Genomic DNA, 167109 nt, shown 5'->3' with positions numbered 1-167109 from the left:
GAATCACCACCGCCGCCGCCGCTGTCGTGTCCGCCGCTATGACCGCGGCCATCCCAGCCACCGTGGCTGCCATGGCCGCTGTCCCAACTGCTCCCGCCGTGGTTATGGTTGTTGTGGCCGCTATTTCCGTTGTCCCCGTTATGATGATGGCCGGAATGATGTTTGTGGCTGTCGTCACCAGGGGTTAGGTCGGCTCCCGTTCCCGTGAAGAAGAAACTGTCGGCGGAGTTGTTCCTGTCCCTCCCGCTAATGCCCCGTTTATTGTTGTTATCTTTCAGAATGGCCTTGGCGACGATAAATACGAATACTACAATAACAATAATACCAATACCCAAACCTATCCCTCCTGATTATTCTAATCTGATAACTTTATATTTCCATCATCAACCTTTTGAAAGTGCCTGTCTATCCAAATTGTACCATAATAATATTCTAACACTTTATTTTTCAGTCTAATACATTATTTCCTTCTGACACTGCAGGTCGTGCGCCGGGTGGCGCCGCTCTGACTACAGACCTGAAGAAAAAGAGCATCATGGATGCAGCCGACCAGTAGCAGCTTTAGCAATCCAGCCGTAGGTACGCCGGAGGTGAGAAGGACTTTTTTCTGGAAAAGTGCCGGAACTACGTCGCGCAGTTCTGGCGAAATGATCGGTTCATGAATATCGTGCTCGATGATCGGGTTGTTGAAGAATCTATCTTGCGCCTGCTTCCCGGAAAAAATCATTGTCTACCTCATGGATATGGCATATAATCTATTCCCATATTGGAAGGGAGAGGTGAGTATGAAAAATAGGATAGAAACATTTAGAGGTTCCGAGCACTTTCGGCTGAATCATGTCGCTGATAGTGTAATTGCAGCGATTGCGGTTCCAGGTACCGGTTCTTTGGGAAATGCAGCAATCATTGATCTAGGGGATACTACTCTTGTCGTGGATACTTTCTCGACAATACAGGCTGCAGAGGATTTGAAAGCAGCCGCAGAGTACCTTACGGGAAACCCCGTATCCTATGTAATCAACACCCATTGGCACAGTGACCATACCTCTGGAAATCAAGTGTTTCTACCTGCGGCACAGATTATTTCAACATCAACAACCCGTGAGGTTATGAATACTTTTGCCAGAGACAGGTTAGCCCAATATCGGGAAAACACGGAGCAGATGGTTCAGGCTATCGAAGAATTTGAGGAGCAAATACAACAAGAGACAGATGAGAAGCTAAAAAAGGAAATGGAATGGGAAAATGCTAGTGACCGTGAGTTTATGAAGATGCTCCCCGATCTGGTACATTCGCTGCCGACGATAACTTTTGATCAACAAATGACCATACATGGCAGTAATCGTAGTATTGTGCTCCTTACATTTGGCGGGGGGCACACGCAAAGTGATGGAATCGTGTACATTCCGGAAGACAAAATTCTCATAATAGGGGATCTGGTGCTCTCAAAGCATCACCCGGTTTTGGCGTATGCAAATCCTCAGGAATGGCTGAATATTTTGGAGCAGGTAGAACTGCTGGATGTAGAAGCGATCGTACCGGGACATGGCGAAGTATGCTCTTTGCAAGAGCTTCACGAAGTGAAGGGATATCTAACCTATATAATGGAAATCGTGGCAGAAGCCGTTCAAAACAAGCAAAGCATTGATGAGATTGATATACCGGAAGTGTATCATAACTGGTACTTTACTACATACTTTAAGACGAATTTGAATAAGGTTTATGACATAATCACTAATTAACCCGCCTGGCCGGGAGGCCTTTCTGGCCCGTGTCTTCCGGATCTTCTGCAGCACAGTCTCAAGCTGGTCGCATCGGAATGGACCGTTTTTACTGTTGTTTTGCATTCGGGATATAATCGGCAGCTGAGTGGCTTGAATAAGTTATTTCAGCCAGTAAGGATAGTGGAGAGTAAAGCATTACTCAAATTTGATTGGTTATATGGAAGGAGCCTTATGGCTCCTTTTTGTATCTGATAAACGAACCGCAGTTTCGCTACGAAGCTGGCCAAACCGGCACTTTGGGGAGACACTCGACGGATTGAAACAAATCGTTAACTGCTATGGGGACATGAGAGGGGTAAATCTGAAGTAGCATATAAATCTACGAAGCAGGAAGGTACAGGAAACACGTGGAAGTAATATACAACTTCACCGTATTAGGAGGTCGTGAAATGGCGTTTCCGACACATATTGTATCTGCAGGCGGAATTGTAGAAGGTGGAAATGGAAATATCCTATTAGTAAAAGCCCATGACGATGGTTGGGTGTTTCCTGGTGGGATAACTGAGGTTGGAGAAAACCTCATTGATGGCGTGATTCGTGAAATCAAAGAGGAAAGTGGAATAGACGCCACTGTTAGCCATTTAATTAGTGTTATTTCGAATACAGCAGTCCATAAGTGGTATGACGGTGTGACTGATGTTCCTACGAAGGTCATGTTTGATTTCGTGTGCAAAGCTGTGGGTGGAGAGTTGACTACTTCTGATGAAACTAGCGAGTGCAGGTGGGTTCCAAAGGATAGTGTACTGGATTTAATTGCTTTACCCGCAATCCGCTTGCGTTATGAAGCTTATTTGAACTTTAACGGCTCTGTGAATTATATGGAGTACGTCACTGCGACAACGAAAGAATGTATGGTCAAGCTTCAAAGGCGGATTTAGTTGCACGAGGGCAATACTTCCGAAACGGATTTTTTTGGCAGGGTTATGTCACCGGAACGGCGCAAAAAATAGTTGAATTTGGTTTTGAAGGGTTAGGCTAAGACAAGGTATTTTCTATACTTCAATGGCTAAAAAATCGTTAAAGTGGGACGAGGCTGTGTTTTTATTCAGTGTCCCCATTAGCTCAACCATATAACATAAGATGGGAATGTAAAATTAAAATAATAATGGAGCGATCTTAATGTTGACGCAATCCTTTGAAGACGAAATACTTGAACAAACCTTGTCCATATTTGTTGATGATATCCGAGCCATTCTTGATAGAAAGTTGCGAAGTATTTACCTTTACGGTTCGGCCATCCACAATGATTTATCGCCCGGATACGGGGATTTGGATTTTCTCGTCATCATTGGAGAGGACCTTAGCCCAGACGAAATCGAACTTTTAAACAAACAAAGATCCAATTATAGATCATCCCTGCTTAGAAGATCCGCCGATAAACAAATCCTGAGCCTCTACACCGATATGCTTGAGGGTGCCTTTCTTACGATTAATATGCTGAGCGGGGAAACGGGCAGTGGCTTGTGGTGGGGAACAAAGAGCGAATCCGTCTGGACCGAAAATCAATTAGACCTGTTCACCCTATACACGATCAAGGAGCAGAGTATCTTATTGTATGGTGAGTCCGATCTAGACCATATTCCATCGTTCTCGAGGGAAGAGTTCATTAGCTTTTTTAAGGAGTATGCCATGTGTATGCGGAAGTTTGGCAAGGGAAATAGCCTTCATTCCATCGACTGGCTCCTCTTAACTTCCAAATTTATAGCTTGGTGGGAGGAAGGGGTCGTCCTGTCTAAAAGCCAAGCAGCCGATTGGGGAATTTCACATCTTAGTGGCGGATGGAAAGAGAATTTGAAGAGATGCAAGGAGCTAAGGAAGGATCCATCCATGGCAACACATCTAGAGTATTCCGAATGGCTCAGTAATTTGGAGCCAGCCATTATTGAAGCATCATATGATCTGGATAGAGCTCTCGAACGGGAAACCCCTAGATGAACAAATGGTTGCTGCTGGTGAGAAAATAGTCAGTCTAGTCATCCCATTTTGGAGCGGTAGAGGTGATTTGAACATGAATGAATTAGAATATAAAGATTTTTATGATAAAGTCGGCAAAATTAATGGTTGGGATTTTAGTAAATTGCAGGTAACGTCAGAAGGGATAGAGTGGAATTTTTATGAGGAAGTGATAAGAAGGTCTAAAGGCACGGATGTTCTTCTGGATGTAGGAACAGGGGGCGGAGAAAATGTACTATCCATCGCTTCTTCATTCCATTCTGTATTTGGAATTTTCCTTTGATTCGATTGACGTTGTTTCGTGTTGTCACGCGCCATTCTTCTCCAATGAAGTGGCTAAGGTATTAAAGAATGGTGGAACTTTTTTGACGCAGCAAGTAAGTGAAGGGGATAAGCTGGATTTAAAAAATGCCTTTGGTCGCGGGCAGGCGTTTGGAGTTGCCGATGGAACATTAAAAGAGACATATATAAGGGAACTTAAAGAGGCGGGTTTTCAATCCGTAGAATCCTTCGATTACAATGCCGTAGATTACTATCACAGACCAGAAGATCTGTTGTTCTTGCTTAAACACACACCCATTATTCCCCACTTCGGTTATGAGGACAAGGACTTTCAAATTCTAAATGATTTCATTGAAAACAATCAAACACCTAAGGGAATTATTACAAATTCTAAAAGGTTCTTAATTATAGCTATAAAATAACTTCATAGTAGAGCGCCTCCTTAATGGTCGATTACAGAGGCGTTCTTTTTTGTTATTGTTACCGAAATTAAAAAAGATGTTTGCCGAAAAGAAGAGGAATCCTAGTCCTTTAATGGTGGTGTTGTCGAGGGATATGGTGAGGATCGGGCTGTTGGAATACCAAAGATCATACTCTCTACTTATATTATAACCTCATTTGGAATTTATTTATAGACTACTTTTTGCCCCCCTTTAGCCTTATACTCTTATACGAAAGTCTAAAACAAAAAGGGGTGTGCCATATATGAATGACAAAAAAAACATCTTAGATCCAGGTCCGTTCTTTCATGGTACTAAAGCAGAATTGAAAATCGGAGACTTGCTTGAACCATTGTATTTATCCAATTATCAGGATAAAAAATCTAATCATATATATTTCACTGCAACATTAGACGCTGCTAAATGGGGTGCTGAATTAGCAAAATCTAAATCAAAAGAGAGAATTTATATTGTAGAGCCAGTAGGTGAATTCGAAAATGATCCGAACTTAACGGATAAAAGATTCCCTGGAAACCCAACACGTTCATATAGGTCTAAATCGCCATTGAAAATATTGGCTGAATTAAGTTCATGGGAAAGACATTCCGATGATGAAATAAATCATATGCTTATATCTTTAAAAAAGCTAACTGAAGAAGGAAAGAATATAATATATGATTGAATCTTGCATTATTAAGTCTCCCACTGAACAACAGATAAAAGCTAGTGAGTGGTTACCAGTTTCTATTGTAAAAATTTTTCTTTAGTGGTACTCCTTACTGGGAGTAATTAATTCAACTAATGGGGTTCCTAATTAAGTGTGTTGCTTAAAGTGTTGTATCTGCAGGCGGATTTAGTTGTACGAGGGCAATACTTCCTAAACGGTTTTTTTGGGCAAGGTTATGCCACCGAAGCAGCGCAAAAGGAAGTTGAATTTGGTTTTGAAGGGTTAGGTTGATAATTAAGCATAAGGGTTCCGCATATTAGTCATGTATAATATGTGGAACCCTTTATTTTGATGTGAATTTATAAATTATAATTATTGATAAAACACGCCCTATCACACGATCCGCCATATAGGTTAATCATTCCCCCGCTGAGGATGATATGGAGAGCGGTGAACATGGCTTAAAGACTGTTCTAGCTTAATTTTTATTCAGTGAAGACTTTCAATATGTAGCCAAGGGGCAACAATTTGCAGGGGAGTGAAATGAAGTGGCAATAAAAAGACCGTTTGGTACGGGTTCATTTGCAATAGTTGTTTTAGCTTTAGGGTTCTTATTTAATTTTAAATTTCAAAACGGATTCATGTTTAGCCATTATCTTTTTAAGTTATTCAATTGGGATATATATACGAATGAAACCGAGGGGTATCACATTCCATTTATGGCTGCTATTGTATTTTGGTTACCGGCAGTGATCATTTCGAAAAAATATCATAATCATTTTGGAACTTCTTTGTGTTATAGGGTGGGAGGAGTTATGTTGATTCTTAGTATTATTGTGTTTGCAGTTTACTTGTTTGGGACTCTTGTATAGAAACAAGCGATGATTATGGTTCGTCATTTGATTAAGCTCTAACGGGAAACGATAGTGGAATAAACACAACTAGGCAGCCGCCTTTTTTTTGCCGGCTGCTTTTTGTTGAATAATGGGTACAAATGCGTGCGGGGTATTGGGAGCAAGTTAATTCTCTGGTCAAATGAGCGTGCAAAAGAGCGAGGATTCCATATTATTCCAAATCACACTCCGTATCCGTCCGAAACAAAAAGTTTTCTTAAACCACCCAACCTTTTTCGTTTTCGCTGCAGTATATATTGGAGTGCCACTCGATAACAAGGAGCTTTTAGAACATGAATAAACAACATGCTGATCGTGTCATCAAGGATTACATCAAGCCGCTATATGGTTTTGCTTTGAACAAGACGGGAAAGATTGGCGAAGCCGAGGAGCTGGCGGGAAGAATTACGCTGGAAGTATACCAAGCACTTCTCAAAAAGACAGAGTTATTGGATCTGAACAGCTATGTCTTTAAGATTGCGCATTATGTGTGGGCGAAATTCGTAGGAGAGAAAGTGAAAGCTTCCAACCAAATGCAGATTGATGATAGTGAGGTGATGTCCAGAGACGAGGGCTATGGCGAGATTATCCGTCAAGAAACGGCTGGCGCATTGCGGCGGGAAATAGCATTTTTATCTCACCAGCAAAGGGAAATCGTTGTCAAGTACTACTACGGTGGAATGAAAATTAGCGAAATCGCGGCTGAGATGGGTCTATCTGGCGGCACGATCAAATGGCACTTATTTGAAGCAAAAAAGGAGCTGAAACACAAGATGAACACAATTCGATCGATGGGTAATCTGGGCATTAATCCGATTCGTATGACAAATTTAGGGCATAGCGGATCCCCAGGAAACAAAGGCGACACCGCCGACTTTTTAGCGACGGCGATCAGACAAAACATCGCTTTCTCAACGTATCACAAGCCGCTCACGGTTAATGAAATCGCCGAAGAACTGGGCATTTCACCTGTATTTATCGAGGATGAAATCGAATCACTGGAAGAATACGGTTTCATGGATAAACTACCGGGTGGAAAGTATCGTACCAATATGTACATCGAAGATCCGTCCTCTATAAAAAGCGAGATATTACACTCATTGTACAAAGAATATGCGGAGATTGCCGTCGAGCATTATTTCAAGACATTTTTCTCGATGGGTGAAGTGTTCCAAGAGACGGGTGTCTACATTCCAGGCGGCGATGTCAATCTGCTGCTATGGAGCCTCATTCCGTATGCTGGTAATCAATTGAGCTTCAAAGAACACAATAAGATTAGCCATGAAGAGGTTTCCGTCAGCCGAAAAGATGGCGGCCATTACGTTGCTCATGCAACGATCCACAGAGAGTTTGACGTCAGTTTCGATCCAAAACAATATTATTATTGCGGCGATATGAATCGGGATTCCGATGAACATGCACTAAGGGTATGGCAGGTCGATACGTGGTGGTGCGGCAGACAGGGCGGTTGGCGAGATAATCTGAGTTCGGATTTTGTCAGTCTGATGCATGTGATCAAAGGTGATTTACCACAGAACGATGTGAACATTGACGCCTATCGCCGTCTTTTCGACAAACAATATTTACTGCGAACGGAATCTGACCTTGAAGTTAACATTGTTTATTGCAAGGATAAGCAAACAGGAGAACGTCTGCGTGCGGCGATTCCGCAACCGTCCGAACGAATCAAAGAAGCTGCGGCGAAATTGGATCAAGCTGTTTATCAAGTGAACCTCGATGGACAACCCGATCATGCGCATAAATATGTGCGCTACTGGTCACAGAACTGCATGGCGTCGGGAATAATACGTGCCTTCGTACTCAAACATTTAGTGGACATCGGCATGTTAAAAGTGCCTGATCTGCATCGGAAAAATGGCATTTCCACAATTATGTTCATGAATCAAAGCTAGCTGCTTGACACGAAAGTGATTAGGAGCCATACTATATGTATGACCAACGATAAGAAAATAATAAATGACATTGAAGCTATTCCCTCGCTTGTACAATCCAAGCGTCAGATTGACCGCTATAACCTAGATATAGACGCACAGGCTATACTCGTAGCGTCTAGGCTAATGGCAGCGGGAGCCCAGCTTGGGCATGCCTCGGAGATTCATTTCTCTAGATTCGGCTTATCAACAGGTCGATATCGTTTATTGGCAGATCTTGAAGATTACGAAGGAGAAGAGTTGCCATCGCAATTAGCGGAGCATCTAGGCGTTACACGTGCTACAGTGACAGGTCTGATCGACATTCTTGAACGGGATGGCCTAGTATCTAGGCGATTAAGCTCAGAAGATGGCCGTCAGAGATCGGTCCTTTTGACGGAAGAAGGAGCGAAGAAGCTGCGTGAAATGGCTCCTGAGCATTTCGCTTGGCTGGAAGCCATGGTGGGATTACTCAGTATCGATGAGCGCAGCGTATTTCTCGACTTGCTAGGCCGGGTTACACAAGGCATCTCTGCACTTACGGACGAACGAAGCTTGAAACCAAAGGGAAACATCAGTAATGAGTAAAATGGGCTAGTGATGCTAGCCTATTTTTACTCCTATATAGTTAGGTTCCTAATTATAATTTGCTGGAAGCAATCGATTGAATGATTTTTTAGAAGAAGGGAGCAACGAAATGAGCCAGATGAAATGCCCGAATCAGACAGATGATGTTTACGGTATCAAGACTGTTGGTTCCAGGAAAAAGACTTTTGTACTGTGGCGTGAAGTTGTAATGGCCTATGCTGCTCCTGCCATCATGGCAGGTATTGGGGGATTGGTTACTGCTGATAGGGGGCTTCAAATAGGGGCATTAACCACAATCGGCGGTGCATCGGCCTTGATGGCCTTGATAATTGGCCTTTTATTACGCAGCCGAGTGGGCCATATGCGATGGGTCATCGGTGCACCTCACTTGGTTGTGGTAGGGGGGTTCGCATTGGCCGGGTCCTTATGTGGCCTATGTGCCGCATGGATAACATCTGATTTATTAGAAATTAGGATTCCGGGCAACCACTTGGCCTGGGTCGATCGCGTCTGGACCGATTTCCCGTTGTCCGGATTTATAGCAAGTACGATAGTGACATGGCGGTGGCGTCTTGCCGTCACAACTAATTTTTCATCCAAAAGGAGAATAAAAAAATGATCGTTATTGTGGGAGCAACAGGTACGATAGGCAGTGCGCTTTTGGAACGTTTGGTTGATCTTGGCGTGCCCGTCAGGGCGCTGAGCAGAGAGCCAGCGAAGTTGCGTAATCAGATCGGAGAAAAAGGCCGGTCGACTATCGAGGTCGCATTGGCAGATGCCGCTGACCCCGAATCGCTCCGCCGCGCGTTTACAGGTGCCAGCCAGCTCTTTCTCGCCATGTCCAACAGTCCAAGACAAATCGAATTGGAAACTTCAATCATTCAGATTGCAGCCGAATCTGGAATCAAACACATCGTGAAAATATCCAGCCCTGCCTTTGAGCAGAGCTCTCCAGTAGCAGTCGCTGGCTGGCATCAAGAAATCGAGAAAGTGCTGAGGGAATCAGGTCTCACTCACACCGTGTTACGCCCCTATGCGTTCATGCAAAACTTAATGCGCCTTGCACCAACGGTTACAGCCCAAAATGTTTTCTTCGGCTCCATGGGCGATTCACCGTGTAACTTCATTGACTGTCGCGATATCGCAGATGTTGCCGCAGAAGCTCTAACCAACCCTGAGGTATCGGGCCAAATATATACGCTTACGGGTTCGGAGATTTTCAGTTATCCCCAGATCGCGGGTCAACTATCCGTTCTGCTCAATCGGCCGATAAGTTACATCAACATGGAACCCCAAGAACTACTCCATAATCTTATCGAATACGGGCATATGCCTCCTTGGCTTGCGAACCACGTTGTGGAAATTCAAACCATGTCTACGGTGATTCCAGAAATTCCAAATGACACTGTGAAGCGCTTGCTCGGCAGAGAGCCGCGCACGCTAGACGCTTTTCTGCATGAGTGTGTAGAAAATTTCCGGTAGAGGCAGACCCCGCCTGTTATGAAATTGGTGTCATTAGCAGCATCTAACGGGTTACATTAGCACCATGACAATAGGCAGCCGAGATCATCGGCTGCCTATTCAGCTAACGTGCAGAGTGGCGTATTGTGGGAACGGGGATTTTTGACCTTAAGTCATGATAACAGGTAAGATAGTTTAAGGTACATTCTGGTGAACCGTATCATAAGTAGGGGCAAGTTTTTAAAAAAAAGCTCGCACGAGCCTGTATTTACATCATGCCAACCATTGACTGAGATTGGATCACGTTCAATGTAAAAGGTTGCGTAAACAGGCACTTGCGAGTTTGTTTGTTGTACGAAACAATAAGATACCAGAACTTCTGTATACTTACCGTAAGAAACTGCTCTGCTGCTGTATTTGCCGGAACAAAAAATCATATTGACATTTTGCTGAAACGATAATAACGTACGTTATATAACATTCGTTATTTTATATACTTATTGTATGGGGAGTTGGAAAAAATGCCTCCAAAAGCAGAGGTCACTAAAGAACAGGTTTCCAATGCAGCGTTTGAGTTGACCAGACAAGAGGGATTCGGGATACTGACAGCCAGAAATATCGCTCTAAAACTGAAATGCTCTACTCAACCGGTATACCGATTGTACAGGAGCATGGAAGAGGTCAAAGAGAATGTTTTCAGACGTGCTGTTGATTACGCTTTAGTAGAGATCAAAAGCTACAACAATGAAAAAAATGAGCCTGCTATGAACTTGGCGGTTGGTTGTTTGCTTTTTGCTCAATCCGAGAAGCAGCTTTTTCGTTTATTGTTTTTGTCCGATTACAGCAGTGACTACACCAGGAACAATAATGACATCATTGCGGAGGAGATCTATAATGCGTTCTTACAGCTCGACCCACAGCTATGTACCATGAACACAACTAAGGCTCGGGAACTGTTTAAGAAGCTTTCGGCGTATTGGCTAGGAATTGGGGTCATGATCCATATGAATTCGCACGAACTGACCATTGACGAGGCGATAGTCATGCTGGAGGAAATGTATCATGTACTGAAGCGTAGTGCAATGCTGGGAGTAGTCATTAAGGAGGAACAATCATGATTACATATCTGACGCATTATTACAGACAAGGTGACCCGCCGTTCCGCAGCTTATCCGCATTATGCGATGCAGAAGCGATTGCCGTTATGGAGTCTCTGTATGAGGATAACCCATTAGCTGATAGATTCAAGGAGCCGGCTCAATATATGAATAACAGAAGACAGGTTGAACAATGGGTGAAGAATGAATTTATAGCAAAGGGAGGAGAACCCAAGGAAAACTATCCACTCTATGCAGTACTCGGCTACTCTCATTGGATGGAAGAAAACTTGTCCTTCCTTGAATTAAGCAGCCTGCGTGTTCCGCTTACAATTTTTTCGCACGGAGATATTAGCTTCACGTATCCGGATAGTATGGTTACCTACTGGCTTGGAATGGACAAGGAATCTGCTCATTATCAATCCCAGTATCACGGTAAAATCTTTACCCTCTCTGACTTGGATAGGCTGAGGCATATTTACGGTGCGCCGGAAGATAAGGGGAGAACTGCGCTTTGGGAAGGCATGGGCCCCTATATCGAATATATTGAAGCTCAAATCTGGAACCAACAGCCACTGTCTGATTACTTGAAGACAATCTAACCTGAGTTGGGGAACTACGCCGCAAGCTGCAGCCCATCAGTCCGAAAGCTTTGACAAACCGCTTGCGTTTATTTGAGGAGAAGGGAATCGTCACTCGTACTCTTTATCAGGATGGCCTTAAAACTTGCCGTTACAGACAGCGCGGTGAACCGTATCATAAGGGAACGGGCGAGACTGCTTGGGGTGCATCGAATTCTAACCCGGTCTAGAGTACAGTATACTTAAGCGTATGCTTCCGAAGCTAGTTGTGCACGAAGTAAATCGAAGAAGTATATGCTAACAAAACTCTGAGGAGTGGTGTATATGGCGCGTGTTCTATTTATTAATGGCGGATCAGAGGGGCACATCAATCCAACGATCGGAATTGTGCAAGAGCTTATTCTGCGTGGGGAAGAGGTGGTGTACTTTTGTGTAGAAGCTTTCCGGGAGCGTATGGAGAAGACGGGGGCTTCGGTACGGACATTTGACGATCAAAAGTTTATAAAAGCCTTTATCTCAGGCGGGAGAGACTATGTACTCGAGAGAATTAACGGTCTTTTACTTACGGCAGATATCGTCATACCAAGCGTTCTTGAACAGATCGAAGGAGAGCATTTCGATTACATCATCCATGATTCCATGTTTGGTTGCGGACATTTACTTGCTCAAATTCTTAAGCTTCCTGCAGTCAACTCGTGTACTTCTTTTGCACAGACAAAAGATTCATTCGATAACATGCTGGAACCGTTTTTCACGGATGTCTCAACAGAAATAGCTAAACCTATATACAATAAATTTCAAAGCCTGACGGCAATGATAAGGGAAAAATACGAGGTGGAGATCCATTCTCCTTACGAAGTGTTTTGTAATCCTGCGCCGCTTACAATAGTTTATACAACCAGAGAGTTTCAACCGGGTGAAGAAGCATTCGACCAAACTTATAAATTTGTGGGTCCATCCATCTCTTCGAGATTCACGCAAGAAAACCTCGACTTACCGGCAATCAAGGGGAAGAACCTCATTTACATTTCACTGGGTACGGTATTTAACCAAGCCATCGATTTTTATAAGCTTTGTTTTGAGGCATTTAAGAACACAGATCATTCTATTGTTATGGCCATTGGAAATAAGGTTCAAATTTCAGATTTAGGAGAAGTTCCTAGAAACTTCATTGTAAAAAATTACGTTCCACAAACGGATGTCTTACAATACGCGAAATTATTCATTACTCATGGCGGAATGAACAGTACTGTTGAAAGTCTCCACTATGGGGTTCCTCTGGTTGTAATTCCACAAAGCGCGGATCAGCCGGTCGTTGCCAGGCAAGTCGCCAACATCGGAGCAGGCATTCAATTACAAATGCAAAATTTGACCGTAAATCAACTGCGTGAAGCTGTAGACCATGTGATGGGCCACTCATCTTTCAAGAAAGTTGCCGCAAGGCTTAGGGAATCCTTTGGAAAGGCAGGCGGGTATTATCAAGCCGTTGACGAGATATTAGTCTTTAAAAGTCAAAATCACCTCTAAAGGCCAGGATTCGGTAAAAAGGGCTGACCCAAGCAGCCATTTGATGGCTTTTGGGTCAGCTCCTTCTGTATTTGGCAGTTATTCATGCGAATTAAACTTTGGCCTTTCCAATCTATTATTTTCACGCATGGCTCTCATCTGCCTTGCATGTCTCACATCACGGCGGCGTTCTCTCACTTTGAGTTGGCTAAGCATAATGAGCAACCCCAGAGTGCCTAGCACATACGAAACGATATGACTCACTTCATTCCACATGTTTGCAGCAGTCAGAAGGAATACTGCGCCAATGATGGTTGCTATAATTCGCTCTGTATTCTTATTTTGCGTATCTATCAATTTTTTCTCAAAGGAACTTGATAGCTTTACCCGTAAATTTCCGCTATCCATTTTATCTACTGCCGAAATGAACTTCTTGGTTGTAGGAAGGATTCCTTTGAGAAGATTCTTGCCTTCATCTACAACGTTGGAGAAGACACTTCCCCGCAGATCGCTGCGCACAACCTCTTCAACATAAGGCTTAACGGTCCCAATCAAATCAAGCTCAGGGTCCAGTCCCGTACAGAGCCCATACACTGTGCCTATGGCTTTTCCCAAAAATGTTGTATTTGCAGGTAATTGAAAGGGCTGAGAGTAGAGGAAATCCCTTAATTCTTCAGCATTGTCACCTGACGTCACAAAACTGAGGTCAAACGTATCCCCGTTGATTTGTTCAAATAATGACGTAAGATTCCTTGAAAATACCTCTAAATCTCCATTTCGTCTTAAAAATCTCAAACGGGTAAGGGCGTCGATGGCGCCGTGAGCATCTTTTAAATACACGGCCATTAGAAGGGCTACCATCTGCGCCTTCATATCATCGGCAATTCGTCCAACCATTCCAAAATCGATTAATGCGATGGTGCCGTCAGGCTGTACGAGAACATTGCCCGGGTGCGGATCTGCGTGAAAGAACCCTTCTAATAGAATCTGTTCTACGAAGATTTCGATCAGTGACTTCGCTAATTTTGTCCGGTCCACACCCCAGGCATCAAGCTGGGCGAAATTGTTTATTTTTACGCCTTCCAAAAACTCCATGGTTAAAACCTTAGAAGTGGTATAGGACCAATGAATGGCTGGAACGACGACATCATCCCGATGGATAAACTGCAGCTGAAATTCCTCTGCATTTTGTCCCTCTTTTTGGTAATCGAGCTCTTCCATCACGGTGTCGTGGAACTCATCATACACCGCATCAAGGTCCATGAAGTCTGCCATCTTTGTCCAGCGTTTTAATAATCGAATAGCAACTTGTATGGATTTCCAATCAATGGCGATAATGTCCTCGACCCCGGGACGCATAACTTTTACTGCAACGTCTTCACCTGTCCGTAATGTCGCCCGATGTACCTGTCCTAAGGAAGCCGCTGCGATAGGAGTTGGACTAAACTCAGCAAAAATCTCGCTAATGGATGCTCCGAGTTCACGCTCTACCTTCTGCTGTATCTCGGAAAAATCTACGGAATCTACGGAATCCTGCAGCTTTGACAACTCATCAATCATTTCCTTCGGCAAAATATCCACTTGCGCACTCACATGCTGCCCAAGCTTGATAATTAAACCACCCATATCCATGGCGGTCTTCGTAAAATACGTTGCCTGTTTTCGATATAAGGCTTTTGTTTTCGCTTCAAAGCGCCGTCCCGAAATAAAATGCTTTTGCCTGCCCAGCCACCAGAAATCCCAAGCGAACTTAAAAATCATCCGCATGGTTCTTCTGAACCGGAGATCCTTCATCAATTTAAAGAATTCGCTCATCCTTTTTCGTCGGCCTCAGGTCCTTTTTCATCGACCTCAGGTTCATGAGCCTCATCTTCAGGAATAGTAGTGTTTTTATCGAAGATCGCTTGGGCCATACTTTCAAACTTTTTCGAAGCGCTCATGAAGAAATCCGCAAATTTGTTGAACATTTCTGCTTTGACCAGAATGACGGCTCCCTTGCGCTTATTCCCGAAGACGATGAATTTCTCTCCTGGCTTGAGTTCAAGTTCTTCCCTTGCTTCTCTTGGAATAACAATTTGTCCTCTCTCACCCATTGATGTGGTTCCCAGCACTTTGCCATGCCCGAATCCATGACTATTCTCTTTTTTCTGATGCATCATCAATCTCTCCTTTGATAGACAATCTACATAATAGTATGATATTTCATACTAATCATATTTTCAATGACTGTGTTGAGTTTTGAACGGGGAAAATACAATAAGCGTAATTTTTTGTTACAATGAGACTACTGAACAGTTAGGGGCGGTGATCAACATGGGAAGAAAGCAGGCTTTTACCAAATCGGAGTTGCTGGACCAGACCAAGCAGTTGCTCCTGCAACACGGATATGAGGGGTTTCAGCTTAAATTGTTATCGCAGAACCTGGTTGGGGCAAGAAGTACAATATACCAGTATTATGCCAATAAAGACGAGATCGTTGCTGCATGTATGAAGCGCGTAATGGAAAATGTACTACGAAAAGCGTCAGCGATTGATGAGACGGATGGTATGATCGCTCTTCAGAATCTGCTTACAGTGTATCTGGAAGAGGCTGATTTCCACCAATTGCTTGGAGATGCTCATAAAATAAATATAGCCAATTCTGTTGCGGCAGCGAGTGATCTTGAATTTGTTGAGCAAGCACATATCACTTTAAAGAATCAACTTGAGCTATTGTTTGTCCGTGCGCAGGAAGAGGGACACTTAAAAACAAGCATTCCCCTTCCGGTCATCATAGGCGTCTATTTTAACCTTATCGAAACGCCTAATATGCTGAACATGCCTACACCTGAGTGGAGTAAGCTATTGTACAAAATGTGGCTGGGGGGAGCTGGAAGGGACTGAGGTCCATTTCCATTTATTATATTTGACATGCGTGTCGAAAATGGTTCATACTATATTAATAACAAGTCAGCAAAAATACAAAGAGATACCAGATGTTTAATTTGACACTTGTGTCATTTATTTAAGAGGAGGAGAGGGATACACTATGTTCTTGGCATGGAAGGAATTGAAACACAACAAGACAAGGTTTGTGATGATTGCAGTTATTTTTGTGCTTATTTCTTGGTTGGTATTTGTTTTATCGGGTTTGGGGAATGGGTTATCTACACTGGCGGCTTCGACGTTTAAAACCATGAAGGCCGATTATGTGGTTTTCGAACAAGGGTCGAAAGCGTCAATGAGTAAGTCTTTATTGTCTAATGAGTTGACCGCAAAATTAACAGAAATGCCGAATGTTAGCGCCGTTTCTCCAATGGGCACCATCATGGCATCGGCAATCAAAGGAAATGGTGCAGTCAATGAGGATAAAGTAGATATAGCTATTATTGGTATTGATCCGGGAAGCTTTTTAGAGCCGTCGATTATTGAAGGTGTGGGACTGACAACCGAGAATATGACGAAAGTTATCGTCAATAAGACCATGAAAGAGAAGGGATTTCATCTTGGGGACACCTTCAAGCTGGATGGTTCAACGGAATCATTGACTATTGCCGGTTTTGTCCAGAATCAGACGTACAACCATGTATCTGCTGTTTTCATACCTATTACAGAGTGGCGAAAACTTGCGTTTGCAGCACCAGGCTCAGACAAAGGGGTCACGGAACCAGTTAATGCGATCATGCTTCAAGGTAAGGATATTGACCCTAAGGCCATCAATGAAGAATTGGCGGGGACCGAAACAGTTACCCGTGCAGCAGCGGTGCAGGGAATGCCCGGTTACAAAGAAGAGAATGGCACGATCATGATGATGCTTGCGTTCCTGCTTACGATCTCGGCATTCGTACTTGGTGTGTTCTTCTATGTATTTACAATGCAGAAGACGAACCAGTTCGGAATCATGAAGGCTATCGGAGCTAAGAATGGGTTCTTGGGCAAAGCCGTCGTCTCACAGGTGTTTGTATTGTCGCTCTCTAGCATTATCGTTGGCATAATCCTAACTTATGCGACAGCGGCAATCATGCCAAAAGGCATGCCTTTTATGCTTGAAACCAAGCTGGTATTGACGTATTCCATCATTTTACTAGTGATTTCCTTGCTTAGTTCCTTGGTGTCCGTACGCATGATTTCGAAAATTGATCCGCTTCAAGCGCTTGGGAGGGTTGAATAATGACTAAGGGATTGCAAATTACAGGGGCTTCAAAATATTACAATGAAGGAATGAATCGTATTCCAGCACTAGATAACGTATCCATAAATGTGCAAACTGGAGAGTTCGTTGCGGTAGTGGGACCTTCCGGTTCGGGTAAAAGTACCTTCTTATCCGTTGCGGGTGCATTGCTTAAAGCCACTGAAGGAGAAGTTATATTAAATGGGCAGGATATATCGAAGCTGTCAGGCAACCAACTATCGGACATCCGGTTGCGTGAGATTGGCTTCATCATGCAGGCTTCAAATTTGGTTCCATACCTGAATGTTCTTGAACAATTGCTTGTGGTGAAGCGGATGGCGGGAAAAGTTGCCGCAGCTGATAAAGCTTTTGCCGTAAAATTGCTTGAAGAACTAGGGCTAGGCGCCAAGCTGAAGAGCTACCCGGAGGAGCTGTCTGGGGGCGAGAAACAGCGTACCGCCATTGCCCGGGCGTTAATTAACGATCCCCATGTCATATTGGCCGACGAGCCTACAGCAAGCCTGGATACCAAACGCGCCCATGAGGTTGTCTCCTTGATTGCCCATGAGGTAAGAACACGCCATAAAGCGGCGATTATGGTGACTCATGATGACCGGATGCTCACCTACTGCGATAAGGTATACCGGATGGAAGACGGTAAATTATCGTTAGTGCCAGCAGGAAGGCTTGTATAGGGACGCAGGGTAAAACAAAAAGGGTATAACAAAACAATCCGTAGCAGGTGCGATAGGCTCCTGCTACGGATTGTTTTACTTTTTAGAGCGCTTCGCCTACTTGGTGAACCCGCAGCAGGTTGGTAGTTCCGGTGCGGCCTGCAGGGACGCCTGCGGTGATGACCACCAGGTCGCCATCTTGCACGTAGCCGGCCGACTTGGCCAGTTCAACGGCGGCTGCTACCGCTGCATCAGTGCTGGAAGCGGACTCGCTGCGGAGCAGCGGGGTTACCCCCCAAGTCAAGGACAGGGCATACAGTACGCTCTCCTTGGTGGATACAGCGATGACCGGTGCAGCCGGCTTGTGCTTGGCGATGGTGCGGGCGGTAAAGCCGCTTTCGGTCAAGGCGAGAATAGCCTTGGCGGAGAGCACGAGGGCCGTATGGGCAACGGCTTCGCCGATGGCGCCGGTTACGTCGGTGGAAGCCCCGTCACCCTCACAGCTGCAGCGGCCGTAGAGTCCCAGGGCGGATTCGGCGCGGGCGGCGATGCGGGCCATGGTCTCGACAGACTCCAGCGGGTACTTGCCTGCAGCGGATTCGCCGGACAGCATAACGGAATCAGTGCCGTCGAAGATGGCGTTGGCGACGTCGCCCGCTTCCGCACGGGTCGGACGCGGGTTCATCTGCATGGACTCCAGCATGTGGGTGGCGGTGATGACGGGTTTACCGGCCAGGTTGCACTTCTTGATCATCTCTTTCTGAACCAGCGGCACGTCCTCCACCGGTAGATCTACGCCCAGGTCGCCGCGGGCTACCATCAGGCCGTCGGCTACGCTCAGGATGGCGTCCAGGTTCTCCACACCCTCGTCATTTTCGATCTTGGCGATGACTTGGATATGGCCGGCGTTGTGCTCGCTGAGGATACGTTTGATTTCGAGAATGTCTTCGGCTTTGCGGACGAAGGATTGGGCGATGATGTCGATGTTCTGCTCAATGCCGAACTTGATGTGCCGGACGTCTTTCTCGGTTACCCCGGGAAGGCTGGTTTGGACGCCGGGAACATTGACGCCCTTGCGCTGCTTCAGCTTGCCGCCGTTCTTGATAAGGCAGGTGATCTCGGTGCCTTCGGCATGTACGACCTCCAGACGGACCAGACCGTCATCGATCAGGATGATGCTGCCGGGCTTCACATCTTGGGGCAGCTGCTTGTAGGTGACTTGAATGCGGTCCTTGGTGCCGAGCACTTCCTCGGTGGTCAGAACCACGGCTTCACCCGGTACCAGCTCCGCGTAGTCCAAGGCCATTTTGCCGATGCGGATTTCCGGACCTTTGATGTCGAGCAGGACGGCAACGTATTGGTTCAGCTCTTTGGCTGCTTCCCGGATGCGCCGGATGCGCTCCGCGTGCTCGTCCAGCTCTCCGTGGGCGAAGTTCAGGCGGGCAACATTCATACCGGCTTGGATCAGCTTCCGTAGCATTTCAGGGCTTTCGCTGGAGGGACCGATGGTGCAGACGATTTTAGTTTTGCGCATAACTTTTCTCTCCTTTATATTTAACGTTGAACTCTTGTGAAAACTTTCTCTAACTCATACAATAAAGCATAATGATTTATCAGAAAAATATATATATTTTCGTTATTCATCAATTTTGATGTAGAAGGCAGGTTATCTTATGAATCTTCACGCCCTTAAAATATTCCACACCATCGCCGAAAAAGGCGGAGTCACCCGCGCCGCGGAGGAACTACGGATCAGCCAGCCTGCGGTTACGGCCCAAATACGCAACCTGGAGAAGGAGCTGGGTATCCAACTGTTGGTCTCCAAGGGGCGTGGCATTCTATTGACCGATGCGGGGCAGATGCTGGCCAGCCACGCCAAACGGCTGTTTGCGCTGGAGCGGGAGCTGGATGAAGTGGTCCGGGAATACAAGGCCGGGTTCAGCGGTATCCTGCGGATCGTCGCCACCTATCTGCCAGCCAATCTGCTGCTGCCGGAATGGCTGGCTCTCTTCAAGCAGGAGCATCCTTCCGTAGAGGTGGTCTTGACCACGGCCAACTCCCGGGAAGCAGTGGATGGGCTACTGCAGTATGATGCGGAGGTAGCCGTCTACGGAGGCGGCTGGGAAGAGCAGCCGGGTATCGAATGGGAGGAGCTTCTGGAGGACGAGCTCTGGTTTATTGTACCCAAAAACCATCCATACGCCGGGAAGGAAATTACATTAGCGGAAATGATGAAGGTTCCTTTCATTCTGCGTGAAGAGGGAAGCTCTACCCGGGAGCGTCTTTTCTCCTTGTGCCGGGCTTTGAACGTGAATCCTCCCAAGGTCGGTCTGCAATTTAACGGGGTGAACGAGATGGTTCGGGCTGTCATGGCTGGCTACGGAGCCATCTTTATCTCCTCCCTGGCCGTAAGGGACAATGTCGAGCGCGGAGAAGTGGACCGTGTGAGGGTCAAAGGCGCTTCGCTGTTGAATCCGATTGCTGTCTGTACCCGGAAGCAGGAGACGTTGTCGCCGGCTGCGGAAGCATTCCTCTCACTGGTCCGGGAGCAGTCGAAAGGGCGGGCAGGAAATTAACTGTTCCGGCGGGGCAAGTCACTACCCCTAATTAGGAGCATGATTTTGAATGAACTAACACTTTCTTCAAAAACTTTTCTTCAAAAGCATATTCGATGGTCTCTTTTCCGCAAGTAGAATCAAGCAATGCAGTATCCATCACTCTACAATGACTATAGAGTGGTTGAAACGAGGTGAACAGTCGAATGCACGAGTGGCACAAGCAAATCCAAATCATCGTTAATGAAATTGACGAGTGTATTAAGAATCGTAACAGTGAAGCCATAACGCTACGATTTCTTTCTCGCAAGTTAGGTTATTCCGAATTTCATACTACGAGAAAATTCAAGGAAATATCGGGTATGCAATTTAGGGATTATCTGCGGCATAGAAAATTAGCCTTTGCACTAAAAGAGGTTCGGGATAGTGAGAGAAGTATTTTGGATATTGCTTTTGATTATGGTTTTTCATCACATGAAGCATTTACCAGGGCTTTCAAGGGAACATATGGTGTAACTCCAAGTGAATACCGAAAAAAGCCTAGGCCTGTCGCCCTTCGTACAAAAATAAACTCTTTCGACCGCTACTTTTTCGGATTGGGAGAGATTGGGATGATCAAATCTGCAGATGAGGTTAACATTTATTTTGTAACCATTCCCGCACACCAATTTTTGCACATTAAAAACTATGAGAGTAACGGGTATTGGGATTTTTGGCAAAAGCAAAGTCTTATTCCGGGACAGGACTGCGAAACCATTTGCGGCTTACTCGATAGTATTAAGGGCAAATTGGATGACGATGGCGGGAGTGAATCTAACGGTGGCAGCGGTCAGATTATGGCTTACATTAATGACCCGGCTGGCAGACTCTGTGATTGGGGTATTCCACGTATAGAGTGTTTTGGTGTACGTCTTCCTTTGGATTATACAGGTGAAGTACCGTCACAAATGCTTATGATTGATGTTCCCGAAGCCGAGTATATTGTTTTTGAACATGGGCCATTCAATTATGAGCACGAAAATCGTGTTGTAGAGGAAAAGATGGAAAGCGGAATGGCAACTTTTGATTTTGCAGACACTGGTTACCGCTTTGATACTTCCCCTGGGAGAATCATTTACGTGTATCACGATCCGGAGCGGTTTTTGAAGTATATCAGGCCAGTACGGAAGTTATAATCCATAAAAAGAACCTGCCCCATGGGATAGGTGCTTTACTCTTTATGGGCATTCGCCCAAGCGCCCTTTCCGCGAATGCATATGATGATTATGCATACTCATTGAAAGGAGCGATCACATATGGGATTTTTTCCAACGCCGGGAACCGGGGGAGGGTTTCCGGGCGGACCTGGCGTGCCGGGAGGTGGAGGTCCCGGGACTCCGGGACTTCCAGGAGGTGCACCGGGAGGCGTTCAAGCGCCGACGGCTCCTCCACCGCAATTCGTGCCGCAAATGTCGGCCACCACATTTGCCGTCGATCCCGGCGGGATCAGACGCTGCCTGTTCCGTAACACATACATTTGGCTGAACAACGGCGAGCAATTCTGGTTCTACCCGGAATTCGTCGGGCGAAATTCGATTGCGGGGTTCAGATGGTTCGGTTTCTTCTGGGGATACTTCGGTATCGATTTGAATCGGATTAGCTCGTTCACCTGCTTCTAAGGCAGACAGCGAAAGAGAACAGCCTGCGGACTGTTCTCTTTGTTGTGCGGCGTGCCCTGAGGTACGCATTTATCTAGTTGGTGAAAGTCCAACCAAGGGAGGGGCCAAGCCACGCCTCTCCTTTATTTTCCAAAAGGGGAGGTTTCTGCGTATGTATATGATGTAATTCATCTTAATTCTTCCACAAAATAACAAAGTTTCCTGTTTGGAAAATATATAACAACTAATCTATCAGATTCATAATTGAACTCTTGCCATAAGTAAACTTGATTAAAATTTGGCATTTTATCTTTAGAAACATCTAAGCGCTTCAATATATTCTCAACATATTTTTTTATATCTCTTTCATTATCATGAAGAGTATCCCCGGAATATTTATTAATAGTCTTTCTTCCGCTTGTTGACTCTAATATTGAGGAAAAGTGTTTTTCTTTAGTTTTAAAAATAGTATAGCGTATCCCATCCCCGTGAAATCCACCTTGATTTGTATATTGATCAAGTTCCTTGAATTTGGAAGGCAATTTCAATTGCCAATTCCTCTCATATTGTCTTTTGTGCGAGAAATTGTTCTTTGCTTCGTTCCATAGATATGCCGGCAATAAAATGGCAACGATAACAACAATAACCACCAAAATATTTATGACTCTCATTTCCATCCTCCAAAGGCCTTTTCAAAATTTGTCTATCCTATTCTATTATTTTCTATTATTTGAAAAATATTAACATATGAAAAATAATAAAACAACATTGTTTCGCCGCTATATTTGCCTGTTGAAGATCATGTGATTGCGTGTTATCTAAAGTGGTGTTACAGGTGGACACTGTTCCCCGACAATCCTCTTGATGCCTGCCTCATAGAAAGGGTACATATCATCAAGCTCCATAATATGGGTTTGAATGGGTACACCATACATTAAAGCGAACAATTGACATACAAATTCATTATATTGGGAAGGGTGAATCGTTTTAATCTCCGAAAGATGGTACATAAAAACCTGCTGCAGGCTCAGCGGCTCTACCTTTTGGTCAAAGGCTTCCTTATTAAACAGATAATACTCGTAAGGTGAAGGTTCGATAGCGGGTGGTTTTTCTGTAAGCTTACTATAATATTGAATGAGCGATATCATGATTTTTTTACCCGGAACCGTGTCATCACAAATCGATTGAAAAACTTTATACAGTCCTGCTTCACCTTGATACCTTTTGCGGTGGATATCAAAACTTCTATCATAAAGCCACTTACATATAAAGTAATCTAAAACCTGTTCCTTGTAGCTAAAGTTCTTAAAAAAAGTAACTTTAGTCGTATTTATGTTAGAACACAGTTCTTCAAGGGTTAAATCATTAATACTTTTCGTTTGCAGCAGACGAAGCATCTCTTCCAGGATAGATACCCTCAAAAGAGCTGCTTTTTTTTCCCTAATCCCGAAATTCTCCATCTATTTGCTCCTTCCTGGTTCTGCTTCTAATCCAGGCTACACCGTTTACTAGTAAGATCGCGAGAATCACAATATAAAATATTGAAGTTGACATGCTTTTGATGATTGTAAAAGTACTTGCAACATATACAAGGTTTACTGGAACTGCCGCTTTATACGAAAGCATTATGAATATCATGAGGTTTTCCAGGTAATCAAAGAACATAGCGGCCAAGGGAAGAGATAATGCGGCTTTTGAAAAGGAAGAATATCCAGTTAATGCTGAGGTATGCTTCACCTTACGATGTAGACGCATCAGTAAAATGAAAGTAGATAATCCGGTTAGGCCATTTAGGACAGGAAACAAAATATCGAGGGGTAACTGCACATGAAGATACAGGTTGTAGCCTTTTTCCGATAACTGAGATAGAAACTTAAGCGTATATTCATAAGTATACCCCAAAGGATTCATATCAAAGATCAAGAGACCACCAGCCTCATGGCTTATGCGTGGAATAGAATAACTCTGCATGATGATAAAAATAGATTGAGACATAAATAGAAACAGCAGCCACAGCTTAATCGTTACAGTTTCAAGACTTTTAGCCAGCTTGTGTATCATGAAAGACCTCCCCGAAATTAAATTTACTGCAGTAAATAAATTAACTGAAGTTAATTATAATATATGGGGGTTTCGGCTCTAAGTCAACCGTGTTTTTTGTTATTTGCTTCATCAATGCCCATCGTTGCAGGAATAACTTTGCTTTGTATTTTTGGACTTTCGAAGCTTCTTAATAAGCTTAGTAAATACGGGAGACGTTAACTGAGATATAAGCCAATTGGTGGATACATATCTCGGGGATATAGATATTTCAGTCCCAACTTTATATTCTTCAGACATGCGGAAAACGTAACGAAACTCCAGCGGACTCCCAGCTTTGACTTTACTTTTAGCAATGGATTTTTTTGATCACTAGAAAAATATCAGGTTATCCCCCGGTCATGGCGGAACTGCTTGGGTGTCATCCCGGTATATTTCTTGAACACTTTGGTGAAGTAGCTCTGGTCGTTGAAATGAAGCCGGGATGCGATATCCGAGAGGGTAATGCCCGGCAGCTCCATCAGACGTTTGGCTTCCCCGATCCGTTCCCGCTGAATGTAATCACTGACGGCCAGGCCGGTCTCCTTCTTGAACTGTTGGGACAGGTAGCTGGCATTCAGCCCGGTTACCCCGGCAAGCTTGCTCAAGCTGAGCTCCTCGTATAAATGGTTGAAAATATAATTCTGGCACAGCGCAGAGGTGCGGGACAGCTTGGACCTGTGGTTGTCTTTCACATGATCGGCGAAGTCGCACAACGCGGCTAGCAAGGCCCGGTCCACCGCCGGAATATCCTTCAGTTCTTCAATGTGTTGAATATGAAAGTCGCTCAGCGTGTAGGCAATCTCCCAGAACAGCCCTCCGTCCATGGCCGCGCGTGTTGCCAGGGTAATAGAGGTGATGGCGAGATTCTTTTTGCTGCGCAGCTGGCTTTTCTTGGAGAGCAATCCATACTGATCTTCGTTAAAACCCGCATGCGTCTGCAGCAGCCCTTCCTTGTCTCCATTCCGGATGTGTCTGAACAGCTCACGCTCTTGGCTTGGGTCATGGTGCAGCCAGGTATTTTCCCGGCGGTAGGACAGATCCAGATCAGGTGCCCCGCCCTCTAGCTGAGCAGGTTGGAGCTTCAGTGAATCCAGCAGCAGTTCGTTGATGGTTAGGGCTTGGCCGGTTACCAGTGTATACAGCAGGATGGCCGCATGATACAACCGCATCCGGTCCAGTACGGGAAGCAAGTCGTAATATTGCAACCAGACCTCCAGCTGTCCAGAAGAAATATTATGGTCCCGCAGGAGGCTTGCCGCGGTTTCTTCGTTCATGGACGTATACAGTGAAGGGCCGATCACGAGGGTTCCAGCCAGCTTCAGCTCACCAGATAATGGGAGTACAACGAAATTCTCCAGGTATGCCGTTGTGCAGATTTGCGGCAAAGCAGCAGTCCTTGCATCACTCCCGCTGTTCGCTGCATCCAGCACATGCTCCCGAACTTCTGCCAGCAGCCCCTGGCTGTCTTGAGCGGGAGGCCGGGCTTGGTAAAACTGGGGTAGTGCCTGCTCCGTTTCGCCCTCTGTATTCAGCCAAATGACCGGTATCCGGTAAGCCTCGTACAGCAACCTGCAGATATAAGGAATCCGTTCACCTTCCTCTAGTTGATCAAGCATATTCTCTCACCTCACACCTAATGAAAATACCAATAATACAATGATTTTGCCATAAATCTGCCGGGAAGTATATTAGAATGGAGACAAGAAAGCACTTTCAAGGAGGTATATGATGACTACTGACATAAAGCACCTCATTTCTCAAATGACGCTTGAAGAGAAGGCTGGACTCTGCTCGGGGCTGGATTTCTGGCATACCAAAGGCATTGAGCGGCTGGGTATCCCTTCTGTAATGGTGACCGATGGACCGCATGGACTACGTAAGCAGGCAGAAAGCGCCGACCATCTGGGTCTTCATAACAGTGTGCCTGCTACCTGTTTTCCTTCGGCTGCTGGACTCGCTTCTTCCTGGAACCGTGAGCTGATCCGCCGGGTGGGTGAAGCATTGGGCAGAGAATGCCAGGCTGAGGATGTAGCCGTCCTGCTGGGGCCGGGAGCGAATATCAAGCGTTCACCGCTGAATGGACGGAATTTCGAGTATTTCTCGGAAGACCCCTACTTATCATCGGAGATGGCTGCCAATCATATTCAGGGTGTGCAGAGTCAGGGTGTGGGTACATCGCTGAAGCATTTTGCCGCCAATAACCAGGAGCACCGCCGAATGTCTACCGATGCCGTCATTGATGAGCGGACGCTGCGGGAGATCTATCTGGCGAGCTTCGAAGGGGCCGTGAAGCAAAGCCAGCCCTGGAGCGTCATGTGCTCCTACAACCGGGTGAATGGTGAATACGCTTCGGAGAGCGAAACGCTGCTAACCCGGATTCTGCGGGACGAATGGGGTTTCGAAGGCTTCGTAGTGTCCGACTGGGGAGCAGTGAACGAACGGGTGAAGGCGCTGCAGGCAGGACTTGAGCTGGAAATGCCTTCAAGCGGCGGAATCGGCGACGCCAAAATCGTTGCCGCCGTGAACAGCGGCGAGCTGTCCATGGAGACGCTGGACCTTGCGGTGGAGCGGCTGCTGAGCTTTATTGGTAAACGGACAGAGAACCGAATGGAGAACGCTTCGTTCGATCCGGAGGAGCACCACCGGCTTGCCCGTGAAGTGGCCAGGGAGAGCATGGTGCTGCTGAAGAATGAAGACAGCCTGCTCCCGCTTGCCCAAGAAGGCAAGATTGCCATCATTGGAGAATTTGCCAAGAAGCCGCGTTATCAGGGCGGGGGAAGCTCGCATGTGAATCCGACGAAGCTGGATGATGCTTTTGCAGAACTGCAGGCGGTGGCGGGAGCTTCCGCAAGCTTCCAGTATGCGCAGGGATATGAGCTGGGCAGTGATGAGATTAATGAGGAGCTTTTGCGTGAGGCGCGTGAGGCAGCACTTCAGTCAGAAGTTGCAGTGTTGTTCCTTGGATTGCCGGACAGATACGAGTCGGAGGGCTATGACCGCAGCCATCTGTCGCTGCCCGCGAGCCATATTGCGCTGATTGAAGCGGTGGCTGAGGTGCAGGAGAATTTGATAGTTGTCCTTAGCAACGGATCTCCGGTAGAAATGCCTTGGCTCGGCAAGACAAAGGCGGTTCTGGAAGGCTATTTGGGCGGACAGGCCTTTGGCGGTGCGGTTGCTGATCTGCTCTTCGGCGCTGTAAGTCCAAGCGGTAAGCTGGCGGAGACATTCCCGGTGAAGCTGAGCGATAACCCGTCATTCCTGAATTTCCCCGGTGAAGGGGACAAGGTCGAGTATAAGGAAGGCTTGTTCGTCGGCTACCGCTATTATGATAAAAAAGAGCTGGAGCCGCTGTTCCCATTCGGTTTTGGCCTGAGCTACACCGAATTCGAGTACAGTGATCTGGTGCTGGATAAAACCAGCATTAGCGATACGGAAACGGTGCACGTCAGCGTAACCATAAAGAATACCGGCAGCCGGGCCGGACAGGAGATTGTGCAGCTCTATGTAAGTGACGTTGAGAGCAGCTATATCCGTCCACTGCAGGAGCTGAAGGGCTTCCAGAAGGTGGCGCTGCAGCCCGGGGAAGCGCGCGAGGTTTCTTTTACAATGAATAAACGCGCCTTTGCCTACTACAATGTAGGGCTTAGGGATTGGCATGTGGAGAGCGGAACCTTCCGGATTGGGGTCGGAGCGTCCTCCCGCGATATCCGCCTAAATGCTACACTTGAAGTGGCTTCCACGACGGAAATTGCAGTAAGCTTTCACCGGAATACGACCGTCGGGGATCTCCTGGACAATCCGCTTACAGCAGAGACCGCGAAGAAATTCAGCAGTATTTTCGGGCTCGAAAGTGCGATGGAGGATAATCCGGAGATGTTCCTGGCGATGATGAAATATATGCCGCTACGGGCCATGATCGGCTTCGGGCAGGGGAAATATACCGAAGCGGATCTGGCTCAGGATCTAAGCGAGCTTAATGCTCTAGTAGCAGCGAAATAACAGCCGAAGAAGATTGTTATCCCTTTTAAGCTCTTCGTGTGGATTGAAAAAGGCAGCAGCCCTTTACCAGGGGTTTGCTGCCTTTTGGGTTAGTTGTGGACAGAAACTCCAGATTTGCGGCCGTGTCCAATAAAAGGATTAAAATAGTCCAATCCCCGATCTCCAGATTGTCCATTTCATCCGTGATGAAGACAAGTTATAATGAAAGCGCAATCATGAATCTGGGGCAGGACTGTCCACAGAAAAGATTAGATGAGTTTCTGAATTCAATGCTCAAATGGAGGTATAGACGATGACGAATATACAGCTAAAATGGTTCTCCAGCACAGAAAATGCGCCTTGGACCGAACGCGGGGCAGCCGAGGCTGAAATCCCTGGAACGGAGGGGGCTGCACCGGCTAATCTAACCGTTACCGACGATATCTATCAAACGCTCGAGGGCTTCGGCGGCTGCTTCAATGAACTCGGCTATGCTGTACTGTGCCATCTGCCGGATGACGAGAGAGCCAGAGTGATGCATAACTTGTTCCATCCTGAGGGAGAGCAGCGCTTCAGTATCTGCAGGCTGCCTATCGGAGCCAGCGATTATGCGCTGGATTGGTACAGCTTGAACGAAACGGATGGCGATTACGCCATGCAGCATTTCTCGATTGAACGTGACAGACAGCTGCTGATTCCCTATATCAAGGAAGCCCTCGCGCTGAACCCGGGGCTGAAGTTATTCGCTTCTCCCTGGAGTCCGCCGACCTGGATGAAATTCCCTAAAGCCTACAACTATGGCACACTTCGCTGGGAGCCGGAGATTCTTGCCGCTTATGCCCTCTACTTCGTGAAGTTCGTGGAAGCCTACAGGCAAGAGGGGATTACCATACATCAGGTGCATGTGCAGAATGAGGTAGTTGCCGACCAAAAGTTCCCGTCCTGTGTCTGGACAGGCGAGCAGCTCAAAATTTTTATCCGCGATTATCTCGGACCTGCCTTCGAGGAGCATGGGCTGGATACGGAAATATGGCTTGGCACGATCAATGCCCCGGAGCCGTGGGATGAATGGCTGAAGAAGAAATCCAGTGATTATGATGCCTTTGCAGGTGTGGTACTGGGTGATCCGGAGGCTTATAAATACGTCAAAGGCGTTGGCTATCAATGGGCAGGCAAGCATGCGATTCAGCGTACGGTGCAGAGCTACCCGGAGCTTCGCTATATGCAGACGGAAAATGAATGCGGCGATGGCGAGAACACCTGGTTTTACGCCAAATATATATTTGGCCTGTACCAGCACTATTTTATGAACGGCGTAAACGCCTATATCTATTGGAATATGGCGCTTGCTCCGAAGGGGCGCAGCACCTGGGGCTGGGAGCAGAACTCCATGCTGACCATTGATCCTGCCTCAAGGCAGACCATCCGCAATCCGGAGTACTATGTGATGAAGCATTTCTCCCGCTTTGCCGGGCCGGGTTCGGTAAGGATTGGGCTAAAGGGGCCGTGGAGCGGACATGCCGTCGCATTCCGCACGCCCGAGGGCAAGCTGACGCTGGTTATTGCCAACCCTTATAGGGAGGCGCGGATGCTGCATCTGCAAAGCGGGTCATCGCTAATTTCCTTCAAGCTGGAAGCGGAATCTTTTCATACCCTTGTGATGGGTTGATTAGATCATAGCTATATTCTAAAGAACTAACGTCCGGAACATGCGGGGCGTTAGTTTTTTGCTACAAGGACGGCGAGCCGTCTCCAATTGGTAGAATTCCATTCTTGGGATAAACTACAGCAAGTGAGGCAAGGGGGCTGGAGGACACAATGTTTGCCAAATGGATGATGAAGCTGTCGGAGCCATTCCGGCGGAGTATCCGCAACAAGCTTATTCTGACGATGATTCTGCTGGCTGTGGTGCCCATCGTCGCCATTACAGCTCTGGCTGCAGAGAACAGCCGCCGCTCGATGGAGGCTGAAGTGATCAGCACGAATCTTTCCAATATGAAATGGACCGGAGTCTATCTCGGTGACCAGTTCGCCCAACTGAATAATCTGATCTATACAGTGCTGATCAGTCCGCATTTGAGCGATTATCTGGCAAATGCCGAGGAAGCGAGCCTCTCCAGCCAGTTCACAGCGCAGCGGAATATTACTGATACTTTGACTAATCTGTTCTACTCGGCAGGGAATCACGTGGTCGGTGTAGAGCTGTATTTGAAGGAATACAACAAGCTGTACACGATCAATGCCTCACAGAGTGACATTGAATCCCCTGCTGCCATTCCGGCACCATATAAGCTGCTGTTCGATCAGGACAAGGACTTCATGATCACCACGGACAGCACAGATGGGGCCAAGTTTCAGCTGATCCGCAGCATTAACCGCTTTGAGAACCAGGAGAAGCTGGGCGGGATTTCTCTGCAGATCCGCTGGGGAGTGCTTGATCAGACGCTGAATCTGCTGGGGCGCGGTAACGACCATACGGTTTTTATTGCCGGAGCGGACGGCAAGGTACTCTACCAGCCCTGGGGTAACGCTCCGGCAGCAGCAACCCTGGACCGGATCGCGCGAACGGGTGAGAGCCAGGGGTATTTTCGCGGCGACGATGAGTATGTGTTCTACAACACCATCGACCCGGTGGGTCTGAAGCTGGTCACTGTGATCCCTACCAGCTTCATTAACCAGAGCGCGCTGGCGACCATGAACTTTGGTCTCATCATTGGTGCCGTGTCTGTTGTGGTAGCCATTCTGCTCGCAGTCATACTGGCCTGGCGGCTGGCCACCCCGATTGTCAGCCTGGCCCGCTCGATTCAGGGCTTTGGCATGATGAAGGAACGCGGGATACGGCACACCACCCGTGTGGATGAGATCGGTCTGCTGGAGACGAAGCTGGATCAAATGTCGCACCGTATCCGTGAGCATATCCGCACAGAGTACATGATCAGTCTGGAGAAAAAAAGTGCTGAGCTCAAAGCGCTGCAGGCGCAGATCAACCCGCACTTTCTGCAGAATACCCTACAGATGATTGGCAGCATGCTGTTCAAGAACAGCCCGGCTGAAAGCTACGGAGTGATTAGATCGCTAAGCGATATGTTCCGCTATATCATCCGCGAGCCGGAGGATCTGGCTCCGCTGCGGGCGGAGCTGAATCATTTGAACAACTACATGCAGATTCAGCAGCAGCGGTTCGCCGCCCGGTTGAGCTATAGTCTTGAGGTGGATGAAGGGGCACTGGGGAGCTTCATTCCGAAGCTGAGTCTGCAGCCGATTGTGGAAAATGCCTTTTTCCATGGCCTGGAACGGCAGGAGGGTCCTTGGGAGCTGGAGGTTAAGGTGGTCTGTGCCGGACTGGATACGGTCATTATGATCCGTGACAATGGCGTAGGAATCGGGCCGGAACGGCTTGCTGAACTGCAGGGCAGGCTTACCCGGCGCAGCGGGGATTTATGGACACATGGAGAGCGGATTGGGCTGCGTAATGTCGCTTCGCGGATTCAGATGCATTTTGGCGACAGCTACGGTATCTCCGTTGAGAGCAGGGAAGGCCAGGGGACCACGATAACCGTGACCATACCATATTAAATAACAAACAAATAAATTGAGTTTGTGATTTTTTATATTGGGGCAGAAGTGGCGGAGGAGAAGTTTGGAACTGGAGGAGCGGTAGCGACCGCCTAAAAGCTTTCCGCAGGAAAGCTCGCTTCGGAAGCCTAGGCTAGGTTTGGATTTCTACCGCAGCAAGCGGTTCAAATCAGGAAATCCAAACATAACAGCGGCCGGAAGTCCAAACATTCTCCGCAGTCACGACCGAGCCCGAAATATAGAACTCTCAACTTCAACTTATACCCCCCCGAAAGGAATGAACCGATTGATGTATAAAGTGCTGCTGGTGGATGATGAGAGCTGGAACCGGGACATCGTGCGGACGTTCGGCTCCTGGGAGGAGCTTGACATGGAAATTGCCGGAGAAGCGGAGGACGGACGGGAAGCGCTGCGCCTGATCGGAGAGCTGGCCCCGCATATTGTCATTACCGATATGAGCATGCCCGGTGCCGATGGTGTGATGCTGATGAATGCTGTGCATGAGCGGTTTCCTGAGGTGAAGATGATTGTGGTCAGCGGCTACGATGATTTCAAATATGCGCAGAATGCTATCCGGTACGGGGCGGTGGATTACTTGCTGAAGCCCATTGATCCGAAGGAACTGAACGCTGTGCTGGGCAAGTGCCGGAAGGAGCTGGAGGCAGCTTCACAAGGGCAAAGTGCGTACGCGCTGGACATCGATGTGTCCATGTGGCTGTCCTCTTATAAACAGCTCATGCGTGTCCATTTCAATGAATTGAATGCTGAAGGTGTGAGCTCAGTTCTGGAAGGGATCGGCAAAGAACTGGAGCCTGGCGGAACTCCTATGCCCGGCGCACTCCGCCAGGCTGGCAGTGAAATGCTGCTGCTCCTGAAGGAGCTCATGAGGGGCAACGGTCTTGCAGAAGATGCTCTGAAAGCGGAAATTCCACATGCGGCACTGAATTCGGCAGGGAGCATAACAGCTTATCTGAAGGAGCTCTATGAGGCAAGCCTCGAGCAGCTGATCGGTCAGCGCAAGTTCAAAAACAAGCTGAACCTCGAAGAGGTGAGGCAGTATATCGACGGTCATTTTGCAGAGGCGGTGACGCTGGAGGGGCTGGCAAGAGCTTTTTTTGTCAGCAAGGAGTATTTGAGCAAGGTGTTCAAGCTGGAATATGGCTGTAACGTCACGGATTACATACTCGGGCTGCGGATGGACAAAGCCAGGGAGTGGCTGGCCGATGAGAATATTCCAATCAAGACCGTGGCTGAGCTTGCGGGATATGAGGATGTGGGGTATTTCTACAGGGTGTTTAAGAAGCATTTTGGCGTGGCGCCTGGAGAAATGCGCAGACAGAAAGCCGGTTTAAAAATGTCCAATCCGGAAGGGTAATTCCGTCCAATTAAACGCTTTCATAAACGGGTTACAATGAAAGCGTAAACAAAACACAGACATTGGGAGGTCTTACAGCATGACAAAGACGAGCAAAGGGTTACTCTGCACGATTCTCGCCGCTACACTTCTTGCAGGCTGCGGTAATAACAACAGCGGTAATGCAGGCACTGCATCCGGAGATACAACAAGCACCGGCAGTGTCGCCAAAAGCGTCACCCTGAAGATGTTCATCGCCCAGCCTCGCTTCAAGGAGCAATACGATAACTATATCGCCGAGTTTGTGAAGAAGGAAAAAACGGACAAGAACATCGATGTCTCCGTACAGCTGGAAATGCCTACGGCCGACAACGCTTCCCAGATTCTTAAAACACGGCTTGCTTCAAATGATGCGCCGGATATTTTCGCCATTCATGCTGTCAACGAAATCCCGTCCTATTATAAAGCCGGATATTTGGAGGATCTGAGCAGCCAGCCGTTTGTCGGCAAGCTGCTGGACAGTGTGAAGCCTTCCGTCACCACTACGGACGGCAAGGTTGTGGCATTGCCTTTGGAAACCTTGTCCTGGGGCTACCTGTACAATAAAAAAATCTTCAAAGAGCAGGGACTGACCCCACCAACGACGCTGACAGAGATGAAGACGGTCATCGAGAAGCTGAAAGCCCAAAAAATAACACCATTTGTACTTTCGTACAAAGAGTCATGGATTCCGCAGCTGGTGCTGCCGCTGGCTGTAGGCGGGATGATGAAAACCAAAGATCCTGAATTTGTGAACAAGATGAACAAGGATGAAGGTTCCTTCACTGAGATGAAATCGGCAATCTTTGATGTGTTCGATCTGATCAATGCGAACGGCACTGCCAAGGCTACCGAGGTTGGCGGTGATGACGGCGCAGCCGCCTTTGCTGCAGGCAAGGGAGCGATGTGGCTGATGGGTCCATGGTATGCGGAAACGATTCTCAAATCCAATCCGAATCTGGACTTTGGGGTAGCGCCGCTGCCAATCAACGATGATGCCAGTGCGACTCTGATCAATCTGAGCGCCTCGACATCGCTGGCCGTATCGCCAACGAGCAAGAACAAAGAAGTAGCACTCGATTTCCTGAACTATGTGCTGGACGATCAAGCATCCAACGCCTTCTTCCAATCGCTTAAGTTCAATCCGGTATCCACAGTTCACACCTATGAGAGCTATCCTTGGATCACTGAAGCTACTACCTATGTCAAAGCAGGAAAGTCTGTTCAAGACCCGGCTATTCCGCAATCGGTCAAGGATGAGGTAGGCAAAGGGCTGCAGGCGTACTACGCCGGACAAATGTCGCAGGATGATGTCCTGAAGGCACTTGATAAAGCATGGAAATCCTTCAATAAAGTCAATAAATAAGCTGCGGCGGATATTCAGGGATGGAAGAGCGGGAGAACCTATTTTCCTCCATCCCTGTTTGCTGCTGCCCACATAGAGGGAGAGGGGCGGTTACTGTGCCGATTAAGAAATACAAGAATGTTCTTTCACTGCTAGCTTTCGTCGCACCAGCATTGATAATCTACTCATTATTTCTGCTGATTCCCACGGTTGGCGGAATGTACTACAGCTTCACGGACTGGAATGGGCTTAATCCCAACTATTCTTTTATCGGACTCGGCAATTTTATTGAGGCGCTGCGTGATGATCCTGATTTCGTGAATGCTCTGCTGTTTACGATGAAATATGTGCTGTTCATGATCGTTCTGCAAAATGTATTCGCACTTGTGCTGGCGGTGTTCATTGAGACGAAAACCCGTACTAAAGGCTTTTTTCGCACTATTTTCTTCATGCCCAATATGATCAGTACGATTATCAGTGCCTTCATGTGGACCTTTGTGTTCTCCCAGGTGCTGCCGCAAATTGCCGAAAAAACCGCCATGTCCTTCCTGGACCAGCTGTGGATAGGCGATCCCAAGGTATCCTTTTATTCGATCATAATCGTATCGCTGTGGAATGGTGTCGGCTATATGATGATTATATATCTGGCCGCCCTGCAGGGTGTGCCGCAAAGCCTTAAGGAAGCGGCTGTTATTGATGGCGCTAGCCCGTTCCAGACCTTCCGAAAAGTGACACTCCCCATGATTACACATGCGGTGACCATTTGCTTCTTCCTGACACTGAACGGGGCGTTCAAGGTATACGAAGTGGTCTATGGATTGACCGGCGGGGGGCCGGGACGCAGTACGCAGGTCATCACAATGAATATTTTTGAAGAGGCGTTCTCCAACAACTTCCGCTACGGCTATGCCAGCGCCAAATCAGTCATTCTGTTCGTAATTATCCTGATTTTCACCTTCATCCAGATTGGTGTCATGAAACGAAAAGAGGTGGAAGCATGAGACTCAGAAAAGGAGCTTCCCTGCTCATTACTCTGTTTCTTTCGGTCGGAGCGCTCATTTCCTTTTTTCCGATCTATCTGGCCATTATCAATTCCGTAAAAACACAGGGCGAGATGTTCTCTTCCTTCCTGGCCTTGCCGACCAAGCTGCATTTCGAGAATTACAGCCAGGCCTTTGATAAAATCAACCTCCTGCACAGCACGCTGAACTCGGTCATTGTATCCGTGATCGGTATCGGCGGCATTATCTTCTGTGCGGCCCTGGCCGGCTACAAGCTGTCCCGGACCTCCGGAAGGCTTAGCGCAGCCATCTTCTCCCTGTTCATAGCTTCGATGCTGGTGCCGTTTCATTCGATCATGATTCCGTTAACCCGGATGGCGAAAGCCCTTCATGTCAGCGGCAGCACCTACGGATTGGCCCTGATCTATATTGGCCTCGGGGTTAACATGGCGATTTTCCTGTATCATGGTTTTGTGAAATCCATTCCCCGGGAGCTGGAGGAAGCGGCACGTATTGACGGCTGCGGTGAATTTCAGACCTTTTTCCGGATTATCTTCCCGCTGCTGCTGCCGATTACGGTGACCATCGCGATTCTCGACTTCCTGTGGATCTGGAATGACTTCCTGCTGCCGCTGCTGATGCTTACGGATTCCAACAAATACACATTGATTCTGTCGACGAATACGTTGTTTGGGGAATACAACAAGGAGTGGTCACTCATTCTGGCCGCGCTGGTGCTGACCGCCCTTCCGGTAATTGTCATCTACGGCTTCTTCCAGAAGTTCATTATGCAGGGCATTGCTGAGGGCGCCATTAAGGGTTGAGGATATAAGGTGAACATTAAAAGTTCATAATAGGGTCTGGTCGTACTGCGGGGACTGTTTGGACTTTCGGCCGCTGTTGTCTTCAGATGTATTTTATTATATCGCTTAGCGGATAACATCTGAAGACAAAGGCGGACGCTACGCTCCTACAGTTCCAAACGTCCCCTCCGTACTTCTACCCTATGTATGTCTATAAAGTTCAACTTATATAGGGAGTGAGAAGGACAAGGACAAGGACAAGAAATTTTCCATAAAGGAGGTAAAAGCAACGATGAATCAACTTCGTTACGGCGTTGCCTATTACGATGAATATATGCCTTACGAGAGGCTGGATGAGGATATCGCCATGATGAAGGCGGCGGGCATCAACACGGTCCGCATTGCCGAATCCACATGGAGTACGCATGAGCCGCAGAACGGCGTATTCGACTTTACCTCCGTAGACCGGGTGCTGGATGCGATGCATGCTGCGGGGATTGCTGTCATCGTCGGAACACCGACGTATGCTGTTCCCACCTGGCTGGTCAAGGAGCATCCAGATGTTCTGGCTGTAACACCAAAGGGACCCGGAAAGTACGGCGCGCGGCAGATTATGGACATTACCAATTCCGCCTACCTGTTCCATGCGGAGCGGATCATCCGCAAGCTGATCAGCCGGGTCTGCAAGCATCCGGCGGTGATCGGCTACCAGACGGACAACGAGACGAAGCATTACGATACGGCCGGAGAGAATGTGCAGCTTCTGTTCGTCAAATATATGCGGGAGCGCTTCGGAACGCTGGAGGAGATTAACCACCGCTTCGGACTGGATTACTGGAGCAACCGGATTAACAGCTGGGAGGACTTCCCCTCGGTAGTGGGCACCATTAACGGCAGTCTGGGGGCGGAGTTCGCCCGCTTCCAGCGGGGACTGGTGACGAAGTTTCTTGCCTGGCAGGTGGCGCTGGTGAACGAGTATAAGCAGCCGGGTCAATTCGTCACGCAGAACTTTGATTTTGAGTGGCGGGGTTATTCTTATGGTGTTCAGCCTTCGGTAGACCACTTTGCTGCAGCAGAAGCCTTCGATATTGCCGGAGTAGATATTTACCATCCTTCGCAGCACGAGCTGACCGGAACAGAAATCGCCTTCGGCGGCGATATGACCCGTTCGCTGAAGCGCAGCAATTACCTGGTGCTGGAGACGCAGGCGCAGGCTTTTCCCCATTGGACACCTTATCCGGGTCAACTGCGGCTGCAGGCCTTCAGCCATCTGGCATCAGGTGCGAATATGGTCGCTTACTGGCACTGGCACTCCATTCATAATTCATTCGAGACGTATTGGAAAGGGCTGCTTAGCCATGATTTCAAGCCGAACCCGGTGTATAACGAGGCGATCACGATCGGCAGGGATTTTGCACGTTTGAGCGGGTCACTGTACGGTCTGCATAAGCAGAACAAGGTAGCGGTAATGGTCAGCAACGAAGCTCTGACGGCATTGGAATGGTTCAAGCTGCCGGACGGCAAGAATTACAATGATGTTGTGCGCTGGCTGTATGACGGGCTCTACCGGATGAATATCGAATGTGACTTCATTCAACCGGGTTATCCGGGGCTGTCCGAGTATAGTCTGATCATCGTTCCGGCATTGTACGCTGTCCCGGATGAGGCGCTTGAGCGGCTGAATGAATACGTGCATACCGGCGGACATGTCGTATATTCTTTCAAAAGCGGGTTCGCAGACGAAGTCATCCAGGTGCGTACAACCGTTCAGCCGGGAATCATTAGCGAGGCCTGCGGCATCAGCTACAGCATGTTCGTCACACCGCATGAAGTACGGCTGAAGAGTGAAAATGCGGTGATTCGTAGCGAGGACAATCAAGTGGAAACGTGGATGGAGCTGATCACACCGACGACAGCGGAGGTGCTGCTGCGGTACGATCATCCGCACTACGGCGAATACGCCGCAGTTACCCGGAACCGTTATGGACAAGGCAGCGCAATGTATATCGGCTGCATGACAAGCAGAGAGATGGCGGACAGCCTGTTGAAGGCTGCAGTGCAGGAGGCTGGATTATGGGGAGCTGACCAGGAGCTGGCATTTCCTCTGATCGTCAGAACAGGCATCAATCCGCAGAACCGGACGGTGCGTTATTACTTTAATTATTCTGACTCTCCGCAGTCTCTGGTATATCCGCATGGCCCTGCTGAAGAGCTGCTGTCGGGCCGGAAAGTTGCGCCTAAAGAGGAGCTGGAACTCTCTCCTTGGGGATTTGTGATTCTGCTGACTTAGAATATTTGATTTCTCCTCCGGAATTTGCTAACATACGGTGTAATATAATAATTGTTTTAGTTTTCTAGGGTTCCGCAGCGCATCTCGGCTGGCTGGTCCGAGGGAAGACGCACGGACCTATAATCCGTGTCAACACGGAGGGATAAAAGCCCGGGAGGTATCGTCCAGTTGGATGATGGCCTTCCGGGCTTATTTATTTTTACACAGGAGGAGATTCACTTATGAAGAGTAATAGGGCATGGTTGAGTATTGCAGGTGCAGCCTGTCTGGAGGTAGTGTGGGTCATTGGCCTGAAGCATGCTTCCGCTCCCTGGGAGTGGCTGGTTACGGGAATGGCGCTTTTGGTCAGCTTCTATACTCTTGTCGCGGCCAGCAGCAAGCTGCCTGCAGGAACGGTATATGCTGTATTTGTCGGTCTTGGCACGGCGGGAACGGTCCTTATGGATATGATCTGGTTCGGGGAGCCGTTCAAGCTGATCAAGCTGGTCCTTATATTGGTGCTGTTGGCCGGAGTCATTGGCCTGAAGCTTGTTACAGGGGACTCCCGTACGAAGGAGGTATCATAACATGGATTGGCTGATGCTTATTGCTGCAGGCTGCTGCGAGATGCTTGGGGTGGCTATGCTGGGCAAGCTGCAAAGGGACCGTGACTTCCTGACGTTGTTCCTGTTTGTACTGGGCTTTGGCGGCAGTCTGCTGCTGCTGTCTCAGGCGATGAACACCCTGCCGATGGGCACAGCTTATGCGGTATGGACAGGGATTGGTGCTTCCGGGGGAGCGGTGCTGGGGATGGTGCTATATGGGGAGGGGCGCGGATTTCGGCGGATTATTTGTATTGTAATGATTCTTGGAGCGGCCGCGGGCCTCAAACTCATCGGGTGATCATGGGAGAAAGTAATGAAATGGACACCTGTGCGATGTTTCGATTGGGATAACATGGTAAGTATATATAGTAGGTATATTAACGTAATCCAATCCAACGGTTAAGGGAGACTTTCATGATGAAAACCGATATATCCGGCACAACCACACTTAAAGACGGAACAGTACTGTCAAAGATGGGCCAGGGAACCTGGAATATGGGCGAGGATAAGGCTGTGCGTAACGAGGAAATTGCCGCTTTGAGGCTGGGGGTTGAGCTGGGCTTGAACTTGATTGATACCGCTGAAATGTATGGGGAAGGCCGTTCGGAGGAGCTTGTCGGGGATGCTATCCGGGGGATTCGTGACCAGGTGTTTTTGGTCTCTAAGGTACACCCGCATAATGCCGGCCTGAACCGGATCACCCGCAGCTGTGAAGAGAGTCTGAAACGTCTGGGAACAGATCATCTGGATCTCTATCTTCTGCACTGGAGAGGGAAGGTTCCGTTACAGGAGACGGTAGAGGGAATGGAGCAGCTGGTAGCCTCCGGCAAAATCGCCCGTTGGGGCGTTTCTAACCTGGATACGGAGGATATGAAGGAGCTGCTGCGCATTCCCGGCGGAGACCGCTGCGCTGTCAATCAGGTGCTCTATCATCTGGGCTCAAGAGGCATTGAGCACGAGCTGCAGCCCTGGCAGCGCACGCACAAAATTCCTGTAATGGCCTATTCCCCGCTGGCTCAGGCGGGTAAGCTGCGCAAAGGACTGGCCGAGAATGAGACGGTGCGTGAAATTGCGCAGAATCACGGAACGACACCGCTGCAAATTATGCTGGCCTGGAGCATCCGGGAAAGCGATGTAATCTCCATTCCCAAAGCGTCGACCCGGGAGCATGTGACCGAAAACGCATCGGCCGCGAAGATCAGGCTGAGCGACGAGGAGTGCTGGAAGCTAGACGATGCTTTTCCGCAGCCGGCCTGGAAGGTGCCGCTGGATATGATTTGATGATTTGAGGGCTGTCCCGGGAGCGGGGCGGCCTTTTCTTTTGTCCTGCCGCAGCCGGGTTGTACACCGTTCTCAGCGCATCCATGAATTGTACGGAGATATTCCGATTTATTTTACGGAGAATGGGCATTCTATAATGACGAGCCGGTAGACGGCGTCTTGGCGGATCAGAAGCGGATTGATATGCATAACGGCGGAGGTCTTGCGGTAAAATGCAGGCTTCCGTTTTTACATGGTAGGTCGTTCGCAGCAGAAAAATGCCGGTAAATAGCCCGTTGGCAGGAACTCTTAAATGATGTCAACAATGATCATGACGAAACCGTGTTTTCAATTTGCTGACAAAGAAAGCGCTTTGATTTACGATGTGGTCGTAGGGGATAACCTTTCAGGAGTATCTGGCAAAGGGGATCTCATTCAATAACATAAGGGGGCATTTCAAATGGCCACAACAGCAACAACACAAACTTCGTCCGGTGGTGTAAGGGTGAGGGTTCAACAATTCGGCCGCATGCTCAGCGGTATGGTTATGCCGAATATCGGCGCTTTTATCGCTTGGGGCTTGATTACGGCTTTATTCATTCCAACGGGCTGGTTCCCGAATAAAGATCTGGCTACGCTGGTTGGTCCAATGATCAAGTTCCTGCTGCCGCTGCTGATTGGTTTCACAGGTGGACAGATGATCAATGGCAAACGCGGCGGTGTAATCGGCGCAATTGCGACCATGGGGGTTATCGTAGGGTCAGATATTCCAATGTTCCTTGGAGCGATGATAGTCGGTCCACTGGCAGGCTGGATATTAAGACTCTTCGACCGCGCGGTAGAAGGCAAAATCAAAGCAGGCTTCGAAATGCTCGTCAACAACTTTTCACTCGGGATTATTGGCGGTGCTTTAACACTCGGGGCTTACAAAGGGATCGGGCCGCTGGTTCAGGGACTGACCAATATTTTGTCCAACGGTGTTGAGGTTCTAGTCAATCACAACCTGCTCCCGCTGGTTAACATCATTATTGAGCCGGCAAAAGTATTGTTCCTGAATAATGCGATCAACCACGGCATTCTGAGTCCTATCGCTGCGGAAGAATCGGCACGGATCGGGAAATCCATACTGTTCATGCTTGAATCGAACCCGGGCCCAGGTCTTGGTATCCTGCTTGCTTACTGGCTGGTAGGTAAAGGTTCGGCTAAATCATCCGCTCCGGGTGCCATTATCATCCATTTCCTTGGCGGTATTCATGAAATCTACTTCCCGTATATCCTGATGAATCCCCGTCTGATTCTGGCAGTTATCGGCGGCGGCGTGAGCGGTACCTTCACCTTCCAGCTTCTGGGCGCAGGACTTACCTCTTCACCATCTCCGGGCAGTATCTTCGCTTACATTGCCATGACACCTAAGGGTGGTTACGGTCCAATGTTCGCCGGTGTTGTTGTAGCAACAGTGGTTTCCTTCCTGATCGCTTCTATACTGCTTAAGACCAGCAGCAAAAACAACGAGGAAGTAGTAGATCTGGAAGAAGCAGCAGCGAAAATGCGTGATATGAAAGCTGCCGGTACTGCAGCTAGCCCTGCATCGGCAACTACAGCCAATATAATAACTCCTAATGTAACAGCCAACGTTCGAAACAAAGCGGACGTGAATAAAATCGTCTTTGCTTGTGATGCCGGCATGGGTTCCAGTGCCATGGGTGCTTCCGTATTGCGGAAGAAGCTGCAGAATGCAGGGGTCCACATTACTGTGGTGAACTCTGCGGTCAGCGAAATTCCTGCCGATGCTGACATTGTTGTTACCCAGAAAACACTGACCGACCGTGCGATTGCCAGCAATCCAAAGGCAGAGCATATCTCGATTGACAACTTCCTGAAGAGCCCGAAATATGACGAGCTGGTGGAACGTTTAAAGTAAGAATTCGGCGTGTACAACTATCATACAAGCTAAATTTGCCACTCAGATAAAAAACAGTCAGGCCGGCTGACATTATGAAGGTCCAATCTGTATAAAGCTAAATTAGGAGACAAACGCTGGCCTTCACAAGCCAGCGTTTGTCTCCAGTTAAGGCGAGGGTACACAGGCTATGAAAAAAATAACCGCAAGGCAGCGCCAGATCCTATGGCTCCTCTTGGGTGTAAACGAGGAGATCACCGCCGCTGAAATCGCCGAGTCTATCGGAGTGAGCGTGAGAACCGTTCACCGGGAGATGGAGGATATTGAGCAGTTGCTTGGGGAGTTTGGGCTTGATCTGATCCGGAAATCAGGAAAAGGCATCGCTTTGAGTGGCCCGGAGCCGGCTCTTGCGGAGCTGCGCCTGTTTTTGCGGGAAGAAAAGCCTGCGGAGTATTCCGGGGAAGACCGCAAAATCTTTGAACTCTGCCTGCTGCTGGAGGCTGAAGAACCGGTGAAGCTGTTCACGCTGGCCCATTCGCTTAAGGTTACGGTTGCTACCATCAGCTATGATCTGGACGAACTGGAACCGTGGGTCCGCAAATTCGGTCTGGAGCTGGTCCGAAGGAGAGGATATGGCGTAGAAATTACAGGTCTTGAGGTTGACAAGCGCCGGGCGATCTGCCGGCTGGCTGCAGAGCACCTGGACCTGTCCGATCTGGTGGGCCATACTCCGCAGACTGAGAGCAATCCGGTCTTCCGCCTACTTCTCACTACAGTCGGCAAATCCAATCTGATGAGCGTCGAGAGTATGCTGTGGGACATGGAATGGAAGTGGACCGCAGAGCTTCCCGAAATTGTCTACATGGAGATGCTGCTGGGGCTGGCCGTGAGCACCCGGCGGATCGAGATCGGCCGGGGAATGGTTAGCGGCGAAGAAGCCGGATACTCCCGGTTATCTGATCACCGCAACATTTCCGGGACCGAGCAGTTCGTGAGCCGTCTGGAAACAGTGCTCGGACAGGAATTCCCCCGGGCAGAAATTCTCTATTTTGCCGGATTGTTTGACCGTGTACAGGACTCATTTTCCTCTAGCGGGTTTGCCTACGGCGATATTGAGCTGATGGAGATGGTATACAGGCTGACAGAGAGTGTTGCCAAGCGCACGGGGCTGCCTTTTCAAAGAGACCGTTCGCTGCGTGAAGGGTTGCTGGAGCATATGGATCCTGCATTGAAGCGCATCCGGGAAGGTACGCGTATCCGGAATCCGCTGCTTGGACCTATCCGCAAAGATTATGAATATTTATTTACGGTTGTCCGGGCAGCCGCCCAGGATATGAAGCTGGAGCTAACCATTCCTGACGAAGAGATCGGTTTTCTGGTGATGCATTTTGGCGCATCCGTGGAGAGGCTGAACCAGCTCAGGCGCAGTGTCCGGGCCATTCTGGTCTGCGCCAGCGGACTGAGTTCTTCCCGGCTGCTTGCCACTAGGCTGGCCAAGGAAATGCCGCAGATTGAGGTTCTCGGCAACATCTCCTGGTATGAGGCCGCCCGTCTGCCGGATATGGACTATGACCTGATTATATCAACGATTGATCTGCCGATCGACAAGGAACGCTATATCAAGATCAGCCCCTTGCTTACAGGGGATGAGATAGAGAAGCTGCTGAATTATATTCACAATATAACACTCAACGAGCAGGACACGGCTGCGCCTCAGGAATCCGGCAATACCAGCCGGGAAGAAGCTGCGCTAAGCCGGTTGAAGAGCTACAAAGGGATACTAGATGAAATGGTCAGTCTGCTTGAGCGCTTCCGCTTCCATCCGCTCGACAACAGCGGCCTGTCTTTATCCGGGACACTGTCCGGGATGCTTAATCTGTTGAACGGCAGCGGGGTAATCGATGATGCCGACATCCTGCTGGAACGGCTGCTTGAGCGGGAGCGTATGGCCAGCCAGGTGATCCCGGATACAGGACTTGCGCTGTTTCATACCCGCAGCAGTCATGTGCATATGTCTTCTTTGACGCTGTACCGGCTGCGCCAGCCGGTGCTTTTGGAAGGCGGAACTGAGGTACGTGTCATTCTGCTGATGCTTGCCCCGCGCAAGCTGTCCAAGGAAAGCCTGGAGGTGCTTAGCGAGATCAGCGCCCTTCTGCTGAATTCGGAGCTGGTCAAACTGCTGGAGGAACGGACGGAGCCTGAGATCAGGCGGTATTTGTCGTCTGAGCTGCTTCATTTTTTCGAAAATAAAATGTGAAAGTGAGAGAAACCATATGAGTATACTGTCTGAAAACAAAGTGATTATGAACGGTGCCGCCAAAGATAAATATGAAGCGATCACTATGGCCGGAAAGCTGCTAGTCGATGCCGGACATGTAACGGAGGAATATGTGCCGAAGATGCTGGAACGCGAAGAGGTGGTATCCACCTATATGGGCGGAGGCCTAGCGATTCCACACGGCACTAAGGAAGCCAGACCTTTTATCAAATCTACTGGATTGTCAGTCATCCGCTTCCCGGACGGCGTGGATTTTGGCGGAGATGAGCCTGCGTTTGTGGTCATTGGCATTGCAGCCGCAGGTGATGGCCATATGGAAGTGTTGACGAATGTGGCGATGATCTTCACGGAAGATGACGCGATTGAACGGGTCATGAATGCACCTACGCCGGCTGATGTTATTGCTATTTTTGAAGGGGGACTGGAGTAATGAAAGCTGTCCATTTCGGAGCGGGCAATATCGGCAGAGGCTTTATCGGTTTGCTGCTGTCGCAGGCGGGGTATGAAGTATGCTTCGTGGATGTCAATGAGGCATTTGTATCCCAGCTCCAGGAGCGCAAAGAGTATCCGGTGACCTTGGCCAGTGAGGGCCAGGAAACGGTCATTGTCAAGAATGTGACTGCGTTAAGTAGTGTAACCCATGCGGAGGAAGTGGCAGCGGCTGTTGCGGAGGCCGATCTCGTAACGACGGCAGTCGGGGTCACGATCCTGAAGCATATTGCCGGTGCAGTAGCGGAAGGCATCCGCAGACGGGTGGCTGTCTCCGCAGCTCCGCTGCATGTCATTGCCTGCGAGAACGCTATTGGCGGCAGCGCCCAGCTCAAAGAGCTGGTATACGCCAAGCTGGACGAGGAGTCCCGCGCCAAAGCGGACGCCTCTGTAGCATTTCCGAATGCGGCGGTGGACCGGATTGTGCCGCTGCAGCAGCATGAGGATATTTTGAAGGTAGTGGTAGAGCCTTTTTACGAGTGGGTGATCGACTCCTCGCAGATGATTCCGGGCTATGTCCCTGTTGAAGGCGTTCATTATGTGGATAATCTGGAGCCATACATTGAGCGTAAACTGTTCACGGTGAACACGGGACACTGCTCGGCTGCTTATCTCGGTTATCTGCGCGGGTATGAGACGATCCAGCAGGCTATGGCTGATGAGGCTTTGACTGCTCAGGTGCGAGAAGTGTTAGAGGAGACCGGTGCGGTGCTGATACAAAAGCATGGCTTCGATCAAGCGCAGCATAGCAAGTATATCGATAAAATCCTTGAGCGTTTCCGCAATCCGGCGCTGACGGATGAAGTGTCCCGTGTAGGCCGCTCACCGCTGCGCAAGCTGTCTCCGAATGACCGTCTGGTCTCACCGGCGCTACAGGCTTATGACAGAGGACTGGGCTATACAGCCCTTACCCGTTCGATGGCCGGAGCCTTACTGTTTGATGTGAAGGATGATCCCGAAGCCGTAGAGCTTCAAGCTGCAATTGCAGAGCTTGGCACTGAAGCTGCGGTAACGAAATACACAGGCATCGCTGCTGACCATGCGGTACATCAGTCGGTAATGGCAGAGTATGCCAAATTAAAATAAAAGCAATATAAACAGGGGGTTTGCGCTTCCGTCAGCTCATGTATTGGCTGAGGCGCAGAACCCCTTTGTTGTTTGGCGAGTTAAGGTCTCCATCGATGGATGGGAAATACCTGTGGTTAGGCCGGAAGGATTGACTTACCGTTTAAGCAGATGGACCCAGGCTGCATCCGGAGAAGTCGGCTTAACACTCCCGCCGGTCGGCTCCACGGTCAGTGCAATATTGTCCGCTTCGCCCAGCTGGCTGCCCTTCACATACAGATGGCCCTTCCTGTCTTCAATCTGAACCAGTCCCAGCGTGTTCCGGCTGCCGTTCTTTACAGCCCAGGCCTGAATGGACCGATTGTCGCTGAGTGCGACATCCTCGATCAGCACGAACAGCTCCCCGGAGCTGCCGTTGTACCAGACATTACCGGAGAATTGGTCCTTCCGGCTCCAGTCCAGCGGGTACGCTACGGTCTCCGGCCTGTTCAGCACCTCCATCGCTTGCGGCTCATAGCTGCTCACATAACGGTTGCGCTCTGAGCGCCCGTCCGGCTCGGTTCCGAACAGTCCCAGAAGCATGATGCCCACGGCGCAGCACAGGAGGTGCGTTCGCGGAACTAATTGAAAGGCATTCATGATCTATACAAAACGGGCTGACCGGAAAAGGTATTCCTGGTCAGCCCGTTTTGCAATTTGGAACATCGAATAACATTCTACCGGGTAGCAGTAAAGTATGTTCTCCTGTCCTTATGACATACCTAACAAGTTAGCTGTTTTCTAGTATGGTCTGCAGTGTTGTGCGGTCCAGCCCTTCCACCAGCTTGATCAGCAGCTCTTTGGCAGCAGCGTAATCATCGCTGTGAATGATGGAAGAGGCGGTATGGATGTAGCGCGAACAGATGCCGATGACAGCAGACGGCACACCGATACCGCTGACATGCACCTGACCGGCATCCGTTCCGCCCTGCGAGACGAAATACTGATATTTGATCTTGTGGGTATCTGCCATATCCTGCACATATTCAATCAGTCCCCGGTGCGTGATCATGGTCGGATCATAGATGCGCAGCAAGGCCCCCTGGCCGAGGTGTCCAAACGCCTGGCGGTCGCCGGTCATGTCGGCAGCGGCGCTGGCATCCAGGCCGAAGTAAATATCCGGCTGCAGCAGATTAGCAGCAGTCCGTGCTCCGCGCAGGCCGGCTTCTTCCTGTACCGTAGCTCCGGCGAAGACGGTGTTAGGCAATTTCTTCCCGTGCAGGGCCTGAACCAGCTCGATTGCCAGCCCCACGCCATAGCGGTTATCCCAGGCTTTGGCCATAATCTTCTTAGGATTGGCCAGTGGAGTGAACGGGCAGATCGGCAGAACCTGTTGTCCAGGAGCTACACCAAAGCTCTGTGCTTCTTCGAGGCTGTCCGCACCGATATCAATGTACATTTTACGGATATCGCCTGGCTGCTTACGTTCATCGTCACTCATCAAATGGATCGGAGTGCTGCCGACAACACCCGTCAGTACACCTTTGGGGGTGACGATCTGCAGCCGTTGTGAAGCCACTGCCGAAGCCAGCCAGCCGCCGAGAGGCTGAAAGCGGATCATGCCCTTGTCGGTAATGCCTGTAACCATAAAGCCGACTTCATCAAAATGTCCGGCAACCATGATTTTCGGGCCATTCTCTTCACCGCGGAGCACGCCGAACAGACTGCCAAGGCGGTCCTGCACGAACTCATCGGTATAAGGTGCCAGCGCATCTTTGACATAAGCACGCAATTCGCGCTCAAAGCCCGGTGCGGCGCGAAATTCAGTCAGTGTTTTGAACAGTTCAAGTGTTTCTGGATTCATTGTTCATATCGCTCCTTTACTATCATCTAGTATGAACATTGCGGCTCAAATTGTCCATGACTGAAGGGCAAAATGAACACCGGGTACTAGGGATGCGAATACTATGAAAGCAGCGGCTCCCAGGGGGGCCGGGAAAGGATGCGAAGCGGATGAGGGTGGCAGGAAGCATGCCCAGGGCCCGGGCAATGGGCTTCTCCGGCAGGGTGAGCAACCGGGGAATACGGCGGAGAGGCGGCCTGCGATATATTGCAGAGCGCGAAGCCGTGCTTATTTTGATTCTGTTTGTGCTGCTGATTGTGTTGCTGCTGTATTTTACCTGAGCTGGCGGGACATAACGAAACCGGAAATGGTGAAGAATAAGGAAAAACTTCTAACCAAGAATAATCCGGGAGGGAGAGCCTGAGTCTATAACACAGGCCATCCCTTTCGCATCCTTTTCAGGAGGTGTCCCTTTTTGCCAGCGAAAACTAGAAAATCGGGTGTCAAGCTGCGGCTTGATACCTTGACCCCGGAGGATTATGAACAATTGTCCAAGCCTTATGTTCCCAGCCGTCCGGTGTTCAAAAACTGTGTGCGTGCGTTTCTCTCCGGAGGATTGATTTGTGTGATTGGACAAGGCATTCAGGAGGCTTTTATGGCTATCTTTGATATGACCGCACGGGAAGCCTCAAGCCCAATGGTAGCTGTCCTGATCCTGCTCTCTGTCATTCTGACCAGCTTTGGCGTCTATGACAAACTTGCGCAATGGTGCGGTGCAGGGACAGCAGTTCCTGTCACAGGCTTTGCCAACAGCATGTGCTCTGCAGCGCTTGAACACCGTGCCGAAGGCCTTGTGCTTGGTGTGGGTGCGAACATGTTCAAGCTGGCCGGTTCGGTTATAGTATTCGGGGTGGTCGCCGCATTTGTTGTGGGTGTAGTCTATGCCATCCTGGGCTTTGGAGGTGGGCACTTGTGAAGCAGCTTGGCAGCCAGACCTGGGAGTATACTACCCGACCTGTTATTCTCGGCTCCGCTGCGGTAGTGGGTCCTGAGGAAGGGGAGGGCCCGCTGACTTCCGATTTTGATTATATCTACGATTCGTTGAAGATGGACGAGAAGACGTGGGAGAAGGCAGAACGCGCCCTTTTCGAAAAAGCATCCAAGCTGGCATTAATGAATGCGGCGCTGGATCAGGAAAAATTAGAGTTTTTTGTCGGCGGCGACCTGATGAACCAGATCATCAGCAGCTCCTTTGCCGCAAGGACGCTGGGTGTGCCTTATCTGGGGGTATTCGGAGCCTGCTCCACTTCCATGGAGAGCCTTGCCATTGCTTCGATGATCATAGACTCCGGCGGCGGCAAATACGCACTGGCGGGCACTTCCAGCCATAACTGTACTGTGGAGAAGCAGTTTCGTTATCCAACGGAATATGGCTCGCAAAAGCCTCCAACCGCCCAGTACACTGTAACCGGCTCCGGTTGTGCAGTTATCGGGCGCAATGACGGAACCTCAGAAGGCCCGCATGTCGTGATGGCAACGATGGGACGTATTATGGACCTGGGTCTCAAGGACCCCTTCAATATGGGAGCGGCCATGGCTCCGGCTGCTGCGGATACGATAACCGCACATTTTCGCGATACAGCGCTCTCCCCCGGCCATTATGATCTGATTGTGACAGGGGACCTTGCTACGGTCGGTCTGCCGATTGCGAAGGATCTGCTGGCCAAGGAGGGCATTCCTATGGAGCAGACGACTTTTAACGATTGTGGCCTGATGATCTACGATCTCGACAAGCAGAAATATGTGATTGCCGGGGGAAGCGGCTGCGGCTGCTCTGCAACGGTAACTTATGGTCATATTCTTAACCGGATGAAAAAAGGCGAGTTAAAGCGTGTGCTGGTTGTGGCAACGGGAGCCTTGCTCTCACCGCTCTCTTACCAGCAGGGAGAAAGCATTCCTTGTGTGGCCCATGCCGTTGCCCTTGAGATGGGGGGTGATAGGGCATGATCTATTTGTGGGCCTTTCTGATCGGAGGTGCGATCTGTGTCATCGGCCAGCTGCTGATGGATGTGCTGGCACTGACCCCCGCCCATACCATGAGTACGCTTGTGGTGGCCGGAGCGGCTGCTGATGCCTTCGGATTATACGATCCGCTCGTGAAGTTCGCCGGCGCTGGCGCTGGGGTACCGATTACCAGCTTCGGGAATTCCCTGGTGCACGGGGCTCTGACCGAACTGCAACGGGATGGCTGGATTGGAGTCGTTACAGGCATATTTGATGTAACCAGTGCAGGGATCTCTGCTGCCATAGTATTCTCGTTCCTGGCTGCACTTGTTGTGCGCCCGAAGGGCTAGTGCAGTGCATATATGAAAGTTGTTTTAGGGCCGCCGTTTGGCGGCTTTTTTTTGCGTGAAGAGGAATTAAAAGGGCCGGATTGATTAGATTTACAGTTAAAAAACTGTCGAACAATGACGATATAGAACGTAAGAACAGGTTCAATACATGAAGACGGGGGAAGTGTAACTTGCAGAATCAAAGATTTACAGAAATTATTTGGATGAGAAACAAGATTATTATCTGTGCCTTTTGGGTGGTTACGCTGATCGGCTTGATTCTGGCTTTTCAAGTTCCAGACTTGTGGTTTACAACCGCTGTATCGGTTCCCTTAAGTGTGGTGGCAACTGTACTTCATTTGAAGAAAAAAGGAATTCTTGTTTTACCTTGGGTGTTTACTGTTATTATGGGAGCCCTCTCTGTCTATATGAATCAGGGCACGGATGACATTGCGACAGCGCTGCTGCTGTGCTCGATGCTGCTGTTCTATCCGAACTATCATTATTTTGCGATTACCGCTGGTGTTAATGCTGTGAATATTTTCATTCAGATCACATCGGGCCACTCAGAGGCTGGTGCGAATCCCGATGTCCTGGCCTATGTAGACAGCTTTGGGACGTTTATTCTGATCTGCGGTGCCATGCTCGGTGTATCCATCGTAAACCGCAAACTGTTTATTCAAAGTGAGCAGCACCGGCAGGAGGTAGAGGCTTCAGGCACCCAGGTGAAGTACCTGCTGGACCGCGTCAAATCAGCTGTAGACGGCTTGTATGCTTTTACCGGGAATTTCAAAGAGGAAGTAGAGATGGTCGATGCCATCACCAATGAAGTCGTGATCGGGTTTCAGGAGGTATCCAAAGGTATTGAATATCAGGCAAGCAGTATCGCGGAAATCACGGAGTCCATCTCTGTGTCAGATCAGCATATCCGCGATGTTGCCGGTTACTCCCATGAGATGAAGCAGCTCTCTGCAGACACGGCAGAGGTGAGCGAACAAGGCAGCAGCAATATCTCCTTGCTCACAGGACAATTCGCCGAGCTGGGTGAAGTGATGAACCATACCTCGGAACAGATGCAGGAATTCTCTCAGCGGAGTCTGGACATGCACGAGATGCTGGACAGCATTATGCAAATTTCACGGCAGACCAATCTGCTGGCCCTGAACGCTTCTATAGAGGCGGCACGCGCCGGGGAGCATGGCCGGGGGTTTGCCGTAGTGGCCGGAGAAGTGCGCAAGCTTGCCGAAAGCTCCGGACAGACTGCGGATTCCATCAGCGAGGTCCTCGCCAGTCTCCAGCAGCAGACCGAAGGGCTGATCTCGCAGTTTGAACAGAGCCTTGAGATTCTGCACACGGGCAGTGAATCTGCACAGAATACGGAAAAGGTGTTCCAGTCCATTCAGACGAATGCACACAAGGTGCTGACACAGGCCGGGGATGTTGAGCACAGCTCAGCGGGCATGAAGCATTTTTCGGAAAAGGTTGTTGGCGAAATTACCGAATTCTCCAGTGTCACCGAGCAGTCCAGCGCCGCGACGGAAGAAATTCTGGCCGGTGTGGAGGAGCAGCGCAATATTACGCATCATATGGTGGAGAGCTTCAAACAGCTGGAGAGTCTGATTATAGGATTGAACGATCTGGTCTCCGGTTCAGGCGAAGATTCCAAGCAACATTAGAATAAGAAAACCTTAGAAGCCGGGAGGGGGAACCTTGTTCGGCTTCTTTGACGTATGTTAAAGATAGCAATCTTCAATAATGTACTTTGGGGTCCCTAATCATGTAAAATATAATTAATACTGCTTATTTTGACATAGGAGGTTTACCCTATATGCCCGTGCGTCAAGAATCCATGCAAATTATGAACGCTGTTCGCAATAATCTGGAATCCTGCATCCTTGGTAAATCATTTGAAATAGAGCTGCTGCTCACTGCTCTCCTTGCCGGCGGACATGTCCTGATTGAGGATGTGCCGGGAACGGGCAAAACCCAACTGATACGGGCCCTGTCCAGATCCATGTCCGGTGAATACCGCCGGATTCAGTGCAACCCGGATATTCTTCCAAGTGACATTACCGGTGTCTCCGTCTATCATCCGCGCGATGAAATGTTCCATTTCCGTCCGGGTCCGGTCATGACTAATATTCTGCTTGCGGATGAGATCAACCGTGCCACCACCAAAACGCAGTCCGCACTGCTTGAAGTGATGGAGGAACGGAACGTTACTGTAGATGGAGAGACGTACCCGCTTCCGCATCCTTTCATGCTATGTGCAACGCAGAACCCGATTGATTTTGAAGGTACCTATACGCTGCCGGAAGCCCAGCTGGACCGCTTCATGCTGCGGATTAGCCTCGGTTATCCGGATGCAGATACTGAGAAGAACCTGCTGCTCAGCCATCAGGAGGGCCAGCCGGTGGACAGGCTGACTCCAGTGACGGGAATGGAAGAGATTGCTTCCATTCAGGAAGAGATCCGTTCTGTCTATATCAGTGATCCTGTGCTGAACTATCTGCTGGATGTGGTCCGGCAGACCCGGGAGCATCCTCTGGTGCTGCTTGGGGCCAGCCCCCGGGCGTCCCTGTCATTCATGATGGCCTGCAAGGCATATGCCTTCCTGCAGGAGCGCGATTATGTACTGCCCGATGATGTGAAGATTCTAACGCCCTATGCCCTGGGACACCGTATCCTGCTGCGGCCGGAGTCGCGTCTGGATAACGTGAATGTGGATTCGCTGCTCCAGAAGCTGCTCCAGAGCATTCACGTGCCCGTCACGATGAGGCAGTGATATGAAAAGCTATCTGTCTGGGGCGGCCGCGCTTCTTCAGCCCCGCAAAATGGCCGGCGTTCTCGCCATTTGGGGCATCACGCTGCTTTATGTACTTTTTCAGGGCGGCAAAACTTCCTTTATGCTCTTTATTATGGTCACTGTGCTGCTTCTTTATTTAATGATCGGAGGCCTGGGCGGTGTCCGCCGCGCCAAAGGCACCCGCAGCCTGTATTCGGAGCAGGACAAGCCAGACTTATTATATGCGGGCGGGTTCCTGCGGGTGAAGCTGAGCATCACGATTCCGGGCTTTTTGCCCTTGCCGTATGTAGTGGTGAGAGAGATACTGAAGCGCCACAACGGCGAATCATGGGTGTTTGAGGAAAGTCTCATCCCCAGCCTGAAGGGCCGGGGAGAACTGCACTTCCAGACACCGGCGCTTGAGCGGGGCCATTATTCTTTTGAAGGTACGGATATTCTCTCCGAGGACATCTTCGGTCTTGTGGAGCACAAAGGGACCTTTCAGGCAGAGGGCCAGTTCCGTGTGCTGCCGCGCTCAGTATTTGTGCCACGCTGGCAGCTGTATGAGCGGAGAGCCCGGCTGGCCGGGCCTCAGGCATCACTGGTCCCTTCTCGCCGCGAGACTACACAGATCAACGGTGTCCGCGATTATGTCTACGGTGACCGGCTGACCCGTATTCACTGGAATGCAACGGCGAAGACCGGCGACTGGAAATCGAAAGAATTCGAGCATGAATCTATTCCCAAAACTGTGCTTGTACTGGACGGAAGTGCGGCATCCTATGGCAGTTCGAATCATTTCGAGCTAGCTGTTTCGATTACAGCCTCGCTGCTGGGTTATGGAATTCGTGAACGGATCGGTATCGGCCTGTGCTGTCTGGACAAGCATACCAAGATGTTCGCACCTGCCGAAGGTAGTGCAGAACGGCAGAAAATGATTCAATATTTGATCGATATCAATGCTGAGGGCCGCGGACCGCTGATTACTAGACTGGAAAAGGCGTCCCGTATGTTCCCCAAGGGCTCATATTTTGTGCTAATCAGTCCCCAGTCAGGCCAGCCTGTTCTGGATGTGCTGCGCTGGGCAGAGAGCCGGGGGATGACGCCCTCGCAAATTCATGCACGTAATCCGGCGTCCATGAAGCGTACTCAGGAGTGGATAGACGTACTGGGATCACGCGGGATTACTGGCTACAGCGTCAGTTCGCTGCAGGAGCTCCCCGCTGTGCTCGGAGGTGATAAGGTCATATGATACGCTGGTGGAATGGAATTAAATCCTCCTGGCATCACTCTTTCAGCCTGCTGTGGCTGATGGTGATTGCACTGCAATGGATTTCTTACACAGAAACCTTCTGGCTTGAAGTGACCACCGCGTCGGTGCTTCTGGCACTGGCTGCCGCGGTGGTTATTGAAATACTTATACCCGCCAAAGCGGTCTACCGGCTGCTGCTTGAAGCTGCGGCTGCGGTATACCTTACCTACCGGATGGTACTTCATTACGGGGCCTACGTTCCTGATCCCTGGATGCCAGGGCTCCGTGACCGGCTGCCGGATATCCTTTCGCATATGGCACCCTATATCTGGTTTGCTTTTGGGGCGCTGGTCTTGCTTCTTATATCCTCTTGGTGGGTATCCTCGAAAGCGCGGATTCTGATGTTTACCGGAATGAATATTGCGGCATTTGCTGCGCTGGACTCTTTCACTTCTTCTATATTATGGCAGGAGGTGGCCTGGACAGTTTCTGCCGGGATGGGCTGGCTGGTTACCCAGCATTTAAGAAGCTTTCAGCTGCAATACCCGCGCGGTTGGACTCATTTGCTGAAATATCCTTTTAAAATCGCCATTAATGTAGCCATTATCTTTTCTCTTGTGATTATTACCGGTGTGAATATGCCTGAGGTGCGCCCAACGCTCACTGATCCGTATACGGCATGGCAGGAATGGAGCGGCAATGGCGGTACTCCAGGCTCCGGCAGCTCCGGCCCGTCCGGTAACGGAACGGGTACAGCCTCCACTGGGAGCACAACCTCTGGTTATAGTACAGATGACAACAATCTCGGCGGGGGTTTCAATTTCGATTATTCACCGGTGATGACGGTGGCCTCGGATCTGCGCACGTACATGCGGGGAGAGACACGCAGCGTATATTCCGGTAAAGGCTGGAGTGATGACGACCCTGAAGCCAGAGGAGGGGTGACAGGGGCTGAAGTCGGACAGAAGCTGGACCGGAATACAGCTACCAAGGTGCAGACCAAAGAGCTGAAGCAGACTGTAAAAGTGCTGGGAGGCAAGTCCTACCCTGTGCTCTTCGGAGGCTACTCCATCTCGAAAGTGAATTCGGTGAATGGACAGAATACAAGCAGCGGCCTGTCCTGGAGAAAAGAAGGCAGCGAACTGCTATGGGAATCGGAGGGGAACGGCAAGGCTTTCCCCCGAGAATATGTGCTGACCTCACAGGTGCCGGTTGTTCCGATACAGGAGTTGAACAGACAGACTTACCAACAGCTGTATGGCGGGGTAAAGATTGATCAACAGTACCTGCAGCTGCCGGACAACTTCCCGGAACGGGTTAAAGAGCTGGCGGCGAAGGTCACAGCCCAGGGGAAGACACCTTATGAGAAAACAGCCCTTCTGCAGCAGTACCTGCAGCAGAGCTTTCCGTATACGAACCAGCCAGATCTCTCACGCCGCAAAAGCAAGGATCTGGTGGACAGCTTCCTGTTCGAAATTATGGAAGGGTATTGCGACTATTACTCAACTGCGCTGGTCACCATGGCCCGTTCACTAGAGATTCCGGCCCGCTGGGTCAAGGGCTATGCGCCGGGGGAACAGGCGCAGCTTCCGGACAACCTTGCGATCCAGCAGGGGAGCGATCTCATCAATAACAACTACACGATAACCAATGCAGATGCCCATTCCTGGGCCGAGGTCTATTTTGGGGATTATGGATGGATTCCTGTCGAGGCGACTCCAGGCTTCACGGCACCTCTACTGACACAAAGCCAGGAAGCAGCGCCTGAAGAAACCGCGGCACCAGAAGAAGAAGACACCCAGCCTAAGTCGGAGAAGGTGAACAACGCTTCACAGGAGCAGGGCTTTCATATGGGAACATGGATGGTAGCAGCGGCAGCCGTTGTGCTTTTGTCCTGGGCAGGCTTCCTGCTCTGGCAGCGCCGCTTCAGCCTGCGCTTCTTCATCCAGCGGCTGCGCAACGGCCAGCCGCTGTCTCCCGTTCAGAAAGTTGAGGCGGAAACGGCGCGCTGGGTAAGGTATGCTCGCAGAAAGGGCATGCTTAAGGAAGAACACGAAACGCTCCGCGAATCCGTCGATCGCTGGAGACACGAACGCCCTGCGGCTTCTGGATCTCTCACAGCTCTGCTGGGGATGTTCGAACGTGCGAAGTACAGCCCAGAGGTTATTGAAGACAAAGACTGGCGCAGCGTGTATACTGAAGCTTTGCGGCTGCGCAAAAGCATAAAGTCCGGCAAGTAGCGGCAAAGGTGTCAAATGGCCGTTCCGGATTCATTTGCGAAGCGTAAAGAGTATGATATAGTTTTTCGTATGAAATCGAGGTGAACGTATTGTTTGAAAGGTTAATCCCCAAACTCCGGGTGAATACGGTATTCGACATTGCTCTTGAAGAGCTGTACGCTCTTGGATACCGAGGTATCATTACGGATCTGGATAATACGCTGGTCGGCGCCAAAGCGCCTCTGGCCACTCCGGAGCTATTGTTATGGTTCGCGAAAGTGAAGGAGCTGGGTTTCAAGCTCATCATTGTGTCGAACAATAACATGGACCGGGTGTCACGCTTTGCAACGCCGCTTAATATTGAGTTTGTGCACCAGGCACGCAAGCCCAGCAATACACCATTTCTAAAAGCAATGAAACAGATGGGGCTGAAGCCGGAGCAGACGATTGTTGTCGGCGATCAGATGCTTACTGATGTATACGGCGGCAACCGCCTGGGGCTGTATACGGTGCTCGTGCTCCCTATCTCTGTGAAGGATGAAGGGATCGGCACCAGATTCAACCGCCGGGTTGAGCGTATAGCGACTACACGGCTTCGCAAGCAAGGATTGTGGCACGAGGAGGATAAACCTTAATGAATTCAACAAATGAAACCAAGCGCCCTGAGAAATGCAGCGGCTGCGGCATCAAGCTGCAGACCACGGACAAGGACATCCCGGGTTATATACCGGAGGTGGCTTTTGAACGGGAACCCGTGATTTGCCAGCGCTGTTTCCGTATTAAGAACTACAATGAAGCGTCTTCCGTATCGGTGGATCAGGATGAATTTTTGCATCTGCTGAGCGGTGTTGGTGAGAAGAATGCGCTTGTCATTCATATTGTCGATCTTTTCGACTTTGAAGGCAGCTTGATTTCCGGCCTGCAGCGTTTCGTAGGCAACAACCCTGTCATTCTGGCAGTCAACAAAAGTGATTTGCTCCCCAAGGTAACCAACTGGAACAAGCTTCGCAATTGGATGCAGCAGCGCTGCAAGGAGCATGGCCTGCGGACTGCGGAGATTGTTCTCTGCAGCGCTAAGCGCAATCAGGGTTTCGACCGTCTGCTTGAAGCCGTCACCGAGCTACGGGGCCAGCGCGACGTGTATGTTGTCGGTGCTACTAATGTAGGCAAGTCTACGCTGATTAACCGGCTGATCTCCGATTACAGCGATCTGGAGCAGGAGCTGACTACCTCCCGTTACCCGGGTACAACACTCGATACGGTGAAGATCCCACTGGATGACGGACACTACATCATTGATACTCCGGGGATTGTATACCCTTGGCGGTATAGTGAACTGGTGGAACGCAAAGATCTGGGAGCCGTAATGCCCGAAAATCCGCTTAAACCGGCGGCATATCAGCTGAACGAGGGACAATCGCTGTTCTTCGGAGGTCTGGGCCGCTTTGATTTCGTGAAAGGTGAACGGCAATCCTTCACCTGTTATATCAGCGGAACGCTGAAGATTCACCGTACGAAGCTGGAACGTGCGGATTCCCTCTATCAGGAGCACCGCGGCGAGCTGCTGTCTCCGCCGGGAACCGCTGACATGGATAAGCTGCCGCAATGGCAGCGCCACGAGTTCCGCATCGGCCGGAACAGCCAGACGGATCTCTTCATTTCCGGCTTGGGCTGGATCAAGGTGAACGGTACAGGCGGGGCAGTTGTAGCCATCCATGTTCCGCGGGGAATCAAGGTTCTGACCCGTCCATCGCTGATCTGACCTATAGGAGGGCGAATAAGCTGTGACAAGCGCAAGCAGCGATTACAGGAATAAGGATATATTACTTGGGGTCATGGGTGATCCCATCGTCCAGTCCAAATCCCCGGTTATGCACGGAGCAGCACTGAAGGCGCTCGGCATTTCCGGGGCCTACGTGCCGCTGCATATTACACCCGGCCAGCTGGGTGAAGCCATTCAGGCTATCCGTACCCTAGGTTTCCGTGGGGTGAACGTGACAATTCCGCATAAGGTTGCGGTAATGGAGTATATGGACAGGCTGGATGACAGCGCGCTGATTGTCGGCGCGGTGAATACAGTTGTCAACGACGATGGTGTGCTCACCGGATATAATACGGACGGCATTGGATATGTCCGCTCACTGAAGGCGGAGGCGGCGCCGGAGTTATCTGGCACCCGCGTTCTGGTCATTGGTGCCGGTGGGGCGGCAAGAGGGATTATTGCCGCGCTGCTGGAGGATCATCCGCTCGAAGTGATTATTGCCAACCGGACAGAGGATAAGGCGAAGCAGCTTGCTGCGGCCTTTCAGTCGAAAGGTGCGGTCTCCGGAATTGGAATGGATGAAATCCCGGCCCATATTCCCGGAATGGATATTGTGATCAATACCACCTCTGTCGGTATGTATCCTCACACCGATGCCACGCCGATTGACCCTGCTTTGCTTCGGGAAGGAATGATCGTCAGTGATCTGATCTATAATCCGCTGCATACCAGGCTCCTTACGGAAGGACAGAAGCGGGGCTGCAGGATTCATGGCGGCCTTGACATGTTCGTCTATCAGGGAGCCTATGCGCTTGAGTACTGGACCGGACGAAGTGCACCGGTAGATATCATGCGTCAGACGATTATAGATTGTCTCAGGCACGACTGATATGCAACTTACATCTCTTCGCCTGCTGGTACACTCTTTTCTCCCGTTTTGGCTTATTAGTTCGGTATAGTTAGGGTAATAATATTTGTTAATTAAGGAGCTTGTTCATTTATGTTAACTGGAAAACAAAAACGCTATCTCCGTTCGCTTGCCCATCATCTGGATGCGGTATTTCAAGTTGGCAAGGGCGGTGTCAACGATCATCTGATCCGCCATATCGAAGAGGCTATTGAGAAACGCGAACTGATGAAGATCAGTGTGCTGAATAACAATGCGGATGATCCGAAGGAAATTGGCGCTGCACTTGCGGAGCAGTCGGGTTCCGAGCTGGTGCAGGTTATCGGCAAGACCATCATTCTGTACAAGGAATCACGCGATAACAAAACCATCGAGCTGCCCCGTTAATACGGCCTTCGCAGCTTGCGGGGGAGTGTAGTTTACCCTGATAATAAGAGGAGGTAGACCTCTTGAAAGTTGGAATTATGGGAGGGACCTTTGATCCTCTTCATATCGGCCATATGATGGCAGCGGAGACGGCGAGGGAGTCCTATGCGCTGGAAGAGGTATGGTTCATGCCGTCGCATATCCCGCCGCATAAGCATGAGGCAGGAGCATCCGGCGAGGAACGGCTGGCCATGGTTGAGGACGCAGTCAGGGATCACGACGCGTTTGGCATTCTGGACCTGGAAATCGCCAGAGGAGGCGTCTCTTACACCTTCGAAACCATCATGATTCTGCAGGAAAAATATCCGCAGCATGAGTTTTTTTTCATTGTCGGAGCTGATATGGTCCAGTATTTGCCAAAATGGCACGGGATTGAAGAGCTGGTTCGGCGTCTTACCTTTATCGGAGTCGGCCGGCCGGGCACTCCACTGGATCTTGAGGCGTTGCCCGGCTTTATTGCCGAGAAGGTACTGCTGGCGGATATGCCGCTTGTAGATATCTCCTCCACGATGCTGAGAGCCAGAGCCGCTGAAGGCAAGTCTATTCGTTATATGGTGCCTGATGCTGTATACGATTATGTTCAAAGGAGTGGATTGTATGGCATTCAGCCGCGAAGCGCTGATTGAAGCGGTCTCCGCCCAGATGCCCGACAAACGCTGGAAGCACACACTGGGCGTGATGGAGACGTCGGTGAAGCTGGCAGAGCGCTATGACGGGGATCCGGTCCGTGCGGAAACAGCAGCGATCCTGCATGATGTGGCCAAATACTGGCCGGTGGAACGAATGAAAGAGATTATTGAGCAGAACGGGCTGTCCGCCGAGCTGCTGAGCTATGATAAGCAGCTGTGGCATGCGGAAGTTGGCGCTTTCGTTGCCGAGCATGAGTATGGAATCACCGATCCTGAGGTGCTGGATGCGATCCGTTTCCACACTTCCGGACGTGAGAACATGGGCCTGCTGGAGAAAATCGTCTGTCTGGCTGATTATATCGAGCCGGGAAGGGATTTTCCGGGAGTGGAAGACATCCGCAAGCTGTCCAAGGTAAGCCTGGAGGAAGGGCTGGTCGCAGGGTTCGACTCTACCATCAGTCTGCTGCTTCAGAAACGCCGCATTGTGTTCCCGCTGACTATGCTGGCCCGCAATGACTTAGTTAGAATAATGGAGGATAAAATATGAGTGTAGAATCAAGCAAGCTTTTGCAATTGGCCCTAAAGGCCGCCGATGATAAAAAAGCAATGAACGTGGTCGCGCTTGACTTGCGCAGTGTGTCACCTATCAGTGATTATTTCGTCATCTGCCACGGGAATTCCGATACACAGGTTCAGGCCATTGCCACTGAGGTGCGCAAGGTTGTTCATGAAGCCGGCGGGGTCATCCGCGGCATTGAAGGTATGGATGCAGCCCGCTGGGTGCTGATGGATCTGGGAGATGTGATCGTGCACGTATTCCACCGCGACGAGCGGGAATATTACAACATCGAGCGTCTGTGGTCCGACGCCAAGGTTGTGGAGACGGTATGAGTCTGATTGCCGGAACTACGGTTACCCTGGAAGTCTTGCGTGAGGTATCCCCTTACGGCTACTTTCTGGGCGCTGGTGACCAGGATGTGATGCTGCATTATACGGAGCTTGTTGGCAGTAAGCCGAAGAATGGCGACAAGGTTGAAGTGTTCATTTTCTTTGATACAGAGGACCGTCTGGCGGCCACAATGAAGAAGCCGTTCCTGACCTTGGGTGAAATGGCTCTGCTCGAAGTGGCGGATATTCACCCCCGTCTGGGCTGCTTCCTGGAGATGGGACTCGGACGGCAGCTGCTGCTGCCGATCCGTGAGCTGCCGGAGCTGATTGAGCTGCGCCCGCAGGTGGGGGACAAGGTTTTTGTACTTATGGAGCATGACAAGCAGGGACGTCTTCGCGCCAAGCTCGCCGGAGAGCAGGAGCTTGCGCCGCTGTCGCTGCCTGCACCAGAGTCCTGGATGGGACAGACCGTTAAGGCAAGAGTGTACAAACCGCTTCAGATGGGTACTTTTGTACTTGTTGACGGCGGCGTGCTGGGTTTCGGAATCATCGGTATGGTGCATACCTCAGAGCGTACCCGCTTGCTCCGGCTTGGCGAGGAATTCGAGGCTAGGGTCTCCCATATCCGTGAAGACGGCCGTGTGAATCTGTCTATGAGCCAACGTAAGGAAGTGGGCCGGGATGTCGATTCCGCGGCGCTGCTGGATTTCCTGAACGAACGGCCTGGCGGAGCGATGCCTTATTCAGATGCCACGCCTCCCGACATCATCAAGCAGCGGTTTGGCATCAGCAAATCGGCATTCAAGCGTGCGCTTGGCAAGCTGATGAAGGAAGGGCTGGTTACCCAGAAGGAGAACTGGACCTATCTAGCCCGGAGCGAAGAGGCCGGAGCAGACCAGAGCCCAGCCAAGGATAACCAGGAGCCTGAACATTAATAATCCGGAAACGGAAGAACAGTTATACAGTTTCATTCACAGAAAGTCGGTGTAAGCCAGTGTCTTCCTATGGGAAATTTGCTTATGTATACGATGAGCTGATGGCGGATATGCCCTATCCGGATTGGCTGGCCTTTGCGGAGACGGCCTGGAATAAATACGGCAAGCCGTTGACGGTGGCGGAGCTGGGATGCGGAACCGGAAGCATTACGATCCCGCTTGCCGCTGCAGGCTACCACATGACAGGAATTGATCTGTCTTCGGATATGCTGTCTGTAGCCCAGATGAAGATGGAGCGGCATCCTCAGGGACGCCGTTTCCTGCGTGAGGGCAGTGTCCGCTGGGTACGGCAGAATATGAAGGAGTGGGAGCTGCCGGAGCTTGTCGATTCGGTTATTTCCTTTTGCGATTGTCTGAACTATGTGCTGGAAGAGCAGGATATCCGGTCCGTATTTGAACAGACCTTTGCCGGCCTTAAGCCGGGAGGAAGCTTCCTGTTCGATGTGCATCATCCCGATACACTTATCCGCTACGAAGAGGAGCAGCCGTTTGTGCTGGACGAGCCTACGGTATCTTATATCTGGACTTGTGAAATGGATGTGCCGCGCCGTGAGATTGAGCATCACCTGTCCATTTTCGCCCGTGAAGAGGGAGGAAGCGGCCTATACCGCCGTTTTGAAGAGACTCACATCCAGCGGGCTTATGATCCCGAATGGATGACAGAGGAGCTGCGGAAGGCCGGCTTCAGTGAAGTGAAGGTCTATGCCGATTTTGAATGGGTGGAGGCCGACGACAGTGCCGGACGGCTATTTTATGTAGCTGTAAAATAAACACTAAGTATTATGAGGTCCTTACCTGTATCAGGGAAGGGCCTTTTTGATGTCCCTGCACCAGGATTGGATATTGGTCGAAAAAAAACCGGCACTGTATACCTACAGGGCCGGCATCTTTCAATCTTGTTAGCGGTGCTCGAACAGATCAATGGCTCCCAGCACGATGTGGGCTATGCCAAAACCAAGAATACCTGTAGCGGCAATCTTATATCTGCTGCCAAGAAAAGCTGCGCTTGAAGCGGTGACTACAGTTCCGAGAACGGTGGGAATCATACCTTCACGCATTCGAAACACTCCCTCTTTAGCTGGATTGAAAGACCTAGTTAGTGTGGGTTAAAGGGAGGACATTTATACGGTGGAGAAGGTCACCATCTCTTCCATCAGTTCCAGGCAGCCTCCCCGGAAAGTTCATCAACCTAGTCTGCGAGGGGAGGTGTAAGCCGGGAAGCAGCCTCTTCAACCTCATGTACATTGTAGAGCACACGGGCCATCAGATCCTGGCTATAGTTGCCGAAATGCTTGCCATAAATCGTCAATCCGCGTTTGTTGACCGGTTTGTCGGTGACGGCAATACGGAAGGTCAGCTCGCTTTTGTAATCCAGCTTGATATCATCCAGTGTAATATCTGAGATACGGCAGCCGTCGATAAAGCTTCCTTCATTGTTGATGCGGATAAGCTTCAGCATTCCGTACTGGTTAAGGTGAGGAGGCCACCAGTCTGGATTGAAGGTGCCGCGGGCATCGCCGAAGTCGCCGGGACTCGTCCAATAGCCGATTTCGATACCATTTACATAAAAATATAAATCCGAGGGATAATTGTCGTTGAACCCAGGTGCCTCCGAACCAATCTCCATGGAGAACTGAATTTCGCGGAAGGTCTGGTTCGCTTTCAGATAATTCGGAATCCGGTATTCAAGAAATCCTTCTGCCATCCAGATAATCTCGGATTCAATCCGCTGGGGATCGGCAAAATAGCGCGGTTCGTCAAAGTCTCCAATGATACTGTCTTTCGTGGCAAGCCCGCAGGTAGGGACCGCCTGATAATTGCTGTAATGCCCAACCTGGATTTCGACCTCGTACAAATTGTCGGTCTCCTTGCTTCGCAAATCTACCATTAGTTTGTCTTTATTCAAATAGCACACCTTTTGGATACCATGCTTGCCGACAGAAGTATTGATCTCAATCAGCCCACTATCCTCAAGCTTCTTGATATGCATCGTGATGGCACCATTGCTGAGATTCAGCTTCTTGGCGATTTCATTGAGGTTAAGGGCTTGATTCGTAGCAAGCAGCTCCAGAATCTGAATCCGGATCTCGGAGCTGAGAGCCTTGAAGATATCAATCCCGCTCATTAGATCTTTAATATAAATCATGATTACTGTACCTTCTTCCGCAGACGTCATTATCAAAACTGTTTTATAAAATTATAAACTAATTAACCTGAAAAGGGAAGTATTCTCCAGTTATTTGTCTATAAATTTAAAAATTAAGTTTGTTTCAAACTAATTTGTACCTTATATTCATAAATTACTAAAGATAATTCCGTAAAAATGGGGTGTGAAGGGAATTTGTATCATAAAAAAGCTATGTTTTGCATTTTGTTTTGAATACATATGAATAGGTTTAGACAAATTTGTTTACAAGGTACCTCTTGTATGTTATTTTATAACTGTAAGCGAATACATTCAAATGTTTTTTAATTATTTAATGAAGATGTGAAAGAAGAAGCGGCTGCCAGCCACATCAAAAAGGCACAGCCTGCGAAGAGGGAAGAGTTAATTGTTTGCAAAAACATTTTTGTAGATGATTCACTTAAATTATTTCATTAGGAGGAGAAAGTGTGAAGAAAAAATGGGGGCTTTCAGTATTAATGCTTGTTCTAATGTTATCAACAGTATTGGCGGGGTGCGGAAAAGATAATTCAAAGACAATTACGTTCTGGACGCCACTGACTGGTGACGACGGTGCCTATATGGATCAACTTGTAAAGGATTACAATGCCACCAATCCTGAGATTAAAGTGAAACATGTAATCACCTCCGATATGTACACCAAGCTGTCCACGGTACTTAACTCCGGCAAAGGTGTTCCGGACTTAACCATTATTCATGCGGACCGTGTTCCCGGCTATGTCAAGCAGGGTGTACTTGAGCCTATGACAGCCGTAACCGCTGCACAGCCTGAGATCAAACAGGAAAATTATCTGCCGCAAGCATGGTCGACAGGCACAATTGACGGTACTCAATATACAGTTCCTCTTGATATCCACAGTAACGTGATGTACTACAACAAGGATCTGCTTAAGAAATATGGTGCTGAGTCGTTCCTTGATGATAATGTGGTAACCATTGATGAAATGCTTTCCCTGAAAGGAAAGCTGGCTGAAGGCGACTACGTTGTTAACGATGCACTGCTGGGCTGGGTTATTCTGGCACAGGTTCAGAACCTGGGTGGAGATATTCAGGAGAACGGCAAACCAGCCGTTAACACTCCGGTAATGAAGCAGGCCTTTGAAGATGTGAAAAAAATCAACGATGCGGGACTGATGACCCCTTTTGGTGAAGACGGATACCTGATGTTCCAATCAGGCAACGTATTGTTCTCCACAGACGGTACCTGGAGTTCTACTGCACATGCAAAGGTAGAAGGCTTGAATTTTGGAGTAACGAATGTATATTCGCCAACACCCGATAAGTTCACCAACAGATCGTCCTCCCACTTGTTCACAATGATGAAGAATAAAGACAGATCCGAAGAAAAAGTAGCGGGCATCGGCAAATTCCTGGAATTTATCCGCGAGAATTCAATCGAGTGGGCTAAAGCAGGACAGATCGTAGCCAGTAAGCAAGTCAATGAAAGCCCTGAATTCAAGAACTATATGCAGTCCTTCTTCACTTCCAGTGAAAAAGAAATTAAATCCCTGTACATTTACACCTATGAATACTATCCGTACATTGCAGAAGCTGTAGATACGTATTGCGGGGACATTGTACGCGGTAATGTAGACATCGATGAAACCCTGCAGACCATGCAGAAATTTGTTGAAGACAAAATCGCCGAAGGAACTAGCGGAGCAGCAAAATAACAGAATAGCGGAAATGATAGCATGAAGCAATGGACCGTAATCCGGAACATTGCTTCATGTCAAAGGAGAAATGAATGCCTATGAAAAAGAAACTGAATCTCGCGCCTGCCTTCTTTGTCGGTCCACATGTTATCCTGTTTGTTGTTTTTATTTTGCTGCCGACATTCTACGGGATTTATGCTTCGTTCACCAAATGGAATTTGATGAACGAGCCGGTCTGGGTGGGGCTGGATAACTATAGAACTATTCTTTTTGACAGCAAATCGACCTTCCATACGCAATTTAATAACGGCCTTAAGAACACGTTTATATTCGTCCTGCTGAGTGTTCCGCTGTTAATCATTATTCCATTGCTTGTTGCGGTGGCGCTTGAACACAAAAAAGTCAAAGGGAAAAGCCTGATCCAATCAATTATTTACGTTCCAGGCTTAATCTCCATATCTGCAGGGGCGCTGATCTGGCTGCTGCTCTTCAACAAGCAACTGGGGATGGCCGGCAATGTCTTTGGTTCGAATGTTTCCTGGCCGGCGCACCAGCCTTATGCCTGGATCCTCGTTATTATCATCACGATCTGGGGTGGGGTCGGCGGCAACATGATTATTTACCGTGCCTCTATCAGCGGTGTATCGCAGGATTTGTATGAATCGGCAGAGATGGACGGAGCCGGAACGATACGACGATTTACGAGTATTACGCTACCTTCGATCCGTTTCCCGCTGATTTACACCTTTGTTATGACAACTGCCGGGGCTTTCAACGTATTCGGGCAGCCTTTGATGATGACTGACGGAGGACCACGCCAAAGTACACATGTACTCATGATGTATATCCGCCAACTGGCATTCGGTAATGGGGAGTCCATTGCGGGTATGGCTTCGGCTATGGCTGTATTGCTTGGATTGGTTATCCTGGCCATCTCGGCTCTGCAATATTATGTAATGAACCGGAATGCGGCTTAATTTACGATATGGCAAGGAACCCAAAGTGGAATTTAAAAAGGCAGGTGTACCCGTATGTCCAATCAGATGACGCAGCAATACGATAAACGTCCCCGCGTCAAAGAACAGGCAGTGAAAGGAAAAGCCTCGGGGATCAGCATCTCGAAATATGTATCTTACTTGTTTTTGATCGTGCTTTGTATTATTTGGATTATTCCGGTTATTTTTGGTATCACGACTTCCTTCCGGTCACAGTCTGAGGTAGTCTCTTCCGGATTCAGATTGTTCCCTAAAAAGTGGATTCTTGAAAACTATACCGCAATTCTGGATAATACCTCAACCGCTCCTATACTGCGTTGGCTGATGAACTCGTTATTCATTGCAACGATGCATACTCTTTTTGTGGTTGTAGTTATTTCCATTACCGGTTATGGCTACTCACGGATGAAATTTAAAGGCAGAGATACACTCTTTTTCACTTTGTTAGGCATCTCTTTTTTCCCTGGCGTGGTGAATCTGATCCCTTCCTACAAAATTATTGACGCGTTAGGCTGGGTCAACACCTCGTGGGCGATGATTATCCCGGGACTGGCAGGCATGGGTAATATCTTTCTGGTCAGACAGTTTATGAACGGAATTCCCAAGGACCTTGATGAATCCGCTCACGTCGACGGGGCAGGACATTTCCGGATTTATTTCTCGATTATTATGCCTCTAGTCAAACCTGTATTGATCGTATGTGCCTTGTTCTCCTTCACCGGATCATGGAATGACTTTTTGTGGCCTGTAATCGTGTTTACGGATGTGGATAAAATGCCGGTTACTGCAGGGCTGTTATTGCTTCAGGACATTTATGGAAATTACCGTATGATCGGGCAGTTGATGGGCTCAGCGGTCTTGGCGATTATTCCAACCTTGCTGTTGTTCATGTTCGCACAGAAATACTTTGTCCAATCGATCAATCTGAATTCAGGTATTAAGGGTTAAGTAAATAGAGAACGGGTAAGGAGAGAGAAACAATGACTGTGAAGATGAGAATTCTATCAGATCTGCCCAAAAGTACAATCAATAAAAATATCTACGGGCACTTTGCCGAACATCTCGGCAGATGTATCTATGAAGGGATTTGGGTGGGTGAAGATTCTCCCATTCCCAATACGGATGGTATCCGCAATGATGTCATAGCTGCGCTGCGCAAGCTGGATATTCCCGTGCTTCGCTGGCCGGGCGGCTGCTTCGCCGATGAGTATCACTGGAAGGACGGCATCGGCCTTCCCGAAACGCGCAAGCGGATGATCAACACCCACTGGGGCGGCGTAGTCGAGAACAACCATTTTGGCACGCATGAATTCTTCCGGCTCTGCGAGCTGCTGGAATGTGAACCGTATATTTGCGGCAATGTCGGCAGCGGCACTGTTCAGGAAATGTCTGAATGGGTGGAGTATATGACCTTTGACGGCGAATCTCCAATGGCAGGACTGCGGGCCGGGAATGGGCGGGAACAACCGTGGGCACTGAAATATTTTGGCGTCGGGAATGAGAACTGGGGCTGCGGAGGCAACATGCGTCCGGAATATTATGCCGACCTGTATCGCCAATACCAGACTTATGCGCGAAATTATGGGGACAACAAGCTCTACAAAATCGCCGGAGGCGCTAACGTGGACGACTATAACTGGACGGAAGTGCTGATGCGCGAAGCCGGACGGTTTATGGATGGTCTGAGCCTGCATTCTTATACAATTCCGGGAAGTTGGGAAGAGAAGCGTTATGCACTCGGCTTCGATCAAGGCGAATGGTTCGAAACAATGAAGAAATCCCTCCATATGGACGAGCTGATTACCCGGCATTCAGCGATCATGGACAAATATGATCCGGAGCAGCGGGTAGGATTGATTATAGATGAATGGGGAACCTGGTTCCTCAGTGAACCGGGAACGAATCCCGGGTTCTTGTACCAGCAGAATACACTGCGTGACGGGCTCGTGGCCGGGATTCACCTGAATATTTTCCAGAATCACAGTAAACGGGTGCAAATGGCGAACATTGCACAAATGGTCAACGTATTGCAGGCGCTGATCTTAACCGAAGGCGATAAAATGCTGCTTACGCCTACTTATCACGTCTTTGAGATGTACAAGGTGCATCAGGATAACGAGCTGCTTGAGGTGGCTTTTGAGAATCCGGTGTACAGCATGGGCGGAGAGTCTCTGCCTCAGGTAAGCGTGTCTGCTTCCCGGGATGCCACCGGCAAGATTTACATTTCGCTCTGCAACATCAGCCATGCGGACAGTGCCAGCCTAAGCATTGAGATGATCGGCACTATGGCAGGAAGCGTATCGGGCCAGATTCTGACCCATTCTGACCTGAATGCCCACAATACCTTTGAGGCGCCGGAAACCGTGGGGACGGCTCCTTTTTCGGAGGCTGCACTGAAGGACGGAGTGCTGGACTGCCAGTTGCCTCCGGCATCGGTTGTTGTCCTTACCCTGGAGTAAAAGAACGATATAAAGGAGAAACATTATGAGCAGGAATAGAGAATACAGCAATCCGCTTGTGGAGCAGCGTGCGGATCCTTGGGTCTATAAGCATACGGATGGTTATTATTACTTCACGGCTTCGGTGCCGGAATACGACCGGATTGAAGTACGGCGGGCCAAAACCATTGAAGGCCTCCGGGATGCCGTACCTGCTGTGGCCTGGCGCAAATATGAGACCGGGCCGCTCAGTGCCAACATCTGGGCTCCCGAGATCCATTATATTCAAGGCAAGTGGTACATTTACTTCGCGGCTGCCCGGACTACGGAGACCAAGGAAGGGCTGTTCGATCACCGTATGTACGCACTGGAGAACGAATCCGCGAATCCGCTGGAGGGACACTGGGTGGAGAAGGGCCAGGTGAAGACAGCCTGGGAGTCGTTCGCTCTGGACGCAACAACCTTCCAGCACAAGGGAGTGCTCTACTATGTATGGGCACAGAAGGACCCGGATATTCCGGGGAATTCCAACCTGTACATTTCAGAGATGGAGAATTCGTGGACACTGAAAGGCCCGCAGACCATGATATCCAAACCGGAGCATCAATGGGAAATTATCGGATTCAGTGTCAACGAAGGTGCGGCCGTACTGAAACGGGGCGGCAAAATCTTCATGAGCTTCTCGGCCAGCGCCACGGACCATAATTACTGCATGGGGCTGCTGACAGCTGACGAAGACAGCGATCTGCTGGATGCCGCTTCCTGGAACAAACACCCTGAGCCTGTATTCCAGACCAGTGAAGTGAACGGACAATATGGTCCAGGTCACAATAGCTTCACGGTTAACGAAAATGGGGAAGATGTGCTGATCTACCATGCGCGTAATTACAAGGAGATCACCGGAGACCCGCTCTATGATCCGAACCGCCATACCCGCGCCCAGGTGCTGGAGTGGAATGAAGACGGCACGCCGAATTTCGGAGTGCCGGTGAAGGATGGCGGGAAGTAAGGAAGCAGATGTAGGTATCATAACATTGGTATATGAATAGCTATTCGACAAAGTGAAAAAAGTGTCCTGCCAGCCCTAATTAGGGTTGCGGGGCACTTTTTGCTGTTAAAAGAAAATATACGATTAGACTAAAAAATAAAATGAAGTCCTTAGGGTCTAATAAATTTGGATATGAAAACAGCATTTTCTGAAGTTCCTCAATTCCGTAAAAAATGCGATGATGATGGTAGCGTTGATCTTATGAACGACTTACTAGGACGCTTTGGTGACACCATGTTACACGCGGCCTTATATGATCACGCTGGAGAGTCCTTCAAGTACATGATTTGTTAACATTTACCTAAGGGACTCGAAATTCAGGAGAGATTTACAAAGCTTTCTGTCCCGGCATTAACATGGGCGATTTTCCCGGAGCCGCAATGTGATTTACCAAAACTCTGGGAACGTATATACTCCGAGTGGTTTCCGACTTCTGAATACGAACAGGTTGAAGGCCCGAATTTCGAAATGTATTATGGAATGGCACGGCATGGGAATGGTACGGGCGAAATTTGGATACCAGTGAAGGAAAAGTAACGCTCTGACTCGAGTGAAACGTAGGTATTGCAATAAAGAAGATGATAGTTGAGCATACCCAGATTAAAAAAAGGGCCATCCGGCGATGGATGGCCCTTAAACTTGACGTTACAGACCGTCTCACAAGCATAGCCAAAGCCGTCATTACAAGAGCGGAACACAGGCCACCAGCCTTGTGTCCCGCTCTTATTCACGTTCACTCATTCTTTTGCGCCTTCTCATACTCCACCTCGATCAGCTTGAAAAAGTCGGCCGGCTTGATTTTTAGTCCATTGCAGAGGTCAAAAATTTTTGTGACGGAAGGTTCGTTTCTGCCAACCTCAATCATGGAAATATAGGATCGGTCGACATTGCATTCATGCGCTAGATCTTCTTGGCTTAAGCCTTGTTTGATACGTATCGCTTTCACGGTTTTACCGATAATTTGCTTAATGATATTGGACGGATCGCTCAAGGAAATTTACCCCTTTTAAGTACATTATCAATCTGATATAATGACCACAACAGATAAAGTATTCAACAAAAAGTAAAATATATACAATTTATGAAGTTGTTTATGAAAGCCCTATAGCACACTCTCAATCCTCCCAAGTTACTCAACCTGCAAATATATCTCACAAATAACGTACCCTCAAAAAGCAAAAATATTCTTTTAGCCCAAAGGAGGCTCTACCCGTGCGCCTATCCTTCCTGAAATCAATCAATCCGGATGTTATTGTGGAGATGTTAGAGATGGCTTGCCGCCTGGAGAAGTGGAACAAGGTGATTGAGACGGCAGAGATTTTGCATGAATGCGTGCAGTGCTTGTACCAAGAGCAGCAGTATCGGAAGGCTAAGTCCTTGCCGCTGCTGACATTCGAGCTGGAGCATCCAATGGTCTATTACTACGGGTTCAGTCATCTGATGCGGGGAATGGCTTGCCAGGAGAAGGGACAGTATGCAGAATCACAGGCGTACATTGATAAGTATGCCGAGCTGGGATGGCTGGAGGATCTGGGTGAGGATGGGCTGGAGGTTGTAGAGGAATACCGATTCCTGGCTGAGGCGAACGGGTATGCGCTGGAGCTGCTGTCTGGTCGTGTGGAGGTGCTGGCTACCTATACTGACTTTTTACAGGAGAATCCTGAAGAAGTGCTACCGGGGCTGGATACAATTCTGCGGGCCGCGCTGCGGCATGGACTGAATGTGGATGAGCTGCTGGTGACGTTTGCGGAACAGACGGCTGAATTCGGTACATATGAGGATGAGGGCAATCTGGCACACTATTACCGCTTCAGCCATCATCTGGCGTTGTATCAGAAGCGGGCGGGAAGAACAGAGGAGGCACTGGAGCAGGTATTGCAAGCCTTAAGGCTTGCCCATCGGTCGGGGAATGATAGTTATTTTACAAGAAGTCTGGCGCTCTTCGAATCGCTGCGGGATTGGGCGGCGGCGGAGCAGGTGCTGGAGGTTCAGGAAATGATTAAGGAACGGTGACCCAAGGCGGTTCGCCGCTCCATTCATGAAAATGATGCCTTCACCTACAGTAATTTTACTAATCTCCGCAAGCTACAGTTAACAGCATTGTTTTCCTAATGGGAAGCCCTCTTTAAATACCTTAGTTCATAGTGGTTTGAACTATTTTACGTTTCAAACTGGGCGTTTACCGTTACTAGGATAGGTGTCCCTACATAGAAATAAGTTAATGAGAAAGGCTTATGTCATGAGCAGGGATGGTGTAAAGTAGATGGCACAAAAGTTGAAAAATAAAAGTACACGGTTAACCGGAAGGATCGTAATTCCGGGCAATCCGTCATACAATACTGCCAGAATGGAGTTCAATAGGCGCTTTTCTAAATTTCCAAGGGTCATTGTTTTTTGTCAACGAACTCAGGATGTGATCAACGCAGTCAAATGGGCTCGTGAGCGGGGCATACGGCTGCGAGTGCGTAGTGGACGGCATAGCTATGAAGGCTTCTCAGCTGTAAATGGCGGTATTATTATCGATGTGAGCGAGATGAATAAGGTTAAGGTTGATCGGAAAAATAGAGTGGCCATTGTACAAACGGGAAATCCACTTGCCCGTGTGTACAAAAAACTGTGGAATAAGCGGGTGGCAATTCCGGCGGGGACTGCGCCCGACGTAGGCGTAGCTGGGCTTACCCTGGGAGGCGGCGTTGGACTACTTTCCCGCAAATATGGACTTACGTGCGATAACTTGAAACAAGTGAAGATGGTCGTAGCTTCGGGGCGATATGGGGCAAAGGCGATTGTGGCAAACAGAAGGAAACATTCCGATCTGTTATGGGCATCACGAGGCGGAGGGGGAGGGAACTTTGGTGTTGCTACAGAATATACATTTCGGGTTAGACCGATTTCGTCGGTTTCTATATACAGTATTACGTGGAAATGGAGTGATCTTGAGAAGGTGTTACCGGCTTGGCAACGCTGGGCCCCATCTGTCACGAACCGCTTAACCTCAACAATTGAGGTGGCTGCCAAACAGGTGGGAACCATTGTATCTACCGGGCAATTGCTTGGCGGTGCAGAGGAGCTGCGTCGATTGATTAGACCGCTCCTGCGAGCAGGCACTCCGGTGAAGGTGATGGTGAAGACAGTGCCTTTTATTGAAGCAACCAAATTTTTCGCCGAATCGGACCTGAATTTGGAACCAAAGTTTAAAATAACCGGGGCCTACGGGTTCCAACCTTTGCCGCCTGAAGGAGTACGAATTATACGCGACTTTTTAACTAAAGCACCCAACAGGCATTCTAGCGTGTGGAGCCAGAGCTTAGGTGGTGCAGGAAGCGCGGTGAGCCAGGTATCGCCTACTGAAACGGCCTATCCTCATCGGAAGGCTGAGACAATCTACGAACTGTCAGCCCGGTGGAGAAATAACAGGGAGCAGGAGCGGAATATTCAGTGGGTGAAAAGGTTCCGCAGAGCGTTGCGTCCCTTTGTTAAAGGAGATTATGTGAATTTTCCCGATTTGCAGATTAAGAACTGGCCCAAGGCGTATTATGGCGAGAACTTTGGCAGATTGAAGCAGGTGAAACGAAAGTACGATCCTCATAATGTGTTTCGTTTTGCTCAGAGTATTCCAGTGGGTAAACAGGTCAGAAAATGACAATACGCACACCAGATCGAATTAAAACAAGGAGCTGTCGACGGCAGTTCCTTTAGCAATTTCTAACCATACGATCAACTGGAATAGTCCAATGCAAACGAAGAAAACAACACGTTGTGTGGCATGCACTCGTGTTGCTTTCCGTGTTTTAATATTATATATGTTGTTGCTAGATAGGCTTGCCCGGCTTTTAAAGATGCGAACCGCCACTTGCGTCGATCAACTGACCGGTTACCCAGCGGCTGTCCGGAGAAGCGAGTAAGGCGGCGATATCCGCAACGTCTCCGGGTTCTCCCCAACGGTTGAAAACGGACAGGCCTGCCGCATATTTTTGTCCATCTGGATCGCTCAAAGTTCCTTCATTCATCTCGGTGTTGATGATGCCGGGTAGGATGGAGTTGACCGTAATATTTCTGCTCCCCAATTGCTTGGCCAGCAGCAGTGTAAAGGTATTGATCGCTCCTTTTGTCATGCTGTAAGTGAAGACACCTGGGGAAGCTACCCGCGTCACGAAGGAAGAAATGTTAATGATGCGCCCGCCGTCCTTCAACCGAGGCAAAGCTTGCTGCGTTACAAAAAACGGCGCTTTGACGTTAATCGTCATCACTTCGTCAAAAGTAGCTTCCGTCGTTTCTTCAAAAGTAAGAATTTGCCCGATTCCCGCGTTGTTGACCAAAATATCGAATCCGCTGTCGTCCCCGTGCTCTCGAATTGCTTCGTCCAGCGCCGTGATCAACTCACGAATGCCTTCAGGTGTGCTCAAATTGGCGCCAATCGCACGGGCGTTTCCTCCATTTTGGACGATTTGTTGCACGACCGCTTCTGCTTCATTGCGGCGTTGGCCGTAATGTACGGCGACAAAAGCGCCCTCCTGCGCAAGACGCAACGCGACGCTGCGCCCGATTCCCCGGCTGGCCCCCGTTACTAACGCTATTTTTCCTGTTAATTTGCTCATCAATTCTCAGCTCCTCATTCTCTGTTCCTCTACAGTTATAACATAGGAGTGCTGTTGAAATGTTGCTATCCTATTGCTTTGGATTAGCGGTAAGGTCCATTGCGATGGACCAATGCAAAGCCATAAGTACATTAACCCGAAGGCAGAAGTAGCTTTCACTTCGATAAAGCTTCCGCAATGAAGTCTTAATATTCATCAAATAGATGATATGGAGAACCCTACCATCAGTAACGGCGAAAAAAGGGAGTGTGCGGACACTCCCTTTGAGCTAATATTGTCTGTTATCCAATAATACTTAATTTGCCGTCTTATTGACAAAATCAATCTCATTTCTGATCCCTTTATGGGCGTCATTCCACAGGCCCTTTATCAGGCGAATGCGCAGCAGGCATGTGTTAGGGTCTTCGTCGTTATTGGCTTCGTTATACCACCCGGCGAATATTGTGCGCAGCTTTGTCATCATCTCCGCGTTTTTCTCGTCACATACCCAGCCCAGGTTTTCACCGATCCCATCGGCCGTAAAGTTTTCGACGATGATGCAAACGGCGACTTCGGGGTTTTGGGCGATCTGCTGCATCTTGCCTGAGGTCGCGTAAGTGACGGTGTAGAACGCGCCGTCCTCATAATAGGCGTCCACAATGCGGGCGGCGGGACGGCTTTTGCCATTGGCCCCCGGTTCAAGTGCTATGGTGGACAGAGTGATCAGGCCGTCCTTGTTACCCACTTGTTCTTCGAGCAGCTTCATGGCTTCGTCGTACTTGCTCATTATATTACCTCCTAAAATGTCGTAAGGCATACAATATTAAGCTTATCATTGTAAAATCTTAGTTCATGTGAAGAATAATACGAAAAAATATTAAATCGCTATCATAATCCTCTGCCCGACTTAGGGTGGAATTGCCGCGAATGATATCCCCTTAGGCAGTGGAAGAATTAATTATTCACTGTGGAGCGGAGGGGGATTCTTTATGTCTTCCTTATTTTGAGAGGATTTTGAGAGAAGGATCTTATAACATGCAGGGAGGGTATGTATGAGCCAAGGAAGAGGGGAGTAAAAGTAATGAATCAGAAGAGTACGTTTCATTTCACAGGAAAACAGTGGGTATCGGTCATTTTAATTTTTATGGTCTCTATCTCATTATTTGTTTTTCCTGTGCAAGCGGCAGATCAATGGAGTCAATATGCCAAGATCGGACAAGCAGGCAATAAATTTCTTGGAGCGTTTTCTAATCCGTACAGTGTAACGGTAGACAGCAGCGGGAATGTATACGTGGCCGATTTTGAAAACCATCGCATCCAGAAGCTGACGGCCGCGACAGGCGTGTGGAGCGAGTGGAAGAAGGATGGCGGCGGATCAGGCAGCGGTCTGGGGGAGTTTGCCAACCCTAGCGGCGTGGCGGTAGACAGCGGTGGAAATGTATATGTGGCGGACTATTATAACCACCGTATTCAGAAGCTCACGGCAGCTACAGGGGTATGGAGCGAGTGGAAGAAGAGCGGCGGCGGATCAGGCAGCGGCCTGGGAGAGTTTAGTTATCCCCGCGGCGTGGCAGTAGACGGCGACGGGAATGTGTACGTGGCGGATTCTAAAAATCACCGCATCCAGAAGCTGAATGTTGCCTCAGGTGTGTGGAGCGAGTGGAAGAAAAGCGGAGGCGGGACGGGCAGCGGCTTAGGTGAGTTTAATGAACCCTCTGGCGTGGCAGTAGACGGCGACGGGAATGTGTACGTGGCGGATTCTAAAAATCACCGCATCCAGAAGCTGACGGCAGCTACAGGGGGGTGGAGCGAGTGGAAAAAAAGCGGAGGCGGAACGGGCAGCGGCTTAGGCGAATTCAATCAACCCTCTGGCGTAGCGGTAGACGGCAGCGGCAATGTATTATATGTGGCGGATTCTAAAAATCACCGCATCCAGAAGCTGGATGTCTCCTCGGACGTGTGGAGCGAGTGGAAGAAAAGCGGCGGCGGATCAGGCAGCGGTCTGGAAGAATTTAATAATCCCAAGGGCGTGACGCTGGACAGTAGCGGGAATGTGTATGTGGCCGATTCCGGAAATCACCGCATCCAGAAGCTGACGGTAGCTGCGGGACTATGGAGCGAATATGGGTATCAGGGAGCAGTTGCTGGCACAGGTTTGGGCGAGTTTAGTTATCCAGCCGGTATGGCGGTGGACAACCAGAATAATCTGTATGTAGCCGATTTCGATAACCACCGCATTCAGAAGCTGGATGTCGACTCGGGCGTGTGGAGCGAGTGGAAGAAGAGCGGCGGCGGATCAGGCAGCGACCTGGGAGAGTTTGATTCTCCAACAGATGTTGCTGTAGATAGCAGAGGAAATATGTACGTTGCAGATCCGTATAACCACCGCATCCAGAAGCTGACGGCAGCTACAGGGGTGTGGAGCGAGTGGAAGAAGAGCGGAGGCGGAGCGGGCAGTGGCTTGGGCGAGTTCTGTTATCCCGGTGGCGTAGCGGTAGACAGCAACGGGAATGTGTACGTGGCCGATTCCAGTAACCACCGCATCCAGAAGCTGACGGCAGCTACAGGGGTGTGGAGCGAGTGGAAAAAGAGCGGCGGCGGATCAGGCAGCGGCTTAGGTGAGTTCAATGAACCGTCCGGTGTGGAGGTAGACGGCGACGGGAATGTATATGTGGCGGATATGGGAAATCATCGTATCCAGAAGCTAACGGTAGCTACAGGCGCGTGGAGCGAGTGGAAGAAGAGCGGCGGTGGAGCGGGCAGCGGCTTAGGCGAATTTAATGAACCATACAGCGTGGCGGTAGACGGCAGCGGCAATGTATATGTGGCCGATTCCAATAACGAGCGCATCCAGAAGCTGACGGCAGCTACAGGGTTATGGAGCGAGTGGAAGAAGAGCGGAGGCGGAGCGGGCAGCGGCCTGGGCGAGTTTAACAGTCCACTCGGCGTGGCGGTAGATAGCAACGGGATCGTATACGTATCCGAATTCAGCAACCACCGCGTTCAGAAATTGAAAATCGTGTCTGTCCCTTCGGACGCGCCGACTGCAGTAACGGCTGAGGTAGCGAATGGCGAATCGCAAGCCACCGTGAGGTTTACAGCCCCGGTTAGCAATGGAGGCAGCGACATAACCGGCTATACCGTGACCTCAAGCCCGGGGGGCTTGACGGCTAGCGGTACAGGCAGTCCAATCACGGTTACCGGTTTAACGTACGGAACGACGTATACCTTCACTGTCGTTGCAATAAATGGCGTAGGGAGCTCGGCCGCTTCGGCTCCTTCGAATAGCGTCACGCCGACAGCATCGACAGCGCCTGCTGCGGTACCTGACGCGCCGACTGCAGTAACGGCTGAGGTAGTGAATGGCGAATCGCAAGCCACTGTGAGGTTTACAGCCCCGGTTAGCAATGGAGGCAGCGACATAACCGGCTATACCGTGACCTCAAGCCCGGGGGGCTTGACGGCTAGCGGTACAAGCAGTCCAATCACGGTTACCGGTTTAACGTACGGGACAACGTACACCTTCACTGTCGTTGCAATAAACGGCGCAGGGACCTCGGCGGCTTCGGTGCCTTCGAATAGCGTCACACCGACAGCATCGACAGCGCCTGCTGCGGTACCTGACGCGCCGACTGCAGTAACGGCTGAGGTAGCGAATGGCGAATCGCAAGCCACTGTGAGGTTTACAGCCCCGGTTAGCAATGGAGGCAGCCACATAACCAGCTATACCGTGACCTCAAGCCCGGGGGGCTTGACGGCTAGTGGTACAGGCAGTCCAATCACGGTTACCGGTCTAAAGTACGGGACGACGTATACCTTCACCGTCGTTGCAATAAATGGTGCAGGGAGCTCGACCGCTTCGGCTCCTTCGAATAGCGTGACGCCGATTGCGCCTCCAACCGCGCCGGGCGCACCGACGGGCGTAACCGCCGTTGCGGGCAACCGTGAAGCGATTGTGACCTTCACCGAACCGGCCAGCAATGGAGGCAGTCCGATCACGGGTTACACCGTCGTGGCAAGTCCGGGCGGCATAGCGGCAACGGGTACGGGCAGTCCGATCAGAGTGACCGGCTTAACGAATGGCATAACCTATACGTTTACGGTAATTGCGACCAACAGTGGCGGCAGCAGCACCGCTTCCGCCGTTTCTAACGGCATAATACCCGAAGCTCCTCACGTTGACAGCGGTGGAGACACCTCGCCGCAAGGAAGTGCGCCGGCCCAGCCAACAGCCAAATCTGATGAAACGGCTGCTATCGTTCTTGTTAACGGCCAAACGGAGAGTGCAGGAACAGCAAAGGTAACAAGCGTAAATTCACAAACGGTAACAACCGTCACGATTGACGAGAAAAAGCTGGAAGATAAGCTCGCGAAGGAAGGCCAGCTTGCCGTAGTAACGGTTCCGGTGTACACCAAATCCGATGTCGTGATCGGAGAGCTCAACGGACAGCTAGTCAGGAAAATGGAAATGCGGCAAGCGATATTGGAAATAAAAACGGATCAAGCGACCTTCCGTTTACCAGCTGAGCAGATCGACATCCAAGCGATCTCGGAGCAGGTAGGCAAAGCGGCAGCACTGCAAGATATTAAGGTTCAGATTGAAATTGCTAAGCCCAGATCGCCGATTCCATGGGTTCCAAATGAAGCTGCAGAAGGAACGGTGGGAATTGTCGTTCCACCGCTTAATTTTACGGTAAGAGCTCTTTATAAGGACACCACCATTGAAGTCACTGAGTTCAAAGCTTATGTTGAACGTACAATGGTTATTCCGGAAGGTATCGATCCTGGTAAAATCACGACTGGAGTCGTCATTGAAGCGGATGGAACGCTGCGCCATGTGCCGACAAAAATCGTACTCCTGAACGGCAAGTATTATGCCAAGGTGAACAGCTTGACGAATAGCAGCTATTCTGTGATATGGCATCCGCTTGAGTTCAAGGATGTAGAACGGCACTGGGCTAAAAAAGCCATAAACGATATGGGATCACGCAAGGTCATCAATGGCGCTGCCAAAGGTCTCTTCAATCCTGACCAGGACATTACGCGTGCGGAGTTTGCGGCCATCCTGGTTCGCGGTTTAGGACTAAAACTAAAAGCAGGGGTACCGCCTTTCAGTGATGTTGATCGGAAGGATTGGTTCGCCGATGCGATTGGGACGGCATTCACGTACAACCTGATCAGCGGATTTGATGATGGCAGCTTCCACCCGAATGATAAGATGACACGCGAACAAGCGATGGTCATTCTGGCAAGAGCGATGATCATTACCCGGCTTGAGGTGATGGATCACCAGATGACAAAGCAATTTCCAGACTCTTTCACTGATGCGGAGACGATATCGACTTGGGCAAAGAGCGGGGTTTCCGACTGTTTGAAAGCCGGGCTTGTTTCGGGACGAAACAGTGGTGAGCTGGCTCCTAAAGCCTTCATAACAAGAGCGGAAGTCGCGGTTATTGTTCAAAGACTTCTGCAAAACTCTAATCTAATCGATAATTAAATAGTTGCCCTACTCGAAATATCCCTCGACCGATAGAATCCGGTTTGAGGGATATTTTTCATCCAGCCGTTATAGCGTGCAAGGAGAGCCTTATCATAAGTAACGGCAACATTTTGAGTTTTTCAGCAAAGATTTGACGATAGAAGAACCTTTGCAATAATCTACTAATTGCGTTAATAATCGAATATTATATTGGCAGATTAATAACGTAATGTCCAAAGTAAGGGGGAAGTACTATTGAATCAGTTTTTATGATAAGTTAATAATCCTCATGTATCGTTAAAAATTACAAGTGACGGCGAAAGATATTGTTGTGGGAATGGCTGCTAAGGTCTAAGCTCTTATGCGGCTTTTTCGTCCATTAGTACTTTACCCAATCATGGAAGCACGTGGTTCAACCTTCTATTCGAGGTTACAATCGGAATATATTGAGTAATCGTTGTGGGGATGACAGGAGGCTGGATACGCATGACCGTATTGCATATACAAAGTGAAGCCGGAAAAAGCGATGCTGCATCGTCATCAGTGGAACTGATGGCTGGACAGTGTGCGGTGGTGCAGTGTAATTATGAGCATGGCCGTCAGTTCATCCGTTCCGTTCTGGGCGAGCCGTCTGGGCTTGGGATTCAGGCGCTATACCGCGGTGAGCGTCTGCGGCTGAACCGTTCTGAAATCGTGCAGCGTGTTGGGTGCTGCTTTTGGGATGACGGATTATATGAACGAATGAAGGTTGCCGATTATTTGACCTTTTGGGGACGGCTATACACCACTCGGATGCCGGCCAGTGAACTGTTGACGCTGGTGGGGCTTGAAGGCCATAAAGAAATTATTCCTTCACCAAATCAGAAGTTCATTGCGGTCGTAACATGTTCTAATAAAAGTGAATTCGTTCAAATTATGAATGTTGAAGAGGGAAGAATAAGTCCAGAGCTAGTAGAATCAGCAAGAGTCAAATATGGTACACAAAAAGGACTAGATACATAGATTCGCACAGATCATGAGAATTATAGCTATGCTAATCATATTGTGTGGAAAGACAATGATACCCTAGAGTTTGAGGGTTCCCTTGCCTACCAGGATACTGAGATTATAGAAAATGTTAATGTAGCGTATCAGTTTAGTAAAAAACTAATAGAGGTAAAGGGACTTCATTCCGTATCGGAATGAGGCAATACCCATACGCTGTACCCATTCGAGGGGGACTTTTGCAGATTCACAGCAAAAGTCCCTTCCGTCGGTTCGGCAGGGCAGGTCTAGCCCGAATCCAATCTATAAGCAAAATTGTAAGCGATTAATTCGCATATTTTCGTATCTGATGAAAAAAATAACAATGATTTTCCGTAAAAATTCTTTTATAAAACTAACGTATGATGTAAGATGTATTCTAACCTTCTTTAATGCGGTGAACCGCAAAATCAGATGGAGAGAAAGGGCTGAAGCACATGAGCATTACAGAGAACGTGGCACTGGCGCAAGAGACCTTAAACCCCTTTGAAATTGTGCAAAAACAGATTGATGAAGCGGCTGCCTATTTGCAGCTTCCGCAGCATATTACCGATATTCTGAAAAAACCGAAACGTGTGCTGACCGTCAACTTTCCCGTCAAGATGGACGACGGCAGCGTGGTCGTCTTCGAAGGTTACCGTTCCCAGCACAACGATGCGATCGGTCCGGGAAAAGGGGGCATTCGTTTCCACCCTGACGTTACGCTGGACGAGGTCAAAGCATTGTCGATGTGGATGTCCTTCAAATGCGGCGTTGTGGGTCTGCCTTACGGCGGCGGCAAGGGCGGGGTTATCTGTGACCCGCACAAGCTGAGCAAAGGCGAGCTGGAACGCGTCAGCCGGGGCTATATGGAGGCTATCGCCGATTTCATCGGTCCCGATAAAGATATTCCAGCGCCGGATGTCTACACGACACCGGAGATTATGGGCTGGATGATGGATACATACAGCCGCCTGAAGGGCGTCAACACGCCGGGCGTCATCACAGGCAAACCGCTCATCCTCGGCGGCTCCAAAGGACGGAATGAAGCAACGGCACAAGGCTGCGTGTACACAGTGCTTGCTGCGCTCAAGGAGCTGGACGTATCTCCGGAAGGTGCAATAGTTGCGGTGCAGGGCTTCGGCAACGCCGGACGGATTGCGGCTAAACTGCTGGCCGAACAAGGCTGTAAGGTTGTTGCGGTCAGCGATTCGAGGGGCGGATTGTATCAGGCGGAGGGTCTTGACTTGCCGAGAGTCTTTGCGCTCAAAGACCATGCCAAGCTGGCTGACTACGGCGAGTCTTACGTGATTACTAACGAAGAGTTGCTGGAGCTGGATGTCGATATCCTTGTCCCGGCGGCACTGGAGAATGTGATTACCGGTGCTAATGCAGCCAACATCCGTGCCCGGATCATCGCCGAAGCGGCCAACGGCCCGACCACTCCGGAGGCGGACAAAATTTTGCAGGAAAAGGGCGTGCTAGTCATTCCCGATATTCTGGCAAATGCAGGCGGCGTCACCGTATCGTATTTCGAATGGGTGCAAAATCTGGCCAACTACTACTGGACGGAAGAAGAGGTGCTGGAGCGTCTGTCGCAGCGGATGTACGCTTCCTATGATGCGGTCCGTGCCTTATCCCGTGAGCACGGTACCAATCTGCGCACCGCTGCTTTTATGATCTCCATTAAACGGATTAGCGAAGCGATGAGTGCCCGAGGCTGGATCTGATCCAGCATATTATGAAATGGAGGACACAATAACCATGACCCAACCTATTTCCATCGGCATCGTCGGCTACGGCAATCTCGGACGTGGCGTCGAGGCGGCAATCCGGCAAAATCCTGATCTTCGGCTGGAAGCGATTTTTACGCGCCGCGATCCCCACACGTTAGAGACGGGCACACCGATGGTGTCCATTAACGATATTGAGGCTTATCGGGGAAAAATTGATGTGCTGATCCTATGCGGCGGCTCCGCAACCGATCTGCCGGAACAGGGCCCGGCTCTGGCGAAGCTGTTCCATACGGTTGACAGCTTCGACACCCATGCGCGAATTCCGGAGTATTATGTGGAAGTGGATGCCAGCTCCAAGGCGGCGGGGACTGTCAGCGTCATTTCTACCGGCTGGGACCCGGGACTGTTCTCACTGAACCGTCTGCTGGCAGAAGCCGTGCTGCCGGAAGGCAGCGAGTTCACCTTCTGGGGCAAAGGCGTAAGCCAGGGTCATTCCGACGCCATCCGCCGTGTTCCCGGAGTCAAGAACGGCATCCAGTACACTATTCCGCGTGAAGAAGCGGTGGTGCGCGTACGCAGTGGGGAGAACCCGGTGCTGGCTACCCGCGACAAGCATCTGCGCGAGTGTTATGTAGTGGCTGAGGAAGGTGCAGACCGCGAGGCGATTGCGGAGACGATCCGCAGCATGCCGAATTATTTTGCCGATTATGAGACTGTGGTTCATTTCGTGAGCGAAGAGACGCTGGCTGCCGAACATGGCGCAATGCCGCATGGCGGCCATGTTATCCGAAGCGGGCGGACCGGGGAGGGGAATACGCAGATCGTCGAGTTCAGTCTGAAGCTGGACAGCAATCCCGAATTTACCGCCAGCGTGCTCGTCGCCTATGCCCGCGCGGCCTACCGTCTGGCGCAAAAGGGGGAGTCCGGCGCGCACACCGTCTTCGATATCCCGTTCGGCCTGCTCTCGCCGAAATCGCCGGAGCAGCTCCGTAAGGAACTGCTGTAGCGTTAGTGGAGACCCTAGTGGAAGAAAGAAGTCCGTGCAGGAAAAATCGCAGAATCAGCAGGATGTGCATGAGCTAAAAAGAGGAAGCTTAAGCTAGGTGTAGCTTGAGCTTCTTCTTTTTTTGTTGCCGCAAAGTTTTATTATACAGAAAGTCTCCCTAGAGTTTACGAAGATTCAATGTTGGAGAAATTACCACTGTTTATTCAACTAAACCTCATGGAAGGTATTGTGGATGCATTCGAGGTTATGCAGCACAACAGCGAAGAGCTGGAGTGTGATGAGGAGTTGTCATATCGGTCAGCTTGGAAAAGTCGGACGGCTTCACTTTTAACCCTTTGCAGAGGTCGATAATCAAGACTATTGATTTTAAAATTCAGATACGTGGTTGTAATATTCGGAAAAAACTTTTAGTTTAACCTATATATCTTTAATAATATAGATTGTTGGAAAATCTATTAATAAATATAATAGTAGCAAATATAGTTAGCCAGGAAGGGAAGCTTATTATGATTCCATTAGACGACGTAGACAAATGCTACCCATTAATAAATGAGCGAGCACAACGTTTTTTGAGCGAGCAAGAACTGAAGCAATATCGCTCCCTCCCACAAAACGAGGTTGAACACCAGCTTAAACTGTTGCTGGAAAGTCCGATTGCCCACTTTACCGTTGTAAATGAAGTCTACTTCAGAGCGCGTTGGGCAGAGGTTTTTGAAGCGCTGCAGTTGGGAGATGACCTGACATTATTGGAGGTGGCTTCCGGCGATGCAGATATGGTTCCCCAGGTCATGGCACGAACCCATCCAAACAGTACGTACATAACGGCCAATATGAATAAAAGCCTCACCACCAGTTTGCTGCAGAAAACGCTGGGCCTTCCCCTGCATATGAAAGTCATAGAGGAAGATGCAGCTTATCTCGAAAAACATCTGCCTTCCGGGTCAGTGGATCTTATCGTTTTTCAGCATGCGGTCAATGATATCATCCAGGCGATTTTGTGCGGACAGGCTGGAATCGACACCATCCATACGGATTGGATGGAAACTTTGCCGGCCATGATCAAACTTCTTCAGCAGGAGGTTGCCTCAGGTACACTCGAAGTTCATGCCATGCAGCCTTTTATCACCTTGATCCACACTTTATTGAAATCTCTGCGGACAAATGGCATTATCGCTATGAATCATTATATGTTCCAATTGGACCTTGACTGGGGCTACCCGGTAGATTTGTTTGAGAATATCATCCCCCTGACCAGACGCTGGTTGAACGGGATTCAGGGCTGCGAAGAGATTTTTATTCCCGGTTTTGACCGGCAATGGTGGATCTTTTTGCAAAAAAGATAAGGATGCTCCACAATAGTAAGAACAGCCCCTGGAGATTTTTCCTGGGGCTATAATTTTGCTGTAAAAAAGGACCAAACGGTAAGGGGGCTTGGCTTTAGGTCACGAATATGATATATGTACCAAAAATTGCTTGAACCGGTTTTAAGCATACTGGCAGGATAGCACATTCAACAGAAGGATAAGCAGGATATATAATGGAATTATTATATTGCGATACTTAACAAAAAACGTTCAGTTCTTGCAAAGCGATGTCATGAAAATATTCCTATAATTTTATTAGAGAGGAGGTGCATAGTGGATAATCTTAATGCCTTTGAGAGTGTAGTGGAATACTTGGAGAATATTATACCGACTTCAGATGAGGTTGATTATAGCGTTATTTCTAAAATTGCTGGTTGCCCTGCCCCATTATTTCAGCGTATTTTCACATATATTTCAGGAATTTCAATTAATGAGTACTTAAGGCGGCGGCGATTAACCCTAGCGGGTCATGATTTAAGAAATAGCAGTGAAAAAATCATCGACATAGCTATAAAATATGGTTTCAATTCTCACGCTTCTTTTACAAGAGCTTTCAGGGAGCATCACAATGTTTCTCCCTCTAGTGTTAGGAAGGACAGAGAGAAACTTAGTGATCATCCACGCACCTCCTTTACAAACATTAGAATTGTAGGAGGTAAACGAATTATGGCAGAGCTAAAAAAAATCGAGTATGCACAATTTGGAAGTCGAAAAATTGTGGGCATGATGAAAATGACCTCATTTCAAAAAGCGGGAGAAGAATGCTGGGGTTCAGCAATCAAGGAAGGCGTTTTTGATAAAATACAACAAGAAGTTGGAAAGTGGATTTGCAAAGATATTGATGACTATTTTGGACTTGGGCATATGAGTAAATTTGAAGGGAAAGATAATTTTCAATATATCATTGGTAAATATGTAGAACTTGATGCACCTGTTCCAGAAAATATGTATGCAGCAGATATACCCGCTGGAACGGTTGCTAAGATATGGATTGAAGCCGACTACCTTAACGATATTATTGATAGTGCATACTTAATTTGTTCCGAAGCAATCGAGAAAACAGGATACAAAATTGACTTTGGAAATTTTTATTGGTGTGATGTCTATACATATGACCGATACTGCACACCGCTGGAAAAGGGACAGAAGATTATTCTTGATTATTTGTTGCCTGTTATCAAAGATGAATAGCTGAATACCGTTCAGCTGACGGAGACGACAGTCGAGGAAAATGAAAGAGGGCCATCCCACAATGGATGGCCTTTAAATTTTCCGTTACAGATAGTGCGGTGAACCGTACCACAAGAGGGACAATATGTTAATGCAAGTCTTAAGTATTACCTTCTTGTGGTAATATAAGTAAGTCAGAGTGTATTCTGAATTTCGGGAATTAAAGAGTCAACTTGAATACGGGCCATTAATGGATTGGAGTGGTTTAAGTGAATCAATTTCTTCAGATGGGAGCAAATACAACCTTAAGTGCCGCAAAAGGTAATATTACGATTAGTCACGAAATTTCTACTTTAATAGATATTTCACTAACAGCATTCCTTTTAACGGATTCCGACAAGGTACAAGGAGATAGCGGGGTTATCTTTTATAATCAACCAACAAGTTCCTCAGGTGTAGCTACTCTTTTACCATCCGAGAAAGTGGGCCATACAAAAGTTCATAAAATTAATTTCGACATGGGTAAAGTCCCTCAAGGTATCACAAAAATAGCTATAACTCTGACAGAGGATCACAGCACGGGATTTTCGAATGTAAAGAATTTAACAGCCGAGATATGTACCGAAAATACGATTATTCAGTTATCACCATCCAGTTTCACGCACGAAAATGGAATCGTAGTTTTGGAATTATATCTAAGAGATGGTCAGACGAAGGCAAAATCAATCTGGCGCGGATTTGATTCCGGGCTTGAAGGGTTATGTAAAAACTATGGTGTTGAGGTTGAAGCTGATGAGCCAGACAAGCATTCCGAACCTCAGACAATTCAAAATCATACCTCAAAAGAGCCTGATTCGAAGTTATCAATAAGCCTTGAAAAGGTAAAGGGTAAGATAAATCTCGATAAAGGGCAAAAACCGGTTATTATTGATAAAACACCAGAAATCACGGCTACTGTATCTTGGAAGACTGGGACGGATTATGATATATATGCTTTAGTCTACACAAAGGATGGAAAGCAGATTGATGTAGCTATGTTTGGTGCGGAGGGGACACCTCCTCTCAAAAGTTTTGGTAACGGGACTGTGGAACATATGGGCGATGTCGGGAGAAGCAGCAAAGCAATGAAGACAGAGGTTATAAAATTAAGATTAAAAGATGATATTCTTGCAGTTGTTCCTGTGGTTTATTCAGCTCAGTCCAATGGAACCGGTTCATTCTACAGATATAAGGTGTCCATGAGTATAGATAATCATAATGGAACGTCCGTTACGATATCCGCCAAGAATGCCAATAATAATGATAAGATTTATACCTGTGTACCCGGAATACTTCATAATACGCCAGACGGCGTTATTATAAGCCCATTGGAGCTTTACAGTAGACCGAATTCGGAGTTTAGGCCTATTCTCAGGATGGGACCTTCAAATAGGGTAGAAGTTATAATGGATCAAGGGCCCTTAAATGATTATAAATAGTTTGTCGTAGTCTGAGTAAGGAAATGAAAAAAGCTCAAGCAGACAAGTGGCTTGGGCTTTTTTCATTAGGTTATTGCTTCTAGTACTGCCTAGTTGAATAAAGAATGGATTTTATTCTCTTGTCGTGCTAAACACTAATGAAATTGTCGTACCGGTCCCCAATTGGCTCTCTATTTCAATCTGTCCCCGGTGTTGGATCACAAGCTGCTTGGAAATTGCCATACCGAGTCCAGTACCTTGGATTAATTCATCCGTATTGGTACCGCGATAGTAGCGCTCGAATAGCAGTTCCTTCGTTTTTTTATCTATGCCTACCCCGTTATCTTGTATCTGGATTACAAATTGCGAAACGTTATTCTTAACTATAGAAACGTTGATCCATGTACCTTCAGGATTGTGGAGGGCAGCATTTGCAAGCAGATTCTCCAGAGCGCGTCTGAAGTATCTGGCATCTATCGGATAGGTAATCGGTGCTTCCGAGGCCTTATAATGAATCGGAACATTGGCGAATTGAGGATGCTGTTTCCACTTTTGTATGGCTTGATCGATGAATTCATTCATGTCTGTCGGGATGAATTCAAACGCAAAGGCATCGTTTTTCAACCGGTAGGTTAAAGTTAAATCGTTGATCATTTCATCCATATAAGTGGATTTCTCACGCATAATGGCTGCAAATTCACGAATTTCTGCTTGTGACCATTCATACGTTCTCGATTCCATGAGATGTGCATACCCCATTATGGAAGACAGCGGTGTCTTCAAATCATGCGACACACCTGCAATCCAGTCTTCTCTTGTGATCTCCAGCTGCTTACGAATATGCTCGTTCTTCTGTAATGTCTCTGTTAAGTGAGCTAAGGATTCTATCAATTCGGCATGTACGCGGAATCTTTCTTTTAAATGTCCAGACTGCTTACGGCTAAGAGGCATCCCATTGGAGTTAGGACTGGTCGGTTCACGTAATTCGCCCTTGGCCAAAGAGTGAAGCCAATCAATCATATGCAGAATAGGTGTCCCAAACCGGTGACCGTACCAAAGAGCAAGAAGCAGGAAGAGAATAAGAATCATCACAAGCAAAGCAGCAGATCTCCAGAAGAATACAGTAATATCTTCCTTATACGTATCGCCATTGACCCATGAAGCCACCGTTGTAGACAGAGGAGCATGAATGACCCAGGTGCTGCCTGCCGCAGAATCATAAACCGTAAATGATTGCATGCCATAACGTTCCGGATATTGGTTACGCAGCATCAAATCCTGAAGGCTATAATGATCTGGCGCTTCGCCCCTTTGTCCGTAACCTCCTAGTACCTTCCCATTCCCATCGAGCAGCTCGATCCAGCCATGGATATCATTAAGCTGCTGCTTGAAGCTCTCGTTCACTTCAATCTTGCCCGCTCTCCATGTCACTTGCTGCAGCAAGTTTTTTTTGAGCATGGCAATATCATTCTTCACTCCGTATAAGAGGGTATAGGTTTGTCCATCCAGCTCTTGAATCCATGCATATAGTCCGTAAGGGAAATCCTTCTCCGCTTTCCAATAGCTCATCAGCTCACCAGGAGTGTAACGTTCTGGTACATCAGCTGGAGTATGGTAAGCGGCAATAGTCTCTCCAGCCTTATCTATAACCTGTAGCCAGCCCCCCTGCTCGCGTACCTCGGCAAGAAGTTTCGGATCAAATTGTATTTTACCGTCATGATGGGTAATAGAGTCTGTGAGCACAGGCAAACTGGGCTGAATGGAGTCCAGTTGTTGATCAAGCCGCTCCAGCTTTACAATGCTTAAAGTAAATGTACCTAAAAATAGAACAAATAGTAGGACGCCGATAAACAGCAATTGCCTAATATATTGAAGGATAAACCTTTTCTTGATGTTCATCGCATTAATTCTCAGATTCACGAACAAGTTTGTAACCTAGGCCACGTGCAGTAATCAAATATACTGGCTCACTGGGATTGGGTTCAATGCGCTCGCGGATACGATGGATATGAACCATGACTGTATTGTCATCACTAAGACTTTGCTCGCCCCAAACTTGCTCGTACAGTTGTTTTTTACTGAATACCCGGTTGGGGCTTTGGCAAAAAAACAAGAGGAGCTGAAAGACCTGAGCCGGACAATCGACGGTGACATCATTCACGCGAAGCTCTCCAGCATATTCGTCCACTTGAAATGTTCTGTAAGTGTATATCCGGTTCATAGTGGGAACATCGGCAGTTTTGAGATACCGGCGCAGCTGTGCCCGGACACGCGCAATCACTTCTAGCGGATTGAACGGCTTCGTAATGTAATCATCGCCCCCAACGGCAAAACCGGTCAATTTATCAAAATCGCCTATCCGAGCCGTTAAGAACAGGATAGGGGCATCCGTTGTTTGCCGAATCCATGGACAGATCTCGAAGCCGTTTTGCTTCGGCAGCATAACATCAAGCAGGATGAGGTCATACTTGGTGGTTTGGCAGGCTAGTAAGGCCTGTTCGCCTGTTGTGGCCGTATCGACGAGTGGAAATCCCTCTTTATTTAACACGGTTTTCAATAGTTTTAGAATGGACGATTCATCATCCACAATTAGAATCTTTGATTGATTCATCGCTTCCTTATCTCCCTATTACAAAACTTGGTATCCATTTAAATATATCATTCATTTTGTTTCAGCAGCACAATATAAATCTTAACGGAACCTTAACTTTTCAATCTCCTGATTAATACAATCATAAGGTTTCGTTTCGCAGGTGTTAAACTTCATCGCATACACTTATCCGTGAAACCCATATAAAGGAGAGAAAACGGATGAACAATATCATTAGCAAAAGAAATCTGATGCTGCTTAGCCTCGCTGGCATACTGACTGTGGGCTCACTCGCAGCCTCGGCGTCGGCTGAGTCCGCCAAGCCTGAGGTTGTATCAGCAAACTCTGTCTCGAAAGGAGCAGTAGCTGCTGCTTCTTTCCGGCCGGACGAACTTTTAAAACTGCTGCAGCAAGAGAAATATGAACGTATTTATGGACAACTCGGGGCCGAATTCAAGAAGCAATTCTCGTTAAAGGATTTCAAGAAACAAGTCAACCTCAACCACAAGAACGTCACATCCTATAAACTGGTTAGTCATTTTCTTATAAACAATACCAGTTACTATGCTTGGAAGGACCCCAAAGGAAAAAAAACGATACAAGCTCTGTTTGACAGAAACAACAAGATAGAGGGCCTGATATTTAATACGATGCAGCAGTATCCCGAGACGGATGCGAAGCGCACTCAAACGACTTTTGAACTTCCTTTTCAAGGGAAATGGTTTGTCTATTGGGGGGGCACGAACGAGCTCATTAATTATCATTACGGGGCTGAGCAGCAGCGGTATGCGTATGATCTCATCGTGGTGAACAATGGGTTCAGCTATAAAGGCGACGCCACCAAAAATGAAAGCTACTTTGCTTTCGGAAAACCTATTCTGGCTGCCGCAGCGGGCAAAGTTGTGAAAATCGTCAATGACATCCAAGACAATAAGCCTGTCGGTAAGGAGAATACGGAGCAGATTGCCGGGAACCATGTCATTATCGATCATGGCAATGGAGAGTTCAGCTACTACGCTCATCTGCAAAAGGGATCGGTCAGCGTCAAAACCGGCGACGTAGTCAAGGCCGGAGATACGCTGGGTAAGTGCGGTAACTCGGGTAATTCCAGCGAACCACATCTTCATTTCGAGGTTGCCAACAGCGCGGAACTGTACACTACGAAGTCACTGCGCGTTCACTGGAAGGACGCCGATGATTATGAGCAAGGTGCCTATATATTAGCGCCCTAACCGGACTTCAGTACCGAAGAGTAGAAGATGATTCAATAATTTCAAATGTTAAAGGACGGCAGAGATGCCGTTCTTTTGGTGCGCCCAGCCATGAGGCAGTAGTAAATCATAAGTAACGGCCATTTTTTTAGCGTCTTCACATACCATATCCAGTCGGTTCTTTAATAGGTATATCTATCATGTGAAATGTGAATTTATGTCGAATCATGTTGAAAAAGGTGCCGGTAATTATCTCGTAATCGCTATATGAGCGCTTGGTTTCCTGTATAATTTACGAATATGCAGATAGTTGAAGCTGCTGATTCCTGATCGCAACCAATCCCTCACGAAAGAGAGCAGTGACATGAAATCCATCGCTTGGGTAACCGACAGCACCAGCACAATTGACTCTGAATTCGCCATAAATAACCATGTATATATTGTTCCTCTCCGTCTAATTGTCAATAATGAATGTTATAAAGAAAATATCGAAATCACCGCCGACCAGTTCTATGATAAAATGCGCCAGAATGACAAGGTTGGCAGTTCCCAGCCGCCGATCGGTGAGTTCGTAGAGTTATACGAGCGCCTGAAGGAAGAGTATGACGAAATTATTGCGATCCATTGTTCCTCCGAGCTTAGTGGTACTTTCCATACCTCTATACAGGCAGCGGATATCGCTGGAGTTACCGTAATTGGCATTGATTCCAAGGTAGGCGCTTACCCGATCCGTGAGATGATTCTGCGCGGCGTTCACTGGCAGCAGGCAGGTTGCTCTGCGCTGGAGATCAAGAGCAGAATCGAAAATATCATTGAAGAGATGTCTTTCTATCTGATCCCTGCCAGTCTCAGCCAGCTGCACCGCAGCGGTCGACTCTCTGGCTCTCAGCTTGTACTGGGCCAGCTGATGCGGATTCATCTGCTGCTGAAGTTCGATGAAGGCAAAGTTGTCGTTGTGGACAAAATCCGCACCTTCAAGAAGACGAAGCAAAAGTTGCTGGAGACACTCCACAAGGATATCTGGCGGATCCAGGATATTTGCATTATGCATGCCAACAATATGGAAGAGGCGCTGAGCCTGGAGTCGGCCATCAAGGATATGTCGCCTTCTGTGCGTACAGAAATCATGACTTTTGTTCCGGTAGTAGGTGTTCATATGGGCGAGGGAACGCTCGCGCTTTCATGGATTAATAATACAGCCCTTAACAGTATCACTGTTCAGGATAAAGTACTGGAGCCTATGCTTTGGGATTGAGTCCCGCTCGGCCAAATTGCTTGCATACAAAAAACCAGCAGGTCCCGGAGTGGGTCTGCTGGTTTTTTGCGAACCATGGGAGTCCAAATTAATCTCTTCGCCAGGTCATAAAAAATGCTGTTCTGGAATCAGAGGTAAAAATAGTCTATCATAAATGCTGATGAACATAGGTTTGAAAGCTGATAACAGATAGTACAAGGAGATTAGATGAATAATTCGATCAATATTCTCGTGGCCGAAGACGACAGTGACATCAGCCGGCTGCTGTGTAGCATTATTAGAAAAAGCGGTTACGTGCCACAGCCTGCCTTCTCCGGAACGGAGGCGCTGCTCTATCTGGAGCAACGGCAATGGAGCATGGTACTGCTCGATCTGATGCTGCCGGGAATGACGGGCGAGGAGCTGCTTAAATGGATCCGCGTGCGGGGCGGTATGCCAGTGATCATCATTTCGGCCAAGGGTGAGCAGCAGACCAAGGTATCAGCTCTGCGCGGAGGGGCGGATGACTTCATTACGAAGCCTTTCGATATCGAGGAAGTATCGGCGCGCATCGATTCCCATCTGCGCCGGTATGCGCAGATCGCTCCTCCGGCTGTGCCGAGCGTATTGCAGCATAAGGGATTGGTACTCGACCACGATTCCAAAACGGTTACGGCAGAGGGGGCGGAGGTTGCGCTGACCGTCCGGGAGTACGAGATTGTCGCATTGTTTTTATCGGCACCGAAAAAGGTATTCACGAAAGCCAATCTATATGAAAGCGTATGGGATGAGCCATACCACGGAGACGATAATACGGTCAATGTCCATATGAGCAATTTGCGGAGTAAACTGGCGAAGGCTGCGCCTGGCAGCGAATTTATCGAGACGGTATGGGGCATGGGCTATCGGCTGAAGCCTTAAGACATTCTTAAGAATTGGCTTTAGCCCCTCTTAAGTTTTCGTTTCTATACTTGGTCTATCACATAAGGGAGGCCAAGACGACAATGAACGAGTATGTATTGCAAACGAATCAATTGTCTAAGAAGTTCAAAGGCAGCGCAGCGCTGGATAAAGTGAATTTGTCTATCCGCAAAGGTTCCATATATGGCTTTATTGGGCAGAACGGAGCCGGAAAATCGACGCTGATGCGCATCGTTACCGGACTTGCTTTTCCGTCCGACGGAAGTATCGAGCTGTTCGGAGCCAGCGATGAGCGGGCGTTGACCCAGGCCCGCAAGCGGATGGGGCTGATTATCGAGAGCCCCTCGTTGTTCCCCCACATGACTGCCGCCGAGAATCTGGAGGCGAACCGTCTCCTCCGGGGCATCCCCGGCAAAGACTGCGTCGACAGGATGCTGGAATGGGTCGGTTTGCAGGGAACAGGCAGGAAAAAAGTGAGGAATTTCTCACTTGGCATGAAGCAGCGGCTGGGTCTGGCGATCGCCTTGCTGGGCGACCCCGAATTTCTAATTCTGGACGAGCCGACCAACGGACTCGATCCGATGAGCGTTATCGAGATGCGCGAGCTGCTCAAGCAGCTCAACCACGAACGAGGGATAACGATTCTGATCTCCAGCCACATTCTGAGTGAGCTGCATTTGCTGGCAAGCCATTACGGCATTATTCATCACGGCAAGCTGCTGGAGCAGCTCACTGCACAGGAATTGAACGATAAATGCCAGCAGTACGTGTATATCAAAGCGGATAACCCGGACAAGGCAGCAACCGTTATTCAGAATGAGTTCCGCACAGCCGATTTCGAGGTGATGCCGGATGGGGCCATCAAGCTGTATGGCCACATGGAGCAGCCAGGCAAAGTATCGTCGACGCTTTTCTCCGCAGGCCTGGAAATCGAGCAGTTTATGCCGATGGGCGAAGACCTGGAGAGCTATTTTATGAAGCGGATCGGAGGTGCCGGGCATGTATAACCTGATCAGGTCAGAACTGTTCAAGCTGCGTAAGGACAGATCATTCCGGGTGCTGCTGCTCATAACCGCCGCTCTTTCACTGGTGTATCCACTGCTCTACTATTTTGACAATAAGTCGAGTGGAGATCCGCAATTTACAGGAGCCGAATTTCTGATTAAATTTATGGCAAGCAATGGCTATGTGATCAAATTCGGCGTAGCAGCGTTGGCCGGATTCTTCATCGCGAGTGAATATGCGACGGGTGTCATGAAGACGATCGCATCGTCGGGCAACGATAGAGGACGGCTGTTCACCGCCAAGCTGATCGGATTCTCGGTCGGAGCCATGGCTGTCTCTCTGGTATTCCCGATCGTAAGCACGACCGAAGTTTCACTACTTTCAGGTTTTGGCCATTTGCCGGAGGGGGTTGACGCGTTCTTCATACCACGGGCCCTCGGACTAACACTGCTGTACACTGCAGGCTACGCGGCGATCGGGGCGCTGTTCACTGCCGTGTTCACCGAAAGCGGCAAGACGATCGGCTTCTCGATGATTTTCTTCCTTATGATTGACACGGTTTTGGGGGGCTTGGGTGAGTACATCCCTTTCTTTACTACAGTGTATGATTATTCTATCTTCAAGCTGATGAACGATATCGGCAAGCCCAGCATCGACGGCGGCGATCTGCCGGCGCTCCTGCTTGTGCCATTGCTGACGATTGTCGCAGCCGGGCTGCTCGGTATTCTCGTGTTCCGTAGAAAGGAAATAAAATAAAAGTAAGAGGGGCGGAAGAGAGTTGCTTATCATAACGCTCATATCGGTTACGGTGGCGGCTCTTCTGCTTGCCCATCTGCTGCTGATGAGGCGGGAGCTGGGGCGGATGACATCGCAGCTGCGCCGCTATAATGAGCGGACAACCGGTAAAAAAATAGACGTAACTCTATTCGACCGGCGGCTCGAAGCGCTTGCGGGTCAAATTAACAGCCAGTCCGACCTCGTAGTCGATGCAGAGGCCCGCAGAAGACGAACAGAAAATGAGCTGCGGCAGGCAATTACGAACATTTCCCATGATATTCGTACTCCGCTGACCTCCATCTTTGGATATATTCAACTGCTGGAAGCAGAGCCTATTACGCCCGAGGAGAAGCACGAATACCTCACAATCGTTAAAAATCGCACGAAACGGCTGCAAGCGCTATTGAACGATTTCTTCGAGCTGTCCTTAATTGAATCTTCGGATTATCAGCTTAAGTCCGAGCGGATCGAAATGACTGTCCTCCTGTCAGACATTCTGGTGGGTTTCTACGACCGGTTCAACGAACGGAACATTACGCCGGATATCCGGCTGCCGAAGGAAGCGGTGGCTATATATGCTGACGAATCAGCCGTGCGGAGGGTCGTTGAGAATTTGCTTATTAATACTGTCAAACATGCGGCCGGTCATGTGGAGATCTGCTTCGAGCAACGGGAGAAGACAGCCATGTTCAGGATCGTGAATGAAGCGAAGGAGTTATCCGACATCGATGTGAGGCTGCTATTCGACCGCTTCTATACGGTCGACCGCACCCGGTCCGCCCAAGGATCGGGACTTGGTCTTTCCATAGCGAAAAGTCTAATGGACAAGATGAACGGCTCCCTGACAGCGGAGCTGCATGGGGGCAATTTAACGATGACCTGCCGTTGGAAGCTGTAAGGCGCAATGCCAGCATGAGCCTCTCATTTGCATCATTCGCTTCATCCACTTGTGATGCATTTCATTTCCTGATTTATCCATTATACTTATACTCTTGGATAAAGTACTTCTATTTCCGGAGGTTTTGTGAATATGGAGCGAATCCGTGTAATTGAGATCCCACCTCTAACGGTCGTTAATTCGGGAAACATATCATCTATGGAGGATTTCGAAGCGTTTGACCAATGGTGGTCTTCTGTCGATGTCAAGCATTACATTACGCCCCGCGACTTTATGTGGTATAACGTCAAGAAAGGTTACTTGGAATGGTTTTTTGCGCTGCCAGAAGGATACAAAGATACAGGTGGATACGAGGTTGCCGATTTCCCTGGGGGATTATATGCAGTTGCAACTTCAAAAGATGCAGAGGAAGTGGCCATCCAGGAAACTAAAGCATCCATTCGCGCATGGGTTGAGACAAGTGGGTGCTTCGAAATATCAACAAGCGAGAATGATTCAGCTGAACGTTACGAAATGACCCATGTTACTACACCCAAGGTATTCAAAGAGAAAATGGGCTATCATCTATCGGATATATTCGTACCGATTGTGGCGAAATGACAACACAGGCCACATATTGCTTTCACTAATCAGCAAGTTTTTTGTAGAAAAGCTCGCAGGAGCCTGTGTTTACATCATGACGACTATAGGGGAGAGGGTAGTCACACTCCGGTCGAAACGATGCGTAAACAGGCTTCTGCGGGTTTATTTGTGTTACAGAATGATGTAGTAGGCAAAGAAAATTAATGCCGTCAAACTCTTTAGCGTTGTACTTTGATGAAAATATAATAAACCAGATTTCTTCGGGTTATGTTCCGCCGCTGAGATTCACAACATCTTTAAGTTCTGGCTGTTATTTATTTGGATGTTCAAGACATAATCATCCGGAATATTGGAAAAGGGAAGAGGATAAAACGATGTAAGTTGAGAATTTTCCTACTGTCCGGTTAAAAAGTTCGAAGAGACCATTGTTCTTCGCATATACCGTACCTGACTGCAGCAATCCGGACAGCGGATATGAGATTATTTGGCCGGTTCATAAAGCCGGATTAGACAAGAACAAGGTGTTTGTAAGCGGTTTTGAGACGCTGGGCTGGAACGTCAATGTCATTACGACCAAAGCAAAGGATCCAGAGGCTATCTTTGCTTACTATGACTGGATAACGGGTCCGGAGGGACAGAAGGTTCTGTTCTTCGGTCCGAAAGGCCTGTATTGGAATGAAGAGGATGCGGATGGCGCTCCGATTCCGAACGAGAAATACAAGACGGCATCTGCTAACGAGCGTACCGAAATCATGCGGAAATTCGAAGACTTTAACTGGGCGGGAAATACGACCTTTATCGATACGGCAAAAATGAACCTCGAGGCTTCGCTTTCCGCGAACCAGAAATCGTGGGAGACGGTGGCGCAGTCCACGGTGACCTGGAAAACCGCTCTGGACATTACGGAATTTGTGAATACCGACCCGGTTCCCGATACGGAGATCGGCATCATCGCCCAAAATATTCAGAATATTCATACCCTTGCTTTTGCCCAGATGGTTCAGGCGAAGTCGGATGAAGAGGTGCTGTCGGCCCTGGAGACGGCTAAAAAGAATGCCAAAAAATCCGGGCTGGATAAGCTGCTAGAGTTCAAAACCAAAAGATGGCAGGAGAATGTCCAGAAAATCAACGCGACGAAATAATTCTTGTTTAAAACATAATGAAGACTATTTATGGAGGCGAGAATATGACATTTACACTGAGAGCAAGGTCCATGGCGGTGTTAAGCTTCGCGCTGATTTTCTCGGTACTGGGTTCTTCGGTTCCTGTTATGGCCGAGGAGGAGAGTAATCCCCCTTTTGAGACGGAGGTCATTGTACGAACCGTAAACCAGTTTAAGAACGTGGCGGATGTTCAGAACTTTATCAGGCTGTCCGAACGCTATGGAGTGGATGTCATCAGCATGAATGTGAAGCAGGATGAAGATGACGAGGTGCCATCCGGGCGGGTGTTTTATCAGAGTGATATCGCTCCGATTGCACAGGGCTACGAGAATTTCGATGCCCTTCAGGAGGTCAATACAGCAGCCCACGCCGCAGGAATTAAAGTCCATGCCTGGATTCCGCAGTTCCATGATCAGGAGGCCTTCCTGAAGCATAAGGAATGGCAGATGCAGTCGGTGGTCAACGGGGTTCAGACTCCGTTTACAGGTTCTAACGGTAACGAATATTTCGTCAATCCGATTCACCATGAAGTGCAGCAGTATGAGCGCTCCATCATTCAGGAAGTCATCGAGAATTATGCTGTTGACGGTGTTGTGCTGGACTGGATCCGTTTCGACAATTACAACATGGACGTCAGCGATTACACGGTGGCCAAATATAAGGCGCAATTCGGATATTCACCGCTCAGTATTAATTTCGGTGCGGATTCTACTAAGCGGCAGCAGTGGAATGAATGGAGAACAGATCAAATCGGACAGTATGTAGGCGATATCCGTCAGGATATTTCCCAGTCCTCGAATCCGGATGTGCAGCTTGGCGTGTATATTTTGCCGCCGGAATTTACAGAGGTTGGGCAGAATGTAGCCAAATTCAAGGATTCTATCGACTTTGTCGCCCCTATGGCGTACTTTGATGACTGGGAATTCAACAGCGACTGGGTGTACAGCACGGAATACGGTATCCTGAAGGATACGAGCGACCGGATCAGCGGCAGCCAAGTGGAAATTGTAGCAACGCTGGATAATGACTGGACTGATGATCAATATCAGGAGATTTACCAGGGAATCCGCGAGAATTACCCTGGCGTGAAGCGTCTGTCGTTCTTTTCTTATGGGGCCTGGCCTGAAGCCGAGCTGGCCAAAATCGATGAACGTACAACATGGCCGACACCGGACTGGACACCTCCGGGTGAACATGACTATCCGGCTCAGCTGCCAACAGGGTGGAAGGCAAGGAATATCGGCTCCATGCCGGGGAATGTTGTATACAATTCTTCCAAAAAGCAATTTACAATGAGCAGCACATCCACGGATATTTGGGGGAAAGCGGATCAGATGAACTTTGTCTATCAACCTGTGAAGGGTGATGCGGAGATCATTGTTCAGATGCGTTCAACTGAACGTATGGACGGCTGGGCCAAGGCCGGCGTTATGATTCGGGAGTCGCTGGGGCATGATGCAAAGCACGCAGACATGATGATTACCCCTGAGAATGGGGCAACCTTCCAGTATCGGAAAGAGACGGCGGGCAGCTCGGTTGACCAGACAACAGATGCTTCTGCTTCAAGCTGGCTTAAGCTGAACCGAAAGGGAAATACCTTCACTGGCGCAGTTTCGTCTGACGGGAAGCGCTGGACGAAGGCCGGAACCGTACAGATCTCGATGAACCGCCAGGTGTATATCGGTATAGCGCTCAGCAATCCGGAGGGTGACGCGAAGAATAAGGCTGTGTTTGGCAATGTGAAGATCACCAATTAAGCCCTAATACGCAAACATGAGGCTAACCACAACGGATAGCCTCATGTTTGCCGGTACAGGCATTATCTTTAATTATCACATTAGAAGGGACTTTACTTGTATACCCCCCAACAACTCACTGCCATAAGTTGTTGGGGCATCTTTCGGTCTGTAGAAATCTTCCAGGGTCACTCATAGAACAGCAGCCGCTTGGCATAAGCGTTGCGGAAATCTGAGGGCGTCAGGCCGACGATCTTCTTGAAGGATTTCATGAAATTATGGCAGTCTGTATAGCCGAGCTGGATGGAGACTTCGCTGATGTTCTGATTCGTGTCGGCGAGCAGGAATTTGGCCAACTCCATCTTTTGCTGCAGAATGTACTGCTTCAACGAGATGCCGGAGATAGTGGTAAACAGGTGGGAGAGGTACTTATCGTTATATCCGAAGTAAGCGGCGATTTGCGACACCTTGATATGCTCGCTTCGGCTCCATTTTATGTAGTCCACGATATCGTTGTAGAGCTGCTCCTGTTTGGTTTTTTTGGACGGATTGGAATCCGTATGGAACAACTGGTTGTACAGCTCGCATAAAATGACTGTCGCCATGTAATTGTTCAGCGTTTTATGATTGTAGCCCCGCACTGAATCCTGCAGTTGCTTCATCATTACGATAATTTTCTCCAGGCTCTTCAGGGTCCCATATTGGGGTAGCAGAATGACGTTATCTTGCTCACTATGGCTGGAGGTGGCCACATCGGTGATGGTGATCCCGGACTTGGCCGAAAAATGCAGCCAGTAGAAGCAGCAATCGGATGAACGGGTTCCATATTGTCTGGTAAGCGGGGGAAGTAAGAGGTATTCACCCTTGGAGACTACAAATTGCTGTTTGTCACCCGCCAAATATAACACGCCCTCAGTCATGACAATAAGCTCGTAATCCTGCAGTACTCTGCTCAGGTGAACCCAATCGGAGGACGGTGCGACAAATTTGCCGGTGATCTCCAGATCAACCGGTGTATCCACATGCAGTTCAAAAGCAGTCATCCGTACATCCCCTTTTTCAGACTTTTATACACTTGTTAATACTCTAATTATTAATGAAATCCGGCCTGAAGTAAAGCGCTTACAACCTAAAGGGTTTAGGAAACATCTAACCTTTTTACACATGTTCAAACTTGAAATATACTAATTCGAAAGGAGAAGCTTCAAAAAAGACCATCTGTTCTTACACAGAATCTTTATCAGGCTACTCCAAAGTTATCATTACAAATGATAATATATCGGTTGAACAGAATTGCAGTTAGCAATGAGGAAGACTTCGAAGCCTCCGGTCGTGTTACTTTACAGATACTACTGCACACCAAACGAGCATCGTCTATATAGACGATGCTCGTTTGGTGTGCAGACTATGAAGTTACGGAGTGTATTGCTGTACGATCGAGATCACCTTGCCATCCTGAACCGTAATGTGGTATGGGGACTGGCTGAGATCGATGATGTCCTTTTTGGCGAATTCCGTCATGAACTTGTGAAGCGTAATGGCTTCATTCCATTGTATATCCAAATCCCCCGGTTTCCCTGTATGGTCGTAAATCTGCATCGTTACCGTAGCATTATCAGCGATGGGATAGGAAGTGAGCGAGTCACTGTCATTCACAATATAGTAATCATCCGGTACTCCGCCAAGCTCTGCTGCAGCCTCAGGCTCACGTTCCGCAAAGATACGGTTCGCTTCAGCACCTTCGTACCATTCGATTGGGTCGGCGGTCATGATCGTATGTCCGTCTTTGGACTTCAGCGCATGTATATAAACCGTCAATTCCTGACTTTTATTGCCGCTTTGTGCATCTGCGCGTGTACCTACCGTACTAGCCGTAGTCACGAGGGAGAGGAACAGGAGGACCAGAGCAGGAAACAGAACAACCGATTTTCTTTTGAACATGTAAAAATTCCCCCTTGATATGAATATGACACGGTGTACATCTATATAACTCATTACCCTTCGCTGGTTTTCTCAAACGGGCTTTGTACCTTTATAAACGTAATTCCGGTGAAAATGTTGCAAAAAGTTTTGAACCTGTGAAGCAGAAAAATATAGGACAAGCAGAAATGAATTTATTACTTTAAATAAGCCATTCCTGGGCATATTAAGCTATCCAGATTACGGCATGGGGGGAAGCGCAAATATGGCGGCGATATGGCAAATATACAAAAGGGATTGGATGGGCCTGCTCAAAGCTCCGGTAGCCCTAATGCTGGTTGCCGCACTTGCGGTGCTGCCCTCGGTCTACGATTGGGTAAATGTGGCGGCAGTGTGGGACCCGTACAGCAATACATCCGGCATCCAAGTCGCGGTGGCCAGTCTGGATAAAGGGGCCACTGTGAACGGTACAGGTTTCAACATTGGGGATGAGGTGCTGGAGAGCCTGCATGGCAACAAGTCGCTGGGCTGGACGTTCACTGATGCAGAAGCAGCAGTGCAAGGGGTGCAGCGCGGAGATTATTATGCCAGCATTGTTATACCGGAAGAGTTCTCACAGCGGATGGCAGGGGTCCTCGAAGGTGAACTGGTAAAACCGGAAGTAGACTATACAGTAAATGAAAAAATGAATGCCATTGCTCCAAAAATTACTGCCAAAGGTGCTTCCGCTATTACCGCTCAGATTAGCGGGCGCTTCACCGAAACCCTTAGCCGCACAGTGCTTACTGCCCTAAGTGCCATTGACCGTGAATTTCAGGCTGAGCTGCCTGTCATCCGCAAGGTGGAGCAGGGGCTTTTCAAGCTGGAAGCGAGCCTGCCGGAAATTGAAAAGGCAGGGAAGCTGGTATTGAAGCTGCAGGAGGACTGGCCGCAGATCGCCGGTGCCGCCGGACGGATGGCTAGCGTTACGGACAAGCTGCCGGAAGTAGAAGAGGCCGGCAGGGCAGCAGAGCTGCTGGATGAGCATTGGGGGCAGATCAGCGATGCCGCGGGCAGGCTGCAGGAGCTGCAGGGCAGGCTCCCGGACCTAACGCACGCGGCACAGCTCTTGTCCGGCCTGGACGCTGATTTCATTCGGGCCAGACAGGTGCTGGGCCTTGCCGCAGACCGGCTGGATGAGGCTGCAGCCGTTGTCGCTGCGGCCGCCAAGGGCCTGCCGCAGACCGACAGGATTGCTGCAGGAGGGCCCGCCTTCGGGCAGGAGCTGCAGCAGTTCCTTACGCAGAACAGCGCGGCTTTTGCCGCTGTTCCGCAGGTGCTGCAGCAGAATCTCTATCTGCTGCAGCAGAGTGCAGACAGCGCCGCGCTGCTGGCAGGCCAGCTCGCTGAAGGCCCCCCGCTGCCGGGCGCAGCGGCGGCGGACCAACTGCAGCTGGCCGCAGACCGGCTGACCGCCGGAAGCGGCGCGCTGCAGCACACGGCGGCTCTCTTCGCCGCCGTGAACACCCTCGCGCCCGGCGCTGTGCCGGGCAGCGAGCTCCGCGCCCTGGCCGGGGCGCGGGCTTCTTTTGCCGCCGGCGCTGCGCAGGCGGCACACCTTGCCGCCGCATTGCGGGGCGGCGGCAAGCTGGACCCCGCCGCGCTGGCGCAGCTCGGTGAGAATTCCGCCCGCAGCGCTGAGGCGCTGGGGGGAATTCTCACGCGCTACGGCGCGGAGGGGCAGCATGCGCTGCAGGGCACGCTGCAGCAGCTGACTCTGGCGGCGGGGCACGCCGCCACAGCCTTGCAGGAGGCGCCCGCACGGCTGGCGGCGCTGGACACGGTGCTGGATGAAGCGGGAACCGCCATCCAGTACGGGCAGACCGGCCTGGCCGCACTGCGGGAACCTCTGCATGTGATGGGAGATGAGGTTCGTGCGGCGGCAGCCGGAATGAACGGCCGGCTGGCAGCGTTCAGCGATTTCGTCACGCATGTGCTGCCGCGCATTCAGAACGGGCTGCCCGCTGCCGGAGAAAAAATTCATACGGCGGCTGAATTTGCCCGCAAGGACCTGCCGGGGGTAGAGGACAAGTTCCGCCGTGTGTCCGAACGGATTACCGCCGGACTTCCCCGTGCAGATCAGGGGGTGGACCGGGCTGCAGAACTGGTGCGGAATGATCTGCCTGTCCTGGAGCAGGCCGTCCGCCGCGCTGCTGATACGGTCCGCAAGATCAAGAAGGAGGTCAATCTGGAGGAAATCGCTGAACTGCTGGGCGGAAATATCAAGGGAACCAGCGATTTTCTCGCAAATCCCGTGGTGCTGAAGGAAAGGGCATTATACCCGATTCCCAATTACGGTTCGGCCATGACCCCTTTCTATGTGGTGCTTGCCTTGTGGGTTGGAGGAACCCTGCTCATTTCCCTGTTGCGGACTGGTGTCGATACTGGAGGGGTCGCATACCGCAGGTACCAGCTGTATTTTGGGCGGCTGCTGACTTTTCTGACCGTAGGAATTCTACAGGCTCTGGTAGCCGTACTTGGCAATATATATCTGCTGAAATGCTATGTTGCCGACAAGCTGTGGTTTGTGCTGTTTGCCGTCCTGATCAGTATTGTATTTGTGACGATTGTGTTCACGCTGGTCTACATCTTTGGCAGCCTGGGCAAAGGCATAGCCATTGTATTTATGGTGCTCCAGTTCTCCAGCTCGGGAGGAACCTTCCCGGTCAGCATTACCGGACGCTTCTTTCAAATCCTGAACCCGTATATGCCGTTTACATATGCCATCAGCCTGCTCAGAGAGGCGGTTGGCGGCATACTCCCGGAGGTTGCTGTTCGTGATGCTCTGTATTTGGTTCTTTTCGGCATGCTTGCTCTATTGCTGGCCCTTACCCTGCAGAAGCCCCTCGAGCGGTTCATCCGGCGTGCCGCAGAGCAGGCGGAGGAGTCCAGGCTGATCTCCTGACCTGGGGCCAGGCAGTGGAACGGCTGCGATCAGATCTGTCAACCCATATTTAGCGTGCCAATGCACATTGACCTATCCCGGTATAAAACCTAATATATAGGAATATCTGGATTATAGTTCAAATATATGGGTTCTTAGGAAGGTGTTTGTTTGGAATCAAAAACGACAACAATACAATCAGAACTGGAAGCTTATTTGAAAAAAGAAGGTATCACCATTAATCAATTCGCTGGGGTATCAGGGGTGAACTCCGGTACGCTCAGCAGTATTATCAATGGGAACCGTCCCATTGCCATGAAGCAGCTGGACCGGATAACAGCGGGGATGGGGCTTCCCGAAGGTGAATTTTATGAATTATACATAGATGAATGTGTTGTTCACTCCACCCCGGACTGGCGGCGGCTGGGCCCTTTCCTGCAGCGCTGTGCGGAGCTGGACAAGCTTGAATGCATCCGGCAGGTTGTCCAGACCCTTATGGATAATATCTCCTATGCCCAGGCACTGTTTGAAACAGCGGAGGAATTCTTTGCCCAGGGCAAGCGGCAAGCGGCAGCGATATTATATGAAGGTGTGGCAGAGAGTGAGAAATATCAGCATTCGGAGCGGCTGGCCCTCTGCCAGTACCGATTGTTTACCATAGCCCTGGGGAAAGATCAGGATGCCAATCTGCGGACAGCGATGCATTTTGAATACTTTGTCGAGCGGCTCGACGAGGTGGACCAGCTGAATGCGCTGAAGGATTTGGCCAATATTTATGCGTCCTTGCGCCGCTGGAACAGAGTGGAGGCTCTGGCAGAGGAGATGGGGCACAAGGCATCTATCCAATATCAGAATAAGTATCACAAGGTCAGCCGCCGTACGGTCCAAAAAGAACCTGCGAGGCCCCTTTGTTTCTATATCCTCTACGCCCATCTGCTCCGCGCGGCAGTTTGTGATGAACGCGGGGATTATATCCAGGCTCTTCATTATGTCTCGTTATATTCCGATTTCAGCTGGGTTCAGGAGACGACGGAGGAGGCCCGGCAGATTATGGAGCAGTTTAAAGAATGGGCTGAAGCCAATACATATCTGTATCGTCTGATGACAGGAGAGACCAAGGTGCTTGCGGATTATGTTGAATTCATTAACGGCAGAGAGAACGAAATGGTCCCGGGCCTGACCAAAATCATGCAGGCGGCCAACCGCCTGGACTTCAACGTGGACGAAATCATTGAACGTTTCGAGCCTCATCTGGGCCTCAAAAACCTGAAGACCCGAATGGGGAAACTGAATGCTCAGGTGACCGAAGATAAATATACGGTACTGCTGTACGAATTGGCGGTGTATTGCTTAAATGCCCAGAAAATCAAGAATGGTATCGCTTACTTATTCCAATGTCTGGAAACTTCTGTTAGAATGAATAGTGACAGCCATATTGTTCAGTGCGTAGTATTATTTGAGCAATACAGACATCTCAGTTCCGGCGAGGATCAGGAAAGATACAAAATTCTAATTGGCGAGGTGCAAAAGATTAATGATAAGAAAAGTGGCTCTGCTGCTGGCAGTAGGTAGCATTTTTTTTGCTGTTGACGCTCCGGCATTAGTTATGCAATCCGCTTCAACGCATTCATTCATTGAACCTTTGACACATGGGGTAGGTGCCGAGTAATACCTGTAAGGCCTTTTGTGAAATGAAGTTCTTCCTGCAGCTTTCGACCGAATCATCTTCAGAAGCCCCCAAGCCTCTCTTTCCTAAGAGAGGTTTTATTATTTGTATATCCAGAAAGCGTGTTCTATAGGTCGCTGTACGTGCAGAGGAGCATTTCCTTCCATCTAGTGTTTTTGAGCATTTTTCTGCTATGATGGGAACCAAACGGGCGCTCCCGGGGCAGTATCCACAACCACTATTTAAATCAAAGGATGAGTATGGATGACTAGTTCAGCTACTGGAAAAAACAAGGTTTTTCTGTTTCAAGGCGATTCGATTACCGACGGCAATGCATGCGGCTTACTGGCTGTGGGACGGCGTCCATCCGACACATTCCGGTCATGACCTGATTGCCAAAGAATGGCTGAGCGTTGTTGCAGATAGCGGCATTTTGAACGGCTAATCAGGTGGTTGCGCCTTCATTTTCTAACATAATGAATACACAAGGGGTACCCTTGGGGATGGCCTGGCCCCATTTGCAACAGGAGCGGGGCAGCGGTATGGGCTGAATTTTGTAGTGGGCACAGATAATTAACTACACTGAGCATCTCTCTGATATGGAGGGATGCTCTATTTGATTTCATTCAGCAGAAGGGGAGCTGAAGAAGGAATGGCCGGGCGGGCCAGATTTACCGGCTGCTCTGGAATTCTAGAAGGAAATGATCGAGACCATTGCTGGGGTAGGAAATCAAGGTGAACTTGTTGACATCAACCCGAAATCGGTCGTATGGTACAGGGGATGAAAGCTGGTTGCCGGAAAACTGGCGGAATTTTTGCGGTAGGAAGGAGAGCGGGCATCCATGAGGTTCTTTCGGAAGTGGGGCAGTCTAATCTGGAGCAAGTCGAGTGAACGTTATTATCAGGTGTCCATCAAGCAGCGGGTACTTCTCTCATTTCTCGTATTGATAACGCTATCCATTAGCGCGATGGGAGTTCTAACCTACCGGATAGCCGGAAAGGAAATTCAGAACAATGCGTTTGAGACCAGTAAAGAGACCGTGGATAAGACACTGCAGCTGCTGGACTATCGGCTGAATGATGTAGCGATGTCGGTCCAATCACTGATGCTCAGTGATGCCTACAGGCAGATGATGATTGATGTGCAGGCCCATGATGTGACGAAATATTATGTTCATTTATCGGAAATGCAGTACGTCCTCTCGCAGGCAACCTTCAATGAGCCAATGATTGAGAACGTTCTCATAGCTACACCGATCGGAGATTTTTATTCCACCACCCAGGTCCGTGCACAGGATAATTCATTTTACGGCTCGGAGCTGTACGATAATAGCAAAAAAAGCCCCGGCGGATACTGGGCCAAAGGGCACTACGACCGGCTGTTCACCGGGAGCCAGCGTGTGGTGTCCTTTGTAGTGCGGGGAATTTATGAGCAAACGCCGATCACCAACGTGTTCATTGTGGTCAATCTCAGAGAGAACCGGATTGCTTCACTGCTTGGTCAGGGCACTGCCGGTAAGGACCGAAAGTATTTGCTTCTGAACAAGGAAGGGGAGACGGTAGTGCAGACGGGCTGGACTGCCCAGGGGGGGCCGCCGAAAGAGCCGGAATTTCTGCAGGACAGAACAGCGGACAGCGAGGGCAATTTCTTTTATCCTTTTGACGGTGAGGATTATCTGGTCAACTATAAGCAGTCGGAAGTTGCGCCGGAATGGATTCTGGCCGGGATGCAGTCCAAGGATCAGCTGCTCGGGCAGCTCAAGGGTGTGCAGCGGACGGTTCTGTATGTGATTCTGGTGTTTCTTTTGACGACCTGGTTTTTCTCAAACAAGCTGACGGCGGCACTTCTCCGTCCCTTGTTCAAGCTGAGCCGGCTGATGCGCAGAGTGGAGGAGAACCAGCTCAGCGTTTCTTTTGAGAGCAAATACAACGATGAAATCGCCCAGGTTGGCTTTCAGTTTAACCGGATGATGACGGAGATCAAAACCCTGATCGAAGATGTGCGGCAGAAGGAAAAAGGCAAACGTCATGCGGAGATCCGGGCGCTGACCGCGCAGATGGAGCCCCATTTCCTATACAATACGCTCAATACGATCTACTGTAAGTCCGTGATGGGTGAAAATGAGGATGTCAACGAGATGATCCTCGCATTATCGCAAATGTTCCAGCTGGGGCTTGGCGGCGGCAAGGATCTGATTACGCTCGAGGACGAGCTTTCACATGTGCAGCAGTACTGCGCCATCCAGCAAAAATGCTATGAGAATCTGTTCGAGTACCGTGCTGAAACGGAAGAGGAGGAGCTTTTGTCGGTCCCGATTCCCAAAATACTGCTGCAGCCGATTGTGGAGAACAGCATCCAGCACGGGTTCTCGGACCGGAGGAGCGGCGGCTGGATACATGTGCGGATTTCGCTGGAGCAGGCCATGCTCCATATTGTGGTGGAAGACAATGGCAAAGGCATGGATACCGCCAAAGTGGAGCTGGGGATGACTGAGCGGGAGCTTTCCAAAAAAGGATATGCCCTGGTCAATATCAGGCACCGGCTGCAGCTCTATTACGGCGAAGAGGCGCGGATGGAGCTGTCCGGCCAGGCGGGCGTAGGCTCGCGAACCGATCTATGGATACCGCTCAGTCCGCAGAAGGAAGAGGGAGGAAGTTATGGAATATCCTGAAGTAAGGCCGGTCAAAATTTGCGTGATCGACGATATAAAAAGCGTAGTAGACATGATTGCCCGCAAGCCTCAGTGGCAGGAGTACGGCATCGAGGTAGCCGGTACGGCGCTCGACGGGGAAGAAGGATTGCAGAAGATCCGTGAGCTGAAACCCGATATTGTGCTTACCGACATCCGCATGCCGCGAATGGACGGGTTGGAGATGACCCGGGCGATTCTGGAGTTTGCCCCGCACTGCAAAATCATTATTCTCAGCGCGTACTCGGAATTCTCCTATGCCCAGCAGGCAATTCGTCTTGGAGCCATGGATTTTGTCAAAAAGCCCTTTTCACTGGAGGAGATCGTGAATGTGGTGCTGAAGGCAAAGGAACTGTGTCTGGAGGATCGCAGAGAGCAGGAGAACCTAAAGGCTATGCAAGCCCGGATCAAAGAAAGTCTGCCGATTCTGCGCCAGGAGTATCTGACTCTCCTAATGCAGCATAGGGAGACTGAGCCGGGTGCGAAAGCGCGATGGGAGTATCTTGGCATTCCGCTGGCGCAGGAGAATTTCACAGTGTTTATCGTCGAGATCGATCAGTTTGCCGAAAAGTACTGCCGCCAGCCTGTGCAGGAGATTGAACTGATCCGCTTCAGCCTGCAAAATATATTGGAAGAGACAATCTTGGCCTGGACGCAAGGAATTCTCTTCCGTGAGGCGACGAACCGTTATGTCGGAATCATCAACGGGGACGACCCCCATATGGCGGAGCAGATCACCGAGGCTTGCTGTGCCAATGTCAGCCGCTATTCCCGCTGCACGGTTTCGATTGGAATGGGGCTGGGCGTATCTGCGATCCATGAGCTGGCCGATTCCTATACGCAGGCGCTTGGTGCCCTGGCGTATCATTTCTATACTGGCGGTAACGCTGTATACAACTACGCGAGTATCGTCCATAAGCAGCGGGCTGCGAGCCACTATTCTGTTGCCGCCGAACAGGAATTTCTTTTCGCGCTCCGCTCAGGCAACCGTGAGAAAAGCCAGCTGGTGCTCGTACGTATATTCGATGAGCTGCTTCAGCTCGACCCGCTGCCCGCGCCGCAGTATGTGGAGAACATCGGCTACGAGCTGTCATTCAAAATCTGCCGGGTCATGCTGGAGCTATTCCCTTATGAGAAGGTCCAGCCGCTGGAGCAGGAAGTGAACCGTCTGAAGAACCGCCCGCATCCTTCGTTGCAGGAGATACGCTCCCTTCTGGAGGGACTGTGCGCCGAGGGCTGCCGCTGGATTGAGGAAGAGCGCTCCATCGAATCCACACGGATTATCCGTCAGGCTAAGGCCTACATTTGTGCCAACCTGCACACCAGCCTGACCCTGGAGCAGGTGGCGAAGCAAATCAGCCTCAGCCAGGGCTATTTCTCGAACTTGTTCAAGAAGGTGGCGGGCATCTCCTTTCAGCAGTTCGTCATGCACGAGAAGATGGAGAAGGCGAAGACAATGCTGATTGAAGGGCTGCAGGTGCAGGAAATCGCCATGGAGCTTGGCTATGAGCACCGCCGCTACTTCAGCGAGGTATTCAAGAAACACACCGGCATGACACCGTCGGAGTTCAAGATATCTTATCTCGGCAGGGCAGACTTTTCACAACTTACGAATCCACGGGGATGAACAATCCGCTGATGCTGCGGGTGTTCATCCCCGTTTGGCATTAGTTCAGCAGATATCTGCCCTTAATGTGGGTTTACCCGCATTATGCAGATGAATGGCCTGCCCTATAATCAGGGTGTAAGGCAAACACAGCTTTGAACATATAAGGGGGCTAACAGAAATGAAGAAACAACTGCTTCTGACTTCGCTGAGCGCGGTGCTGGCATTCGGTCTGGCCGCATGCGGCAACTCCAATACTGCTGAGAATTCCAAGGAGCCATCAAACTCTGGATCGGGATCGGCATCAGGCGAAAAGACCAAAATCAGCTACTGGACAGGTGACCGCCATGACGCCGAATTCGTAAAGGAAAAGGTAGCCGATTTCAACGCAACGAATACCGATGGCATTGAGGTGGAATTGGTCGTCAAGGGCGATGATTTCGATACAGCGCTGGATCTGTCCTTCCAAACTGCCGACTCTCCGGATGTGATCCGGGTGAAAGAAAACACCATCGGCACTTTTTATAAAAAAGAATATCTCGCTCCAATCGACGAGTATCTGTCCGATGACATGAAGGCTAAATTTCCGGAGATGGTTAATCTGAACACCTTTGACGGCAAACGCTACAGCCTTCCGAATTACGGTACGACGATGCGTCTGGTCTACAACAAGGACCTGTTCGCCAAAGCAGGAATTACCAAGCCGCCGACAACCTTGCAGGAGCTGGTGGACACTGCCAAAAAGCTGACCGCAGCGGGAAAAGCAGACGGTGCCTACGGCTTTGCGCAGAACTTCAAAAGTCCGGCCAGTGCACTTGGACGCTCAGCGCGGGTTATTGCTGAAATGAGCGGCTTCGGCGGCTTTGGCTATGACTTCAAAACGGCGCGTTATGACTTCAGCGGCTTCAAGCCGATTATCGAGGCTTTCAAGCAGATCAAAGATGACGGCAGCATGCTTCCAGGTGTGGAATCGCTGGATATCGATCCACTGCGGGCACAGTTTGCCGAGGGCAAGATCGGGATGTACCTGAGTTTTTCCTCGGAACCAGGGGTCTACAGCACACAGTTCCCGGCCAAAATCGACTGGGCTGCGGCACCTGCGCCTACGATTGACGGCAACGCAAAGGGCGCTTCGGGCTTCCTCGGCGGACAATGGCTGGCTCTGAGTGCCAAGTCCAAGCATAAGGATGCTGCCTGGAAGTTCATGGAGTATATGTACAGTGATCAAATGCTGACAGCCTATCAGGAGAATGGTTATGGCATCTCGATGGTCCCTTCCATCAGCGCCTCCGCCAAAATCCCTGAAGTCAAAGGTATCGAGGGGTTCCTGCCGAATCAGTATGACGGTGTATGGCCGGTGTATCCGGCAGTGGCACCGGAAGGTATGAAATCGGACGACGCCTTCTTCAAATACATGCTGAACGGCGGGGATCTGGATGCTACGATTGCCGATCTGAACAAACGCTACAACGCTGCGCTGGATGATGCGATGAAGAATGACGGCCTGAAAGCCCAACCGGACCCAGGCTTTAATCCGGCAGCGCTTGCAGGGAAGTTCGCAAAATAAGTTAAGAGAAGCTTATCCGAGCATTTCACAGAGACCATTTAAGGAGGGGGATTTCTTCCCCCATCCTTATCTTTTGACAGCAAGACAGGAAAGGAGCCTGGAGGAACCCATGAACAGAACCAAGAATGCCACCTTTGCCTACAGCTTTCTGCTGCCAAGCGCGCTGCTCACGCTTGTGCTGGGAATTTACCCGATTGCCTGGGCATTCCGCTATATGTTCTACAATTACAAGGGCTATGGAACTGCCCGGTTCATCGGCCTCGATAATTTTAGCCGGATTCTGCGTGATGCAGAGTTTTGGGATTCTGTCGTTAATACCTTTGTCTATGCGGGAGGCAAGCTGCTGCTCTCGATCCCGCTGTCCCTGCTCCTGGCGGCGATTCTGAACCGTAAAATCAGAGGGAGACAGCTACTGCGGGCCGTTTTTTTTATGCCAACAGTAATCAGTACGGCCGTTATGGCTGTGGTCTTTTTTACAATCTTTAATTCGTACAACGGAATTCTGAACCAGTTCCTGATCAAATTTAACATTTCATCCTCCGGCATTGACTGGCTGGGTCCGAAACATGCCATGCTTACGGTCATTCTGGTGGCGGTGTGGGGTGCGGTCGGCAACTATATGCTGCTGTTCCTGGCCGGACTTCAGAATATTCCCGAGGATGTTTACGAGAGCTCTTCCTTGGATGGAGCTAATAAAATACAGCAGTTCCGCTTCATCACCCTGCCGATGCTGGGACCCGTGCTGCAGATGGTCATTATGCTGGCGATCATCAATGCGCTGAAGGGCTATGAGAGCATAATGGTGCTTACCGAAGGCGGCCCTGCGGGCAAAACGGAAGTCATGTTCCTTTACCTGTATAAGCTGTTCTTTCCGGTCGGGGGCAGCTCAGCCTCAACCCAGGTGCAGGAGTTTGGATATGGAAGTGCGGTCGCATTTGTTTCTGCGCTTATTGTGGGGATGATTTCCGTGATTTACTTCTATGCCTCCAGACGAATGAATCGGATTGATTGAGGAGAGATGTGAGATGAGAACAAAAGAGATAACGGGAAAGACGGTTTTATGGATCTTTTTGCTGGTACTCGCCTTTGTAACCTTGATTCCTGTGGTGATTACTATCCTCGGCTCGTTCAAAACAAACGTTGAGCTGACTACAGGCGCAACCTTCCTGCCAAGCAAATGGCATTTTTCCAACTACGCGGATGCCTGGGACAAAGCCCACTTCTCGACGTATACGGTCAACAGTCTAATCGTGTCGCTCTCCACGGTCGCCGGTACACTGTTGGTAGCCTCTATGGCTGCCTATGTAGTAGACCGGATGGATTTTTTCGGCAAAAAAATTTATATCGGCATGCAGTCATTCACAATGTTTGTCGCCGTAGGGGCGGTGGTGCTGCGTCCGCAGTTCGACCTGATGGTCAGGCTGCACCTGCACAGCTCGCTGTGGGGGGTCATTCTGATTTTGATCTCCGCGCATGCTTCGATCTTTTTTATCCTGCTCAGCTTCATGAAAGGCATTCCGCGTGAGCTGGATGAAGCTGCACGGATTGACGGAAGCTCACTCGGCCGCACTTTTTGGACTATTATCCTTCCACTGCTCGGTCCTGGACTGGGGGTAGGCGCACTCTTTACCTTCCGCGGGGCATGGAATGAATATCTGCTGCCGCTCGTGTTCACCATGACGAAGCCGGAGCTGCAGACGCTCACTGTAGGCCTGGCGAATCTGAAGTATGGCATTTCCGCCGCCTCGCAGACTCATTACATGATGGCTGGTGCCTGCCTGTCGATTATGCCGATTCTCGTAGCGTATGTCTTTGCCAATAAATCTTTTATGCAGATGACGGCTGGTTCCCTGAAGGGGTAGGCTGAGCCATTACGATCTCCTCTCCCTATGGAATATACTGCTTATAACAACGTAGATAATACTATTACTTTAGGCTGTTTTTAAGACTACAAGCAATAATCAGGAGGTTTACAACATGACCGTTCAGGTTCCCGCAATTCTTACATCCAGTCCGCTGATTCACCGCTATCCCGGCAATCCGGTGCTGGATGCGTCTATGGTTCCCTATAGGACAGCGCTTGTGTTCAATGCAGGCGTCACCAAGTTCAAAGGCAAATATGTGATGGTGTTCCGCAATGACTATGGCTCGCTTACGGAGCAGACGATTGAGCCGCATCACACGACCGACCTGGGGATTGCTTTCAGTGATGACGGCTTCCACTGGGAGGCCAGTCCCAAGAAATGCTTCAAGCTGCATGACGAAGAGATCATCCGCGCTTACGACCCGCGTCTGACGGTGATCGGGGAGCGCTGCTATATGTGCTTTGCGGTCGATACCAAGCATGGCATCCGGGGCGGGATCGCAGTGACGGATGATTTTGAAGAATTTGAGATCCTCAGCCTGTCTTCGCCCGATCTGCGCAACATGGTGCTGTTCCCGGAGAAAATAGGCGGCAATTACGTCCGCCTGGAGCGTCCGTTTACTGTGTACAGCCGTGGCGGCAAGGACCGCTTTGATACCTGGATTTCGGAATCCCCGGATATGAAATATTGGGGCAATTCCGACCTGCTGTTCGCTGTGGAGCATGTTCCTTTCGCCAATGACAAGGTTGGACCTGCCGCACCTCCGGTAAAGACGGACAGGGGCTGGCTGACAACCTTCCATGCGGTGGATATTGACCCGGCACGCGGCAAACACGGCTGGGAGCCTGCCTGGAAGAAACGGTACACCGCAGGCATCATGCTGCTGGATCTGGAGAATCCGAAGAAAATTATCGGCATGTCCAAGCAGCCGCTGCTTGCCCCGGAGACCCGCTATGAGGTTGACGGCGGCTTCCGCAACAATGTTATTTTTCCGGGAGGGATGATTCTGGAGGATAACGGTGAGGTCAAAATCTACTACGGCTCCGCCGATACGATCGAATGCCTCGCGACTGCACATGTAGATGACCTGATCTCTCTGTGCCTGAAAGGCTGATGAACAACAATGATAAACCGGATGGCGAACGGGGAGATGAACAAATGATGAACTTGCGGGATGACCTGAAGAACCCGCCTAACGCATACCGCTCCGTTCCGCTCTGGTCCTGGAATGACCGGCTGGAGAAGGGGGAGCTGGAGCGGCAGATTGAAGAGATGCACCGGGCGGGGATTGGCGGCTTCTTCATGCATGCCCGGGGCGGGCTGCAGACGCCATACATGGGCGAAGAATGGATGGAGGCCATCCGCATTTCGATTGAGAAAAGCCGCGAGCTCGGGATGAACGCCTGGTTCTATGATGAAAACGGCTGGCCCAGCGGCTTTGGAGACGGGAAGGTGCCCGCCAAAGGACTGGCCTATCAGCAGAAGCAACTGCTGTGTGAACAGGCTCCATTTCAGGATGCGCCGGAACTGGAACGGACAATTGGCTGGTATGCCGCCGCAGCGGACGGACAGAGCTACCAATTGCTGCTTCCGGGCGAAGAAGCCGGTGCCTCCTTGAGAATCAGCTATGAAGTAAATTCCTACTATATAGATACGCTCAGTCCGATGGCAGTAAAAGAATTTATCGATACCACCTACGAGCGTTACTGGGAGCAATTCGGTGAAGCCTTCGGTGCGGAGCTGAGCGGTGTATTCACGGATGAGCCGCAGTTCGGGCGCGGCAGGCTTCCCTGGTCTTTTGAGCTGGGGGAGATGTTCAATTCAAGGCATGGAGGCGATGTGAGGGCGGTTCTGCCAGCGCTCTTCCTGGATACCGAAGGCTGCAGCGAGGCCCGATATGCTTACTGGGAGACCGTAACCTTCATGTTCACGCAGGCATATGCCAAGCAAATCGGAGACTGGTGCGCAGGCAAGGGCTGGTCGGCGACCGGGCATGTCGTCGATGAGCAGGAGCTAATGCATCAAGTGACCTCTGTTGGTGACCCGATGGCCTTCTATGAACACTTGCAGATTCCCGGCTGCGACTGGCTGGGCAGGTTTGTGGGGAGCGATGCGCTGGTGCCGAAGCAGGTTAGCTCGGTGGCCCGCCAGCTCGGCAAGAAGCGGACAATAACCGAGAGCTTTGGCTGCTCCGGCTGGAACGTCAGCTTCGCTGACCTTAAACGAATCGGCGAATGGCAGTTCGTACATGGCATTAATCTGATGTGCCAGCATTTGCAGGGGTACTCTTTGAGGGGATTGCGCAAACGGGATTACCCGCCATCCCTGTTTTATCAGCAGCCGTGGTGGGGCGACTATAAAGGCTTCAATGACTATTTCGCCAGGCTGTCCCTGCTCCTCTCCGAAGGCTCGGCCCAGGCGGAGGTTCTGTTGCTGCATCCGGTGCGTACAGCATGGACGCTACAGCGCGGCGGGGATCATTCCGCTGTGGTGCCTTATCATGAAGCTTTTGCCCAGCTCACGAGATGGCTGTGCCAAAGCCTGATTGAGCATGACTATGGCAGCGAGGGCATTATCGCCGGACATGGCAGGGTCAGCGGCGGCCGCTTCATCGTCGGCGAAGCGGCGTACCGTGTAGTTATTGTACCGCCTAGTGTGACCGTCGACAGGCAGACAGCGCAGCTTCTGCGGAAGTTCGTTGCGCAGGGGGGGAAGCTGATGGCTCTTGACCCTTGTCCGGCGCGGGTTGACGGTAAGGAGGATGTTGAATTCGCACGCTTCATGCAGGCTGCTGTTCTGACGGAATGGAGCCGCGAGGCGTTGTGCCGGGCGGTGTCCGCGGCCAGCAAGCCGTTCATCCGAATCAGCGGTGAAGACGGAGAATCTGTCGCTGCGGATACGATCAATGTACGGACCCTGGAGCTTGCGGGCTCAACGCTGTATTATGTGGTGAATTCCGGCACGGAGTTCTACCCGCTGCTGAATATACAGCTGGCCCGTGAGGGCACAGTTTCGCTTATTGATCTAGAAACCGGAGATATCCGTCCGCTGGAGCTGGAGCAGATGGAGCGGGAACTGCTGGGGTTGGGCGTGCGCCTGCGGCTTCCGCTGCATCCCGGCCAGTCCTATATGCTGAAGCTTGATCCGCTTCCGAATTCACCATCATTAACAGGGGACGGTAAGGCGACCGAACCTGTGGTGCCAGGGGAGAATGTGGATAACCGGGCGACCATGGCGGTGAAGCTGGCAACAGATTGGGAATTGGTGCACTCCGATCTCAACAGTCTGACGCTGGACAACGCACGCCTTCGTGTGGATGGAGGGGAATGGTCACAGCCGCAGCCGGTGATTTTTATCCAGGAGGAGCTGCTGGGTTACGGACGGCCGGTCGCGGTGGAACTGGAATTTGAATTTCACATCGATTTCAACACGGCCAGACATCGTGAGCTGTTTCTTGTACTGGAACGGCCGGAGGAGCTGGAGATCGAACTGAACGGGGTTAAGGTAGAGGCGGTCAGCGGCGGCTGGTGGCGGGATATCTCGTTCAAGACCCTAGATATCAGCGGCCTCGCAGTATCCGGCCGGAATACGTTAGTTCTGAGAATGGAGTTCCTTGGCTCACAGGAAATCTCGGAACGACTGGCCCGGGCTAAGGCATTCGAAGCGGAAGGCAACAAGCTTACGATCGATCAGGAGCTGGAGAGTATCTATCTGCTTGGCGATTTTGGAGTACACTCGGGTTCGGGGTACACGGACGGAGAACGCAGAGCGGTATTCACGGATGGCCCCTTCCGTTTGACGGAGCCGCCACGGCAGGTGCAGACAGGGGATTTAACCCGGCAAGGGTTTCCTTTCTTCTCCGGCAATATGCGCTTGCGTCAGAGCCTGACCGTCGATGCACCGCAAGCAACTGCTGTGAAATGCTTCTTTCAGGCCCCACCTGATGCAATAGTAACAAAGCTGTTCATTAACGGGGCCGAGGTACGCACCTTTTTGTGGGAGCCGTACCACGCAGAGGTTTCGTCCTCTTTGCATAGCGGGTGCAATGTCATCGAAGTGGAGCTGACGAGCAGCTGCCGCAACCTGCTGGGACCACATCATCATATCAAAGGTGAAGTCTACAAGGTCGGGCCGGACAGCTATAAGGATAAGCCGGGCTGGACAGACAAGGACCTGGATAAGGATACGCATGTGTATCAGGCGCGGTACGCGTTTGTAAAGTTTGGACTGGCGGCAACTCCGCTTATTCATGTAGAGCAGGCTTAGCACAGACAACCAAGTGGTTACATGAACAAGGCATATTGAACTTCAGAAGCCAGCGGCAAACCTAAGAGCAGCACATATTCGCCGGGAAATTGACTCTGCAATTTTGGGGTATTGTGTTTTTTCGCATATTGTCCCCGTTCTCTTAATGAACTATAATCTTCATTCTAGGACAAGCCGCAGGTTATACGACTAGAAAAAGATATGGAGAGGATGGCCGGGATGAATGTGGAAGTGTACACTTTAAATGCTTTTGCCAAAGACGGAAGCGGTGGAAACCCCGCCGGGATAGTGCTGGATGCAGGCTCCCTGAATACAGCGGAAATGCAGCGTACGGCGAAGGAGGTTGGCTTTTCGGAGACGGCTTTTGTGGAAAAATCGGCGATTGCCGACTTTAAGGTCCGTTATTTCACTCCGGCCAGCGAGGTGGATTTATGCGGGCATGCGACGGTTGCTGCTTTTTATCTGATGTATTCCTTGAACCTGGCTACGTATGCCACCTATACCCTGGAGACCAAAGCCGGATTATTGGAGGTCAGCATCAGCCATGATGGGGATGTCTATTTGTCGCAGGCGCTGCCACAGTTCTATGAAACCTTGCCAAGAGAAGAAATTGCAGCATCGCTTAGAATCGGCGCAGAGGAATTGGCTGGGGAACTGCCCATTCAGATTGTGTCCACGGGGCTGCGGGATATTCTGATTCCGGTCAGTACCCGTGAGCTGTTAGCCAGGATACAACCTGATTTTGCCGCAATAACAGTGGTCAGCGAGAAATATAACGTCATCGGCTACCACCTGTTCACACTCGATACCCCGGATGATGCCGCAGCCGAATGCCGGAACTTTGCGCCGCTGTATGACATTCCCGAGGAGAGCGCAACAGGGACCGCAAGCGGCGCGTTACTTAGTTATTTGTACAAATACGGGCAGCTGTCCATTCAGCAGGCTCAGCATGTAGTGTTCAGGCAAGGATATTCGATGAGCTGTCCTTCCGAGATTAAGGCTGGAATAAGCCTGAACCATGGCGGAGAGATTACCCGGGTTCAGGTGGGCGGGATCGCAGCAGGCATACAGCGGAGAAGCATTGAGATCTGAGTGCTGGTCTCGAAGAGAGAACAATTATGGGATAAGGTTAAGCTATTCTGTCCAAGAGGCGGCACAGGTGGCAAGCAGCAGTTCATTTCTTGATCTAAAAAATACAGCCCGTTGGCATGCCGTGATATTTTCGGCTCCAAACGGGCTTTTCGTTATCTGTGGGAACACGGCTATAGTCTAAATTTGTAATTGAGAAAAAGGAGTAAATTGTGGCATAATCTGAGAAATGAGATACCTTAAGGGAGTCGAAGCAAAAATAATATATTTGATTGCATTCATTTGGGTGTTCGGTTCAATTAGTGCGTTGAGCATAAAAAGGAAATAGCAGGGAACGTGATATTTTATTTACCTTTTCTGTAAAATGTATATGACACATTACGCAAACGGAATTATGGGATGATCAAGGGTATGAGAGGATCAGATCAGACTATTGGAATGTATAAAACAGTAATAAAATATCGTTTATCAATTAAAATATATTGTTAAACGATAAATTATGTGTTAAATTCAAATTGATCATGCTGCTGTTCTTCAACAAAAGTGACGCACATTAGAGGAGATACCATTATTGAAATCAATCATACAACTACTACATTTTGGCTATCATCAGGCGATGAGCTGTATCTTTCCGGTTGCGATCTTTGGAACCCTGGCTCTTTCCAGCGTAGTCAAGCTGCCCTTCATTTACCGTTATGATGCCGTTCTACTTATACTTCTTGCCGTGCAGTTCCTTATGTACCGCAGTGGACTCGAGACGCTCGATGAGATTAAAGTAATCTGTATATTTCATATTATTGGATTAATGCTGGAAATGTATAAGGTAAGGATGGGATCGTGGTCATACCCTGAACCTGGATTTACGAAGCTATTCGGTGTACCGCTCTATAGCGGATTTATGTATGCCAGTGTAGCAAGCTATATGTGTCAGGTATGGCGCAGACTGAGGATGGATATGACCGGCTGGCCGGGGCTTGCCTTTGCGGGGCTATTGGGGGGAGCCATCTATCTGAATTTTTTCACACATCATTTTCTTCCGGATTTTCGCTGGTGGCTGACGGCGCTTGTGCTTGTTGTCTTCTGGAGAACATGGATCATCTACCGGGTACAGAACATTACTTATCGGATGCCCTTAACCCTGGCCTTTTTCCTTGTAGGTTTTTTTATCTGGTTAGCTGAAAATATAGCCACATTTTTTAGTGCATGGAAATATCCCAACCAGCATGAGGCCTGGCATCTGGTTAGCTTCAGTAAGATCAGTTCATGGTTCCTTCTGGTCATTATCAGCGTCATTATTGTTGCCCAGCTAAAACATGTTAAAGCCGGGCGGAAAACGTAAGATTCATGATAGTGGTTAGCTTGATCTGACGGAGACAATAGTTCAATACAATAGCGGCAGTCTGGGACTTTGTAATTCCGTCCAGGCTACCGCTGTTTTTTTGTGTACCCTCTCAATAGGTAAGCTGATTCAGGATCAGGGCAGCCGCACCTGCCGCGACCGCATTGTCGCTTAGGCTGCCTTTGGTGAAGCGGACCTTGTACTGCTCGCGGTAGTAGGTTTTTTCGAGGGCGGTCCTTGTGGCCTCCTGATAGAAAACATCGGCAGCCGAGAATAAGGGACCGCCCAGAATGACCTCCTCAGGGTGGAGAATATTAATCAGATTGGCCAGCCCAATGCCGCAATAGGCTGCCGCTTGCCCGAAGATTCTGTTCACTGCGGAATCCCCGGCCTGCAAGGCTTCAATTAAATGGCTGAATTCCAGATCCTCCGGGCGGTCTGAAAGCTCTCGGAGGATGGTGGCTCTACCGCGGTTCCACTCCTCACGGGCCTGCATTTCCAGAGTGCGGATGGAAACGTAGGATTCCCATGCCCCGTAATTGCCTCCCGGGACGCTTGAGGCGACACCAGTGCTCTCAATGATCATCTGCCCGACAGCCCCTTCGGTGTCGATGACACCGTACAGAATCCGGCCTTCATTCATAATGGCGGAGCGCAGACCGATGCCGGCATGCAGGTAGAGCAGCTGATGTTGCCGCCGGTCGCCGCCGGCCCAGTATTCGCCAAGCAGCGCGGTGTTGGCACCGTTATCCAGGCACACCGGCACCTCGAGCCGCTGTTCCAACTGCTCTTTGATGCGCACCTGCGACCAGCCTGGTGCGGCGAAGCCGGCGGGTGTCAGAATCGTTCCTTCCTTACGGTCCAAGGGGCCAACAGCCCCAATCCCAAGTCCGATGACCCGGCTGATGTCAATGGAAGCCTGCTCCAGCATACGCAGCACCTGGGCATACACGGAATCCATCAGACGTTCCGGAGTGGCATACTCATCCATAGCCCAAGTATATTCATCCAGCAGGGTTAGATGCAGATCTGCAAGGACCAGCCTCGAATGGGTCCGGGAGATTTCCAGGCCGAACACATAGCCGTAGGCAGGATTGGTCTCATAGAGCGTGGGCCTTCTGCCGCCGGTCGATTCCCCGTAGCCTACCTCCAGGAGCAGGCTTTGGGCAAGCAGTTCATCGAGGATACGGGTTAAGGTACTGACGGTCAAGCCGCTTTCCTCGAGCAGTGTTTGTTTGGATACGGTCCCTTTTTTTCTGACAGACAAATACATATCCTTGGTTCTGGAACTGGGAATAAGTTCATGAATAGGCAGCACAAAGGTCTCTCCTTATTAGCAAGTATCCCGATCAGGTAGAGAGGGGAATCCCGACTAAACCTGTTAACAGAATGCCATAAAAAGGGTGGGTCCGCAACTTTCATAACGAACAAGGAGGAGCTGAAAATCACCCGTCTTACAGCGGCAGATTCCGCCGCCGGAAAAATCTATGGCTGCTGTACGGTCGCCAGACCGGGATACAGACAGATCATGAATAGCATGCAGAAGGCAGAGCCGATGGCGTAATTCATAATGCCCTTCAAATTAACCCGCAGCATATTGGACGAGCTGTTTCACATCTTTTTCTATGGGCTATCAGATACCTGAAGGCGGGTTAGAGCAGGGTTTTGAAGGTATGACGGATCACATCGCCGCGGCTGATAATACCCACAAGCACACGGTTTCGCTCCACCGGGACCTTTTTGATCTGTTTTTTGCCTAGAATGGTGGCGATTCTCTCAATATCTTCATCCCAGGGAACGGTGATCACCTTCTTCTTGGCGATATCCATGACATTCAGGTTCAGCAGTCTGCGGGTCCGCTCCTCAAACTCCTCATTATCCCCGACAAATACATTGATCTGAAAAAAAGAATCGACGATAAGATCCTCATGTTTGCCGATATACCTCATGATGTCCCCATCGCTTAAATAAGCGACAATCTCATTTCTCTCATTTACTACCGGCATACCGCTGATCCGGAACTGAATGCATCGTTCGATAAAGGTGCGAACCGTATCGGTTTCCTTGACTTTGTATACTTGTCTGACCATAAACTCTTGAGCTTTCATAATTTCCCTCCGCAGGTTACGATTCCGCAAAATAACTTGTATAATGAAAGTATATACTTGTATTATACAAGTGAGAATGGTAATGTCAATGATCATACTACGCATTTTCTACAAGAAAGGACACTATTATCATGGATCATTCAATTGATGTGATAGAGCTGGAGATGGCCATTCTGGTCCGGCGCCTCGTTTCAATGACCACCTATAGAAAAATTGGTAATCTGGACCGCTCCGCTTATCTGCTGCTGCATCAAATTGCCTCCCACGGCTCGGCCGGAGTGAAGGCTCTGTCCGACGAATTCCATTTGGATATTTCCACAGTCAGCAGACAGGCTGCTGCCCTGGAACAGAAAGGGTATGTGAAGCGTATCCCCGACCCGGTAGACGGGCGCGCGTATTCGCTTGAAATGACGGATATGGGTGAAGAGGTGCTGAATGAGAACAAACAGGCACGGCAAGAGAGCATAGGGAAAATGCTAAGTGCCTGGAGCGATGGGGAACGTGTGATTTTTGGCGAGCTTTTACGGAAATTTAATGCTGCGATTCATGAAGAAATTCCGGAGTAGGACAAGCGTTCCGGGATGAATTCTACTCTCTGAGATAAGCATAGTACAACTAAATGGTTACTGAATTTTATCGTGCAAAACAAGTGGGTTGTGGAAATGTTGAGCCTTGGGCGGGAGTCATCCCCTCAGGGTTTTTTTGTGAGATAAGGGAATTTGGCTGTTCTGCCGGGATTTGCCCCCTCTGAACCGGGAGAGCTGTACGCCGAACACCGCAATTGTACCTATTCAAAACGGGCGGCGGCCCCCTATGATCTACTCGTGTAGAAAGCGCTATCATTTGAAGGTGCATATACATGCGGGCAGGTCCGTCCGAAAAGGAAAGCGCTTTATTAACTGCGAGGGGAGCTGGGATAATTTGAAGTCTTTGGCTAATAAGATCGGGGTCAGTCTGCTGCTGTTTATGATGGTGGCTGTACAGGCCGGATGGACAGGAACCACAGGAAATGTGGCGGAGGCGGCGGACAAATCGCTGGCGAAGAAGCCATATATGGGCTGGAGCAGCTACAGTATGCAGGTGTATGAACCCTCCGGCAACTGGATATCGGCGGAGAGTATCAAGAAGCAGTCCGACGCCATGCACGAGAAGCTGCAAGCTTACGGTTACGAATATATTAATATTGATGCGGGCTGGAATGGCAGCATGGATGAATACGGCCGGCCTATGCCGAGCACCGAGCGTTATCCGCACGGTTTTCAGGAGGTCATTGATTATGTGCATAACAACGGGCAGAAGATCGGGATCTATTTGATTCCAGGCCTGTCGATTGACGCGTATAACAAGGACCTTGAAATCTATGGAACCAACGGGGAGTGCCGGGTACGTGACATTGCGTTGCAGCCGCTGAAAATCATGGATTACTGGGATTCCTACAGCTACAAAATCGATTTTCAAAATCCCTGTGCCCAGAAGTACATCGACTCCATAGCTGATCTTCTCGGGGAATGGGGCATCGACTTTGTAAAATTCGACAGTGTAACCCCGGGGTCGGGTATCAACAACCTCAGCCGTGATGCACGCGGTGATGTCGAGGCCTGGTCCAAGGCTCTGGACAGACATAATATCTGGTTCGAGCTATCCTGGGCGCTGGACCATAACTATGTGGATTTCTGGAAAAAATATGCCAACGGCTGGCGGATTCAGTGGGATGTGGAGTCCTATGACAGTAATGTCGGCTTGACGCAGTGGGCCAACATTGCCAGACTGTTCCCGGACGCCGCGATCTGGTGGAGAGATGCCGGACCCGGAGGCTGGAATGATTACGATTCCCTGAATGTCGGGAACGGTGCTATGGACGGATTGACGAAGGATGAGCGGCAGACCGCCATGACCTTCTGGGCGGTCTCGGCGGCACAGCTCTATATCGGAAATGATATGACGCGGCTGGACGATTATGGAATGCAGCTGCTAACCAATAACGAGGTTATTGCCGTCAATCAGGCCGGACATCCCGCCCATCCGGTGTCTATGGATACCCAGCAGCAGGTCTGGTATGCCAACAACGGGGATGGAACCTATAATGTTGCTTTGTTCAACCTCGGCAGCCGCAGTGCTGCAGTGGATGTCAAATGGAGCGACATTGGACTTGAGGGACCGGCCTCTGTCCGCGATCTCTGGAGTCATAGTGAGCTGGGTTCCTTTGACACGGGCTTCAGCGGCGGGGTACTGGAGCCGCATGCATCCCGGATGCTGAAGGTAACCGCCAAGAGCGGAACCTCCACCGTCAACGATGACGATACGAACGTCCGTTATACCGGCTCATGGCAGCGCAACGGAGGCAAAGAGCAGACCCCGGGTTCACAGGATATCACTGTGAAAATCACGGATTCGGCTACAGCTCCCGGAGGAGGACAGCCGGGCGGCAATCCTTCTCCTAGCCCGGTTACCCGTTCGGTCTATATCAACGACAGCGACAGCAGCATCACTTACAGCGGCGCCTGGTCGTCGCAGTCCGGCAGAACCGCCGGGGATTACGGGGCAGATGTACATTATACCGAGACAGACGGTGATTTCTTCGAGTACACCTTCAAGGGAACAGGTATTGAGCTGCTAACCGAGAAGGATTCCTCGCAAGGGGACGTACAGGTCTATCTGGATGATGCCGTGAGTCCGCAAACGGTAAGCACCTATACCGCTGGAGCCAAGGAAGCACAGCAGACCGTTTACAGTGCCAACGGCCTTACCGACGGTGAGCATACGCTTAAGGTGGTTAAGGATTCAGGCCAATACATGCTGCTGGATGCGCTGAAGATCAATGTTAATCAGCTCATTGCCCCTGCCACAGGAAGCTTCGACAAGGCGCCTGACAAACAGGCTGATGTAGCTGTCACACTGCCTGCAGGCAGTGACTCCCTTCTGGAGATTAAGAACGGCGGGGCTGTACTTACGGAAGGAAGCGATTATTCCGTCACCGGAGGCGTTGTGAAGATCAAGAAGGAATATCTTTTCAATCTGCCTTCAGGTGCGGCGGAGCTCTCGTTCATCTTTGACGGAGGCGCAAGCGAAGTGCTGACAGTGACCATTACAGGCTCAGCTACGGTTCGCTATTCGCTGATCAACAATGACGATCCGGGGATCACTTACAATGGCACCTGGTCACGCAGTTCCGGGAGAGGAATGGGCGACTACAAGGATGATGTGCAATATGCCGAGAAGGATGGGGATTCCTTCGAATACACCTTCAGAGGCACTGGCATACAGCTCTATACAGAAACGGATACCTCACAGGGCGACATGGATATATATGTGGATGGGAGGTTCCAGCAAACGGTCAGCGCTTATCATAACGGACGCCAGGCCCAGCAGAATCTGTATAGCATTGCTGGTCTGCCTGAAGGCTTCCATACCCTCAAGGCTGTGAAAAAATCAGGCAGCTTCATGCTGCTGGATATGCTTAAGGTGGAAATCCCCGACCTGGTCAATCCGGTAGAAGCAGCCTTCGACCAAGCAGTCCCGGCAGATATCGAAGTTAAACTGCTCCGTCAGCCGGAGCTGTTCGGCGGCATCAGCCAGGGCACTTATAAACTGATGGAAGGTACGGATTATACACTTGCAGGAGACACTGTAACCCTCAAGGCGGCGTACCTCGCCGCGTTGCCCGCGGGTACTCTTCCGCTGACATTTGCCTTTGGCGGAGATTATCAGAACGATATTCATTTTACAGAGACAGACGGTGATTCTTTTGAGTATACATTCAGCGGGACTGGAATCTCCTTGTCCGGACCCAAGGGGCCGGATATGGGCGACATGGAAATCTATGTGGACGGTAAGCTGATTCAGACCGCAAGCGCTTACAGCAGCAACCGGCAGATTCTGCAGAATCTCTTCAGCCTTGCAGAGCTGGCCGATAGCGTTCACGTACTGAAGGTGGTGAAGAAATCAGGTGCGCTGATGTTCGCCGATCAGCTGAAATACAGCGTCAGCACCAAGGCCGGTGAACCGGCAACACCTGGCGAACAACCGACACCGGCACCTACGTCAACACCATCACCTTCCGCTACCGCATCACCGGCACCGGTAACTTCAGGACCCTCTGTTACTACGGGTCCGGTAGTGACCGCGTCTCCATCCGCCACTCCTGTTCCAAGTGCTTCGCCGGAAGTAAGCCAGGGGCCGGTGAAACAGCATGCGGCATATATGAGCGGGTATCCGGACGGTTCCTTCAAACCGGATCACAAGATAACCCGTGCCGAAATGGCGGCACTGCTATTTAAGGCTTCTGCACGGGAGAAGCAAGGAAAGGCTGCAGTCTTCAGTGATGTGCCTTCCGGATATTGGGCAGCCGAAGCAATAACTGGCGCAGCAGAAATGGGACTGATGACAGGCTACCCGGATGGCACTTTTAAGCCGAATCAACAGGTCACGCGGGCGGAATTGGCCAGTCTTGTTGCACTGCTAAGCAAGAATAATCCCATCCCCGGAGGCGGATATACAGATGTTGCCGCCAGTCACTGGGCACGGTCAGCCATTCTTCAGGCCCAGGGAGCAGGCATACTGAATGGCTATGCCGACGGCACCTTCCGTCCCGGAAAGGCACTGACCCGTGCCGAAGCGGTGACCGCGATGAACAGGGCACTCGGCAGAGGCCCGCTCTTCGGTGCCGAAGCCTCCCCGTGGAGCGATGTTCCGCTCACCCACTGGGCATTCAAGGATATCCTCGAGGCTGCCACTGCTCATGAATATAAGGACAGGAACGGTGGCGGAGAACAACTGAGCGATTAAGGAGGAGCAGATAAAAAGCACAGGAGCCGGCAACGGCTCCTTTTCAATCGAGAAGAAATCCGAACGATTCGGCTGCAGCCTGTGCATCATTTCCCAGGCAATGAAAATAGTCGGATTATGTATAGAACCTGTATACGTGGCCGTAGTGCAGCAAATGTTTCTGATGATGCGGATTTAGAAGGCCCTATTCCATTCTTCCTATACAGGACGAGGATGATGACTATAGAGCATTCAGCGGATTCTGTGTCCGCCTGACCAGAAAGATAAGCTTTTTATGGAGAGTAAAGGCGTTCTAGCTGCCGGGAATGCTCCCGGTCGTATTGCAATCTAGACCGTCTTTTCCAATGGCGCTGGAGACAAAAGCTTGACTGTGAAGCAATTTGTTTTAAGCTTATGCTGTGAGCGCTACCAACTGAGAGGGGAATCCAACCATGCTCAAATACTCCAAGGTTTTCCGCAGATTTCTGATCTCCTACATCATTATTCTAATTATTCCGGGCATAGGCGGCTACATGTCTTACCGTACATCGATCTCTGTAACAGAGTCCATTTCCATTGAGAACAGTGTGATCCAGCTGCAAAAAAGCCAGGAAATTCTTGAGCGCCGGATGGCTGAAGTCGAGGGGCTGACCCGACAGCTCGCGGTGAATCCCGAACTGAACGTGCTGTTGAATGAACGGGGAGAGGGGACCAATGTCTACGGAATCTGGAGGACCATGCGCAATGTGCTGACCTTCGGCCAGACGAATGATTTCCTGCAGGATTATTATATTTATCTGGCCAATTACGATCTGGTGCTGACCCCCGGCTCTTCTTACCGTCCGGAGCATTACTATGAGATATATCATTACAACGAACTTCCGCTGGCGGACTGGAAGAAGCAGGTTCTGCAGAAAACCCACCGGAGTGAGATCAAACCGCTGAGCGCCTTTGTCAGCAAAGGGGCACAAACCTCGGTGATCACCTACATGCAGTCACTGCCGCTCGACAGCTTCAATGATTCTTCTCCGGCCGTTGTGGTCGTGATGATCGACGAGAAAATCATCGCCAGCCTGTTGTCTGGCCTGACTGAACGCTACGGGGGCTGGGTTCATATCAGCGATGCCGATGGGAAGACCATTGTGCTGCAAGGAAAAGATGAGGCGTATGTGAACCGGCTTCATGCGGATTCCTCGTTTGATAACAGCAAGGTCAGCCAGTTTTACCGGGATGATCTGGTGATTTCAACCCGTTCGGATTCGAACGGCTGGGTATACCAGGCAGGTATTCCCCGAAGCATCCTGCTGGAGAATGCCAATAGAATCAAATATATGTCCTGGCTGATTACCGGAGGCGCTCTGTTCCTCGGATTACTGGCCGGCCTGGTGCTCGCCTACCGGAACAGTGCACCGATCAACCGGATGCTAAATGTGATGAAAGAGCAGTTCGGCAAGGAGGAGACGGCGGAGCAGAGTGAGTTCGATTTCCTGAGCGGAAATATTGCCAACATGATCACCAAGAATAAGCTGCTCGAAAGCGAGCTTAACCGTCAGCTGCCTCTGGTCAGGGATGCTTTTATTAAGCGGCTGGTTGCCGGAGAATTTGAGTCACGGGAGGAGATTGTATCTGCTGCCGCCCAGGCGGATATCGGGCTGAATCAGGGAACCGGCTATGCCGGACTGATCCAGATTAACGGCTATGCCGGGATGGATAGCGTGGAGATCCTCAATGAGCTGAACGCCGCCCGCCTACTGGTGAAGCAGGCGCTCGCTTCGCTTACCGGACCGCTGCCTATGGCCGATATGGGCTCGGACAAAATGGTCGGCCTGTTCTTCTCCGGCCCTGATGAATCTGCATCGGACCAGGAGGTAGCGATTACACACATCATGGAGAACTTGGCGCAATATGTGCTGAAAGAATATAAGATTTCGGTGCAGTCCGGGTTCGGAGGCTATTTCGCTTCAGTAACAGAGGTCAGCGGGTCGTTTGAGCAAGCGAAGCAGGCGCTGGAATATGCCGTGTATACGAACAAGAAAGGCATGACGTGGAATCATGAGGCCAGAATCGAGAATACGACCTATTATTATCCGCTTGATACGGAGCAGCGGCTGATCAGTACGATCCGTGCCGGGGAGCTGGCTGAGGCCAAACGCATTATGGATTCCACCTTTGCGCAGAATCTTGGCGGCCGGGAGCTGTCCATTGAGATGAAGCATCAGCTGATCGGGGAGATGAAGGGCACCTTTTTGAAGCTGCTGGATCAAAAAATCTTCATGGAATCTCCTTTGTTCGAAAGCGTCAAGCAGCGGATCATCGACATCAGTTCCTCGGAGCCGGCGGATAACATCCAGGCCGAATTCCATGCCGTCATGGAGGGACTCTGCGGGTACATCGCCAATAAAAAGAAGGACGCGCATACCCAGATCATCAAGCAGATCTACCAGTATACCGAGGATATGTATTCGGACACCGAGCTGACCCTGTACCGGGTGGCAGAGCATGTGGAACGGCCGGAAAAATACATCTCCCAGCTGTTCAAGGAGGTGACTGGTGTGAATTATTCCGATCATCTGGTGAAGGTCCGGATGGATCAGGCGGCGCTCCTGCTGAAGGACAGCAGGTATACGGTGGATGAGATTGCGGCAAGAGTGGGCTACAACAGCTCACATTCCTTCCGTAGAGCCTTCAAGCGGTTAACCGGCATTTCCCCCAGCACCTACAGACAATCGAATGCTGAATAGAAAAGTGTTGAAAAAAGTAAAACTAACTGGCCCGAGCACCCTGCGCTCGGCAGACTAAGTGGAAAAAGTAAAACTAACTGGCCCGAGCACCCTGCACTCAGGAGGCTAAGTGGAAAAAGTAAAACTAACTGGCCTGAGCACCCTGCGCTCGGCAGGCTAAGTGGAAAAAGTAAAACTAGTTGGCCCGAGCACCCTGCGCTCGGCAGGCTAAGTGGAAAAAGTAAAACTAACTGGCCCGAGCACCCTGCGCTCGGCAGACTAAGTGGAAAAAGTAAAACTAATCTAGCTCATTTCCCTCGGTGGAGGGGGATATGGAATTTTTAAGTTTCCTTTTTCCACCTAAACCTTCACATTTGCTGTTTTCGGCGGTATTAAGTTCACTTTTTCCACTTGTGCTTATCTCCTGGTCCGGGGAAGTTGGGAAGGACAGGTGAAGCGGGGGCCCCTCGGAGAGGGGGATGCAGATTCTCCTGCAACCCCAAGAATATAGCGGCTGCATTGTCCCTCCCGGGCGGTGCAGCCGTTTCTGCCCAAGGGGTATGCCAAATAATGTATCCGCTTGCAAGACCGCGGAAATCAGGCCGTCCCAGGAAGTGATGCCCCCTGCAAACCGGGCGATCTGTACGCAAAATACGGAAGTGTACCTGTTCAAAGCCGGTTATCATGCCCTATGATCAACTCGTGAGAAAGCGCTATCACACAAACAAATAGTACAAAGCGAATGCTTCCGAACCGATTTTTGCTCGAACTAATGCAAGGGAGCAGCGGCTGGCAAACTAAGCATCTGCTTACGAAGTAAGTTTTTGACGCGAAGTGAAATCAATGAAGTAACGCTGGCCAAACTTTTAAGGGGGGAGATTCATCTGGAAAAAGAAATGGTTATGAGCACCCAAACGGCGCCCCGAAGCAAACGCCAGGGCTGGCTGCATACCGCCGGAAAAAATATCATGAAACACTGGCAGCTGCATCTGCTCGTCATTCCGCCTTTGCTGTTCTTTCTGATCTTTAAGTATTATCCAATGGCGAATGCTGTACTGGCTTTCAAGGACTACAACGTAATTAAGGGGATATGGGGCAGCCCCTGGGTCGGCTTTAAGCACTTCGAGCTGTTTTTTGAGAATCCGCTGTTCTGGACGCTGGTCAAGAATACCATTCTGCTGAGCGGCTATCTGCTGCTGGCCGGGTTTCCGATTCCGATCCTGCTCGCGCTGATGATAAATGAAATCCGTGGCGGCAGGTTCAAACGGTTCGTCCAGCTTGTATCGTTTGCGCCATATTTTATCTCCACTGTAGTTATGGTCTCCATTATTATGCTGTTTCTGGCTCCGCGTCTGGGGTTCGCCAACATCGCCATGAATTTCTTCGGCCTGGACTCGGTGAATTTCCTGGGGGAGCCCGGCATGTTCCGCTCCATCTATGTCTGGTCTGACATCTGGCAGACCGCAGGCTATAGCGCCGTGATCTACCTGGCTGCACTGGCTGGCATCGATCCTACACTATATGAGGCGGCTCGGGTGGATGGCGCTTCACGGTTTCAAAAGATCCGCCACGTCGATCTTCCCGGAATCGTACCTACGATTGTGATTATCCTGATTCTGAATGTGGGTAACGTGATGGCGATTGGCTTTGAAAAGGTCTATCTGCTGCAAAACCCGCTGAATATCGCTAATTCTGAGATTATAGCCACCTATGTCTACCGGATCGGCCTTTTGAATGCCAATTATAGCTTTGCTACCGCGGTCGGCTTGTTCAATTCACTGATCAATCTGGTTCTGCTGGTTACCGTGAACGGACTGGCCAAACGAATCACCAATAACAGCATCTGGTAAGAAAGGAGTTCCTGTATGGCAGCTTCGGCAGCAGTTCCCCAAAAAATTAAAGAATCCGTCGGTGACCGGATATTTCTGACTGTGGTGTACACCGTACTCATCCTTGTAGTTATCGTTGTGCTGTATCCGCTTATCTTCATTATCAGCAGCTCCATCAGCAGTCCGGCAGCTGTCACCTCGGGCCGGGTCTGGCTGTGGCCGGTCGATATTTCCTTCAAGGGCTTCAAGGTCCTGTTCAGTACGCATGAGATTATCAGCGGGTATGCCAATTCCATCTTTTATACGGCAGCCGGTACGCTGATCAGTGTGACCCTGACGATTATGATCGCCTACCCGCTGTCGCGCAGAGCTTTTTTTGGCCGCAATGTGTTGATGATGATCATTACCTTTACAATGATCTTCAGCGGCGGGCTGATTCCCACCTATATGGTGGTCCGGGAGCTGCACCTGATCGATACGCGTTGGGCGCTGCTGATTCCCAATGCGATCTGGGTGTGGCAGGTGATTATTGCCCGGTCCTTTTTCCAGTCCTCCATTCCCGAGGAGTTGCTGGAGGCCAGTGAGATTGACGGCTGCAGCGATATGCGCTTCATCCGCAGCGTAGTGCTGCCGCTCTCCAAGCCGATTATTGCGGTGCTGGTGCTGATGTATGCAGTCGGCCAATGGAATTCCTATTTCGATGCCCTGATCTATCTGAAATCGGCTGACTTGTTCCCGCTGCAGCTGGTGCTGCGCAGTATCATTATCCAGAACAACAGTGCCGGGGCGATGGATGCCATGGCGATGGTAGAGCGGCAGCAGATGGCCGAACTACTGAAATATGCGCTGATAGTCGTCGCCACCTTGCCTGTGCTTGTCATTTATCCTTTTGTACAGCGGTATTTCGTACAGGGCATGCTGGTCGGCTCAGTCAAGGGGTAAGGGGAAGCGATGAACCGGTAAGGGGGTGAGGCCTTTCTTAAAAGATAAGCATTTATATGCTTCGTGCCATAAATGATCCTTATCTTTCTCGCTGAAACGGATATTGTCTGTTTAAGGACGGGCAGCCGTTTCCATTTGGCAACACATAACCAACCTGTCCAACTACAAAGAGGGAGTTGATCAGCTTTGAAGAAAAGTTTGTTAGCCTTGTTAATGCTGGTAACGGTATTTACAGTTGTGATCAGTGGCTGCTCGGGCAAAAATAATACAGAAAGCCCGTCCGGTACAGCATCCGGCACAGCGTCTGGCAACGGAAACGCAGCGGAGGCCTCAAAACCTGTGGAGGTCAGCGTCTTTGCCGTCCAGGAATCAGGCATTGATATCCCGACCAATAAATTCACCACATTCGTTCAAGACAAGTTCGGCATCAAATTCAACTGGCAGATTAATCCCTCCGACGGCGCCAAGGAAAAACGCCAAATCTCACTCGCCAGCGGTGACTATCCCGATGCTTATTTGCTCACTGCCTACATTGATGAATTCTCCCAGGGGGATGTGCTGAAATATGGCCAGCAGGGCGTTCTGGTTCCGCTGAATGACCTGATTGACCAATATGCACCGAATATCAAAGCAGCCATGGAAAAGCACCCTGAAATGAAAACGCTGAATACGGCTCCTGACGGCAATATCTATGGCCTGGGCGCTTACGCCGAGTGCTTCCACTGTTCCTATCCGAACAAAATGTGGATCAACACCGAATGGCTGAAGAAGCTGAACCTGGAAGAGCCGAAAACTACAGAGGAGTTCAAGCAAATGCTGGAAGCCTTCAAGACGAAGGACCCGAACGGCAACGGCAAAGCCGATGAAGTGCCGCTGAGCGGTTCTACTGAAGATTTTGGCGTACGCATTATTCCTTATCTTATGAACAGCTTCGTCTATGATGATGACCGCAACTACTTGAATATGACGGACGGCAAGGTGGAGTCAGCCGCTGTTAAGCCGGAATGGAAGGAAGGCCTGACCTATATCAAATCGCTGTATGATGCCGGTCTGATCGATCCGGGGGCTTTTACCCAGAATGCGGAGGCCTTTAAGAAAATCGGTGAAAATGCGGATGCCGAAATCCTCGGCGCAGGTGCAGGCATGCATCCGGCGATTTTTATCAACATCGATCCAGGTAACACCCGTTCCGCACATTACAATGCCCTGCCACCGCTTACCGGACCGAAAGGGATCTCTTACACGACACATGATGCGGGCGGGGTGTCACCAGGCGCCAAGTTCGTCATCACTAACAAAGCCAGTGAAGAGGCAAAAGTGGCTCTGATCAAGATGGTGGATTATATGTTCACACCGGAAGGCCAGACGAACGCGGCAAGCGGCATGAAGGGAATCGACTGGACCGATCCGGTGGCAGGCGATGTCGCACTAGGCAAGGATGTCAAACCGGTGATCAAGCCGATCCCGATGGCGGAAGGCGAAGCGCCGCGTAATGCGGGCTGGAGCGGAATGGGACATTTCTACATGCCGAAGGAATACCGCGACACCTTCGTTCAGGCGACTGATATCTATTCCTCGAACGGCTACGAACGCAGATTGTACAATGCTTCGCTGCTGTACCAGGGTCATGAACCTAAGGAGTTGTTCCCGCTCTGGTCCATCTGGATTGATCCGACAGAGATTGACGAAGCCAGCATGCTGCAGACGAATCTGAGAAACTACATTGAGCAGAATGAGCTTCAGTTCATTACCGGCAATAAGGATCTGAACAAGGACTGGGATGCCTATGTGAAGGGTCTGAAGGATCTGAAGCTGGACCGTTATCTGGAAATTCTGCAAAAGGCGTATGACGCTTCAGTGAAATAAGCTGCTGCACAAGCAACCGTGCTACGCCCACCCGATGCCGGCCTGCCAAGGCCGGCATCGCTGTTTCTGCTATTGTTTTTTAGGAACGGATGGTTTGAACGGAGGTTTTATTCATATGCCAGATCAGAGGACAGACAGGAGGATGCTAATTGAGCGATTTGAAATTATGGTACTCCAGCCCGGCTGCGGGCTGGGGCCAGGGACTGCCGATCGGAAATGGCAGGATCGGCGCAGTGATTATGGCGGCTCCGCAGCGTGAAGTGTGGAGTATGACCGAGGTGACCTACTGGTCCGGACGAGAAGAGGCTGTACCCGGCCCGTTTGGCGGGAAGGAGGCACTACGGCGCATGCAGGGGCTTTTTATGGCTGGTGATTATGCAGAAGGTGACCGGCTTGCCAAGCAATATCTGCAGCCGGAGAAGCGGAATTACGGGACCCACCTGGGATTGTGCGAGATTGTGTTCTCTTTTGATAGTCCGGACAGGCAAGGGGAAGCTGAGAAGGAAGTGGAGCGGGCAGGGAATGCGGAAGCCCGGTTCAGACGCGGGCTGGATTTGGATCGTGCAGTTGCGCATGCGGAGTCTCAGAGCGGTGGTTGCACGGTGCTGCGTGAGGTTTTTGCCTCCCATGCAGATGATGTTGTAGCTTCCAGGATCTGGAGTGAATCGCCTGGCGGTGTATCCTTCACGTTAAGTGCTGCTGGCAGCACAGGCCCGTTCATTGTCCGCTCTGTGAACGGGGATACCCTGGAATTTCAAACCCAAGCGAGAGAGCAGGTGCACAGCGATGGTACCTGTGGAGTAAGGGCTGAAGGCGGAATCAGGGTGTCAGCTTCCGGGGGAACCTTAAGCTCACGGGATGGCCGGTTGACAGTAGCCGGGGCGGATGAAGCCTGGATTTATTTTACGGTCAGCACTGATTACCAGCATGCAGGAGCGGACCTGCAAGCACTGAGTGCAAGAAGTCTGGAACAGGCGGCTGCTAAGGGCTATGTCAGCCTGCGCGCGGATCATATCCGGGATTACCGCCAGGAATTCAGCAAGGTCGATGTCCGGCTGGGACGCTCGGAGATTTCGGAGCTGCCGACGGACAGACGCATCGCCCTGCTGCAGCAGAATCACAGCGGAGACCCGGAGCTGTTTGCATTGTTCCTGCAGTACGGCCGCTACCTGATGATTGCCGGGTCACGTGCAGACTCGCCGCTGCCGCTGCATCTGCAAGGGATCTGGAATGACGGCGAAGCCTGCCGGATGGGCTGGAGCTGCGATTATCATCTGGATGTCAATACCCAGATGAATTACTATCCTGCCGAGATTGCGAATCTGGGAGAGAGTCATCTGCCGCTAATGCGTTACATTGAGGCTTTGTCCCGTGCGGGTAGAGTGACAGCAAGAGATTTCTACGGTAGTACAGGTTGGGTTGCTCATGTGTTCTCCAATGTCTGGGGATTCACCGCACCCGGCTGGGAAACCTCATGGGGGCTCAATGTCACCGGGGGACTGTGGATCGCCATGCATCTGATCGAGCACTACGAATACAGTCAGGATCGTGAGTTTCTGGAAGGGCAGGCCTATCCTGTGCTCAAAGAAGCGGCAGTCTTCTTCCTAGACTACATGACCATACATCCGGCGTACGGCTGGCTGGTGACAGGACCTTCGAATTCGCCGGAGAACAGCTTCTATCCGGAGGGTCATAGCGGTGAGAACCGGCAGCTCTCTATGGGGCCGACTATGGACCAGGTGCTGGTCCGGGAGCTTTTTGAATTCTGTCTGAAAGCGGCAGCGCTGCTGAATAAGGATGAAGAGCTTCAGGCGCAGCTTGAAGAGGCGATCCACAAACTGCCGCCGCTGCAGATCGGCAGACAGGGGCAGCTGCAGGAATGGCTGGAGGATTACAGGGAGGCACAGCCGGAGCACCGTCATCTCTCCCATTTGTTTGCACTCTATCCCGCCAGCCGGATTACACCCGAGGAGACGCCGGAGCTCAGCGCGGCGGCCCGGGTCACGCTGGAGAACCGCATGATGCAGGATGAGCTGGAGGATGTGGAATTTACCGCCGCGCTGTTTGGGCTGTACTTTGCCCGGCTCCATGACGGGGAGCGAGCCTACAGGCATATCTCGCATCTGATTAGCGGGTTATGTCTGGACAATCTGCTGACCTATTCAAAGGCTGGTATTGCCGGAGCGGAGAGCAATATCTTCGTCATTGACGGCAATTTCGGCGGAACGGCTGCCATTGCAGAGATGCTGCTGCAGAGCCGGGCTGGAGAGATTCATTTGCTGCCCGCGCTTCCAGCAGATTGGAGCACAGGCTCGGTATCAGGACTTTGCGCCAAAGGGAAGGTCGAGGTAGATATGGATTGGAAGGATGGAATACTAACCACGGCTACATTACGCACCTTTTCAGCGGGTACAATAACTGTCCGCTCGGGTGAACACCGGAGTACTCTTCTCACCGAGGCTGGGGGAAGTTATACACTGAATAGCCGCTTGGAACAGCTGGAGGTAGGTTAGAAGCAATGACCCCAGTTATTTTTGTGAAGTGAAGTATTCCCTGCAAAAGCGCCCTCCAATTTCAATCAGAGATTGGAGGGCGCTTCAATGTGGAGGATCTGAATCCATAACCAGATCCAGCTATTCCCTGCTGTGTTTTACTATGCGGAGGGTTTCCCCGGCAACTGTACGCAGCGTTCCTGTCCCTCCTGTGCAGATCTGCCGCCCAACGGAATCTCCGGTACATTCGGCTCCATAGGCCCAAGGGATATAGAAGGACAAATCGGCTCCTGCTTCACTGAACACCTCAATCCACTGCACTTCACCCGCTTCAAAAGCTGCACTGACCAGGAAGCCGCCCACTGCCCGCAGGCTGCGGAATTCTGCTCTCTGATGCTCCGGCCAGTTCGGGAAGAATCGCAGCACCCCGTTATAGCTCTGGAGCAGGCACTCATTGATTACGGCAGGTAGCGAGAAATTCTCGAACCAGATACCCATCCGGGACATGAAGTCAAAGTCCGCTGTATCCGGGTACCGTCCCCCGCTCATCAGCACTCTGTCGGTGCAAGTGCCGTTAGGCAGCAGACAATAGGCAATTTGCCGCTTGAACCGCTCCAGATCGAGGATGCCGAGCCGCGCCCCGGCCAGAGCTTGGAATACCAGTTCATTCCCGCCTTCATTCCGGTGATTGCGGTAGGACTCCACCGCCGTCTGGTATTCTTCCGGGGAAGAGTGCAGACCATGCTCTTCTCCGGGAAAGACTGTTGCGAGCGGAACCGGGACGTTGTAGACGACCTCGGGATTCTCTCCTGCCACCGACACAAAGACCTGGCCTGCATTGGATTCGGCTGTTGGATATTCGGGAAAGTGATTAAGAATTTCCTGAACCTCTGCAAGCAGGCCGTCTTCCGCTTCCTCCAGTCCAAGCACCGCGCAGGCCCGGATATATGCATGGAAAATAAATTTTGTCAGTGTCAGATCGATCAGACAATCACTGTTCCGGGCAAAGCCCGGTGCAATCTCGTACAGCTCCGGCACGACAGTAGGAAAGATATGATAACAGTCGTCATTCCAGCGCGGACCCCGGGCTTCCGGCCGCTGCATGTAATCTGCCATGAACCGGACGGCTTCCCGGATCGGCTGAAATGCGCGGCTGCGAAGGAAGGCTTCATCCATGGAGTAGAGGTAATGCCACCATAGGCTTTGCACGGTCCACGGCGTTTCACAGACCTCCCAGCCCCAGTGCGGAACCGGATAAGGCATCATCGTCATTTCCACCGGGTAGGCGGAATGGGGGAAGTAAGCACCGCGCAGCCCGTAATAGTCCCGTGCCCATTGTTGGCTGACCGGCAGCACATGGTCTACCATATCCGCATAAGGCAGATGCTTGTCCAGATGGTTGCTGGAGAATGCTGCCCAGAATGGCTGCTGTGTATTGTAGTTCATGTGATAGTCCCCATGCCATTCGGACCCGATGGAACCATAGCTCCAGTTGGCGAACAGCCCGGGACAGGTGACCCCTTCACGGACAGAGCAATTTAAAAAGTACAGATTGCGGTACCAGACCCGCTCCAGATATTCGTCCTCAAGGGACACACTGGAGCACTCCCAGTATTCCAGCCACTTTTCGTTTGTCCGTTGCCAGGCATCGTTGTACCCGGACAATTCGGGCGGGTGCATCTGCACTGCCGGCTGCTGGATTACCGTCCTGCGGCCCTCCCATAGCTCCGCGCAGGCGGAGAAGCCGCTGCCGGTATCAGCGATGCTGAGCCGGTCCCCCTCACCGCCAGCCGAAGGAACTGCGCCTGTGATGCGGACCGCCAGCCGGAAAGCCTTATCTTGGTCATGCCCGCTATAGGGAACCTCGGGAGCCTCCACACAGGGCAGGACTTGGGTAAAGGACAGCACTCCCGCCGCGGGATCAACATCGATTACAGCGGAGGGGAACCCGGAAGGCGTGTTGGGGTCGGGAATGAGCCGTGCTTCGTGAAACAGCGATAGAGCTTTGCCGCTAGCAGAATTGCATACAGACATCCACAGCCGGTCCTGAACGGCATCCACAAAAACCTCCAATACAGCCCGCTCCCCCTGGACCAGAAACTCAACCGTGCAGCGTCCGTCCCCGATGTGGAGGGTGTGCCCCAGCACCTCGGCTGTACGCCGGTCATACCGGAGCAGCAGTGAACCGCAGGGCATCGGACGCGGGTAGCTTTTGCTGTAGTTGTCCCCGGCCATCTCGCAATATTCCCGGTACCACGGGTGGTCCATGAGCTGCGGTAATTCAGCGGGAAGCGCTTCGAACCGCTTATAGACCTCTTTAAAGGTCATAATCTCCTCAGCATGTTGCTCCGCTATTCGGATATCCCAGACATTATTGTGTCCAAAATGGAGCATCACCGCATCCGGGCGGGTAGTGAGCACCACCCCAAGCCCGCCGTTTCCCAGTAGCGCTCCTTCAAAAAAATCTGCTGCCGGTCCCTCCAAAGTAAGGTTATGCCGGGCCGCGTGTTCCTGGGCCTGTTCTTTTGCCAGCGGCAAAGACAGGATTGAATCCTCTGAATTTCCTATACTTGTGGTTTCATGCATAGGTTCTCCTCCTTTCATCTCTGCAAATGCGTAGCAGGCCAGCCGTAGCAGTCGGCGCATTAACCCTGGCCTCCAGTCTTCTACAATGTAACCGGTTGATGGCCGGTTGTATTTAGCAAGGTGTCGTATTTTTGCACGATCGGCGGATGAATTCGCGGATGGTTATACAGTAATCAGGCAATAGGGGATCGAAATGCAGACCCAAACTGCCGGGAAAGGCCTGCACAGGGAAAAAGGTACGCAAGGCACCGCAAACGTACCTTTACGGAGCTGGAAGGAATCACTACCATTAATTTAGAAAGCGTTATCATTTATTATTCAGATGATGAAAATCTTTTGAGGGGGATCTAACCATGTCCAAAGCAAAGGGCAAGCTATCCAATCTTTCGAACTCAGCCAACCAGACCCATTCAGCCCATCAGACCCATTCAGCCCATCAGACTCGTTCCATCCGCGGAAGCAAGCGCCGTACCGGGCAGCCCCGGTCAGGATCTGCCTTTGCGATATCTGTCGTTATGATTGCCGTTCTCGTGATTGCAGCGTCCGTGTTTTTTCTGCGTGCGTCAGCGGCTTCCTCAGGCCTCAGAGGACTGCCGAACTACACGGAGATTCGCGGGGATTACGATGCCGAAGGCCTGAAATATGAGAAGCAGCCCCATCTGGGCAGCAGTACTGCCAAGGTGAAGGTGATTGAATTCGCAGATTTCAAATGCCCTTCTTGCAAGAAGTGGAAGGAAACGTACTTCGAACGCTTCCAAAAAGAGTTCGTCGATACCGGCAAGGCAGAGCTGTTCTTCATGAACTTTGCTTTTATCGACCGTGATTCGATCATGGCGGCCAGTGCGGGGGAAGCCATTGCAGCCCAGGACAACGAACAATTCTGGGAGTTCATGAGCAAGCTCTACGACCATCAGGGGGATGAGACCAAGATCTGGGCCACACCGCAGTTTCTGCTTGATTTCGTCAAAAATAATATCGGCGGCATAGACTATGACCGCTTTGCCAAAGATCTGCAGGAGCATACTTACATGCTGCCGGTGAAGGAGGATTTCAAAACGGCTGGAAACTATGGAGTCAATGGAACACCACAGTTTATGGTGAACGGCAAACTGCTGAAGGGTGGCTCGTATGAGGAATTAGCGGCAGCCATTGAAGCGGAGGCAGCATCCGCCGGCGCCCAATAAGCATAGCGGGAGGATGGTGAGATGAAGCTTTCAGCCTTGCACCCGTATGTCTATCTGGCCACCCGGTATCCTTTTGCCAAGGGGCAGTCAAGCTCGAAACGGATTTGCTATATGAGCTCTGTCTATCTGCTCAGTGAGGGTTACGGGGTACTGGAGACCGGGGGGACACAAGTCCAGGTAAGCCCGGGCTCACTGGTCTATCTGCCTCCCGGACAGTCCCATGAATGGCTGGCTGATCCGGCAGAGCCGATGGTACATCTGTGCTGTTATTTCGACTGGGGTCATGTGGACCGGGAGGGCCATTTCGATTGGGCCTGCCCGATCTGTTATGAACCGGAGCAGCTGCCGGAATGGTTGGGTCCGCAACTTCCGTATCCGCTCCCGCTGCAGCTTCAGGCCGGTTCTGTCCGTGTGTGGGCTGAACGGTTTCAGAAGTTCTACACTTCAGGTCAATTTGTAAATGAGCAGACGTTTATCCGCAATTTGAGCATTCAGCGGAACTTCCAGGAGTTTATTGATTTTTTCCTTCAACAGATGCTGAGGGACCCGCCGTTCCCGGACCGCCGGATCAGCGCGCTGCTGGAGCGGCTCGAACAGGATTTGCTGCATGAAGTGCCGAGGCCGCTGGAATGTTATTACCGGGAATTGAAGCTGAGCCGGGGGCATTTCTTCGAGCTGTTCAGAAAGTCAGCCGGCTGTTCGCCCGTCCAGTATATGAACCGCTTCCGGCTGAACCGGGCCAAGGAGGATCTGCTGCATACCTCGCTGAGCATTACAGAAATCGCCGGGAAATATCATTTCAGCTCGGTCCACTACTTCTCCCGTCTGTTCCACCGTGAGACCGGACAGACACCCCGGGAATTCCGCTCGGGGTAAGACCTGCTCCCACAGCTCCCAAAAGTCATACTGAAGGGGCTTCAGTTGATTCTAAATCATCCGGACCCGGGGACTGCTACTGCTGAAGCGGGAGGGAATGTTTGGTTGTGGGGATGGTGCAATCTTTGGGGCTGCAGCCACCGGCATTCCAAGATGAAGGGTCTGGGGCTAAGGAAACATTGGATTCCCCTTCATCCCCACCCACAGCTCCGACTGCTCCAATTGGGCGGCCAGCTGCAGCAGCAGATCCTCGCGGCCCTTGGAAGCCATCACCTGAACTCCAATAGGCAGGCCTGCCGGTGTAAGGTGCAGGGGAACGCTCATGGCGGGCTGACCCGTGAGATTGGACAGCTGTGTAAAAGGGGTATAAGTCAGGCTGGGCTCGAACATCTCGTAGATCATCCGCCGCTGCGCATCCTTCGGCAGCTCGCTTACGTGCAGCAAAGCTTCTATTTCCTCCGGCTGCTGGGTAAGCTCTCCTATCTTAGGTGCGGAATCCGCATTCGCAGGTGTGATGTAGAGGTCAAAGCGGCTCAGCAGGCCCGCCATTTGTGCGGCAGCCACATCCCATTCGTTCAGGCTGTGCACGAATTCGGCGGCGGAGACCTTTTTACCGGCTTCCCCCAGCACCCAGGTCACGATGTCCACCTCATGTGCCGCAATGCTGCGGCCCATCCCGGTTTCCAGAGACAGGAACATGGCCGCCACTTCTCCGGCGTTCATCGTATAGTAATTTTCCATCAGCCGCACGCCGTTTACCGGACTAAGCTTCTCTTCGACCTCATGGCCTTCTTCCTGGAGCCATTTTACGGTTTTTAATACAGCTGCAGCCGCCTCTCCGGTGACTGGGGTTCCGACAGGCGAGGCTGTTGTGAAAGCAATCCGCAGCTTGCGCGGTTCGGGATTTATAAGATCGTCCAGATAGACGCCCGGATACAGCGGCGTCTGAAACGCGGCCTCCGGCTGCACAATCTGCAGCAGATCCAGCATGGCTGCGCTGTCGCGCACGGAACGCGTCAGCGCAAAATCAATGGAGGCGCCCTGCCACTGGCGGCCGACTCCCGGCCCTACCGGCGTACGGCCGCGGGTAGGCTTCAGCCCGAACAGGCCGGTGAAGGAGGCCGGGATGCGGATTGAGCCGCCTCCGTCGCTGGCACCCGCAGCCGGTACGATTCCGGAAGCCACTGCGGCGGCAGCTCCGCCGCTGGAGCCTCCGGGCGAGCGGTCCGTGCTCCAGGGATTCCGTGCAGGCCCGTGCAGGAGCGGCTCGGTGATATTTTTCAGACCGAACTCGGGGGTATTCGTGTGCCCGAGCGGAATAAACCCGCCGTTTCGGATACGGGCGACATAGTTCGAATCGCGTTTGGCAATGTTATTCTTCAGCAGGAGGGCGCCAGAAGTGAGCGGCTCACCACCAATCGCCTGGGAGATATCCTTCAGCAGAAAGGGCACACCGGCAAACGGCCGGGACGGATCATCTGCCGGCATGGCATCGGCCTCCTTCAAGGCCGCCTCCCGGCGGGTGCGGACAACGGCATTCAGCAGGGGATTGACCTCGTCCAATCTGGCGAGAGCCGCCTCAACAAGCTCACGCGGCGACACCTCCCGCGCACGGACCAGCGCGGCAAGTCCCAGCGCATCATAGGTGGAATAAGCAGACAATGTCATGATGATAACCTCTTTTCGGCAGGGACACTTGAACGGCAAGGTCCGCTGATCTGTAGTATTGGAAATGGTATGCTTTATGTATCACTATACCAGTGAGTATCAGAGATGCTCCTTGCATTATACACCAGCCGGTGTTTAATTGAAGAATCAGAGGACAACCCTGTCCCGCCCGTTTGTCATCGAATCGATAAGTAAAGGGGAGTACTGCGGGCCGGCAGCGGCCGAAGGTACTCCCCTTTGTTTTTATACAGATTCAGGTGATAACGACCGTGCTTAAGGCTGTACGCCCGACACGAGTGTGCCGTTTTGATACAGCGTTACATGATTCCAGGGACTGAATGCTGTTTTGGTGGCATCAAAGGAATAATCATCTGCTTCGTTAAAATTACTCCAGTCGCCTTTGAATAGCCGCAGCTGGATATCTCCGGTCTGTCCTCCGGCTGGCAAAGAACCTGCTCCGGGGGTAAAGCCGACTTCTAGATAGGAATCAGCACCTGCGGCATTGGCAGTTCCAAAAGTAATGGTAATGTTGGCTGCACCCATCTGTGCCCAGTCCATTGCACCATTAAGCGTCTGCGATCCGTCTTTGGTGAAATAGTACCGTATCTTCAGCCCGCTCAAGTTGACGGCAGAGGTGCCGTTGTTCTTGATATTAAATTGGGGTTTGATCACGTTGTCCGTGGTATTCGTATTACCGGCGCGGTAATAGAGTTCAAGACCGGCTGGAGCGGCTGTTGGCGAAACTGTTGGAGTTGCAGTGGCAGTAGGTGTCGGTGTGGCAGTAGGTGTAGGTGTTGCAGTAGGTGTTGGCGTTGCGGTTGGTGTCGGTGTTGCAGTCGGTGTCGGTGTAGGTGTAGGTGTTGTCCCATTGTCCGGAACAGGCACGTAACCGGGTGTGGTATAGATTTTGTTGAGTACTGAGGTTGCCTTCGTGCCATAGGGACCGTTCACAATGGAATTTCCCCAATCCGAGAGGCTGCCTGCAGGGCCGCTGGCCATATCGAGATATTCGACGCCGCCGCCGTTTCCATACCAGGACCACGCGAGCCAGCCAACGCCTTTTTCCTGCCCATAGCTCATAATGGTTGCTTCATCGACATCTCCGCTTGTATGCTTCCAGCCGAACTCCCCGACGATGACCGGTACCCCTATGGCCAGGGCGTTGTCAATATTGCCCTTTACCGTGGCGGCTGAACCTCCGGCATACTCGTACATATGAATGGAGAAGATCGTGTTTGCAAGCGGATCAGAATTGAATACGGCGTTCCCGCTAGTGAAAATAGAGGACGGATACTGCCCCCAGCCAGCGGCATCCACGACCAGCGTATTCTTGATGCCTGCGGCCCGAAGGGCTGGAATGGCGGATTGATAGCCGCTGGCCCAGGCCTGGGTGCTCCAGGAGCCGAACCATTCGTTAGCAATATTAACGATGACCCGGTCTTCCTTGCCGATTAGCGCATCCTTGATGCTGATCCAATAGTTGACAGCCGCATTCAGCGTAGAAACGTTATCCGAGCCTGTTGCGTCATGCACCTCAAGCATGGCGGTCAGCTTGTACTGATCACAAAGGGCAAGTATATTCTGCACATCGGACAGACTGTCGAGGGACCACTGGCCCCCATCGGAGAGCACGATCCGCACTACATTAGCGCCGGTGGCTGCAATGGCAGGGATAACGGTTGCCAGGTCATTTTTATACCAGGTGTGCGCATGATTTATACCCCGCATGACAAAAGGGCTGCCTGTTGCGTCAATTAACTTGGTACCGCTTACATGGAAGCCCTTGACTGAGACTCCTGCTGCTGCTGCCTGCTTCTGGGGGATTGAGAGGGAGAGGATAAGGACACACGTTAGGGCCAAAAAACTAAAGCTGCGGAACGAAAAATACTTGCTCGGTTTCATGGTAGTTCCTCCTTTGCGGATTTAGATTTGCTTTCAATTTTCTGCATGCTCCCAGAAGTGTATTCGGTACCCGGACCAGACCACCTCCCAATATCCATATATATCCAACATAACATATAAGGGTTTGTTTGGGAATAGTTATTAAAAATAGATAACAAAAAAATCTGATTTTATGGAGGTAAGCTGGTCTACACTTTAGAGAACTGGCGGGTCCGGCATTGACAACAAATTTTGAATTGACTATACTTTCAGTAATCTTATAGCTGATATGCGATGAACGAGACAGTAGCAGCCTTTGTCCCTGTCACAGAAAGCCGGGTGGGGATGGAACCCTGGCACACACATGGACTGCGAATTACACTCTGGAGTATCTTGGGTAATGCCAAGCGGAAATCAAGCGAACGATACCTCGCTGTGAGTGGTGCGGGCCCTGCCGTCAGGCGGTCTGTGCAATTTGGGTGGTAACACGGTTAATCATAATCGTCCCTGTGTCTGTATAGACAAGGGGGCGATTTTTTTGTTGTTGCCTGGTCCACCGTAAAGAGGTACGAGTTACCTGATTCAACGTACATCAGACGAATACGAAAATCATAATAAAGGGGCTGTATCAGCTTGAACATTATCGATGAACTGGAATGGCGCGATGCCATCAATCAGCAGACAGATGCAGAAGGACTGCGGGAGTTAACGAACACGAAGGCAGTTTCACTCTATTGCGGCGTAGATCCAACGGGCGACAGCATGCATATCGGCCATTTAATTCCCTTCATGGTACTGAAACGCTTCCAGCTTGCCGGACACCGTCCGGTCATTCTGATTGGCGGGGCAACAGGAACCATCGGTGATCCGAGCGGCCGCCAGAGTGAGCGTTCCCTCCAGACCATGGAGCAAATTCAGGCGAATGTGGATGCGCTGACGGCGCAGATGAAGAAGCTGTTTGTGACCGAAAGCGACAATCAGGTCCGTATGGTCAACAACTATGACTGGACCCATAAGATTAACGTCATCGAATTTCTAAGAGATTATGGCAAAAACTTCAGCATCAACACTATGCTCGCCAAAGATGTGGTGTCCAGCCGTCTGGAGAGCGGGATTTCGTTCACGGAATTCTCCTACCAGATTCTGCAGTCGCTTGACTACCTGCATTTGTACCAGCACGAGGATGTGCAGCTGCAGGTCGGCGGTTCCGACCAATGGGGTAATATCACAAGCGGACTGGACCTGATCCGTAAAAAAGAAGGGGCGGACGCCAAGGTGTTCGGCCTGACCATCCCGCTGATGCTCAAATCGGACGGCACCAAATTCGGCAAAAGCGCTGGCGGCGCAATATGGCTTGATCCGAAAAAAACAACGCCGTACGAGTTCTACCAGTTCTGGGCGAATGCCGACGACCGCGATGTGGTGAAATACCTCAAATACTTCACCTTCTTGACCCAAGAGGAAATCGGCGTCCTGGAGGAAAAGGTACAGAACGAGCCGCATAAGCGCGAAGCGCAGAAGGCACTGGCGGAGGAAATGACCCGCTTCGTGCACGGTGAGGAACTGCTGGAGCAGGCGAAGCGTATTACCGCAGCCCTGTTCAGCGGAGATATCCGTTCCCTGACTGCGGAGGAGATCGAGGAAGGCTTCAAGGAAATGCCGACCTTCACATCAGGCAGAGATTCGAAGAATATCGTGGATTGGCTGGTCGATCTGGGTATTGAGCCGTCCAAGCGCCAGGCACGTGAAGACATCACCAAGGGAGCCATTTCACTTAATGGTGAGCGCGTTACCGATATCGGGGCGGAGGTCACTGCAGAAGACGCCATCGGCGGGCGGTTCATCATCATCCGCAAAGGCAAGAAAAACTACAGTCTGGTTAAGCTGGCCTAGGCAGTACAGATGATCTTCAGCAGGAAAAAGCCGCTGTCTCATAAATAGATACGCCTACAACAGAGACAGCGTCTTATGTTCTTAAAAGAGTAAAAAGCAGCAAAATAGCGATCCTCCGGTCATTGGAGGATCGCTGTTTTTCGTTTTTGGTCATTTGCGGCTTGCTTCATTAGATTACCGCCGGAAGCCCCGGCTATAGAATTCTTTAATCTCTGATCAGGTACGCTCATCCGTAAGGTACGTTTTCACTGGTGGCGGCGAATAGCTCAGGAATTGCTGGATCATGCCGTCTGGAGTGGTATCGGTGAGGACCATTGAGCGGTGCTTTTCCAGCATGAACTGCTCCCGGGCCATCTGGTCGAACAGGGTAATCAGCGGATCATAATAATGCTGGACGTTCAATATGCCGCAAGGCTTCTGATGCAGCCCCAATTGCGCCCACGTAAAAATCTCAAAGTATTCCTCCATTGTCCCCGGGCCGCCCGGCAAAGCGATGAATCCTTCAGCCAGCTCCGACATTTTTAATTTGCGTTCATGCATCGAATCCACCACGATCAGTTCCGTGAGCTGCTTGTGCTCAATTTCCCGGCTTTTGAGAAAATGGGGGATGACCCCGATAACGTTCCCTCCGGCTCCCAGAGCGGCGTCCGCCACCTCGCCCATGAGGCCAACCGTTGCCCCGCCGTAGATCAGGGTGATGCCGTGTTCTGCCAGTGCTTTTCCCAGCGCATGGGCGCTTTCCTTGTAGACGGGGGAAGCTCCGTCACGCGATCCGCAAAATACAGCGATACTTTTCATAGGTGAATAACTCTCCTTTGCATAGTAAATTCACTTACCGGAAGCCGTCTCCCGGAGCAGACTTCTTAACGGTAGCACATCAATCCACTTATTGCACTCGGGTAGGATAGAAAGCGGGCATTGATGTTATGGACCCGGGGGAATGTGCGGCTTGTCATTGTATCCGGGGTGGCATTCCGTCTGAATGGGAATAGGCTTAACAAATAGAGATGTACAAAGGGAGATGGCTATGAGTAAGCGTACCAAAAGATCAATGATTGTACTTCTGTCTGTTGTTGTTCTGTTCGTGCTTCTGGTTAGCGTACTATTCACGGCAAGCGGTGTATTCAAGAAGGCGAAGTATTTGGATCCCTGGAAGCGGGATTATGCCGGACAATTCGAAGATCCACGCCTGCAATTGGCAGCATACGGGCTCCTGGCAGCGAATGGGCACAATATGCAGCCCTGGAAAATCCGCCTAGACAAGCAAAATCCACTTAAGCTCTCCTTGTATACAGATCATACGAGGCTTGCGCTGGAAACAGACCCATTGGCCCGGCAGACCCTAGTCTCGCAGGGAACCTTTTTGGAATACCTTAAGGTTGCCGGTGAGCAGCTTGGGTATCAGACGGAGATTAAGCTGTTCCCGGATGGGGAATACGATGAGCAGAACTTAAGCGAGAGCATGGATCAGAAGGCTGTGGCGGACATTATACTCACCAAGACAGCACCTCAGGTGAATCCGTTGTTCGACTATCTGTTTTTGCCGGATACGAACCGGATGGCCTATAAGCCTGATCCGCTGACACCGGAGCAGACAGCTCAGCTGAAGCAGACCAATGATGATAAGGATTTAACCCTAACCCTACTGGAGGATTCTGCCAGCATTCAGAAACTGGGAGCCTATGGAGTAGAGGGGACGAATATCGAAACCGGACTTGCGCGGATGAATGACGAATCAGCACGCATATTCCGTTCCAATGAATATCAGAAGAATAAATACCGCTACGGGTTCTCCTTTGAAGGACAAGGAACCACAGGTGTGAAGAAACATCTCCTTCAGGGGATGATTACCCTCTTTCCGTCGTTTAATAACGAGAAAGCATCAACCAAGCTTGCCGTTCAGGCAGCCCGGGAGGCAGCGGACCACTCACCGGCCTACGCTCTGATTGTGAGCAAGGACAATAGCCGCACTAGTCAGGTTAAGGCGGGCATGCTCTACAGCAGGCTGATTCTGGCCGGACATGAGGAAGGACTGGTGATGCAGCCTCTGAGCCAGGTGCTGGAGGAATACCCTGAAATGAAGGAGCCTTACACGAGGATTCACAAGGAGTATGCTCCGGGTGGCGGAACGATTCAGCTCCTGGTCCGCGTGGGCCAGCCGACACAGGATACCCCGCTGAGTATGAGAAGAGAGGTTACGGATCTTATTGCGGACTGAGTAGGAGTAAGTTTGAGTAAGAGCAAGCTTGAGTAAGAGCAAGTTTGAATGGATGAACTTCCAGCCATGTATTTTAGATGGAATTCCATGGTGTCTTCATGGGTACCGCAAAGACAGATGATGTCTTGCGGTATTTTTTTTGCCCTTTTCCAAAGAACAAAGACTCAGCGGAATGAACTAAAAAAACCACGACACAATCTTTAATTTGGAGTAAGACGCAATAATTGGATTATGCTACGATTTGGGTTGAGAAAGGGGGCGGCTTTTCTATTGTTGTAAGCGCTTTAACAAAATCCGTTTAGAGGAGTGCAAACATGATCAAAATGTTCAAACATTTCTTCCCGGTTTTCCTGGCGGTGATCCTGCTGATTCCATTTGGCGGGCTTGCTCCGGATGTGAAAGCTGAAACTCTGCAACAAGAAGAGACCACTACGGTTTATCATGAAACCTTTGCAGGGGGGGCAGGCGGGGCCGTTCAGTCGGGTGGTGCAAGCCTGACGGCTGTCACCGGTAAAGGTTTTGCCGGCAATGCTGACGGAGCAGCGTTATACGTAAGCAACAGGGCGAACAACTGGGATGCGGCTGATTTTAAATTCAGCAGCCTCGGACTCGAGAACGGAAAAACCTACACGGTGACCGCTGTCGTTTATGTTGACGCGGGTGTAAATCTGCCGGGTGGTGCCAATGCGGCGCTCCAAACCGTAAGCAGCTACGGGAATTATGCAGAAGTGCCTTATGAAGCTGGTGCAGCCGTTACTTTGACTAAGGAATTTACCGTAGATACGAGCAAAGATCAAGCCTTGCGCATGAACTCCAATGCAGCCGGGGCTGCGGTTCCGTTCTACATCGGAGACCTCCGCATTACCGGGAAGGGAGCTTCGGACGGTGGAGAAGAGCCGCCTAGAGACCCGGCACTGCCTTTCAACACCATTACCTTTGAAGACCAGACTCCGGGCGGTTTTGAAGGCAGAGCCGGGACGGAGAAGCTGACCATCACAGGGGAGGAGAACCATACCCAGAATGGTTCTTATGCTTTGAAGGTAGAGAACAGATCTGCTACCTGGAACGGGCCTTCATTGCGTGTGGAGAAATTTGTAGACAAGGGAAGCGAATATACCATATCGGCCTGGGTCAAGCTGTTGGATCCCGCAAGCTCCCAGCTCCAGCTGTCTACGCAGACCGGCAGTGGAAGCAGCGCGAATTATGTGGCTCTTTCACCCAAAACCATCAGCACCAGCGACGGCTGGGTTAAATTCGAGGGAAGCTACCGCTATAACAGTGTAGGCGGCGAATATTTGACCCTCTATATCGAAAGCTCAAATCAGGCAACCGCGTCCTTTTATATCGATGACATCAGCTTTGAGAAAACCGGCACAGGCCCAATTGCCATACAGAAGGACCTGATTCCTGTAAAAAATGCCTATCAAAACAATTTTTTGATCGGCAACGCAATCACAAGTGAGGATCTCGAAGGCGTCCGGCTTGAGCTTCTAAAAATGCACCACAATGTCGCTACCGCTGGCAATGCCATGAAACCGGATGCGCTGCAGCAGGTGAAGGGGAAGTTTACCTTTGAGGCAGCGGATGCAATGGTAGATAAGGTTCTGGCTGAAGGGATGCAGATGCATGGACATGTACTGGTATGGCATCAGCAGTCTCCGGTATGGATGAATACGGCAAAGGATGGAGCTGGGAATACCATTCCCTTGGGACGGGACGAAGCGCTCGTTAACTTGAAGACCCATATCCGAACCGTGATGGAGCACTTTGGTGACAAGGTAATTTCCTGGGATGTCGTCAATGAAGCGATGAACGATAACCCGGCGAATCCCTCCGATTGGGAAGGGTCCCTCCGTCAATCTCCATGGTACGATGCCATTGGACCAGACTATTTGGAGCAGGCTTTCCTGACAGCGAGAGAAGTGCTAGACGAACATCCCGATTGGGATATTAAGCTGTACTACAACGACTACAACGAAGATAACCAGAAGAAAGCACAGGCCATTTACAATATGGTTAAATCCATCAACGAAAAGTATGCGCTTACCCATCCGGGAAAGCTCCTGATCGATGGCATCGGCATGCAGGCGCACTACAATGTGAACACGAACCCGGAGAACGTGAAATTGACCTTGGAAAAGTTTATTTCCCTGGGCGTCGAAGTAAGTATCACCGAGCTGGACATTCAGGCTGGCAGCAACAATCAGCTTACTGATAAGCTGGCGGATGCCCAGGGTTATCTGTACGCACAGCTGATGGATATCTTCAGGGCTCATGCAGCCCATATCAAGCGCGTGACCTTCTGGGGACTGGATGACCATACGAGCTGGAGGGCCGCGTCCAACCCGCTTCTGTTCGACAAGAACCTGCAGGCTAAACCGGCGTACTATGGCGTCATTGATCCTGCAAAGTATATGGTAGAGCATCAGCCTAATCCCACGGATGCCTACCAGTCCACCGCGAATTATGCCACACCTGTTGTGGACGGGACGGTTGATGCGGTCTGGAGCAATGCGGCCCAAATGCAGGTTAACCGGTACCAGATGGCTTGGCAGGGTGCAAGTGGTGTGGCGAGAACCCTGTGGGATGATCAGAATCTGTATGTGCTCATCCAGGTTAGCGATGCCCAGCTTGATAAAAGCAGTGCAAACGTATGGGAACAGGATTCCGTCGAAATGTTCCTGGACGAAAACAACGGGAAAACAACGTTCTACCAGGACGATGACGGACAATTCAGGGTTAATTTTGACAACGAAACGACCTTCAATCCGGCAAGCATCGCTGAAGGCTTCCAATCGGCCACCCAGGTTACCGGAACCAACTACACGGTTGAAATGAAGATTCCCTTTAAAAAAATAACAGCCGGCAATAACAAGAAACTGGGATTTGACATACAGATTAATGATGCCAAAGACGGTGCCCGTCAAAGTGTTGCCGCATGGAATGATACGACCGGAAACGGCTATCAGGACACCTCTGTGTACGGCGTATTGACCCTATCCGGTAAACCCGCCGGTTCAGAAGCGACAGCGACACCAACGGCAACTGCAACACCAACACCAACAGCGACACCAACGGCAACCCCTACACCGACGGCACCCGTTGTTACCGGTAACGGCAGTGTTAGCGGATCTACTCCACAGGCAGGAAGTGTTGTGAGCAAAGACGGCGTGGTTACAATCAAACCCGAAGTGAAGACTGATGGCGGAGGGGCCAAGGCGGCAGTTTCGGGCACCGACCTGAACAAAGCGCTTGAACAAGCCGCTCTGTCAGCAAACGGCAAGAAACAGGTCATCGTCGAAGTACCGAAACAGGCCAACGCCCTATCGTATGAAGTGCAATTGCCGGCCCAACATTTAAAGGGGACGGAAAACTTCTTTCTTTTACTGAAGACAGACCAAGCAATCCTTGAGATTCCAAGCAACATGCTGACCAGCATGACTGAAAACTTGGAATACGTGTTCATCCGAGTAAAAGAAGGCTCCAAAGACCGTCTGGGAGCGGCAGCCCGTGACCGGATGGGCAGCGGTCCAGTGATCGAACTGAGCGTGCTTGCTGGCGGCCAGGTTATGGCATGGAGCAATCCGAATGCGCCTGTTAAGGTATCTATTCCCTACACGCCAACGGCGGAGCAGCTTAGCCATTCAGATTCGCTAGTGGCCCTGAACCTCGCTGACAACGGCAGCATGACCCCGATCCCTAATGGCCGATATGACATAGGAAGTGGAGCGCTTGTATTCCATACCGCCCAATTTGGTACTTATGCGGCAGCGTATACGTCCATAGGCTTTGAAGATATGGGGAACGTGCCTTGGGCACAGCAGGCAGTGTCCGCCATGGCAGCCCGTGATATTATCCAGGGCACCTCCCGGAGCAGCTTCTCGCCAGCTGCTTCGATGCAGCGTGGGGACTTCATCGCACTCCTTATGAGAGCCCTTGAGCTGAACGGCGTAGGCCAGGATCAAGCCGCATTCAGCGATGTCCAGAGGGACGCTTATTACAGCAAAGAACTTGCTGCCGCGAAGCAACTGGGCATCGTCTCCGGCTATGAAGATAACACCTTCCAACCGGATCAGGCGATTTCCCGCCAGGACATGATGGTGATCGCTGCCCGCGCTCTGGCAGCAGCCGGTAAGAAGGCCAGCGGCAGCGGAACACTGAGTGTGTATTCGGACGCAGACCAAATCTCTGATTATGCCAGAGAGAGCCTGGCATCCCTGGTGAAATACGGCATCGTGAACGGGAAGAACGGCAAGCTTGCTCCGGGTGAAGCGCTCACCCGCGCTGAAGCGTCAGTCATTGTGTACCGTATTTGGAAGCTGTAAGTAGAGCCCATACACACGTTATCCTTTAATAGAGAACAGCCAGCCGCGGGTAAAATTTCCGGCGGCTGGCTGTTTTGTGAATTCTAACAGACAATTATTTGCAGGCAAACGGATGTATTTTCAAACGGACAGGCCTATAATCATTCCATCGAGATGTTTCCGTCCACTTGAGTGTTTAAGGAGCCTGCCTATGAAGCCTGTTTCTTTCAATCTATTCGGACAACGCTTAACCATTCTGCCCAAAATCATTATCTCCTTCCTGGTTGTGCTTATCCCCATTCAAACGCTCAGTCTGATGATGAACCATTCGAGTGTAAACAAGGTGCAGAATGAAATTCTGCAATCCAGCGCCTCCAATGTGCATTTTTATCTCAGCTCGCTGGAAACGGAGATCAACCGGATTCTCCGCCTGGAGCGGGAATATATCAGCAGTGACGGTGATTTCCTCAAGGCGGGGGTCATTCCCGATTCGATGGACGATTATGAACGGGGCCTGACCATATTACGAATTGAGAACAAGCTCTCCATTCTCAAAAGCTCGAGTCCGTATATCAAGGATATCCGTATCTATTTCCCCAGTCTCGGCCGTACGATTTGGACAACAAGCTTCAGCAACACCATCCCCGATGATGAGATCAGAGTGATAGCCGGTAAAGACAAGCGGACGCAATCTCCGTTTACTTTTGTGAATAATCGTCTGATTCTTGGAATGCTGTATCCGACTACGGGAAACGACATGATGTTTATGATAGAGGTAGAGCTGTCTATACCGCTATTGCAGCAGTCCATGGCACAAATGTCAGGCAAGAAAAATGCCGGCTCCATTCTCTTGAATGAACCTGAACAATGGGTCATAGGGGATACGAAGGATGAATCCATCACCCAATCGATCCGCCAATGGGTATCCGTACAACAGAAGCGTCAGACGGCAAGCGGAATGGACCGGATTGAAATGGACCATAAAATGTATCTGATTTATTACGAGCAATCGGAGTCTCTTGGCCTCACGCTTGTCCATTATGTGCCGGAAGCGGAAGCATTAGGTGTGTTGAAGCAGTATCAGAGCTGGTATTGGGTCATTACGCTGGTCTCTATTCTGATTGTTTACATATTTTCCTATGGGATCTTTCTGCTTATCCATAAGCCGATGCGGCGGCTGGTCAACTCTCTGGCACAGGTGGGGGAAGGGAATCTGGAGCTCCGCCTACAGCACCGTTACAATGATGAATTTCAGGATGTATTTCAGCAGTTCAATACGATGGTAAGCCGGATCGGCACCCTGATCGGGGAGGTATCGGAGCAGCAGACACGCTCTCAGCATGCAGAACTGAAGCAGCTCCAGTCCCAGATCAATCCTCATTTTTTATATAACAGTCTCTTTATTCTGCTGACGCTAATCCGGCAGGAAGATAAAGACAGTGCGGAGCGGCTGGTGCTTCACATGGGCAATTACTTTCGTTATATCACCCGTACCGGCGAGGACGAGGTATCACTGGAAAATGAAATGATGCATACCCAGGCTTACGCTGGCATCCAGTCCTTAAGATTCCCGGATATTCAGATCCGCTGGGGTGAAATACCGGAGGCTTGCCGGATTGTCCGGGTTCCCCGGCTCATCCTGCAGCCTCTGGTAGAGAATGCGTATCTGCATGGACTGGAGAAGATGGAGGGACCTGGGCTGCTGCTAATTGAAGTGGAGCACCATGAGAATCTGCTGATGATTCGAGTAGAGGATAACAGCGGGCATCTGAATCCGGAAATGATTGAGGAGCTGAACCATCGGCTGCACACGATCGCTTATTCGGGGGAAACAACCGGAATGTTCAATGTACACCGCCGTCTGCAGCTCAGATATGGGCAAGCCTACGGTCTGGAGCTCGCAATAGGTCATTCGGGAGGGCTCTGTGTAACGCTGCGCATCCCGCTCTAGCCCTGCTATAGAAGGAGGATTTCATGAGTAAGTTATTGATTGTGGACAATGAGAAGATTATTGTGGACGGACTGGTTGGATATTTTTTGGATCTGAAGATGGAAGCGCTGGAGGTGTATGGCACGCATTCCGGTAAGGAAGCGCTCCGGCTGCTGGAAGAGACCAAGGTGGATATTGTGCTGTCCGATATCCGTATGCCGGGAATGAGCGGGCTGGAGCTACAGCAGCAGGTATCACAGCGATGGCCGCATTGCCGCATGATTTTTCTCTCCGGCTATGATGATTTTCAGCTGATCCAGCAGGCTATGCGCGGAGGGGCCGGTAATTATATTCTGAAGACCGAAGGGTATGAGGTTATTGGAGCGGCAGTCATAGCTGCACTCCAGCAGCAGCAGGAAGCCGTCCGCTTCCAGAGCTTGATCAAGCGCTCCAGGGAACAGTTTCGCACCACACTGCCGTATATGGGCAAAGAGCTGATGAATCGTCTACTGCAAGGCGACCCGGTCGCACTGACCCAGCGTGTGAAACAGTTCGAGCATCTTCAGATTCATCTGGACAGCCAGTCTCCGGTGCTGCTGTTCCTCACACGTATCGATCATTGGCGGGGAATAACCGCCCCGTCTGACCGGGCGCTGATTATCTATTCCATCCAGAATATCGCCGCAGAATATCTTCATCCGTTCTTGTCGTGCTACTCTTACCCCTATGAAGCTTCACGGATGATCTGGTTCGTTCAACCCAGAGAGGACGAGAGTCTTACGGAGACGGACAAGCTGCGGCGGCGTTCTCTGCTGTTCCTCCAGCACTCGCTGGAGGATATTCAGGCGGCTTGCCATCAACTGCTGAATATTACACTTTCCTTTGCCGTCGGCAACTCCTTCCACGAATGGGACGCACTGCAGGAGCCTTTCGAATCGCTGAAGCTGCTGCTGAACCGAGGGCTTGGCATCAATGAGGAAGCGATTCTGCTCGAGACTGCGGATGCCGTCCATCCCGCTCCCGGAGAGAGCACCCCGAGACATGCACCGGCAATTTCCTTTCAGATACATAAATTGCAGGAGCATCTGGAGAATGGGGAGCGGGGAGAGTTCTACGATCTGCTCGGACATATTCTCGGGCTGCCGGTGCGGGCGGACGGAAATGAAGAGATGATCCGGCTGGAGGTTGCCTTATCACTCGGCGGGATGTACTTGTCAGCCATTAACCGGTGGGGGATCTGGCAGGAGATTGCCAGACAGCTGGATCTGGATCTGCTCTTCCGTATAGGGGCAGAGAGGGATTGGAATGAATACAAAGCTTACTTTATTCAACTGGCCGATGTGTTGTTTGATTGCAGGACCCTTCAAAGTACGAATCAGGAGAATGACATCGTTGAGAAACTGGAGCATTATATCAGCAGTCATTTAGCGGAGGATTTATCCATGACCAGACTGGGCATGGTCTTCAACCATCATCCCTATTATCTCTCCCGATTGTACAAGCAGACCACAAAGACAGGTCTGCTGGATTACATAACAGAGCTGCGGCTGAATAAAGCGAAGCTGCTGCTGCAAGAGAGCGACTTGCGTGTTCAGGAGGTTTCCCAAGCAGTCGGCTTTATTTCTGAAGGGTATTTTTACCGTTTTTTCAAGAAAACAGTAGGAATGACGCCGAGTGAATACCGCGAGAAGCCCAAACTGTAAATAAGACAGTTCATCTGTAAATTGAATAGTAGAGAGGCTGATTTCCCCCATGCTATGGTTATTTTGGCAACACCATTATTATAGAAATGGGTGATGACATTGAGTAGAAACGCATGGACGGGAAAAAGAAAGAGGGCCTCTTTGCTTCCAGCTGTGATAGCCTTAGTGCTGCTAGGGGCAACCACAGTGAGTGCCGGCGACACCTGGCCGTTCACTGGTGAAAGCGCTCACGGAGCCAACCAGCCTAGTGTACATGGTTATACCAGCAGTCAGATTGCCAACTGGACCCCGCAAACGGATCCCGATTCTGCGCTGCTCCGGTCCCGCGTGCCACTGCAGACCCGAATCGCCCCGTTTACGGCAACACAGGCGAATCAGACGCTGAATCCTAGTGTGCAAATGGGAACCATTGCCGGGGATTATGGAAATGCTTTCATTGAGAATGCCCCCTATACTAACAAGTTTGCCCAATACCATTTCAACTTCTGGCAGTACACCGATTATTACTCTTACTGGCATGGAACAGCCACCGCATATACCCCACCTTCCTATTACGACAGCCTGGCGCAGTCCAACTGGCAGGAGAAGTGGTTCGAGTTCGGGATGCTGAACATCCCGAATCCAACCTATACCGATGCCGCGCACAAGAATGGGGTTCTCTCCCTGGCAGGCATCTTCTTCTCCAATAATGACCGCGGTCAGCAGACCTATAAGCAGATGCTCGTTAAGAATGCCAGCGGCCAGTTCACGGTAGCCCTCAAGCTGATTGAAATGGCCCAATACTATGGCTTTGACGGGTTCTTCATCAACCAGGAAGAGCTAAGTCCTGACATCGCCGTCGCTGATATTCCGAATTACATCGCATTTATGAAAGTTCTTCAGGACGCCGGACTTTATGTGCAGTGGGATGATTCGGTCAATACCAGTACAGGTGCCAATACCTTCGCTCGCACCTTCAATGCCAATAATATTTCCTTCCTGTACAACGGCGGGAAGCAGGTATCCAATTCCTTCTTTTTCGATTACGGGATGACCGGCACACAGATTACCAATGCAATCAATTATCTTAACAGCTTCAATACCACCAATGGCACCAGCTATAACATTCTTAAGAATGGCTTTGCAGGGATTGAAGCGGGCGCCAACCGCTGGAGCACCACGAACAGTTCGCAGCTGAGCAGCAAGCTGAGCGGAGGCGTGCCCAGAGTCAGCCTGTCTACACTCGGGGCAGATTTTGTGCATTCCGGCCTGGATGAGGATATGGGATTGTCTTATCCGGTCAGCCACCGGTCAGAGAATAAATATCAGTGGATGACGACCTTGCGTGAGCAGCTGTGGTGGTCCGGTCCTAATGTTAATCCGAAGAACACAACCCCATCTTCCACCAATACAGTTACTGATGTATACGCAGATAACCGTAATTGGCCGGGTGTAGCCTCGGTTATTGCTGAACGCTCGGTAATCGGCGGGAACAACTTCAGCACCAGCTTCAATACGGGACACGGGCTGTCTTACTACGTGAACGGAGCGGTCTCCAATACAGCGGAATGGTCTAACATGAGCTTGCAGGACATTCCGGTGACCTGGGAGTGGTGGCAGGATACAACCGGCAACCGGCTCGCTGTTGATTTTGACTATGGCCCTTCCTATGACCTGACCGGCACAACCCGGTTCAGCTATCAGCAAATCGGGGGCTACAAAGGCGGCAGTTCACTTGTGGTCAAAGGAAATCTGAATGCGGAGAATTTTCTCCGTTTGTATAAGACCGACCTTAGCGTAAATGCCAATTCCAAAGTATCTGTTACCTACAATAAGCCTTCCAATACTGACACCTCCACGATGTATATCGGACTTGTGACGGCAGCCAATCCGACTACTGTTGTCAAAATCGCTGTTCCCGGCAGCGGCAACAAGACCACTGGCTGGACTACCGCTGAGCTCAATTTGAGTGCCTATGCAGGCCAAAAAATCGCTGCGCTCGGACTTGTCTATAACCCTGGCTCCGCCGCTGTTGCCAATTATCAGATGAACGTCGGCCAGCTCCGTGTGTATGACGGATCAGCAGTTTCCCCGGCAGCTCCAACCGGACTTGCCATCGCTTCCGCTTATCCGGGTACCGGAGAAATGGTGCTCAACTGGGATATGAACACCAACTATGCCCAGGTCAAGCAGTATAACGTGTATGTTAATGACATTTTTATGGGCGGAAAATATGACAGTATGTTCTATATTAAGAAATTACCTGCCCAATCGGGCACGATCAAGGTTGTTCCTGTAGGTGCTGATGGTAATGAAGGAACGGCTGCGACCCTCGCCTACAACCTGAATAATGCGGTTTCGAATCTGAGCGCAAGCTCACAGTCCAATGGTGATTTGACCGTATCCTGGACGAATCCGGCCGGGGTGGCAGGCTCGATCAAAGTAACTGTTAAATCGTTGAATCAAATCACGACTCCGGCGGCTGTCTCGGCTCAAACCACAGTTGCCCAAGGAACGACCTCGGCTACCTTCAGCAATATGCCGGTGAACGGGGATGATTATGAGGTAACTGTAGCCATCGGCAGCAATCTGCCGGTATCCAAAAGCGGCAATTTCATTGATGTGGTCTGTGCTCCTTATGCCGAGAGCTGGTCATGGAGCGGGAATACTCTGAATCTGCCTATGCCTACGACCCGGGATTGGCGTTATCTGTACGTGTATGAGAACGGAACGCCAAGATCCTTCGACACCACTTACAGCAGCGGCAGCAAACCCCGTATTATCCGGGGGCGCACAACCAAGGCAAGCCTGAGCTTCACCTCCACGGCTACTTCTGTATACGTGGTCATGGAAGACTATGCGGGCAATCTTTCGGCTCCGCTTACACTTAGATAGACGAATTCTAGGGAGGCTATTACATGCACACGAGCAAAAAGGTGATAGGAAGCAGTGGTCTAGCTCTTATTCTGGCCATGGTATTGGTATTGTCAGGCTGTTCCGACAATGAGGCCCAAGTGAACAATGAACCGAAGGCACAGGAAACAGTGGCCGGCACTGCCGGAGCCAATGCCGGCACCAATGCCCCTGCAGGACAAAAGGACGGGAAGTACGATCCTCCGATTGAGATTGTAGCGGCACAGCTGGCGGAATCCAACTGGGTATATGATTCCGGGGATGATATTAACAACAATGTGTGGAGCCGTTATTTCAGCGACACCCTTGGCATCAAGGTGAAGCTGGATTGGACCGCGGCCAAGGCAGAGGATTATACCAACAAACTGAATGTCATCATCGGCTCGGGAGATAATCTGCCGGATATGTTTCAGGTCAATTCCACTCAACTGCAGCAGCTTGTTGAGGAGGGCCAGCTTGCCGATTTGACAGAAGCCTTTGAGCAATCTGCCAAGCCGTTCACCAAAGAGCTGATGAACAAGGACGGAGGCATCGGGATCAGCTCCGCTACTTTTGACGGCAAGCTTATGGCGCTGCCTAATCTGGCGGGAACCATAACCAATAATGATGTGCTCTGGCTGAGATCGGACTGGCTGAAGAAGCTGGGACTGGCCGAACCTGCAAGCATCGGAGATTTGGAGGCTATCGCCGATGCCTTTGTGAACAAGGACCCGGATGGAAACGGCAAGAAGGACAGCTACGGGCTGGGCATCGCCCAGGGTCCGGTAATGACTGGAGGAGATGTTGCCGATCTCGGCGGCTGGTTTGCCGGATTTAAGGCCTATCCCGGAATGTGGGTGAAGGGCAGCGACGGCAAGATTGTCTATGGCGGCATTCAGCCTCAAGTCAAGGAAGCACTGCTTAAGCTGCAGGAGCTGTACAAAAACGGACTCATCGACAAGGAATGGATTGTCAAGGATGGAGGCAAGCTGGGCGAGGATATCATTGGCAATAAGCTTGGCATGTGGTATGGCGGGAACTGGAATTCGCTCTGGCCCATTGATGTCAGTAAAAATGCCGATCTGGTCAACTTGAAGCCTTATTCCATCGTATCCGTAGATGGCAGCAAGCCTGTGGTTCAAGCGGTCAACCCAACGGTCAACTCCTATACGGTCATCCGCAAAGGATACGAGCATCCGGAGGCGGCAGTGAAGCTGTTGAATGAATTCCAGGAAAAAATGTGGGGAGCAACGTCCGAGAATGCCAAATTCGGAGCAAATATGAATGTTACACCAGTTGTCAGCTACTTTAAATATCCGCTCGTGCAATCCTGGCCGACCACCAAAGATATTCCCGATAATCTCGATGCAGTGGAAGCAGCGCTCGCCTCTGGAGATTCCTCCAAACTGAACTCCGAGCAGATCGAAGCCTTCAACGCAATTCAAGCTTTCAAAAAAGGAGATATCGCCAAGGGCTACGGCACCATGCGCCAATTTGACGCTTTTGCCATTATCAAAAAAGATAATTTGCCGAATCAGCTGAAATCCGAGTTTTACGGCGCGCCTACCCCAACGATGGTGACCAAGAAAAGCTCGCTGGATAAGCTGGAGCAGGAGGTCTTTACGAAAATTATTATGAATAAAGGCTCCGGCGAGGATTTTGACAAGTTCGTAGCGGACTGGAACTCTCTCGGCGGTGAGCAAATCACCAAGGAAGTGAATGATTGGAAAGCCTCACATTAAAAGAATATCGGTGAGCGGAGGGGGAGGATTCTTCCCCTTCGCCTTATTTGAATGGCCTCATATCAATAAATGGATTGAGGGAGACGAAGAGAATGCGCTATCTGAGGAGTTTCAAAGAACATACAATCCTGCACCTGATGCTGCTTCCCGCTATAATTCTCGTGCTGGTCTACTGCTATTATCCTATGGCCGGCATTGTGATAGCGTTTGAGAAGTTCTCAGGATTTAAAGGGATGCTCCATTCCCCCTGGGTGGGCTTCGATAATTTCACCTATGTGTTTAAAATGCCGGAGTTTCTGCCGGTGCTGCGAAATACGGTATGGATCGCCGTGATGAAAATGATTGGGAATTTGATTGTGCCCATCCTCATTGCCCTGCTGCTCAACGAGGTGGTGCACACTTTTATCAAAAAAGGTGTTCAGACCCTGATCTATCTTCCCCACTTCCTCTCGTGGGTCATTCTGGCCGGGATTCTGAAGGATATTCTTTCGCCCTCCTCCGGTGTGGTCAATCAGGTGATTACCTTCTTCGGGTTCAATCCGGTGTTCTTTCTGGGGGATAATCAATGGTTCCGTTTTGTACTGGTAGCCACCGATATCTGGAAAGAATTTGGCTTCAATACGATTGTTTATCTGGCAGCACTTACCGCAATTAATCCTTCCCTGTACGAAGCCGCACTGATGGATGGTGCCTCGCGATGGAAGCAGACGCTGAATGTGACCCTCCCGGGGATATTGCCGATTATTATTCTCCTGGGGACACTGAGCCTGGGCAATGTGCTGAATGCAGGCTTTGACCAGATCTTCAACCTGTACACACCTGCCACCTATTCTTCGGGAGATGTGCTGGATACACTGATTTACCGTATTGGGATTGTTGATGCCCAGTACAGCGTATCTACGGCTATCGGACTATTCAAATCGCTGATTTCGCTATTCTTCATTTCGAGCTCCTATTATCTGGCCTATCGCCTGGCGAATTACCGAATCTTCTAACCAAAGGGGTTCCTGATATGTATAAACGTTCAAAATCCCGGATGCTGTTTATGATCTGCAATTATGTCTTCCTGATTGCCTTATCTATCGTTTGTCTCCTGCCTATGCTCAATGTGCTGGCGGTCTCCTTTAGTTCTTCGGGCGCGGTGAGTGCAGGTCAGGTCAACTTCTGGCCGGTGGATTTCAATCTCCACTCTTATGCAGTCGTGATGAAGTACGGCACATTCATGCATTCCCTGTTCAACTCAGTGGAACGGCTTGTACTCGGCTCTGTGCTGAGTCTTTTCATTTGTGTCCTTACCGCTTACCCGCTCTCCAAGGAAAACGATAAGTTTCCCTGGAGAAGCATTTATGCATGGATTTTCGTCATTACGATATTGTTCAACGGGGGTCTGATCCCTTCCTATCTGGCAGTAAAACAGACGGGGCTGCTGGATACGATTTGGGCCCTGGTTCTCCCTGGTGCCGTTAACGTGTTCAATGTCATTCTTGTCCTGAATTTTTTCAGGGGGTTGCCTAAAGAACTGGAAGAATCGGCCTTGATGGATGGTGCGAACCATTTGACCGTGCTCTTCCGCATCTATCTGCCCGTTTCACTTCCTTCGCTTGCGACCGTTGCGCTGTTAACAATGGTATTCCATTGGAATTCCTGGTTCGACGGACTGATCTATATGAAAAGCCCGGAGCATTATCCGCTCGCGACTTATCTTCAAGCCGTTACAATAGATGCCAATTCGCTGAAAAATATGAAAATGCAGGACCCGGATACCTTGAAATTCGTGTCGGACCGTACGGGACGGGCAGCTCAGATCTTTCTGACAGCGCTCCCCATTCTGCTTGTTTATCCATTTTTACAAAAGTATTTTGTGAAGGGTCTCGTACTCGGCAGTGTTAAGGGATAACTCCAGGAAAGGGAGGTCAGAGAAGCTTATGAGTGACAAGTCTAATCAGCGCTCCCCCCAAGAACGGGCAGAGCATCTGCTGGGACAGATGACCTTGGAAGAAAAGGCCGCGCAGCTGGTTCAGCCCTTCGGCTGGCAAGTCTACGAACATACCGAAGGAAAGATTACTCTTACTGAGGATTTCAAACGTCAGGTGGCAGAAACGGGCATCGGCTCGCTCTACGGCATGCTCCGCGCGGATCCGTGGACGGGAGTGACCCTGGCCAGCGGGCTGTCCCCGCGCCAGGGGGCGGAGGCAGTGAATGCGATTCAGCGTTATGCCATCGGGAACTCGCGCCTTGGCATCCCGATCCTGATCGGGGAAGAGTGCTCGCACGGCCATATGGCCATCGGGGCGACCGTATTCCCGGTTCCGCTGTCACTGGGCAGCTCGTGGAATGTGGACCTGTACCGGGAGATGTGCCGGGCGGTGGCGCTGGAAACCCGGAGCCAGGGTGGAACGGTGACCTACTCGCCGGTGCTGGATGTGGTGCGCGATCCCCGGTGGGGCCGGACGGAGGAATGCTTTGGCGAAGATGCCTACCTGATCAGCGAGCTGGCGGTGGCCGCCGTGGAGGGGCTGCAGGGAGAATCGCTGAGCAGCCCGGATAGTGTGGGTGCTACACTGAAGCACTTCGCCGGGTACGGCAGCTCCGAGGGCGGCCGCAATGCCGGTCCGGTGCATATGGGCTGGCGCGAGCTGCTGGAAGTGGATCTGCTGCCGTTCAAGAAGGCGGTGGAAGCCGGCGCGGTGTCCATTATGCCCGCCTACCATGAGATTGACGGCGTGCCCTGTACAACGAATACCGCACTCCTGGAGGAGATTCTCCGGGGGGGCTGGGGCTTTGACGGCCTCGTGATTACCGATTGCGGCGCCATCGAAATGCTGGCCGCCGGCCATGACGTCGCTGAGGACGGTTTGGATGCGTCGGTGCAAGCCATCACGGCAGGCATCGATATGGAGATGTCTGGCGTCATGTTCGGAGAACATCTCGTCGGTGCTGTCCGCAGCGGCAAGCTGGCGGTGGAGGTTCTGGACCGCGCCGTGCAGCGGGTGCTGGAGCTGAAGTTCAAGCTCGGCCTGTTCGAGCAGCCATACGCCGATCCGGAAGCGGCCGAGAAGTTCATCGGCAGCGCGAAGCACCGGGAGCTGGCCCGGAAGCTGGCTGCGGAGAGCATCATCCTGCTGAAGAATGAAGGCGGGACGCTGCCGCTAAAGGTCAGCGGGGGCACCGGTGACGGCGTCCGTGCGAGCGGTGTAGGCAATCCTGGCAGCGATGGCCGCGTCCGTGCGAGCGGCGTAGGCAACGGTAGGAGTGGCAGCATTAGTTCGAGTGGCGCGGACAACAGCCTGAGTGGCTGCGTCAGTTCGAGTGCCACAGGCAATAGCGGCAGCGGGAGCACCGGCAAGGTTGCGGTCATCGGCCCGAACGCCGATGCACCGTACAATCAGCTGGGGGATTATACCTCACCGCAGCCGCGGTCCAGCATCGTCACCGTCTTAGACGGGGTCCGCAGCAAGCTTGGAGCGGAGCGGGTGCTGTATGCCCCCGGCTGCCGGATCAAAGGCGACGACAGAGAAGGCTTCGAAGCCGCCTTGGCTTGCGCCGCACAGGCCGACACGGTGGTCATGGTGCTCGGCGGCTCAAGTGCCCGCGATTTCGGCGAAGGCAGCATCGACCTGAAGACCGGAGCGTCAAAGGTGACAGAGCATGCCTGGAGCGATATGGACTGCGGCGAAGGGATTGACCGGATCTCGCTGGCCCTCTCAGGTGTGCAGCGGGAACTGTTCAAGGAAATTCATCAGCTGGGCAAGCCGGTCATTGTAGTCTATATCAACGGCCGTCCGGTGAGCGAGCCCTGGATTGAAGAGCACGCAGATGCCATTTTGGAAGCCTGGTATCCCGGCCAGGAGGGCGGCCATGCGGTGGCGGATATTCTGTTCGGAGACGTGAATCCCTCCGGACGGCTGACCATCTCCTGGCCGAAGGATGTGGGTCAGCTTCCGGTGTACTACAACGGCAAGCGTTCACGCGGCAAACAATATCTGGAAGCCGATTCGCAGCCCCGCTACCCGTTCGGGTTCGGACTGAGCTATACGAGCTTCCGCTACTCAGAACTCCAGGTGGAGCCGCAGGCAATCACGGCAGACCAAACCGCAACCGTACGGGTCAC

The 167109-nt window shown here is 50.4% G+C and carries 130 protein-coding genes, 3 pseudogenes and 1 riboswitch; of the genes and pseudogenes, 107 read left to right on the top strand and 26 right to left on the bottom strand.

Annotated features, from left to right (window positions below; genetic code table 11):
- Both A3848_RS16580 and A3848_RS16575 read right to left on the bottom strand, forming a co-directional pair.
- Positions 1–335 (bottom strand): annotated as a pseudogene (locus A3848_RS16580) (hypothetical protein); the annotation flags it as partial.
- A 125-nt stretch (positions 336–460) separates the two neighbouring features.
- Complete coding sequence (locus A3848_RS16575; protein ID WP_074086016.1) at positions 461–727, bottom strand: hypothetical protein; 267 nt, start codon at positions 725–727, stop codon at positions 461–463.
- Positions 728–785: 58 nt separating this feature from the next.
- Here A3848_RS16575 and A3848_RS16570 point away from each other — a divergent pair, with 58 nt between their 5' ends.
- The 15 genes and pseudogenes from A3848_RS16570 (at position 786) to A3848_RS16505 (ending at position 13204) form a co-directional block, all read left to right on the top strand.
- Positions 786–1742 (top strand): MBL fold metallo-hydrolase, encoded by a 957-nt coding sequence (locus A3848_RS16570; protein ID WP_074086015.1) that lies wholly within the window; start codon positions 786–788, stop codon positions 1740–1742.
- 431 nt (positions 1743–2173) lie between these two features.
- Complete coding sequence (locus A3848_RS16565) at positions 2174–2662, top strand: NUDIX hydrolase (RefSeq protein WP_074086014.1); 489 nt, start codon at positions 2174–2176, stop codon at positions 2660–2662.
- Positions 2663–2903: 241 nt separating this feature from the next.
- Positions 2904–3719 carry a nucleotidyltransferase domain-containing protein gene (locus tag A3848_RS16560; protein ID WP_074086013.1) on the top strand — a complete coding sequence of 272 codons (816 nt, stop codon included), beginning with the start codon at positions 2904–2906 and terminating at the stop codon, positions 3717–3719.
- Positions 3720–3792: 73 nt separating this feature from the next.
- A pseudogene (locus A3848_RS16555) lies at positions 3793–4441 on the top strand (SAM-dependent methyltransferase).
- Positions 4442–4724: 283 nt separating this feature from the next.
- Positions 4725–5141: an NAD(+)--rifampin ADP-ribosyltransferase gene (arr, locus tag A3848_RS16550; protein WP_074086012.1), complete on the top strand. Its 417-nt coding sequence runs from the start codon at positions 4725–4727 to the stop codon at positions 5139–5141.
- 138 nt (positions 5142–5279) lie between these two features.
- On the top strand, positions 5280–5417 hold the full coding sequence (locus tag A3848_RS32370; protein WP_178382020.1) for a hypothetical protein: 138 nt from the start codon (positions 5280–5282) through the stop codon (positions 5415–5417).
- 257 nt (positions 5418–5674) lie between these two features.
- Positions 5675–5998, top strand: a complete 324-nt coding sequence (locus A3848_RS16545; RefSeq protein WP_074086011.1) for a hypothetical protein — start codon at positions 5675–5677, stop codon at positions 5996–5998.
- 314 nt (positions 5999–6312) lie between these two features.
- On the top strand, positions 6313–7932 hold the full coding sequence (locus tag A3848_RS16540; protein WP_074086010.1) for a sigma factor-like helix-turn-helix DNA-binding protein: 1620 nt from the start codon (positions 6313–6315) through the stop codon (positions 7930–7932).
- 39 nt (positions 7933–7971) lie between these two features.
- Entirely contained in the window at positions 7972–8538 is a 567-nt protein-coding gene (locus A3848_RS16535; RefSeq protein WP_074086009.1) for a MarR family winged helix-turn-helix transcriptional regulator, read from the top strand.
- A 76-nt stretch (positions 8539–8614) separates the two neighbouring features.
- Positions 8615–9157: a hypothetical protein gene (locus tag A3848_RS16530; RefSeq protein WP_305953435.1), complete on the top strand. Its 543-nt coding sequence runs from the start codon at positions 8615–8617 to the stop codon at positions 9155–9157.
- Positions 9154–10020 carry an SDR family oxidoreductase gene (locus A3848_RS16525; protein ID WP_074086008.1) on the top strand — a complete coding sequence of 289 codons (867 nt, stop codon included), beginning with the start codon at positions 9154–9156 and terminating at the stop codon, positions 10018–10020. Before A3848_RS16530 ends, A3848_RS16525 begins: the two co-directional genes overlap by 4 nt.
- Positions 10021–10520: 500 nt before the next feature.
- Positions 10521–11117: a TetR/AcrR family transcriptional regulator gene (locus tag A3848_RS16520; RefSeq protein WP_074086007.1), complete on the top strand. Its 597-nt coding sequence runs from the start codon at positions 10521–10523 to the stop codon at positions 11115–11117.
- Positions 11114–11698, top strand: a complete 585-nt coding sequence (locus A3848_RS16515) for a hypothetical protein (RefSeq protein WP_074086006.1) — start codon at positions 11114–11116, stop codon at positions 11696–11698. Before A3848_RS16520 ends, A3848_RS16515 begins: the two co-directional genes overlap by 4 nt.
- A gap of 20 nt (positions 11699–11718) precedes the next feature.
- Positions 11719–11907: pseudogene (locus A3848_RS31795) on the top strand (hypothetical protein); the annotation flags it as partial.
- A gap of 94 nt (positions 11908–12001) precedes the next feature.
- Positions 12002–13204: a macrolide family glycosyltransferase gene (locus A3848_RS16505; RefSeq protein WP_074086005.1), complete on the top strand. Its 1203-nt coding sequence runs from the start codon at positions 12002–12004 to the stop codon at positions 13202–13204.
- Positions 13205–13282: 78 nt separating this feature from the next.
- On the opposite strand, the gene A3848_RS16500 is transcribed toward A3848_RS16505, so the two are convergent.
- Both A3848_RS16500 and A3848_RS16495 read right to left on the bottom strand, forming a co-directional pair.
- Positions 13283–14950, bottom strand: coding sequence for an ABC1 kinase family protein (locus tag A3848_RS16500; RefSeq protein ID WP_178382019.1), 1668 nt, complete (start codon positions 14948–14950; stop codon positions 13283–13285).
- A gap of 44 nt (positions 14951–14994) precedes the next feature.
- Positions 14995–15339 (bottom strand): AbrB/MazE/SpoVT family DNA-binding domain-containing protein, encoded by a 345-nt coding sequence (locus A3848_RS16495; RefSeq protein WP_074086003.1) that lies wholly within the window; start codon positions 15337–15339, stop codon positions 14995–14997.
- A 157-nt stretch (positions 15340–15496) separates the two neighbouring features.
- Between A3848_RS16495 and A3848_RS16490 the strand changes: the two genes are divergently transcribed.
- From A3848_RS16490 to A3848_RS16480, 3 genes are all read left to right on the top strand, one after another.
- Positions 15497–16066, top strand: coding sequence for a TetR/AcrR family transcriptional regulator (locus tag A3848_RS16490; protein WP_074086002.1), 570 nt, complete (start codon positions 15497–15499; stop codon positions 16064–16066).
- A gap of 145 nt (positions 16067–16211) precedes the next feature.
- The gene (locus A3848_RS16485) at positions 16212–17333 is read left to right on the top strand and encodes an ABC transporter permease (RefSeq protein WP_074086001.1); all 1122 of its coding nucleotides are present in this window, start codon (positions 16212–16214) and stop codon (positions 17331–17333) included.
- Positions 17333–18028 carry an ABC transporter ATP-binding protein gene (locus A3848_RS16480; RefSeq protein ID WP_074086000.1) on the top strand — a complete coding sequence of 232 codons (696 nt, stop codon included), beginning with the start codon at positions 17333–17335 and terminating at the stop codon, positions 18026–18028. The genes A3848_RS16485 and A3848_RS16480 overlap by 1 nt, the downstream gene beginning before the upstream one ends.
- Positions 18029–18110: 82 nt before the next feature.
- On the opposite strand, the gene pyk is transcribed toward A3848_RS16480, so the two are convergent.
- Positions 18111–19541: a pyruvate kinase gene (gene pyk, locus A3848_RS16475; RefSeq protein WP_074085999.1), complete on the bottom strand. Its 1431-nt coding sequence runs from the start codon at positions 19539–19541 to the stop codon at positions 18111–18113.
- A 139-nt stretch (positions 19542–19680) separates the two neighbouring features.
- Here pyk and A3848_RS16470 point away from each other — a divergent pair, with 139 nt between their 5' ends.
- The 3 genes from A3848_RS16470 (at position 19681) to A3848_RS16460 (ending at position 22220) form a co-directional block, all read left to right on the top strand.
- On the top strand, positions 19681–20583 hold the full coding sequence (locus A3848_RS16470; RefSeq protein WP_074085998.1) for a LysR family transcriptional regulator: 903 nt from the start codon (positions 19681–19683) through the stop codon (positions 20581–20583).
- A 185-nt stretch (positions 20584–20768) separates the two neighbouring features.
- A complete protein-coding gene (locus A3848_RS16465; protein WP_074085997.1) occupies positions 20769–21737 on the top strand; it encodes a helix-turn-helix transcriptional regulator in 969 nt (322 codons plus the stop codon).
- Between the two features lie 120 nt (positions 21738–21857).
- Complete coding sequence (locus A3848_RS16460) at positions 21858–22220, top strand: transporter (RefSeq protein WP_074085996.1); 363 nt, start codon at positions 21858–21860, stop codon at positions 22218–22220.
- A gap of 167 nt (positions 22221–22387) precedes the next feature.
- On the opposite strand, the gene A3848_RS16455 is transcribed toward A3848_RS16460, so the two are convergent.
- From A3848_RS16455 to A3848_RS16440, 4 genes are all read right to left on the bottom strand, one after another.
- Positions 22388–22870: a hypothetical protein gene (locus A3848_RS16455; RefSeq protein ID WP_074085995.1), complete on the bottom strand. Its 483-nt coding sequence runs from the start codon at positions 22868–22870 to the stop codon at positions 22388–22390.
- A gap of 147 nt (positions 22871–23017) precedes the next feature.
- Positions 23018–23659: a TetR/AcrR family transcriptional regulator gene (locus tag A3848_RS16450; protein ID WP_074085994.1), complete on the bottom strand. Its 642-nt coding sequence runs from the start codon at positions 23657–23659 to the stop codon at positions 23018–23020.
- A complete protein-coding gene (locus A3848_RS16445) occupies positions 23640–24260 on the bottom strand; it encodes a hypothetical protein (protein WP_074085993.1) in 621 nt (206 codons plus the stop codon). Before A3848_RS16445 ends, A3848_RS16450 begins: the two co-directional genes overlap by 20 nt.
- A gap of 362 nt (positions 24261–24622) precedes the next feature.
- A complete protein-coding gene (locus A3848_RS16440; protein WP_074085992.1) occupies positions 24623–25897 on the bottom strand; it encodes an AraC family transcriptional regulator in 1275 nt (424 codons plus the stop codon).
- A 112-nt stretch (positions 25898–26009) separates the two neighbouring features.
- Here A3848_RS16440 and A3848_RS16435 point away from each other — a divergent pair, with 112 nt between their 5' ends.
- The 15 genes from A3848_RS16435 (at position 26010) to A3848_RS16365 (ending at position 46264) form a co-directional block, all read left to right on the top strand.
- Positions 26010–28280 (top strand): glycoside hydrolase family 3 C-terminal domain-containing protein, encoded by a 2271-nt coding sequence (locus A3848_RS16435; protein ID WP_074085991.1) that lies wholly within the window; start codon positions 26010–26012, stop codon positions 28278–28280.
- Positions 28281–28572: 292 nt separating this feature from the next.
- On the top strand, positions 28573–29928 hold the full coding sequence (locus A3848_RS16430) for a glycoside hydrolase family 30 protein (RefSeq protein ID WP_074085990.1): 1356 nt from the start codon (positions 28573–28575) through the stop codon (positions 29926–29928).
- Positions 29929–30077: 149 nt separating this feature from the next.
- Positions 30078–31835, top strand: a complete 1758-nt coding sequence (locus A3848_RS16425) for a sensor histidine kinase (protein ID WP_074085989.1) — start codon at positions 30078–30080, stop codon at positions 31833–31835.
- A 289-nt stretch (positions 31836–32124) separates the two neighbouring features.
- Positions 32125–33210, top strand: a complete 1086-nt coding sequence (locus A3848_RS16420) for a response regulator transcription factor (RefSeq protein WP_074085988.1) — start codon at positions 32125–32127, stop codon at positions 33208–33210.
- Positions 33211–33289: 79 nt separating this feature from the next.
- On the top strand, positions 33290–34594 hold the full coding sequence (locus A3848_RS16415) for an ABC transporter substrate-binding protein (RefSeq protein WP_074085987.1): 1305 nt from the start codon (positions 33290–33292) through the stop codon (positions 34592–34594).
- A gap of 95 nt (positions 34595–34689) precedes the next feature.
- Complete coding sequence (locus A3848_RS16410) at positions 34690–35574, top strand: carbohydrate ABC transporter permease (protein ID WP_074085986.1); 885 nt, start codon at positions 34690–34692, stop codon at positions 35572–35574.
- The gene (locus A3848_RS16405) at positions 35571–36398 is read left to right on the top strand and encodes a carbohydrate ABC transporter permease (RefSeq protein ID WP_074085985.1); all 828 of its coding nucleotides are present in this window, start codon (positions 35571–35573) and stop codon (positions 36396–36398) included. Before A3848_RS16410 ends, A3848_RS16405 begins: the two co-directional genes overlap by 4 nt.
- A gap of 271 nt (positions 36399–36669) precedes the next feature.
- The gene (locus tag A3848_RS16400) at positions 36670–38667 is read left to right on the top strand and encodes a beta-galactosidase (RefSeq protein WP_074085984.1); all 1998 of its coding nucleotides are present in this window, start codon (positions 36670–36672) and stop codon (positions 38665–38667) included.
- Positions 38668–38720: 53 nt separating this feature from the next.
- A riboswitch (guanidine-I (ykkC/yxkD leader) is annotated at positions 38721–38826 on the top strand.
- A gap of 62 nt (positions 38827–38888) precedes the next feature.
- Complete coding sequence (locus A3848_RS16395) at positions 38889–39233, top strand: DMT family transporter (RefSeq protein ID WP_074085983.1); 345 nt, start codon at positions 38889–38891, stop codon at positions 39231–39233.
- 1 nt (position 39234) lies between these two features.
- The gene (locus tag A3848_RS16390) at positions 39235–39549 is read left to right on the top strand and encodes a DMT family transporter (protein WP_074085982.1); all 315 of its coding nucleotides are present in this window, start codon (positions 39235–39237) and stop codon (positions 39547–39549) included.
- Between the two features lie 119 nt (positions 39550–39668).
- Positions 39669–40532, top strand: coding sequence for an aldo/keto reductase (locus A3848_RS16385; protein WP_074085981.1), 864 nt, complete (start codon positions 39669–39671; stop codon positions 40530–40532).
- A gap of 439 nt (positions 40533–40971) precedes the next feature.
- Positions 40972–42432, top strand: a complete 1461-nt coding sequence (locus A3848_RS16380) for a PTS mannitol transporter subunit IIBC (RefSeq protein ID WP_074085980.1) — start codon at positions 40972–40974, stop codon at positions 42430–42432.
- Between the two features lie 169 nt (positions 42433–42601).
- Positions 42602–44668, top strand: a complete 2067-nt coding sequence (locus tag A3848_RS16375; protein WP_074085979.1) for a BglG family transcription antiterminator — start codon at positions 42602–42604, stop codon at positions 44666–44668.
- A 16-nt stretch (positions 44669–44684) separates the two neighbouring features.
- Positions 44685–45119 carry a PTS mannitol transporter subunit IIA gene (locus tag A3848_RS16370; RefSeq protein ID WP_020432921.1) on the top strand — a complete coding sequence of 145 codons (435 nt, stop codon included), beginning with the start codon at positions 44685–44687 and terminating at the stop codon, positions 45117–45119.
- The gene (locus tag A3848_RS16365) at positions 45119–46264 is read left to right on the top strand and encodes a mannitol-1-phosphate 5-dehydrogenase (RefSeq protein ID WP_074085978.1); all 1146 of its coding nucleotides are present in this window, start codon (positions 45119–45121) and stop codon (positions 46262–46264) included. The genes A3848_RS16370 and A3848_RS16365 overlap by 1 nt, the downstream gene beginning before the upstream one ends.
- A gap of 135 nt (positions 46265–46399) precedes the next feature.
- On the opposite strand, the gene A3848_RS16360 is transcribed toward A3848_RS16365, so the two are convergent.
- Positions 46400–46825, bottom strand: coding sequence for an anti-sigma factor (locus tag A3848_RS16360; RefSeq protein ID WP_256702420.1), 426 nt, complete (start codon positions 46823–46825; stop codon positions 46400–46402).
- Positions 46826–47012: 187 nt separating this feature from the next.
- Positions 47013–48086, bottom strand: a complete 1074-nt coding sequence (locus tag A3848_RS16355; RefSeq protein WP_074085976.1) for a M42 family metallopeptidase — start codon at positions 48084–48086, stop codon at positions 47013–47015.
- 167 nt (positions 48087–48253) lie between these two features.
- Here A3848_RS16355 and A3848_RS32365 point away from each other — a divergent pair, with 167 nt between their 5' ends.
- The 17 genes from A3848_RS32365 (at position 48254) to A3848_RS16275 (ending at position 63031) form a co-directional block, all read left to right on the top strand.
- Positions 48254–48406, top strand: a complete 153-nt coding sequence (locus A3848_RS32365) for a hypothetical protein (RefSeq protein ID WP_167374745.1) — start codon at positions 48254–48256, stop codon at positions 48404–48406.
- A gap of 134 nt (positions 48407–48540) precedes the next feature.
- Positions 48541–49041 carry a stage V sporulation protein AC gene (gene spoVAC / locus A3848_RS16350; RefSeq protein WP_074085975.1) on the top strand — a complete coding sequence of 167 codons (501 nt, stop codon included), beginning with the start codon at positions 48541–48543 and terminating at the stop codon, positions 49039–49041.
- Positions 49038–50072 carry a stage V sporulation protein AD gene (spoVAD, locus tag A3848_RS16345; protein ID WP_074085974.1) on the top strand — a complete coding sequence of 345 codons (1035 nt, stop codon included), beginning with the start codon at positions 49038–49040 and terminating at the stop codon, positions 50070–50072. The genes spoVAC and spoVAD overlap by 4 nt, the downstream gene beginning before the upstream one ends.
- Positions 50069–50419 (top strand): stage V sporulation protein AE, encoded by a 351-nt coding sequence (gene spoVAE / locus A3848_RS16340; protein WP_074085973.1) that lies wholly within the window; start codon positions 50069–50071, stop codon positions 50417–50419. Before spoVAD ends, spoVAE begins: the two co-directional genes overlap by 4 nt.
- 203 nt (positions 50420–50622) lie before the next feature.
- Positions 50623–52074, top strand: a complete 1452-nt coding sequence (locus tag A3848_RS16335; RefSeq protein ID WP_074086028.1) for a methyl-accepting chemotaxis protein — start codon at positions 50623–50625, stop codon at positions 52072–52074.
- Between the two features lie 152 nt (positions 52075–52226).
- Positions 52227–53183: an AAA family ATPase gene (locus A3848_RS16330; RefSeq protein ID WP_074085972.1), complete on the top strand. Its 957-nt coding sequence runs from the start codon at positions 52227–52229 to the stop codon at positions 53181–53183.
- A 1-nt stretch (position 53184) separates the two neighbouring features.
- On the top strand, positions 53185–54435 hold the full coding sequence (locus tag A3848_RS16325) for a DUF58 domain-containing protein (protein ID WP_074085971.1): 1251 nt from the start codon (positions 53185–53187) through the stop codon (positions 54433–54435).
- Positions 54432–56675 (top strand): DUF4129 domain-containing transglutaminase family protein, encoded by a 2244-nt coding sequence (locus tag A3848_RS16320; protein WP_074085970.1) that lies wholly within the window; start codon positions 54432–54434, stop codon positions 56673–56675. The genes A3848_RS16325 and A3848_RS16320 overlap by 4 nt, the downstream gene beginning before the upstream one ends.
- An 89-nt stretch (positions 56676–56764) precedes the next feature.
- A complete protein-coding gene (locus A3848_RS16315) occupies positions 56765–57289 on the top strand; it encodes a YqeG family HAD IIIA-type phosphatase (RefSeq protein ID WP_074085969.1) in 525 nt (174 codons plus the stop codon).
- Entirely contained in the window at positions 57289–58416 is a 1128-nt protein-coding gene (gene yqeH, locus A3848_RS16310) for a ribosome biogenesis GTPase YqeH (protein ID WP_074085968.1), read from the top strand. Before A3848_RS16315 ends, yqeH begins: the two co-directional genes overlap by 1 nt.
- Before the next feature lie 22 nt (positions 58417–58438).
- Positions 58439–59305, top strand: coding sequence for a shikimate dehydrogenase (gene aroE / locus A3848_RS16305; RefSeq protein WP_074085967.1), 867 nt, complete (start codon positions 58439–58441; stop codon positions 59303–59305).
- 111 nt (positions 59306–59416) lie between these two features.
- Positions 59417–59710: a ribosome assembly RNA-binding protein YhbY gene (gene yhbY / locus A3848_RS16300; protein WP_019912522.1), complete on the top strand. Its 294-nt coding sequence runs from the start codon at positions 59417–59419 to the stop codon at positions 59708–59710.
- 62 nt (positions 59711–59772) lie between these two features.
- Positions 59773–60375, top strand: coding sequence for a nicotinate-nucleotide adenylyltransferase (locus tag A3848_RS16295; RefSeq protein WP_074085966.1), 603 nt, complete (start codon positions 59773–59775; stop codon positions 60373–60375).
- Positions 60347–60925: a bis(5'-nucleosyl)-tetraphosphatase (symmetrical) YqeK gene (gene yqeK, locus A3848_RS16290; RefSeq protein WP_074085965.1), complete on the top strand. Its 579-nt coding sequence runs from the start codon at positions 60347–60349 to the stop codon at positions 60923–60925. The genes A3848_RS16295 and yqeK overlap by 29 nt, the downstream gene beginning before the upstream one ends.
- Entirely contained in the window at positions 60922–61269 is a 348-nt protein-coding gene (gene rsfS / locus A3848_RS16285; protein WP_025705473.1) for a ribosome silencing factor, read from the top strand. The genes yqeK and rsfS overlap by 4 nt, the downstream gene beginning before the upstream one ends.
- On the top strand, positions 61266–62201 hold the full coding sequence (locus A3848_RS16280) for a CvfB family protein (protein WP_074085964.1): 936 nt from the start codon (positions 61266–61268) through the stop codon (positions 62199–62201). Before rsfS ends, A3848_RS16280 begins: the two co-directional genes overlap by 4 nt.
- Positions 62202–62260: 59 nt before the next feature.
- A complete protein-coding gene (locus A3848_RS16275) occupies positions 62261–63031 on the top strand; it encodes a class I SAM-dependent DNA methyltransferase (RefSeq protein WP_074085963.1) in 771 nt (256 codons plus the stop codon).
- A gap of 129 nt (positions 63032–63160) precedes the next feature.
- Here A3848_RS16275 and A3848_RS16270 read toward each other — a convergent pair whose 3' ends face one another.
- Positions 63161–63319, bottom strand: a complete 159-nt coding sequence (locus tag A3848_RS16270; protein ID WP_074085962.1) for an asparagine synthase — start codon at positions 63317–63319, stop codon at positions 63161–63163.
- 131 nt (positions 63320–63450) lie between these two features.
- Positions 63451–64407 (bottom strand): ArsR/SmtB family transcription factor, encoded by a 957-nt coding sequence (locus A3848_RS16265; protein ID WP_074085961.1) that lies wholly within the window; start codon positions 64405–64407, stop codon positions 63451–63453.
- Between the two features lie 467 nt (positions 64408–64874).
- Here A3848_RS16265 and A3848_RS16260 point away from each other — a divergent pair, with 467 nt between their 5' ends.
- The 6 genes from A3848_RS16260 (at position 64875) to A3848_RS33435 (ending at position 71119) form a co-directional block, all read left to right on the top strand.
- Positions 64875–66119 carry an extracellular solute-binding protein gene (locus tag A3848_RS16260; RefSeq protein WP_256702413.1) on the top strand — a complete coding sequence of 415 codons (1245 nt, stop codon included), beginning with the start codon at positions 64875–64877 and terminating at the stop codon, positions 66117–66119.
- 80 nt (positions 66120–66199) lie between these two features.
- Complete coding sequence (locus tag A3848_RS16255; RefSeq protein ID WP_074085960.1) at positions 66200–67078, top strand: carbohydrate ABC transporter permease; 879 nt, start codon at positions 66200–66202, stop codon at positions 67076–67078.
- Between the two features lie 54 nt (positions 67079–67132).
- On the top strand, positions 67133–68044 hold the full coding sequence (locus A3848_RS16250; RefSeq protein ID WP_074085959.1) for a carbohydrate ABC transporter permease: 912 nt from the start codon (positions 67133–67135) through the stop codon (positions 68042–68044).
- Between the two features lie 32 nt (positions 68045–68076).
- Complete coding sequence (locus A3848_RS16245; RefSeq protein ID WP_074085958.1) at positions 68077–69555, top strand: alpha-N-arabinofuranosidase; 1479 nt, start codon at positions 68077–68079, stop codon at positions 69553–69555.
- Positions 69556–69580: 25 nt separating this feature from the next.
- Positions 69581–70543, top strand: coding sequence for a glycoside hydrolase family 43 protein (locus A3848_RS16240; protein WP_074085957.1), 963 nt, complete (start codon positions 69581–69583; stop codon positions 70541–70543).
- A gap of 354 nt (positions 70544–70897) precedes the next feature.
- Positions 70898–71119 (top strand): GyrI-like domain-containing protein, encoded by a 222-nt coding sequence (locus tag A3848_RS33435; protein WP_371916094.1) that lies wholly within the window; start codon positions 70898–70900, stop codon positions 71117–71119.
- A 196-nt stretch (positions 71120–71315) separates the two neighbouring features.
- Here the strand turns inward: A3848_RS33435 and A3848_RS16230 are convergent, their stop codons facing one another.
- Positions 71316–71573 carry a helix-turn-helix domain-containing protein gene (locus A3848_RS16230; RefSeq protein WP_178382017.1) on the bottom strand — a complete coding sequence of 86 codons (258 nt, stop codon included), beginning with the start codon at positions 71571–71573 and terminating at the stop codon, positions 71316–71318.
- A 221-nt stretch (positions 71574–71794) separates the two neighbouring features.
- On the opposite strand from A3848_RS16230, the gene A3848_RS16225 reads away from it, so the two are divergent.
- Both A3848_RS16225 and A3848_RS16220 read left to right on the top strand, forming a co-directional pair.
- Positions 71795–72595: a DNA-binding protein gene (locus A3848_RS16225; RefSeq protein ID WP_143192415.1), complete on the top strand. Its 801-nt coding sequence runs from the start codon at positions 71795–71797 to the stop codon at positions 72593–72595.
- Between the two features lie 250 nt (positions 72596–72845).
- Positions 72846–74225: an FAD-binding oxidoreductase gene (locus A3848_RS16220; RefSeq protein WP_074085956.1), complete on the top strand. Its 1380-nt coding sequence runs from the start codon at positions 72846–72848 to the stop codon at positions 74223–74225.
- 190 nt (positions 74226–74415) lie between these two features.
- On the opposite strand, the gene A3848_RS16215 is transcribed toward A3848_RS16220, so the two are convergent.
- Positions 74416–75180: an SDR family oxidoreductase gene (locus tag A3848_RS16215; protein ID WP_074085955.1), complete on the bottom strand. Its 765-nt coding sequence runs from the start codon at positions 75178–75180 to the stop codon at positions 74416–74418.
- A 295-nt stretch (positions 75181–75475) separates the two neighbouring features.
- Positions 75476–75946 (bottom strand): pyridoxamine 5'-phosphate oxidase family protein, encoded by a 471-nt coding sequence (locus A3848_RS16210; RefSeq protein WP_074085954.1) that lies wholly within the window; start codon positions 75944–75946, stop codon positions 75476–75478.
- 294 nt (positions 75947–76240) lie between these two features.
- Between A3848_RS16210 and A3848_RS31790 the strand changes: the two genes are divergently transcribed.
- The 7 genes from A3848_RS31790 to A3848_RS16115 all read left to right on the top strand — a co-directional run bounded on the left by A3848_RS31790 (position 76241) and on the right by A3848_RS16115 (position 88394).
- Entirely contained in the window at positions 76241–80656 is a 4416-nt protein-coding gene (locus A3848_RS31790; protein ID WP_178382016.1) for a fibronectin type III domain-containing protein, read from the top strand.
- Positions 80657–81124: 468 nt separating this feature from the next.
- Entirely contained in the window at positions 81125–81640 is a 516-nt protein-coding gene (locus tag A3848_RS32360) for a hypothetical protein (protein ID WP_074085953.1), read from the top strand.
- Between the two features lie 458 nt (positions 81641–82098).
- Positions 82099–83370 (top strand): Glu/Leu/Phe/Val family dehydrogenase, encoded by a 1272-nt coding sequence (locus tag A3848_RS16135; RefSeq protein WP_074085952.1) that lies wholly within the window; start codon positions 82099–82101, stop codon positions 83368–83370.
- Between the two features lie 34 nt (positions 83371–83404).
- Positions 83405–84382, top strand: a complete 978-nt coding sequence (locus A3848_RS16130) for a diaminopimelate dehydrogenase (protein ID WP_074085951.1) — start codon at positions 83405–83407, stop codon at positions 84380–84382.
- A 569-nt stretch (positions 84383–84951) separates the two neighbouring features.
- Positions 84952–85725 carry a hypothetical protein gene (locus tag A3848_RS16125; RefSeq protein ID WP_143192413.1) on the top strand — a complete coding sequence of 258 codons (774 nt, stop codon included), beginning with the start codon at positions 84952–84954 and terminating at the stop codon, positions 85723–85725.
- A 294-nt stretch (positions 85726–86019) separates the two neighbouring features.
- Positions 86020–86937 carry a helix-turn-helix domain-containing protein gene (locus A3848_RS16120; RefSeq protein WP_074085949.1) on the top strand — a complete coding sequence of 306 codons (918 nt, stop codon included), beginning with the start codon at positions 86020–86022 and terminating at the stop codon, positions 86935–86937.
- Between the two features lie 248 nt (positions 86938–87185).
- Positions 87186–88394, top strand: coding sequence for a TerD family protein (locus A3848_RS16115; protein ID WP_074085948.1), 1209 nt, complete (start codon positions 87186–87188; stop codon positions 88392–88394).
- A 111-nt stretch (positions 88395–88505) separates the two neighbouring features.
- On the opposite strand, the gene A3848_RS16110 is transcribed toward A3848_RS16115, so the two are convergent.
- Both A3848_RS16110 and A3848_RS16105 read right to left on the bottom strand, forming a co-directional pair.
- Positions 88506–90116, bottom strand: a complete 1611-nt coding sequence (locus tag A3848_RS16110) for a sensor histidine kinase (protein ID WP_256702418.1) — start codon at positions 90114–90116, stop codon at positions 88506–88508.
- Positions 90117–90276: 160 nt separating this feature from the next.
- Positions 90277–90984: a response regulator transcription factor gene (locus A3848_RS16105; RefSeq protein ID WP_074085946.1), complete on the bottom strand. Its 708-nt coding sequence runs from the start codon at positions 90982–90984 to the stop codon at positions 90277–90279.
- Between the two features lie 200 nt (positions 90985–91184).
- On the opposite strand from A3848_RS16105, the gene A3848_RS16100 reads away from it, so the two are divergent.
- The 9 genes from A3848_RS16100 (at position 91185) to A3848_RS16060 (ending at position 100511) form a co-directional block, all read left to right on the top strand.
- The gene (locus A3848_RS16100; protein ID WP_083606806.1) at positions 91185–92195 is read left to right on the top strand and encodes a M23 family metallopeptidase; all 1011 of its coding nucleotides are present in this window, start codon (positions 91185–91187) and stop codon (positions 92193–92195) included.
- Between the two features lie 343 nt (positions 92196–92538).
- Positions 92539–93429: a DegV family protein gene (locus A3848_RS16095; RefSeq protein WP_074085945.1), complete on the top strand. Its 891-nt coding sequence runs from the start codon at positions 92539–92541 to the stop codon at positions 93427–93429.
- A 207-nt stretch (positions 93430–93636) separates the two neighbouring features.
- The gene (locus A3848_RS16090) at positions 93637–94329 is read left to right on the top strand and encodes a response regulator transcription factor (protein ID WP_074085944.1); all 693 of its coding nucleotides are present in this window, start codon (positions 93637–93639) and stop codon (positions 94327–94329) included.
- Positions 94330–94412: 83 nt separating this feature from the next.
- A complete protein-coding gene (locus tag A3848_RS16085; RefSeq protein WP_074085943.1) occupies positions 94413–95336 on the top strand; it encodes an ABC transporter ATP-binding protein in 924 nt (307 codons plus the stop codon).
- Positions 95329–96090, top strand: coding sequence for an ABC transporter permease (locus A3848_RS16080; RefSeq protein WP_074085942.1), 762 nt, complete (start codon positions 95329–95331; stop codon positions 96088–96090). Before A3848_RS16085 ends, A3848_RS16080 begins: the two co-directional genes overlap by 8 nt.
- Before the next feature lie 22 nt (positions 96091–96112).
- Positions 96113–97009 (top strand): sensor histidine kinase, encoded by an 897-nt coding sequence (locus tag A3848_RS16075; protein ID WP_083612194.1) that lies wholly within the window; start codon positions 96113–96115, stop codon positions 97007–97009.
- 132 nt (positions 97010–97141) lie between these two features.
- Entirely contained in the window at positions 97142–97609 is a 468-nt protein-coding gene (locus A3848_RS16070; RefSeq protein WP_074085941.1) for a GyrI-like domain-containing protein, read from the top strand.
- A 407-nt stretch (positions 97610–98016) separates the two neighbouring features.
- Positions 98017–98733 (top strand): type 2 periplasmic-binding domain-containing protein, encoded by a 717-nt coding sequence (locus A3848_RS16065; protein ID WP_074085940.1) that lies wholly within the window; start codon positions 98017–98019, stop codon positions 98731–98733.
- 44 nt (positions 98734–98777) lie between these two features.
- A complete protein-coding gene (locus tag A3848_RS16060; RefSeq protein WP_074085939.1) occupies positions 98778–100511 on the top strand; it encodes a family 10 glycosylhydrolase in 1734 nt (577 codons plus the stop codon).
- A 167-nt stretch (positions 100512–100678) separates the two neighbouring features.
- On the opposite strand, the gene A3848_RS16055 is transcribed toward A3848_RS16060, so the two are convergent.
- Positions 100679–101533 carry an AraC family transcriptional regulator gene (locus A3848_RS16055; RefSeq protein ID WP_074085938.1) on the bottom strand — a complete coding sequence of 285 codons (855 nt, stop codon included), beginning with the start codon at positions 101531–101533 and terminating at the stop codon, positions 100679–100681.
- A gap of 370 nt (positions 101534–101903) precedes the next feature.
- On the bottom strand, positions 101904–102431 hold the full coding sequence (locus tag A3848_RS16050; RefSeq protein ID WP_074085937.1) for a hypothetical protein: 528 nt from the start codon (positions 102429–102431) through the stop codon (positions 101904–101906).
- 244 nt (positions 102432–102675) lie between these two features.
- On the opposite strand from A3848_RS16050, the gene A3848_RS16045 reads away from it, so the two are divergent.
- From A3848_RS16045 to A3848_RS15995, 11 genes are all read left to right on the top strand, one after another.
- Positions 102676–105354 carry a YhgE/Pip domain-containing protein gene (locus A3848_RS16045; protein ID WP_074085936.1) on the top strand — a complete coding sequence of 893 codons (2679 nt, stop codon included), beginning with the start codon at positions 102676–102678 and terminating at the stop codon, positions 105352–105354.
- A 150-nt stretch (positions 105355–105504) separates the two neighbouring features.
- Positions 105505–106905 (top strand): helix-turn-helix domain-containing protein, encoded by a 1401-nt coding sequence (locus tag A3848_RS16040; protein WP_178382014.1) that lies wholly within the window; start codon positions 105505–105507, stop codon positions 106903–106905.
- Between the two features lie 936 nt (positions 106906–107841).
- Positions 107842–109671 (top strand): cache domain-containing sensor histidine kinase, encoded by a 1830-nt coding sequence (locus tag A3848_RS16035; protein WP_074085935.1) that lies wholly within the window; start codon positions 107842–107844, stop codon positions 109669–109671.
- Complete coding sequence (locus tag A3848_RS16030) at positions 109658–111316, top strand: response regulator (protein ID WP_074085934.1); 1659 nt, start codon at positions 109658–109660, stop codon at positions 111314–111316. The genes A3848_RS16035 and A3848_RS16030 overlap by 14 nt, the downstream gene beginning before the upstream one ends.
- A gap of 160 nt (positions 111317–111476) precedes the next feature.
- A complete protein-coding gene (locus A3848_RS16025; protein ID WP_074085933.1) occupies positions 111477–112862 on the top strand; it encodes an ABC transporter substrate-binding protein in 1386 nt (461 codons plus the stop codon).
- A gap of 109 nt (positions 112863–112971) precedes the next feature.
- Complete coding sequence (locus A3848_RS16020; protein WP_074085932.1) at positions 112972–113874, top strand: carbohydrate ABC transporter permease; 903 nt, start codon at positions 112972–112974, stop codon at positions 113872–113874.
- A gap of 13 nt (positions 113875–113887) precedes the next feature.
- A complete protein-coding gene (locus A3848_RS16015; protein ID WP_074085931.1) occupies positions 113888–114724 on the top strand; it encodes a carbohydrate ABC transporter permease in 837 nt (278 codons plus the stop codon).
- 115 nt (positions 114725–114839) lie between these two features.
- Positions 114840–115841: a glycoside hydrolase family 130 protein gene (locus A3848_RS16010; RefSeq protein ID WP_074085930.1), complete on the top strand. Its 1002-nt coding sequence runs from the start codon at positions 114840–114842 to the stop codon at positions 115839–115841.
- Positions 115841–118993, top strand: a complete 3153-nt coding sequence (locus A3848_RS16005; RefSeq protein WP_083612188.1) for a glycosyl hydrolase — start codon at positions 115841–115843, stop codon at positions 118991–118993. The genes A3848_RS16010 and A3848_RS16005 overlap by 1 nt, the downstream gene beginning before the upstream one ends.
- A gap of 219 nt (positions 118994–119212) precedes the next feature.
- The gene (locus A3848_RS16000) at positions 119213–120085 is read left to right on the top strand and encodes a PhzF family phenazine biosynthesis protein (protein ID WP_074085928.1); all 873 of its coding nucleotides are present in this window, start codon (positions 119213–119215) and stop codon (positions 120083–120085) included.
- A gap of 568 nt (positions 120086–120653) precedes the next feature.
- A complete protein-coding gene (locus A3848_RS15995) occupies positions 120654–121421 on the top strand; it encodes a DUF817 domain-containing protein (protein WP_074085927.1) in 768 nt (255 codons plus the stop codon).
- 112 nt (positions 121422–121533) lie between these two features.
- Here A3848_RS15995 and A3848_RS15990 read toward each other — a convergent pair whose 3' ends face one another.
- Together A3848_RS15990 and A3848_RS15985 are read right to left on the bottom strand one after the other, a co-directional pair.
- Positions 121534–122739, bottom strand: a complete 1206-nt coding sequence (locus tag A3848_RS15990) for an ROK family protein (RefSeq protein WP_256701436.1) — start codon at positions 122737–122739, stop codon at positions 121534–121536.
- A 334-nt stretch (positions 122740–123073) separates the two neighbouring features.
- Positions 123074–123529: a CBS domain-containing protein gene (locus A3848_RS15985; RefSeq protein WP_074085926.1), complete on the bottom strand. Its 456-nt coding sequence runs from the start codon at positions 123527–123529 to the stop codon at positions 123074–123076.
- A gap of 131 nt (positions 123530–123660) precedes the next feature.
- Here A3848_RS15985 and A3848_RS15980 point away from each other — a divergent pair, with 131 nt between their 5' ends.
- The 7 genes from A3848_RS15980 (at position 123661) to A3848_RS15950 (ending at position 138163) form a co-directional block, all read left to right on the top strand.
- Positions 123661–124095 carry a MarR family winged helix-turn-helix transcriptional regulator gene (locus A3848_RS15980; RefSeq protein WP_305953364.1) on the top strand — a complete coding sequence of 145 codons (435 nt, stop codon included), beginning with the start codon at positions 123661–123663 and terminating at the stop codon, positions 124093–124095.
- Between the two features lie 355 nt (positions 124096–124450).
- Entirely contained in the window at positions 124451–128314 is a 3864-nt protein-coding gene (locus tag A3848_RS15975; RefSeq protein ID WP_074085924.1) for an S-layer homology domain-containing protein, read from the top strand.
- Positions 128315–128745: 431 nt separating this feature from the next.
- Entirely contained in the window at positions 128746–131034 is a 2289-nt protein-coding gene (locus A3848_RS15970; RefSeq protein WP_074085923.1) for a helix-turn-helix domain-containing protein, read from the top strand.
- An 881-nt stretch (positions 131035–131915) separates the two neighbouring features.
- Positions 131916–132863: an ABC transporter permease gene (locus tag A3848_RS15965; protein ID WP_083609439.1), complete on the top strand. Its 948-nt coding sequence runs from the start codon at positions 131916–131918 to the stop codon at positions 132861–132863.
- A 15-nt stretch (positions 132864–132878) separates the two neighbouring features.
- Positions 132879–133784 carry a carbohydrate ABC transporter permease gene (locus tag A3848_RS15960; RefSeq protein WP_074085922.1) on the top strand — a complete coding sequence of 302 codons (906 nt, stop codon included), beginning with the start codon at positions 132879–132881 and terminating at the stop codon, positions 133782–133784.
- A 186-nt stretch (positions 133785–133970) separates the two neighbouring features.
- Positions 133971–135650 (top strand): extracellular solute-binding protein, encoded by a 1680-nt coding sequence (locus A3848_RS15955; protein ID WP_074085921.1) that lies wholly within the window; start codon positions 133971–133973, stop codon positions 135648–135650.
- A gap of 149 nt (positions 135651–135799) precedes the next feature.
- The gene (locus A3848_RS15950) at positions 135800–138163 is read left to right on the top strand and encodes a glycoside hydrolase family 95 protein (RefSeq protein ID WP_074085920.1); all 2364 of its coding nucleotides are present in this window, start codon (positions 135800–135802) and stop codon (positions 138161–138163) included.
- A 120-nt stretch (positions 138164–138283) separates the two neighbouring features.
- On the opposite strand, the gene A3848_RS15945 is transcribed toward A3848_RS15950, so the two are convergent.
- Positions 138284–140788: a glycosyl hydrolase family 95 catalytic domain-containing protein gene (locus A3848_RS15945; protein ID WP_218619003.1), complete on the bottom strand. Its 2505-nt coding sequence runs from the start codon at positions 140786–140788 to the stop codon at positions 138284–138286.
- 293 nt (positions 140789–141081) lie between these two features.
- On the opposite strand from A3848_RS15945, the gene A3848_RS15940 reads away from it, so the two are divergent.
- Positions 141082–141912, top strand: coding sequence for a DsbA family protein (locus A3848_RS15940; protein WP_083612185.1), 831 nt, complete (start codon positions 141082–141084; stop codon positions 141910–141912).
- Positions 141913–141933: 21 nt separating this feature from the next.
- A complete protein-coding gene (locus tag A3848_RS15935) occupies positions 141934–142788 on the top strand; it encodes an AraC family transcriptional regulator (RefSeq protein ID WP_074085919.1) in 855 nt (284 codons plus the stop codon).
- Between the two features lie 168 nt (positions 142789–142956).
- Here A3848_RS15935 and A3848_RS15930 read toward each other — a convergent pair whose 3' ends face one another.
- Positions 142957–144456 carry an amidase gene (locus A3848_RS15930; RefSeq protein ID WP_074085918.1) on the bottom strand — a complete coding sequence of 500 codons (1500 nt, stop codon included), beginning with the start codon at positions 144454–144456 and terminating at the stop codon, positions 142957–142959.
- A 273-nt stretch (positions 144457–144729) separates the two neighbouring features.
- Entirely contained in the window at positions 144730–146358 is a 1629-nt protein-coding gene (locus A3848_RS15925; RefSeq protein ID WP_074085917.1) for a cellulase family glycosylhydrolase, read from the bottom strand.
- A 612-nt stretch (positions 146359–146970) separates the two neighbouring features.
- On the opposite strand from A3848_RS15925, the gene tyrS reads away from it, so the two are divergent.
- Positions 146971–148230 (top strand): tyrosine--tRNA ligase, encoded by a 1260-nt coding sequence (gene tyrS, locus A3848_RS15920; protein ID WP_074085916.1) that lies wholly within the window; start codon positions 146971–146973, stop codon positions 148228–148230.
- Between the two features lie 216 nt (positions 148231–148446).
- On the opposite strand, the gene A3848_RS15915 is transcribed toward tyrS, so the two are convergent.
- A complete protein-coding gene (locus tag A3848_RS15915; RefSeq protein ID WP_074085915.1) occupies positions 148447–149028 on the bottom strand; it encodes an LOG family protein in 582 nt (193 codons plus the stop codon).
- A 229-nt stretch (positions 149029–149257) separates the two neighbouring features.
- Between A3848_RS15915 and A3848_RS15910 the strand changes: the two genes are divergently transcribed.
- The 9 genes from A3848_RS15910 to A3848_RS31335 all read left to right on the top strand — a co-directional run.
- Positions 149258–150448 (top strand): Acg family FMN-binding oxidoreductase, encoded by a 1191-nt coding sequence (locus tag A3848_RS15910; protein WP_178382013.1) that lies wholly within the window; start codon positions 149258–149260, stop codon positions 150446–150448.
- Positions 150449–150762: 314 nt separating this feature from the next.
- Positions 150763–154773 (top strand): endo-1,4-beta-xylanase, encoded by a 4011-nt coding sequence (locus A3848_RS15905; protein ID WP_074085913.1) that lies wholly within the window; start codon positions 150763–150765, stop codon positions 154771–154773.
- A 190-nt stretch (positions 154774–154963) separates the two neighbouring features.
- The gene (locus A3848_RS15900; protein ID WP_074085912.1) at positions 154964–156703 is read left to right on the top strand and encodes a sensor histidine kinase; all 1740 of its coding nucleotides are present in this window, start codon (positions 154964–154966) and stop codon (positions 156701–156703) included.
- 23 nt (positions 156704–156726) lie between these two features.
- Positions 156727–158385 (top strand): response regulator, encoded by a 1659-nt coding sequence (locus A3848_RS15895; RefSeq protein ID WP_074085911.1) that lies wholly within the window; start codon positions 156727–156729, stop codon positions 158383–158385.
- A gap of 153 nt (positions 158386–158538) precedes the next feature.
- The gene (locus A3848_RS15890; protein WP_305953434.1) at positions 158539–161259 is read left to right on the top strand and encodes an endo-beta-N-acetylglucosaminidase; all 2721 of its coding nucleotides are present in this window, start codon (positions 158539–158541) and stop codon (positions 161257–161259) included.
- Positions 161260–161282: 23 nt separating this feature from the next.
- A complete protein-coding gene (locus A3848_RS15885) occupies positions 161283–162998 on the top strand; it encodes an extracellular solute-binding protein (protein WP_074085909.1) in 1716 nt (571 codons plus the stop codon).
- Between the two features lie 92 nt (positions 162999–163090).
- The gene (locus A3848_RS15880; RefSeq protein WP_074085908.1) at positions 163091–163993 is read left to right on the top strand and encodes an ABC transporter permease; all 903 of its coding nucleotides are present in this window, start codon (positions 163091–163093) and stop codon (positions 163991–163993) included.
- Positions 163994–164010: 17 nt separating this feature from the next.
- The gene (locus tag A3848_RS15875; protein ID WP_074085907.1) at positions 164011–164895 is read left to right on the top strand and encodes a carbohydrate ABC transporter permease; all 885 of its coding nucleotides are present in this window, start codon (positions 164011–164013) and stop codon (positions 164893–164895) included.
- A 28-nt stretch (positions 164896–164923) separates the two neighbouring features.
- On the top strand, positions 164924–167109 hold a 2186-nt coding region (locus A3848_RS31335; protein WP_083612181.1), incomplete at its 3' end, for a glycoside hydrolase family 3 N-terminal domain-containing protein.

The organism is Paenibacillus sp. P32E (assembly GCF_001909085.1).
GTDB classification, from domain to species: domain Bacteria; phylum Bacillota; class Bacilli; order Paenibacillales; family Paenibacillaceae; genus Paenibacillus_AQ; species Paenibacillus_AQ helianthi.
This window is presented reverse-complemented; position numbering and strand designations above follow the sequence as displayed.

Coding starts and splice junctions, on each gene's coding strand:
- A3848_RS16045 (WP_074085936.1), top strand. CDS start 102,676: ATGGCGGCGATATGGCAAATATACAAAAGGGATTGGATGGGCCTGCTC.
- A3848_RS16210 (WP_074085954.1), bottom strand. CDS start 75,946: ATGAGCAAGTACGACGAAGCCATGAAGCTGCTCGAAGAACAAGTGGGT.
- A3848_RS16445 (WP_074085993.1), bottom strand. CDS start 24,260: ATGATACACAAGCTGGCTAAAAGTCTTGAAACTGTAACGATTAAGCTG.
- A3848_RS16515 (WP_074086006.1), top strand. CDS start 11,114: ATGATTACATATCTGACGCATTATTACAGACAAGGTGACCCGCCGTTC.
- pyk (WP_074085999.1), bottom strand. CDS start 19,541: ATGCGCAAAACTAAAATCGTCTGCACCATCGGTCCCTCCAGCGAAAGC.
- A3848_RS16490 (WP_074086002.1), top strand. CDS start 15,497: ATGGGAAGAAAGCAGGCTTTTACCAAATCGGAGTTGCTGGACCAGACC.
- A3848_RS16395 (WP_074085983.1), top strand. CDS start 38,889: ATGAAGAGTAATAGGGCATGGTTGAGTATTGCAGGTGCAGCCTGTCTG.
- A3848_RS15930 (WP_074085918.1), bottom strand. CDS start 144,456: ATGACATTGTCTGCTTATTCCACCTATGATGCGCTGGGACTTGCCGCG.
- A3848_RS15945 (WP_218619003.1), bottom strand. CDS start 140,788: ATGCGCCGACTGCTACGGCTGGCCTGCTACGCATTTGCAGAGATGAAA.
- A3848_RS15985 (WP_074085926.1), bottom strand. CDS start 123,529: ATGAAAGCTCAAGAGTTTATGGTCAGACAAGTATACAAAGTCAAGGAA.
- A3848_RS16130 (WP_074085951.1), top strand. CDS start 83,405: ATGACCCAACCTATTTCCATCGGCATCGTCGGCTACGGCAATCTCGGA.
- yqeK (WP_074085965.1), top strand. CDS start 60,347: ATGGCATTCAGCCGCGAAGCGCTGATTGAAGCGGTCTCCGCCCAGATG.
- A3848_RS15905 (WP_074085913.1), top strand. CDS start 150,763: ATGATCAAAATGTTCAAACATTTCTTCCCGGTTTTCCTGGCGGTGATC.
- A3848_RS15880 (WP_074085908.1), top strand. CDS start 163,091: ATGCGCTATCTGAGGAGTTTCAAAGAACATACAATCCTGCACCTGATG.
- rsfS (WP_025705473.1), top strand. CDS start 60,922: ATGAGTGTAGAATCAAGCAAGCTTTTGCAATTGGCCCTAAAGGCCGCC.
- A3848_RS16535 (WP_074086009.1), top strand. CDS start 7,972: ATGACCAACGATAAGAAAATAATAAATGACATTGAAGCTATTCCCTCG.
- A3848_RS16035 (WP_074085935.1), top strand. CDS start 107,842: ATGAGGTTCTTTCGGAAGTGGGGCAGTCTAATCTGGAGCAAGTCGAGT.
- A3848_RS15940 (WP_083612185.1), top strand. CDS start 141,082: ATGTCCAAAGCAAAGGGCAAGCTATCCAATCTTTCGAACTCAGCCAAC.
- A3848_RS16100 (WP_083606806.1), top strand. CDS start 91,185: ATGAACAATATCATTAGCAAAAGAAATCTGATGCTGCTTAGCCTCGCT.
- A3848_RS16050 (WP_074085937.1), bottom strand. CDS start 102,431: ATGTTCAAAAGAAAATCGGTTGTTCTGTTTCCTGCTCTGGTCCTCCTG.
- A3848_RS16335 (WP_074086028.1), top strand. CDS start 50,623: ATGAGAAACAAGATTATTATCTGTGCCTTTTGGGTGGTTACGCTGATC.
- A3848_RS15935 (WP_074085919.1), top strand. CDS start 141,934: ATGAAGCTTTCAGCCTTGCACCCGTATGTCTATCTGGCCACCCGGTAT.
- A3848_RS15980 (WP_305953364.1), top strand. CDS start 123,661: ATGGATCATTCAATTGATGTGATAGAGCTGGAGATGGCCATTCTGGTC.
- A3848_RS16055 (WP_074085938.1), bottom strand. CDS start 101,533: ATGACTGCTTTTGAACTGCATGTGGATACACCGGTTGATCTGGAGATC.
- A3848_RS15910 (WP_178382013.1), top strand. CDS start 149,258: ATGAGTAAGCGTACCAAAAGATCAATGATTGTACTTCTGTCTGTTGTT.
- A3848_RS16435 (WP_074085991.1), top strand. CDS start 26,010: ATGACTACTGACATAAAGCACCTCATTTCTCAAATGACGCTTGAAGAG.
- A3848_RS16405 (WP_074085985.1), top strand. CDS start 35,571: ATGAGACTCAGAAAAGGAGCTTCCCTGCTCATTACTCTGTTTCTTTCG.
- A3848_RS16270 (WP_074085962.1), bottom strand. CDS start 63,319: ATGCGTGAAGGTATGATTCCCACCGTTCTCGGAACTGTAGTCACCGCT.
- A3848_RS32365 (WP_167374745.1), top strand. CDS start 48,254: ATGCCCAGGGCCCGGGCAATGGGCTTCTCCGGCAGGGTGAGCAACCGG.
- A3848_RS16010 (WP_074085930.1), top strand. CDS start 114,840: ATGACCGTTCAGGTTCCCGCAATTCTTACATCCAGTCCGCTGATTCAC.
- A3848_RS16460 (WP_074085996.1), top strand. CDS start 21,858: ATGGGATTTTTTCCAACGCCGGGAACCGGGGGAGGGTTTCCGGGCGGA.
- A3848_RS16470 (WP_074085998.1), top strand. CDS start 19,681: ATGAATCTTCACGCCCTTAAAATATTCCACACCATCGCCGAAAAAGGC.
- A3848_RS15885 (WP_074085909.1), top strand. CDS start 161,283: ATGCACACGAGCAAAAAGGTGATAGGAAGCAGTGGTCTAGCTCTTATT.
- A3848_RS16520 (WP_074086007.1), top strand. CDS start 10,521: ATGCCTCCAAAAGCAGAGGTCACTAAAGAACAGGTTTCCAATGCAGCG.
- A3848_RS16090 (WP_074085944.1), top strand. CDS start 93,637: ATGAATAATTCGATCAATATTCTCGTGGCCGAAGACGACAGTGACATC.
- A3848_RS16420 (WP_074085988.1), top strand. CDS start 32,125: ATGTATAAAGTGCTGCTGGTGGATGATGAGAGCTGGAACCGGGACATC.
- A3848_RS16080 (WP_074085942.1), top strand. CDS start 95,329: ATGTATAACCTGATCAGGTCAGAACTGTTCAAGCTGCGTAAGGACAGA.
- A3848_RS16455 (WP_074085995.1), bottom strand. CDS start 22,870: ATGAGAGTCATAAATATTTTGGTGGTTATTGTTGTTATCGTTGCCATT.
- A3848_RS15960 (WP_074085922.1), top strand. CDS start 132,879: ATGGCAGCTTCGGCAGCAGTTCCCCAAAAAATTAAAGAATCCGTCGGT.
- A3848_RS16005 (WP_083612188.1), top strand. CDS start 115,841: ATGAACAACAATGATAAACCGGATGGCGAACGGGGAGATGAACAAATG.
- A3848_RS16480 (WP_074086000.1), top strand. CDS start 17,333: ATGACTAAGGGATTGCAAATTACAGGGGCTTCAAAATATTACAATGAA.
- A3848_RS16390 (WP_074085982.1), top strand. CDS start 39,235: ATGGATTGGCTGATGCTTATTGCTGCAGGCTGCTGCGAGATGCTTGGG.
- A3848_RS16280 (WP_074085964.1), top strand. CDS start 61,266: ATGAGTCTGATTGCCGGAACTACGGTTACCCTGGAAGTCTTGCGTGAG.
- A3848_RS16330 (WP_074085972.1), top strand. CDS start 52,227: ATGCCCGTGCGTCAAGAATCCATGCAAATTATGAACGCTGTTCGCAAT.
- A3848_RS16440 (WP_074085992.1), bottom strand. CDS start 25,897: ATGCTTGATCAACTAGAGGAAGGTGAACGGATTCCTTATATCTGCAGG.
- A3848_RS16485 (WP_074086001.1), top strand. CDS start 16,212: ATGTTCTTGGCATGGAAGGAATTGAAACACAACAAGACAAGGTTTGTG.
- A3848_RS16570 (WP_074086015.1), top strand. CDS start 786: ATGAAAAATAGGATAGAAACATTTAGAGGTTCCGAGCACTTTCGGCTG.
- A3848_RS16355 (WP_074085976.1), bottom strand. CDS start 48,086: ATGAATCCAGAAACACTTGAACTGTTCAAAACACTGACTGAATTTCGC.
- A3848_RS16575 (WP_074086016.1), bottom strand. CDS start 727: ATGATTTTTTCCGGGAAGCAGGCGCAAGATAGATTCTTCAACAACCCG.
- A3848_RS16250 (WP_074085959.1), top strand. CDS start 67,133: ATGTCCAATCAGATGACGCAGCAATACGATAAACGTCCCCGCGTCAAA.
- A3848_RS16380 (WP_074085980.1), top strand. CDS start 40,972: ATGGCCACAACAGCAACAACACAAACTTCGTCCGGTGGTGTAAGGGTG.
- A3848_RS16030 (WP_074085934.1), top strand. CDS start 109,658: ATGGAATATCCTGAAGTAAGGCCGGTCAAAATTTGCGTGATCGACGAT.
- A3848_RS16495 (WP_074086003.1), bottom strand. CDS start 15,339: ATGCATCAGAAAAAAGAGAATAGTCATGGATTCGGGCATGGCAAAGTG.
- A3848_RS16450 (WP_074085994.1), bottom strand. CDS start 23,659: ATGGAGAATTTCGGGATTAGGGAAAAAAAAGCAGCTCTTTTGAGGGTA.
- A3848_RS16540 (WP_074086010.1), top strand. CDS start 6,313: ATGAATAAACAACATGCTGATCGTGTCATCAAGGATTACATCAAGCCG.
- A3848_RS16465 (WP_074085997.1), top strand. CDS start 20,769: ATGCACGAGTGGCACAAGCAAATCCAAATCATCGTTAATGAAATTGAC.
- A3848_RS15915 (WP_074085915.1), bottom strand. CDS start 149,028: ATGAAAAGTATCGCTGTATTTTGCGGATCGCGTGACGGAGCTTCCCCC.
- A3848_RS16565 (WP_074086014.1), top strand. CDS start 2,174: ATGGCGTTTCCGACACATATTGTATCTGCAGGCGGAATTGTAGAAGGT.
- A3848_RS15965 (WP_083609439.1), top strand. CDS start 131,916: ATGAGCACCCAAACGGCGCCCCGAAGCAAACGCCAGGGCTGGCTGCAT.
- A3848_RS16320 (WP_074085970.1), top strand. CDS start 54,432: ATGATACGCTGGTGGAATGGAATTAAATCCTCCTGGCATCACTCTTTC.
- A3848_RS16370 (WP_020432921.1), top strand. CDS start 44,685: ATGAGTATACTGTCTGAAAACAAAGTGATTATGAACGGTGCCGCCAAA.
- arr (WP_074086012.1), top strand. CDS start 4,725: ATGAATGACAAAAAAAACATCTTAGATCCAGGTCCGTTCTTTCATGGT.
- A3848_RS16215 (WP_074085955.1), bottom strand. CDS start 75,180: ATGAGCAAATTAACAGGAAAAATAGCGTTAGTAACGGGGGCCAGCCGG.
- A3848_RS16525 (WP_074086008.1), top strand. CDS start 9,154: ATGATCGTTATTGTGGGAGCAACAGGTACGATAGGCAGTGCGCTTTTG.
- A3848_RS16220 (WP_074085956.1), top strand. CDS start 72,846: ATGGCACAAAAGTTGAAAAATAAAAGTACACGGTTAACCGGAAGGATC.
- A3848_RS16505 (WP_074086005.1), top strand. CDS start 12,002: ATGGCGCGTGTTCTATTTATTAATGGCGGATCAGAGGGGCACATCAAT.
- A3848_RS16255 (WP_074085960.1), top strand. CDS start 66,200: ATGAAAAAGAAACTGAATCTCGCGCCTGCCTTCTTTGTCGGTCCACAT.
- A3848_RS16025 (WP_074085933.1), top strand. CDS start 111,477: ATGAAGAAACAACTGCTTCTGACTTCGCTGAGCGCGGTGCTGGCATTC.
- A3848_RS16385 (WP_074085981.1), top strand. CDS start 39,669: ATGAAAACCGATATATCCGGCACAACCACACTTAAAGACGGAACAGTA.
- A3848_RS16360 (WP_256702420.1), bottom strand. CDS start 46,825: ATGCTTCTGGGACTGTTCGGAACCGAGCCGGACGGGCGCTCAGAGCGC.
- A3848_RS16425 (WP_074085989.1), top strand. CDS start 30,078: ATGTTTGCCAAATGGATGATGAAGCTGTCGGAGCCATTCCGGCGGAGT.
- A3848_RS16560 (WP_074086013.1), top strand. CDS start 2,904: ATGTTGACGCAATCCTTTGAAGACGAAATACTTGAACAAACCTTGTCC.
- A3848_RS15900 (WP_074085912.1), top strand. CDS start 154,964: ATGAAGCCTGTTTCTTTCAATCTATTCGGACAACGCTTAACCATTCTG.
- A3848_RS16265 (WP_074085961.1), bottom strand. CDS start 64,407: ATGATTTATATTAAAGATCTAATGAGCGGGATTGATATCTTCAAGGCT.
- A3848_RS16015 (WP_074085931.1), top strand. CDS start 113,888: ATGAGAACAAAAGAGATAACGGGAAAGACGGTTTTATGGATCTTTTTG.
- A3848_RS16365 (WP_074085978.1), top strand. CDS start 45,119: ATGAAAGCTGTCCATTTCGGAGCGGGCAATATCGGCAGAGGCTTTATC.
- A3848_RS15895 (WP_074085911.1), top strand. CDS start 156,727: ATGAGTAAGTTATTGATTGTGGACAATGAGAAGATTATTGTGGACGGA.
- A3848_RS16135 (WP_074085952.1), top strand. CDS start 82,099: ATGAGCATTACAGAGAACGTGGCACTGGCGCAAGAGACCTTAAACCCC.
- A3848_RS16095 (WP_074085945.1), top strand. CDS start 92,539: ATGAAATCCATCGCTTGGGTAACCGACAGCACCAGCACAATTGACTCT.
- A3848_RS15970 (WP_074085923.1), top strand. CDS start 128,746: ATGCTCAAATACTCCAAGGTTTTCCGCAGATTTCTGATCTCCTACATC.
- A3848_RS16415 (WP_074085987.1), top strand. CDS start 33,290: ATGACAAAGACGAGCAAAGGGTTACTCTGCACGATTCTCGCCGCTACA.
- A3848_RS16430 (WP_074085990.1), top strand. CDS start 28,573: ATGACGAATATACAGCTAAAATGGTTCTCCAGCACAGAAAATGCGCCT.
- A3848_RS16085 (WP_074085943.1), top strand. CDS start 94,413: ATGAACGAGTATGTATTGCAAACGAATCAATTGTCTAAGAAGTTCAAA.
- yhbY (WP_019912522.1), top strand. CDS start 59,417: ATGTTAACTGGAAAACAAAAACGCTATCTCCGTTCGCTTGCCCATCAT.
- A3848_RS16240 (WP_074085957.1), top strand. CDS start 69,581: ATGAGCAGGAATAGAGAATACAGCAATCCGCTTGTGGAGCAGCGTGCG.
- A3848_RS15875 (WP_074085907.1), top strand. CDS start 164,011: ATGTATAAACGTTCAAAATCCCGGATGCTGTTTATGATCTGCAATTAT.
- A3848_RS31790 (WP_178382016.1), top strand. CDS start 76,241: ATGAATCAGAAGAGTACGTTTCATTTCACAGGAAAACAGTGGGTATCG.
- A3848_RS16500 (WP_178382019.1), bottom strand. CDS start 14,950: ATGCGGATGATTTTTAAGTTCGCTTGGGATTTCTGGTGGCTGGGCAGG.
- A3848_RS16060 (WP_074085939.1), top strand. CDS start 98,778: ATGACATTTACACTGAGAGCAAGGTCCATGGCGGTGTTAAGCTTCGCG.
- A3848_RS16375 (WP_074085979.1), top strand. CDS start 42,602: ATGAAAAAAATAACCGCAAGGCAGCGCCAGATCCTATGGCTCCTCTTG.
- A3848_RS16400 (WP_074085984.1), top strand. CDS start 36,670: ATGAATCAACTTCGTTACGGCGTTGCCTATTACGATGAATATATGCCT.
- yqeH (WP_074085968.1), top strand. CDS start 57,289: ATGAATTCAACAAATGAAACCAAGCGCCCTGAGAAATGCAGCGGCTGC.
- A3848_RS16245 (WP_074085958.1), top strand. CDS start 68,077: ATGACTGTGAAGATGAGAATTCTATCAGATCTGCCCAAAAGTACAATC.
- A3848_RS32360 (WP_074085953.1), top strand. CDS start 81,125: ATGACCGTATTGCATATACAAAGTGAAGCCGGAAAAAGCGATGCTGCA.
- A3848_RS16325 (WP_074085971.1), top strand. CDS start 53,185: ATGAAAAGCTATCTGTCTGGGGCGGCCGCGCTTCTTCAGCCCCGCAAA.
- A3848_RS16070 (WP_074085941.1), top strand. CDS start 97,142: ATGGAGCGAATCCGTGTAATTGAGATCCCACCTCTAACGGTCGTTAAT.
- A3848_RS15925 (WP_074085917.1), bottom strand. CDS start 146,358: ATGAAACCGAGCAAGTATTTTTCGTTCCGCAGCTTTAGTTTTTTGGCC.
- spoVAE (WP_074085973.1), top strand. CDS start 50,069: ATGATCTATTTGTGGGCCTTTCTGATCGGAGGTGCGATCTGTGTCATC.
- A3848_RS16000 (WP_074085928.1), top strand. CDS start 119,213: ATGAATGTGGAAGTGTACACTTTAAATGCTTTTGCCAAAGACGGAAGC.
- A3848_RS16105 (WP_074085946.1), bottom strand. CDS start 90,984: ATGAATCAATCAAAGATTCTAATTGTGGATGATGAATCGTCCATTCTA.
- A3848_RS16020 (WP_074085932.1), top strand. CDS start 112,972: ATGAACAGAACCAAGAATGCCACCTTTGCCTACAGCTTTCTGCTGCCA.